The organism is Pseudoduganella dura (assembly GCF_009727155.1).
GTDB lineage: Bacteria > Pseudomonadota > Gammaproteobacteria > Burkholderiales > Burkholderiaceae_D > Rugamonas > Rugamonas dura.
Window position 1 is genome coordinate 3,675,173 of record NZ_WNWM01000002.1, and the last position, 230,686, is coordinate 3,905,858.

204 protein-coding genes, 1 tRNA gene and 1 pseudogene (1 of these 206 only partly in view) are annotated in these 230,686 nt (G+C 64.5%); 116 read left to right on the forward strand and 90 right to left on the reverse strand.

Annotation, left to right across the window (positions count from 1 at the left end; genetic code table 11):
* The first annotated feature begins 57 nt into the window (after positions 1–57).
* The 3 genes from GJV26_RS16110 (at position 58) to GJV26_RS16120 (ending at position 2,427) form a co-directional block, all read left to right on the forward strand.
* Positions 58–711: a protein-L-isoaspartate O-methyltransferase family protein gene (locus GJV26_RS16110; protein ID WP_155709713.1), complete on the forward strand. Its 654-nt coding sequence runs from the start codon at positions 58–60 to the stop codon at positions 709–711.
* A 9-nt stretch (positions 712–720) separates the two neighbouring features.
* Positions 721–1,044 carry a rhodanese-like domain-containing protein gene (locus GJV26_RS16115; RefSeq protein WP_155709714.1) on the forward strand — a complete coding sequence of 108 codons (324 nt, stop codon included), beginning with the start codon at positions 721–723 and terminating at the stop codon, positions 1,042–1,044.
* Between the two features lie 72 nt (positions 1,045–1,116).
* Entirely contained in the window at positions 1,117–2,427 is a 1,311-nt protein-coding gene (locus GJV26_RS16120) for a TolC family outer membrane protein (protein ID WP_155709715.1), read from the forward strand.
* Between the two features lie 136 nt (positions 2,428–2,563).
* On the opposite strand, the gene gloA is transcribed toward GJV26_RS16120, so the two are convergent.
* The 3 genes from gloA to GJV26_RS16135 form a co-directional block, all read right to left on the reverse strand.
* Positions 2,564–2,974, reverse strand: coding sequence for a lactoylglutathione lyase (gloA, locus tag GJV26_RS16125; protein WP_155709716.1), 411 nt, complete (start codon positions 2,972–2,974; stop codon positions 2,564–2,566).
* A 120-nt stretch (positions 2,975–3,094) separates the two neighbouring features.
* On the reverse strand, positions 3,095–4,432 hold the full coding sequence (locus GJV26_RS16130; RefSeq protein WP_155709717.1) for a PQQ-dependent sugar dehydrogenase: 1,338 nt from the start codon (positions 4,430–4,432) through the stop codon (positions 3,095–3,097).
* A gap of 92 nt (positions 4,433–4,524) precedes the next feature.
* Positions 4,525–4,803, reverse strand: coding sequence for a hypothetical protein (locus GJV26_RS16135; RefSeq protein WP_155709718.1), 279 nt, complete (start codon positions 4,801–4,803; stop codon positions 4,525–4,527).
* Positions 4,804–4,961: 158 nt separating this feature from the next.
* Here GJV26_RS16135 and GJV26_RS16140 point away from each other — a divergent pair, with 158 nt between their 5' ends.
* From GJV26_RS16140 to GJV26_RS16240, 21 genes are all read left to right on the forward strand, one after another.
* Positions 4,962–5,894, forward strand: coding sequence for a DUF3667 domain-containing protein (locus GJV26_RS16140; RefSeq protein ID WP_229419323.1), 933 nt, complete (start codon positions 4,962–4,964; stop codon positions 5,892–5,894).
* A gap of 175 nt (positions 5,895–6,069) precedes the next feature.
* Positions 6,070–6,969, forward strand: coding sequence for an NAD kinase (locus GJV26_RS16145; protein ID WP_155709719.1), 900 nt, complete (start codon positions 6,070–6,072; stop codon positions 6,967–6,969).
* A gap of 38 nt (positions 6,970–7,007) precedes the next feature.
* Positions 7,008–8,654 (forward strand): DNA repair protein RecN, encoded by a 1,647-nt coding sequence (recN, locus tag GJV26_RS16150; protein WP_155709720.1) that lies wholly within the window; start codon positions 7,008–7,010, stop codon positions 8,652–8,654.
* Between the two features lie 126 nt (positions 8,655–8,780).
* Positions 8,781–9,890, forward strand: coding sequence for a ferrochelatase (gene hemH / locus GJV26_RS16155; RefSeq protein ID WP_155709721.1), 1,110 nt, complete (start codon positions 8,781–8,783; stop codon positions 9,888–9,890).
* Positions 9,891–10,161: 271 nt separating this feature from the next.
* Positions 10,162–10,731, forward strand: coding sequence for a nucleotide exchange factor GrpE (grpE, locus tag GJV26_RS16160; RefSeq protein WP_155709722.1), 570 nt, complete (start codon positions 10,162–10,164; stop codon positions 10,729–10,731).
* A gap of 80 nt (positions 10,732–10,811) precedes the next feature.
* A complete protein-coding gene (dnaK, locus tag GJV26_RS16165) occupies positions 10,812–12,782 on the forward strand; it encodes a molecular chaperone DnaK (protein WP_155709723.1) in 1,971 nt (656 codons plus the stop codon).
* A 247-nt stretch (positions 12,783–13,029) separates the two neighbouring features.
* Positions 13,030–14,157, forward strand: coding sequence for a molecular chaperone DnaJ (gene dnaJ, locus GJV26_RS16170; RefSeq protein WP_155709724.1), 1,128 nt, complete (start codon positions 13,030–13,032; stop codon positions 14,155–14,157).
* Positions 14,158–14,326: 169 nt separating this feature from the next.
* Positions 14,327–14,998, forward strand: a complete 672-nt coding sequence (can, locus tag GJV26_RS16175; protein WP_155709725.1) for a carbonate dehydratase — start codon at positions 14,327–14,329, stop codon at positions 14,996–14,998.
* A gap of 145 nt (positions 14,999–15,143) precedes the next feature.
* Entirely contained in the window at positions 15,144–16,373 is a 1,230-nt protein-coding gene (locus tag GJV26_RS16180) for a putative DNA modification/repair radical SAM protein (protein ID WP_155709726.1), read from the forward strand.
* 344 nt (positions 16,374–16,717) lie between these two features.
* A complete protein-coding gene (locus tag GJV26_RS16185) occupies positions 16,718–18,109 on the forward strand; it encodes a UdgX family uracil-DNA binding protein (RefSeq protein ID WP_443094230.1) in 1,392 nt (463 codons plus the stop codon).
* Positions 18,110–18,248: 139 nt separating this feature from the next.
* Positions 18,249–19,196: a TauD/TfdA dioxygenase family protein gene (locus GJV26_RS16190; protein ID WP_155709727.1), complete on the forward strand. Its 948-nt coding sequence runs from the start codon at positions 18,249–18,251 to the stop codon at positions 19,194–19,196.
* Between the two features lie 26 nt (positions 19,197–19,222).
* Positions 19,223–20,218 carry an ABC transporter substrate-binding protein gene (locus GJV26_RS16195; RefSeq protein WP_155709728.1) on the forward strand — a complete coding sequence of 332 codons (996 nt, stop codon included), beginning with the start codon at positions 19,223–19,225 and terminating at the stop codon, positions 20,216–20,218.
* 1 nt (position 20,219) lies between these two features.
* Positions 20,220–21,080 (forward strand): ABC transporter ATP-binding protein, encoded by an 861-nt coding sequence (locus GJV26_RS16200; protein ID WP_155709729.1) that lies wholly within the window; start codon positions 20,220–20,222, stop codon positions 21,078–21,080.
* Positions 21,077–21,952, forward strand: coding sequence for an ABC transporter permease (locus GJV26_RS16205; RefSeq protein ID WP_189441935.1), 876 nt, complete (start codon positions 21,077–21,079; stop codon positions 21,950–21,952). Before GJV26_RS16200 ends, GJV26_RS16205 begins: the two co-directional genes overlap by 4 nt.
* A gap of 97 nt (positions 21,953–22,049) precedes the next feature.
* Positions 22,050–22,649, forward strand: a complete 600-nt coding sequence (locus tag GJV26_RS16210) for an ANTAR domain-containing response regulator (protein ID WP_155709730.1) — start codon at positions 22,050–22,052, stop codon at positions 22,647–22,649.
* A 34-nt stretch (positions 22,650–22,683) separates the two neighbouring features.
* A complete protein-coding gene (locus tag GJV26_RS16215) occupies positions 22,684–23,817 on the forward strand; it encodes a CmpA/NrtA family ABC transporter substrate-binding protein (protein ID WP_155709731.1) in 1,134 nt (377 codons plus the stop codon).
* A gap of 330 nt (positions 23,818–24,147) precedes the next feature.
* Complete coding sequence (locus tag GJV26_RS16220; RefSeq protein WP_155709732.1) at positions 24,148–25,461, forward strand: MFS transporter; 1,314 nt, start codon at positions 24,148–24,150, stop codon at positions 25,459–25,461.
* Between the two features lie 44 nt (positions 25,462–25,505).
* Positions 25,506–28,031 carry a nitrite reductase large subunit NirB gene (gene nirB, locus GJV26_RS16225; RefSeq protein ID WP_155709733.1) on the forward strand — a complete coding sequence of 842 codons (2,526 nt, stop codon included), beginning with the start codon at positions 25,506–25,508 and terminating at the stop codon, positions 28,029–28,031.
* 43 nt (positions 28,032–28,074) lie between these two features.
* Positions 28,075–28,434: a nitrite reductase small subunit NirD gene (nirD, locus tag GJV26_RS16230; protein ID WP_155709734.1), complete on the forward strand. Its 360-nt coding sequence runs from the start codon at positions 28,075–28,077 to the stop codon at positions 28,432–28,434.
* A 25-nt stretch (positions 28,435–28,459) separates the two neighbouring features.
* The gene (locus tag GJV26_RS16235; protein ID WP_155709735.1) at positions 28,460–29,665 is read left to right on the forward strand and encodes an NAD(P)/FAD-dependent oxidoreductase; all 1,206 of its coding nucleotides are present in this window, start codon (positions 28,460–28,462) and stop codon (positions 29,663–29,665) included.
* A gap of 55 nt (positions 29,666–29,720) precedes the next feature.
* The gene (locus GJV26_RS16240; RefSeq protein WP_189441855.1) at positions 29,721–32,408 is read left to right on the forward strand and encodes a nitrate reductase; all 2,688 of its coding nucleotides are present in this window, start codon (positions 29,721–29,723) and stop codon (positions 32,406–32,408) included.
* Positions 32,409–32,544: 136 nt separating this feature from the next.
* On the opposite strand, the gene GJV26_RS16245 is transcribed toward GJV26_RS16240, so the two are convergent.
* On the reverse strand, positions 32,545–33,813 hold the full coding sequence (locus GJV26_RS16245) for a maltoporin (protein WP_155709737.1): 1,269 nt from the start codon (positions 33,811–33,813) through the stop codon (positions 32,545–32,547).
* A gap of 327 nt (positions 33,814–34,140) precedes the next feature.
* Between GJV26_RS16245 and GJV26_RS16250 the strand changes: the two genes are divergently transcribed.
* The 7 genes from GJV26_RS16250 (at position 34,141) to GJV26_RS16280 (ending at position 42,097) form a co-directional block, all read left to right on the forward strand.
* Positions 34,141–35,412: an ABC transporter substrate-binding protein gene (locus GJV26_RS16250; RefSeq protein ID WP_155709738.1), complete on the forward strand. Its 1,272-nt coding sequence runs from the start codon at positions 34,141–34,143 to the stop codon at positions 35,410–35,412.
* An 18-nt stretch (positions 35,413–35,430) separates the two neighbouring features.
* Positions 35,431–36,138, forward strand: coding sequence for a response regulator (locus GJV26_RS16255; RefSeq protein ID WP_155709739.1), 708 nt, complete (start codon positions 35,431–35,433; stop codon positions 36,136–36,138).
* Positions 36,131–37,612 (forward strand): ATP-binding protein, encoded by a 1,482-nt coding sequence (locus tag GJV26_RS16260; RefSeq protein WP_155709740.1) that lies wholly within the window; start codon positions 36,131–36,133, stop codon positions 37,610–37,612. Before GJV26_RS16255 ends, GJV26_RS16260 begins: the two co-directional genes overlap by 8 nt.
* A gap of 102 nt (positions 37,613–37,714) precedes the next feature.
* On the forward strand, positions 37,715–38,116 hold the full coding sequence (locus GJV26_RS16265; RefSeq protein ID WP_155709741.1) for a type II TA system antitoxin MqsA family protein: 402 nt from the start codon (positions 37,715–37,717) through the stop codon (positions 38,114–38,116).
* 205 nt (positions 38,117–38,321) lie between these two features.
* Positions 38,322–39,086, forward strand: a complete 765-nt coding sequence (locus tag GJV26_RS16270; RefSeq protein ID WP_155709742.1) for a gamma-glutamyl-gamma-aminobutyrate hydrolase family protein — start codon at positions 38,322–38,324, stop codon at positions 39,084–39,086.
* Between the two features lie 122 nt (positions 39,087–39,208).
* Positions 39,209–40,579 carry a glutamine synthetase family protein gene (locus GJV26_RS16275; protein WP_189441857.1) on the forward strand — a complete coding sequence of 457 codons (1,371 nt, stop codon included), beginning with the start codon at positions 39,209–39,211 and terminating at the stop codon, positions 40,577–40,579.
* A gap of 108 nt (positions 40,580–40,687) precedes the next feature.
* Entirely contained in the window at positions 40,688–42,097 is a 1,410-nt protein-coding gene (locus GJV26_RS16280) for an aspartate aminotransferase family protein (protein WP_155709743.1), read from the forward strand.
* Between the two features lie 54 nt (positions 42,098–42,151).
* Here GJV26_RS16280 and GJV26_RS16285 read toward each other — a convergent pair whose 3' ends face one another.
* Both GJV26_RS16285 and GJV26_RS16290 read right to left on the reverse strand, forming a co-directional pair.
* Positions 42,152–43,615, reverse strand: coding sequence for a high affinity choline transporter 1 (locus GJV26_RS16285; protein WP_155709744.1), 1,464 nt, complete (start codon positions 43,613–43,615; stop codon positions 42,152–42,154).
* 197 nt (positions 43,616–43,812) lie between these two features.
* Positions 43,813–45,360: a catalase gene (locus GJV26_RS16290; RefSeq protein ID WP_371866485.1), complete on the reverse strand. Its 1,548-nt coding sequence runs from the start codon at positions 45,358–45,360 to the stop codon at positions 43,813–43,815.
* A 161-nt stretch (positions 45,361–45,521) separates the two neighbouring features.
* On the opposite strand from GJV26_RS16290, the gene GJV26_RS16295 reads away from it, so the two are divergent.
* Positions 45,522–47,009 (forward strand): aldehyde dehydrogenase, encoded by a 1,488-nt coding sequence (locus GJV26_RS16295; RefSeq protein WP_155709746.1) that lies wholly within the window; start codon positions 45,522–45,524, stop codon positions 47,007–47,009.
* 54 nt (positions 47,010–47,063) lie between these two features.
* On the opposite strand, the gene panB is transcribed toward GJV26_RS16295, so the two are convergent.
* The 6 genes from panB to hda all read right to left on the reverse strand — a co-directional run bounded on the left by panB (position 47,064) and on the right by hda (position 51,732).
* The gene (gene panB / locus GJV26_RS16300) at positions 47,064–47,924 is read right to left on the reverse strand and encodes a 3-methyl-2-oxobutanoate hydroxymethyltransferase (protein ID WP_229419324.1); all 861 of its coding nucleotides are present in this window, start codon (positions 47,922–47,924) and stop codon (positions 47,064–47,066) included.
* A gap of 96 nt (positions 47,925–48,020) precedes the next feature.
* Positions 48,021–48,368, reverse strand: a complete 348-nt coding sequence (locus GJV26_RS16305; protein WP_155709748.1) for a DMT family protein — start codon at positions 48,366–48,368, stop codon at positions 48,021–48,023.
* Positions 48,369–48,373: 5 nt separating this feature from the next.
* A complete protein-coding gene (folK, locus tag GJV26_RS16310; RefSeq protein ID WP_155709749.1) occupies positions 48,374–48,862 on the reverse strand; it encodes a 2-amino-4-hydroxy-6-hydroxymethyldihydropteridine diphosphokinase in 489 nt (162 codons plus the stop codon).
* The gene (gene pcnB / locus GJV26_RS16315; RefSeq protein ID WP_155709750.1) at positions 48,863–50,386 is read right to left on the reverse strand and encodes a polynucleotide adenylyltransferase PcnB; all 1,524 of its coding nucleotides are present in this window, start codon (positions 50,384–50,386) and stop codon (positions 48,863–48,865) included.
* A complete protein-coding gene (locus tag GJV26_RS16320; protein WP_155709751.1) occupies positions 50,379–51,047 on the reverse strand; it encodes a histidinol-phosphatase in 669 nt (222 codons plus the stop codon). Before GJV26_RS16320 ends, pcnB begins: the two co-directional genes overlap by 8 nt.
* 19 nt (positions 51,048–51,066) lie before the next feature.
* Positions 51,067–51,732: a DnaA regulatory inactivator Hda gene (gene hda, locus GJV26_RS16325; protein ID WP_155709752.1), complete on the reverse strand. Its 666-nt coding sequence runs from the start codon at positions 51,730–51,732 to the stop codon at positions 51,067–51,069.
* 301 nt (positions 51,733–52,033) lie between these two features.
* Here hda and purM point away from each other — a divergent pair, with 301 nt between their 5' ends.
* Positions 52,034–53,077 (forward strand): phosphoribosylformylglycinamidine cyclo-ligase, encoded by a 1,044-nt coding sequence (gene purM / locus GJV26_RS16330; RefSeq protein WP_155709753.1) that lies wholly within the window; start codon positions 52,034–52,036, stop codon positions 53,075–53,077.
* Between the two features lie 235 nt (positions 53,078–53,312).
* Here purM and GJV26_RS16335 read toward each other — a convergent pair whose 3' ends face one another.
* Complete coding sequence (locus GJV26_RS16335) at positions 53,313–53,534, reverse strand: hypothetical protein (protein ID WP_155709754.1); 222 nt, start codon at positions 53,532–53,534, stop codon at positions 53,313–53,315.
* A gap of 313 nt (positions 53,535–53,847) precedes the next feature.
* Here GJV26_RS16335 and GJV26_RS16340 point away from each other — a divergent pair, with 313 nt between their 5' ends.
* Positions 53,848–54,567 carry a sterol desaturase family protein gene (locus GJV26_RS16340; protein WP_155709755.1) on the forward strand — a complete coding sequence of 240 codons (720 nt, stop codon included), beginning with the start codon at positions 53,848–53,850 and terminating at the stop codon, positions 54,565–54,567.
* Between the two features lie 13 nt (positions 54,568–54,580).
* On the opposite strand, the gene GJV26_RS16345 is transcribed toward GJV26_RS16340, so the two are convergent.
* The 9 genes from GJV26_RS16345 to GJV26_RS16385 form a co-directional block, all read right to left on the reverse strand.
* Positions 54,581–55,795 carry a 6-phosphofructokinase gene (locus tag GJV26_RS16345; RefSeq protein ID WP_155709756.1) on the reverse strand — a complete coding sequence of 405 codons (1,215 nt, stop codon included), beginning with the start codon at positions 55,793–55,795 and terminating at the stop codon, positions 54,581–54,583.
* A gap of 67 nt (positions 55,796–55,862) precedes the next feature.
* Positions 55,863–56,420 carry a hypothetical protein gene (locus GJV26_RS16350; RefSeq protein ID WP_155709757.1) on the reverse strand — a complete coding sequence of 186 codons (558 nt, stop codon included), beginning with the start codon at positions 56,418–56,420 and terminating at the stop codon, positions 55,863–55,865.
* A gap of 105 nt (positions 56,421–56,525) precedes the next feature.
* Positions 56,526–57,035: a hypothetical protein gene (locus GJV26_RS16355; RefSeq protein ID WP_155709758.1), complete on the reverse strand. Its 510-nt coding sequence runs from the start codon at positions 57,033–57,035 to the stop codon at positions 56,526–56,528.
* Positions 57,036–57,151: 116 nt separating this feature from the next.
* On the reverse strand, positions 57,152–59,170 hold the full coding sequence (locus tag GJV26_RS16360) for an alpha/beta hydrolase family protein (RefSeq protein WP_155709759.1): 2,019 nt from the start codon (positions 59,168–59,170) through the stop codon (positions 57,152–57,154).
* 102 nt (positions 59,171–59,272) lie between these two features.
* Positions 59,273–61,105, reverse strand: a complete 1,833-nt coding sequence (locus GJV26_RS16365) for an alpha/beta hydrolase family protein (RefSeq protein ID WP_229427927.1) — start codon at positions 61,103–61,105, stop codon at positions 59,273–59,275.
* Between the two features lie 268 nt (positions 61,106–61,373).
* A complete protein-coding gene (locus GJV26_RS16370) occupies positions 61,374–63,428 on the reverse strand; it encodes a sodium:solute symporter family protein (protein ID WP_155709760.1) in 2,055 nt (684 codons plus the stop codon).
* Positions 63,425–63,673 carry a DUF4212 domain-containing protein gene (locus tag GJV26_RS16375; RefSeq protein ID WP_155709761.1) on the reverse strand — a complete coding sequence of 83 codons (249 nt, stop codon included), beginning with the start codon at positions 63,671–63,673 and terminating at the stop codon, positions 63,425–63,427. The genes GJV26_RS16370 and GJV26_RS16375 overlap by 4 nt, the downstream gene beginning before the upstream one ends.
* Positions 63,666–65,231 (reverse strand): sensor histidine kinase, encoded by a 1,566-nt coding sequence (locus GJV26_RS16380; protein ID WP_173346097.1) that lies wholly within the window; start codon positions 65,229–65,231, stop codon positions 63,666–63,668. The genes GJV26_RS16375 and GJV26_RS16380 overlap by 8 nt, the downstream gene beginning before the upstream one ends.
* Positions 65,228–65,920, reverse strand: coding sequence for a response regulator (locus GJV26_RS16385; protein ID WP_155709762.1), 693 nt, complete (start codon positions 65,918–65,920; stop codon positions 65,228–65,230). The genes GJV26_RS16380 and GJV26_RS16385 overlap by 4 nt, the downstream gene beginning before the upstream one ends.
* 197 nt (positions 65,921–66,117) lie before the next feature.
* Here GJV26_RS16385 and recA point away from each other — a divergent pair, with 197 nt between their 5' ends.
* The 7 genes from recA (at position 66,118) to GJV26_RS16420 (ending at position 71,902) form a co-directional block, all read left to right on the forward strand.
* Positions 66,118–67,188: a recombinase RecA gene (gene recA, locus GJV26_RS16390; RefSeq protein ID WP_155709763.1), complete on the forward strand. Its 1,071-nt coding sequence runs from the start codon at positions 66,118–66,120 to the stop codon at positions 67,186–67,188.
* Between the two features lie 139 nt (positions 67,189–67,327).
* A complete protein-coding gene (recX, locus tag GJV26_RS16395) occupies positions 67,328–67,798 on the forward strand; it encodes a recombination regulator RecX (protein WP_155709764.1) in 471 nt (156 codons plus the stop codon).
* A 374-nt stretch (positions 67,799–68,172) separates the two neighbouring features.
* On the forward strand, positions 68,173–68,418 hold the full coding sequence (locus tag GJV26_RS16400) for a hypothetical protein (protein WP_155709765.1): 246 nt from the start codon (positions 68,173–68,175) through the stop codon (positions 68,416–68,418).
* A 53-nt stretch (positions 68,419–68,471) separates the two neighbouring features.
* Entirely contained in the window at positions 68,472–69,641 is a 1,170-nt protein-coding gene (gene sucC, locus GJV26_RS16405) for an ADP-forming succinate--CoA ligase subunit beta (protein WP_155709766.1), read from the forward strand.
* A gap of 13 nt (positions 69,642–69,654) precedes the next feature.
* On the forward strand, positions 69,655–70,536 hold the full coding sequence (gene sucD, locus GJV26_RS16410; protein WP_145648775.1) for a succinate--CoA ligase subunit alpha: 882 nt from the start codon (positions 69,655–69,657) through the stop codon (positions 70,534–70,536).
* A 95-nt stretch (positions 70,537–70,631) separates the two neighbouring features.
* The gene (locus GJV26_RS16415; RefSeq protein ID WP_155709767.1) at positions 70,632–71,222 is read left to right on the forward strand and encodes an FHA domain-containing protein; all 591 of its coding nucleotides are present in this window, start codon (positions 70,632–70,634) and stop codon (positions 71,220–71,222) included.
* A gap of 212 nt (positions 71,223–71,434) precedes the next feature.
* Positions 71,435–71,902, forward strand: a complete 468-nt coding sequence (locus GJV26_RS16420) for a pilin (RefSeq protein ID WP_155712530.1) — start codon at positions 71,435–71,437, stop codon at positions 71,900–71,902.
* 87 nt (positions 71,903–71,989) lie between these two features.
* On the opposite strand, the gene moaC is transcribed toward GJV26_RS16420, so the two are convergent.
* Positions 71,990–72,493 carry a cyclic pyranopterin monophosphate synthase MoaC gene (moaC, locus tag GJV26_RS16425; RefSeq protein WP_155709768.1) on the reverse strand — a complete coding sequence of 168 codons (504 nt, stop codon included), beginning with the start codon at positions 72,491–72,493 and terminating at the stop codon, positions 71,990–71,992.
* 20 nt (positions 72,494–72,513) lie between these two features.
* Between moaC and GJV26_RS16430 the strand changes: the two genes are divergently transcribed.
* A complete protein-coding gene (locus tag GJV26_RS16430) occupies positions 72,514–74,322 on the forward strand; it encodes a M48 family metalloprotease (protein ID WP_155709769.1) in 1,809 nt (602 codons plus the stop codon).
* Here GJV26_RS16430 and GJV26_RS16435 read toward each other — a convergent pair.
* The 4 genes from GJV26_RS16435 to GJV26_RS16450 form a co-directional block, all read right to left on the reverse strand.
* Complete coding sequence (locus GJV26_RS16435) at positions 74,231–74,827, reverse strand: DUF2946 family protein (protein WP_155709770.1); 597 nt, start codon at positions 74,825–74,827, stop codon at positions 74,231–74,233. The two genes, GJV26_RS16430 and GJV26_RS16435, sit on opposite strands and share 92 nt — an antisense overlap.
* A 12-nt stretch (positions 74,828–74,839) precedes the next feature.
* Positions 74,840–75,811, reverse strand: a complete 972-nt coding sequence (locus GJV26_RS16440; protein ID WP_155709771.1) for a YheT family hydrolase — start codon at positions 75,809–75,811, stop codon at positions 74,840–74,842.
* Between the two features lie 98 nt (positions 75,812–75,909).
* On the reverse strand, positions 75,910–76,329 hold the full coding sequence (locus GJV26_RS16445; RefSeq protein ID WP_155709772.1) for a YybH family protein: 420 nt from the start codon (positions 76,327–76,329) through the stop codon (positions 75,910–75,912).
* Between the two features lie 24 nt (positions 76,330–76,353).
* Complete coding sequence (locus tag GJV26_RS16450; protein ID WP_155709773.1) at positions 76,354–76,545, reverse strand: zinc-finger domain-containing protein; 192 nt, start codon at positions 76,543–76,545, stop codon at positions 76,354–76,356.
* Positions 76,546–76,687: 142 nt separating this feature from the next.
* On the opposite strand from GJV26_RS16450, the gene GJV26_RS16455 reads away from it, so the two are divergent.
* The 13 genes from GJV26_RS16455 (at position 76,688) to GJV26_RS16515 (ending at position 91,636) form a co-directional block, all read left to right on the forward strand.
* Positions 76,688–77,437 carry an AzlC family ABC transporter permease gene (locus GJV26_RS16455; RefSeq protein ID WP_155709774.1) on the forward strand — a complete coding sequence of 250 codons (750 nt, stop codon included), beginning with the start codon at positions 76,688–76,690 and terminating at the stop codon, positions 77,435–77,437.
* Positions 77,430–77,774: an AzlD domain-containing protein gene (locus GJV26_RS16460; protein ID WP_155709775.1), complete on the forward strand. Its 345-nt coding sequence runs from the start codon at positions 77,430–77,432 to the stop codon at positions 77,772–77,774. The genes GJV26_RS16455 and GJV26_RS16460 overlap by 8 nt, the downstream gene beginning before the upstream one ends.
* A gap of 64 nt (positions 77,775–77,838) precedes the next feature.
* Positions 77,839–79,053 carry a phosphoglycerate kinase gene (locus GJV26_RS16465; protein WP_155709776.1) on the forward strand — a complete coding sequence of 405 codons (1,215 nt, stop codon included), beginning with the start codon at positions 77,839–77,841 and terminating at the stop codon, positions 79,051–79,053.
* A gap of 83 nt (positions 79,054–79,136) precedes the next feature.
* Positions 79,137–80,585 carry a pyruvate kinase gene (gene pyk, locus GJV26_RS16470; protein ID WP_155709777.1) on the forward strand — a complete coding sequence of 483 codons (1,449 nt, stop codon included), beginning with the start codon at positions 79,137–79,139 and terminating at the stop codon, positions 80,583–80,585.
* 87 nt (positions 80,586–80,672) lie between these two features.
* Entirely contained in the window at positions 80,673–81,737 is a 1,065-nt protein-coding gene (gene fba, locus GJV26_RS16475) for a class II fructose-bisphosphate aldolase (protein ID WP_155709778.1), read from the forward strand.
* Between the two features lie 132 nt (positions 81,738–81,869).
* The gene (locus GJV26_RS16480) at positions 81,870–82,769 is read left to right on the forward strand and encodes a phosphoribosylaminoimidazolesuccinocarboxamide synthase (protein WP_155709779.1); all 900 of its coding nucleotides are present in this window, start codon (positions 81,870–81,872) and stop codon (positions 82,767–82,769) included.
* A complete protein-coding gene (gene purE, locus GJV26_RS16485) occupies positions 82,769–83,275 on the forward strand; it encodes a 5-(carboxyamino)imidazole ribonucleotide mutase (RefSeq protein WP_155709780.1) in 507 nt (168 codons plus the stop codon). Before GJV26_RS16480 ends, purE begins: the two co-directional genes overlap by 1 nt.
* 1 nt (position 83,276) lies before the next feature.
* Positions 83,277–84,479: a 5-(carboxyamino)imidazole ribonucleotide synthase gene (locus GJV26_RS16490; protein ID WP_308807632.1), complete on the forward strand. Its 1,203-nt coding sequence runs from the start codon at positions 83,277–83,279 to the stop codon at positions 84,477–84,479.
* Positions 84,476–85,489 carry an L-threonylcarbamoyladenylate synthase gene (locus GJV26_RS16495; RefSeq protein WP_189441859.1) on the forward strand — a complete coding sequence of 338 codons (1,014 nt, stop codon included), beginning with the start codon at positions 84,476–84,478 and terminating at the stop codon, positions 85,487–85,489. The genes GJV26_RS16490 and GJV26_RS16495 overlap by 4 nt, the downstream gene beginning before the upstream one ends.
* 318 nt (positions 85,490–85,807) lie before the next feature.
* The gene (locus GJV26_RS16500; protein ID WP_155709782.1) at positions 85,808–87,253 is read left to right on the forward strand and encodes an alpha/beta hydrolase family protein; all 1,446 of its coding nucleotides are present in this window, start codon (positions 85,808–85,810) and stop codon (positions 87,251–87,253) included.
* Positions 87,254–87,399: 146 nt separating this feature from the next.
* On the forward strand, positions 87,400–88,773 hold the full coding sequence (locus GJV26_RS16505) for an SGNH/GDSL hydrolase family protein (protein WP_155709783.1): 1,374 nt from the start codon (positions 87,400–87,402) through the stop codon (positions 88,771–88,773).
* Positions 88,774–88,795: 22 nt separating this feature from the next.
* Positions 88,796–89,485 carry an OmpW/AlkL family protein gene (locus GJV26_RS16510; RefSeq protein WP_155709784.1) on the forward strand — a complete coding sequence of 230 codons (690 nt, stop codon included), beginning with the start codon at positions 88,796–88,798 and terminating at the stop codon, positions 89,483–89,485.
* Between the two features lie 153 nt (positions 89,486–89,638).
* On the forward strand, positions 89,639–91,636 hold the full coding sequence (locus tag GJV26_RS16515) for a PAS domain-containing hybrid sensor histidine kinase/response regulator (RefSeq protein ID WP_173346216.1): 1,998 nt from the start codon (positions 89,639–89,641) through the stop codon (positions 91,634–91,636).
* Between the two features lie 30 nt (positions 91,637–91,666).
* Here the strand turns inward: GJV26_RS16515 and GJV26_RS16520 are convergent, their stop codons facing one another.
* A complete protein-coding gene (locus GJV26_RS16520; protein WP_155709786.1) occupies positions 91,667–92,179 on the reverse strand; it encodes a flavin reductase family protein in 513 nt (170 codons plus the stop codon).
* 178 nt (positions 92,180–92,357) lie between these two features.
* Here GJV26_RS16520 and msrA point away from each other — a divergent pair, with 178 nt between their 5' ends.
* Positions 92,358–92,888, forward strand: coding sequence for a peptide-methionine (S)-S-oxide reductase MsrA (gene msrA / locus GJV26_RS16525; protein ID WP_155709787.1), 531 nt, complete (start codon positions 92,358–92,360; stop codon positions 92,886–92,888).
* Positions 92,889–92,979: 91 nt separating this feature from the next.
* On the opposite strand, the gene GJV26_RS16530 is transcribed toward msrA, so the two are convergent.
* Positions 92,980–94,185 carry a class I SAM-dependent methyltransferase gene (locus GJV26_RS16530; RefSeq protein WP_155712532.1) on the reverse strand — a complete coding sequence of 402 codons (1,206 nt, stop codon included), beginning with the start codon at positions 94,183–94,185 and terminating at the stop codon, positions 92,980–92,982.
* A 95-nt stretch (positions 94,186–94,280) separates the two neighbouring features.
* Complete coding sequence (gene pdxH / locus GJV26_RS16535; protein ID WP_155709788.1) at positions 94,281–95,528, reverse strand: pyridoxamine 5'-phosphate oxidase; 1,248 nt, start codon at positions 95,526–95,528, stop codon at positions 94,281–94,283.
* 70 nt (positions 95,529–95,598) lie between these two features.
* Between pdxH and tcdA the strand changes: the two genes are divergently transcribed.
* On the forward strand, positions 95,599–96,486 hold the full coding sequence (gene tcdA / locus GJV26_RS16540) for a tRNA cyclic N6-threonylcarbamoyladenosine(37) synthase TcdA (RefSeq protein ID WP_155709789.1): 888 nt from the start codon (positions 95,599–95,601) through the stop codon (positions 96,484–96,486).
* A gap of 4 nt (positions 96,487–96,490) precedes the next feature.
* On the opposite strand, the gene thpR is transcribed toward tcdA, so the two are convergent.
* Positions 96,491–97,033 (reverse strand): RNA 2',3'-cyclic phosphodiesterase, encoded by a 543-nt coding sequence (gene thpR, locus GJV26_RS16545; protein WP_155709790.1) that lies wholly within the window; start codon positions 97,031–97,033, stop codon positions 96,491–96,493.
* A gap of 36 nt (positions 97,034–97,069) precedes the next feature.
* On the opposite strand from thpR, the gene GJV26_RS16550 reads away from it, so the two are divergent.
* Both GJV26_RS16550 and cysK read left to right on the forward strand, forming a co-directional pair.
* Positions 97,070–97,594 carry an FKBP-type peptidyl-prolyl cis-trans isomerase gene (locus GJV26_RS16550; RefSeq protein WP_155712533.1) on the forward strand — a complete coding sequence of 175 codons (525 nt, stop codon included), beginning with the start codon at positions 97,070–97,072 and terminating at the stop codon, positions 97,592–97,594.
* 45 nt (positions 97,595–97,639) lie between these two features.
* Positions 97,640–98,587, forward strand: a complete 948-nt coding sequence (gene cysK, locus GJV26_RS16555) for a cysteine synthase A (protein ID WP_155709791.1) — start codon at positions 97,640–97,642, stop codon at positions 98,585–98,587.
* A 60-nt stretch (positions 98,588–98,647) separates the two neighbouring features.
* On the opposite strand, the gene GJV26_RS16560 is transcribed toward cysK, so the two are convergent.
* From GJV26_RS16560 to GJV26_RS16570, 3 genes are all read right to left on the reverse strand, one after another.
* Entirely contained in the window at positions 98,648–99,712 is a 1,065-nt protein-coding gene (locus GJV26_RS16560) for a cation diffusion facilitator family transporter (protein ID WP_155709792.1), read from the reverse strand.
* Positions 99,709–100,029 carry an ArsR/SmtB family transcription factor gene (locus tag GJV26_RS16565; protein ID WP_155709793.1) on the reverse strand — a complete coding sequence of 107 codons (321 nt, stop codon included), beginning with the start codon at positions 100,027–100,029 and terminating at the stop codon, positions 99,709–99,711. The genes GJV26_RS16560 and GJV26_RS16565 overlap by 4 nt, the downstream gene beginning before the upstream one ends.
* Positions 100,030–100,310: 281 nt before the next feature.
* Positions 100,311–100,829: a CinA family protein gene (locus GJV26_RS16570; protein ID WP_155709794.1), complete on the reverse strand. Its 519-nt coding sequence runs from the start codon at positions 100,827–100,829 to the stop codon at positions 100,311–100,313.
* 172 nt (positions 100,830–101,001) lie between these two features.
* Between GJV26_RS16570 and GJV26_RS16575 the strand changes: the two genes are divergently transcribed.
* From GJV26_RS16575 to GJV26_RS16585, 3 genes are read left to right on the forward strand one after another with little or no spacing between them, the layout of a single operon-like run.
* A complete protein-coding gene (locus GJV26_RS16575; RefSeq protein WP_173346218.1) occupies positions 101,002–101,565 on the forward strand; it encodes a TOL_0243 family YfiR-like periplasmic protein in 564 nt (187 codons plus the stop codon).
* Positions 101,562–103,652: a sensor histidine kinase, YfiR-like protein-associated gene (locus GJV26_RS16580; RefSeq protein ID WP_155709796.1), complete on the forward strand. Its 2,091-nt coding sequence runs from the start codon at positions 101,562–101,564 to the stop codon at positions 103,650–103,652. The genes GJV26_RS16575 and GJV26_RS16580 overlap by 4 nt, the downstream gene beginning before the upstream one ends.
* A complete protein-coding gene (locus GJV26_RS16585; protein WP_155709797.1) occupies positions 103,649–106,303 on the forward strand; it encodes an EAL domain-containing protein in 2,655 nt (884 codons plus the stop codon). Before GJV26_RS16580 ends, GJV26_RS16585 begins: the two co-directional genes overlap by 4 nt.
* 29 nt (positions 106,304–106,332) lie before the next feature.
* Here the strand turns inward: GJV26_RS16585 and thiL are convergent, their stop codons facing one another.
* From thiL to GJV26_RS16600, 3 genes are all read right to left on the reverse strand, one after another.
* Positions 106,333–107,328: a thiamine-phosphate kinase gene (thiL, locus tag GJV26_RS16590; protein WP_155709798.1), complete on the reverse strand. Its 996-nt coding sequence runs from the start codon at positions 107,326–107,328 to the stop codon at positions 106,333–106,335.
* Positions 107,329–107,356: 28 nt separating this feature from the next.
* Positions 107,357–107,557, reverse strand: a complete 201-nt coding sequence (locus GJV26_RS16595) for a hypothetical protein (protein WP_155709799.1) — start codon at positions 107,555–107,557, stop codon at positions 107,357–107,359.
* Between the two features lie 114 nt (positions 107,558–107,671).
* Positions 107,672–107,992, reverse strand: a complete 321-nt coding sequence (locus GJV26_RS16600) for a hypothetical protein (protein ID WP_155709800.1) — start codon at positions 107,990–107,992, stop codon at positions 107,672–107,674.
* A 274-nt stretch (positions 107,993–108,266) separates the two neighbouring features.
* On the opposite strand from GJV26_RS16600, the gene GJV26_RS16605 reads away from it, so the two are divergent.
* On the forward strand, positions 108,267–110,585 hold the full coding sequence (locus tag GJV26_RS16605) for an NADP-dependent malic enzyme (RefSeq protein ID WP_155709801.1): 2,319 nt from the start codon (positions 108,267–108,269) through the stop codon (positions 110,583–110,585).
* Positions 110,586–110,672: 87 nt separating this feature from the next.
* On the opposite strand, the gene GJV26_RS16610 is transcribed toward GJV26_RS16605, so the two are convergent.
* Positions 110,673–111,149, reverse strand: a complete 477-nt coding sequence (locus GJV26_RS16610) for a transposase (RefSeq protein WP_173346219.1) — start codon at positions 111,147–111,149, stop codon at positions 110,673–110,675.
* 35 nt (positions 111,150–111,184) lie between these two features.
* Positions 111,185–111,868, reverse strand: coding sequence for an IS4 family transposase (locus tag GJV26_RS16615; RefSeq protein WP_155709803.1), 684 nt, complete (start codon positions 111,866–111,868; stop codon positions 111,185–111,187).
* A gap of 230 nt (positions 111,869–112,098) precedes the next feature.
* Here GJV26_RS16615 and GJV26_RS16620 point away from each other — a divergent pair, with 230 nt between their 5' ends.
* The 5 genes from GJV26_RS16620 (at position 112,099) to GJV26_RS16640 (ending at position 116,966) form a co-directional block, all read left to right on the forward strand.
* A complete protein-coding gene (locus GJV26_RS16620; RefSeq protein ID WP_155709804.1) occupies positions 112,099–112,557 on the forward strand; it encodes a DUF2214 family protein in 459 nt (152 codons plus the stop codon).
* Positions 112,558–112,739: 182 nt separating this feature from the next.
* The gene (gene gmd, locus GJV26_RS16625; protein ID WP_155709805.1) at positions 112,740–113,783 is read left to right on the forward strand and encodes a GDP-mannose 4,6-dehydratase; all 1,044 of its coding nucleotides are present in this window, start codon (positions 112,740–112,742) and stop codon (positions 113,781–113,783) included.
* A gap of 1 nt (position 113,784) precedes the next feature.
* Entirely contained in the window at positions 113,785–114,720 is a 936-nt protein-coding gene (locus GJV26_RS16630) for an NAD-dependent epimerase/dehydratase family protein (RefSeq protein ID WP_155709806.1), read from the forward strand.
* Positions 114,717–115,838: a glycosyltransferase family 4 protein gene (locus GJV26_RS16635; protein WP_229427897.1), complete on the forward strand. Its 1,122-nt coding sequence runs from the start codon at positions 114,717–114,719 to the stop codon at positions 115,836–115,838. Before GJV26_RS16630 ends, GJV26_RS16635 begins: the two co-directional genes overlap by 4 nt.
* A gap of 9 nt (positions 115,839–115,847) precedes the next feature.
* Positions 115,848–116,966: a glycosyltransferase family 4 protein gene (locus tag GJV26_RS16640; protein ID WP_155709807.1), complete on the forward strand. Its 1,119-nt coding sequence runs from the start codon at positions 115,848–115,850 to the stop codon at positions 116,964–116,966.
* Between the two features lie 276 nt (positions 116,967–117,242).
* On the opposite strand, the gene GJV26_RS16645 is transcribed toward GJV26_RS16640, so the two are convergent.
* Positions 117,243–118,253, reverse strand: coding sequence for a response regulator (locus GJV26_RS16645; protein ID WP_155709808.1), 1,011 nt, complete (start codon positions 118,251–118,253; stop codon positions 117,243–117,245).
* The gene (locus GJV26_RS16650) at positions 118,250–121,675 is read right to left on the reverse strand and encodes an MHYT domain-containing protein (RefSeq protein ID WP_308807665.1); all 3,426 of its coding nucleotides are present in this window, start codon (positions 121,673–121,675) and stop codon (positions 118,250–118,252) included. Before GJV26_RS16650 ends, GJV26_RS16645 begins: the two co-directional genes overlap by 4 nt.
* Positions 121,676–122,144: 469 nt before the next feature.
* On the opposite strand from GJV26_RS16650, the gene GJV26_RS16655 reads away from it, so the two are divergent.
* The 4 genes from GJV26_RS16655 to GJV26_RS16670 all read left to right on the forward strand — a co-directional run bounded on the left by GJV26_RS16655 (position 122,145) and on the right by GJV26_RS16670 (position 126,313).
* Positions 122,145–123,545: an MFS transporter gene (locus GJV26_RS16655; protein WP_155709809.1), complete on the forward strand. Its 1,401-nt coding sequence runs from the start codon at positions 122,145–122,147 to the stop codon at positions 123,543–123,545.
* Positions 123,542–124,717, forward strand: coding sequence for an aldose epimerase family protein (locus tag GJV26_RS16660; protein WP_155709810.1), 1,176 nt, complete (start codon positions 123,542–123,544; stop codon positions 124,715–124,717). Before GJV26_RS16655 ends, GJV26_RS16660 begins: the two co-directional genes overlap by 4 nt.
* Positions 124,718–124,862: 145 nt before the next feature.
* Complete coding sequence (locus GJV26_RS16665) at positions 124,863–125,855, forward strand: LacI family DNA-binding transcriptional regulator (protein WP_155709811.1); 993 nt, start codon at positions 124,863–124,865, stop codon at positions 125,853–125,855.
* Between the two features lie 74 nt (positions 125,856–125,929).
* Positions 125,930–126,313 (forward strand): 5-carboxymethyl-2-hydroxymuconate isomerase, encoded by a 384-nt coding sequence (locus GJV26_RS16670; RefSeq protein ID WP_155709812.1) that lies wholly within the window; start codon positions 125,930–125,932, stop codon positions 126,311–126,313.
* A gap of 15 nt (positions 126,314–126,328) precedes the next feature.
* Here GJV26_RS16670 and GJV26_RS16675 read toward each other — a convergent pair whose 3' ends face one another.
* From GJV26_RS16675 to GJV26_RS16695, 5 genes are all read right to left on the reverse strand, one after another.
* Positions 126,329–126,871 (reverse strand): PEP-CTERM sorting domain-containing protein, encoded by a 543-nt coding sequence (locus GJV26_RS16675; protein WP_155709813.1) that lies wholly within the window; start codon positions 126,869–126,871, stop codon positions 126,329–126,331.
* Positions 126,872–127,625: 754 nt separating this feature from the next.
* The gene (locus GJV26_RS16680) at positions 127,626–128,510 is read right to left on the reverse strand and encodes an SMP-30/gluconolactonase/LRE family protein (RefSeq protein WP_155709814.1); all 885 of its coding nucleotides are present in this window, start codon (positions 128,508–128,510) and stop codon (positions 127,626–127,628) included.
* Positions 128,510–130,090 carry an aldehyde dehydrogenase (NADP(+)) gene (locus GJV26_RS16685; protein WP_229419325.1) on the reverse strand — a complete coding sequence of 527 codons (1,581 nt, stop codon included), beginning with the start codon at positions 130,088–130,090 and terminating at the stop codon, positions 128,510–128,512. The genes GJV26_RS16680 and GJV26_RS16685 overlap by 1 nt, the downstream gene beginning before the upstream one ends.
* An 11-nt stretch (positions 130,091–130,101) precedes the next feature.
* On the reverse strand, positions 130,102–131,013 hold the full coding sequence (gene kdgD / locus GJV26_RS16690) for a 5-dehydro-4-deoxyglucarate dehydratase (RefSeq protein ID WP_155709815.1): 912 nt from the start codon (positions 131,011–131,013) through the stop codon (positions 130,102–130,104).
* A 308-nt stretch (positions 131,014–131,321) separates the two neighbouring features.
* A complete protein-coding gene (locus tag GJV26_RS16695; RefSeq protein WP_189441651.1) occupies positions 131,322–132,056 on the reverse strand; it encodes a FadR/GntR family transcriptional regulator in 735 nt (244 codons plus the stop codon).
* Positions 132,057–132,227: 171 nt separating this feature from the next.
* Between GJV26_RS16695 and GJV26_RS16700 the strand changes: the two genes are divergently transcribed.
* The 3 genes from GJV26_RS16700 to GJV26_RS16710 all read left to right on the forward strand — a co-directional run bounded on the left by GJV26_RS16700 (position 132,228) and on the right by GJV26_RS16710 (position 133,547).
* A complete protein-coding gene (locus GJV26_RS16700; protein WP_155709816.1) occupies positions 132,228–132,467 on the forward strand; it encodes a hypothetical protein in 240 nt (79 codons plus the stop codon).
* A 124-nt stretch (positions 132,468–132,591) separates the two neighbouring features.
* Positions 132,592–132,945, forward strand: coding sequence for a hypothetical protein (locus tag GJV26_RS16705; RefSeq protein WP_155709817.1), 354 nt, complete (start codon positions 132,592–132,594; stop codon positions 132,943–132,945).
* 179 nt (positions 132,946–133,124) lie between these two features.
* Positions 133,125–133,547 (forward strand): hypothetical protein, encoded by a 423-nt coding sequence (locus tag GJV26_RS16710; RefSeq protein WP_155709818.1) that lies wholly within the window; start codon positions 133,125–133,127, stop codon positions 133,545–133,547.
* A gap of 42 nt (positions 133,548–133,589) precedes the next feature.
* Here GJV26_RS16710 and GJV26_RS16715 read toward each other — a convergent pair whose 3' ends face one another.
* A complete protein-coding gene (locus GJV26_RS16715) occupies positions 133,590–134,486 on the reverse strand; it encodes a LysR family transcriptional regulator (protein WP_155709819.1) in 897 nt (298 codons plus the stop codon).
* Between the two features lie 215 nt (positions 134,487–134,701).
* Between GJV26_RS16715 and GJV26_RS16720 the strand changes: the two genes are divergently transcribed.
* From GJV26_RS16720 to GJV26_RS16730, 3 genes are all read left to right on the forward strand, one after another.
* Entirely contained in the window at positions 134,702–135,655 is a 954-nt protein-coding gene (locus GJV26_RS16720; RefSeq protein ID WP_155709820.1) for a 2-hydroxyacid dehydrogenase, read from the forward strand.
* A gap of 139 nt (positions 135,656–135,794) precedes the next feature.
* Positions 135,795–137,186 carry an MFS transporter gene (locus tag GJV26_RS16725; RefSeq protein ID WP_155709821.1) on the forward strand — a complete coding sequence of 464 codons (1,392 nt, stop codon included), beginning with the start codon at positions 135,795–135,797 and terminating at the stop codon, positions 137,184–137,186.
* Positions 137,187–137,241: 55 nt separating this feature from the next.
* Complete coding sequence (locus tag GJV26_RS16730) at positions 137,242–138,315, forward strand: porin (protein WP_229419326.1); 1,074 nt, start codon at positions 137,242–137,244, stop codon at positions 138,313–138,315.
* A 33-nt stretch (positions 138,316–138,348) separates the two neighbouring features.
* Here the strand turns inward: GJV26_RS16730 and GJV26_RS16735 are convergent, their stop codons facing one another.
* On the reverse strand, positions 138,349–138,750 hold the full coding sequence (locus GJV26_RS16735) for a cupin domain-containing protein (RefSeq protein WP_155709823.1): 402 nt from the start codon (positions 138,748–138,750) through the stop codon (positions 138,349–138,351).
* Between the two features lie 161 nt (positions 138,751–138,911).
* Complete coding sequence (locus GJV26_RS16740) at positions 138,912–139,874, reverse strand: alpha/beta hydrolase (protein ID WP_155709824.1); 963 nt, start codon at positions 139,872–139,874, stop codon at positions 138,912–138,914.
* 209 nt (positions 139,875–140,083) lie between these two features.
* Between GJV26_RS16740 and GJV26_RS16745 the strand changes: the two are divergent.
* Positions 140,084–140,656 (forward strand): annotated as a pseudogene (locus GJV26_RS16745) (cyclase family protein); the annotation flags it as partial.
* Positions 140,657–140,777: 121 nt separating this feature from the next.
* Here GJV26_RS16745 and GJV26_RS16750 read toward each other — a convergent pair.
* The 3 genes from GJV26_RS16750 to GJV26_RS16760 form a co-directional block, all read right to left on the reverse strand.
* Positions 140,778–141,149 (reverse strand): DUF1330 domain-containing protein, encoded by a 372-nt coding sequence (locus GJV26_RS16750; RefSeq protein WP_229419328.1) that lies wholly within the window; start codon positions 141,147–141,149, stop codon positions 140,778–140,780.
* A 21-nt stretch (positions 141,150–141,170) separates the two neighbouring features.
* On the reverse strand, positions 141,171–141,920 hold the full coding sequence (locus GJV26_RS16755; protein ID WP_155709825.1) for a hypothetical protein: 750 nt from the start codon (positions 141,918–141,920) through the stop codon (positions 141,171–141,173).
* A gap of 218 nt (positions 141,921–142,138) precedes the next feature.
* The gene (locus GJV26_RS16760) at positions 142,139–144,238 is read right to left on the reverse strand and encodes an AAA family ATPase (RefSeq protein ID WP_155709826.1); all 2,100 of its coding nucleotides are present in this window, start codon (positions 144,236–144,238) and stop codon (positions 142,139–142,141) included.
* Between the two features lie 229 nt (positions 144,239–144,467).
* Here GJV26_RS16760 and GJV26_RS16765 point away from each other — a divergent pair, with 229 nt between their 5' ends.
* The 6 genes from GJV26_RS16765 (at position 144,468) to GJV26_RS16790 (ending at position 150,881) form a co-directional block, all read left to right on the forward strand.
* A complete protein-coding gene (locus tag GJV26_RS16765) occupies positions 144,468–144,953 on the forward strand; it encodes a hypothetical protein (protein WP_155709827.1) in 486 nt (161 codons plus the stop codon).
* A gap of 123 nt (positions 144,954–145,076) precedes the next feature.
* The gene (locus GJV26_RS16770; protein ID WP_155709828.1) at positions 145,077–145,358 is read left to right on the forward strand and encodes a hypothetical protein; all 282 of its coding nucleotides are present in this window, start codon (positions 145,077–145,079) and stop codon (positions 145,356–145,358) included.
* Entirely contained in the window at positions 145,358–146,386 is a 1,029-nt protein-coding gene (locus GJV26_RS16775) for a helix-turn-helix transcriptional regulator (RefSeq protein WP_155709829.1), read from the forward strand. The genes GJV26_RS16770 and GJV26_RS16775 overlap by 1 nt, the downstream gene beginning before the upstream one ends.
* Before the next feature lie 301 nt (positions 146,387–146,687).
* Entirely contained in the window at positions 146,688–148,652 is a 1,965-nt protein-coding gene (locus tag GJV26_RS16780; protein ID WP_155709830.1) for an alkyl/aryl-sulfatase, read from the forward strand.
* A gap of 400 nt (positions 148,653–149,052) precedes the next feature.
* Positions 149,053–149,505, forward strand: a complete 453-nt coding sequence (locus GJV26_RS16785) for a DUF305 domain-containing protein (protein ID WP_229419329.1) — start codon at positions 149,053–149,055, stop codon at positions 149,503–149,505.
* Positions 149,502–150,881 (forward strand): YVTN family beta-propeller repeat protein, encoded by a 1,380-nt coding sequence (locus GJV26_RS16790; RefSeq protein ID WP_155709831.1) that lies wholly within the window; start codon positions 149,502–149,504, stop codon positions 150,879–150,881. The genes GJV26_RS16785 and GJV26_RS16790 overlap by 4 nt, the downstream gene beginning before the upstream one ends.
* A 92-nt stretch (positions 150,882–150,973) precedes the next feature.
* Here GJV26_RS16790 and GJV26_RS16795 read toward each other — a convergent pair whose 3' ends face one another.
* Positions 150,974–151,507, reverse strand: coding sequence for a VOC family protein (locus GJV26_RS16795; RefSeq protein ID WP_216643136.1), 534 nt, complete (start codon positions 151,505–151,507; stop codon positions 150,974–150,976).
* Positions 151,504–152,358, reverse strand: a complete 855-nt coding sequence (locus tag GJV26_RS16800; RefSeq protein ID WP_155709833.1) for an alpha/beta fold hydrolase — start codon at positions 152,356–152,358, stop codon at positions 151,504–151,506. The genes GJV26_RS16795 and GJV26_RS16800 overlap by 4 nt, the downstream gene beginning before the upstream one ends.
* 343 nt (positions 152,359–152,701) lie before the next feature.
* Between GJV26_RS16800 and GJV26_RS16805 the strand changes: the two genes are divergently transcribed.
* On the forward strand, positions 152,702–153,889 hold the full coding sequence (locus tag GJV26_RS16805; protein ID WP_155709834.1) for a M48 family metalloprotease: 1,188 nt from the start codon (positions 152,702–152,704) through the stop codon (positions 153,887–153,889).
* Positions 153,890–154,140: 251 nt separating this feature from the next.
* Positions 154,141–157,173, forward strand: coding sequence for a sensor histidine kinase (locus tag GJV26_RS16810; RefSeq protein WP_173346220.1), 3,033 nt, complete (start codon positions 154,141–154,143; stop codon positions 157,171–157,173).
* 94 nt (positions 157,174–157,267) lie between these two features.
* On the opposite strand, the gene GJV26_RS16815 is transcribed toward GJV26_RS16810, so the two are convergent.
* Positions 157,268–157,909 (reverse strand): response regulator transcription factor, encoded by a 642-nt coding sequence (locus GJV26_RS16815; protein WP_155709836.1) that lies wholly within the window; start codon positions 157,907–157,909, stop codon positions 157,268–157,270.
* Positions 157,910–158,136: 227 nt separating this feature from the next.
* Here GJV26_RS16815 and GJV26_RS16820 point away from each other — a divergent pair, with 227 nt between their 5' ends.
* The gene (locus GJV26_RS16820; RefSeq protein ID WP_155709837.1) at positions 158,137–158,478 is read left to right on the forward strand and encodes a hypothetical protein; all 342 of its coding nucleotides are present in this window, start codon (positions 158,137–158,139) and stop codon (positions 158,476–158,478) included.
* On the opposite strand, the gene GJV26_RS16825 is transcribed toward GJV26_RS16820, so the two are convergent.
* The gene (locus GJV26_RS16825) at positions 158,475–159,413 is read right to left on the reverse strand and encodes a LysR family transcriptional regulator (RefSeq protein WP_229419330.1); all 939 of its coding nucleotides are present in this window, start codon (positions 159,411–159,413) and stop codon (positions 158,475–158,477) included. The two genes, GJV26_RS16820 and GJV26_RS16825, sit on opposite strands and share 4 nt — an antisense overlap.
* Positions 159,414–159,542: 129 nt before the next feature.
* Between GJV26_RS16825 and GJV26_RS16830 the strand changes: the two genes are divergently transcribed.
* The 6 genes from GJV26_RS16830 (at position 159,543) to GJV26_RS16855 (ending at position 168,816) form a co-directional block, all read left to right on the forward strand.
* Entirely contained in the window at positions 159,543–160,304 is a 762-nt protein-coding gene (locus tag GJV26_RS16830) for an SDR family oxidoreductase (RefSeq protein WP_155709839.1), read from the forward strand.
* A gap of 10 nt (positions 160,305–160,314) precedes the next feature.
* Positions 160,315–161,442 carry an alkene reductase gene (locus GJV26_RS16835; protein ID WP_155709840.1) on the forward strand — a complete coding sequence of 376 codons (1,128 nt, stop codon included), beginning with the start codon at positions 160,315–160,317 and terminating at the stop codon, positions 161,440–161,442.
* Between the two features lie 51 nt (positions 161,443–161,493).
* Positions 161,494–162,744, forward strand: coding sequence for an MFS transporter (locus GJV26_RS16840; protein WP_155709841.1), 1,251 nt, complete (start codon positions 161,494–161,496; stop codon positions 162,742–162,744).
* Positions 162,745–162,943: 199 nt separating this feature from the next.
* Positions 162,944–164,158 carry an efflux RND transporter periplasmic adaptor subunit gene (locus GJV26_RS16845; protein ID WP_155709842.1) on the forward strand — a complete coding sequence of 405 codons (1,215 nt, stop codon included), beginning with the start codon at positions 162,944–162,946 and terminating at the stop codon, positions 164,156–164,158.
* Between the two features lie 3 nt (positions 164,159–164,161).
* Positions 164,162–167,350: an efflux RND transporter permease subunit gene (locus GJV26_RS16850; protein WP_155709843.1), complete on the forward strand. Its 3,189-nt coding sequence runs from the start codon at positions 164,162–164,164 to the stop codon at positions 167,348–167,350.
* Positions 167,347–168,816: an efflux transporter outer membrane subunit gene (locus tag GJV26_RS16855; protein WP_155709844.1), complete on the forward strand. Its 1,470-nt coding sequence runs from the start codon at positions 167,347–167,349 to the stop codon at positions 168,814–168,816. Before GJV26_RS16850 ends, GJV26_RS16855 begins: the two co-directional genes overlap by 4 nt.
* A 327-nt stretch (positions 168,817–169,143) precedes the next feature.
* Here GJV26_RS16855 and GJV26_RS16860 read toward each other — a convergent pair whose 3' ends face one another.
* Positions 169,144–169,851 (reverse strand): response regulator transcription factor, encoded by a 708-nt coding sequence (locus tag GJV26_RS16860; RefSeq protein WP_173346221.1) that lies wholly within the window; start codon positions 169,849–169,851, stop codon positions 169,144–169,146.
* Positions 169,852–170,003: 152 nt separating this feature from the next.
* On the opposite strand from GJV26_RS16860, the gene GJV26_RS16865 reads away from it, so the two are divergent.
* The gene (locus GJV26_RS16865; RefSeq protein ID WP_155709846.1) at positions 170,004–170,930 is read left to right on the forward strand and encodes a LysR family transcriptional regulator; all 927 of its coding nucleotides are present in this window, start codon (positions 170,004–170,006) and stop codon (positions 170,928–170,930) included.
* Positions 170,931–171,085: 155 nt separating this feature from the next.
* A complete protein-coding gene (locus GJV26_RS16870) occupies positions 171,086–172,267 on the forward strand; it encodes an ABC transporter substrate-binding protein (protein ID WP_155709847.1) in 1,182 nt (393 codons plus the stop codon).
* A gap of 21 nt (positions 172,268–172,288) precedes the next feature.
* On the opposite strand, the gene GJV26_RS16875 is transcribed toward GJV26_RS16870, so the two are convergent.
* The 5 genes from GJV26_RS16875 to GJV26_RS16895 form a co-directional block, all read right to left on the reverse strand.
* Complete coding sequence (locus GJV26_RS16875) at positions 172,289–175,351, reverse strand: sensor histidine kinase (protein ID WP_155709848.1); 3,063 nt, start codon at positions 175,349–175,351, stop codon at positions 172,289–172,291.
* 19 nt (positions 175,352–175,370) lie between these two features.
* Positions 175,371–176,102, reverse strand: a complete 732-nt coding sequence (locus tag GJV26_RS16880; RefSeq protein ID WP_155709849.1) for an SDR family NAD(P)-dependent oxidoreductase — start codon at positions 176,100–176,102, stop codon at positions 175,371–175,373.
* The gene (locus GJV26_RS16885) at positions 176,099–178,240 is read right to left on the reverse strand and encodes a xanthine dehydrogenase family protein molybdopterin-binding subunit (protein ID WP_155709850.1); all 2,142 of its coding nucleotides are present in this window, start codon (positions 178,238–178,240) and stop codon (positions 176,099–176,101) included. The genes GJV26_RS16880 and GJV26_RS16885 overlap by 4 nt, the downstream gene beginning before the upstream one ends.
* Complete coding sequence (locus tag GJV26_RS16890; protein WP_276530007.1) at positions 178,237–178,704, reverse strand: (2Fe-2S)-binding protein; 468 nt, start codon at positions 178,702–178,704, stop codon at positions 178,237–178,239. Before GJV26_RS16890 ends, GJV26_RS16885 begins: the two co-directional genes overlap by 4 nt.
* 229 nt (positions 178,705–178,933) lie before the next feature.
* Positions 178,934–179,245 carry a c-type cytochrome gene (locus GJV26_RS16895; RefSeq protein ID WP_155709852.1) on the reverse strand — a complete coding sequence of 104 codons (312 nt, stop codon included), beginning with the start codon at positions 179,243–179,245 and terminating at the stop codon, positions 178,934–178,936.
* A gap of 219 nt (positions 179,246–179,464) precedes the next feature.
* On the opposite strand from GJV26_RS16895, the gene GJV26_RS16900 reads away from it, so the two are divergent.
* The 5 genes from GJV26_RS16900 to GJV26_RS30715 all read left to right on the forward strand — a co-directional run bounded on the left by GJV26_RS16900 (position 179,465) and on the right by GJV26_RS30715 (position 184,133).
* The gene (locus GJV26_RS16900) at positions 179,465–180,490 is read left to right on the forward strand and encodes an aldo/keto reductase (RefSeq protein WP_155709853.1); all 1,026 of its coding nucleotides are present in this window, start codon (positions 179,465–179,467) and stop codon (positions 180,488–180,490) included.
* Positions 180,491–180,632: 142 nt separating this feature from the next.
* On the forward strand, positions 180,633–182,402 hold the full coding sequence (gene kefC / locus GJV26_RS16905) for a glutathione-regulated potassium-efflux system protein KefC (protein ID WP_155709854.1): 1,770 nt from the start codon (positions 180,633–180,635) through the stop codon (positions 182,400–182,402).
* 202 nt (positions 182,403–182,604) lie between these two features.
* Positions 182,605–183,624, forward strand: coding sequence for an alpha/beta hydrolase (locus tag GJV26_RS16910; protein ID WP_155709855.1), 1,020 nt, complete (start codon positions 182,605–182,607; stop codon positions 183,622–183,624).
* Between the two features lie 99 nt (positions 183,625–183,723).
* Complete coding sequence (locus tag GJV26_RS16915) at positions 183,724–184,023, forward strand: limonene-1,2-epoxide hydrolase family protein (RefSeq protein ID WP_371866489.1); 300 nt, start codon at positions 183,724–183,726, stop codon at positions 184,021–184,023.
* Positions 184,023–184,133, forward strand: coding sequence for a limonene-1,2-epoxide hydrolase family protein (locus GJV26_RS30715; RefSeq protein WP_371866563.1), 111 nt, complete (start codon positions 184,023–184,025; stop codon positions 184,131–184,133). Before GJV26_RS16915 ends, GJV26_RS30715 begins: the two co-directional genes overlap by 1 nt.
* A gap of 20 nt (positions 184,134–184,153) precedes the next feature.
* Here GJV26_RS30715 and GJV26_RS16920 read toward each other — a convergent pair whose 3' ends face one another.
* The gene (locus GJV26_RS16920) at positions 184,154–185,077 is read right to left on the reverse strand and encodes a LysR family transcriptional regulator (RefSeq protein WP_189441647.1); all 924 of its coding nucleotides are present in this window, start codon (positions 185,075–185,077) and stop codon (positions 184,154–184,156) included.
* A gap of 111 nt (positions 185,078–185,188) precedes the next feature.
* Here GJV26_RS16920 and GJV26_RS16925 point away from each other — a divergent pair, with 111 nt between their 5' ends.
* The 3 genes from GJV26_RS16925 to GJV26_RS16935 all read left to right on the forward strand — a co-directional run bounded on the left by GJV26_RS16925 (position 185,189) and on the right by GJV26_RS16935 (position 187,004).
* Positions 185,189–185,938, forward strand: coding sequence for a 3-oxoacyl-ACP reductase family protein (locus GJV26_RS16925; RefSeq protein ID WP_155709856.1), 750 nt, complete (start codon positions 185,189–185,191; stop codon positions 185,936–185,938).
* 26 nt (positions 185,939–185,964) lie between these two features.
* Complete coding sequence (locus GJV26_RS16930) at positions 185,965–186,576, forward strand: NADPH-dependent F420 reductase (RefSeq protein WP_155709857.1); 612 nt, start codon at positions 185,965–185,967, stop codon at positions 186,574–186,576.
* Between the two features lie 242 nt (positions 186,577–186,818).
* On the forward strand, positions 186,819–187,004 hold the full coding sequence (locus tag GJV26_RS16935; protein ID WP_155709858.1) for a hypothetical protein: 186 nt from the start codon (positions 186,819–186,821) through the stop codon (positions 187,002–187,004).
* Between the two features lie 895 nt (positions 187,005–187,899).
* Here GJV26_RS16935 and GJV26_RS16940 read toward each other — a convergent pair.
* The 4 genes from GJV26_RS16940 to GJV26_RS16955 form a co-directional block, all read right to left on the reverse strand.
* Positions 187,900–189,219, reverse strand: a complete 1,320-nt coding sequence (locus tag GJV26_RS16940) for an ApeA N-terminal domain 1-containing protein (RefSeq protein WP_155709859.1) — start codon at positions 189,217–189,219, stop codon at positions 187,900–187,902.
* Between the two features lie 168 nt (positions 189,220–189,387).
* Positions 189,388–190,005 carry a hypothetical protein gene (locus GJV26_RS16945; protein ID WP_155709860.1) on the reverse strand — a complete coding sequence of 206 codons (618 nt, stop codon included), beginning with the start codon at positions 190,003–190,005 and terminating at the stop codon, positions 189,388–189,390.
* Positions 190,006–190,332: 327 nt separating this feature from the next.
* Positions 190,333–190,776 carry a hypothetical protein gene (locus tag GJV26_RS16950; protein ID WP_155709861.1) on the reverse strand — a complete coding sequence of 148 codons (444 nt, stop codon included), beginning with the start codon at positions 190,774–190,776 and terminating at the stop codon, positions 190,333–190,335.
* Entirely contained in the window at positions 190,773–191,432 is a 660-nt protein-coding gene (locus tag GJV26_RS16955) for a hypothetical protein (protein ID WP_155709862.1), read from the reverse strand. The genes GJV26_RS16950 and GJV26_RS16955 overlap by 4 nt, the downstream gene beginning before the upstream one ends.
* 1,832 nt (positions 191,433–193,264) lie before the next feature.
* On the opposite strand from GJV26_RS16955, the gene GJV26_RS16960 reads away from it, so the two are divergent.
* Entirely contained in the window at positions 193,265–194,056 is a 792-nt protein-coding gene (locus GJV26_RS16960; RefSeq protein WP_155709863.1) for a hypothetical protein, read from the forward strand.
* Between the two features lie 907 nt (positions 194,057–194,963).
* Here the strand turns inward: GJV26_RS16960 and GJV26_RS16965 are convergent.
* From GJV26_RS16965 to GJV26_RS17025, 13 genes are all read right to left on the reverse strand, one after another.
* On the reverse strand, positions 194,964–195,764 hold the full coding sequence (locus tag GJV26_RS16965) for a plasmid recombination protein (protein WP_173346222.1): 801 nt from the start codon (positions 195,762–195,764) through the stop codon (positions 194,964–194,966).
* A 418-nt stretch (positions 195,765–196,182) separates the two neighbouring features.
* The gene (locus GJV26_RS16970) at positions 196,183–197,127 is read right to left on the reverse strand and encodes a phage major capsid protein (RefSeq protein ID WP_155709865.1); all 945 of its coding nucleotides are present in this window, start codon (positions 197,125–197,127) and stop codon (positions 196,183–196,185) included.
* A 112-nt stretch (positions 197,128–197,239) separates the two neighbouring features.
* A complete protein-coding gene (locus GJV26_RS16975) occupies positions 197,240–197,827 on the reverse strand; it encodes a hypothetical protein (protein WP_155709866.1) in 588 nt (195 codons plus the stop codon).
* A 121-nt stretch (positions 197,828–197,948) separates the two neighbouring features.
* On the reverse strand, positions 197,949–198,386 hold the full coding sequence (locus GJV26_RS16980) for a hypothetical protein (protein ID WP_155709867.1): 438 nt from the start codon (positions 198,384–198,386) through the stop codon (positions 197,949–197,951).
* A complete protein-coding gene (locus tag GJV26_RS16985) occupies positions 198,383–199,714 on the reverse strand; it encodes an AAA family ATPase (RefSeq protein WP_229419331.1) in 1,332 nt (443 codons plus the stop codon). The genes GJV26_RS16980 and GJV26_RS16985 overlap by 4 nt, the downstream gene beginning before the upstream one ends.
* The gene (locus GJV26_RS16990) at positions 199,711–200,028 is read right to left on the reverse strand and encodes a hypothetical protein (RefSeq protein WP_155709868.1); all 318 of its coding nucleotides are present in this window, start codon (positions 200,026–200,028) and stop codon (positions 199,711–199,713) included. Before GJV26_RS16990 ends, GJV26_RS16985 begins: the two co-directional genes overlap by 4 nt.
* Complete coding sequence (locus GJV26_RS16995; RefSeq protein WP_155709869.1) at positions 200,025–200,393, reverse strand: hypothetical protein; 369 nt, start codon at positions 200,391–200,393, stop codon at positions 200,025–200,027. The genes GJV26_RS16990 and GJV26_RS16995 overlap by 4 nt, the downstream gene beginning before the upstream one ends.
* Positions 200,390–200,734, reverse strand: coding sequence for a hypothetical protein (locus GJV26_RS17000; protein ID WP_155709870.1), 345 nt, complete (start codon positions 200,732–200,734; stop codon positions 200,390–200,392). The genes GJV26_RS16995 and GJV26_RS17000 overlap by 4 nt, the downstream gene beginning before the upstream one ends.
* Positions 200,731–201,009, reverse strand: a complete 279-nt coding sequence (locus GJV26_RS17005) for a hypothetical protein (RefSeq protein ID WP_155709871.1) — start codon at positions 201,007–201,009, stop codon at positions 200,731–200,733. The genes GJV26_RS17000 and GJV26_RS17005 overlap by 4 nt, the downstream gene beginning before the upstream one ends.
* A 460-nt stretch (positions 201,010–201,469) precedes the next feature.
* Positions 201,470–201,691 (reverse strand): helix-turn-helix transcriptional regulator, encoded by a 222-nt coding sequence (locus GJV26_RS30720; protein ID WP_155709872.1) that lies wholly within the window; start codon positions 201,689–201,691, stop codon positions 201,470–201,472.
* Between the two features lie 127 nt (positions 201,692–201,818).
* A complete protein-coding gene (locus GJV26_RS17015; protein WP_155709873.1) occupies positions 201,819–202,535 on the reverse strand; it encodes a hypothetical protein in 717 nt (238 codons plus the stop codon).
* An 18-nt stretch (positions 202,536–202,553) separates the two neighbouring features.
* Positions 202,554–203,741 (reverse strand): tyrosine-type recombinase/integrase, encoded by a 1,188-nt coding sequence (locus GJV26_RS17020; protein ID WP_155709874.1) that lies wholly within the window; start codon positions 203,739–203,741, stop codon positions 202,554–202,556.
* A 164-nt stretch (positions 203,742–203,905) separates the two neighbouring features.
* Positions 203,906–203,990: transfer RNA gene (locus GJV26_RS17025), tRNA-Leu, on the reverse strand.
* A gap of 421 nt (positions 203,991–204,411) precedes the next feature.
* Here GJV26_RS17025 and GJV26_RS17030 point away from each other — a divergent pair.
* Together GJV26_RS17030 and GJV26_RS17035 are read left to right on the forward strand one after the other, a co-directional pair.
* Complete coding sequence (locus GJV26_RS17030; RefSeq protein ID WP_155709875.1) at positions 204,412–205,173, forward strand: DUF6445 family protein; 762 nt, start codon at positions 204,412–204,414, stop codon at positions 205,171–205,173.
* Between the two features lie 286 nt (positions 205,174–205,459).
* Positions 205,460–205,915, forward strand: a complete 456-nt coding sequence (locus tag GJV26_RS17035) for a hypothetical protein (RefSeq protein ID WP_155709876.1) — start codon at positions 205,460–205,462, stop codon at positions 205,913–205,915.
* 68 nt (positions 205,916–205,983) lie between these two features.
* Here the strand turns inward: GJV26_RS17035 and GJV26_RS17040 are convergent, their stop codons facing one another.
* The 9 genes from GJV26_RS17040 to hutC all read right to left on the reverse strand — a co-directional run bounded on the left by GJV26_RS17040 (position 205,984) and on the right by hutC (position 219,453).
* Positions 205,984–207,900, reverse strand: a complete 1,917-nt coding sequence (locus tag GJV26_RS17040; RefSeq protein WP_155709877.1) for an AAA family ATPase — start codon at positions 207,898–207,900, stop codon at positions 205,984–205,986.
* A gap of 340 nt (positions 207,901–208,240) precedes the next feature.
* The gene (locus GJV26_RS17045; RefSeq protein WP_229419332.1) at positions 208,241–209,074 is read right to left on the reverse strand and encodes a substrate-binding periplasmic protein; all 834 of its coding nucleotides are present in this window, start codon (positions 209,072–209,074) and stop codon (positions 208,241–208,243) included.
* A complete protein-coding gene (locus GJV26_RS17050; protein WP_155709878.1) occupies positions 209,071–210,780 on the reverse strand; it encodes an ArnT family glycosyltransferase in 1,710 nt (569 codons plus the stop codon). Before GJV26_RS17050 ends, GJV26_RS17045 begins: the two co-directional genes overlap by 4 nt.
* A 91-nt stretch (positions 210,781–210,871) precedes the next feature.
* Entirely contained in the window at positions 210,872–211,141 is a 270-nt protein-coding gene (locus GJV26_RS17055; protein WP_155709879.1) for a type B 50S ribosomal protein L31, read from the reverse strand.
* 507 nt (positions 211,142–211,648) lie between these two features.
* Entirely contained in the window at positions 211,649–212,911 is a 1,263-nt protein-coding gene (gene rho, locus GJV26_RS17060) for a transcription termination factor Rho (protein WP_130187463.1), read from the reverse strand.
* 133 nt (positions 212,912–213,044) lie between these two features.
* The gene (gene trxA / locus GJV26_RS17065; protein WP_155709880.1) at positions 213,045–213,371 is read right to left on the reverse strand and encodes a thioredoxin TrxA; all 327 of its coding nucleotides are present in this window, start codon (positions 213,369–213,371) and stop codon (positions 213,045–213,047) included.
* 175 nt (positions 213,372–213,546) lie between these two features.
* The gene (locus tag GJV26_RS17070; RefSeq protein ID WP_155709881.1) at positions 213,547–213,960 is read right to left on the reverse strand and encodes a response regulator; all 414 of its coding nucleotides are present in this window, start codon (positions 213,958–213,960) and stop codon (positions 213,547–213,549) included.
* A complete protein-coding gene (locus tag GJV26_RS17075; protein ID WP_173346223.1) occupies positions 213,957–218,639 on the reverse strand; it encodes a PAS domain S-box protein in 4,683 nt (1,560 codons plus the stop codon). Before GJV26_RS17075 ends, GJV26_RS17070 begins: the two co-directional genes overlap by 4 nt.
* A 79-nt stretch (positions 218,640–218,718) precedes the next feature.
* A complete protein-coding gene (gene hutC / locus GJV26_RS17080) occupies positions 218,719–219,453 on the reverse strand; it encodes a histidine utilization transcriptional repressor HutC (RefSeq protein ID WP_229419333.1) in 735 nt (244 codons plus the stop codon).
* 171 nt (positions 219,454–219,624) lie between these two features.
* Between hutC and ada the strand changes: the two genes are divergently transcribed.
* The 3 genes from ada to GJV26_RS17095 are packed head-to-tail and all read left to right on the forward strand — an operon-like array spanning position 219,625 to position 223,114.
* Positions 219,625–220,707 (forward strand): bifunctional DNA-binding transcriptional regulator/O6-methylguanine-DNA methyltransferase Ada, encoded by a 1,083-nt coding sequence (gene ada / locus GJV26_RS17085; protein WP_155709884.1) that lies wholly within the window; start codon positions 219,625–219,627, stop codon positions 220,705–220,707.
* Between the two features lie 7 nt (positions 220,708–220,714).
* On the forward strand, positions 220,715–221,401 hold the full coding sequence (locus GJV26_RS17090; protein ID WP_155709885.1) for a 2OG-Fe(II) oxygenase: 687 nt from the start codon (positions 220,715–220,717) through the stop codon (positions 221,399–221,401).
* 45 nt (positions 221,402–221,446) lie between these two features.
* Positions 221,447–223,114 carry an amidohydrolase gene (locus GJV26_RS17095; protein ID WP_155709886.1) on the forward strand — a complete coding sequence of 556 codons (1,668 nt, stop codon included), beginning with the start codon at positions 221,447–221,449 and terminating at the stop codon, positions 223,112–223,114.
* Here the strand turns inward: GJV26_RS17095 and GJV26_RS17100 are convergent.
* Complete coding sequence (locus tag GJV26_RS17100) at positions 223,104–223,973, reverse strand: aldo/keto reductase family oxidoreductase (protein WP_155709887.1); 870 nt, start codon at positions 223,971–223,973, stop codon at positions 223,104–223,106. The two genes, GJV26_RS17095 and GJV26_RS17100, sit on opposite strands and share 11 nt — an antisense overlap.
* 125 nt (positions 223,974–224,098) lie before the next feature.
* Between GJV26_RS17100 and GJV26_RS17105 the strand changes: the two genes are divergently transcribed.
* The 6 genes from GJV26_RS17105 to GJV26_RS17130 all read left to right on the forward strand — a co-directional run.
* Entirely contained in the window at positions 224,099–224,995 is an 897-nt protein-coding gene (locus tag GJV26_RS17105) for a LysR family transcriptional regulator (protein ID WP_155709888.1), read from the forward strand.
* A gap of 92 nt (positions 224,996–225,087) precedes the next feature.
* Positions 225,088–226,776: a urocanate hydratase gene (gene hutU / locus GJV26_RS17110; protein WP_155709889.1), complete on the forward strand. Its 1,689-nt coding sequence runs from the start codon at positions 225,088–225,090 to the stop codon at positions 226,774–226,776.
* Between the two features lie 2 nt (positions 226,777–226,778).
* Positions 226,779–228,335, forward strand: coding sequence for a histidine ammonia-lyase (hutH, locus tag GJV26_RS17115; protein WP_155709890.1), 1,557 nt, complete (start codon positions 226,779–226,781; stop codon positions 228,333–228,335).
* Between the two features lie 9 nt (positions 228,336–228,344).
* Positions 228,345–229,160 carry an N-formylglutamate deformylase gene (gene hutG, locus GJV26_RS17120; RefSeq protein WP_155709891.1) on the forward strand — a complete coding sequence of 272 codons (816 nt, stop codon included), beginning with the start codon at positions 228,345–228,347 and terminating at the stop codon, positions 229,158–229,160.
* Positions 229,157–230,536: a formimidoylglutamate deiminase gene (locus tag GJV26_RS17125; protein WP_189441645.1), complete on the forward strand. Its 1,380-nt coding sequence runs from the start codon at positions 229,157–229,159 to the stop codon at positions 230,534–230,536. Before hutG ends, GJV26_RS17125 begins: the two co-directional genes overlap by 4 nt.
* Positions 230,533–230,686 carry the 5' end (the start) of a HutD/Ves family protein gene (locus tag GJV26_RS17130; RefSeq protein WP_155709893.1) on the forward strand. It continues 452 nt past the right edge of the window, so the window shows 154 of its 606 coding nt (coding positions 1–154); its start codon is at positions 230,533–230,535; the stop codon falls past the right edge of the window. Before GJV26_RS17125 ends, GJV26_RS17130 begins: the two co-directional genes overlap by 4 nt.

A 230,686-nucleotide genomic window follows, 5' to 3' on the forward strand; every position in this document is an offset into this window, starting at 1 on the left:
CCAGACCAGTTCAACGATAAAATGACGGATTCTTATTCCTTCACTAAAGTCTAAAAGATGAATATCGAACAAGCCCGATTCAATATGATCGAACAGCAGATTCGTCCGTGGGACGTGCTGGACACCGATATCCTCGATCTGTTGATGGTTGTTAAACGCGAGGATTTTGTACCGGAAGCCTACAGGAAACTGGCTTTTGTCGACACTTCCATCCCGCTGCCGGGCGGCGCCTCGATGCTGAACCCGAAGATCGAAGCGCGCATCGTGCAGGACGTGCACGTGAAGAAGCATGAGAACGTTTTGCTGGTCGGTGCCGGCAGCGGCTATGTGGCCGCGCTGCTGGCGCACCGCGCCCGTCACGTGACCGTGGTCGAGATCGATCCGGCGCTGAAGGAACTGGCACAGAAGAACCTGGCCGCGAACGGCATCACCAATGCGACCGTGGAACTGGGCAACGGCGCGCAGGGCTGGGCCAACGGCGCCCCGTTCGACGTGATCGTGTTTGCCGGCGCGCTGCCGGTGCTGCCGGAATCGGTGCTGCAGCAGGTGAAGCCCGAAGGCCGCATCCTGGCGATCATCGGCGAATCGCCGGTCATGTCCGCGCACCTGATCACCCGCACCGCCGAAGGCAGCTACGACACGAAGAAGCTGTTCGAGACCGACGTGCAGCCGCTGCAGGCCGCCGTCACGCCATCGCACTTCACGTTCTGAAAGCTGGCCATGCAACAGATTACCGCTCCCGAGCTGGCCGCCTGGCTGGCCGATGACAAGCGCGCGCGCCCGTTCCTGCTGGACGTGCGCGAGAACTGGGAATTCGACACCTGCCATATCGAAGGTGCGACCCTGATGCCGATGCAGTCCATCCCGGCCCGCATCGACGACCTGGACGAGGATGCGGAAATCGTCTGCATCTGCCACCACGGCGCGCGCAGCCTGCAGGTGGCGGCGTTCCTGGAGCGGCACGGCTTCCAGAAAGTCACGAACCTGACGGGCGGCGTACACGCCTGGGCATTGCAGGTGGATGAATCGATGCCGAAGTACTGAGCAGGCGATCATCGCGGCGGCCGGGAAAAGAACAACACGAACCAACCCTTGACGAGTCCAACGGAGAACGCAATGCAGAGACCCCTTATCGCCATGCTGATCGCCGGCGCATTGACATGGAATGCACCAGCGGCGCAGGCGGCCGATCTGATCCAGGTTTATCAGCAGGCGCTGGCAAACGATGCCACGTATGCCAGCGCGCGCAATTCGCTGACAGTGGGGCAGGAACGGATTACCCAGGGGCGTTCCCAATTGTTGCCGGGGATTGCGCTGCAGGGCAACCACACGCGTTTCTACGGTACGACCACGCCGCCGACCGGACAGAAGGCGGATTCCGACAACCACCAGAATTCCTACAGCTTGACGCTGTCACAGCCGCTGTTCGATTACGCGGCATGGCAGTCTTACGAGCAAAGCAAGCTGTCGCAGGCACAGGCCGAAGTACAGTTCGCGCAGGCCCGGCAGGACCTGATCGTGCGCGTGGCCCAGTCCTATTTCGACGTGCTGACGGCGCAGGACAACCTGGCATCGATCCAGGCGCAAAAGTCCGCCACGACCGAGCAGCTGGCATCGGCCAAGCGCAACTTCGAAGTCGGCACGCAGACCATTACCGATACCCACGAAGCGCAAGCCGCGTACGACCTGGTGGTGGCGCAGGAATTCGCCGCCATCAACGCACTCGAAGTGGCGCGCACCGCGCTGCAGCAGATCGTCGGCACCGCGCCGGCATCGCTGGCCACGTTGCGCGCCGGGGTGACGATCGCGCCGCCGGAACCGGCCAACATCGAGCCATGGATCTCGGCCGCCGAGGCGGACAACTTCAATGTGGCGCTGCAGCGGCTGAGCGTGGAAATCGCCAAGCGCGAGATCGCCCGCAACCGCGCCGGCCACCTGCCGACGGTGGACTTCACCGCCAACTCCAACCGCGTCAGCCAGACGGGCCTGGGCATCACCCGCGGGACGACGGTCGGCGTGACATGGACGGTGCCGATCTTCAACGGTTTCGCCGTCACCAGCAAGGTGCGCGAAACCATCGCCCTGGAAGAAAAATCACGCAACGACCTGGAAGCGAACCGGCGTGCGGCCGCGCAGAGCGCCCGCCAGGCCTACCTGGGCGTCAACAGCGGGCTGGCGCAGGTCAGGGCGCTGCAGGCGGCGGAAGTGTCGAGCCAGTCCGCGCTGGAATCGAACAAGCTGGGCTACCAGGTGGGCGTGCGGATCAACATCGACGTGCTGAATGCGCAGCGCCAGCTGTACTCCACGCAGCGCGACCTGGCAAAGGCCCGCTACGACACGATCATGAACGGCCTGCGGCTGAAGGCGGCCGCCGGCACGCTGCGGGACGAGGACCTGGCGCCGGTGAATGCGTTGCTGACGAACTGACTCCGCCCGGGAGGCGAAAACCGGTGTCCGGCATCCGCGCCTGCGGCGTGGTGTCCGACACCATCCAGCTTCCAGCAATGAAAAACGCCGGCCCGTGCGATGCACGGGCCGGCGTTTTTCATGGGCTGCGCGACAATCAGCGCAGGCCGCCGCCTTCGGCATCGAACGAGCGTTCGATCAGCTCGATCTTGTAGCCGTCCGGGTCGGTCACGAAGGCGATCACGGTGGTGCCGCCTTTCACGGGGCCCGGCTCGCGGGTCACGTTGCCGCCGTTCGCCTTGACCGCCGCGCAGGCTTCCACGATGTTCTCGGAAGAGATGGCGATATGGCCGTAGGCGTTGCCCAGGTCGTAGCTGTCGGTACCGTAGTTGTACGTCAGTTCCAGCTCGGCGTGATCCGGGTTGTTGCCGTAGCCGACGAAGGCCAGCGTGTACTGGTACTCGGGATTGTCGCTGGTGCGCAGCAGTTTCATGCCGAGCACGTTGGTATAGAAATCGATGGAGCGCTGCAGGTCACCGACCCGCAGCATGGTATGCAGGATGCGCATTGCCGTAGTCTTTCGTTGTTGCCAAAGGTGCGATTGTAGGGGTTTTCGCGGATCTTCGCCGAGAGCGACCGGCCGCCTGTGCGCCGGTTGCTTTCGTATTTGCCCGGAGTCCGGTTGCTGTTATTGCCCCGCCGGCGCCACGCGCCAGATCGTGTTGCCCACGTCATCGGCCACCAGCAGCGCGCCATCCTTCGCCACGGCGACACCGACCGGGCGGCCCTTGGCGCGTTCTTCCTTGCTGAGGAACCCGGTGAGGAAATCCTGCGGCGGGCCGGAAGGCTTGCCGTCCGCGAACGGCACGAACACCACCTTGTAGCCGCTGTGCGGCTTGCGGTTCCACGAGCCGTGCTGGCCGATGAACGCGCCACCCTGGTAGCTGGCGGGGAACAGCCTGGCCGTATAGAACTCCAGGCCCAGCGATGCCGTATGCCCGCCCAGCGCGTAGTCTGGCACGATGGCCTTGGCGACCAGGTCCGGCCGCTGCTTCTCGACGCGGGTGTCGACATGCTGGCCGAACCAGCTGTACGGCCAGCCGTAGAAGCCGCCGTCCTTCACCGAGGTCAGGTAGTCCGGCACCAGGTCGTTGCCCAGTTCGTCGCGCTCGTTGACCACGGTCCACAGCGTCTTCGTCTTCGGTTCCCACGCCATGCCGTTCGGGTTGCGCAGGCCCGTGGCATACAGCCGCGATTTGCCGGTGGCGCGCTCTAGCTGCCAGATGGCGGCGCGGCCTTCCTCCTTGTCGATGCCGTTCTCGGCCACGTTCGAGTTCGAGCCCACGGTCATGTACAGGAACTTGCCGTCCGGGCTGGCGGTAATGTTCTTCGTCCAGTGGTGGTTCAGCGGGCCGGCGGGCAGGCTCATCACTTTCACACCCGATGCCGCGATGGCCGTCTTGCCTTCCTCGTACGGGAAGCGCACCACGGCATCCGAGTTCGCCACATAGAAGTCCTTGTTCACCAGCACCATGCCGAACGGCGAGCTCAGGTTCTTCAGGAACACGCTGCGCGTTTGCGCCGCGCCGTTCGCGTCCACGCCGCGCAGCAGCGTGATGCGGTTCGCCGACGGCGAAACGGCCCCCGCCTTTTTCTGCATGTGCTTCATGATCGCGCCCTTGACGCCCTTGCTGTCCTCCGGCTTCGGCGGCGCGTTCGTCTCGGCCACCAGCACGTCGCCGTTGGGCAGCACGTACAGCCAGCGGGGGTGGTCGAGATCGCGGGCGTAGGCGGTGACCGTGAAGCCGGCCGCGGCCACGGGTTTCTCGTCGCCTTTCCACACGTCGGTGGGCGCCACGTTCACGGTCGGGATCAGCGACTTCTCCGGTGCCGGCAACTTGGGATTCGGGCCCCAGCCGGCGGGAAAGCCGGTCGATGCGGCGGCCGGTGCGGAAGGCGAGGCGGGGGACTGGGCCAGGGCGGCGCCGCTGGCCAGCAGGGCGCCAAGAACAAGGATCGGTTTCATGATGGTCGTGTCGGCAGGCGTTGGAAGAACATGGAACCCGGAAAAAAATCCCGGCAAGCAGGCCGGGAAACAGTCCGGGGAAAGGAACAGGTTCAGTCGCGCTTGATCACCGGCAGCGGATCCGCTTCCGGCGCGGCATTGCCCGGCGGCGCTTTCTGGATGCCGGCTTCCTGCTGGTGCAGGTCGGTGTCGACCAGGCCCGCTTCGATATCGCGTCCGGCCTGCTCGATGCGGCTGCGCACCGGCTGGTGCTGCGTGCCCTCGGGCGACTGGTCGCGTTCGTGCGGCAGCCGCTTGCCGGCCGTGTCGTCGATGTGGACTTCGGTATTGACCTGGCGGTCTACCGTGTTCGGCTCTCTCGATTCACTCATGATGCGTCTCTCCAATTACTTAGCTGAATCTCATGTTATCGGTTACGCCCGATCGTGGTCGCCCGCTTGGGAGTGTTGCATTATTGCCATTTTCATAGTGCATTCCTGCCATGAAGTGGTTAGCATGAAAGACTGCTTCGCCAACGAAAGGCAACCGCTTGAAACCCCTCCAGAACCACATGCCCGGCCCGGATGCAGCCGGTCATCATGCGGCCGACCACGCCGTGCCGGCGAACTGCCGGAACTGCGGCACCGCCGTGGCCGACCACTATTGCCCGCACTGCGGCCAGGAAACTCGGCTGCACATGCCGAGCTTTACGGAATTCGCGCATGAATTCATCAGCCATTACGTGGCACTGGAGGGCAAATTGTGGGGCACGTTCATGCGCCTGCTGTTCCGGCCGGGCGCGCTGACGAACGAATACCTGGCCGGCCGGCGCCGCCGTTACGTGGAACCGCTGCGCCTGTACCTCACGCTATCGATCCTGTTCTTTGCGCTGATCAAGGTGTCCGGCGTCAGCGTGTTCAGCACGACGGTCGATACCGCGCCCGCCGTGATCGCCGGCGCGCCCGCCGCCCGGGGCGTCGAGAAAAGCCCGGCAGAACGCGGCGACACGCTGGAAATCGGCGCCAGCCTGCCGCAAGAGCTGAAGGGCTGGCCGGCCGTCGCACACGCCGTCGACCGCTTCGACGAACTGGGCAACGAGGAGAAAGGCAAGGCGCTATCGGCCAGCTTCTTCCGCTACGCGCCGTATGCGATGTTTTGCCTGATGCCCCTGTTCGCCCTGTACCTGAAGGGGCTTTACGTGGGGACGGGGCGGCGTTATGGCGAACACCTGCTGTTCGCGCTCCATGTGAACTCGTTCGCCTTCGTGATGTTTACCGCGTTCGCGGTGATGCCGGACGGTTTCTTCAAGTTCCTGCTGTTCTGCTGGCTGCTCGGCTACCTGCCGTGGGCAATGCGTCGCGTCTACCGGAAAAGCCGGTGGGGCACCGCCCTGCGCTGGGTGGCGCTGATGGCGCTGCATATGCTGTCGCTGGCGGCGGCGGTCCTGGTGGCCATGTTCCTCGGTATCGCGCTCGCCCGCTGACGCGTGGCACCCATCTTGCACAACTGACCACCGGGCCTTATACTGGTTAAATATACAGTAATCGTGAGCGTGCCCCGGGTTGATGCGGGAGCGCTGCATGGCGAAACGGCATTGAAATGAGGTACCCTTCGCCATGCACGCCTCGTGCATATATCTGTCCCGTCGAAAGCTCCCTATGCCCGCCACCCCTGCCATGTACAACACGATCGCGCTGGTCGTCCGGCCCAATACGGCCGGCATCGAAGATTCCGTGCGCGACGTTCTCGCTTTCCTGCGCCAGGGCGGCTACAGCGTCGTGTTCGATGCGGACACGGCCGCGCACCTGAACATGCCGGAGATTCCCGCGATGAGCGCGCAGGGCATCGGCGAAAAATGCGATTGCGCGATCGTCATGGGCGGCGACGGCACGATGCTGGGCATTGCCCGCCAGCTGGCGCCGTTCGAGATACCGCTGATCGGCATCAACCAGGGCCGGCTGGGCTTCATGACCGATATCCCGCGCGAAGGCATGCTGCCGGTGCTGGGCCGTATCCTTGCCGGCACCCACAAGCTGGAGCGCCGCACGCTGCTCGAAGGGCGCGTGCTGCGCAACGGCAAGCCGATCCACTTCGGGATGGCCGTCAACGACGTGGTGGTGGCGCGCGGCGCCGGCAGCGGCATGGTGGAACTGCGCGTCGATGTCGACGATCACTTCATGTACAACCAGCGCTCGGATGGCCTGATCGTTTCCACGCCCACCGGGTCGACGGCCTACGCCCTGTCGGCCGGCGGGCCGCTGCTGCATCCCACGCTGGGCGGCATCGTGCTGGTGCCGATTGCGCCGCATGCGCTGTCGAACCGGCCGATCGTGCTGCCCGACTCGAGCGAGATCGTCATCGAGATCAACCGCGGGCGCGACATCACGGTGAACTTCGACATGCAGACGTTCGCCAGCCTGATGCCGCAGGACCGCATCCATATCCGGCGCTCGCCGCACGCGATCACCTTCCTGCATCCGGAAGGCTGGAGCTACTACAACACGCTGCGCGAAAAACTGCACTGGAACGAGTACCCGTCCACGGACGGGAAAATCTGACGCAAGAATTCAACACTGGAAGCTCTTTACCGCGATCTATGCTGCGTACACTGTCCATCCGCGATTTCGTCATTGTCGATTCCATCGAACTGGAATTTTCCGCCGGCTTCACGGTGTTTACAGGCGAGACGGGCGCCGGCAAGTCGATCCTGATCGATGCGCTCACGCTGGCGCTCGGCGGGCGTGGCGATGCGAGCGTGGTGCGCGAAGGCGCGGCCAAGGCCAACATCACGGCCGATTTCGCGCTCTCCGCGGCGGCGCGGCACTGGCTCGATGCCAACGAGTTCGCCGCCGACGATGGCGGCGCGCTGCTGCGCCGCGTGATCGACAACGCCGGCCGTTCCAAGGCCTACATCAACGGCATCGCCGCCACGGCCGGCCAGTTGCGCGAGCTGGGCGACCTGCTGGTGGACATCCACGGCCAGCATGCGCACCAGTCGCTGCTCAAGACCGAGGCGCAGCGCGAGCTGCTCGACAGCCAGGCCGGCGCCAGCGGCAAGGATGTCGCCACGGCCTACAAGGCATGGCGCGCGCTGGCCAAGCAGCTGCAGGAATTCGAAACCAATGCCGCCAACGTGCTGCTCGAACGCGAGCGCATCGAATGGCAGGTGGGCGAGCTCGACAAGCTGGCGCCGAAGCCGGGCGAGTGGACCGAGATCGGCAACGAGCACAGCCGGCTGTCGCACGCGGCCAGCCTGCTCGAAGGCGCGCAGGAAGCGCTGGCGGTCATTTCCGAATCGGACGAGCAGCCGATCGTGTCGCAGCTGTCGTCGCTGAACCAGAAGCTGGCCAAGCTGGTGTCGGTGGATGCCGAACTGCAGCCGATACTCGACCTGATCGAATCGGCCCGCATCCAGCTGCAGGAATCGGCGTATGCGCTGAACACGTACCTGGACCGCGTTGAACTGGACCCGGAGCGCCTGCGCGAAGTCGATGCGCGGATGGAGGCGCTGCATTCGTCGGCCCGCAAGTTCCGTGTCGACCCGGACGACCTGCCGGCCGAACACGCCCGGCTGACCGCGCAGTTGAGCCAGCTGGCCGATGCCACCGACATCGAAGGCCTGCGCAAGCAGGAGGCGAAGCTGAAGGACGAGTACCTGGCGGTGGCGCGGAAGCTGTCCGCCACGCGCGCCACCGCCGCGCGTGCGCTGGGCGAGGCGGTCACCAAGGCGATGCAGGACCTGAACATGACGGGCGGGCGGTTCGAGGTGGCGCTGCACCCGGCCGAACCTTCGGCCAGGGGGCTGGAGCAGGTGGAGTTCATGGTGGCCGGCCATGCCGGCGTGGCGCCGCGGCCGCTGGCCAAGGTGGCCTCCGGCGGCGAACTGGCGCGGATCTCGCTCGCCATTTCCGTGATCACGTCGAACGCCACCACCGTGCCCACGCTCATCTTCGACGAAGTGGACAGCGGTATCGGCGGCGGCGTGGCCGAAGTGGTGGGGCGGCTGCTGAAGCGCCTGGGCCAGGAGCGGCAGGTGCTGTGCGTCACCCACTTGCCGCAGGTGGCCAGCCAGGGCAACAGCCACTTCCAGGTTGCCAAGAGCACGCTGGAAAACGGCAAGACCGCCTCGCGCATCGAAGTGCTCGATGCGAAAGCCCGCGTCGAGGAAGTCGCCCGCATGCTGGGCGGCCTCGAAATCACCGCCACTACCCGCAAGCACGCCCGCGAGCTGCTGGCTTCCTGACTTTCGTCCGGAGCAAGATCGCGGCGGCCCAGCCGTCAAGCTCTGCCGTGGCCGCACGCGAGCCGAAGCGGCCGCGCGGCGGGCCGCATATAATCGAAGGTCTCCCTCGATTGATGACAAGATTCCATGGCTTTCGCGAAAGAACCTCCTCACCGGCACGGTGCCGTCAGCGGCAGCGCCGTCGTGCTGGTCAACCTCGGCACGCCCGACGCGCCCACGCGGGGCGCGGTGCGCCGCTACCTGAAGCAGTTCCTGTCCGACCCGCGCGTGGTCGAAATTCCCCGGATCGTCTGGTGGTGTATCCTGAACGGCGTGATCCTGCCGTTCCGCTCCGGCCAGTCGGCCAAGAAATATGCCTCGATCTGGACCGAGGAAGGCTCGCCGCTGCGCATCCACACCCAGAACCAGGCGATGCTGCTGCACGAAGCGCTGCAGGCGCGCGGTCACCAGGATGTGACGGTGGCGATGGCGATGCGCTATGGCTCGCCGGCACTGCCGGACGTGCTGGCCCGCCTGAAGGCCGACGGCTGCGACCGCATCGTGGTGCTGCCCGCCTATCCGCAATACTCCGGCACCACCACCGGTTCGATCTGGGATGCCGTGTTCGGGCACTACCGCAAGATCCGCAACATCCCCGAGCTGCGGCTGGTGAAGAACTACCACGACCACGACATGTATATCGAGGCGCTGCGCCAGAACGTGATGGCGCACTGGGCGCAGCATGGCCGCGCCAAGAAGCTGGTGATGAGTTTCCATGGCGTGCCCAAGCGCACGCTGATGCTGGGCGACCCGTACCACTGCGAATGCCACAAGACGGCGCGCCTGCTGGCCACCGCGCTGAAGCTGCGCCCGGAAGACTACATCGTCACGTTCCAGTCCCGCTTCGGCAAGGCCGAGTGGCTGCAGCCCTACACCGCGCCCACGGTGCAGAAGCTGGCGCAGGAAGGCGTGCGCAGCATCGACGTCATCTGCCCTGGTTTCACCAGCGACTGCCTGGAGACGCTGGAAGAAATCGCAATGGAAGTGCGCCATGACTTCCTTTCCGCCGGCGGCAAGGAGTTTCATTACATCCCTTGCCTGAACGAAAGCCCGGCCTGGATCGCCGGGCTGGCCGAGATCGCCGAGCAGCACATGATCGGCTGGCCGGCCATGGTTTCCCCATCGCAGCGCGCCATGCGCCAGCAGGACGCCGCCATCGGCCGCGACCGCGCCATCGCCCTGGGCGCTACCGAGTAGATCTTTCCCTTGCCGCGCGGCGATCGCGCAACATTGCTGCCAACAGGTTGTTAGCACTTGCGGGAGAGGAGTGCCAGCCTGTTAAAATAGCAGGTCGGCAGACCCTGTCGGCCATGATTTGCCAGCCATTTGTCAAGCGCCGGGCGAACCTTCAGGATCGCATCACGCCCTGTCTGAGCGGAATGCCCCTTGAAAAGGTAGGGGATAGCCCCAGATTCGGCCAGTGCAGTCAGGGCAATGTCAAACAAACACGATTTGTAGGAGTCAAACGATGCAAGACCAGGAAAACCAGGCCATCCCGAATCCCGAGGAAGCACAGCCGGCAGCCCAGACGCAGCAACAGGCTCCGCAGCAGGAAACTCCGTTCGAGTCCGCAGCAACCCCGAGCCTGGAAGAGCAGCTGTCCGTCACCGAAGCCAAGCTGGCCGAGATGCACGACGCCTTCATGCGTGCCAAGGCCGATGCGGACAATATCCGCCGCCGTGCCCAGGAAGATGTCTCGAAAGCCCACAAGTTTGCCGTGGAAAGCTTTGCCGAAGCCCTGCTGCCCGTGAAGGACAGCCTGGAAATGGCGTTGAAAGTGGAAACGCCGTCGATCGAGTCGCTGAAGGAAGGCGTGGAAATGACGCTCAAGCAGCTGAACTCGGCATTCGAGCGCAACCGCCTGCTGGAAGTGGTACCTGCCGCCGGCGACAAGCTCGACCCGAACCGCCACCAGGCCGTGGCCATGGTGCCGGCCGAGCAGGAAGCCAACACGGTCGTGGCCGTGCTGCAAAAGGGTTACACGATCGCGGACCGCCTGCTGCGCCCCGCCATCGTGACGGCTGCCCAGCCGAAGTAACCGCAAGCACTTGAAAAGCAAAGCCTTTTCCCGCATATAAGAAGCATTCAGAAACTAATCAGTTACGAGGAAGAACAAACATGGGCAAAATGATCGGTATCGACCTGGGCACGACCAACTCCTGCGTCGCCATCATGGAGAATGGCCAGCCAAAGGTCATCGAGAACGCCGAAGGCGCGCGTACCACGCCTTCGATCATCGCTTACCAGGAAGATGGCGAGATCCTGGTTGGTGCGCCGGCGAAACGCCAGGCCGTCACCAACCCGAAGAACACGCTGTTCGCAGTCAAGCGCCTGATCGGGCGCAAGTTCGACGAGAAAGAAGTCCAGAAGGACATCGGCCTGATGCCTTACTCGATCAACAAGGCCGACAACGGCGATGCCTGGATCAGCGTGCGCGACAAGAAACTGGCGCCGCCGCAGATCTCCGCCGAAGTGCTGCGCAAGATGAAGAAGACCGCCGAGGACTACCTGGGCGAGGAAGTGACCGAGGCCGTGATCACGGTGCCGGCCTACTTCAACGATTCGCAGCGCCAGGCCACCAAGGACGCCGGCCGCATCGCGGGCCTGGATGTCAAGCGCATCATCAACGAGCCGACCGCGGCCGCGCTGGCTTTCGGCCTGGACAAGACCGACAAGGGTGACCGCAAGATCGCCGTGTATGACCTGGGCGGCGGCACGTTCGACGTGTCGATCATCGAGATCGCCGACGTGGATGGCGAAAAGCAGTTCGAGGTGCTGTCGACCAACGGCGACACGTTCCTGGGCGGCGAAGACTTCGACCAGCGCGTGATCGACTACATCATCGAAGAGTTCAAGAAGATCAACGGCCTGGACCTGAAGAAGGATCCGATCGCCCTGCAGCGCATCAAGGCTTCGGCCGAGCGCGCGAAGATCGAACTGTCGTCGTCGCAGCAGACCGAGATCAACGAGCCGTACATCGCCATGGCGAACGGCGCTCCGGTCCACCTGAACCTGAAGATCACCCGCGCCAAGCTGGAATCGCTGGTCGAGGAACTGATCGCCGCCACGATCGAGCCATGCCGCACCGCCATCAAGGATGCGGGCGTGAAGGTTTCCGACATCGACGACATCATCCTGGTCGGCGGCATGACCCGTATGCCGAAAGTGCAGGAAAAAGTACGCGAATTCTTCGGCAAGGATCCACGCAAGGATGTGAATCCTGACGAAGCCGTGGCTGTCGGTGCCGCGATCCAGGGCTCCGTGCTGTCGGGCGAGCGCAAGGATCTGCTGCTGCTGGACGTGACCCCGCTGTCGCTGGGTATCGAAACGCTGGGCGGCGTGATGACGAAGATGATTCACAAGAACACCACGATCCCGACCAAGTTCGCGCAAGTGTTCTCGACCGCCGACGACAACCAGCCCGCCGTGACCATCAAGGTCTACCAGGGCGAGCGTGAAATCGCGGCCGGCAACAAGGCGCTGGGCGAGTTCAACCTGGAAGGCATTCCGCCGGCATCGCGCGGCACGCCGCAGATCGAAGTGACCTTCGACATCGACGCCAACGGCATCCTGCACGTGGGTGCGAAGGACAAGGCCACCGGCAAGGAAAACAAGATCACCATCAAGGCCAACTCCGGCCTGTCGGAAGACGAAATCCAGAAGATGGTGAAGGATGCCGAACTGAATGCCGAAGAAGACAAGAAGGTGAAGGAGCTGGCCGAATCGCGCAATCAGGCTGATGCGCTGGTGCACTCCACCCGCAAGTCGCTGACCGAATACGGCGACAAGCTGGGTGCCGACGAGAAGGCGAAGATCGAAGCGGCGATCACCGACGTGGAAGGCGAGATCAAGTCCGGCGACAAGTCCTCGATCGATGCCAAGGTGGCCGCGCTGACCGAAGCCGCGCAGAAGCTGGGCGAGAAGATGTACGCCGACATGCAGGCGCAGCAGGCTGCGGCCGGCGGCGGTGCGGAAGGCGGCGCGGCGGGTGGTCCGGGTGCGGGCCAGCAGGCCGGCGGCGCGGACAACCGTGCGCAGCAGGATGATGTTGTCGATGCCGATTTCAAGGAAGTCAAAGACAACAAATAATCTGGCTTAGCCGCCAGAGTGGCCGCACGCGCAGTCGCCGACTGCGCATGCGGCCTCGCCGAGGGGAGTTGCCGTTGCACGGTGCCCGCTCGGCGTTTTTGCATAACCGGTATGGTTATGAGGTTGTTTCACAACGCCAACGCTCCCGGGGCATCGGGTATCAGCAGCGGGTGGCGGCCGCAGGTGGCAGCAACCTCGGCGTCCTGTTACAGTTTCCCTTCTATTCAGTTCAGTTAGGTGCCTGCATATGGCAAAGCGTGATTTTTACGAGATTCTCGGCCTGGCAAAAAATGCCTCCGAAGAAGAAATCAAGAAGGCTTATCGCAAGCTTGCGATGAAGTACCATCCGGACCGCAACCCGGACAACAAAGAGGCGGAAGAAAAATTCAAGGAGGTCAAGGAAGCCTACGAGATGCTGACCAATCCGGAAAAGCGCGAGGCTTATGACCGCTACGGTCACGCCGGCGTGGACCCGAACATGGGCGGCGGCGGCTTCGGTGGCGCCGGCGGCTTCGGCGATGCGTTCGGCGACATCTTCGGCGACATCTTCGGCGGCGGCGGCGGCCGGCGCGGTGGCGGCGGCCCCCAGGTCTACCGCGGCGCGGACCTGCGCTACAACCTCGAGATCACGCTGGAGCAGGCCGCGCATGGCTTCGACACCACGATCCGCGTGCCGGCCTGGGACAAGTGCGACAGCTGCCATGGCTCGGGCGCCAAGCCGGGCACGTCGCCGGTCACCTGCTCGACTTGCGGCGGCCACGGCCAGGTGCGCATGCAGCAGGGCTTCTTCAGCATCCAGCAGACCTGCCCGAAATGCCACGGCACCGGCAAGATCATCCCGGAACCGTGCCCTACGTGCGCGGGTGCCGGCCGCATCAAGCGCAACAAGACGCTGGAAGTGAAGATCCCGGCGGGGATCGACAACGGCATGCGCATCCGCTCGTCCGGCAACGGCGAACCCGGGACCAATGGCGGGCCGCCGGGCGACCTGTATGTGGAAATCCACATCAAGGCGCACGCGGTGTTCCAGCGCGAAGGCGACGACCTGCACTGCGAGATGCCGATCTCGTTCGCGAAAGCGGCGCTGGGCGGCGAAATCGAAGTGCCGACCCTGTCCGGCAAGGTGTCGTTCACCGTGCCCGAAGGCACCCAGTCCGGCAAGACGTTCCGCCTGAAAGGCAAGGGCGTCAAGGGCGTGCGCTCGGGTTATCCGGGCGACCTGTTCTGCCACGTGGCCGTCGAAACGCCGGTCAAGCTGACCGACAAGCAGAAGGAACTGCTGCGCGAGTTCGAACGCGCCACCGTCGAAGGCGGCTCGAAGCACAGCCCGCAGTCGAAGGGCTGGATGGACAAGGTCAAGGATTTTTTTGAGTAAGTTTTTGAGTAAGTTCGTTGCCGCGGGCGGCAGCCCTCGGCAAGAGACCGCTACCAAAAAAGTACGTTCGGCCGACACCATCCGGATCGGGTAAACTGGCAGCTGCATTTTCGGCCGCCGCGTTGCGAGGCATGCAACCGGCGGCCTTGTCACGTCTGAAAGGAACTTCATGAACGATACCAAGCCTTCCGACCTGCGGGAACTCCTGAACAACAACCGCCGCTGGGCCGACTCGATGGTGCAGCGCGATCCGGAATTCTTCCACCGCCTGGCCAACCAGGCGTCGCCGGAATACCTGTGGATCGGCTGTTCGGACAGCCGCGTGCCCGCCAACGAACTGCTCGGCCTGCTGCCAGGCGACGTGTTCGTACACCGTAACATCGCCAACGTGGTCGTCCACTCCGACCTGAACTGCCTCTCCGTGCTGCAGTTCGCGATCGAAGTGCTGAAAGTGAAGCACGTGATCATCGTCGGCCACTATGGCTGCAAGGGCGTGCACGCCGCGCTGACCGGCGCCCGCGTGGGCCTCGTCGACAACTGGCTGCGCCATGTGCAGGACGTGAGCCAGAAACACGAGCGCTACCTGGGCACCGTGCTCGACGAGCGCGTGCGCAGCGAAAAGCTGGTGGAGCTGAACGTGGTGGAGCAGGTGGTCAACGTCTGCTCGACCACCATCGTGCAGGACGCCTGGGACCGCGGCCAGCAACTCTCCGTGCACGGCTGGGTCTACGGCATCAACGACGGCCACCTGCACGACCTGGGCATGACGATCAACGAATTGCCCGAACTGCAAACGAAGCTGAAAGCCAACCTGGGCTCGCGTTACAGCGCTGCGCAATAACCGGCAAAACCGGTGCCGGACATCTTTTCCCCTGGAAAAGTGTCTGGCACCTTGAACCGCTGCTGACCCGGTATTTTCGGCCGCCCGTCCAGTCTCCCGAACAGCACTCCGCTATACTGTATATCTGTACAGTTGGGTGCCAAAAATGGAGCTGAACGACAAGCTGGAAATCCTCGCCGATGCGGCGAAATACGACGCGTCGTGCGCCAGCAGCGGTGCACCGAAGCGTTCGTCCGAGGGCAAGGATGGCATCGGCGCGACCAACGGCATGGGTATCTGCCACAGCTATACGCCGGATGGCCGCTGTGTCTCGCTGCTCAAGATCCTGCTGACCAACTTCTGCGTCTACGACTGCCAGTACTGCGTCAACCGCCGCACGTCGAACGTGCCGCGCGCCCGCTTCACGGTGCAGGAAGTGGTGAAACTCACGGTCGACTTTTACCTGCGCAACTACATCGACGGCCTGTTCCTCAGCTCCGGCATCATCCAGTCCGCCGACTACACGATGGAGCAGCTGGTGGCCGTTGCGCGCGAGCTGCGCGAAGTGCACCAGTTCCGCGGCTACATCCATCTGAAGACGATTCCCGATGCCGACCCGGCGCTGATCGAGGCGGCCGGCCGCTATGCCGACCGCCTGTCCGTCAACATCGAACTGCCCACGCAGGACAGCGTGCAAAAGCTCGCGCCCGAAAAGAGCGTCCACACGATCAAGCTCACGATGGGCAATATCCGCCTGAAGCTGGACGAGAAGGAAGCCGAACCGAAGTCGCCCAGGTTCGCGCCGGCGGGGCAGAGCACGCAGATGATCGTGGGCGCCGATGCCAGCGACGATGCGCGCATTCTTACCACCGCCGAAACGCTGTACGGCAGCTACAAGCTCAAGCGCGTGTACTACAGCGCGTTCAGCCCGATCCCGGAAAGCCCGAAAAGCGTGCCGCTGGCGCCGCCGCCGCTGCTGCGCGAACACCGCCTGTACCAGGCCGATTTCCTGCTGCGCAGCTATGGCTTCCAGGCGAAGGAACTGCTGCCCGCATCGGGCAACCTGTCGCTCGACATCGACCCGAAGCTGGCATGGGCACTGTCACACCGCGAGCATTTTCCGATGGACCTGAACCGCGCCGAGCCGCAGATGATCGCGCGCATTCCCGGCATCGGCATCCGCAACGCGCAGCGCATCGTCGAGCTGCGCCGCATGCGCCAGGTGCGCTGGGCCGATCTCGCGCGCCTGCGCTGCAGCATGAAGAAGGTGGCGCCGTTCATCGTCACCGCCGACTACCGTCCGGCACGGGACACCACCTCGTCCGATACATTGCGCCAGGCCATGGCCGACGTGCCGCAGCAGATGGCACTGTTCCCGGAGCTGCAGGCTGCATGAAGGACGATGCCGTTGCGCTGGCGCTGTCCGGCCAGCCGGTGGTGGTCACGTCGTTTGCCGAGTGGCGTACCGCCGCGCGCGCGCTGATCGTGCGCCATGTCGCGCCCGAATACGTACAATGGGTAATGCAGGAAGGCGGCGGAGACCTGTTGAGTGCAATGCCTCCGGTAGCGGTAAATGAGCTTGTGAATGAAGTTGTCGATGACTCGGCAAGTGTAGTTGAAGTGGCAAGTGCAGTTGAAGTGGCAAGTGCAGTTGAAGTGGCAAGTGCAGTTGAAGTGGCAAGTGCAGTTGAAGTTGCAAGTGCAGTAGAAGCAGCAAGTGCAGTTGAAGTTGCAAGTGCAGTGGAAGCAGCAAATGCAGTGGAAGTGGCAAGTGCAGCAAACGAGTCAGCAAGCGCATTGGTTAGTGAGGATACTCATAACCCCGATGAACGATCGGACCCGCCGCCCCCGAACAATCCTCCATCCGGTTTGCAGCCGCGTATTTCCCGCAAACTGATTGAAATGCTGCAAGGCGCAGCCTGCTATCGGGCCCACGACCGCTGGGCCTTCCTCTACCGCGTGCTGTGGCGCTGGCACCGCGGCGAACACGAGGTGATCTCGATGGCGGATGAAGATGGCGCCCGCCTGCACCACATGGTGCGGGCGGTGCGGCACGAAGAACACGACATGCATGCCTACCTGCGCTTTCGCGAACGCCCCGAACAGGAAGGCGCGCCACGCTTCGTCGCGTGGTTCGAGCCGGCGCACGACGTGCTGCCGCAAGTGGCACAGCACTTCGCCAGGCGCATGGGCCGAACCAGCTGGATGATCGCCACGCCCGAGGCCACCGTGCTGTGGGACGGCGCCACCCTGCACACCGGCGCGGCGCTGGCGCGCAGCGCGGCCGATTTCACCGATGCCGGCGAATCGCTGTGGCTCACCTACTACCGCAGCATCTTCAATCCAGCGCGCCTGAACGCGGGCATCATGCACGGCCATATCCGCCACCGCTTCTGGAAAAACCTGCCCGAAGGCGCAGTGGTGACGCACATGGTCAGCCAGGCCGCGGCCGGCGCGCGCAAGGTCGGGCAGCTCGATACCGTCGGCAAGCGGGGCGGCACCACGATCCCGATCTCGTCCGAACAGGCGGCGCCGGAACGCCAGCAACCCAGTTCGCTGGACGAGTGCCGGCGCTGCGACCTGTGGCAGAACGCCACGCAGGCGGTGGCGGGGCAGGGCGCGCGCCGCGCGAAGATCATGCTGGTGGGCGAACAGCCGGGCGACCAGGAGGACCTGGCCGGCAAGCCGTTCGTCGGCCCGGCCGGCGAACTGCTGGACAAGGCGATGGATGAAGCGGCACTGGACCGCCGCGCCGTGTACGTGACCAACGCCGTCAAGCACTTCAAGTGGGAGCCGCGCGGCAAGCGCCGCCTCCATAAAACCCCCGCGCAAAAGGAAGTGATGGCCTGCCGCTACTGGCTCGAAACGGAGCTGGAAACGGTGGCGCCCGACGTGCTGGTGGCGCTCGGCAGCACCGCGCTGAAGTCGATCCTGCAGACCGGCAGCGCGACGATGAAGGACTACATGGATGCGCCATTCGAGCATGAGGGGCGCTGGGTGGTGGCCACCTATCACCCCGCCTATGCGCTGCGGGTGCCGGACCGCGAGTCGCGCCAGGCGGCGTTCGCGGCGATCGTCGAGGCATTGAAAACGGCGCAGCGGCTGGCGCGGGGCGAGTCGCCAGAAGCTTGAAAACCGCATATCAATATCAAAAAGTATTCGTTTTGTTCATGATGCGAGCGGCATAGACTGGCTTCACTCGCCTGGTGCCGTGGCCGTGGAAAGCGCGGTGTCGGGCGAGCTTCCGACCCCGCCAGCTGGAGCGCATCACATGTCCGCAGTATTGAGTGCAGTATCAAGCGCAGCATCAAGTGCAGCATCAAGCACAGTATCAAGCGCTGGAAAACATGTCGCAGCCCGCCCGGAAACGGGGTTGCACATTCGCCCGTTCGAGGGTCCCCTTGGCGCCGAAGTATTCGGCCTCGACCTGGCGCAGCCACTCTCCCGCAAGGATCTGTTGCAGCTGCATGCCGCCCACCTGGAGCACCATGTGCTGGTGTTCCGGGACCAGCGCATCACGCCGCGACAGCAGGTCGATTTTTCCCGCCTGTTCGGTCCCTTGCAAATCCATGTGCTGAGAAATTTCCAGCTGGCGGGGCACCCGGAAGTCCTGGTGGTGTCAAACATCGTCGAAGACGGCAAGCCGATCGGCCTGGGCGACGCCGGCCATTTCTGGCATTCCGACCTGTCGTACAAGGAGCAGCCCAGCCTGGGCTCGATGCTGCACGCGCAGGAGCTGCCGGCCGAGGGCGGCGACACGCTGTTCGCCAACATGCATCTGGCCTACGACACGCTGCCCGAAGCGCTGAAGAACGAGATCCGCCATGCCCGCGCCGAACACAGCTACCTGAAGCAGTACTCCGAACTGCAGCGCCGCAGCCCGTGGCGGCCGAATCTCACGCAGGCGCAGATTGACGAAGTCAAACCCGTGGTGCACCCGGTGGTGCGCACGCACCCGGAAACGGGGCGGCAGGCGCTGTTCGTCAGCGAGCATTTCACCACCCGCATCGTCGGCATTCCCGAGGACGCCAGCGCCGCGCTGCTGGCCGAGCTGTTCGCGCACAGCGTGAAGCCGCGGCATGTCTACCGCCACCAATGGCAACCGCACGACATGGTGTTCTGGGATAACCGCTCGCTGATGCACCTGGCCGCCGGCTGCCCGGCCGACCAGCGCCGCAAGCTGTACCGCACCACGATCGAAGGCGACGTGCCTTACTGATCCGGACAACCCTGACCATACCGCTCATGAAATTACTGAAGATTGCCGCCGGCGCGCTCGCGCTCGCGCTGGCCACCGGCGCACAGGCCGAAGGCACCATCCGCATCGCCGAGCAGTTCGGCGTTACCTACCTGCTGCTGAACATCGCGCAGGAACAGAAGCTGATCGAGAAATACGGCAAGCAGAACGGCGTGGAGGTCGACGTCGAATGGAAGAAGCTGTCCGGCGGCGCGGCCATCAACGATGCGCTGTTGTCGGGCGCGATCGACATCGCCGGCGCAGGCGTCGGTCCGCTCGTCACGGTATGGGACCGCACCAAAGGCCGCCAGAACGTGAAGGGCGTGGCGGCGCTGGGCAGCTTCCCGTACTACCTCGTCAGCAACAATCCAAAGGTCAAGTCGATCGCCGATTTCACCGAGAAGGACCGCATCGCCCTGCCGGCGGTCACGGTCTCGGTGCAGTCGCGCATCCTGCAGATGGCGGCAGCCAAGCAATGGGGCGACAAGGAATTCGCCCGCCTCGACAAGTTCACGCAAACCTTGCCGCACCCGGATGCGGCCAGCGCCATCATCGCCGGCGGCACCGAGATCACCGGCCACTTCGGCACGCCGCCGTTCCAGGAACAGGAGCTGGCGCAGAATCCGAATGCGCGCGTGGTGCTGAATTCGTACGAGGTGCAGGGCGGGCCGTCGTCGTCGACGGTGCTCTATGCCACCGACAAGTACCGCAAGGAGAACCCGAAAACGTACCGCGCGTTCGTGCAGGCGCTGGCAGAGGCGGCGGACTATGCGTCCAGAAATCCCGAGGGCGCGGCCGACATCTACCTGAAGGTCAACAAGAGCAAGGTGGATCGCAACCTGCTGCTGAAGATCTTCAAGTCGCCGGAAGTGCAGTTCAGGATCGCCCCGCAGAACACGCTGGCGCTGGCGCAGTTCATGCACCGCGTGGGCGCCGTGAAGAACAAGCCGGCCAGCTGGCGCGATTACTTCTTCGAAGACCCGCTGGTCGAGAAGGGGAGCTGACATGGCGCCGCTGCAGGTGGTGCGCCCGCCATCGTCCGCCGATGCCTTGCTGCGCGCGCGCGGCGTCACCCTCGAATATCGCAGCGGCGGCAATGCCGTGCGCGCCACGCAGGAGGTCGACTTCGACGTGTTCGGCGGCGACCGCTTCGTGCTGCTGGGGCCTTCCGGCTGCGGCAAGTCGTCGCTGCTGAAGGCCGTCGGCGGCTTCATTACGCCGGCGGCGGGCTCGATCACGCTGGGCGGCAAGTTGATCACGAAGCCCGGTCCGGACCGCATCTGCGTGTTCCAGGAATTCGACCAGCTGCCGCCATGGAAGACGGTGCTGGAAAACGTGATGTTCCCGCTGCTGGCGTCGAACAGTGCGGGGCGTGCCGAGGCACGGGAACGGGCGCGGCACTGGATCGCCCGCGTGGGGCTGGAGCGCTTCGAGAACGCGTATCCGCACACGCTGTCCGGTGGCATGAAGCAGCGCGTGGCGATTGCGCGCGCGCTGGCGATGCAGCCCGCCGTGCTGCTGATGGACGAACCGTTCGCCGCGCTCGATGCGCTCACGCGGCGCACGATGCAGGAAGAGCTCACCAAATTATGGGAGGAATCGCCGTTCACGCTGCTGTTCGTCACGCACTCCATTGAAGAGGCGCTGGTGGTCGGCAACCGCATCCTGCTGCTGTCGCCGCACCCGGGCCGCGTGCGCGCGGAGCTCAACAGCCACCAGTTCGGGCTGCACAGCGGCGGCGGCGCCGACTTCCAGCAGGCTGCGCAGCGCATCCATCACCTGCTGTTCGGCGAAACGCCGGCGTCTCATGTGGCCGACCCGGCAGCCAACCCTGCTGCCGGCGAAAACGAAAGGATCGCCCTGTGAGCACGCTCGAACCGCCGATCCGGCAGGAATTCCAGTACGACCTGGCGCCCGCCGCGCCGGCATCGCTGCAACGGCGGCTGCCGGCCGTGCAGCGCCTGTGGCAGCAGGGCTGGGTGCGCAAGTCCGTGGTGCTGGCCGTGCTGGCGCTGCTGTGGGAACTGGCCGCGCGCTGGCAGGACAACGACCTGCTGCTGCCCACCTTCGAGCAGACCGCGCGCGCCTTCGTCGAGGGCATCGCCAGCGGCGAGCTGGTCGAGAAGGTCGAAGTCTCCCTGCTCGTGCTGGTGCAGGGCTACGTGGCCGGCATTGCCCTGGCGTTCGTATTGACCGCGCTGGCCGTGTCCACGCGCCTGGGCCGCGATTTACTGGAAACCCTCGTGGCCATGTTCAACCCGCTGCCCGCGATCGCGCTGCTGCCGCTGGCCATGCTGTGGCTGGGGCTCGGCAACGCCAGCCTGGTGTTCGTCATCGTGCACGCCGTGCTGTGGCCGCTGGCGCTGGGCACCTATGCCGGCTTCCAGTCGGTGCCGGCCACGCTGCGGATGGCGGGCCGCAACTACGGGCTGACCGGGCTGCCGTTCGTGGTCCAGATCCTGGTGCCGGCCGCCCTGCCGGCGATCGTCTCCGGCCTGAAGATCGGCTGGGCATTCGCGTGGCGCACGCTGATCGCCGCGGAACTGGTGTTCGGCGCCTCGTCCGGCAAGGGCGGCCTGGGCTGGTACATCTTCCAGAACCGCAACGAGCTGTACACGGACAAGGTGTTCGCCGGCCTCGCCGCCGTGATCCTGATCGGCCTCGCCGTGGAACACCTGCTGTTCGCCGCGCTGGAGCGCACCACGGTGCAACGCTGGGGCATGCGCACCAACGGTTGAGGCCGTGTCACTTTGGTGCCAGGCACCAAAGTGACACGGCCTCAACCATAAGAGCTACATTCACCAGATTGGCACAATTCTTGCTCGACAATAGGGCATGAGCCGCCATCTCCGCATCGTTTTAGTTCACCCTCCCCACGAAAGTGACGCGTCGCTGCGCGCCGCCGCGCTGCAGGCCGGGCTGGTCGAAGCCGGCTACGAGATCGTGGCGTCGCTGCCGGCCGATCTCAACCTGCCGGAACAGATCGCCCGCCTGCAACCGGACATGATCATCGTCGATGCCGAATCCGATGCGCGCGACGTGCTGGAACACATCGTCGTGGCCACCCGCGACGAGCGCCGCCCCATCGTCATGTTTACGGAAGACGAGAAGCAGTCGTCGATGGATGCGGCGATGGAGGCGGGCGTGTCCGCCTATATCGTGGCCGGCCTGAAGCCGGAGCGCATCAAGCCGGTGCTGAGCGTGGCCATGGCGCGCTTTCGCAAGGAGCAGAAGCTGCTGCACGAACTGGCGGACACGAAGCACAAGCTCGCCGAGCGCAAGGTGGTCGACCGTGCCAAGGGGCTGCTGATGAGCCGCCACGGCATGACGGAAGAGCAGGCCTACCAGCGGCTGCGGACGATGGCAATGAACAAGAACCTGAAGCTGGCCGAGATCGCCCAGCGGATACTGGACGTGGAGGACTTGCTGGGCTGAAGCGCGAACCTCGCGCGGCCCCGCCGGAGCAGTCATGCATATCGAAAAAACAACCGTCAACATAGGATTCAACCCGCTGACCGACTGCGCATCCGTCGTCATGGCGGCCATGCTGGGCTTCGACGAGAAACACGGCATCCGCATCGTGCTGTCGCGCGAAACGTCGTGGGCCGGCGTGCGCGACAAGCTGATGACCGGCGAGCTCGATGCCGCCCACGCCCTGTACGGCCTGGTCTACGGTGCCCAGCTGGGCATCGGCGCGCAGCCGCGCGACATGGCGGTACTGATGAACCTGAACCGCAACGGCCAGGCGATCACGCTGTCGCGCCGCCTGGCCGACAGCGGGGCGAAGGATGGCGCAACGCTGGCCGCGCTGATGGCGAGGGAGCCGCGCCAGTATGTGTTCGCCCAGACCTTCCCGACCGGCACCCATGCGATGTGGCTGTATTACTGGCTGGCCGCGCACGGCATCCATCCGATGACGGACGTGCGGGCGATCACGCTGCCACCGTCGCAGATGGTCTACAACCTGGCCGAAGGCCACATGGACGGTTTCTGCGCCGGCGAACCGTGGGGCCAGCAGGCCGTGATGGAAGGGGTGGGCGTCACCGCGGCATCCAGCCAGCAGATCTGGCCCGATCACCCGGAAAAGGTGCTGGGCGCCTCGCTCGATTTCGTGCGCGCCCACCCGAACACGTGCCGCGCGCTGATCGCCGCCGTGCTGGAAGCGGGCCGCTGGATCGATGCCAGCGATGAAAACCGCCGCGCCACCGCCGAGATCATCGCCGGCGTGCCATACGTGAACACGGAGAAGGCGGCGATCCTGCCCCGCATGCTGGGCCGCTACGGCGATGGCCTGGGTCATGCCTGGCAGGACGAACACCCGATGCGCTTCCACCAGGAAGGGCAGGCCAGCTACCCGTGGCTGTCCGACGGCATGTGGTTCATGACCCAGTTCCGCCGCTGGGGCCTGCTGAAATCCGACCCCGACTACTTCGCCGTGGCGCAGTCGGTCACCCAATCGCGGCTGTACCGCGAGGCGGCCGAAATGGCCGGCGTGGCGGTGCCGGCGGACGTGCTGCGCAGCTCGACGCTGGTCGACGGCCATGTCTGGGACGGCACCGATCCGGCCCGCTACGCGGCCGCCTTCGCGATCCACCAGCGCTGACGCTGCACTGCACCAGAAGCGGGCGGCACTGCACCGCAAACTTGCATGCCGCCCCGTTTTCCCCTCCCCATTCCCTCGCACCACCCCCCGCATCGTCCCCGCAGTACCCCCGTATGCCCCTTGGCGCCATGTTGACGCCGCCTGGCACGCCTCTTGCAAAGTAGAGGACAAGAGGTCAATGGCGATCTCCTGAACATTGCAAGGCCGTCCCAATGGCGGGGCGGCATCAGGACAACGGCGTCCGGGCAGTACTCACGAAACATGTTTTCGAGGGACTGCCCGGGCGCCATTTTTTTTTGCTCGTACCTTCCAATAACAGGGATCTTCATCATGACCAGCGACCTGACCCGCAAGGCTGACAGCATCAAGCTCTTCTCGCTCGCCACGCCGCAGATGCGCGCGTTCCACCTGGCGTGGCTGGCGTTCTTCGCCTGCTTTTTCGCCTGGTTCGCCTGTGCCCCCCTCATGCCGGTGATCAAGGGCGAATTCGGCCTGACCGCGGGCCAGATCGCCAACATCAACATCGCCGCGGTGGCGATCACGATCGTGGTGCGCATGATCATCGGCCCGATGTGCGACCGCGTCGGCCCGCGCAAGGCCCATACCGCGCTGCTGGTCTTCGGCTCGATCCCGGTGTTCGGCGTGGCCGCTTCGCAGAGCTACGAAAGCTTCCTGTTCTTCCGCATGCTGATCGGTGCGATCGGCGCCAGCTTCGTCATCACCCAGTACCACACGTCGGTGATGTTCGGGCCGCGCGTGGTGGGCACCGCCAACGCGGCCACCGCCGGCTGGGGCAATGCGGGCGGCGGCGTCACGCAGGCCACCATGCCGCTGATCCTGGCCGCGATCCTGATGCTGGGCGTGTCCGAAACGATGGGCTGGCGCCTCGCGTTGATCGTGCCGGGCGTGATGATGATCATCGTCGGCGTGCTGTACTGGAAGTTCACGCAAGATTGCCCGCAAGGTAACTACGCTGATCTGCGTCGTGCCGGCATCGAGATCGAAGGCGGCAAGAAAGGCGGCTGGGAAAGCTTCAAGCTGGCCGCTGCGAACTACCGCGTGTGGCTGCTGTTCATCACCTACGGCGCGTGCTTCGGCGTCGAGCTGTTCATCCACAACGTGGCCGCGGTCTACTACGTCGACCAGTTCGACATGTCGCTGAAACAGGCCGGCCTGGCCGCCGGCAGCTTCGGCCTGCTGGCGCTGTTCGCCCGTGCCCTGGGCGGCTTCGTGTCCGACAAGATGGCGCTGCGCAGCAGCCTCAATGGCCGCGTCACGCTGCTGTTCATCCTGATGCTGGGCGAAGGCGCCGGCCTGATCTGGTTCGCCAAGGCCGATACCGCCACGCTGGCCATCTTCGCGATGCTGTCGTTCGGCCTGTGCGTGCACATGGCTTGCGGCGCCACCTACGCGCTGGTGCCGTTCATCGACAAGCGCGCCCTGGGTGGCGTCACCGGCATCATCGGCGCGGGCGGCAACGTGGGTGCGGTGGCCGCCGGCTTCCTGATGAAAGGCGTCGGCAGCACGCAGCAGACGCTGTCGATCCTGGGCTACCTGGTGCTGATCTCCGCCGTCTGCGCGGTCGCGCTGCGGTTCTCGGCCACCACGAACGAAGAACACGCGCTGGCTCGTGCCGCCGCCTGATCACTCAATACCGAACATTTGAATACTGATTCACGGAGCAGAAAATGAAAATCGTCGTCATCGGTCATGGCATGGTCGGCCACAAATTCCTCGAAAGCCTGGCGGACAATCCCGTCGCGGACATGCAGGTCACCGTGCTGTGCGAAGAACCGCGCCCCGCCTATGACCGCGTGCACCTGTCGGAATTCTTCAGCGGCAAGAGCGCGGACGACCTGTCGCTGGTCAAGCCCGGCTTCTTCGACCGTACCGACATGGTGCTGCGCCTGAACGCGCGCGCCGAGTCGATCGACCTGAAGGCGAAAACGGTCACCGCCAGCACCGGCGACGTCCTGTCCTACGACAAGCTGGTCATGGCGACCGGTTCCTTCCCGTTCGTGCCGCCGATCGACGGCCGCGACCGCAAGGATTGCTTCGTGTACCGCACGATCGAAGACCTGGAAGGCATGGCCGAAGCGGGTGCTCGCCTGAAGACCGGCGTGGTCATCGGCGGCGGCCTGCTGGGCCTCGAATGCGCCAAGGCGCTGCGCGACCTGGGCCTGATCACCCACGTGGTCGAGTTCGCACCGCGCCTGATGGCGGTGCAGGTCGATGACGGCGGCGGCCGCATCCTGCGCAACAAGATCGCCGAGCTGGGCGTGACCGTCCACACGGGCAAGAACACCACCGCCATCGTCGACGGCGAAGAAGGCGCGCACCGCATGCTGTTCGCCGACGGCACGCACCTCGACGTGGACATGATCGTGTTCTCCGCCGGCATCCGCCCGCGCGACGGGTTGGCGAAGGAAGCCGGCCTGGTCGTGGGCCCGCGCGGCGGCATCCAGATCGACAACGGTTGCCGCACCTCCGATCCGGACGTGTTCGCGATCGGCGAATGCGCGCTGTGGAACGGCATGATCTACGGTCTGGTCGCGCCGGGCTACGACATGGCCCGCACGGTGGCGAAACAGCTGGCCGGCCAGAGCGCCGAATTCGCCGGCGCCGACATGAGCACCAAGCTTAAATTGATGGGCGTGGACGTGGCTTCCATCGGCGACCCGCACGGCAAGGTGGAAGGCTCGCGCAGCTACCAGTTCACCGACGAGCGCAAGCAGGTCTACAAGAAGATCGTCGTGTCCGATTGCGGCAAGTACCTGCTGGGCGGCGTGATGGTCGGCGATGCCGGCGAATACGGCACGCTGCTGCAGATGATGCTCAACAGGATCGAACTGCCGGAATCGCCGGAATTCCTGATCCTGCCGCAGTCCGACGGCAAGGCGAAGCCGGGCCTGGGCGTGGATGCGCTGCCCGACGCCGCGCAGATCTGCTCGTGCAACAACGTGACCAAGGGCGCGATCTGCGCCGCGGTGGGCGACGGCGCCACGTCGATCGGCGCGCTGAAGAGCTGCACCAACGCCGGCACCTCGTGCGGCGGCTGCGTGCCGCTGGTCACGCAGGTGATGAAGGCCGAGATGAAGAAGCAGGGCATGGACGTCAACAACCATGTCTGCGAACACTTCCCGCACTCGCGCCAGGAACTGTTCCACATCGTCCGCGCCGGCAACATCACCACCTTCGCCGACCTGCTGTACAAGCACGGCAAGGGCCTCGGTTGCGACGTTTGCAAGCCGCTCGCCGCGTCGATCTTCGCCACGTGCTGGAACGACTTCGTGCTGAAGAAGGAACATGCCGGCCTGCAGGACACCAACGACTACTACCTGGGCAACATCCAGAAGGACGGCACGTATTCCGTGGTGCCGCGGATGCCTGGCGGCGAAGTCACGCCGGACGGCCTGATCGCCGTCGGCCAGGTGGCGAAGAAATACGGCCTGTACACCAAGATCACCGGCGGCCAGCGTGTCGACCTGTTCGGCGCCCGCGTCGACGAATTGCCGGCGATCTGGGAAGAGCTGATCGATGCCGGTTTCGAAACCGGCCACGCCTACGGCAAATCGCTGCGCACCGTGAAGTCGTGCGTGGGTTCCACCTGGTGCCGCTATGGCGTGGACGACAGCGTGGGCCTGGCCATCGAACTGGAAAACCGCTACAAGGGCCTGCGCACGCCGCACAAGATCAAGTTCGGCGTCTCCGGCTGCACGCGCGAGTGCGCCGAAGCGCAGGGCAAGGACGTGGGCATCATCGCCACCGAAAAGGGCTGGAACCTGTACGTGTGCGGCAACGGCGGCATGAAGCCGCGCCACGCCGAGCTGTTCGCGTCGGATCTCGACAAGGGCACGCTGATCAAGTACGTCGACCGTTTCCTGATGTTCTACAGCCGCACCGCCGACCGCCTGCAGCGCACCAGCACCTGGCGCGACAACCTGGAAGGCGGCCTGGAATACCTGCAGGACGTGGTCATCAACGACAAGCTCGGCCTTTCCGCCGAACTGGAAGCGGACATGCAGCGCGTGGTCGATACCTATGCCTGCGAGTGGAAGGAAGCCGTGAACAATCCTGAAACCCGCGCCCGTTTCCGCCACTTCGTCAACAGCGAGAAAAAGGACGAGAACGTGGTGTTCATCGAGGAGCGGGGCCAGATCCGTCCGGCCACCGTGCAGGAAAAGAAACGCGTCATCCCCATCAAAGCCGCCTGATCAACTCGCTCCACCTGCCCAACCGCATAAAGGAAACCCGACCATGAAACGTGAAAACGAAGCCGCCAGCTGGACCGCGATCTGCGGCGTGGAAGACATCGTGCCCAACACGGGCGTGTGCGCCCTGCTGAACGGCGAACAGGTTGCCGTGTTCCGCCTGCACGATGGGCGCGACGGCACCGATGCGCGGGTGTTCGCGATCGGCAACTACGATCCGAATTCGGAAGCCTCGGTGCTGTCGCGCGGCCTGGTGGGCAACCTGGGCGAGCGCATCGTCGTGGCCTCGCCGATCTACAAGCACCATTTCGACCTGCAGACGGGCGAGTGCCTGGAAGCGCCGGAAAACTCGGTGCCCACCTGGCCGGCGCGGATCGAAGCGGGCAAGGTCTGGGTCGGTGCCTGATCGTCCGGTGCACAGGGAGACCCCAATGAAACCCTCGCTCGTGGTCATCGGCAACGGCATGGCCGGCATGCGCACGGTCGAGGAATTGCTCGCGCTCGCCCCCGACCTGTACGACATCACCGTGTTCGGCGCCGAACCGCACGGCAACTACAACCGCATCCTGCTGTCGCCCGTGCTGGCCGGCGAAAAGTCGGTCGACGACATCATGCTCAACACGCGCGCATGGTACGAGGAAAACGGCATCACGCTGCACGCCGGCGACCCGGTGGTGCACATCGACCGCAAGCGCCGCCTCGTGCGTGCCCGGTCCGGCCACGAAGTGCGCTACGACCGCCTGCTGCTGGCCACCGGTTCGAAGCCGTTCATCATTCCGGTGCCGGGCCACGAGCTGCCCGGCGTGCTCGCGTTCCGCGACATCGCCGACGTGGAAGGCATGCTGGAAGCGTCCCGCAATCACCGGCATGCGGTCGTCATCGGCGGCGGGCTGCTGGGCCTGGAAGCGGCCAACGGCCTGGCCAGGCAGGGCATGACGGTCACCGTGGTGCATGTGACCGACGCGCTGATGAACCAGCAGCTCGACAAGCCGGCCGCCCAGCTGCTGCAGCGCGCGCTGGAAGCGCGCGGCCTGGCGTTCATGCTCGAAGCGCAGACCGCCGAGATCGTGGGCCCGGACCGCGTGACGGCGGTGCGCTTCAAGGATGGCACGGAAATCCCGGCCGATCTCGTGGTGATGACGGCCGGCGTGCGGCCCAATGTCGAGCTGGCGATATCGGCCGGCCTGCATTGCGAACGCGCCATCGTGGTCGACGACACGCTGCAGACGTACGACCCGCGCGTGTATGCGGTCGGAGAATGCGTGCAGCACCGCCGCGCCACGTTCGGGCTGGTCGCGCCGATCTGGGAACAGGCCAAGGTATGCGCCGCCCACCTGGCCGGCAACGGCCACCGCCGCTACGTGCAGCAGGCTTCGCCCACGCGGCTGAAGGTGACCGGCATCGAGCTGTATTCGGTGGGCAATTTCATCGGCGGCGAAGGCTCCGAGGACCTGGTGCTGCGCGATGCGCGCCGCGGCGTCTACAAACGGCTGGTGCTGGACGGGCCGTGCCTGGTCGGCGCCGTGCTGTATGGCGACGTGCAGGACGGGCCGTGGTATTTCGACCTGATCCAGCGCGGCGCCGATATCAGCGCCTTGCGCCATCACCTGTTGTTCGGCCCCGCGCTGGCAGCGTAGGCCCGCAGCGAGAATCCGAAGTGAAACCCCTGCATTGCTCAGCATTGGAACCATCGTGAATCTGTCCCAGGAACACCTGTCCGTCGCCACCACCTGTCCTTACTGCGGCGTCGGCTGCGGCGTCAAGGCCACGCCGCAGGGGCCGCAGTTCGCCACCGTGGCCGGCGACACGGCGCACCCGTCCAACTTCGGCAAGCTGTGCGTGAAGGGTTCGGCGCTCGGCGAAACGCTGGGCCTGGAGGGGCGGCTGCTGCACCCGCAGGTTCGCGAGGAGGGAAAACTGCGGCAGGCATCCTGGGACGAAGCGCTGGACCGCGCCGCCGGCCAATGGCGCGCGATCGTCGACGAGCACGGCCCCGATGCCGTGGCACTGTATGTGTCCGGCCAGTTGCTGACGGAAGATTATTACGTCGCCAACAAGCTGATGAAGGGCTATGTCGGCAGCGCCAACATCGATACCAATTCGCGGCTGTGCATGTCGTCCGCCGTGGCCGGCCACAAGCGCGCGTTCGGCGAAGACCTGGTGCCGGTCAACTACGACGACCTGGAAAACGCCGACATGATCGTGCTGGCCGGCTCGAACCTGGCATGGTGCCACCCGATCCTGTTCCAGCGCATCATGCGCGCAAAGGAAGCGCGGCCCGGCCTGAAACTGATCGTCATCGATCCGCGCCGCACCGCCACCTGCGAACTGGCCGACCTGCACCTGCCGGTAAAGCCGGGCACGGATGTGTGGCTGTTCAACGGCCTGCTGGCCTACCTGTCGAAGAGCGGCGCGGCGGACCCGGCGTTCATCGCCAACCACACGCGCGGCCTGGACGAAGCGCTGGAAGCGGCCGACATCTCGCCGGAAGACGTGGCGCAGGCCTGCAAGCTGCCGCTGGACGACGTGCTGGCGTTCTACGACGCGTTTGCCGCCACCGCGAAAGTGATCACCGGTTTCTCGATGGGCGTGAACCAGTCCTCCGCCGGTACCGACAAGGTCAACGCGATCATCAACTGCCACCTCGTGACCGGCCGGATCGGCAAGCCCGGCATGGGGCCGTTCTCGATCACCGGCCAGCCGAACGCGATGGGCGGCCGCGAAGTGGGCGGGCTGGCCAACATGCTGGCCGCCCACCTCGACCTGGACAAGCCGGAGCACCGCGCCGCCGTGCAGGAGTTCTGGGGCTCGCCGCGCATCGCGGACAAGCCCGGCCTGAAGGCTGTCGACCTGTTCCAGGCCATCGAGTCGGGCAAGGTGAAAGCCGTGTGGGTGATCGCCACCAACCCGATCGTCAGCCTGCCGGATGCGGACCAGGTGCGGCGCGCGCTGTCGAAGGCGGAACTCGTGATCGCCAGCGACGTGGTGCTGGGCACCGATACCAACGCCTATGCCCACGTGCTGCTGCCCGCGCTCGCGTGGGGCGAGAAGGATGGCACGGTCACCAATTCCGAACGCCGCATCTCGCGCCAGCGCACCTTCCTGCCGGCGCCGGGCGAGGCGAGGGGCGACTGGAAAATCCTCTGCGAATTCGCCCAACGGCTCGGGTACGACGGTTTCGATTTCGCGCACCAGTCGGAGATCTTTGCCGAGCATGCGCGCCTGTCCGCCTGGCGCAACACGCCGGACGCGCTGCCGCGCGCGTTCGACATCGGCACATTGGCCGAAATCGACCGCGCCGGCTACGACGCCATGGAGCCGGTGCAGTGGCCGCTGGGCCGCCGCGTGTTCGCCGATCAGCGTTTCTCGTTCCCGGACGGGCGTGCCCGCTTCGTGCCGACCGCGCCGCGCCTGCCCGTGAACACCGCCGGCGGCGAATACCCGCTGGTGCTCAACACCGGCCGCGTGCGCGACCAGTGGCACACCATGACGCGCACCGGCCGCGCGCCGAAGCTGGCCGAGCACACGCCGGAATCGTTCGTCGACCTGCACCCGCAGGATGCGCTGCTGTGCGGGGTGCGCGACGGCGAACTGGCGCGCATCTCGTCGCAGTGGGGCAGCATGGTGGCGCGCGTGCGGCATGGCGGCGGCATCGCCCGCGGCAGCGTGTTCGTGCCGATCCACTGGAATGGCCAGAATGCCTCCGACGCCCGAGTCGGCGCGGTGGTCAACCCGGTGGTCGATCCGGTGTCGGGCGAGCCCGAGTTCAAGCACACGCCGGTGATGGTCGACCGCTTCCCCGTGCAGTGGCACGGCTTCGTGCTGTCGCGCACGGCGCTGGAGCTGGATCAGGTGGCGTACTGGACCCGGGCCCAGGGCGCCGGCTTCCAGCGCTATGAAATGGCCGGCCGCAACCGCATCGCCGACTTCGGCGCCTGGGCGCGCGAACTGCTGGGCGTGCACGACGAGGATGCCGACTGGCTCGAATACGCCGACCGCAGCGCCGGCGTCTATCGCGCCGTGCACATCGTCGACGACCGCATCGCCCAATGCATCTTCGTGTCGCCGCGCCCCGACCTGCCCGAACGCGCCTGGCTGGCCGGCCTGTTCTCGAACGAAGCGTTGGCCGATGCCGAGCGCGCCGGCGTGCTGGCCGGCCGCCCGCTGGTCCAGGGCGCCGATACCGGGCCCACCGTATGCTCGTGCTTCGGCGTGGGCCGCAACACGATCTGCAACGCGATCCGCGACCAGGACCTGAAAACCACGGCCGAGGTCACCGCCTGCGTGAAGGCAGGCGGCAACTGCGGCTCGTGCGTGCCGGAGATCCGGCAACTGCTCGTGCTGGTGCGGGAAGAGACGGCCGCGGCGGCCGCCAGCTGAACTGTCCGGTCAGCCGGCTGCGCCGATGCGCAGTGGGGTAGCGGGCGGCGGGCATCCCGCCCGCCACCGGTTCATCGCCTGCGCGCGAACCGCGCCGTTGCGGGCAGCGACATGGTTGCCGGCAGCCCGCGCCGGCTTACCACCAGGCTTCCAGGTGCACGCCGTAAGAGAATCCGCTGGTATCGGTGCCGTACACCGCTCCCGAGTTGTTGAAAGCGTTCACGGCGGCGGTCGCGGCGTCGTTCCATTTGCCGTAGGTGGCGAACAGGCGCAGCTCGGGGCGCGACCAGTAGTCGCGTGCCAGCGCGATGGTGGGCGCGATCGTCAGTTTCGTCAGGCGCTGCGTGCCCGGAGTGGTCGCCGATTTCAGCGTCGTCACGCCCAGTTCCGCCTGCAGCTTGAAATTGTCGGCCAGCGCATAGGAAGGCCGGGTGCCGAGCGTGTTCCACGTGGCCGAACCATTCGGGCCGTTCCTGTCGCGCTGGTGCAGCGCCACGAAGACGATGCCGAAGTCCCGGGTGGGCTGCAGGTACAGCTCGTCGAAAATGCGCAGGCGGGTGTAGTCCGATCCCAGCAGCGTGCTGCCCGCCGATCCGATGCGTGCGCAGCACGGGCCATCGATGCCGGTGCCCGGCCCTGCGCCGTATTGCACGCCCAGCGTGTTGGTGCCGTCCATCACCTGGCGCTGGCGGTGGAACACCGACAGCTGCCAGCCGTTGTGCGTGCTCTCGTCCTCGCCTTCGGCGGCGATCAGCGACGCGGCGATGTCCAGCGTGCCGCCGGCATTGGCCGGCAGGCCTTCATACAGGAACACGTGGCGCGTGGCGGACGGCGAGTCGATCGTGCGGCCCGTGGCGGGATCGAGGGTATTGAAGTCGTTGTCCTTGAAGATCGCGTAGCTCGCCTTGCCCGGCCCCAGCGGATAGCGGTCGATGCCCGCACCGGTGCCGTTCAGGTTGATGTACTGCAGGTCGAGCATGTGGACGTCCGGGCGCATGTAGTAGCGCTTGCCGGCCCACGCGGTGCCGCCGTTCAGGAAAGGCAGGTTGCGTGCCTCGATGTACGCTTTCGCCAGATCCACCTTGGCGTCGCCGAAATCGGAGCTGTTCTTGAACGCCGTCGCCCACACCGTGGCCACGAAAGTCGCGCCGTTGGCGGCTTTCGCCACTTCCTGCGTATAGCCCAGTTCCGTGAAACTGTCGCACTCGTTGCCGAGGCGGTAGGTCGTCGTGATGCCACCCAGGCCGTAGCAGCTTTGCGTGCCGCCATGGTTGCTGTTGCCGATGCCGGCGCGCAGATAGCCGTGGAACCCTTCCGTATCGTGGTCGCTTGCGGCGGCCGTGGCACAGGCGAACGCCAGCGCCAACGCTGCGCCAACGGGTTTGGCGGCGAACTGTCTGATCATGCGATTTCCGGTCCTTGATTTTATTTGGTTATTGATAACTTCCAACGGGACGGCACAGTAGCACCATGGAAGTCATGACTCCAGCCGCCGCATGAAAGGAGTTGCATTGCCTTAAGTGGCTGATTGTTATGTGATTTTTATATTTTTGGCCGGCGTCGGGCTCACATAAACTTACACAGCGGGGCAGGGCGCCCCGCCCGCATGCAACACTTCGCAACATTTCCCAATGTTCTTTTGCAAATCGTTTTGGAAAGTTACCAAGATGAAATGAGAACTTTCGGGTATATTCCACCCCCCCGGCAAAATTGCCGGCCGGATCACTGCGGGATGAAGCAAATTAACCACCATATTTTTCGCAAGGCACTGGCTGCCCTTTGCCTGGCCGCCTGCGCATGCGGGAGCGCCTCGGCGCGGGATCAACCGCTGCAGGTGCTGCATTGGTGGAAGTCCGCCAGCGAGCGCAACGCGGCGAACCTGATCGCGCAGCGCGTGGGCGCACACGGGGTCGGCTGGCGCGACGCCGTGGTCCCCAGCGGCTCCGGGGTCGGCGCCGGCATCGTGCTGCGCAGCCGCATGCTGGCCAACGATGCGCCGGAAGTGGCGCAGCTGAACGGCATCGTGGTTCGCGACTGGGCGCGCCTGGACCTGCTGCTGAAACTGGACACCGTGGCGGCAGCGGGCAACTGGGACAAGCTGTTGTTGCCGGCCGTCGCCGCCACCATCCGGTACGACGGCCATGTGTATGCCGCGCCGCTCGGCATTCACCGTATCAACACGCTGTTCTACAACCGCAGGCTGCTGCGGCGCCTGGGCCTCGACGCACCTGCCACGTGGGCCGAGTTCGAGCGCATCGCGCCGAAGCTGCAGCAGGCCGGCATCGTGCCGCTGGCCCAGAGCAGCGAACCGTGGCAGGTGGCCACGCTGTTCGAGACGATGGTGCTGGCCGAGGGCGTAGACCTGTACCGCGGCCTGTTCCACCGGGGCGATGTGGCGGCGTACTCGGACCCGCGCCTCGCTGCGGCGCTGCGGCGGCTGCGCGCGGCGAAGCGCTGGATGGGCAGTCCCATCCGGGAACGCAAATGGGGCGACAGCGTGCGCGAGCTTGCCGAAAACCGTTCCGCGATGATGGTCATGGGCGATTGGGCGAAAGGCGAGCTGCTGGCACGCGGCCTGGCGGTGGACGACGACTTCGGGTGCGCGGCGGCGCCGGGGACCGGGCGCTATCACCTGTACAATATCGATACGCTGAGCATGCTGGGCATCCGCCCCGAGGCTCGCGCGGCCCAGGAAAAGCTGGCGGCGCTGGTGCTGTCGCCGTCGCTGCAGGCCGACTATAACCGGATCAAGGGATCGATTTCGGTGTTGCGCCATCCCGCGCTGGCGAAAATGGATGCCTGCGCGCGCGCCTCGTGGCAATTGTTCAACAGCGGCGCCGCGGCCCGGATACCGAGCCTGATGCACCGCATGACCATCGACGAAACCGTGCGCGACGCGATGGTGGCGGAGGTGCACCGCTTTTTCCTGAACGACAGCGTGGCGGTGGACGACACGCAGCGCCGGCTGGGCACCATCGCCCGTACCTTCATCCAGACCAAATAGAATGAGTTCAGTTGCACCATGCGCAGGATCCTGATAGTCGACGACGACAAGAAAACCCGGGTCCTGCTGAAAGCCTACCTGGAAAAGAACCAGTACTCGGTCGACCTGGCGCATGATGGCGCCACGTTCCTGGCCGAATTCAACCGCCATGCGGACGCGCTGTCGATGGTGATCCTGGATGTGATGCTGCCGGATACGGACGGCTTTGCGCTGTGCCGCACGGTGCGGCAGCGTTCGAATGTCCCCATCATCATGCTCACGGCCAGTTCCGACGAGACCGACCGCGTGGTGGGCCTGGAGCTGGGTGCGGACGACTACATTTCAAAGCCCTACAGCCCCCGCGAGCTGCTGGCACGCATCAAGGCCATCCATCGCCGCACCGGGATGAACCATGCCGCCGCGCCGCGCTACTACCGCTTCGCCGGCTTCACGCTCGATACGGTGGAGCGCACCGTCACCGGCCCCGACGGGCTGGTACCGTTGACGGGAATGGACTTCCAGCTGCTGAAGTATTTCGTCGAGCACGCCGGCGACATCCTGGATCGCAGCGTGCTGTGCGAAGGCACGCGCGGGCGCGATGCCGGGCCGATGGATCGCTTCCTCGACGTGCAGATCAGCCGCCTGCGGCTGCGCCTGAACGACAGCAGCGGCAATCCGCGCCTGATCAAGACCGTGCGCGGTGCCGGCTATGTGTTTTCGGCCGATGTGACGGCGGCCCATGCGTGAGGCATCGTATCGGCTGCGCCGGTGGCTGGCCGGGCGCATGCTGCCCGATTCGCTGCAGGGCAGGCTGACGCTGGTGATGGTGAGCGGCGTGCTGTTGACGCAGCTCGCCGGCAATGTCATCTGGACGGCGCAGCGCCGTGCCGAGGCGCGCGAGGAAGTGAAGACGGCGGCGCAGCACCTGGCGCACAGTGCCTCCAGCGCGGTGCGCTTCTTCCTCAGCCTGCCGCCGAACTACCGGCCCCTGATCATCCAGCAGTTCCGCGAGATGGGCGGTACGCGCTTCCTGGTCAACATCAATCGCGCCCCGGTTCCCGTGCGGCCGCTGAAGGGGCGGGAGCTGGCCGATGCCGCGCTCGGGCAACTGCTCGCCACGCTGCAGGAAGACCTGCCCGGCACGCCCGGGCTGCGCGTGGCCTTCGCGTGGCCGGAGCGGCTGCGGGTGGACGACGGCGGCGTCACGCTGGCCGACCTGCCCGAGTCGTGGACCCGGCACATCATGCTGGCCCGGCCCGCGCCCGTGCTGCTGATCCAGGCCGAACTGGAACCCGGCCACTGGCTCTACCTTGCCACCCTGATGCCGAATCCCTATTTCCTCGAAACGGACAACCCGCTCGCTCGCGACAGGTTGCTGCTGCAGGCACTGTCGCTGGCGGCGGTGCTGCTGGTATCGATCCTCGTGGTGCGCTGGATTACCCGTCCGCTGGCGGCGCTGTCGGATGCCGCCACCGCGTTCGGCAAGGGCGAGAATCCGCCTGCGCTGCCGGAAACCGGCAGCCGCGAATTCGTCACGACGGCGCGCGCGTTCGAGGACATGCGCAAGCGTATCGGCCGCTACATGGACGACAGGGAGCGCCTGTTCGTATCGATCTCGCATGACCTGCGCACGCCCATCATGCGGCTCAAGCTGCGCGCCGAGCTGCTCGACGACGACGACCTGCGCGGCGAGTTCCACGACGATCTCGACGAGCTGGACATGATGGTCAAGGGCGCGCTGCAGACCGTGAAGGACAGCGACATCCACGAGAACGCCACCGAGATCCGGCTCGATGCGCTGCTGGGCCGCATGGTGCGCGACGCGCAACTGGCCGGGCACGAGGTATCCTTTGCCGCGTCCGGGCTGACGGTGACGGCCAGGCCGCTGGCACTCAAGCGCGCCATCGGCAACCTCCTGAACAATGCGCTGCAATACGGCGCGCGGGTGGAGCTGGCGGTGGGCGAGGACGGGGGCAACATCGAGATCGTCGTGCGCGACCATGGTCCCGGCGTGCCCGAGACCGCGCTGGCGGGCCTCGGCCAGCCGTATGTGCGGCTCGAACACGGCCGGAGCCGGAACGGCGCCGGCATGGGCCTCGGCCTCAGCATCGCTCGCGGCATCGTGCAGGCACACGGCGGGCAACTGCTGCTGGCGAACGCGGCGGGCGGCGGGTTTCGCGCCACGATCGCGCTGCCGGGAGCCGTCTTCAACCCGCAGTGACCGCTTCGGTTCACGTCGAAACCGGTGCCGCGGGTGCGCCGTCCCGTGGCCGGTCAGCGGTAGAATGCCGCGCATTGCATATGCTATCCGAGGACTGCGATCATGGAGACTTGCCCCGAATGCGGCGCATCCGACCTGGTGCATGACACGCACGGCGTGTCGTACACCTACAGGCACCGCCACACCACGATTCCTGCCGTGGCCGGCTATCACTGCCCCCAATGCGGCGGCGTCGCGCTGGACCGCGCCGCCGTCGACCGTTACGACGAGCTGGTGAACCAGTTCCGGCGCCGCGTCGACAGCGAACTGGTCGAGCCGGCGTATATCCAGGCCGTGCGCAGGAAGCTGCGCCTCGATCCGCGCGAAGCCGACGACCTGATCGGCAGCGGCAGCAATGAATTCGCCTGCTACGAAGCGGGCAGGGCGCAGCCGCACCCCTCCACCGTCAAGCTGCTGAAACTGCTGGACCGGCATCCCGAACTACTGGACGAATTGCGCGATTGACTGCCGCCACCACCGGCATCGCTCATAAAATGCGCGTCAAATCGCGTATATACAGATAAAAATGCCGTAAAAATACGATAACAGCGCTTTAACGCCGCCATCCCGCCCGGCAAGGGCATGCTACGATTTGTTCGCAAGCGTACATTGGAGGAACGGGACTTGTGTTAAATTAAAGCTATCAGTCACCACGCCAGGAGAGCCGCGCATGCGCCGTCCTATCGTCCTCGTGCCAGCATGTACCCGGCAAATCGGGCATTTCCCGAACCATGCCGCCCAGAACAAGTATGTGAATGCCGTGGTGCTCGGCGCGCGTTGCATGCCGCTGGTGTTGCCTGCGCTGGCCGAGCTGACGGACATGGAAGCGGTGCTGCACGTGGCGGACGGCATCATGCTGACCGGTTCGGCGTCAAACGTGCATTCCGACCTGTACGGCCAGCCGATCCGCAACCCGGCGCTGCCGCTGGATGCGGCGCGCGATGCCACCACGCTGCCGCTGATCCGGGCCGCCGTGAAGCGGGGTATTCCGCTGCTGGGGATTTGCCGCGGATTCCAGGAAATCAACGTGGCGCTCGGCGGCACCTTGCACCAGGCGGTGCAGGAACTGCCGGGCATGATGGACCACCGCGACCGCGAAGACGATTCGCTGGAAGTGCAATACGGTCCGGCGCATCCGATCCGCCTGACGAAGGGTGGCAAGTTTGCGGAAATGCTGGGCAACCCGGATGAAATCACCGTCAATTCCCTGCATGGCCAGGGGATCGACCAGCTGGCGCCCGGCGTGACCGTGGAAGCGGTGGCGCACGACGGACTGGTGGAAGCTTATACCGTGAGCGCCGCGCATGGTTTCGCGCTGGCGGTGCAATGGCACCCCGAATGGCGCATCACGGAAAACCCCGACTCCATGAAGATGTTCCTTGCATTCGGCAACGCCTGCCGCGAGTACCAGGCGAGCCGACGGGAGCGGGGCTGATGAATTCATACGAGGCCTGGGCCGGCGGAATCCCTTAGCTATTCTTCCAAGCGAAGTTCAAGGGACGCGGCCGGCACCGGCTGCGCTTATTGACTTACTGGAGCTGAAGAGGGAGTAAACCCGTGGCAATCCGCGAAAATTTCACTTATACCGACATGGACGAGTGGCTCAATGAAAAGCGAGTCACCGAGATCGAATGCCTGGTGCCCGACCTGACCGGCGTCGCCCGCGGCAAGATCCTGCCGCGCGGGAAGTTCACGCAAGAGCGCGGCATGCGCATTCCCGAGGCGGTGCTGGGCATGACCGTCACCGGCAATTCCCCCACCGACGACCCGGCCTACGACCGCGCGATCTCGAACATCGACCGCGACATGATCCTGAAGGCCGACCCCAGCACGATCACGATGGTGCCGTGGGCCACCGACCCGACCGCGCAGGTGATCCACGACTGCTATTTCTCCGACGGCAAGCTGGTCGACTTCGCGCCGCGCTCGGTGCTGCGCCGCGTGCTGAAACTGTACGAGGACAAGGGCTGGAAGCCGGTGGTGGCGCCGGAACTGGAGTTCTACCTGACCGCCAAGATCTCCGACCCGGACCTGCCGCTGAAGGCGCCGGTGGGCCGCAGCGGCCGCGCCGAAACGTCGCGCCAGGTGTACAGCATCGATGCCGTCAACGAATTCGATCCGCTGTTCGAGGACATCTACGATTACTGCGACCTGATGGGGCTGGACGTGGACACGCTGATCCACGAGATCGGCGCCGGCCAGATGGAGATCAACTTCCTGCATGGCGAACCGCTCGGCCTGGCCGACAAGGTGTTCTTCTTCAAGCGCACGCTGCGCGAAGCGGCGCTGAAGCACAACATGTATGCCACGTTCATGGCCAAGCCGATGGCCGGCGAACCCGGCTCGGCGATGCACATCCACCAGAGCATCGTGGATGCGAACACGGGCTGGAACATCTTCTCGAACCAGGATGGCTCGCCGTCGACGCTGTTCAAGCAATACATCGGCGGCCTGCAGCGCTACATGCCCTGCGCGCTGGCGATCGTGGCGCCGTATGTGAATTCCTACCGCCGGCTGGTGCGGCACACGGCCGCGCCGATCAATATCCAGTGGGGTGTCGATAACCGCACCGTTGGCTTCCGTGTGCCGGAATCGGGCATCCAGGACCGCCGCGTGGAAAACCGCATCATCGGCTCCGACGCCAATCCCTACCTGGCGCTGGCCGTCACGCTGGCATGCGGCTACCTGGGCATGACCGAGCAGCTCGAACCCACCGAGATCACCCACGGCAGCGCCTACGAAATGAAATACGAGCTGCCCCAGGGCCTGCCCGAAGCCCTCGGCCTGCTGCGCAAGGAAGAGAAGCTGCGCAGCGTGCTGGGCGAGCGCTTCATCGACGTGTATGCTGCCATCAAGGATCTCGAACACCAGGAATTCATGACCGTCATCAGTCCCTGGGAGCGGGAGCACCTGCTGCTGCACGTATAAACGGTTTATACTGAATCGCCAAGGCAGGGGGCGGTGGCGGGATTGAACCGCCACTTTCCGGAGGCAGTCCCGGTAGCGCCGCTGTCCCGTCTCTTACAGGAGTCAATAATGACCACCACCCCGATCGTGCCGGAACTGCCGGACACCAAGGGCCTGCAGCGGCTCGATGCCGCGCACTACATGCACCCGTTCACGGACCACGCGGCGCTGGCGCAACAGGGCGCGCGCGTGATGGTGCGCGGCGACGGCATCTACCTGTGGGATTCGGACGGGCGCAAGGTGCTCGACGCGATGTCGGGCCTGTGGTGCGTCAACGTCGGCTATGGCCGCCGCAGCATGACCGAAGCGGTGGCGCGGCAGATGGATACGCTGCCGTTCTATAACAGCTTCTTCAACACGACCACCATCCCCGCGGTGCAGCTTGCGGCAAAGCTGGCAAAGCTGGCGCCCGCCGGCTTCGACCACGTCTTCTTCACCGGCTCCGGTTCGGAGGCGAACGACACCAATGTGCGCATGGTGCGCCGCTACTGGGACCTGGCCGGCCAGCCGGAACGCACGGTGATCATCAGCCGCCACAACGCCTACCATGGCAGCACGATGGCCGGCGCGTCGCTGGGGGGCATGAGCGGCATGCACGTGCAGGGCGGCCTGCCGATTCCCGGCATCGTGCACATCGGGCAGCCCTACTATGCCGACCACGGCGCGGGCATGACGCCGGAGGAATTCGGCATCCACGCGGCTGGCTGGCTGGAGGAGCGGATCAGGGAACTGGGCCCGGACAAGGTGGCCGCCTTCATCGGCGAACCGGTGCAGGGCGCCGGCGGCGTCATCATCCCGCCCGCCACCTACTGGCCCGAGATCCGCCGCATCTGCGACAAGTATGACGTGCTGCTGATCGCCGATGAGGTGATCACCGGGTTCGGCCGCCTGGGCACGTGGTTCGCATCGGAGCTTTATGGCATCCGGCCGGACCTGATCACGTTCGCGAAAGGCGTCACGTCCGGCTACATTCCGCTGGGCGGCGTGCTGGTGGGCGACCGCGTTGCGCAGGTGCTGATCGCCGGTGGCGACTTCAATCACGGCTTCACGTATTCCGGCCATCCGGTGGCCTGCGCGGCGGCGCTGGAAAACATCCGCATCCTGGAAGACGAAAAACTGGTCGACCAGGTGGCGCATGACACCGGGCCCTACCTGAAGGAGCGCTTCGCCGCCCTGGCCGCCCATCCGCTGGTGGGCACGGCCGAAAGCCTCGGCTTCGTGGCCGGGCTGTCGCTGGTAAAGCGCAAGGCCGCCAGCGTGCATGACCAGGTGCGCTTCGATCCGGCACTCGGTGTCGGCATGATCTGCCGCGCGCACATGTTCGGCAACGGCATCATCATGCGGGCCGTGGGCGACCGGATGATCATTGCGCCGCCGCTGGTGACGACCCGCGAGCAGGTCGACGAGATGATCGGCAAGATCCGCCTGTGCCTCGACCTCACCCTGGCCGACCTGATGGCCCAGGGCCGGCTGGGCTGACCCGGCTGCCACCTTGACGGCTGGCCTCGCCCGAGGCATGCCCGGGCTGCATGGCTACGCCTTGGCGCCCGCGATGTGAGCGGGTTGTTCCTGGCGGTTCTTCAGCACCTGCGGCGCCAGCGAACCGATGATCATGCCGGCCAGCGCCGCCAGCAGGCCGGCCAGCTGGCCGGGGAATGCCTCGCCCAGGCCTGATATCTGCGGGAAGAACAGCACCCACACGAGGATGCCGGCACCGATCGACAGGATCGCGCCCTGCGTGGTGGCGCGCTTCCAGTACAGGCCCATCACCAGCGGAATGAACGCGCCCACCAGCGTCACCTGGTAGGCCGACGACACCAGTTCATAGATCGACGTGCCCTGCATCGCGATCGCATACGCCAGCACCAGCGCGGCGAAGATCACGATCGTCACGCGCATCGCCAGCAACTGCTGGCGGTCGCTCATGCCCGGCCGCAGGTTCTTCAGGATATTCTCGACGAAGCTGGTGGACGGTGCCAGCAGCGTGGCCGACGACGTGCTCTTGATCGCCGAGAGCAGCGCGCCGAAGAACAGGATCTGCATCACCAGCGGCATCTTCGTCATCACGAACGTGGGCAGCAGGCGCTGGTAATCGTTCTTGGCCAGTTCCATCGCGCTGTCGCCCATCACCACCACGGCGGCGGCCACGATGAACATCGGCACGAAGCCGAACACGATGTAGCTGGCGCCGCCGATCACGGCGCCGGTGCGGGCGGTGGGCGCATCCTTGGCGGACATCACGCGCTGGAACACGTCCTGTTGCGGAATGCTGCCGAACATCATCGTGATCGCCGCGGCAAAAAAGAACATGATGTCGGTGAACGTGGGTTCCGGCAACAGGCGCCACAGGTCGGCCCGCTGCGCCATGTCCAGCACCTTGTCGGCGCCGCCGGCCAGGTCGGCCGCGAAGAACGCGATGATCGTCATGCCCACCACCAGCACGATCATCTGCACGAAGTCGGTGATCGCCACGGCCAGGAAACCGCCCACGACGACATAGATCAGCACCGCCAGGGTGCCGATCACCATGCCGGCTGCCGGCGCCAGCGCGCCGTTCGTCAGCACCGTGAACACCAGGCCCAGCGCCGTGATCTGCGCGGCCACCCAGCCCAGGTAGCTGAGGATGATCGCCACCGAGCAGAAAATCTCGATCCCCTTGCCGTAGCGCTGGCGGTAATAATCGCCGATCGTCAGCAGGTTCAGCTTGTAAAGCTTGGTCGCGAAGAACAGGCCCACCAGGATCAGGCAGGTGCCGGCGCCGAACGGGTCTTCGATCACGGCGTTCAGGCCGCCCTGCACGAACCTCGCCGGCACGCCCATCACCGTCTCGGCGCCGAACCAGGTGGCAAACGTTGTCGTGATGACCATGACCAGTGGCAGGCTGCGGCCGGCAACGGCAAAGTCGCTCGTGTTCTTGATCCGCGTGCCCGCCCACATGCCGAGGCCCAGCGTTCCCAGGAGATAAAGGGCGACGAAAATGATCAGAGTGGTGTTCATGCGCGTGGAGCTTTCGGGGACGGAAAAGAGCGGGCGGAAAATTCCGGATTATAAAGGCAGGATCCGGCGGTTGGCTCAACTTTAGCGGGGATTCGTCTCCGTATGTTGTGCTGGTGCGTAAACAGGGACGGGCCGCCGTTTCAGGGGGAAACCCTGAAACGGCGGCCCGTCATGCCATGGCGGCACTTGTTCCGTGCTTATTCCTTCAGCGCGCCGGCCAGTTCAGCCACTTTCGCGCCATCGGCACCCACCGCCTTCACGAGGCGCTTGCCGTAATCGGCATCGGCCTTCCAGAAGTGCGACAGCATCGTGTACAGGTTCACCCCATTCTTCACCCGCTTCAGGTCGCCGGAAAGGTTGGCGACCAGGTCGTCCTTGTCCCGTGCCGACAGTGCGCGGTAGAAGTCGCCGGCCTGGCGGAAGTTCAGCGTTTTCGCGATGCGCTGCTGCTGCGTGGTGCCGGTCAGCGGCAGGTTGCTGCTGCGCGCATTCGGGTCTTCGGCCAGGTTGGCGATACGGCTCGGCTGGTAGTTCACGGTTCCCTTGCGGCCGTCGATGTTCATCGCGCCATCCTGCTGGTGATTGCGCACCGGGACCAGCGGCTTGTTGATCGGCAGCGACTGGAAGTTGGCGCCCAGGCGGTGGAACTGCGTGTCCACGTACGAGAACAGGCGGCCCTGCAGCATGCGGTCTTCCGAGGCTTCGATGCCCGGCACCAGGTTGCCCGGCGCCATGGCGACCTGCTCGGTCGCCTCGAAGAAGTTCTCGGGCACCTTGTTCAACACCATCGTGCCCACTTTGCGCTCGGGGATGTCCGGCCAGATCTTGGTGGCATCGAGCGGATCGAAGTCGAACTTGTCCAGGTCGGCTGGCTTGAGGATCTGCACCGTCAGGTCCCAGGTCGGGAACTTGCCGGCATTGATCGATTCATACAGGTCGACCGTGGCATGGCTGGTGCTCTTGCCCTGGATGACCGGGATCTCCTGCGGGCGCAGGTTGCGCTCGCCCTGGCGCGATTTCCAGGCGAACTTGGCGTACACGTATTCACCCTTCGCGTTGACCAGTTTCAGCGCATGCACGCTGCTGCCGTTCATTTCGCGGTAGCTTGCCGGGGTACCCCAGTTCGAGTACACGCGGGTCAGCATCGCCGTCGCTTCCGGGATATGCGAGAAGAAGTCGAACACGCGCTCCGGCTCCTGCACGTTGGTGACCGGATCGGGCTTGAGGGAATGGATCATGTCCGGGAACTTGATCGCGTCGCGGATGAAGAAGATCGGCAGGTTGTTGCCGACCAGATCCCAGTTGCCTTCCTGCGTATAGAACTTGGTGGCGAAGCCGCGCGGGTCGCGCGTGGTCTCGGCGCCGGAGCGGCCCGGGATCACGGTCGAAAAGCGCACGAACACCGGCGTGACGGTGCCCCTGGCGAACAGCTTTGCGCGGGTCAGGTCGGACAGGTCGTCCGTGGTGGTGAACGTGCCGTGCGCACCGGTGCCGGTGGCGTGCACCACGCGTTCGGGAATGCGCTCGCGGTCGAAGCGCTGCAGCTTTTGCACCAGGTGCACATCCTGCAGCAGGGCAGGGCCGCCGGGGCCCGCAGTCTGGCTGTTCTGGTTGTCGCCCACCGGGGCGCCGTTGTCTTTCGTCAAGGTTTGCGCGTGCACGCCAGTCGACATCGCTGTCAGTGCGGACACGATGGCCATCGCGCACAGCAGTGCGCGGCCAGGCCTGGAAGCCATGAATTCCATATACTATACCTATCAAATTGAATGGTTAATGAATGCTTATGCTATCGTCTGCGATGGCATTGTTGAAATTCATTGTAACTATCGATCCGATAGTCGATGCCTAAGGGGTGCTGCGTTCGCGAGGCCGGCGGTAGAATCGTCGCAACCAAGAGGAGACACGCATGAACGACATCGCCAGCTGGCATGCGCGCGCCGGCGCATTGACCATCGACGGCCGCGCCTTCATCGGCGGCGCGCGCACCTGGTCGCGCACGCGGCAGCAATTCGACAACCGCTCCCCCATCGATGGCCGCGAACTGGGTCCGGTCGCCCGTTGCGGCGCCGAGGATGTCGACGCGGCCGTCGCGATTGCGCGTGCCGCGTTCGACGACGGCCGCTGGGCCGGCATGGCGCCGGCAAGGCGCAAGCGCATCCTCGTCACGTTCGCCGACCTGATGGTGCAGTATCGCGACGAGCTGGCGCTGCTGGAAACGCTCGACATGGGCAAGCCGATCAAATACAGCCTGGCCGTCGACGTGGCCGGCGCGGCGAACTGCATCCGCTGGTATGGCGAAGCGATCGACAAGGTATATGGCGAAATCGCCCCCACCGGCAGCGACAGCCTGGCGCTGATCACGCGCGAACCGGTCGGCGTGGTGGCCGCGATCGTGCCGTGGAATTACCCGATGCTGATGGCGTCGTGGAAGATCGCCCCGGCGCTGGCCGCCGGCAACAGCGTGGTGCTGAAACCTTCCGAAAAATCGCCGTTGACGGCGCTGCGCCTGGCGGAACTGGCGCTCGAGGCGGGCATTCCGCCCGGCGTGTTCAACGTGCTGCCCGGTTTCGGCAACGAGGCGGGCAGCGCGCTGGCCCTGCACATGGATGTCGACTGCATCGGCTTTACCGGCTCCACCCGCGTGGGCAGGCAGATCCTGCAGATGGCCGGCCAGTCGAACCTGAAGCGCGCGTGGACCGAGCTGGGCGGCAAGTCGGCCAACATCGTCTGCGCCGATTGCCCGGACCTGGATGCGGCGGTGGCGGCGTCGATCGGCTCGATCTTCTTCAACCAGGGCGAGAGCTGCAACGCGCCGTCGCGCCTGTTCGTGGAAGAGTCGGTCCGCGAACGCTTTATCGAAAAGGCGCTGGCCCTGGTTCCCGCTTTCGCGCCCGGCGATCCGCTCGACCCGGATACGGTGATGGGCGCGATCGTCGACGACGTCCAGCTGGCCACGGTGATGAAATACATCGGCGAAGGCCAGGCCGCCGGAGCGCGGCTGCTGGCCGGCGGCGAGCGCGTGCGGCTCGATACGGGTGGCTACTACGTGGCGCCCACGATCTTCGACAACGTCGACAGCTCCATGAGCATCGCCCGCGAGGAGATCTTCGGGCCCGTGCTGTCGGTGCTGAGTTTTACCTCGCTCGACGAAGCGGTCAGGCAGGCCAATGCCACGCAATACGGATTGCACGCGGCCGTGTGGACATCCGATTTGTCGAAGGCCATCAGGACCTCGCGCGCGCTGCGCGCAGGCACCGTGCACGTGAACCAGTACGACAACGACGACATCACCGTGCCGTTCGGCGGCTACAAGCAGTCCGGCAACGGCCGCGACAAGTCGCTGCACGCGTTCGACAAGTACACGGAGCTCAAGACCACCTGGATCCAGATATAGGGAGAAGCGCCAGGCTCACGGGGACAGGCCGGTTCCGGCCTGTCCCGGATCTCGTCAGAAGCAGTGTTCGAGGGCGGGGAAGCTGCCGTCCTTCACGGCGCCGACATAGGCCGAGAATGCCGCTTCGATGGTCGGCTGGCCGTCCATGAAGTTCTTCACGAAGCGCGCCTTGCGGCCGGGGAAGACGCCCAGCAGGTCGTGCATCACCAGCACCTGGCCGGAGCAGTCGGGGCCGGCGCCGATGCCGATCGTGGGGATCGACAGTGCCTCGGTCACCGCCTTGCCGACGCTCGACGGCACCGCTTCGAGCAGTACGATCGAGGCGCCGGCCGCCTGCAGCTTCAGCGCGTCCGCCTTCAGCGCCTCGGCGCTTTCGAGCGTCTTGCCCTGCACCTTGTAGCCGCCCAGCTGGTGGACGAACTGCGGCGTGAGCCCGATGTGCGCGCATACCGGCACGCCGCGCTCGACGAGGAAACGCACCGTGTCGGCCAGCCAGCCGGCACCTTCGATCTTGACGATGTGCGCGCCGGCCTGCATCAGCTGCACGCAGCTGGCCAGGGCCTGTTCCGGCGTGCCGTAGCTGCCGAACGGCAGGTCGGCCATGATCATCGCGGACCTGGCGCCGCGCGCCACGGCGGCGGTGTGATACGCCACTTCCTGCACGGTGACGGGCAGCGTGGACGTGTGGCCGTTGCAGACCATGCCCAGCGAATCGCCGATCAGCAGCACTTCGACGCCGCTCTTTTCCATCAGCGCGGCAAAGCTGGCGTCGTAGCACGTCAGCATCGAAATCTTTTCGCCGGCGGCGCGCAGCGCGTTCAGCGCCGGAATCGTGACGGCCTTGTTCGCCACCGCTTTTGGCGGTGCCGGCGTGCCGTTCTGGGCCGTCGCCTGGGCAGGCGCGGTCCCGGACATTTCTTTACCCTGCAGATAACCAGACATGGAAGTCCTCAAATAAAATCGTTACGGCGCGTATTCTAAACCCCGCCGCACGACCGTGCTGAATCGGCGTCAGGATCTGAAAATGAAGTACACGGCGCCGACCAGGCACAAGCCCGCCCAGATGAAATCCGTCTTGAACGGCTGGTTCATGTAGAGCATCGCGAACGGCACGAACACGACGAGCGTGATCACTTCCTGCATGATCTTCAGCTGCGCCAGGCTGTACTGCGTGTAGCCGATCCGGTTGGCCGGCACCTGCAGCAGGTATTCGAACAGCGCGATGCCCCAGCTGGCGAACGCGGCGATGTACCATGCCTTGGCGGAGAAATTCTTCAGGTGGCCATACCAGGCCACCGTCATGAACACGTTCGACAGGGTCAGCAGCCCCACGGTCTGCACGATGACGGGAATCTGCATTCAGCTCACTTCGAATCGGTTTCGGCCAGGCGCTCGATGCGCTGGCCGGCCACGCCGGGCACGAAGGGCGCCGCGGCGCCAAGGCCGGGCACCGCGATGTCCGGGGCGATTTCCAGCAGCGGCACCAGCACGAACGCGCGCTCTGTCATGCGCGGATGCGGCACCGTCAGCGTGGGGGTATCGATGATGTCGTGACCGTAGAGCAGCACGTCGAGGTCGAGCGTGCGCGGCGCGTTGCGGTAGGGGCGCTCGCGGCCGTGTTCCTGCTCGATCGCGAACAGCGCGGCGAGCAGCGCATGCGGCGCCAGCGCGGTGTCGATGCGGGCCACGGCGTTGATGTAATCGTCGCCGGAAGAGTCGACCGGCGCGGTGCGGTACAGGCCCGACACCGCCGTGACGGCGATGCCGGGCACGCGCCGCAGCCGCGCCACGGCGTCGAGCGCATTGGCGCGCGCGTCGCCCAGGTTGGCGCCGATGGCGACGAACGCTTCCATCTAGTCGACCGTTGGTGTCGACGGTACGTCCGCCGGTCCGCCTTCGTCGCCGCGCTTGCGGCGCGGGCCGCGGCGGCGGCGCTTCGCCGCCGGTGCCGGCATGTCGTCGCCGGGGTTGTCGTATTCGCCTTCGGCGTCGGCATGCACTTCCTCGCCCTCGAAACCGCCGTCGTCATCGGACTGTTCGCCGGTGTCATCCTCGCCGACGCGAATGCCGCGGCGTGGCGGGCGCTTGCGCTTGGCGCCGGCGCCACCGCTGGAAATGGCCGACACCATCTCGGCACGCGCGAATTCGTCGGCTTCGTAGAACGCGGTCCACCAGTCGCCCAGCTCCCGGTCGATCTCGCCGGAGGAACAGCGCAGCAGCAGGAAATCGTAGCCGGCGCGGAAGCGCACGTGTTCCAGCAGCTTGTACGGGTTCTTGCCGTTGCGGCGCTCGAAGCGCGGCTGCATGGCCCAGATGTCGCGCATGTCGGAACCGATCTTGCGCTGCAGCGCCAGCTTCTCGGTCTGCGATTCCAGCACTTCGTCCGCCGACAGGTGCAGCGCCGGGATCGGGAATTCGCCGGCAGCCTGGTAGGCGTTCCACTTTTCCAGCACCTGGTGCCACAGCAGCGATGCGAACAGGAAGCCCGGCGATACCGTCTTGCCCGAGGCGATGCGCTTGTCCGTCGCTTCCAGTGCCAGCGTCACGAACCTGAAGCCCAGCGGCTGCTCCAGCACCACGTCCAGCAACGGCAGCAGGCCATGGTGCAGGCCGGCCTTGCGCAGCTGCAGCAGGCAGGCGAGGGCGCTGCCGCTCATCAGCAGCTTGAGCATCTCGTCGAACACCCGCGCTGCCGGCACGTTGTTGATCAGCGGCGCCATCACGGCGATCGGCGCGGCGGTGGTCGGCTCGATCTCGAACTTCAGCTTGGCGGCAAAGCGCACCACGCGCAGCATGCGCACCGGGTCTTCGCGATAGCGCGCCTCGGGCTGGCCGATGATGCGCAGCAGCTTGGCGCGCATGTCGCGCATGCCGCCGTGGTAATCGAGCACCTGCTGGGTAGCCGGGTTGTAGTACATCGCATTGATCGTGAAGTCGCGGCGCTCCGCGTCCTCGGCCTGGCTGCCGAACGTGTTATCGCGCAGCACGCGGCCGTGTTCGTCCTTCGGCGCGTGGTCGGTGGCGGTGCCGCGGAAGGTGGTCACTTCCAGCAGGTCCTGCCCGAACATCACGTGCACGATCTGGAAGCGGCGGCCGATGATGAATGCGCGGCGGAACAGTTTTTTCACCTGTTCCGGCGTGGCGTTGGTGGCGATGTCGAAATCTTTCGGCTTTATGCCCAGCAGCAGGTCGCGTACCGCGCCGCCGACGACGAAGGCTTCGAAGCCGGCTTCCTGCAGCGAGGAGGTGACGCGCACCGCGTTGGACGACACCAGTTTCGGGTCGATGCCGTGCTGTTCCGGGCCCAGGATTTCGGGTTCGTTGCTGCCTGGGGCATCCTTGACGCCCAGGATCTTGCGGATGAATTTCTTAATCATTGAATAGATGGAGTAGAGTCCAGCCCTGCTCGTTGGCGTGACGGGTCAGGACGGCATTCGGGTTGGTGGCCACGGGGTGCGAGACGATCGACAGCAGCGGCAGGTCGTTGTGCGAGTCGCTGTAGAAGTACACGTGGTCGAAGTGCTCGAGCGTTTTCCCCATCTGTTCCAGCCATGCCCTGGTGTGCAGGATCTTGCCGTGGCCCTGCGTGGGCGTGCCGTTCAGGCGGCCGGTGATGCGGCCATCGACGATTTCCGGCAGCGCGGCGATCAGGTAATCGACGCCGAAGGCCTTCGCGATCGGCGCGGTCACGAAATGATTCGTGGCAGTGACGATGGCCACCAGGTCGCCGGCATCGAGGTGCCGTTGCAGCAGAGCGCGCGCCGAGGGCAGGATGTTCGGCTCGATCACTTCGCTCATGAACTGCTGCTGCAGCCCGGCCAGCTGTGCCGGGTCGAACGTGGCCAGCGTGCCGAGCGCGAACTCGAGGTATTCCACCGGGTCGAGCGTGCCGGCCTGGTATTGGGCGAAGAATTCGTCGTTGCGGCGCGCAAAGGCGGCGGCGTCGACGGCGCCCTGGCGGCACAGGAACTGCCCCCATTCGTAATCGGAATCGATGGGCAGCAGGGTGTGGTCGAGGTCGAACAGGGCCAGGTTCATGGGGGTTTTCAATCCGCTTTCAATCTTTTTCCGCCTGCAGCCACTCGCGCAGCAGCGGCAGGGTGATCGGACGTTGGGTTTCCAGGGAATATTGGTCGAGCGAGTCCAGCATCGAGGACAGCGAGCGCATGTCGCGCCGGAAATGGGACAGCAAATAGGGTAACACGCCGGGCGACAGCGTCAAGCCGCGGCTGGCTGCGGCCTGGGACAGCGCGGCCACCTTCTCGTCGTCGGAAAGGCCGTGCAGCTGGTAGATCAGGCCCCAGCCCATGCGCGTGCGCAGGTCTTCGCGCACCGGCAGCACGGCCGGCGCCACCGCGCCGCTGCACACCATGTACGCGTTGTTGGCGCGGATTTCGTTGAACAGCGCGAACGCATCGATCTGGGCCACCGGCGACAGCTTTTCGCAATCGTCGAGCAGGTACAGGTCGATCTCGGGCGAATAGACGAATTCCGATTCGATCGAGAACGGCGAAATGTAGCGCGCGCGGTCGGTGGCGGCCAGGGCTTTCAGCAGGTGCGTCTTGCCGGCGCCCATTTCGCCCCACAGGTACGCGAAATGCTCGCGCGACGTGCGGCCGGCGAACTGGCGCATCAGCGCCGCCACCTCGGCATTGCCGCCCACCTCGAACGATTCGAGCGTGTGGACCGGCTCGGCCCCCAGGTCCAGCACCAGCTGTTTCATGCGTGCCGCCCCGGAGTGATGGTCATTTGAATAATGTTTTCGCTTGTCACACCGTGCATTATATAAAAGGAAAATACAAAGCCGGTGCGGCGAGCGCTGCCATCCATGCCATCCCGCGCGGTGCCGTTTGTTTTTGTCGTGCGGTCGGGGAGAAGGGCATGGAGGCGAAATATGGCGAATTGGCGGGAACGTTTTGCTAAAATAGCGGACTTACTGTCAAAATAGCGGACTTACTGGCGAAAATGCTGCATTCGCCTTCTCGCATCCCTTCTATTTTACCGCCTCCGCTGCGAAAAACACCATGAGCCAACCTTCCAACGTATCCCTGTCCTACCGTGACGCCGGCGTCGACATCGACGCAGGTGATGCCTTAGTCGAAGCCATCAAGCCATTCGCCAAGCGTACCCTGCGCGAAGGCGTGATGGGCGGCATCGGCGGTTTCGGCGCGCTGTTCGAGATCAGCAAGAAGTTCAAGGAGCCGGTGCTGGTCTCCGGCACGGACGGCGTGGGCACGAAACTGAAGCTGGCTTTCGAGCTGAACCGCCATGACACGGTGGGCATCGACCTGGTGGCCATGAGCGTCAACGATATCCTGGTGCAGGGCGCCGAGCCGCTGTTCTTCCTCGACTATTTCGCCTGCGGCAAGCTGGACGTGGCCATCGCGACCGACGTCATCAAGGGCATCGCGCAGGGCTGCGAGCAGGCCGGCTGCGCGCTGATCGGCGGTGAAACGGCCGAGATGCCGAGCATGTACCCGGCCGGCGAATACGACCTGGCCGGCTTCGCCGTGGGTGCCGTGGAAAAATCGAAGTTGATCGACGGCACGAAGATCGCCCCGGGCGACGTGGTGCTGGGCCTGGCTTCGTCCGGCGCGCACTCGAACGGTTACTCGCTGGTGCGCAAGATCATCGAAGTGGCCAAGCCGGACCTGGATGCCGATTTCCACGGCCGCAAGCTGGCCGACGTGCTGATGGCGCCGACCCGCATCTACGTCAAGCCGCTGCTGGCACTGATGGAATCGATGGAAGTGAAGGGCCTGGTGCACATCACCGGCGGCGGCCTGGTCGAAAACATCCCGCGCGTGCTGCAGGACCACCTGACGGCCGAACTGCAGGCTTCGTCGTGGACCATGCCGCCGCTGTTCCAGTGGCTGCAGCAGCACGGCGGCGTGGCCGACGCCGAGATGCACCGCGTGTTCAACTGCGGCATCGGCATGACCGTGATCGTGTCGGCCGAAAACGCCGATGCGGCGATCGCCCAGCTGAGCGCGGCCGGCGAAACCGTGTCGCGCATCGGCACGATCCGCGCCCGCGCGGAGGGCGAGCACCAGACGATCGTCGTTTAAGGCGATCCCGCCTGCCGCGCTCCGCCGCGGCAGGTTTTTCTATTGCGCCCCCGTGCGCTTTTTCTTTCCTCGAACTCCCTCGCGTACTCCGCTTCCTGCTGCTTCGCTTCGGCCACGTCCAGTTCGCGGCGCAGCGAATCCGGCACGGAGGGATCGACAGGCAACAGCGTCGATTGTTCGCCGGCTCCCTACGACTGGTATTGCGTGCCGAAGCGTTGCGGCCGGCCGATGGTCGTCAGGAACCGGTCCAGGCTGGCCGCGGCCAGCCATTTGCCAGGTGCTCGCCCTTGCCAAGCTCGATGACGCAGAGATCGTGCGCCAGCAGGTGGTCCTCCGGCGCATGCGCGTGCCGCAGGATCATCGCGGCGTGAAGATGGTCCATGCCGCTCTTCAGCGCGTCGGCGGCGATCAGTGCCTTTACCCGCCGTTCGCGTTCGGCATCACGTGGGGTCACCATGGTCCAGTCGATGTCCCGCGCGTCGCGGTCGGCCTGGTCCTGCCGGAAAGCTTCGCCAGTTCGGCCGAAGTATCGGCCTGCGCCGCCATGGCGCAATGCGCCGCGCCCGCCACAAGCAAGCCAGCGGTGATCTTTCCAAATCCCATGCTTTGCTCCCGTTGTCCTTTGTTCCTGTTGTCCCGACCGTCATCAAGGCCATGAAAGTAGCGAAGCACGCTACCCCTGGTGGTCGATTATGCAACATGCGAGACAGGGGTGGCCAGCCTGGCACGCGCAGCATGATGATTGGAGTTCCCACTCACCGGAACCCATCATGCTGACCACCATCCTCATCGTCTTTGCCGCCTGTTTCATCCTCGAACGCCTGCGCCCGGGCTGGCGCCTGCCATCCATCCGCACGTGGCCGCTGCGGGTCCTGGCCATCAACGCCGCGCAGCTTGCCGTGGTGCTGGCGGCCGGCGTGACCTGGGAGCGCTGGGCGTCGTCCGCTTCGCTGTTCCACCTGTCGGACCACATGGGACCGGCGGCGGGCGGCATGCTGGCCTACTTCATCGCCACGTTCGTGTTCTACTGGTGGCACCGCGCGCGCCATGAATCCGACCTGCTGTGGCGGCTGTTCCACCAGATCCATCACAGCCCGCGGCGGATCGAAGTCATCACATCGTTCTACAAGCACCCGATCGAAATGATCGTCAATTCGATCATCGGCAGCCTGCTGGTGTATGCGCTGCTGGGGCTTTCTCCCGAGGCCGGCGCGGTCTATACACTGTGCACGGCGCTGGGCGAATTCTTCTATCACACCAGCGTGCGCACGCCGCGCTGGGTCGGCTGGTTCTTCCAGCGGCCGGAAATGCACCGCATTCACCACCAGCACGGCCGCCACAGGAACAACTATGGCGACATCGTGTGGTGGGACTGGCTGTTCGGCACTTACGAAAATCCGGCGACGTTCGACGCCACCTGCGGCTTCGATCCGGACAAGGAAGAACGGCTGCCGGACATGCTGGCGTGGCGGGACGTGCACCGCCGCTAACGCAAACCGGCTTCTATGGCTTCAGGATCTTCGCCACCCGCGCGCAGCGCAGCCGGAACGCATCGGGCATGCCCGACCCCAGCAACGGCCGCAGGTACAGCCGGAACGCATCGGTCACGTCGGTGCCCGACGGCGCGATGAATTCGTCTTCCATCGTGCGCGTCTTGCCGGCCACGTCGGAAAGCGGCAGCAGCGCATAGTCGGCCGAGTAGAAGCCGGTGCGGCGGATCGCCACGGAGCCGTCGCGGTCGCCCCAGAACGCGTATTGCACCGCCTTCTCGCCCACCTCGCGCGCTTCGCGCTGGTCCACGTCGGACACGCAGCCGATGAACGAGCGCTGCAGGTAGCCGAACGTGTCGCCGCGCACGCGCTTGATTCCCAGCTTCGCCTTGATCTCGTCGCACAGCAGATCGGCCAGCGCGCCGGTACCGGACAACTGCACGTTGCCGTGCGCATCCTTTTCAACCTCCCTGGCCAGCAGCGTGGCGATCGGCTTGCCGCTGGCATCGTGGATGCCTTCGGACACCGCGACCACGCAGCGGCCATGTCGCTCGTGGATGGCCTTCACGTCCGCCAGGAACGCCTCGATGCTGAAGGTGCGCTCGGGCAGGTAGACCAGGTGCGGACCATCGTCGGGGAATTTCTTGCCCAGCGCGGCGGCGGCCGTGAGAAAGCCCGCATGCCGTCCCATCACCACGCCCACGTACACGCCGGGCAGCGCGGCGTTATCCAGGTTCGCGCCCGCGAACGCTTGTGCCACGAAGCGCGCGGCCGATGGGAACCCCGGCGTGTGGTCGCTGCCCACCAGGTCGTTGTCGATGGTCTTCGGGATGTGGATCGCGCGCAGCGGGTAGCCGGCGGCGCGGGCCTGTTCGCTGACGATGCGCACCGTGTCCGACGAATCGTTGCCGCCGATGTAGAAGAAGTGCTCGATCTCGTGCGCGCGCAGCACGTTGAAGATCTCGGCGCAGTACTTGTCGTCCGGCTTGTCGCGCGTCGAACCCAGCGCCGACGACGGCGTGGCCGCCACCAGTTCCAGGTTGTGGCTGGTTTCCCGCGTGAGGTCGACGAACTCCTCGTCGACGATGCCGCGCACGCCGTGCAGCGCGCCGTACACCCGCGTCACGTCGCGAAAGCGCCGCGCCTCGAGCGCCACGCCCACCAGCGACTGGTTGATGACGGCGGTGGGGCCGCCTCCCTGTGCCACCAGAATTTTTCCGGAACCCATAGCCAACCTCCCTGTCGGATGAGAGTTGCCAGCATAACGCCATTTGGCCGCCCGCAGGACCCTGGCGCTACCGCTTCTCGCTGAAGTACGTGATGCGGTGCCCGAGCCTGCGGGCGAACGCGTCGATGAACTCGGGCGAAGGTTCCGGCCAGTCGAAGAACTCGAATGCCAGCATCACGAAACCCGACCCGTCGTGTTCCCATTCGCGCAAGGGGCTCGTTGCGCCGCAATCGGGGCACGCGACGGTATCGGGGCCGCCTTCGAGCCAATCGCTGCCTGCGTCCAGGTAATTCCTGATATCGACATCCTTGCGGCACTTCGGACAGGCAACGGTGTCGAAACCGGCCGACCGGCTGAACAGGAATTCGCGCCCGATTGCCACGCGCATGGCGGCATGGGACGGCTCGTCGGCGCCGGTGCCGGTATCGCCCGGGGCGGTCTGGTGGACCAGCATGAAATCCCGGCCCGCCGGGTAGCACGGTCCGTCACCGAAGCAGGCGTCGCATTGCCTGTCTTCGATGATGCGCCTGTCGACCAGCCAGGCCACCATGGCGGCGGCCGCTTCCTGCGCCTGTTCCAGCGTCTCGACTTCGCGGTCGAGAATGGTATCCACGTACACGCCCATGACATTTCCCTATATCGTTTGCATGATGATAAAAAGCGGACCAGCGCAGTGCCGGTCCGGCCGCGAATGCCGTGCGGTTCTTCGATGGCCGCCAGCCATCGTGCGTCATTTGCGCCCGCCGAAGTACGACATGCGGCGGCCGAGCCGGCGCGAGAACTCGGCGAGGAACTCGCGATTAAACTCCGGCCAATTGAAAAACTCGAATGCGAGCACCGCAAAGCCGGCGGTGGGGTGTTCCCATTCCGGCAAGGGGCTCATCTCCTTGCAATGCTCGCATTGCAGTGCTTCCGCCTTGCCCTCCAGCCACTCGAAACCGGCCTCGGTGTAGGCGGTGATCGACTTTTCCCCGCCACAGCGCGGGCACGGCACCGGCGGGAAATCGCCCGAACTGTTCCACAAGAATTCCCGGCCCACCACCACGCGCATGCCGTTCGTGCAGATCGTGGAGAACGAGGCGTAGTTGCTGTTGCCATATCCTGGCTGTACATTGGTGCAGGCCAGCAGGTAATCGGGGCCGGGCGGATAGCACGGGTTGTCGCCGAAACAGCCATTGCATTGCCGGTCTTCGATGATGCGCCTGTCGGCCAGCCAGGCCACCATGGCGGCGGCCAGCATCCGCGCCTCCTCCAGCGTGACCTCTTCGCGGACGACGATTTCATCGGCCCAGTAACCCATGCCGCCTCCCTGTCTCGTTTACAGCTGTTGTTACAGCTGTTGTTACACAGCCGTTGTCAGTCGGCCTGTTTCGGCCCCGCGGCACCGCTGCCGATATTGCGGTCCAGGAACTTCTCCACCCGTGTCCAGAAATCGATGCGGTTCTTCGCCAGCCGCCAGCCGTGGCCTTCTTCCGGATACTCGATCCACTCGACGTTCTTGTTGGTGGCGCCGACGGCATCGCGGAAACGCGTGCCGTGGGCGCGCGGCACGCGCCGATCGGCGCCGCCGTAGGCCATCAGCAGGGGCTGGTGCAGGCGGCTGGCCTGCTCGACGGGCGACACGGCCATCAGCTGGTCGGCGTCCTTTTCCAGGTCGCCGATCAGCCGCGGCATGCCGTAGCGGATGTACTGCGGCGGCAGGTCGGACGTGTGGAACCAGCTGCCGCCGTACATCAGCCTGATGTCGGTGACGCCCACCCAGTTCACGCCGCAGCGGTACAGGTCCGGCTCGCGAATCAGGCCCATCAGCGTGGCATAGCCGCCGTAGCTGGCGCCGGCGATGCAGATGCGCTGCGGATCGGCGATGCCCTGCTCGATCGCCCAGCGCGTGCCATCCGTGACATCGTCCTGCATCGCCCGGCCCCACTGCTTGAAGCCGGCGGTGAGGTGTTTCGCGCCATGGCCCGTGCTGCCGCGGAAATCCGGCTCCAGCACCGCGTAGCCGCGCGAAGCGAGGAACTGCGCATCGGCCGACCATCCCCACGTAACGCCGCGCACCCACGGGCCGCCATGCACCAGCACGACCATCGGCAGCCTGTCGGTGGTTTTCGCGCCATTGGGCAGCGTCAGCAGTACCGGAATCTGCATGCCGTCGCGCGCCGGATAGGAAACGAGCTGCTGCCGGCCCATCTTCGTGGCATCGAGTTTCGGCTGCGACTGGGCGAGCACGGTCAGCTTGCCGGTCTCGCGGTTGTAGACGAAATAGACGCGCGGCTGCATGTCCGAGTACGTGGTCACCAGCACGAACGGCGACTCAGGCCGGCGTGGAATCGAGATCAGGTTGACGAGGCCGGGCAGCTTCGCATCCACCGTTTCCTGCAGCGCCTTCAGGTCGGGATCGAGCCACTCGGTGGCATACGAATCGCCCAGGTAGCGCACGCCCACCAGTTTGCCGCCGCTGCGGATCAGGCGGCCCGAAAAGTCGTAGCGCTGCACGGAAAACCGCGGTACCGGATCGATCTTCCCGGCCGCCAGGTCGAAGGTATGCACGGCGGTCTTGTCGCTGCCGTGGCGCGCGGCCACGTACAGGCGGCCTTCGCTGTCGAAGTCGAGCGGCGAAAAGCCGCCGGCTTCCGCGATCCAGGCATCGAAGGTGGTGATGGGGCGCCATTTGTCGCCCATTTTGTCGTCGCGCAGCCAGATCGTGTTCTTGCCGTCTTCCAGCGTGGTGGCCATGCGCGGCTCGCCGCGCGCATCGAGCATCCACTGCTGCACGCTGCCCGGTTGCGGCACGCCGCTGCTGCGCCCGGTGCGCGTGTCCAGCCGCAGCAGCTGGGTCGAACGCACGCCGCCGCCGGGCGCGAAGTTCACGCTCTGCACGTAGACGGCATCGGAATCCTGCGCACCCCGTTGCGGCATCATGTAGGTATGCCAGGGCAGCAGCTTCGATGCCGCCGGGGTGGTGATGAAATCGGCGCGGCGCTGCGCCAGCTGGCGGAAGTTCCTGCCGTCGCGGTCCACCGCGAACAGGCCCGGCGCGGCCGTCACGTCGCCCGCGCCCACGTCCTTGTCGGTGCTGTCGAACAGCAGGCGGTCGTCGTTGACCCACTGGAAGTCGCCGATGTCGCCATCGGAGAACTCGGCCACCACCTGCGCTTTCGACGTTGCCAGCTCCACCACGGCCAGCCGGTCGCGGCCGCTGGCGCCGGGCACCTTGGCCGCCACGTACCGGCCGTTGGGCGACAGTTGCGCGCCGCCGAACGCGGAAGGGCCGAAGAAGTCGGCGACAGGCGGCGGGGCCGCCTGGGCTGCCCAGGCGGCGCCCAGCAGGGCGGCGGCCAGCGCCAGGAAGGAAACGCGGATACGCAGTGACATGACACGTGGTGAAGTTGGCAAGGCCGCCAACTTACCATGGCGGCCCCCGTCACTTTCTCTCGGAATGTCACCAGCAGGGTTATTCACGCCGGCCGCGCCGGATTATTTTGCGGTGCCTGTGCTCGTATCCGTGCCCGTGCCCGTGCCGATGTGCCGGCCGAGGAATTTTTCGGCGCGGGTCCAGAAGTCGAAGCGGTTCTTCGGCAGCGTCCAGCCGTGGCCTTCGTCGGCATACTCGACCCATTCGACATTGCTGTTGGTGGCGCTCACCGCGTCGCGCAGGCGCACGCCATGCACGCGCGGCACGCGGCGGTCGGCGCTGCCGTGGGCCAGCAGCAGCGGCTGGCGCAGCCGCGCCGCCTGTGCCACCGGCGAGGTGGCGGCCAGCTGGGCGGCATCCTTCTCCAGGTCGCCCACCAGCTGCGGCATGCCGTAGCGGATGTACTGCGCCGGCAGGTCGGAACTGTGGAACCAGGTGCCGTACATCAGCCGGATATCGGATACGCCGGCCCAGGCGATGCCGCAGCGGTACAGGTCCGGGTCGCGGATCAGGCCCATCAGCGTGGCATAGCCGCCGTAGCTGGCGCCGGCGATGCAGATGCGCTTCGGATCGGCGATGCCCTGTTCGATCGCCCAGCGCGTGCCGTCGGCCACGTCGTCCTGCATCGCCAGGCCCCACTGTTTCATGCCGGCGGTGAAGTGCTTCGCCCCATAGCCGGTGCTGCCGCGGAATTCCGGCTGCAGTACCGCGTAGCCGCGCGAGGCGAGGAACTGGGCCTCCGCCGACCAGCCCCACTCGGTGCCGCGCACCCACGGGCCGCCGTGCACCAGCACCACCATCGGCAGCTTGTCCGTGCGGCCGGCACCGGGCGGCAAGGTCAGCAGGGCAGGGATCGGCAGGCCGTCGCGTGCCGTGTAGAGCACGTTTTCCTGGCTGCCCATCTGCCGGCGGTCGATCCGGGGATGGGACTTGCCGACCGGGCTGAACTTGCCGGTGTCGCGGTTGAACAGCAGGAAGATCGCGGGCTGCCTGTCGGAGTAGGTCGTGACCAGCACGAACGGCGTTTCCGGCCGGCGCGGTACTTCGACCAGGTTCACCATGCCGGGCAGCCTGGCGTCGATGGTTTCCTGCAGCGCTTTCAGCTCGGGATCGAGCCACACGGTGTCCAGCGCATCGCCCTTGTAGCGGATGCCGGCCAGCTTGCCGCGCACCTGGATCAGGTGGCCGATGAAATCGTGGCGCTCCAGCGCCATCACTGGTACCGCGCTCAGCTTGCCGGTTGCCGGATCGAGGGTATGCAGCGCCGTCCTGTCGCCGGTGCCGCGGTACGCAACGTAGACGCGGCCGTCGGAGGTGAAGTCCAGCGGCGTGAAGCCGTTGGCAAGATCGAGCCAGGCATCGGTGGTGTTCAGCGCGCGCCACTTGCCGCGCATCCTGTCATCGTCCAGCAGCCAGACGGTGCGCTTGCCCGCTTCGCGCGTGGTGGCCATGCGCGGCTCGCCCCGTGCGTCCAGCAACCAGTCCTGCACATGGCCCGGTTCGTCCACTTCGGTGGCGCGGCCGGTGCGGGTATCGAGGCGCAGCAGTTCGATCGCCAGCACGCTGCCGGTTGTTTCGAAATGCACGCTGCGCACGTAGACGGCATCCGAATCCTGCGCGCCCGGTTGCGGCAGCATGTAGGTATACCAGGGCAGCAGCCGTTCCGCATCGCCGTTGCGGACCCAGCTGCCGCGGCGTTCCGCCAGCTGGCGGTAGTGCCTGCCGTCGCGGTCCACCGCGAACAGCCCCGGCGCGGCATTGACTTCGCCGGGTGCCCGGTTCTTGTCGGTGCTGTCGAACAGCAGGCGCTTGTCGCTGACCCACTGGAAGTTGCCGATATCGCCGTCGGAGAACGAGGCCACGATCGTTGCCTCGAGCGTCGCCAGGTCGACCACGGCCAGCCGGTCGTGTACGCCGCCGGTACTGACCTTGGCGGCCAGGTGGCGCCCGCTGGGCGAGAGCAGGGCGCCGCCGAACTCGGCGTTGCTGAAAAAGTCTTACACGGGCAGCGGCGCGGCGTGCGCGCGGCCGGAAAGCAGCAGGGCGGCGGCCAGCAGGGCGGCCGTCAAAAAGGTGGGAATCGGCATGGATCGACAATCAGGACGGGGCGCAGAACATAGCACGTGCTCCGGTCCCGCTTTCTCGCCAAATGTCACGATGCCACTATTTATTTGGTTCGCCGGTTTCCGGCGCCCGGACGTGCCGCACCAGTGCCGCCTGGCGTGGCGCCGGCGGCGGCGTGAGCAGGCTGACGATCGCCAGCGCCGCCAGCCCGGCCGGCACGCCGAACACGGCGGCCGAGATCGGCGCGATGTCGAACCACTGGGCGGCCGCGCTGCCGCCCAGCGTGGGGTTGGTGCGCACCATGTAGAACTGGCAGACGAGGAAACCCGCCGCCATGCCGGCCAGTGCCCCCCAGTGGTTGGCGCGGCGCCAGAACACGCCCATCACCAGCCCCGGGAACAGCGTCGAGGCGGCCAGCGAGAACGCGGCGCCCACCAGCGACAGGATGTCGCCCGGCTTCGACGACGCCCAGTACGCGGCCACGAACGCCACGCCCAGCAGGATCAGCTTCGAGATCGTCACGCGCTTCTGGGTGGAGGCTTTCGGGTCGACGATCTTGTAGTACACGTCGTGCGACAGCGCGTTCGAGATCGCCAGCAGCAGGCCGTCGGCCGTGGACAGCGCCGCCGCCAGCCCGCCGGCCGCCACCAGGCCGGAGATCACGTACGGCAGGCCGGCGATTTCCGGCGTGGCCAGTACCAGCACGTCGCCGTCGATGGCGATCTCGGCCAGTTGCACGATGCCGTCGCCATTGATGTCGGTGATGCTGATCAAGGGGTTGGCGCGGTCCACGCTGGCCCAGTACGACACCCAGGTGGGCAGGTCGGCGAAGTTGCTGCCGACCAGGGCGCTGTACACGTCATACTTGACCAGCACGGCCAGCGCGGGGATCGTCAGGTAGATCAGCAGGATGAAGAACAGCGTCCAGAACACGGAGACGCGGGTTTCGTCGACCGATGGCGTGGTGTAGGAGCGCATCAGGATGTGCGGCAGCGCGGCCGTGCCCAGCATCAGGCAGAATGCCAGCGCGATGAAATTGCGGCGCTTGATGTCCGACTGTTCCCCGGTGGCGCCGGGGAAGGGCACCGCGTGGGGCGTGATCGGCCGCGCGCGTTTCAGGTTCTCGTCGCGCGCCGCGCCCCAGATGGCCACGGCGTCTTCCGCATTCTTCGGGTAGGCGGTCAGCGCGCGCTCGGCGGTGCGGATTTCCAGCAGCGTGGCATTGCGCAGGCGCACGCTGTCCAGGTAGTGCTGCAGTGCGGCGCGGCCGCTTTCCCACGACGTGGGCAGGCCGTTCAGGCGCTGCTGGTACTGCGCGGCGCGCTCGCGGAACACTTCGCGCACGGCGGTTTCCTTCTCGTCCGCCGCCAGGGCGGCTTCGCGGGCCGAGAGCTGCGGCAGCAGCTTGCCGTAGGCCACCTGCGGGATCGGATTGCCGCTGTGCTTGGCGGACAGCCACATGGCCGGGATCAGGAACGCGGCCACGATGATGATGTACTGCGCCACCTGGGTCCACGTGATCGCCCGCATGCCGCCCAGGAACGAGCACACCAGGATGCTGGCCAGGCCCAGGAAGATGCCGACGGAGAAATCCACGCCGGTGAAGCGCGAGGCGATCAGGCCCACCGCATAGATCTGCGCCACCACATACGTGAACGAGACGAGGATCGTGGCGGCCACCGCGCACAGCCGCACCGCGCGGCCGTTGGCCGGCCCGCCGTAGCGCTCGGCCAGGAAATCGGGAATCGTGTACTGGCCGAACTTGCGCAGGTAGGGCGCGATCAGCAGCGCCACCAGCACGTAGCCGCCGGTCCAGCCCATCACGAACGCCAGGCCGTCGAAGCCGTTCAGGTACAGCGTGCCCGCCAGGCTGATGAAGCTGGCGGCCGAGATCCAGTCGGCCGCGGTGGCCATGCCGTTGTACAGCGCCGGCACGCGGCGCCCGGCCACGTAGTACTCGGACACGTTCGACGTGCGCGATACCAGCCCGATCGACGCGTACAGCACGATGGTGGCGAACATGAACATGTAGCCGATCCACACGCGCGGCATGCCTTCGCTTTCCAGCACGGCCAGCGACAGCAGGAAGGCCGCGAAGCACGCCGTGAAGATGAGATAGTAGCGCGACAGGCGCTGTTTGAAAGTGCGCTTCAAGCACGCTCCCGTTGCCGGCGATCGAGGCGGCGCATGCGCCACGCATAGATGCCGACGATCGCAAGGTAGACCAGCGACGCGCCCTGCGCCGCCAGGTAGAACGACAGCGGCCAGCCAAAGATCGTCAGGCCGGCCAGTTCGCGGGCAAAGAATACGGCAAGGAAGCTGGTGGCGAGCCAGGCCGCCAGCAGGATCGCGGTAAGGCGGCGCGTGCCGCGCCAGTAGTCGTCGGTGTGATCAGCCATGGTAGGGCGGCTCCTCTGCGCCGGGCGTTGCCGGCGGCCGCGCCGGGAACGTCAGCCGGAACAGGCTGCCGGGATATTTGGGATGGGTGGCGCGCGGATTGCTGAAGATATCGACCTCGGCGCCGTGCTGCTGGGCGATCTCGCGCACGATCGCCAGCCCCAGGCCGCTGCCCTCGGCGCTGCTGCCCAGGATGCGGTAGAAGCGCTCGAACACGTGCAGGCGCTCGGCGGGCGGGATGCCGGGGCCGGTATCCTCGATTTCCAGCACGGGCGCTCCGGCCTCTTCGGGCACGGGGGCTTCATTGGCGCTGACGCGCACCGTCACGCTGCCGCCTTGCGGCGTGTAGCGCAGCGCGTTGTCGATCAGGTTCGACAGCAGTTCGCGCAGCATCACCGCGTTGCCGTCGATAAGCACCGGCGCATCGGGAACTTCGACGCCGAGGTCGATACGGTAATTGAACGACGCCGGCACCCAGTCGCGCACGGCGTTGCATGCCACCTCGGCCAGGTCGAGCGGCTCGAACGCGGTGCCGGCCTGCGGCTGGTTTTCCGCCCGTGCCAGTGCCAGCAGCTGGTTGACGAGGCGGGTGGCGGCCTCGGAGCTTTTCGCCAACTGCTCCAGCGAGCGGTGGATCTCCTGCTGGTCGGTCTGGCGCAGCGCCAGTTCCGACTGCATGCGCATGCCGGCCAGCGGCGTCTTCATCTGGTGCGCCGCATCGGCGATGAAGCGCTTCTGCATTTCGATCGATTGCGACAGCCGTGCCAGCATGTCGTTGAGCGAGCGGACCAGCGGCGTGATTTCTTCCGGCACCTGGTTCGGCGCGATGGGCGACAGGTCGTCGATCGGGCGGGCTCGAATGCGTTCCTGCAGTTCCGCCAGCGGCAGCAGCCCCCGGGAAAGGGCGAACCAGACCAGGGCCAGCACGACCGGCAGGATGATGAACTGCGGCAAGATCACGCCCTTGATGATTTCGTTGGCGAGCTTGGCGCGCTTTTCCAGCGTTTCGGCCATCTGCACCAGCGCCAGGCGCGGCGCGCGGTTGCGGTTTTCTTCCAGGTTCACGTAGGCATAGGCCACGCGGATCGGCGTGCCGTGCAGGATGGCGTTGCGAAAGTGCACGGTGCCGGGCGTTGTCGTCTCGCCGTCAGGCGCCGGGTCGGGGTGGGGCAGGTCGCGGTCGCCGTCGATATAGCGGCCCTGCGGGCCCAGGATCTGGAAATACACGCTGTCGATATCGTCGGCGCGCAGGATGTCGCGCGCGGGGCCGGGCAGGCCCGCGGTCAGGCGGGTCACGCCGTTGACCTCGCGCACCTGCTGCGCCAGCACGGTGACCGAATCCTCCAGCGCATGGTCGAACGGCTGGTTGGCGATCGATTTCGCCACGAGATAGGTGATGGCGATGCTCATCGGCCACAGTATCAGCAGCGGGGCCAGCATCCAGTCGAGGATTTCGCCGAACAGCGAATGCTGGATGTCGCCTTCGTCCTCGAGCGCCGGGCTCCACGCCGCATCGGACGGGCCGGCGTCGGCGGCCGACCTGTCGGTCGGCCCGTTCACTTCGTTTCGGCCGCGGCGGCGCCGGGATATTTCTCGAGACAGTAGCCGAGGCCGCGCACGGTGGCGATGCGCACGCCGCCCACTTCGATCTTCTTGCGGAGCCGGTGCACGTAGACCTCGATCGCGTTGTTGCTCACTTCCTCGCCCCATTCGCACAGGTGATCGACCAGCTGCTCCTTCGACACGAGGCGGCCGGCGCGGGCCAGCAGGATCTCGAGCAGGCCCAGCTCGCGGGCGGACAGGTCGAGCATCTGTTCGTTGATATAGGCGCTGCGGCCCACCTGGTCGTAGGTGAGCGGGCCATGCTTGACCACGGTGGAGCCGCCGCCCTGGCCGCGGCGGGTCAGCGCCCGTACCCGCGCCTCCAGTTCGGACAGCGCGAACGGCTTGGCCATGTAATCGTCGGCGCCCAGGTCGAGGCCAGTTACGCGTTGTTCCACGGAATCGGCCGCCGTGAGGATCAGCACCGGCAGCAGCGACGCGCGGGCGCGCAGCCGGCGCAATACTTCGAGCCCGGGCAACTTAGGCAGGCCCAGGTCCAGGATCAGCAGGTCGAACTCCTGCGTCGACAGGGCGGTATCGGCTTCCTGCCCGTTCTTCACGCAGTCGATGGCATAGCCGGACTGGCGCAGAGAGCGCGTCAGGCCGTCGGCCAGGACACTGTCATCTTCGGCTAGTAAAATACGCATGTTGGCAATCGGGCATGGGTGGCTATTTCATTGTACTCAATGTGCGACGCCCATTGGCAAAGCGCTGTAAAAGCACTGTGGCGGCATCACCTGGGGCATCGCTTGCACATCACTTAGCGCTTGCAAAAACCACTGGATGCATATACAGTACTGCCTGTACCAACAGGAATCTCTGAATCGATAAAGGCGAAGACATCATGGACGACAAGAAAGCGGCAGTACCTGCATCCGAAAAAGCCAAGGCGCTGGCCGCGGCACTGGCACAGATTGAAAAGCAGTTCGGCAAGGGCTCCGTCATGCGCATGGACGCAAGCGCCCCGCTGGAAGAAGTCCAGACCGTGTCTACCGGCTCGCTGGGCCTGGATATCGCGCTCGGCGTCGGCGGCCTGCCGCGTGGCCGCGTGGTCGAGATCTACGGTCCGGAATCGTCCGGTAAAACCACGCTCACATTGCAGACCATTGCAGAAATGCAAAAGATCGGCGGCACCTGCGCGTTCATCGACGCGGAACACGCGCTGGACGTGACCTATGCGCAAAAGCTGGGTGTCAACCTGCACGAGCTGCTGATTTCGCAGCCGGACACGGGCGAACAGGCCCTGGAAATCTGCGATGCGCTGGTGCGTTCCGGCTCCGTGGACATGATCGTGATCGACTCGGTGGCGGCGCTGACGCCACGCGCCGAGATCGAAGGCGACATGGGCGACTCGCTGCCGGGCCTGCAGGCACGCCTGATGTCCCAGGCGCTGCGCAAGCTGACCGGCACGATCAACCGTACCAACACGCTGGTCATCTTCATCAACCAGATCCGCATGAAGATCGGCGTGATGTTCGGCAGCCCGGAAACCACCACCGGCGGTAACGCGCTGAAGTTCTACGCCTCCGTGCGCCTGGACATCCGCCGTACCGGCTCGATCAAGTCGGGCGACGAAGTGATCGGTAACGAAACGAAGGTGAAGGTCGTCAAGAACAAGATCGCGCCGCCGTTCAAGGAAGCGCACTTCGACATCCTGTATGGCGAAGGCACGTCCCGCGAAGGCGAGATCATCGACCTGGGCGTGGAAGCGAAGATCGTCGAGAAGTCCGGCTCGTGGTACAGCTACGGCGGCGAGCGCATCGGCCAGGGCAAGGACAATGCCCGCACCTACCTGCGCGAGCGTCCGGCGCTGGCCCGCGAGATCGAGAACAAGGTTCGCGTCTCGCTGGGTGTGCGCGAGCTGCAGTCGGCCGAAAGCGAAGCCGTGCCGGCGAAGCTGAAGGCTGTCGAGTAAGCTTGCCGACGCCCCGAACTGATCCCCTGGTCTCGTAACGAGGCTCTCATCGCCACCGACCGCTTTGCGGCGGTGGCGATGTTTTTTTATACTGGCCGCGCTTTATCAACCATAACGCTTTTCATCACCAACCATACCGATGCGCGCACCACCTCCCAGCCTGAAAGCCCGCGCACTGCGCCTGCTGTCCACCCGCGAGCACAGCCGCCTGGAGCTGGCCCGCAAGCTGGCGCGCCACGCGGAAGAGGGCGACGATATCGATGCGCTGCTCGACTGGCTGGAAAAGAACCGCTGGCTGTCGGAAGAGCGCTTTTCCGAATCGCTGATCCACCGGCGCTCGGCCCGTTACGGCAACAGCCGCATCCTGGCCGAACTGCAAAGTCATGGCGTGAAGGGCGAGGCGCTGCAGGAATTGAAGGCCGGGCTGGCCGAGGATGAAGTGGCGCGCTGCTGCGAAGTCTGGAACCGCAAGTTCCGCGGCAAGGTCGCCGAGGATGCCGAGGAGCGCGGCAAGCAGATGCGCTTCCTGATCGGGCGCGGCTTTTCGCAAAAGGCCGTGCGCGCGGCGATGAAGGGCTACGACCCGGATGATGACTTTGGAAATATCTGATATTCACGCAGTGAAGAGCAGCCCGCGGGCTGCTTTTTTGTTGCCTTGGAATCGCTGGAAAATCGGTGACAGGCTCCGATTCTTTTGAAATGTTTCCTGAAAACGGGAGCCTGTCACCGGTTTTTTTCGTCCGGCGGGCAGCGTGGCAGCCCGCCGGCGGCCGCAGTCGTACGATCACTTTGCTATCCAGTGCCTGAACGGTGTGCTACACTTTTGTGGTTTTATGCAGCACCGCGGGTGCGGTGGTTGTCCGTAGAAGCTGCGGCAACGTACGAATTCAGTACATGGCTGCTTACTAATTTGGCCGCGCGAGCGGCATCGGTGTTATGTCTCTGTCAAATCCTATCGAGAGTGCGCTTTCCCCACTGCGCGCCATGGACATCCAGGCGTTCGCGCGCGGGGATGCACCGTGGGATTGCGACCCCCATGACGCCGACATCTCAGTCAACGACACCCTGCTGGCTTCCATGATTCCGGTTGCCGCCAGCGCCACGCACCCGCAGAAAAACCGTCTCCGCCCGATTGCCACGCCATCTTCATCGATGACGCGCCGATGGCCCGGTAACGACCCACGCTGGGCGGCGCACGCCGCCGCCACAGCCCAGGTGCCGCACGACTGAAGCAGCAGCAACATCCAACCCATTTCAAATTCAGCATCAGAAGGGAAGCCAGCATGAAGATCCATGAGTATCAAGGCAAAGAAATCCTCCGGAAGTTCGGAGTGACGGTTCCGCGCGGCATTCCGTGCCTGTCCGTGGACGAAGCAGTGAAAGCTGCCGAGACCCTGGGCGGCTCGGTATGGGTGGTCAAGGCGCAGATCCACGCCGGTGGCCGTGGCAAGGGCGGCGGCGTGAAGGTCGCCAAGTCGCTGGAACAGGTCAAGGAATATGCCGACCAGATCCTGGGCATGCAGCTGGTAACCCACCAGACCGACGCCAACGGCCAGAAAGTGCGCCGCCTGCTGATCGAAGAAGGCGCCGACATCAAGAAGGAACTGTACATCTCGCTGGTCACCGACCGCGTTTCGCAGCGCGTGGTGCTGATGGCCTCCTCCGAAGGCGGCATGGACATCGAAGAAGTGGCCGAATCGCACCCGGAAAAAATCCACAACGTGATCATCGACCCGGCCGTGGGCCTGACCGATGCGGATGCCGACGACGTCGCCCGCAAGATCGGCGTGCCGGAAGCCTCGATCGCCGACGCGCGCACCAACCTGCAAGGCTTGTACAAAGCCTACTGGGAAACCGATGCGTCGCTGGCTGAAATCAACCCGCTGATCCTGACCGGCGACGGCAAAGTGATCGCGCTGGACGCCAAGTTCAACTTCGATTCGAACGCGCTGTTCCGTCACCCGGAAATCGTCGCCTACCGCGACCTGGACGAAGAAGACCCGGCCGAAGTCGAAGCATCGAAGTTCGACCTGGCATACATCTCCCTGGATGGCAATATCGGCTGCCTGGTGAACGGCGCCGGCCTGGCCATGGCCACGATGGACACGATCAAGCTGTTCGGCGGCGAGCCGGCCAACTTCCTGGACGTGGGCGGTGGCGCAACGGCCGAGAAAGTGACCGAAGCATTCAAGATCATGCTGAAGAACCCGGGCCTGAAGGCAATCCTGGTGAACATCTTCGGCGGCATCATGCGTTGCGACGTGATCGCCGAAGGCGTGATCACTGCATCGAAGGCAGTTTCGCTGCAGGTACCGCTGGTCGTGCGCATGAAGGGCACCAACGAAGACCTGGGCAAGAAGATGCTGGCCGACTCCGGCCTGCCGATCATCGCCGCCGACACGATGGAAGACGCAGCGAAGAGCGTTGTTGCCGCTGCTGCCGGTCAAGCTTAATTAAGGAACGAATATGTCTATTCTGATCAACAAAGACACCAAAGTCATCACCCAGGGCATCACCGGCAAGACCGGCCAGTTCCACACCCGCATGTGCCGCGACTACGCGAACGGCAAAGAGGCCTTCGTGGCCGGTGTGAACCCGAAGAAAGCCGGCGAAGATTTCGAAGGCATTCCGATCTACGCAACCGTCAAGGAAGCGGCATCGGAAACCGGTGCAACCGTTTCCGTGATCTACGTGCCGCCAGCCGGCGCCGCCGCCGCGATCTGGGAAGCCGTTGAAGCCGAGCTGGAACTGGCGATTTGCATCACCGAAGGCATTCCTGTCCGCGACATGATGGAAATCAAGGATCGCATGGCCAAGGCCGGTTCGAAGACCCTGCTGCTGGGCCCGAACTGCCCAGGCCTGATCACCCCGGACGAAATCAAGATCGGCATCATGCCGGGTCACATCCACCGCAAGGGCCGTATCGGCGTGGTGTCCCGTTCGGGCACGCTGACGTACGAAGCCGTCGGTCAGCTGACCGCGCTGGGCCTGGGCCAGTCGTCGGCAGTCGGCATCGGCGGCGACCCGATCAACGGCCTGAAGCACATCGACGTGATGCGCATGTTCAACGACGATCCTGATACCGACGCGGTCATCATGATCGGCGAAATCGGCGGTCCGGACGAAGCCAACGCCGCGCGCTGGATCAAGGACAACATGAAGAAGCCGGTCGTCGGCTTCATCGCCGGTGTTACCGCTCCTCCGGGCAAGCGCATGGGCCACGCCGGCGCGCTGATCTCCGGCGGTGCCGATACCGCCGATGCCAAGCTGGAAATCATGGAAGCCTGCGGCATCACCGTGACGAAGAACCCGTCCGAGATGGCCCGCCTGCTGAAGGCAATGCTGTAATTTAAGCAATTCCGCCCGGGCTGGCTCGGGTTGTCCGATAATGACGGGGGCTTCGGCCCTCGTTTTTATTTGGCAACCCGATTGGAGGCGATGCGTTGGCGAAGATCCTGATTTCCCGCGATGGCGTACTGGAAAAAACCGTGCAGCTCACCAAGGAGCGCATGACGATCGGCCGGCGCCGCGACAACGACATCGTGCTCGAACACCAGACCGTCAGCGGCGAACACGCGGCGATCACGACGATCCTCGACGACTCGTTCCTGGAAGACCTGCAATCGACCAACGGCACGTTCGTCAACGGCCACCGCGTGGGAAAACATTTCCTACAGCATGGCGACACCATCAAGCTGGCCAGGTACCGGATCGAATTCGTGGCGGACGGCATCCGCGCCATCAGCGGCATTTCCTCCGTGCCGGTCACGCTGCCCGCGGCCCGCATCGAAGTGCTCAACGGCAGCAATGCCGGCCGCCGGGTGGAACTGAACAAGCCGCAAACCAGCCTCGGCCGCGCCGGCGTGCAGGTGGTGGTCATCAACCGTACCGACGCCGGCTATGCGGCCGTGCACACGGAAGGCGACCGTATTCCACTGTTGAACGGGAATGCGCTCGCCAAATTGCCGCAGGCACTGGCGGACGGCGATGTGCTGGATCTTTCCGGCACGCAAATGGCATTCAGGTTGAATTGACAAAAATCGTCAGCTGACAGTTTTTGCAGGGTCTTGTGACAATTTGCGGAAGCCGGGCTGACGAAAAATGTCACTATGCGTGCCGATAAAGCATTGTTCCAACGGATTCCGGCGACTTTTTGCCTGAAAGCCGGCTGGCACGCGTATTGCTCTATATCAAGCATACCAACCCCGTTCTGTTATCTACCTGAAGGAGCCTCACCATGAAATCCATGAACCAGAAAGCCCAAGCCGGTTTCACCCTGATCGAGCTGATGATCGTCGTTGCCATCATCGGTATCCTGGCTGCCGTGGCGATTCCTGCGTACCAGAATTATGTGAAACGCGCCGCCTACACCGAAGTCGTCAGCCAGATGACTTCGTACAAGCTGGCCATCGAAGAAGCATTCCAGAACGGCGTGGCACTCGACGCCATGGATGCCGCCACGGGCGGTGCCGATCCTACCGCGGGCAGCGGTCTGCCGAAGACTCCGGCCGCATCGACGACCGGCGTGTTCAACAGCCTGGCAGTGACCAACGGCGCCATCACCGCGACGCCGAACGCCGTCAAGGGCATCGCCACCACCGACACCTGCGTGCTGACCCCGACCACTGCCGGTGGCGACGCCGCTTCCGGTACCCAGCGCCTGACCTGGACCTACTCCGGTGCCTGCGTGACCGCCGGTTATGTGAAGAACTGATCGTCGTTCAATCAATCCTGAAAGCCGCCATGCGTAACGCATGGCGGCTTTTTGCTTTTACCGGATCGGAAATCAGGCCGTGGGACTTCAGCTCGTCGCCGACCAGTCCCCCGACTTGCCGCCGTGCTTCTCCCGCACCCGGATGTCAAGCATGACCATGCCACGGTCGACCGCCTTGCACATGTCGTACACGGTCAGCAGCCCCACCTGCACGGCGGTCAGCGCTTCCATTTCCACCCCGGTCTTCCCGTAAGTCTCCACCTGCGCCCGGCAGTGCACCGACGAAGCAGCCTCGTCGGTCTCGAAATCCACGGTTACGCGCGTGAGCGCCAGAGGATGGCACAGCGGCACCAGGTCGCTGGTGCGCTTGGCGCCCATGATGGCGGCGATGCGGGCGATGCCGAGCACGTCACCCTTTTTGGCGCTTCCCGCTAGAATGATGGCCAGCGTTTCCGGTTTCATCCGGATACTGCCGGTGGCGACGGCGATGCGGTGGGTTTCGGCCTTCGCGCCGACGTCGACCATGTGGGCCTGGCCGGTGGTATCGAAATGAGTAAGTTCGTGGGCAAGTTCGTGGGTGGGCTCGGACATGTGGAAAACCAGTTTACTGAATGAAAAGGTATCATAGCACCGTGAACGCCACCCGATTTTCCCGCACATTGCCACGCCGCCTGCTGCTGTCCATTGCCGCTTCACTCGCCATTTCCGCCTCGGCGGTGCCGGCGCAAGCCCAGGCGCCGACCAACGTGCCGAGCCTGCCGAGCCTGGGCGACACGTCGCGCGAGGCCCTGTCGCCCGTGATCGAGCGCAAGCTGGGCGAGGAGATCATGCGCGATATCCGCTTCAACCGCGATTACCTCGAAGATCCGCCGATCATCGAATACCTGAACAATCTCGGCAACACGCTGGTCACGGCGCGGCCGGGGGCGCGCGGCGAAGCGAACTACGATTACTTCTTCTTCTGCGTGCGCGATCCGATGCTGAACGCGTTCGCGCTGCCGGGCGGCTTCATCGGCGTGCACTCGGCGCTGCTGCTGGCCGCGCAGTCGGAATCCGAGCTGGCCTCGGTGCTGTCGCACGAGATCGGGCACGTGGCGCAGCGCCACATCGCCCGCCAGCTGGGCGAGCAGAAGACCGATGCGCTGATCCCGCTGGCGGCCATGATCCTGGCGGCGCTGGTGGCGAAGGACAGCCCGGATGCGGCGATGGGCGTGATGATGGGCGGGCAGGGCATGGCGATCCAGCGCCAGCTGAACTTCGGCCGCGACGCCGAGCGCGAGGCGGACCGGGTCGGCTTCCAGATCATGGGCGCGGCCGGCTACGAGACCAACGGCATGGTGGCGTTCTTCCAGCGCATGCAGAATGCCACGAAGATGTACGACACGTCGATGCCCTGGCTGATGAGCCACCCGCTGACGACCGAGCGGATCGCCGACATCCAGGCGCGCATCCGCGAGCAGCCCTACCGGCAGCGGATCGATGCGCTGGACTTCTTCATCGTGCGCTCGCGTGCCCGCGTGCTGCAGGACCCGTCCACCAAGGGCTATGCGCTGTCCGAGGAATTCTTCCGCAACCAGATGGCGCAGCAGAGCCGCCACGAGATCGCGGCCGGCCAGTACGGCATGGCGTTCCTGGCATTGAAGCGCAACGACCATGCCGGCGCGCAGGCCTGGCTCGACAAGGCCAGGGCGACGGTCGAGCGGCCACCGGCGGCCGGCGCGTTCAGTTCGCCGCTGCCGAAGGGCGTGGCGGAAAGCATCCTTGCGTACACGTCGCTGGAGATCAAGGTCGACCAGGAAAGCAGGCCGGACGTGATGGCACAGGCGATCGCCGAAGGCCTGGCGGCGCATGCGAAATATCCGCTATCGCGCGGCATCGCCTGGCAATATGCCGATGCGCTGATCAAGGGCGGCAAGCCGGAAGAGGCCGAGCGCTTCCTGCGCGACCAGCTCCGGCAGTACCGCAGCGAGGCGGAATTGCAGGATCTGCTGGCGCAGGCGTATTCGAAGATGGGCAAGCTGGCGCTGCAGCATATCGCGCTGGCTGAATCGTACGCGCTGCTGGGCGGCACGATGGCCGCGCTCGACCAGCTGCAGCTGGCGCGCAAGTCGCCCGATGCGTCGTTCTACGAGCAGGCCGTGATCGATGCGCGCGAGCGCGAATGGCAGGCGAAACGGCGCGAGGCGATGGGCGAGAAGGGCAAGGACAAGGACTATGGCGGCGCGTCGTTCCGCGTCAGCGCCGGCCCGGCTGCCGGCACGGACAAGGACGATCCGTTCGGCCGCAACGAGAACAAGGGCAAGCCCGATGCAGGGGACTGCGGCGACATCACGCGGCCGGCGTGGGGTCTTTCCGGAAACCGAACCGATCCGCTGCTTCGGCGCGGGCAATCCGCTGCAGCGGCAGCGAACTGCCGCTGACCCGCAATGAGGGGGCGGCCGGCGCGCCGCCTTCCAGCCAGGCCAGCAGCGCTTCGTCGCCGAGCGGCCGGCCATCCGATTCCAGCGCTGCCAGCACCTGGGCGGCATCGCGGTCGTCGAGCTGGGCGACGATGTCGCCGGCCTGCAGGATCAGCTCTCCCGCCTCGGTCATGAACGCCCCGTCGACATGGACCAACGGCGCACCGGTGTGCAGCACGAAGCCGTGGACCGGGTCGGTGCGCGCCACGAACGGCGTGGTTTCCAGCTGCACGTACACGCGCTGCGGCCCGTTCTGGAAATACCAGTTGCCGCCTTCGTCGTGCTGGTAGTTGCGGGCGATGAAGCCGACCAGCGCCGCATTGGCCAGCTTGTCGCCCGGCAGGGCCTGGCGCTGCGCGGTTTCGTCGCGCATGCGCCAGTTGCCGCGCGCGTCCAGGGCCAGCCAGCCGTAGCAGTAGGGTACGTTCGGCCACTTGGCCATTGCCTGTTTTACGATGTCATCCATGGGGGGAGCTTCTCACAGCGGCGTCGTTTGCGGCGCGCCGATGCTGGCGCCCCCTTCGAGGAAATGCAGCATCCGGCGCGGCAGCCACCTCAGCGTGCCGGGCAGGCGGCCCGTGGCGAAGCCCACGTGGCCGCCTTCCTCGGGATAGTCCAGCACCACGTGCGGCGACGCATGGCGCGGCAGGTGGATGCCCGGCAGGAACGGGTCGTTCAGCGCGTTCAGCACGAGGGTGGGCACGGTGATGTCCGCCAGCACGTGTTTCGCGCTGGCGCGGTTCCAGTAGTCGTCCGTGTCGCGGTAGCCGTGCAGGGGAGCGGTCACCACGTTGTCGAACGTGTAGAGGTCACGCGCCGTCAGCATGGCCTCCAGGTCGAACAGGCCGGGGAAATGCGCCAGCTTGGCCGCGCACTTGGGTTTCAGCGTCTGCAGGAACATGCGCTGGTAGAGGCGGTTGAAGCCGCGGCCCAGCGCTTCGCCGCCGCGCGCCAGGTCGAGCGGCGCGGAAACGGCCACGGCCGCGTCCACGAATTCGGCCGCGTGCTGCGACTCGCCCAGCCAGCGCAGCAACGCATTGCCGCCCAGCGAAACGCCGCAGGCGTAGAACTTGCCGGTCGCGCGCGGCTGCAGGCGGCGCAGCACCCAGTCGACTTCGGCGGCGTCGCCGGAGTGGTAGAAGCGCGGCGCCAGGTTGGCTTCCCCCGAGCAGCCGCGGAAGTGGGGGATCGCACCGGACCAGCCGCGCTCCAGCAATTCCTTGCCGAGCGCGCGGCAGTAGTGGCTGTCGGACGAGCCTTCGAGCCCATGGAACAGCACCACGAACGGCTGGCCCGGTGCGCCGTCGACGAAATCGACATCGATGAAATCGCCGTCCGGCGTCGTCCATCGCTCGCGGCGAAACGGCACCGCCGGTTTCGGAATGCACTTGGCGGGATAGATCGTCTGGAAGTGCCCGTTGGGGAGCCAGAAGGGAGCGGAGTAGTTCATCCGGAATAATTGGGGACGGACCCTGTTTTTGAAGAAATTTCTTCAAAAACAGGCGGTCCGGCGACCCGGTCCGTCCCTATTTTTTAGGTCTTTGTTTCTTAGTGCAGCACCTGGCTGGCCGGTTCGGCGGGAACGACGCCGGGAGCGACCGAGACGTGGTGCACGGTGATGCGCCAGCCCTTCGGCGTTTTCAGGTAGACGTTGGTGGCCACCAGGTGGGCGGGTTCGCCGGTGGCGGCGGTCACGCCTTCGATCACGGTGTGCACCGCGCTCATCAGGTTGTGCATTTCGTGCAGCTGCGACGGGTGGATGTGCAGGCCGCCGTGTTCGAGCAGCTGCTCCCACGATGCGCGGATCGCGCGGTGCCCCAGCAGCCGGGCACCGTTCGGGTGGATGCAGACGATTTCCTCGTCGTCCGCCCACAGCGCCATCAGGGCGTCGATGTCGGCGCGGTTCAGCGCGTCATAAAACGCCGCCTCGACTTCGCCGGGGCTGCCGTTGTGCTGTTTTTTCTTCATGACGCCTCCGCGGCCCCGGGGCGATCAGTGATGGCCGACAACCGTGCCCGGCTTCAGGCGATACGTGGTGCCGCAATACGGGCACTTGGCTTCGCCGTTACGGGCAAAATCCAGGAACACGCGAGGGTGCGAGGACCACAGCGGCATGGCCGGGTTCGGGCAGTATGCCGGCAGGTCCTTACCTTCGAGTTCGACTGGCGTAGTGGCTTGGGTCATCTTCTGGTGCTCCGGGTTCAAAAAGCACGATTTTAACGGATTCGGGCACCTTGCAAGAATCGCCAGTACAATGTCGCGCTCATTCCCCACACAAAAAAGCCCAGGCCGCCAGCTCGTTCGCGATGTGTGGCAACTACACCACATGCGCGACCAAGACTTTGCCACCCACGATGCAGCCGCCTGGCGCGATGGCTTTCGCACCGGGCTGCCCACGCTGTTCGGCATCGGCGCGTGGGGCCTGGTGGTCGGCGTGGCGATGATCAAGTCCGGCCTGACGATGCCGCAGGCCATGGGCATGACCTTGCTGGTATTCGCCGGTTCCGCCCAGCTTGCCGCATTGCCGCTGATCGCCGCCAATGCGCCGATCTGGGTGATTTTCGTGACCGCGCTCGTGATCAACCTGCGGTTCGTGATCTTTTCCGTGCTGCTCGCGCCCCATTTCGCCTCGCTGCCCTGGCACAAGCGACTGGGCCTGGGCTTCGTGTCGGGCGATATCTCCGTGGCCCTTTATTTGCAGCGCTATCCCGACCCGGAACCGGCGCCGGGCAAGGTGTCGTTCCTGAAGGGCCTGCTGTACCCGAACTGCGCGGCATGGCAGATCGGCTCCGTGATCGGGATTTTCCTCGGCAATGCCGTGCCCACCGAGTGGGGGCTGGGCTTTGCCGGCACGCTGGCGATCGTCTGCATCCTGGTGCCGATGGTGGCCAGCCGCCCGGCGCTGTGCGGCGTGCTGGTCGCCGCCGCCGTCTCCGTGCTGGCGGCCGGTCTTCCCTATAAACTGGGCCTGCTGGCCGCCGTGGTGGTGGGCATGGGGACGGCGATGATCGTCGAGGAAACCGGGGACAAGCTGCGCGCCAGGCGCCAGGAAAACCGGAAGGCCGACCATGTCTGATCTCGAGATCTGGATCGTCATCGTCTCGCTGGCGATCGCCACCGCGATCACGCGAAGCGGCTTCTGGCTGGTGGGCCACAAGGTCACGATCCCGAAACGGGTGCAGGAAATGCTGCGCTATGCGCCGTCGTGCGCACTGGCCGCGATCATCGCGCCGGACCTGCTGCTGGACGGCGGCACCATTCACCTGGAGCTGGCCAACGCCAAGCTGATCGCCGGCATCGCCTCGGTCGCCTGGTTCGCCTGGCGCCGCCGCATGCTCGAGACGATCGTGTTCGGCATGCTGTTGTTCACCGCTTTACGATTGTTGCCCGGGTTGTTGCATTCTTACCAATAAGTCCGGACGCTTCCATCCATGCGGTAAAATAGTGATCTTTCTACCACTTGTCCCTTTGGAAGCCATGTCCTTCATTCGTCTCCAGGATCTGATCGCGCAAAACGCGCTGCAAGGCAAGCGGGTGTTCATCCGCGCCGACCTCAACGTGCCGCAGGATGATGCCGGCAATATCACCGAAGATACCCGCATCCGCGCTTCCGTGCCGGCGATCCAGGCCGCGTTGCAGGCCGGCGCGAAGGTCATGGTCACGTCGCACCTGGGCCGTCCCGTCGAAGGCGAGTTCAAGCAGGAAGACAGCCTGGCGCCGGTCGCCGCGCGCCTGGCCGAACTGCTCGGCCAGCCGGTCGAACTGAAGCGGGACTGGGTCGACGGCGCCGGCCTCGACAGCCTGCAGGATGGCCAGGTCGTGCTGCTGGAAAACGTGCGCGTCAACAAGGGCGAAAAGAAGAACGCCGACGAACTGGCGCAGAAAATGGCGAAACTGTGCGACGTGTACGTGAACGACGCGTTCGGCACCGCCCACCGCGCCGAAGCGTCCACGCACGGCATCGCGAAGTTCGCGCCGGTCGCCGCCGCCGGCCCGCTGCTGGCGGCCGAACTCGATGCGCTGGGCAAGGCGCTGGGTGCGCCGGCCCGCCCGCTGCTGGCGATCGTCGCCGGCTCCAAGGTGTCGTCCAAGCTGTCGATCCTGAAATCGCTGGCCGACAAGGTGGACAACCTGATCGTCGGCGGCGGCATCGCCAACACGTTCATGCTGGCCGCCGGCCTGAAGATCGGCAAGTCGCTGGCCGAGCCGGACCTGGTGGAAGAAGCGAAAGCCATCATCGAGCTGATGGCCAGGCGCGGCGCGCAGGTGCCGATTCCCGTGGATGTCGTGTGCGCGAAAGAGTTCGCCCCGACCGCCGCCGCCACCGTCAAGGACGTGGCGGACGTGGCCGACGACGACATGATCCTCGACATCGGTCCGAAAACGGCCAAATTGCTGGCGGAACAGATCGCCGTGGCCGGCACCATTGTCTGGAACGGCCCGGTGGGCGTGTTCGAGTTCGACCAGTTCGGCGAAGGCACCAAGACGCTGGCGCTGGCGATCGCCGGCTCGAAGGCATTTTCGATCGCCGGCGGCGGCGATACGCTGGCGGCGATTGCAAAATATGCCATTACCGATAAAATCGGTTATATCTCTACCGGCGGCGGGGCCTTCCTGGAGTTTTTGGAAGGCAAAACCCTCCCAGCAGTCGAGATCCTGGAGTCTCGCTCAACGGAGCGTAGCGCTACCTGAACGAAAAAGCGCAGCGCACAGTCGCTGCGCTTTTCTCTTTGAACGACCTGAATTTTAACGACCCACTCTTCGAGGAAACCTCAATGTCCCGTGGCACTAAAATCGTTGCAACCATCGGCCCCGCTTCCACCGACCTGAACGTTCTGATCCGGATGATCCGGGCGGGCGTGGACGTGGTGCGGCTGAACTTCTCGCACGGCAAGGCCCAGGATCACATCGATCGCGCCAACCTCGTGCGGCAGGCAGCGGCGGAGTGCGGACGGGAAGTGGCGATCATGGCCGACATGCAGGGCCCGAAGATCCGGGTCGGCAAGTTCGACGGCGGCAAGATCGACCTGGCCAACGGCGACAAGTTCATCCTCGATGCGAAATGGGGCGAGAACGGCGAACTGGGCAACCAGGAACGCGTGGGCCTCGACTATAAGAACCTGCCGAACGACCTGCGCAGCGGCGACCACCTGCTGCTCAACGACGGCCTGATCGTGCTGGTCGTCGACAAGATCGCCGGCCACGAGATCTACACAACGGTGAAGATCGGCGGCGAACTGTCCAACAACAAGGGCATCAACCGCCAGGGCGGCGGCCTGACGGCGCCGGCGCTGACGGCGAAGGACATGGAAGACATCAAGACCGCGATGAGCTTCCAGGCCGACTATCTCGCCATCTCGTTCCCGAAAAACGCCACCGACATGTCGATGGCGCGCCAGCTGGCCAACATCGCCGGCGAGCCGTACGGCCACAAGCCGCAGATGATCGCCAAGATCGAACGCGCCGAAGCCATCCCCGCGCTGCAGGAAATCCTCAACGCCTCCGACGGCATCATGGTGGCCCGTGGCGACCTGGCCGTCGAAGTGGGCAACGCCGCCGTGCCGGCGTTGCAGAAGCGCATGATCCGCATGGCGCGCGAATCGAACAAGTTCGCCATCACCGCCACGCAGATGATGGAATCGATGATCTTCAACGCCGTGCCGACGCGCGCCGAAGTGTCCGACGTGGCCAACGCCGTGCTGGACGGCACCGATGCCGTGATGACTTCCGCCGAAACGGCTTCCGGCCGCTACCCGGTCGAGACCGTCGAGATGATGGCCGCCGTGTGCGTGGATGCCGAGCAATCCGAATACAACAAGCTGGACGCCGACTTCCTGAACGTGCGCTTCACCCGCATCGACCAGTCGATCGCCTACGGCGCGCTGTTCACCGCGCACCACCTGCGCGTGAAGGCCATCGTGGCGCTGACCGAATCGGGCTCCACGCCGCTGTGGATGAGCCGCCACAATATCGACACGCCGATCTTCGCGCTCACGCCGAGCGTGACCACGCAGCGCAAGGTCTCCATCTACCGCAACGTGCGCGCGCATTACCTGCTGCAGCAGGGCACCAGCGGCGAGGTGCTGAAACAGGCCGAGGATCTGCTGGTCGAATACGGCATCGCCAAGAAGGGCGACATGATCGTCGTCACATGGGGTGAGCCGATGGGGCAGGTCGGCGGCACGAACGCGCTGAAAATCGTTAAAGTAGGCGAGTTCTCATAAAGAATTCAGGAGGGACGCCAGGCCGCAGCCCCGGCGCGCAGTTCTCCCGTTCCTCCGCACAGGTTTTTATTTGATTGGAGTACTACCATGTCCCTCGTATCCATGCGTCAGCTGCTGGACCATGCCGCCGAAAACGGCTATGGCTTGCCGGCATTTAACGTCAACAACCTGGAGCAGGTCCAGGCCATCATGGCCGCCGCCGATGCCGTCAACAGCCCGGTGATCATGCAGGCCTCGGCCGGCGCCCGCAAGTATGCCGGCGAGGCGTTCCTGCGCCACCTGATCGATGCCGCCGTCGAAGCCTATCCGCATATCCCGGTGGTGATGCACCAGGATCACGGCCAGTCGCCGGCCGTGTGCATGGCCGCGATCCGTTCCGGCTTCACGTCCGTGATGATGGACGGTTCGCTGGAAGCGGACGGCAAATCGGTCGCATCCTACGAATACAACGTGGAAGTGTCGCGTGAAGTCGTCAAGTTCGCGCACTCGATCGGCGTTACGGTCGAAGCCGAACTGGGCGTGCTGGGCTCGCTCGAAACGATGAAGGGCGACAAGGAAGACGGCCACGGCGCGGATGGCACGATGACCCGCGAACAGCTGCTGACGGACGTGGCCCAGGCCGCCGACTTCGTCGAGCGCACCCAGTGCGACGCGCTGGCGATCGCCATCGGCACCTCGCACGGCGCCTACAAGTTCACCCGCAAGCCGACCGGCGACATCCTGGCGATCGACCGCATCAAGGAAATCCACGCGCGCATTCCCAACACCCACCTGGTGATGCACGGTTCGTCGTCGGTGCCGCAGGAACTGCTGGCGATCATCCGCGAATTCGGCGGCGACATGAAGGAAACCTACGGCGTGCCCGTCGAGGAAATCCAGGAAGGCATCCGCCACGGTGTTCGCAAGATCAACATCGATACCGACATCCGCCTGGCGATGACGGCGGCGATCCGCAAATACCTGTTCCAGAACCCTTCCAAGTTCGATCCGCGCGACTACCTGAAGCCGGCGCGCCTGGCGGCGGAAGAGGTCGTGAAGGCCCGTTTCCTGTCGTTCGGCTGCGAAGGCCGGGCGTCGCAAATCAAGCCGATCCCGCTGGAAAAAATGGCGGAACGCTACAAGGCCGGTGAACTGGCGCAGATTGTGCAGTAAAATCCTGTCTTTCCGGGTCACTCGATCCGGAAACTCTCGATCGGCGGGCGGGAGATTTCTCCTCCCCGCCGGTTTCGCTTTATAGCTCATGGTTCGCTGATTGCTCTGCAATTGTTCAAGATCGCCCCCTCTATGAAAAGCCTCTACCAGTCCTCCATTTCCTCCCTGCCATTGCTCGGTCACGGCAAGGTCCGCGATAACTATGCCGTCGGCGACGACAAGATCCTGATCGTCACCACCGACCGCCTGTCCGCGTTCGACGTGGTGATGAACGAACCGATCCCCGGCAAGGGCATGGTACTGAACCAGATGAGCGATTTCTGGTTCGAGAAACTCGGCCATGTCGTGCCGAACCACCTGACCGGCGTGGCGCCGGAATCGGTTGTGTCGCCGGAGGAAGTGGACCAGGTGAAGGGGCGCGCCGTCGTGGCCAAGCGCCTGAAGCCGATCATGGTCGAGGCCGTGGTGCGCGGCTACATCATCGGTTCGGGCTGGAAGGATTACCAGGCCACCGGCAGCGTGTGCGGCATCGAACTGCCGGCCGGCCTGCGCCAGGCCGACAAGCTGGCCGAGCCCGTGTTCACCCCGGCCGCCAAGGCCGACCTGGGCGAGCATGACGAAAACATCAGCTTTGCCGAGATGGAAACCCGCATCGGCGCCGAACTGGCCGCGAAGATGCGCGATATCTCGATCGAACTGTACAAGACCGCCGCCGACTACGCGGCAACGCGCGGCATCATCATCGCCGACACCAAGTTCGAATTCGGCCTGGACGACAACGGCGTGCTGCACCTGATGGATGAAGTGCTGACGGCCGATTCGTCGCGCTTCTGGCCGGCCGATTCATATGCGCCGGGCATGTCGCCACCGTCGTTCGACAAGCAGTTCGTGCGCGACTACCTGGAAACCCTGACCGAATGGAAGAAGTCGCCACCGGCGCCACCGCTGCCGGCGGACGTCATCGACAAGACCCAGGCGAAATACTTCGAAGCGATCGAACGCCTGACGGGCGAGAAGCTGAAGGTGGATTGATGGCCGACAACCACAACAAGCCGCTGGTTGGCGTGATCATGGGCTCGTCCTCGGACTGGGACGTGATGCAGCATGCGGTGTCGATGCTGGAGCAGTTCGGCGTGCCGTTCGAAGCACAGGTGATTTCCGCGCACCGCATGCCGGACGAGATGTTCACTTACGCCGAAAGTGCCCGCTCGCGCGGCCTGCGGGCGATCATCGCCGGTGCCGGCGGTGCCGCCCACCTGCCGGGCATGGTGGCCGCGAAGACCATCGTGCCGGTACTGGGCGTGCCCGTGCCGTCGAAATACCTGCGCGGCGAGGATTCGCTGCTGTCGATCGTGCAGATGCCGAAAGGCGTGCCGGTGGCCACCTTCGCGATCGGCGAAGCCGGTGCCGCCAACGCGGCGCTGACCGCGATCGCCATTCTCGCCGCCGGCGACGATGCCCTGGCGACCCGGCTGGAAGCGTTCCGCGCCCAGCAGACGGCTGCCGCCAAAGCCATGGTCCTGCCAGTCAATGAGTAATATGAAGTCCGATTTTTCCCCATCCTTGCCTACCGCGACCCCGCGGTCCTGGCTGGGCGTGATGGGTGGCGGCCAACTGGGCCGCATGTTCGCGCAAGCCGCCCAGAGCATGGGCTACCAGGTGGCGGTACTGGAACCGGCGCAGGAATGCCCCGCCGGCCAGGTCGCCCAGCGGCTGGTCAACGCGGCCTATGAAGATGCCGCCGGCCTCGATGCGCTGGCCGCGCAATGCGTGGCCGTGACCACCGAATTCGAGAACGTGCCGGCGGACAGCCTGTCGCGCCTCGCGCAATCCGTGTTCGTGGCGCCGGGCGCCCATGGTGTGTCCGTCGCCCAGGATCGCGTGGCCGAGAAGGCGTTCTTCGTTTCCTGCGCGGGCAAATCCGGCGTGCTGCCGGCGCCGCACAAGGTGATCGCCTCGTTCGAAGACATCGATGCGATCGCCGATGACCTGCTGCCGGGCATCCTGAAGACCGTGCGCATGGGTTACGACGGCAAGGGCCAGGTGCGTGTACGAACGCGCGAGGAAGTGCGCGAGGCATTCGAGGGCATGGGGCAGGTGACCTGCCTGCTCGAAAAGATGCTGCCGCTGGCGTATGAAGTTTCCGTGCTGACGGCGCGCGGCGCCGATGGCGAATCGGTGGTCTACCCGATCGCCGAGAACGTGCACCGCGACGGCATCCTGTTCACCACCACCGTGCCGGGGCCGAACGTTTCCGCCGATAGCGCTCGCAAGGCGCAGGACGCGGCGCGGGCGATCGTCGCCGAACTCGGTTACGTCGGCGTGCTGTGCATCGAATTCTTCGTGCTTGCCGACGGCACGCTGGTCGTCAACGAAATGGCGCCGCGGCCGCACAACAGCGGCCATTACACGATGGACGCCTGCGTCACCAGCCAGTTTGCCCAGCAGGTGCGGGCCATGGCGAAGCTGCCGCTGGGCGATGTGCGCCAGCATTCGCCGGCCGTGATGCTGAACATCCTGGGCGACGTGTGGTTCGACGGCGAGGGTGACGATGCGACGCGCGTGCGCGAACCGGCGTGGGACCGGGTCGTGGCGCTGCCCGGCGCATGCCTGCACCTGTATGGCAAGGACGATCCGCGCCCGGGCCGCAAGATGGGCCACATCACGTTCGTGGCGCCATCGCTCGAGGAAGCGCAACGGCAGCTGGCGGCCGCCTGCGGCATCCTGGGAATCGCGCCGTGACGGAACAGGCGATCCTCGACGCCGCCGCGCGCCTGGAAGCAGGCGCTCTGGTGGCGTTTCCCACCGAGACCGTGTATGGCCTCGGCGCGGATGCGGAAAACCCGGCCGCGGTCGCCGCCATCTACGCGGCGAAGGGCAGGCCGCAGGACCACCCGGTGATCGTGCACGTGGCGCCCGGTGCCGATCTCGGCTACTGGGCGGCGGAAGTGCCCGACGAGGCGCGCCGGCTGGCGCAGGCCTTCTGGCCGGGACCGCTGACGATGATCGTCCGGCGCAACGCGCATATTCCCGATGCCGTGTCCGGCGGGCAGGATACGGTGGGCATCCGCTGCCCGTCGCATCCGGTGGCGATGGCGCTGCTGGCCGCGTTCAAGGGGGGCAGGGGCGGCGTGGCCGCGCCGTCCGCGAACAAGTTCGGCAATGTCAGCCCGACCACCGCGCAGCACGTGCAGGATGAATTCACGGAGGAATTCGGTGCCGGCAAGATCACCGTGCTGGACGGCGGTGCGAGCCAGGTCGGCATCGAATCGACGATCGTCGATCTGTCGCGGCTGGCAACGCATGGCCCCGTGCTGCTGCGCCCCGGCCACATCAGCGCGGCGGACATCGCCGCCGTCATCGGCGCCATGCCCGCCGCGCCGGATGCCGCCGCGCCCCGCGCATCGGGCACGCTGGAATCGCATTACGCGCCGAAGGCCCCGGTGGCGATGGCCGATACCGCTCGCCTGCCGGGCCTGCTGCGAACGCTGGCCGGCCGCGGCCGCCGCGCCGCCGTCATCCGCTATTCGCCGCTGCTGGTGCAGGCCACCGCGCAGGAATTGCTGCCGAACGACCCCGCCGGCTATGCCTTCGGGCTGTACGCCGCGCTGCGCATGATGGACCGCGCCGACGTCGAACTGATCCTCGTCGAAACCCCGCCGCAGGACGACACCTGGCTCGGCATCAACGACCGGCTGCGGCGTGCCGCCTTCGGCTCGGCCGGCATCATCGACCGTTTCCTGACCGGCTGATCCGCCAACAGCCGGGCTCGTGTCCACCATGGGGTCAACCCCATTTTCGGACACGAGCTCATCTTATTGCCTTTGCCAGGGTTGAGCCCGTGTCCGTTTTCGGGGTTGACCCCAAGGTGGACACAGGCTCAGCCATATCACCGCCATCATTCTCCTTGCCGCATCGTTTGATGCAGGCCAGACCACGGTCCGCCACGCTTCCTACCATGATTGAATCGTCGTGATTCCGTGGAGGCCGCCATGTCCTGCTTGTCTCATCTGTCTCGCTCATTCCACTCGTTCCGCCTGTCCCGTTGCATTCCCGTGTTGGCGATTACCTTGCTGGCGTCGTGTGGCGGCAGCAGCGATGGCGGCGACGATGCGCCGCCGCCCGCCCCGCCGCCGCCGGGCCGCGGCACGATAACGGCGCAGGCCGCCGTGGCGCCGGCAACGCTGCCGGACGGCAGCCGCGTACAGACGGTGACCGCCGCCCAGCTGCGCGCGCTGATGAGCGACGAAATGGAAGCGGTCGCGGGCGAGCCTCGCTGCAATGTGACGACGTGGACGGTACGGTACCGCACCGCCGCGCCGCGCGATGCGCTGACGGAGAGCACCGCGGCCATCATGGTACCGGCCGGCACCGACACGAACTGCACGGGCGCCCGCCCCGTGCTCGTGTATGCGCACGGCACCACGCTGGACAAGCGCGCCACGATGGCCAACCTGGCGGACACCGAAGTGCGGCTGCTGGCCGCCATGTTCGCGGCACAGGGCTATATCGTCGTCGCGCCGAACTACCAGGGCTACGAAGGTTCCACGCTCGATTACCACCCGTATCTCGACGAACAGCTGCAGGGCGCCGACATGGTGGATGCGCTGCGCGCCGCGCGCACGTCGTTCGGCGCGATGGGAGCGAGCCCGTCGACCCGGTTGTTCGTCACCGGCTATTCGCAGGGCGGGCACGTGGCGCTGGCCGCGCAGAAGGCGATGCAGGCGCTGCCGGGCGAATTCGCGCTCACGGCCGTGGCGGGCCTGTCCGGTCCGTATGCGGTGATCCGCTTTGCCGACAGTGTGGTCAGCGGCTACCCCACGCAGGGCATCACGGGTTTCCTGCCGATGGTGACGACGGCCGGCCAGCGGGCCGGCGCCGGCATCTATGCCGCGCCGGGCGACATGTACGAGGCGCGCTATGCGCCCACGATCGAGAACCTGCTGCCCAGCGCCGTGCCGGCGGAACAACTGGTCGCCCAGGGCAAGCTGTCGGCCACCCTGTTCGCGCGCGATTCGATGCCGCAGCCGCAAGGCCCCACGCCATTCTTCGGAGATCACCCACTGGTGCGCACCAGCTATCGCAATGCCTACCTGGCCGACATGGCCGCGCGCCCGTGCGCCGGCGAACCGCAGGCGTGCGCGCCGGAGAATGACTTGCGCAAATGGGCCATCCGCAACGACCTGCGCCGCTACCGTCCCGTGGCGCCGCTGCTGCTGTGCGGCGGCGATGCCGACCCGATGGTGCCGTTCTTTAACACCACGGCGGCCAGCGAGTACTACGCCGCGCAGGGCAGCGCCCCCGTGCTCCTCGATCTCGACAGCGATGTCACCGCGAACGACGGCTGGCGATCCCAGCGTCTCGGATTCGCCGCGGCGAAGCGGGCGGTGGAGCTCGATGCGTTGATGAACGACGAAGATCCGGATGCGGCCGTTGCCGAGCGCTACCATGGCACGCTGGTCGCGCCGTTCTGCCTGTCCGCCGCACGCGAGTTCTTCAACGCCAGGCGGCCTTGACGGCTGCCCCCACGCGGCCGCGTGGGGGCAGTGTTGTTTTTGCCGCATTGCCCTTGTGCTACAACGGGCACGGCTGGCATATTAGCTGGATTGTAAATAGTACATACGTGCTATTAAAAAAATAACATCTCAATCCAGGAGACACCATGCGACACATGAATTTCGCGCTGGCCATGATGGCCGGGGCCATCCTTGCCGCCTGCGGCGGCGACAGCGGCAACCCGCAGCCCGGCGCCCAGGTCAACAAGGTCAAGTTCGCCTCGCAGGTCAGCTTCGGCGACAGCCTGTCTGACCTCGGCACCTACAACGTCGGCACCGTCAAGGCGCTCGGCGGCGGCAAGTTCACGATCAATGGCGACAACACGGCCGTCAACCCGGCGCTCACCGGCAAGAACTGGACCGAGCTGATGGCCGCCCAGTTCGGGCTGCCGGCACCGTGCCCGGCCCAGACCGGCCTCGACGGCAATGCCGCGCAAGGCTTCTCGGTACCCGTTACCGACCATCCGGGATGCCTCAGTTACGCGCAGGGTGGGGCGCGCGTCACCAACCCGGTCGGCGCCGGCCACAAGCTCACCGGCAGCCCGGTCGGCGCGCTGACGGTACCGGTGGTCACGCAGGTGAAGAATCACCTGGCCAGGGCCGGCGGCAAGTTCAAGGGCGACGAGGTGGTGTTCGTGATGGCGGGCGGTAACGACGTGCTCGTCAACCTCGCCCAGCTCTCCGCCGGCGGCACGGCGGCCGGCACCACGGCCGGCCAGCAAGCCTTCGGCACCAGCCTGGCCACGCAACTGGCGGCCGGCACCGCCAGCCCCGCCACGGCCGTGCGGCTGATCGGGCTGGCCATCGCCACCGAAAGCGCGCGCACCGGCAGCACGCAGGCGAGCATCGTGCAGGCGGCCGTCGTTGCCGCGGTCCAGGCCGGCAATGTCAATGCAGCGGCCAGTGTCGCCACGGTGGTCGAGGCGGCCACGAAGGCTGCTTCCGCTGCCGGCGCGAAAGCGGGCGAGGACTACGTGACCGCGCAGGCTCCCGCGCTGGTGGCCGCGCTGGCCACCGCCGGCGCCGAACTGGCCGCCCTGGTCAAGTCGCAGATCATCGGCAACGGCGCCAACTATGTCGTCGTCAACAACCTGCCGGATGTGGCGAGCACGCCGGCCGGCCTGTCGCGCGATGCCAATGTGCGGGCGCTGATCGACAGGATGGTGGGGGCGTTCAACGCCCAGCTCGCGTCCGCCCTGGCGTCCGAAAGCAAGGCGGTGATCGTCGACGTGTATGCCGTCAGCCACGACCAGGCAACCAATCCCGGCCCGTACGGGCTGACCAACGTCTCGGAGCCGGCATGCGACCTGTCGGAGAAGAAGAATCCGCTCACCAGCGCGCTGGGCTGCACCGCCGCCAACCTGAAGTCGGGCGATGTCAGCCATTACTCGTATGCCGACGAGGTGCACCCGACACCGTTCAACAACCTGCTGCTGGCACGCTACGTGTCGCGTTCGCTGGTGACCAAGGGCTGGCTGTAAGCCATTACACGGAGAGAACAACATGAAAAATACCGATATCGCCGTGAAACTGCCTGCATGGGCCGCCATCCTGGCCGCCGCGCTGGGCGCCGCCCCGGGCGCGGCGGCGCAGGCGCAGGGCGACTGGACCGTCAAGATCGGCGTCAACAAGATCACGCCGAAAGTAGAGAGCGGCAATGTGTCCGCGCCGGCGCTGCCGAACACCAAGGCGGACGTGGGCACGGACACGAAGCCCATCCTGAACCTGGGCTACTTCGTCACCGACAATATCGTGGCCGAGCTGGACCTGGGCGCGCCGTACCGCCACAAGCTGTTCGGCGCGGACGCGATCGCCGGCACGGGCCAGCTCGGCACGGTGGACGTGCTGCCGCCCACGCTGTTCGCGCAGTACCGTTTCTTCCGGCCCGATGCCGTGTTCCGCCCGTACGTGGGCATGGGCGTCACCTATGCGTATTTCCGCCGCGAGCGCGGCTCGGCGCAGCTGACATCGGTCCTGAACACTGGCGGCCCGGCGTCGACATTCTCGCTGGAAGCGAAATGGGCTGCCAGCGCTCAGCTCGGCGCCAGCTTCCGCCTGAACGAGCGCTGGTCGGTCGACGGCGGCGTCATCAAGACGCGGCTGCGCACCACGGCCACGTATTCGACGGGCCAGACCCAGGCGATGAAGCTGGACCCGGTGGCGATCAACCTGGGCCTCACGTTCAGGTTCTGACGCCGATCCATGGCAGGAAAGCCGGCCCAGCGCCGGCTTTTTTTGCTTTGGGGCTGTTCGCGCGAACAGCGCCTTTGCTTTTCGGACGGCGGCGCCGTGCGGCGGCTCCCTTCGCTATACTCGGCCGGACCAAGTAGACAGGAGAATCCGCGCATGCCCCGTAATCCCGCAGCATTCCTGACCGAGGGCGGCACCATGGGCGCACTGATGCGCGGCCACGACTGGTCCGTGTCGCCGCTCGGTCCGCCGGATCGCTGGCCGCCGGCGCTGCGCACCGCGGTGGGGCTGATGCTCAATTCGGCGTTTCCGATGTTTGCCGCCTGGGGGCCGCAGCTGGCGTTCCTGTACAACGATGCCTATGCGGAAATCCTCGGCGGCAAGCACCCGCAGGCGCTGGGCCGGCCTTTCAGCGAGGTGTGGGCCGAGATCTGGCAGGCCATCTCGCCGATCGTCGACGAAGCCATGCGGGGCCACGCCACGTACCACGAGAACCTGCCGCTGACGATGCAACGCAACGGCTATGACGAAGAAACGTGGTTTACGTTCTCGTACTCGCCGATGCGCGACGAGGATGGCCGCCCGGCCGGCGTGTTCTGCGCCTGCACGGAGACCACCGAGCAGGTGCTGTCGGCACGCCACCGCGCCGAGGAAATCGAACGGATGCGCCAGCTGTTCCAGCAGGCGCCCGGCATTCTCGCGGTGGTGCGCGGGCCCGAGCACGTGTTCGAGATCGCCAACGATGCCTACCGGCGCCTGATCGGCCGGGAAGACGTGGTCGGCCGGGCCGTTGCCGAGGTGCTGCCCGAAGTGCGCGACCAGGTCTTTACAGCCTTGCTGGACGAGGTGTACGAAACGGGCGAGCCGCACGTGGGCAACGAAATGCCGATCCTGCTGCGGCGCCGTCCGGACAGCGAACTGGAAGAGCGCTTCGTCAATTTCATTTACCAGCCCATTCGCGACCATCGCGGCGCCGTTTCCGGCATCTTCGTCGAAGGCAGCGACGTGACCGCCGCGGTGCTGGCGATGCGCGCGCTGCAGGAAGCCAATTCGCGCAAGGACGAATTCCTGGCCATGCTGGCGCACGAGCTGCGCAACCCGCTGGCGCCGATCGCGGCCGCGGCCGAACTGCTGCGGCTGGGCGCACCGGATGCGGAGCGCATCCAGAAGACCAGCGCCGTCATCACGCGGCAGGTCGAGCACATGACCAAGCTGGTGGACGACCTGCTCGATGTGTCGCGCGTGACCAGGGGGCTGGTCACGTTGCGGCGCGAGACGCTGGATTTTTCCGCCATCGTCGGCGAGGCTGTCGAGCAGGCGGCGGCGCCGATGCAGGCGAAGGGGCATCGCGTGACCGTGGAGCTGCCGGCGGCGCAGCCATGGGTGAACGGCGATCGTACCCGGCTGATCCAGGTGCTGTCGAACCTGCTGAACAACGCGGCGCGCTACACGCCGGAGGGCGGCGACGTGGCCGTGCGCGTGACGGCGAACGGGCGCGAAGTGCGCGCCGTCGTCGAGGACAACGGCATCGGCATCCCGCCCGGCCTGCTGCCGCACGTGTTCGACCTGTTCACGCAGGCCGAGCGCTCGCCGGACCGCTCGCAGGGCGGCCTTGGCCTGGGATTGGCGCTGGCCAGGACGCTGATCGAACTGCAGGGCGGCCACGTTGGCGCATACAGTACCGGCGCCGGGCAGGGCAGCCGCTTCACGGTCTGCCTGCCGCAGGTGGAGCGGCCGGAAGGGGCCGCGCTGAGCCAGGGCCAGCAGGACGAAACGCGCGGCGCCAGGCGGCGCCACCTGATGGTGGTGGACGACAATGCCGACGCGGCGCAGATGCTCGCCCTGCTGCTGGAAACGGCCGGGCACTCCGTGGCGGTCTGCGACGACGCCCGGCAGGCGCTGGCCGCCGTGGTGGCGAGTCCGCCGGCGCTGCTGTTCGTCGATATCGGCTTGCCGGGCATGGATGGCTACGAGCTGGTGCGCCGCCTGCGCCAGTTGCCGGAAACGGCAATGGCCCGCATCGTGGCCATCACCGGCTACGGCACGCCGCAGGACCGCGCGCGGGCGCTGGAAGCGGGCTTCGACGAGCACCTGGTCAAGCCGGTGCACCCCAAGGCGCTGTACGCGATCCTGGCGCGGCTGGCGGGGCAGTAAGGAGGCAGGGAAACGGCAGTGCGCCGGCCGTCAGGCCGGCATGTGCAGCCCGCCCAGCCGGCCGCCATGGAACACCAGCGGCTCGCGCGGATGCACTTCGCAATGTTCCACTTCCCCCACGAAGATCACGTGATCGCCTTCCGGGTAGCGGCTGCGGTTGTGGCACTCGAACCAGGCCGTGCAGCCTTTCAGTACCGGGTGGCCGGTGCGCGACAGTTCGAATTCGACCTGGCCGAAAGGATCCTCGATGCGCGTCGAAAACAGCTTGGCCAGGTGCGCCTGGTCGGCTGCCAGGATGTTGATCACGTAATGCGAATTGCCCGAGAAGACCGGCATGCTGGAGGCCTTCGATTTCAGGCTCCACAGCACCAGCGGCGGGTCGAGCGACACCGAATTGAACGAGCTGGCCGTGAGGCCGCGAAAGGTGCCGTCCGCCAGCCGGGTGGTGATGACGGTGACGCCGGTAGCGAACTGCGACAGCGCCTGCCGGAAGTGCACGCTGTCGAAAGCGGTCGTGTCGGCGCGAGGGGAACTGGTATTCATGGGGGCATTATGCCAAAGTTTGCGCAAGCCGAGCGCGGCGCCGGGAAAACAGTTGCTCGGTTGCATTTAATTGCCAGGATCTGGAGTCTGGCCCCGGTTTTGGGTAACTTTCTGGCTGGACGGCGGCCGGCCGGCATTTGCGTTACAGTAGGCTTCAATGAATGACAGTGGGGATCGTATGGCGCAGACCGAGATCGCCGTGCTGGGCGGCGGGTGTTTCTGGTGCACGGAGGCCGTGTACCTCGAAGTGAAAGGTGTCGGCCGGGTGGAGCCGGGGTACACGGGCGGCCAGCAGCCGGACCCGACTTATGAACAGGTATGCGGGGGCACGACCGGCCACGCGGAGGTGGTGCGCCTGGAATTCGATCCCGCGGTGATCAGCTACCGCGACATCCTCGAGATCTTCTTCACGATCCACGATCCCACCACGCTCAACAGCCAGGGGCCGGACGTGGGGTCCCATTACCGCTCCGTGATCCATTACCAGTCGCCGGAACAGGAGGCCACCGCGCGCCAGGTGATGGCCGAGATGGCGCACGTATGGGATGCGCCGATCGTGACCGAACTGTTGCCGGCGCAGCCGTACTACAGGGCCGAGGACTACCACCGGAATTATTTCGCGCAGCATCCGCTGCAGAGCTATTGCGCGTTCGTGGTGCAGCCGAAAGTGGCCAAGTTCCGCCAGATGCACGCCGCACGGCTGAAGTAACGCCTGCGCAGCGCTCGGGCATGCGGTGCCGCGCCCATGGCGGCAGGCGCCGCACGAAACGCCTGCGTTTCACGCCTGCCTCCAGTGGACACTACGTGCCATACATATAGGCTCTCGACCATGGCAGCACGCGCGGATGGCGCCCGGCCTTGCCGCAGACGATCTGGTACAGGCTGATCCAGTCCTGGTCGAATGCATACGAGCAGCCGGCCAGGTAGACGTGCCAGATCCGGAACCGCTTGTCGCCGCCCAGTTCCCTGACCCGCTCGGCCCTGGCTTCGAAATTGTCGGTCCAGATCGCCAGCGTGCGGGCATAGTGGCGCCGCAGGTTTTCCACATCGTATGCCTCGAGGTTCCCCTGCTGCATGGCCTTCAGCACTTCGCCGATGTGCGCCAGTTCGCCGTGCGGGAACACGTATTTCTGGATGAATTCGCCGCCGCCGTACGGCGTTTCGCCGTTGTCCGGGTCGGTGGAAGTGATGCCGTGGTTCATTGCCACGCCATCTTCCGCCAGCAGCCGGTTGATGATGCCGAAATACTCCGGCAGGTGCCGGATGCCCACATGCTCGAACATGCCCACGCTGGTGACGCGGTCGAACGTGCCGCGCACGTCGCGGTAATCCTGCAGCCGGATCTCGACGCGATCCCCGAGGCCGGCGGCCTTCACGCGTTCGCGCGCCAGCGCATGCTGGTTCCCGGACAGCGTGATGCCCACGCAGCGCGCGCCGAAGCGTTCGGCGGCGCGGATCGCCAGCGCGCCCCAGCCGCAGCCGATGTCGAGCAGGGTGTGGCCCGGCTGCACGCGTAGCTTGGTGAGAATGTGGTCGATCTTCTTCTGCTGCGCCGTGGCCAGGTCTTCGTCGCCGTGCTCGAAATAGGCGCAGGAATACACCATGGCCGGATCGAGGAATTGCTGGTAGAACTCGTTGGACACGTCGTAGTGATAGCGGATCGCCTTCGCATCCTTGTGGCGGTCGTGCGTGAAGGTGCGCACGATGCGCGCCAGCTTGCCGTCGGGCTTCAGCGAGCCGCGGGCCAGCGCATTGACGACGTTGATCATGTCGCTGGCGGCGCCCTTGACTTCGATGGCGCCTTCCACGTAGGCGGTGCCGAGGTTCGACAGCGACGGTGTGAGCAGGTAGCGCGCGGCCGATGCCTGCGGCAGGCGGATCGTCACGCGCGGCGTGTCGCCCGAAAAATCGATTTTCTGCCCGTTCCACAGTTCCAGCCGCAGCGGCAGCTCCATCTGGCTGGTGATGCCTTCGACCCAGGCGGCCAGCCGGTGCTGGACTTGCAGTTGACCCAAACCATTTCGAGAACGTTGTACGAACACGATAGCCTCCGGTCGCTACGCAATGTTTCGATTGCGCTGCCGGGGCGGATGCCCGTCTCCTACGGCTGGATTCTTTCCTTCGTCCAGCTCCCGTCCGCCTGCAGCGTAAACACGATCCGGTCATGGAAGCGCGATGCGCGCCCCTGCCAGAACTCGACACGCTCGGGCACCAGGCGGTAACCGCCCCAGTGCGCCGGCCGCAACGGCTTGCCGCCGCTGGCGGCCGCCGAATATTTTTCCTCGGCGGCCGCGTAGTTCGCCTCCATTTCGGCCCGGCTGCCGATCGGCGCGCTCTGGTCCGAAGCGATCGCCCCCAGCTGGCTCTTCAACGGGCGGCTATAGAAATACGTGTCGCTTTCCGCGGCCGATGTCTGTTCCACGCGGCCCTCGATCCGCACCTGGCGCTCGAGTTCGGGCCAGAAGAACAACAGCGCGGCATGCGGGTTCTGCGCGAGCTGGCGGCCTTTCCGGCTCTCGTAATTGGTGTACCAGGTGAAGCCGCGCGCATCGAACTGCTTGACCAGCACGATGCGCGACGACGGCCTGCCTTCGCCGTCCACCGTGGCCACGCTCATCGCGTTCGGTTCGTTCACCTGGGCCTTCATTGCTTCTTCAAACCACTGGCGGAATTGCGCCACCGGGTCGGCCAGCGTATCTTCCTCGGACAGGCTGGCGCGCCCGTAATCCATCCTCAGGTCGGCCAGGGCGACGCCGCCAACCGCCGTGCCGGCCCCGGTCGCACCCGCTGGATCGGCCGGAGCGATGCCGCGCCGGCGCGCCATCGAATCGCCCAGCACGGCCATCTGCGCAGGGTTGAACAGGCGCTTGGCCATCGGCGCGATATGGCCTTCCTCGGTTTCCATGTGCGCCGTGTACATCTGCACGAAACGGTTCACGGTATCGGCCGACAGTTCGACGGCCGTGCCGTTGCCGCCAGCGGAGCCGTTGGCAATTTTGTCAAGTTGTGAATCGATTATATGCCACGCATCGTCCATTTGCTTGTGCTGCGAAAGGATCTCCGGCCGCAGGCGCCGCACCGTCTCCAGGTCGGCGCCGGTGGCCGTGGCATCGAGCATCGGCAGCAGGTCGACTTCCTCGTCGGCATGGTGCAGGTGGGCCGCCGTGTTGAAATATTTCTGCACCGCCTGCGCCGCCTGTTGCGCCGCCGCGTCGGCCCCATGTTGCGGCAGGTGTTCCAGCAGCTTTTGCAACGTGGCCAGCTGCTTGCGGATCTTGTCGTGGCAATGTTTCAGCATGGCGATCGGCTGGTCGAAGCCGGGGGCGGGAGCGAGGAGGGAATCGGTCATGGCGGGATCCTTAATTCTGAACGACGGATTGTAGAATAATCCTTCGGCCCGCGTCCGTTAAAATGGCCGGATGAACGACATCACCGAATCCCAACCCGCCCACGACGAGCACGACGTCGACTTCGACCGCCGCTTCGGCGGCATCGCCCGGCTGTACGGGGAACCGGCCCTGGCGCGCTATCGCACCGCGCACGTCTGCGTGATCGGCGTCGGCGGCGTCGGCTCCTGGATCGTCGAGGCGCTGGCCCGCAGCGCCATCGGCCGCCTCACGCTGATCGACCTCGACAACGTTGCCGAATCGAACATCAACCGCCAGATCCAGGCTCTTTCCGACACCGTGGGCATGGCCAAGGTGACCGCGCTGCGCCAGCGTATCGCGCAGATCAACCCGTACTGCCGGGTCACCGAGATCGAGGATTTCGTCACGCCGGACAATCTCGACGAAATGATCGGCGGCCACGATTACGATTACGTGGTCGATGCGATGGACAGCGCGCGCGCCAAGACGGCGCTGGTGCACTACTGCCGCATGCGCGGCATCCGCCTGATCATGATCGGCAGCGCCGGCGGCAAGACGGATCCGACGAAGATCGAGGTGCGCGACCTGGCGAAAACGGAGCAGGAGCCGTTGCTGAAGAAAGTGCGCCGGCGGCTGCGCAGCGAATTTCATTATCCGCCGAACGAAAAGAACAAGCTGAATGTGGATGCGGTGTTTTCCATGGAGCCGCTGAAGTTTCCGGAAACCGGCGGCGTGTGCGAAGTCGATGCGGACGACGCGCCGCCGGCCAGGGCGGGGCTTACCGGCATCAATTGCGCCGGCTTCGGCTCGGCGGTGGTGGTGACGGCCACGTTCGGCATGGTGGCCGCGGGGCATGTGCTGCGCAAGCTGGCCGATGAGGTTGCCACGGGCGATGCCGTCGGCGCCGTCAATGCCGTCAATGCCGTCAGCGCCGGCTAGCGGATCATTGGCGTTCCACCGGCACATACCTGCCCGAAGGCAGCGATTCCACCAGCACCACCCGGTCCACGGTCCACGCCACCGGCGTTGCCGGCGCTTCCGGCGGTGCCAGCCTGGCTTCCCGCGCCAGTGTCACATGCGGCTTGAACACGCCGTGCGTGGCGGCGGAAAACCCCGAGGCTTCCAGCCTGCGCATCAACTCTTCATGCAGCGCCACCAGTTCGGGCGGCACCCGCGTCATGCCGGCCCAGGCGATGCGTGGCCGCGCGAAATGGCCGTAGCAGTCGATCACGAGCCGCAGCGTCGGCACGTCGAGCCGGTCGCGGATATCGAGCAGGGCCGGCACCGCGCCGGCCGCCACCTGGCCGAGGAAGGCCAGCGTCAGGTGCAGCTTGTCGGGCGGCGTCAGCCGTCCTGCCACCGGGGCCTGCAGCGCGGCCAGCGCGGCGCGCGCCGCTTCGTCCGGCCACAGCGCGAAGAAAAGTTTGCGGGTCGGTCCTGTAATTGGCCCGGCAAATGGCCCGCCTTCAGGTTCATTTGATATCATGTTGCCGCCTCAAAACCAGTACAGAAAGAATACATGATGACCCGTCTGTCCGCTCCAGTGCTGTCCCTCCTGCTGTGCGCCGCCTCGTTCGCCCACGCCCAGACCCCGCCCGCCGGGCCGGAAAACCCGGCGCAGCCCGCCACCCAGGAAGCGCCCGCCGCCCAGGAGGCGCCGGCCGGTCCCGTGGTGCCGGGCTCGGCCACGATCGGCCCCGCCGCCGAACAGCTGATCGTCAACGACACCAAGGCTGGTACCGGCCGCGAAGCGGCCACCGGCGGCACCGTGTCGGTCCACTACACCGGCTGGCTGTACCGCCCGATGGCCAAGGGCCACAAGGGCCGCAAGTTCGACTCGTCGCGTGACCGCGGCGAACCGCTCGAGTTCCGGCTCGGCGCCGGCCAGGTCATCAAGGGCTGGGAGCAGGGCGTGGCCGGCATGAAGATCGGCGGCAAGCGCACGCTGATCATCCCGTCGAACCTGGCGTATGGTGCGCGCGCCATGCCCAACATTCCGGCCAACTCGGCACTGATCTTCGACGTCGAACTGCTCGACGTGAAGTAAGCCGCGGCGTTACACTGGTCTCCTCACCTTCGTGTGGAGACCTCGATGAACGTTGCGAACGATGTGACCGCGCTGATCGGCAATACCCCGCTGGTCCGCATAAATCGATTGACACAAGGCGGCCCGGCAGGGAGCGCGCCCGCGCAACTGCTGGCCAAGCTGGAATTCTACAATCCGGCCCACAGCGTGAAAGACCGTATCGGCCTGTCGATGATCGCGGCGGCCGAGCAGGCCGGCCTGATCCGGCCGGACACCATCATCCTCGAACCCACCAGCGGCAACACCGGCATCGCGCTGGCGATGGTCTGCGCCGCCCGCGGCTACAGGTGCACGCTGGTAATGCCCGAGACGATGAGCCGCGAACGCCGCATGCTGCTGCGCGCGTATGGCGCCGAGCTGGTGCTGACACCGGGCGGCGAAGGCATGGTGGGCGCGATCCGCCGCGCCGAGGAAATGGCCCAGTCGGACCGCCGCTACCTGATGCCCCAGCAGTTCAACAACCCGGCCAATCCCGACATCCACCGCCGCACCACCGCCGAGGAAATCTGGCGCGACACGGACGGCAAGATCGATATCCTCGTGGCCGGCGTGGGCACCGGCGGCACGATCACCGGCGTGGGCGAAGTGATCAGGGAGCGCAAGCCGTCGTTCCAGTGCATCGCCGTGGAGCCGGAGGCATCGCCGATCCTGTCGAAAGGCACCAAGGGACCGCACCCGCTGCAGGGCATCGGCGCCGGTTTCGTGCCGGCCGTGCTGAACACGCATGTCTACGGCGAAGTGATCGCCGTGAAGAACGACGACGCGTTCGACTATGCGCGCCGGGCCGCGCGCGAGGAGGGGTTGCTGGTAGGCATATCGGCCGGTGCCGCGCTGTGGGCCGCCGTGCAGGTGGCGTGGCGGCGGGAAAACGAAGGCAAGGTGATCGTGACGATCATTCCATCGTTCGGCGAGCGCTACCTGAGCACGCAGCTGTTCGCGGGGCTGGCGGACTGACGGGCCGCCAGCCCCTGGCGGCTGGCACCGGCATCCCGGTGCGGGCCGCCGTCGGCACCGTCAGTGCTGATGGGCATGGCCATGCTTGTGATCATGCTTGTGGCCGTGGGCATGTTCGTGCTCATGCTCATGTTCGTGGTCGTGGTCGTGGGCATGTTCGTGTTCGTGTTCGTGTTCGTGATCGCCATGCCCGTGCGCCTGTCCGTTCTGCCCCAGGCAGCAGGCATGTTCGGTGGTGCCCATCTCCGTCTGCAGCGTGCTGTGATGAATCGAGAATTGCTCGCGCAGGCCGCGCGCGATGTCGTCCATCGCCACATCGCCCGGATAGCCGGCGGGCATGACCAGGTGCGCCGTGAGCGCCGTTTCCGTGGTGCTCATTGACCAGATGTGCAGGTCGTGCACGCCGGTGACGCCCGGCCGGGCGCGCAGGAACTGTTCCACCTTGCGCGAATCCACGCTGCCCGGCACGGCCGCCATCATCATCCGCAGCGACTCCTTCAGCAGCGACCAGGTGCCGGCCACGATCATCACCACGATGCCGATGCTGACGAGCGGGTCGAGCCACAGCCAGCCGGTGAACATCACCGCCAGGCCGGAAATGAGCACGCCGAGCGAAATCGCCGCGTCGGCCGCCAGGTGCAGGTAGGCACCGCGGATGTTCAGGTCGTCCTTGCTGCCCTTCATGAACAGCCAGGCCGAGATGCCGTTGACAAGGATGCCGATGCCGGCCACCACCGATACCGTGGGGCCATGCACGACCACCGGGTTGATCAGTTGCAACACCGCTTCCCATGCGATCGCGCCGCAGGCCGCCATCAGCAGCATGCCGTTGAACAGCGCGGCCAGCATCGAGCTGCTGCGCAGGCCGTAGGTATAGCGCCGCGACGGTTCGCGTTTGGCCAGGATCGCGGCGCCCCACGCCAGCATCAGGCCCAGCACGTCGGAAAGGTTGTGCCCCGCGTCGGCCATCAGCGCGGTGGAGTTGGCCATGAAGCCGTAGCCGAATTCGACCACGACGAAGATCGCGTTCAGCGTGATCGCAATGGCGAACGCGCGGCCGTGGTCGGCCGGATCGCCGTGGTGGTGGTGACCGTGCCCGTGGTCATGGTGATGGTGGCCGCTCATACGTCGTTTCCGGTGGAAGGTTCGGCGATATGCTCGAGCATGTCGCGCAGGACGCCGCTGATGTGCGCATCGGCGGTGGAATAAAACACCTGCTTGCCCTGCCGCTCGGCCTTGACGATGCGGGCCGCGCGCAGCAGGCGCAGGTGGTGGCTGACCAGCGAGCTGGAAAGCTCGAGCGTGGCGGCGATCTCGCTGACGGCGATCGGCGCCGGCACGCAGGCCAGCACGATGCGCAGGCGGGTCGGATCGCCCAGCAGGTGGAACAGGTCAGCCAGCTGGGCAACCGATTCTTCGTGAACGGAAGGGGAGGTGTTCATCTCATCGATAACATTTGAATAGATGTTCACATATTAGTCGCATGAGCACGCCGATGCAACCCGCGAAAGGGGGCGGTCAGCCACGCAGCGGCGTGCAGGAGAGACAGGGAAGTGTTCGCCGGGCGTCTTTGCGAACGCGCGGGCCCGGGAATGTGGATAATGGACAACAGCGATGCGCCACCGGCACCGCGCACCCCGGTCATGCCGGGCGACGGGAAAGCCGGCACCGGACGTGCCGGGAAGGCATGGCGGCACCGGCAGGGCGCCGCGCCGCAATGACCTTAGTTCACGAAGCGCAGCAAGCCCTGCAGTGCATGGATGACCGTCTGCTCGCGCACCGCGCGGCGGTCGCCGGAGAACACCAGGCGTTCGGTATGCACCGTGTCGCCATTTGCCCAGCCGAAACAGACGGTGCCGACCGGCTTGCCCGGCACCGCGCCGGTCGGGCCGGCGATGCCGGTGGTGGAAACGGCCAGGTGGGCATTGCTGTTGGCCAGCGCGCCCTGCGCCATCGCGGCCGCCACTTCCTCGCTCACGCTGCCGAACTGCGCGACCAGCGCGGCCGGCACTTCCAGCAGTTCCGTCTTCGATGCGTTCGAATAGCACACAAAGCCGCAATCGAACCAGCCGGTCGAGCCGGCGATCTCGGTAACCGCCTGCGACACGCCGCCGCCGGTGCACGATTCAGCCGTGACCAGAAGCAATCCTTTGTCTTGCAAGGCACGGCCCACCTGGGCGGCCAGTTCGTTGATATCCGTACTCACTTGTAGCTCCTGTCGGCAAAGAATGTCCGGTTCCATTCTAGCGCGCAGCATCGGCTGCCGGCCACGCGCGCGGCAAAAAATTGTCGGGCTCGGCGAACACGCGCGCTGCGGCGCCGAAGACGTCAGCGGGGTCGCGGCGCCAAAATAGCGGCACTGTACGAAACTGAACGATAGAATAGAGGCAATCAACCAACGCGGGCCCGGCAACGTGGAACCTGGAAAGCTCACCCGGAGGCAATGGCTGGTCGCCGCACTTGCCGCGGGGATTTCCCCGGCAAGGGCGGACGGCGAGCTGGAACGCCAGGTCAAGGCGGCGTTCCTGTACCGGTTCGGCGGTTTCGTCGAATGGCCGGAAAGCGCGTTCGTGCGTGCCGACAGCCCGCTCGTGATCGGCCTGCACGAGGCGGACGAGCTGGCCGGGCCGCTGGCGCGCACGGTGACCGGGCGCACCGTGAACGGCCGCGTGCTGCAGGTCATGAAATTAAAGAAGGCGGATGCGGTGGGCGGCGAGCGCGCGCCGCACATCGCATTCGTCGGCGCGCAGGATACGACGGCGGCGCAGGGCCTGCTCGATGGCTGCCGCGAACGGCCGATCCTCACCGTGTCCGACAGCGGCCACGTGCATGGCTTGGGCAGCGTGATCAATTTCCTGGTGGCGGAAGAACGGGTGCGTTTCGAGGTGTCGCTGAAGGCGGCCGAAACGGCGCGGCTGCGCATCAGTGCGCGGTTGCTGTCGGCGGCCTGGCGGGTACGGCCGGGGGCGTCGGCATGATCAGGCTGCGCTCGCTCCGCAACAAGCTGCTCGCGGTGATCGCGCTGGTGATGCTGCCGACGGTGCTGGTATCGATCGGCACGATCGTCGTCTACGACCTGCACATCTACGAACAGACCATTACCGACGACATGACCACGCAGGCCGAGCTGATCGGCCACATGAGCGCGCCGGCACTGACGTTCGACGATGACCGGCTGGCCCATGAAAACCTGGCGCTGCTGCGGCTGCGCCCGAAAGTGGACGCTGGCGCCATCTACAACGCGCAGGGCCGGCTGGTGGCCCAGTATTCGGCGGCGGGCGAGCAGGGCGGCGCGCCGGCCGCCCCGGGGCCCGAAGGCTTCCGTATCGAGGATGGCAAGCTGTACCTGTTCAAGCGCATCCTGGACAACGGCGAGGTGCTGGGCACCGTCTACCTGCGCGCCGACTACGAAGTGCTGGCGCGCTTTCTCGATTACATACTGATCGGCTTCGTGGCCGGCCTGCTGGCGCTGGCGTGCGCATGGCTCGTCAGCCGCAAGCTGAACGACGTGATCACGCGGCCGATCCTGTCGATCGCGCACGTGGCGCGCGAGGTGGTCGCCACCGGTGACGTGTCGCGCCGTGCCGAACGCCTGGGCGAGGACGAAGTGGCCGAACTGGCCGGATCGTTCAACAAGATGCTGGCCGATATCGAAGGCCGCAAGCGCGAGCTGGAAACCTCGAACCGCGAAATCGCCCGCGAATCGGAACGCCGGCGCGAGGCGCAGCAGGAAGTGATGCGGCTGAACCAGGAGCTGGAGCAGCGCGTGCACGAGCGCACGCTGCAACTGGAGATGGTGAACCGCGACCTGGGCATGGCGATGGAGGAAGCCAAGAGCGCCAACCAGGCCAAGTCGGCCTTCCTGTCGTCGATGAGCCACGAGTTGCGCACGCCGCTCAACGCGATCCTGGGTTTTGCGCAGATCCTCACTTCCGACAAGCTGCCCTCGACGCTGGCGCAAAAAAAGGAGTTTGCCCAGCACATCCTGAAATCGGGTCGCCACCTGCTCACGCTGATCAACGAGATCCTCGACCTGGCCAAGATCGAATCGGGCGCCGTGGCACTGTCGATGGAGCCGGTGGCGCTGCCGGAAATGCTGCAGGAATGCGAGGCCATGATGGTGCCGCTGGCCACCGGGCGCGGCATCCGCCTGCTGTTCCCGGAGCGCTGCACGATGAACGTGACTGCCGACCGCACGCGCCTGAAGCAGGTGCTGCTGAACCTGTTGTCCAACGCGATCAAGTACAACCGCGAAGGTGGCGCCGTGGTGATCGACTGCGCGCCGTCCGGCCCCGGACTGCTGCGCGTTTCCGTGCAGGATACCGGCGTGGGCCTGCGGCCCGAGCAGGTGCGCATGCTGTTCCAGCCATTCAACCGCCTGGGCCAGGAGGCCGGCGTGGAAGAGGGATCGGGCATCGGCCTGGTCGTCACCAAGCGCCTCGTGGAACTGATGGGAGGCACGATCGGCGTCACCAGCAGCCCCGGCGTGGGCAGCATGTTCTGGGTCGAGCTGAAGACCACCGAACCGGTGCCGGTGCCGCCGGTGCACGTGACGACGCCGCTTGTACCGGGCGTGCCGGCACCGGCGCGCGACAGCGTCACGCTGCTGTACGTGGAAGACAACCCGGCCAACCTGAAGCTGGTGCAGGAAATCATCCGCTTCCGGCCGGAGCTGCGGCTGCTGTCCGCGCCGGATGGCCAGCTGGGCCTGGAACTGGCCCGCGCCCACCTGCCGGACGTGATCCTGCTCGACATTAACCTGCCGGGCATGACCGGGTTCGACGTGCTGCGCCAGCTGCGTACCGATCCCCGCACCGCCGCCATTCCCGCCATCGCGCTGACGGCCAACGCGATGCCGCGCGACGTGGAACGGGGAATTGCGGCAGGATTCTTCCGCTACCTGATCAAGCCGATCAACATCGACGAATTCACGGAAGCGATCAACAGCGCGCTCCGTAACCTCGGCAATACCGGTGACGCGGGCAAAACGGGTAACATCGGTGCCATCGGCAACAACGACGAGCGGCCCGCCCCGCTGCTCGCGGAAAAGAAGGAGGAGTCATGATCAGCCGGGCCGATATCCAGGGCGCGAGCATCCTGATCGTCGACGACCAGCCCGTCAACGTGCAATTGCTGGAATACCTGCTGCAATCCACCGGTTACACGCACGTCAGTTCCACCACCGATCCGCGCGTGGTGGCGGCGTGGCACGAGCAATACAACTACGACATCATCATCCTCGACCTGCAGATGCCCGGCATGGATGGCTTCGCCGTGATGCAGGCGCTGCGTCCGCTCGAGCCGGAAGGCTACCTGCCGGTGCTCGTGGTCACCGCCGAGCCGGACAAGAAGCAGGCCGCGCTCGATGCCGGCGCACGCGATTTCGTCAGCAAGCCGTTCGACCCGGTCGAGGTGCTCACGCGGATCCGCAACCTGATCGAGGTGCGGCTGATGCAGCGCGAGGCCAGGTTCCACAACATCGTGCTCGAGCGCACGGTGCGCGAACGCACCGCCGACCTGCAGCGCTTCCGCACCGCGATGGATGCGACGGCCGACGCGATCTTCCTGATCGACATCCAATCGATGCGCTTCGCCGACGTCAACGACGGCGCCGCGCGGATGCTGGGCTACACGCGGGCGCAGCTGATGGCGCAGGAACCGGCGCGCATCGGCCTGGGCACCCAGGAAACGCTGCTGCAGCATGCCGGCTCGGCGCTCGGCGCCGGAGGCGACGCGCGTGCGCCGGTGCTGATCGAAACCGAACTGCTGCGGCACGACCACGCCACGGTACCGGTGGAAATCTACTGGCAGCTGCAGCATGATGTCCATGGACCGGGGCCGGCGCAGGGGCCGGCGCACTTGGCACAGTTGCCGGCGCAGTCGGCAGATTCGCAGCGCACGCTGATCTGCGTGGCGCGCGACATTTCCGAGCGCCGCGTGGCCGAGGAGCGCCTGCGCCACGCGGCCCACTACGACAGCCTCACGGGCCTGCCCAACCGCACGCTGTTCTACCGCACCCTGGCCGACGCGATCGACCTGGCGCGCGACAAGGAGTGGCGCATCGTCGTGCTGTTCATCGGTCTCGACCGCTTCAAGAACATCAACGATTCGCTGGGCGCCGCGATGGGCGACGAACTGCTGCGCGAATTCGCCAGCCGGCTGGTACAGTCGGCCCGCATCCGCGACACGGTGGGCCGGCTGGGCGGCGACGAGTTCGGCCTGATCCTGACGATGACGCGCGACCAGCAGGATGCGGTACTGGTGGCCAACGAAGTGCGCGAGGCGTTGCGCTCGCCGTTCCAGCTGGGCGACCAGCAGGCCATGATGACGGCATCGATCGGCATCGCCGTCTACCCGGATGATGCGGCAGACCCGGAAACCCTGGTCAAGTACGCCAACACGGCGATGAGCCAGGCCAAGGAGGCGGGCAGCGATGCCTACCGCTTCTTCACGGCGGGGATGAACGTGCAGGTGCTGGCGCGGCTCGACCTGGAAATGGCCCTGCGCCGCGCGCTGGACCAGCAGGAGCTGGAGCTGCACTACCAGCCGAAGGTCAACCTGCTGACCGGCCGGGTATCGGGCGCGGAGGCGCTGCTGCGCTGGAACCGGCCCGGTCACGGCACCGTGTACCCGGCCGAATTCGTCGGCGTCCTCGAAGATACGGGCCTGATCGTCCGCACCGGCAACTGGATCATCGATGCCGCGTGCCGGCAGATCGCCGAATGGATGGCGTCGCCGGTGGGGCCGGTGCACGTGGCCGTCAATGTCGCCTCGCGCCAGTTCATCGAGGGCGACCTGGAAACGGAAGTGAAGGAAGCATTGGCCCGGCACCAGGTGCCGCCCGACCTGCTGGAACTGGAACTGACGGAAACGGCGTTGATGTCGAACGCCGAGCGCACGATCGACGTGCTGACCAAGCTGCGCCTGCTGGGCGTGAAGGTGGCGATCGACGATTTCGGCACCGGTTACTCGTCGCTGGCCTACCTGCAGCGCTTCCCGATCGACAAGCTGAAGATCGACATCGCGTTCGTGCGCAATATCGTCACCAACCCGAACGACGCGGCGATCGCGCTGGCCATCATCAGCATGGCGCACAGCCTGAAGCTGCGCGTGGTGGCCGAGGGCGTGGAAACGCGGCCCCAGCTCGAATTCCTGCGCCGCAACCGCTGCGATGAAGTGCAGGGCTTCTTCTTCAGCCGCGGCCTGAACGAGGCTGGGTTCGCCCAGCTCGTCACCGGCGGGAAGTCGCTGCCGCCGGACCCGAACCTGGCCACCGAGCCGCCGCAAACGCTGCTGATCGTGGACGACGATGTCAACGTGCTGTCGTCGCTGCACCGGCTGTTCCGGCGCGACGGCTACCGCATCCTCACGGCGTCGTCGCCGGCCGAAGGCTTCGATCTGCTGGCGCTGCACCCGGTGCAGGTGATCGTGTGCGACCAACGCATGCCGATCATGAGCGGCACCGAATTCCTCAGCAAGGTGAAGGACATGTACCCAGACACGATCCGCATCATCCTTTCCGGCTACACGGGGCTCGAAGCGATGCTGGACTCGATCAACCGCGGCGCGATCTACCGCTTCTACACCAAGCCATGGGACGACGTGCAACTGCGCGACAACATCCGCCTGGCGTTCCACCATTACTGGCTGATGCACGGCACCGGCAAGCATGCCGGGCAGCCGGGCGAGGACCACACGGCGCTGCCGGGCCGCTAGATCCCTTGCAGGTCCAGTGTCGCGCCGCGTTACTGCCCGCCGCCGAAATGGTCGAAGCCGGCCAGGCGCAGTTCGAGCGGCTGGCCCTGGCCATCCGTCAGCCGCAGGCCCGGCGCCGCTTCGATGCGGCCCACGCGCGTGACCGGCGTGCCGCAGGCCGCGCCGGCGGCCTCGATCGCGCCGCGCCGCGCCGGCGCGGCGGTAAAACAGAGCTCGTAGTCGTCGCCGCCGGCGGCCGTGTACGCGCGGCGCAGCGCGGCATGCCCCGACGCGCACGTGGCCAGGACCGGGCCGGCCGGCAGCGCGTCCACGTCCAGCGTGGCGCCGACACCGGACCGTTCCAGGATGTGACCGAGGTCGCCCGCCAGGCCGTCGGAAATGTCGATCGCGGCATGCGCCAGGGCGCCTTCGGCCAGCAGCCGGCCCAGCGCCACGCGCGGCGTGGGCAGGTGCAGGCGCGCTCCCGCCAGCTGTTGCGCATCTTCCTGCAGCGCCACTTCGCCGCGGATGCCGGCCAGCGCCAGGCGGGCATCGCCCAGCGTGCCGGAAATCCAGATGTCGTCGCCCGGCCGGGCCGCGTCGCGGCGCAGCGCCTGGCCCGGCGCCACTTCGCCGAACACGGTAATGCAGATATTGAGCGGCCCCCTGGTGGTGTCGCCGCCGATCAGTTCGCAGTCATGCTCGTCGGCCAGCGCGAACAGTCCCGCGGAAAAACCGGCCAGCCAGTCGCGGTCGGCCGCGGGCAGGGCCAGCGCCAGCGTAAACCCGGCCGGGCGCGCGCCCATTGCCGCCAGGTCGGAAAGGTTCACGGCCAGGCTTTTGTGGCCCAGGCGGCGCGGGTCTTCGCCGGCGAAGAAATGGCGCCCTTCCACCAGCATGTCCGAGGAAATCGCGAACGACTGGCCGGGCGTGATGCCCAGCAGCGCGCAATCGTCGCCAATGCCCAGCTGCGCCCGGGGAGAAAGAGGCGCGGGGCGCGCGGGGCGCACGAAATACTGTTTGATCAGGTCGAATTCGGAGAGCATGCCGTCATTGTAGCGGCGTGACGGGACTTCAGCGGCGACGCATGGCCCGCGCCATGATGCGCCGCGGCCGGCCGCGCGCATAGATCCAGGCGCCACCCGTCGTGACGGCGGTCGCGCACAATGCCAGTTCCCACTCGGCCGCATGGGGGGTGAAGAACAGGGCCAGCGCGGATACCGGGAATGCCACGCCCGTCACGCGCGAACACGAACGCCAGAAGATGGCACGCATGCCAGGCCCCTTTTGGATGTTGAGATCCGCGTAGTCTAGAAGCCTGGAGAAATGCTGTAAAGAATTTATTAAATTTTTGTTAAATCGAGGGGCGGCAGTGGTCCACCCACTACACTAGTCCCAATCGAAGCTATCGCTATCGCTGACGCCGTAGCCATCCGGGCGCTTGGTCGATGACCACGGCATGTCGGATGCCCAGTCCGAAACGCTGTCATATATTCCCTTGGCCTGCTCGCTGCGGGATCGGGCCAGGCGACGCGACCGGCGTCGCCGTTCGAATAACGACCAGATCATCATGGCCAAGAGGCCGAATGCGACACCATAAAGAGGTCTCGCAAGGACGGCAATCGCCATGGCGGTGAGAAACAGTAGAAGCTGGACAGCGGCACGTATCGACATCGCGGGCTCCGGACAATTTGCGTCAGTGTAGCGCATCGAAATCGCCGCGGCAGCGTTCAGGATGTTTTTTTAATAACTTGCATATTGCATGCCTTCAGGTAAGTTCTGTATATACCGCCAGTACATTTTCACGACTGGCAGGCCCCATATCGGCCGTAACGGGCAGGATTGATAGCAAAAACGAATAGAAAAACATTTTCAGATAGGAATACGAGTATTGACCCGGCTGTTGGTAAAAATACCTACTTTGGCAAGGATAGGGGTCTGCTAGAATCAAAGGATTTCAGACAGCACAGGAAGGCAGCAGGCAATGGATTCGTCATCTGACAAGAAAGAGGAACTGCGTCAACAACTGCGCCTGGCGGCGCTCGAATACCACGAGTACCCACGGCCGGGCAAGATCAGCGTGACCCCGACCAAGCAGCTGACCAATCAGCGCGACCTGGCCCTGGCGTATTCGCCGGGCGTGGCCGCCCCCTGCGAAGAGATCGTCATCGATCCGGCCGCCGCCTATAAATACACGGCGCGCGGCAACCTGGTGGCCGTGATCTCGAACGGCACCGCCGTGCTCGGCCTGGGCAATATCGGCGCGCTGGCTTCCAAGCCCGTGATGGAAGGCAAGGGCGTGCTGTTCAAGAAATTCGCCGGCATCGACGTGTTCGACATCGAGATCAACGAACAGGATCCGGACAAGCTGATCGACATCATCGCCGCGCTGGAGCCCACCTTCGGCGGCGTCAACCTGGAAGACATCAAGGCGCCCGAGTGCTTCTACATCGAGCGCGAGCTGCGCAAGCGGATGAAGATCCCCGTGTTCCACGATGACCAGCACGGCACCGCGATCATCGTCGGCGCGGCGATCCTGAACGGCATCACGCTGGTCGGCAAGAACATCAAGGAATGCAAACTGGTCGTTTCCGGCGCCGGCGCCGCCGCGCTGGCCTGCCTGGACCTGATCGTCGACCTCGGCTTCCCGATCGAGAACATCTTCGTGACCGACCTGGCCGGCGTGGTCTACCAGGGCCGTACCGAGCTGATGGACCCGGACAAGGAGCGCTTCGCCCGCGACACGCCGGCGCGCACGCTGGGCGAGGTGATCGCCGGTGCAGACATCTTCCTGGGCCTGTCGGCCGGCGGCGTGCTCAAGCCGCACATGGTGCAGCAGATGGCGGCGCGCCCGATCATCCTGGCGCTGGCCAACCCGAACCCGGAGATCCTGCCGGAAGACGTGAAAGCCGTGCGCGACGATGCCGTCATCTGCACCGGCCGTTCGGACTATCCGAACCAGGTCAACAACGTGCTGTGCTTCCCGTACATCTTCCGCGGCGCCCTCGATTGCGGCGCCAGCACGATCACGCGGGAAATGGAAATCGCCGTGGTCCACGCGATCGCCGAACTGGCGCACGCCGAGCAGTCCGATGTCGTGGCCACCACGTACGGCTTCACCAACCTGTCGTTCGGTCCCGAATACCTGATTCCGATGCCGTTCGACCCGCGCCTGCTGATCAAGATCGCGCCGGCCGTGGCCAAGGCCGCCGAGGATGGCGGCGTCGCCACGCGCCCGATCAAGGACCTGGAAGCGTATGCCGACAGCCTGCAGCAGTTCGTCTACCGCAGCGGCACGTTCATGAAGCCGCTGTTCGCGCAGGCCAAGATCACGCACCCGGACCTGAAGCGCATCGTCTACGCCGAAGGCGAAGAAGAGCGCGTGCTGCGCGCCGTGCAGGTGATCGTCGACGAGCGCCTGGCGCGCCCGATCCTGGTCGGCCGCCCGGCCGTGCTGGAATCGCGCATCCAGAAGTTCGGCCTGCGCCTGAAGCAGGGCGTGGACTTCGACGTGATCAATCCCGATTACGACGACCGCTACCGCGACTACTGGACGTCGTACTACGACCTCGCCAAGCGCAAGGGCGTCACCGAGGAATACGCCAAGCTGGAAATGCGCCGCCGCCACAGCCTGATCGGCGCGATGATGATCAAGAAGGGCGATGCCGACGGCATGATCTGCGGCACCTTCGGCACCACCCAGCTGCACCTGCACTACATCGACCAGGTGCTGGGCAAGCGCGCGGGCGCGAACGTGTACGCGGCGATGAACGTGCTGGTGCTGCCGGAGCGGCAACTGGTGATGGTCGATACCCACGTCAACGAAAACCCGAACGCCGAGCAGCTGGCCGAGATCACGATCATGGCCGCCGAAGAGATGCGCCGCTTCGGCCTGCAGCCGTCGGTCGCGCTGCTGTCGCACTCGAACTTCGGCTCGTCCAACAACGAGTCGGCGCAGAAGATGCGCGCCGCGCTGGCGCTGGTCAGGGAGCGCGCGCCGGACCTGGAAGTGGATGGCGAAATGCACGGCGACACCGCGCTCGATTCCAAGATGCGCAAGAAGCTGATGCCCGATTCCTACCTGGAACGCGATGCCAACCTGCTGGTGATGCCGAACATCGAGTCCGCCAACATCGCCTACAACCTGGTGAAGACGGCGGCCGGCAACGGCATCGCGATCGGCCCGATCCTGCTGGGCTGCGCCGCGCCGGTGCACATCCTGACCCCGTCGGCCACCGTGCGCCGCATCGTCAACATGACGGCGCTGTGCGTGGTGGACGTGGTCGCCCAGCGCAACAACTGATCTTTCCGGATCAGTGCCGAAAAGCCGCCGCAAGGCGGCTTTTTTTTCGCCCTCGATGTTGCCAAAAAATGGGGACTGTCCCTGAGCCTACCCCTCGAATTCCCAAGTGCGGACCATCGAAACGAGTTCGATAAATGCATATTTGATGGCCGATGGGGAGAGTCTGGGTCGACGATAGTCGTCGACCCAGTGCATTGCCAACGAGAAGATTGAAAGGCAGCTGCCTGCCTTGGGATGGCTGCCGTAGTGGACTTCATAGCCAGCCGCTCGTGCCGCTAAGCCGATCAGCCATAAGGCATAAGTGAGCAATGCACCGATTAGTAAAAGTGCCGCCAGACGAAGCAGGCTTGTAGTCTGGCTATGTCGCAGTGCCATTCCCCATTTGGCATTCTTCAGGTCGCGGAAAGTCTGCTCGATTTGCATGCGCCCAGAGTAAATTTTGATGATGTCGTCTGCACGAAGCTGTGCCAGTGCTGGCGAAACGGCGAGTAGCCAAGGCTCACATTGGGCAGCGCTGTTTTTCTTGCTGTGGCGCGCGCGCGCAGGTTGACCGGATTTCGTCAAGCAATGCCGTCCTTTCGATTTGGACTTGTACAGCACTAATCGGCAGTCGACAGGGTTGGAGCGGACATGAAAAAATAGCCCAAATCGCGCGCTTTTGCGGTAGCTCTTGAGTACAAGCTTTTGCAGCCGAACCAGTCGTTGCCGTTCTGTTGGCACACCAAATCACGGTTGCGTATCCGTCCGACCCAGCCAAAGCCGAGCTGATTGAGCGTTTTAAACCACGTAGCACGAAATCCTGCATCGGTGATGATGATGGCGCGACAGTGCGCTGGCAGGATGGTTTTCAGGGTCTTCATGAAGCACTTATGGACCAAAGATGCCGCGAGCCTCTCCTGAGGGTGGACCTCCTCGTAGAGCGTAAAGGCGCGTCCTTCGATGATGGCTGCTGCACGCAGCAATTGAGCACTGCCATCTGCGCGAATTTCTGACCAATCTACTGCTACCTGCACGTATTGCCTGGATTGAAGAAGGCGTTGGCTCATTGCTCGGTATATCTGCACCCGCTCTTTGGCCAGATGGGGATTGCTCAGCAAACGGTCACAGCACTTGATGCGATGCCGAAGACTTGTTTGTGACCTGAGCTGCTTACCGATGCGTACAACGCCCAGCCCGGCACGAGCTGCAGCTTGCACAATTTGAGCTAGGCAAGCTCGGCGTTTAGCGTGAATTGATGGGCACTCCTGCCCCAACAATCGTTGTATGATTTGGCGTGCATGCATGGTCCGTGCCTTTCATTTGCAGTTTGGTCGCTACGAATGAAAGGGCTAACACGGCCATGCATGTGCCGTTTTTGGGATTGAAGTTAACAGCTTCCCATATGGTTTACAACAAAAATTTGAGGGGTAGGCTCAGGGACTGTCCCCCTTTTTTTGGCAACACATTTTTACAACAGCTGGAGGCCGGTGGGGTTTTGACAGCCGTATATCCCAGGCGCTACATTGTCGGCACCATGACCGACCTCATTCTCGCCATCGTCCATCACCTGACCGTGTTCGGGATTGCCGCCGTGCTGGCGGCGGAGCTGGCGTTGCTGCGGCCGGCGGCGATGTCGCCCCACACGGTGCGGCTGCTGGGGCGGTTCGATGCGGTGTACGGCATGCTGGCGCTGGCCATTCTCGCCATCGGCTTCGGCCGCGTGTTCCATGGCGCGAAGGGCGCGGATTTCTACCTGCACAATCCTGTCTTCTGGATCAAGGTGGGCGCGTTCGCCGTCGTCGGCCTGCTGTCGATCAAGCCTACCTTGCGGATGATGGCCTGGCAAAAATCGCTGAAGGCGGATGCCGCATTCACCCCGCCAGCCGACGAACTGAAGGCGCTGCGCCGCCGCAAGCTGGCCGAAGTCCACGTGTTCGGGCTGATCCCGGTGGCCGCTGCCGTCATGGCGCGCGGTATCGGCCCTGGCTGGTAACGGTCGCGCCGTTGCTGCGGCAGGTCGTCCCCGATATGGGCCGCAGCATGCCGCTGCCGGCAAAAAGTTTCGCTGTAACAAGATGTAATTAGTGTAATCCAGCCGCCCGCGCAGCCAGGTGGCTGTCATGCCTCTGTTACAATATCGGGCTTCACGCTCAACCTTCTTGAACACCCGACACTATGCAAAATACGAAACGCGCCCTGGTTACGGGCATTTCCGGCCAGGATGGCGCTTACCTGGCGCAGCTGTTGCTTGAGAAGGGCTATGAAGTCACCGGCACGTTCCGCCGCACCAGTTCCGTCAATTTCTGGCGCATCGAAGAACTGGGCATCCAGGCTCACCCGAACCTGCACCTGGTGGAGCACGACCTGACCGACCTGTCGTCGTCGATCCGCCTGCTGCAGAATGGCCGCTTCCACGAGGTCTACAACCTGGCCGCGCAGAGCTTCGTCGGCGTGTCGTTCGAACAGCCGGTGACCACGGCCGAAATCACTGGCATCGGCGCCGTCAACCTGCTCGAAGCGATCCGCATCGTCGATCCGAAGATCCGTTTCTACCAGGCGTCCACGTCGGAAATGTTCGGCAAGGTGCAGGCGATTCCGCAAAAGGAAGACACGCCGTTCTACCCGCGCAGCCCGTATGGCGTGGCCAAGCTGTATGCCCACTGGATGACGGTGAACTACCGCGAATCCTATGGCATCTTCGGCTCGTCGGGCATCCTGTTCAACCACGAATCCCCGCTGCGCGGCCGCGAATTCGTGACGCGCAAGATCACCGATTCGGTCGCCAAGATCAAGCTGGGCAAGCTCGAGGTGCTGGAACTGGGCAACCTGGACGCCAAGCGCGACTGGGGCTTCGCCAAGGAATACGTGGAAGGCATGTGGCGCATCCTGCAGGCCGACCAGCCCGATACCTATGTGCTGGCAACGAACCGCACCGAGACCGTGCGCGATTTCGTGACGATGGCTTTCAAGGCGGTCGATATCGCGATCGAATGGCAGGGCAGCGGCGAAAGCGAAACGGGCCATGACGCGCAAAACGGCAAGGTGCTGGTGCGCATCAGCCCGAAATTCTACCGTCCGGCCGAAGTGGAGCTGCTGATCGGCGATGCGTCGAAGGCACGCAAGGAACTGGGCTGGGAACCGAAGACCACGCTCGAAGAGCTGTGCCAGATGATGGTCGACGCCGACCTGCGCCGCAATACCGCCGGCTTCTCGTTCTGACATGGCGGCGGCGCTGCAATTGCTGTCGACGGTGCGCGAAGGCGCCGGCAAGCGTGCGCTGGTGACCGGCATCGCCGGCTTCACCGGGCACTACGTGGCGCAGGAACTGCGCGCCGCGGGCTACGAGGTGTTCGGCGTGGCCAGCCCGGGCCGCGAACCCGGGTCCGATACGGTGGCGGTCAACCTGACCGACCGCGCCGCGCTGGCCGATGCCGTGCACGCCCTGCAACCGGATGTCGTGGTGCACCTGGCCGCGATCGCATTCGTCGCTCATAGCGACGTCGAACAGATCTACCGCGTCAACGTGACCGGTACCCGCAACCTGCTCGAAGCGCTGGCCGCATCGCCGAAGAAGCCGTCGGCCGTGCTGCTGGCCTCGTCCGCGAACATCTACGGCAATGCCGATGCCGGCGTGATCGGCGAGGATGTGCCGGCCGCTCCCGCCAACGATTACGCCGTCAGCAAGCTGGCGATGGAATACATGGCGCGCCTGTGGATGGACAAGCTGCCGCTCATCATCGTGCGGCCGTTCAACTACACCGGCGTGGGCCAGGCCGAGAACTTCCTGCTGCCGAAGATCGTGTCGCACTTCCGCCGCCGCGAGGCGCGCATCGAGTTGGGCAACCTGCACGTCTGGCGCGATTTTTCCGACGTGCGCGTGGTGGCCGCCAGCTACCGCCACCTGCTCGCCGCCGGCCAGGCCGCCATCGGCAAGACCTTCAACGTCAGTTCCGGCAAGGCGTATTCGCTGGGCGAAGCGCTCGACATGATGGGAAACATCGCCGGCTACAGGATCGACGTGCACGTGAACCCGGCCTTCGTGCGCGCCAACGAAGTGGTGCGCCTGACGGGCGACAACACCCGCCTGCAAAGCATCGTCGGCCCCATCGATCCGCCTCCGCTGGAGCATACCTTGCGCTGGATGTACGAGGCGTGACATTGAAAGTCGGCCTGTCGGCCACCACGACCGAACCCGGCCTTACCGGCGGCCAGCTCGACGGCATCGGTGTCTACAGCGGCGCGCTGCTGCGCGAGCTGCCGCACGCCGGCATCGATGTCGACGCCTGGTCGTTCGGCCCGCCGGCGCGGCTTTCGGTCGGCCGCCCGATGCCGCGCCCGTTTCCGCTGGCGACACTGCGCGACCTGGTGCTGCCCGGCGCGCGCCAGCACATCGACGCCGACCTGTATCACGCCACCGACTACCGCATCGTGAAGATGGACCGGCCCGTCGTCGCCACGCTGCACGACGCGCTGCCGATCGCCCATCCGGAATGGTGCAATCCGAGGCTGCGCGGGTTGAAGAACTGGCTGCAGGCCCGGGCCGCGCGCAAGGCGGACCACGTGATCGCCGTCAGCCGCTACGCGATCGCCGAGCTGGTGCAGTGCTTCGGCGTGGACGAGCGCCGCATCAGCGTGGTGCCGAACGGCGTCGACGAGGCATGGCTCGATGCGCCGGCGGCCGATAGCGTCGCGGCCACGCTGGCGCGGCACGGCCTGCGTCCGGGCTACTTCCTCACTGTCGGCACGCTGCAGCCGCGCAAGAACACCGGCGCGCTGCTGCAGGCGTATCTCGGCCTGCCGCCCAGCGTGCGCGCGCAGCGCCAGCTGGTGATCATCGGCGCGGCCGGCGCCCGCAGCGAGGCCACCGTCGCACAGATCAGGGCCGCGCGGCAGAACGGCGAAAACGTGGTGTGGCTCAACCGCGTGACGGGCGCCGAAGAACTGCGGCATGTCTACGCCGGCGCCGGCGTATTCGTCTTTCCCTCGCTGTACGAAGGCTTCGGCATCCCGGTGGTGGAAGCGTTCGCGTCCGGCATTCCGGTGGTGGCGTCGAATGCCACCTCGGTCCCGGAAGTGACGGGCGGCGCGGCGATCGATGTCGATCCGCTGTCGGTCGCGGCGATCGGCGCGGCGATGCTCGAACTGGCGCGAGACGAGGCCTTGCGCCAGCGCTGCATCGCCGCCGGCAAGGTGCGCGCGGTGCAGCTGACATGGCGCGAAACGGCCCGCAAGACGGCAGCCGTCTATCGATCCGTGCTGAGCGGCGGGCACTGAGAACCGACGATGCGCGTACTTCACTTTTACAAAACGTATTACCCCGATTCGTGGGGCGGGGTCGAGCAGGCGATCCGCCAGATCTGCATGGGCACGTCGCGCCTGGGCATCATTAACGAGGTGCTGACGCTGACCGCCACGGATGGGCCGGCGCGCATGGAGATCGACGGCGTGGTGGTGCACCGCGTGCGGCAGGATATCGAGATCGCGTCGAATGCGATGTCGCTGGCATCGATCGGCGCGCTGGCGCGGCTGGCTGGCACGGCGGACGTGGTGCATTACCACTTCCCGTGGCCGTTCGGCGACCTGGCGCACTTCCTGGCGCGGGTGAAAAAGCCTTCCGTCGTTACCTATCACTCGGACATCGTGCGCCAGAAGGCGCTGCTGAAGCTGTACTCGCCGCTGATGCACCGCTTCCTCGCGGACGTGGACGGCATCGTCGCCACCTCGCCGAACTACTTTGCATCGTCCGACGTGCTGCGCCGCTACGGCAAGAAGGTGCGCGCGATTCCGTTCGGGCTGGACCGGAGCACGTATCCGCAACCCACGCCCGAGCGGCTGGCGCACTGGCGCGCCGAGGTGGGCGAGCGCTTCTTCCTGTTCGTCGGCGTGCTGCGCTACTACAAGGGGCTGCACATCCTGCTCGACGCGATGGCCCGCTGCGAGTACCCGGTGGTGATCGTGGGCGCCGGGCCGATCGAGAACGAACTGAAGGAACACGCGCAGCGCCTCGGCCTGGCGCACGTGCGTTTCGTCGGCGCCGTCGACGAGCACGACAAGGCGGCACTGCTGACGCTGTGCTACGCGATGGCGTTCCCGTCGCACCTGCGCTCGGAGGCGTTCGGCATTTCGCTGCTCGAAGGGGCGATGTACGGCAAGCCGATGATTTCCAGCGAGATCGGCACCGGTACCAGCTATATCAACATCGATGGCGACACGGGCCTGGTGGTGCCGCCCAGCGATCCGGCGGCGTTCGGTAACGCCATGCGCACATTGTGGGAAGATCCGGCGCTGGCCGCGGCGATGGGGCAGCGCGCCGGCGAACGGTACCGGGCGTTGTTTACCAACGAAAAAATGGCCGCCGATTACGCCGAGCTGTATTGTGAAGTTGCAAAAAGTTCTAGATAGCGGCGCGTGGCTTGACTTGGATCAAAGCAGCAAGCTGATCCACCGCTAATATGGATACCGGACTCCCTGCCGTCGTCACGGTCTGCAAATTCCCGAACGTGCAGCGCAACAACGGGGCGGCGGTGAGAGTCCACCAGATTTTTCGTCAAAGGTGGCGGATGCTTTAAACCGTTATCCGACATCAGTGAGGCGCCTGGTGTCGGACACCGGGTTTCAGGTGTCGGACACCGGTTTTCCGCCGCGTCTCTGCTCCCTGCGCCAGCCCGCCGCCCCAGTTCAGGCAGCCTGTGCCAGCGGTGTTTCCGCCCACTTTTCCTTGATCGCGCAGATGGCCGGCAGCAGGCCCACGAACAGGTCCACCAGGTGCGGATCGAAGTGCGCGCCACGCTGCTTCTGCAACAATTCCACCGCATCCTCCACCGTCCAGGCCTTCTTGTACGGGCGCTCCGACGTCAGCGCGTCGAACACGTCGGCGATCGCGCAGATACGGCCCTCGACCGGAATCGCCGCGCCCGCCAGGCCGGCCGGGTAGCCGCTGCCATCCCATTTCTCGTGATGCGACAGCGCGATATTGCGGGCCAGCTTCAGCATGCCATGCGGGTGCTCGCCGATGATGTCGGCACCGATCGTGGCGTGCGATTTCATGATTTCCCATTCGTCCGGATCGAGCGGGCCGGGCTTTTGCAGGATGCGGTCCGGTATGCCGATCTTGCCCACGTCGTGCATCGGCGCGGCGTGCAGCAGGTCGTCCGCCTCGGCCTCGCTCATACCGGCCGCCAGGCCCAGCAGCCGCGCGTAGTGGCTCATCCGGATCACGTGCATGCCGGTCTCGTTGTCCTTGTACTCGGAGGCCAGGCCGAGCCGCTGCACGATCTCCAGGCGGCTATCCTTCAGTTCGTCCATCCGCACCAGCGACAGGTGGGTGCGCACGCGCGCCCGCACGACCGGCGCGCTGACCGGCTTGGTGATGTAGTCGACGCCACCGGCGTCGAAACCGCGCACCTCGTCGTCGCTGTCGGACAGCGCCGTCACGAAGATCACCGGAATGCCCGCCGTGGCCGGATCGGCCTTCAGCGCGCGGCACGCTTCATGGCCGGTCATGCCCGGCATCATCACGTCGAGCAGGATCAGGTTGGGCTGTTCCTGGCGCGCCAGTTCCAGCGCGCGCGCGCCATCCTTGGCGAACAGCAGCCGGTATTGGTCCTGCAGGATCTGGCGCAGCAGTTGCAGGTTGCTGGCCTCGTCGTCCACCGCGAGGATCAGCGGCAGGTGGGAGTTCGGTTTCATGAAGTGGTTTCCGTGTCGGTATGGAGGACCGTATCCAGGAGCGTCTCGAGCCTGGTCTCGGCCAATGTGAAGTCGAAGTCGTCGATCGCCATCTGCAGCGGCGCCAGCGCGGCGGGAGGCACATGGCCGTGCAGCGCCGCCGCGAGGCGCACCAGCGCCGTGTCGTCCAGCGCGCCGCGGGTCAGCGAGTGATGCAGCGCCGCACCGGCTTCGCGCACGGCCACCGGGTCGAATTGCACCACCGGCGTGCTGGATGGCATCGGTACACGCTCGGGGCAGGGTTGCGCGCGCACCGCTTCCAGCGCCTGCTGCAGTTCGCCGGCGTAGCGCGCCAGCAGCGCCGGCAGCGCCGCGCGGCCGCCCGCATCGGCCTTGTCGTCCGTGGCACTGCCGGCGTGCTTCTCGATGCCGGCCAGCGTGACTGCCAGCTGTTCGAAGCCCAGGTTGGCGGCCACGCCGCGCACCCGGTGCGCCTGCGTCTGCAAGCCTGCATCGTCGCCGCTGTCGTACAGCGCCGCCAGATGGTCCGTGCTCAGGGCATGCTCCGCATCGAAGCGGCACAGCGCCAGCTGGTGTTCGTCGGCACTGCCGCCCCAGCGCTGGACGCCGGCCGCGCGGTTCAGCACTTGCGCGGTGCCGGCCTTCTGCGTGGCTGCCACCGCACCCACCGGCTGCAGCCCCAGCACGCGGGCGATCTCGTGCGACAGCGCGAACCAGTCCACCGGCTTGGAGGCGAAACCGTCCATGCCGGCGGCGGTGCTGGCCTTGCGGTGCGCTTCCAGCACGCTGGCCGTCATGGCCACCACGGGAATGCGCTGGCGGCCGTTGCGGGCGGCCTCTTCGCGGATCAGCCGCGTGGCGGCCAGCCCGTCCACGTTCGGCATCTGCACGTCCATCAGGATCACGTCGAAGTCGCCGCCGGCGGCCAGTTCCGCCGCGCGGGCGCCGTCATGCGCCATGGTCAGCACGTGGCCGCGCTTGCCCATCAGCAGCGCCAGCAGTTCCAGGTTCTGCGCCACGTCGTCGGCGGCCAGCACGCGCAGCGGCGGCAGTTCGTAGGCCACGCGCTGGCGCTGGCGCGGCAGCAGCGCCTGCTGCGGCTCCAGCGCAGGGGTCAACGGCAGCACCACGTGGAAGGTGGTGCCCTGGCCCGGCGTGCTGTCGGCCCAGATGCGGCCGTCCATCAGCTCTACCAGCTGCTTGCTGATCGTGGTCCCCAGGCCAGTGCCGCCGAAGCGGCGCGTCATCGATGCGTCGGCCTGCGTGAACGGTTCGAAGATCGCGGCCAGGCGGTGGGGTGCGATGCCGATGCCGGTATCGCGCACGGCGATCGCCAGGTCCTTGCCATCCTGCGCGACGGACAGCGTGACGCTGCCGGTGGCGGTGAACTTGATGGCGTTATCCAGCAGGTTGGTCAGCACCTGGCGCATGCGCAGTTCGTCGCCGTGCAGCCAGGGCGACAGGTCCGGCGCGAAGGCGATGTTCAGCGCCAGTCCCTTGGCGCGCGCCGTCGTGTTATAGGTCGACGACAGCTCGTCGATCAGCGTCAGCAGGTTGAAGTCGGCCAGCTCCAGCTCCACTGCGCCTTTTTCCAGCTTGGCGGTATCGAGGATCTCGTTGAGCAGGCGCAGCAGCGAGCGGCCGGCGTTGCGCACCGTGTCCAGGTGGCCGCGCTGGTCCGGCTGCAGGTCCGTATCGAGCAGCACGTCGGTGAAGCCGAGGATCGAGTTCATCGGCGTGCGGATCTCGTGGCTCATGTTGGCCACGAAACTGGCGCGCGCCGCCGCCGCCTGTTCGGCCTTTTCCTTGGCCAGGCGCAGGTCTTCTTCCATCTGGCGCCGCTCGGTAGTGTCGAGCACCACGCCGTCGAGCCAGAGCGGCGTGCCGTCGTCGTTGCGCACCAGCGCGCCATGGGCCCATACCCAGCGCCACGTGCCGTCGGCATGGCGCATCCGGTGTTCGACCGTGAACGGCACGCCGTTCGACGCGCACAGGTCGAACATGGCCTGCACGCGCGGCATGTCGGCCTCGGAGATCAGTTCGCGGAACGTGCGGCAGCGTTCCGGGCCGACGAAATCGGCGACCGGGTAGCCGCTGACCCACTCCACGCCTTCGCTGATGAATTCGAGCGGGTAGCCGTCTTCCACCCGGCAGCGGAACGAGATGCCGGGGATGTTGCCGATCAGGGAGCGGAACTGCAGTTCGCTGTCGCGCAGCGCCTGCATGATGGCGCGCCGCTCGCTGATGTCGGTAATGAACAGCACGTAAAGGTTGCGGTCGATCAGCTTCGCATGCCCCAGCGCCTTGCGGATCGGCACCTCGGAACCGTCCTTGCGGCGGCCCATCACTTCCTCGCCGGCGCGCGCCAGGCGCATGTCGCCGGTGCGGATGCAGCGCAGCAGGCCGCGCTCTTCCGAGGCTTCCGGATCGGCCATCAGCAGCTTGGCCGGCTGGCCCACGATCTCGTCGCGTTTCCAGCCGAAGATGCGCTCGGCCGAAACGTTGAATTCGCGGATGATGCCCTGCTGGTCGATCGTGACCACGCCGTCCACCGTGGTGGTCAGCAGCGCCTGCATCGAGCTCTGGCTCTGCAGCAGGTTGCGGTACATCTCGCGGTAGCGCAGCAGGCCGTGCACCGCCAGCACCGCCAGCGTGAACAGCACCGTGATCGCGCCGACGGAAAGCGCCATTTCGTCCGTATCGTCCGGCAGGGCCGTCGTCGGCAGCGTGCCGACGAAGCGTGCCGCCGCCATGCCGGTGTAGTGCATGCCGGTGATCGCGCAGCCCATGACGACCGCGCTGATGCCCAGGCGCTGGCGCGACGAAAGGCTGCGCGCGCGTTCGCGCAGGCCGAAGCGCACGCCCAGCGCGACCGTTGACAGCACCACGGCCACCACGATCGACAGCGCGAACATCAATGGATCGTAATGCAGCGTCAGCGCCGTCTGCATGGCCGCCATGCCGCTGTAGTGCATCGCGCCGATGCCGGAGCCCACCATCAGGCCGCCCAGCAGCAGCGTGCCGCGCGTGACGCGCTCGCGCCGCGTGATCGACAGCGCCAGCGCCGACGCGGCCAGCCCCGGCAGCAGCGACAGCCCGGTCACCAGTGGTTCATACCGGGTGCCGGTGCACACGTCGAACGCCAGCATGCCGATGAAGTGCATGGCCCAGATGCCGGCGCCGAGCGCCAGGCTGCCGGCCAGCAGGGCGGCCGTGCGCAGGCTCCTGGGCTGCGATGCGCGCTGGTGTCCCGCGATGTACAGGCCCATCCATGAAGCAAAGATCGCGATCAGGACCGACAGGGCGACCAGCCGGAAATCGTAGACCCCGTATTGCAGCAGCGAAGGATCGTCCGGTGGCGAGAACAGGGAAGTGAACGCAGTGAAATTCATGGCGGCGGAAAAGCGGGGGAATTGCTTCACAGTACCACATTTTCCGTATGGAAATTAAGGGCTTACATGGAATCCACGGCCTTCCAGGGAGGCGTTTTCCGCGGTCCCGTTGTTGGCTCGCGACACGATTGTCTTCGTTGTATCGGCGTGGATATCTTATTGTTACCTGTTCGATCGGCGGGCTGTCGATCCGGAGGGTACGGCGCACCGGCGCGCCTGCATGTGGCGGCTTCCGGTACCGGTGGCGGCAGGGCAGGGTAGCCGGGGTGCCGAATGCCGCGCACGGCACGGAAAACGGGCCGCGGCGCGCGCCGGCAAGGCGGCCGGGCCAGCACTGCCAAACTCGTCAGATCGGTGAGCGGAAGGCTGGGTTTTTTTCTTGCTTAACGACCTGTTAGGTTGTACGATGACATACAACTATGGCCCTCGCGCCTGGTGCTGCTGCTGATCTCGCTGGAGACCGAGAGAGATCAAACGATAACCAACACAAGTGATCCCTATGAAGCTGAACGAGCCCGTAAGCCAGCAAGGCACCGGCCAGCGCGCCGTCGCACCCGCCGGAAAATACCGGTGGACCATCTGCGCGCTGCTGTTCTTTGCCACCACCGTCAACTATCTCGACCGCCAGGTGCTCTCGCTGCTGGCGCCGCAGCTCTCGAAGGAATTCAACTGGTCCAATTCGGACTACGCCAACATCACCGCCGCGTTCCAGTTCGTCTACGCGCTGTCGATGGTATTCGCCGGTCCGATCGTCGACCGCCTCGGCACCAAGAAAGCCTACCTGTGGGCGATCGCCATCTGGTCCGGCGGTGCGATCCTGCATGCCTACGCGGTACCGATGGGTAACGCGGTCGGCAGCGCGATGGGCGCGCTGGGCATGGTGGCCGCGCCGGCTTCCATCATCGGCTTCATCCTGTCGCGCGCCGTGCTGGCCGTGGGCGAAGCCGGCAACTTCCCGGCCGCGATCAAGGCCACCGCCGAATTCTTCCCGAAGAAGGAGCGCGCGTTCGCCACCGGCATCTTCAACTCCGGCGCCAACGTGGGTGCGATCCTGGCGCCGCTGACGGTGCCGCTGATCGCCATCCACTGGGGCTGGCAGGCCGCGTTCATCGCGATCGGCGCCATCGGCTTCATCTGGATGGCCTTCTGGCTGGTGATGTTCGACTCGCCGGAAAAGAAACTGTCGGCCGCGGAACTGGCCTACGTGCGCAGCGATTCCAGCGCCGCATCAACCGCAGCGTCCGGCACGGGCGCCAAGGTGCCATGGACCAAGCTTCTGACCTACCGCCAGACCTGGGCGTTCGCCGGCGGCAAGTTCCTGACGGACGGCATCTGGTGGTTCTTCCTGTTCTGGCTGCCGAAATACCTGTCTTCCGAATACCAGATGGGCCCGGCGGACATCGTGCTGCCGCTGGCCGTGCTGTACAGCATGACGATGTTCGGCAGTATCGGCGGCGGCTACTTCCCCGCCTACTTCATGAACCGCGGCATGTCGCCATACGACGGCCGGATGAAGGCCATGCTGGTGATCGCGCTGTTCCCGCTGGTGGTGCTGGCTGCACAGCCGCTGGGCTCGATCAGCTTCTGGGTGCCCGTCATCCTGATCGGCATCGGCGCCTCGGCGCACCAGGCCTGGTCGGCCAACCTGTTCACCACCGTGTCCGACATGTTCCCGCAGCGTTCCGTCGCCTCGGTGGTGGGCATCGGCGGCATGGCCGGTGGCCTCGGCGGGGTGTTCATGTCGAAGCTGGGCGGCTGGCTGTTCGACTACTACGGCGCACTGGGCAGCCTGTCCACGGGCTACATGATCATGTTCACGATCTGCGCCGTATCCTACCTGATCGCCTGGTTCCTGATGAAGGCCCTGGTGCCGCGCCACAAGGAAATCACGGACCTGTGATCCGTCCATCCATCACAACGGCCGCGCTGGCGCTGGTTCTCGCCGGCGCCGCTGCCGACGGGGGCTGCACCGGCATGGCTGTGCAGCCTTTCGGCGTGCTGGCGACAGGGCAGGCCATCGAGAAGGTCACGCTGACGAACGACCGCGGCATGACGCTTTCCTATATCGACTACGGCGCCACGATCACCGGCGCCACGGTTGCCGACCGGAACGGCCGGCGCACCAACGTGATCCTCGACCAGCCCGATCTCGCCACCTACGAGCGCTCGAAAACCAAGCATGCTGCGGTGATCGGCCGCTACGCCGGCCGCATCGGCAACGCGCGCTACACGCTCGACGGCAAGACCGTGGAACTGATTCCCAATGCCCGCGGCATGACCATCCACGGCGGACCGGACGGGTATGAAAAACGGGTGTGGAAACGCCGCGATTTCGCCGACAAGGCATCGCTCGGTTCCGTCTACACGCTGGTCAGTCCGGATGGCGACCAGCGCTTTCCCGGCACGCTGACGATCGAGGTCACGTACCGCCTGCAGCGCGCGCGCGACGAATTCGCGATCGAGTACGCGGTCCGCACGGATGCGCCCACGGTCGTCAACCTCACCAACCACGGTTACTTCAACCTGGCCGGCGCCGGCAGCGGCGGGCTGGCTTCGCATCGCTTCTGCATCGCCGCCGAACGCTATGCCGTGACGGACGACCAGCGCCTGCCGAGCGGGGAACTGGCGCCGGTGGCCGGCACGCCGCTCGACCTGCGGCGCCCCACCGATATCGCGCCGCTGCTGGCAAAGCCGGAAGGCACGCTGGCGCCGCCGCAAGGCTTCGATCACAGCTATGTGTTCGGCCAGCCGGCCGGGCAGACTGCCCGCGTGGCCGTGATCGACGACACGGCCAGCGGCCGCCGCATGGAAGTGTTCACCAGCGAGCCGTCGGCGCAGTTCTATACCGGCAACGGCTTCAACGGCACCGAGCGGGGCAGCAGCGGCCGGCCGTATCAAAAGCACGACGGTTTCGCGTTCGAGACGCAGCACCTGCCGGACAGCCCGAACCAGCCGTCGTTCCCGACCACGGCCCTGTATCCGGGGCAGGTCCTGAAATCGGTGACGACGTTCCGCTTCTCCACCGTGGCGAAGAATGCCGCGCCCGGGGCGTGCATGGCCGGCGTCAGGTAAGGGAGCGGAATTGCCGCACCGGGATCGCCGCACCGCGGCGATTTTTTTTGTAAAGTTGGGTTAAACGTTTTACGTCACTTCTCCCGGCAATTGCGTTCCGACTGGCTGCCGGGTAAGATCGCCGGCACGCCTGGCCGATCCCATCATGAAAAAACCCGTTCCCACCATTCGCGATGTGGCCGCCGCCGCCGGCGTCTCGACCGCCACCATTTCCAAGTTCATCAACGGTACGCAGCGCTTTTCGCCGGCCGTCGAAGCCCGCATCACGGAAGTGATCGGCCAGATGGGCTACCGTTCGAACCCGCTGGCGCAGTCGATGATCACGGGGAAGACGAAGACCGTCGGCCTGTCGGTGCTGGACATCGCGAATCCTCATTTCACCAGCATCGTCAAGGGCGCCAACCGGGTGGCGCAGGCACACGGCTACACGGTGCTGCTGGTCGATACGGAGGAAAACCCGGATCGCGAGCGGGCGCTGCTGGAGGCGCTGTCGCGCCGCGTCGATGGCCTGATCATCTTCTCGCGGATGCCCGATGCGGAACTGGAATGGCTGGCCGGGCTCGACAAGCCCCTGGTCTTCTTCGGCCGCCTGCCGCACCTGACGCTGCCGACCGTGGCGAGCGACGACCACCGCGGCGCCTACATGATGACGCGCCACCTCGTCACGCTGGGTCATAAACGCTTTGCCTACATGGGCTTTTCCCGGTCGCGGCGCGACGAGGAGCGGATGGGCGGCGTCAAGGAATGCCTGGCCGCGCACGGGTTGCCGCTGGCCGTGTACGACGCCGCGGCCCCATCCGCGCAGGAAGGGGAGCGGCTCTGCCCGTCGATGATGCTGGGCGCCGGGCATCCGGATGCGCTGGTCTGCTACAACGACCTGATGGCGCTGGGCTTCATGAAGGCCGCGCAGACGCTAGGCTTTCGCATTCCCGCCGATATCTCGGTGGCCGGCGTCGACAACATCCTGTATGGCAATTACACCTCGCCGCCGCTGACCACGGTCGACCTGCACAGCGAGCGGATGGGCGTGGCGGCGATGGAAAAGCTGCTCGATTCGATCGACGGCAAGCCCACCGAGCCGTTCACGCTGATCGAGCCGCAACTGATCCTGCGCGGCTCCACCGCCAGCCGGAACTGAGTTCTGCGCGGCAGGCGGGCATGGCAAGACTTTGGTAAGCTGTACTACCACTCCGTCCAAAGAAAATTTTCCGCATGCCCCACTTGAGAATCGAATATACCGGCAACCTCGACGGCCACGTCGACATGCAAGCCCTGTGCAATGTCCTGTGCCGCACGCTCACGCAATTCCAGGACGACACCGGCAACTCGGTCTTCCCGTTGACCGGCACCCGCGTGCTGGCCTATCCGGCACCGTATGCCGCGGTGGCCGACAGCGCCGACGACCGCGCCTTCCTCTACCTGCTGCTTCGCATCGCGCCCGGCCGCCCGCAACCGTTGCTGGACGCCGTCGGCAAGGCGCTGCTGGCCCAGGTCGACTGCGCGCTGGCACCCGTCACCGCGCTGCGCTCGATCCGCGCCACCCTGCAGTTCGACGAGGGCCGGCCCGTGTATGAAGGAAAGTGGGCGTCGGCCTGACGGCCCGGCATCGCCTCAGGCGCGGCGGCGGCGGGCAAATGCCAGCATGCCCACCAGCCCGGCGGCCAGCATGCCGTACTGTGCCGGTTCGGGCACTGGTGCCGGCGCATCGGCAGGCAACACCCAGGTCTTGGTGTCATCGGTCCAGCGCCATGTGGAACCGCCCGACCCATAGCTTGAATAATATTGGCCGGCAACGACCTCCTCGCCCCACGGGAACATATCGTCATGCACCCGGAATATGCCAGCGAAAGCCGGGTCGCTGCCTGGCGTATAGGAGAAACTGGTCAGGTAATTCGACACGATAGGGCTGCCGCTGCCGCCACCTTGGACATAGGAAATATACCCCATCGAGAAGCGCACCAGTTCGTCTTGCGAGAATGTGCCATCCTGGTTGAGGTCATCCACACTGAAATAGGCCGTGAACCTTTTCCATGGTACGAATGTCTGTGTTGTCGAGCTTTGAAAGCCCTGGTAAATGACCTTCAGTTCCTGTACTTCGGCTTGCGCCAGCGAGCATGTGGCAAGAACGCCGATGGCGACCAGTTTTTTGAGCATGGATATTCCCCGATAAGTTGTTGAGGTAGACTGCGCGACGAGATTAGCATGCGATTATTTTAATTTCAATATTCGCATGTATCGTATTTCCCTTTGCGAATGATGCGGCAGTCCGGCTTTCATATTGATATAATGTATCGGTGGGATTGCCAGCGAGATATTGATTTTTCAATCTTATTCAATATTGCTTTGCACGATAGGGCTATCAAATCGCCAGCTGAAAGATTTGGATGCGACGGGGCAGCTTGATAATAATTTTTAAAGCCTGTTCAATATCGTTTTTACGATAAACGATTGATTCGCTAGTTAATTGCGAGCGATATCACGGGCAGCAGCATTCACGGCAAGCAGCGCGCGCAGAGTCTTGGCCACATTGATATCGCATGATGACCTGTCGCAATACCGAGACCGGCAAAACGGTAAGATCACTGTTTTAAGGCGAATCGCTAACGCGTAGCAACTTTACTGTAGAAAAAGATGAATCGCATCGTGGAGACCGGGTTTTCCCGGCGGTGCCCTGGCGGCGTATGCGGAGCGATACAAGTGGAGCGGCTACAAGATTTTTGCCATCATATTCCTGCGGTTCTTCTTGCCGATGGCGCTTCCCAGGGCCGCACTGAAGCTCATCATGGTGACAACTGCAAGCGCCGGGCAATCCCGGCATTTCGATGCCCGGGCAGCCACAAAAACAGAAAGGCCCGTGTCCAATCCATGGACGCGGGCCTTTCCTTTGCAACAGGTAAAACGAATTACATCAGAACGCGCAAGAAGCGTCCGCCAGCCCCTGCACACCCGGGTTCAGCAAGATGACACTGCCACCCCATTCGGCATCTTCCGGCTTGCCGGAAACGATCGAGGTAACGATCATCGTGCGCAGATCCGGCCCGCCGAACGTGCACATCGACGGTTTCGCGAACGGCACGTCGATGCGGCGGTCCAGCTTGCCCTGCGGCGTGAAGCGGAGCAGGGCGCCGGCGTCGTTGGCGCAGATCCAGTAACAGCCATCGGCGTCGACCACGGCGCCGTCGGGACGGCCCACGTGATCGGCCAGGTTCGCGAACACCCGGCGGTTCGACGGAGTACCCGTGGCGGTGTCGTAGTCGAAGGCCCACACCAGGCGGCTCTTCGGATGCGAATCGGACAGGTACATCGTCTTGCCATCGGGCGACCACGACAGGCCGTTCTGCGTCAGCAGGCCGGACACCACCGGTTGCGACAGGCCGTTGCCATCGTAGCGGTACAGCTGCCCGATGTCCTTCGCGGCAGCCATGTCCATGAACATGGTGCCGCTCCAGAAGCGGCCCTGGCGGTCGGTGCGGCCATCGTTGAAGCGCATGCCGGGTCCGAGATCGGCCGGCTTGCCCAGCAGCGTGGTGGCCACCGTGCCATTGTCGAACAGGTCGACATCGTACATCCCCGTTTCCATGCCGGCGACCAGCCCGCCGCGGGCACGGGGTGCCACGCAGCCGGCCATCTCCGGCAGGTCCCACGAACGCGCCTTGCCGGCGGCAGCGAGCCGCCAGACGCGTTTCGCGGGAATGTCGACCCAGTACCACGCCCGGGCGGCGGCATCCCACGCCGGGCTTTCGCCCGTCGCGCAATGCACGCCGTCGATACGCTCGATCGACGGGTTCGCCATTACTTCAGCACCAGCTCGCCGTCGACGACGCGCGGGATGCCCAGCGAGTTGGCGCTGTCCAGCGCGGCCGGCAGCAGCTCGGCCGGCACGTCCTGGTACGAAACCGGCCGCAGGAAGCGGTCGATCGCGGAGGCGCCCACCGAGGTGGAGCGGCTGTCGGACGTGGACGGGAACGGGCCGCCGTGCACCATCGCGTGCGACACTTCCACGCCGGTGCCGAAGCCGTTGAACAGGATGCGGCCGGCCTTGCGTTCCAGCGTCGGCAGCAGTTTTTTCGCCACGGCGATGTCGTTGCCCGTAGCGTGCACGGCGGCGGTCAGCTGACCTTCGACGTGTTCTGCTACCGCTACCAGCTGGGCTTCGTCTTTCACCCGGATCAGCAGCGACGTCGGGCCAAAGATCTCGCCTTCCAGTTCCGGCTTGGCCAGGAAATGTTCACCCGAGGTTTCGTACAGTGCAGCAACCGCGCCGCACGGCACTTCGCTCGTCTTGCCCTGGGCGATCAGCGACACGCCTTCGATGCCCGCCAGTTGTGCCACGCCCTTGTTGTACGCGGAGTGGATGCCCGGGGTCAGCATCGTGGCGGCGCCTTTGGCTGCCAGCGCAACCTTGGTGCCTTCCAGGAACTTGTCCAGTGCCGGCGAATCGATCGCGATCAACAGGCCCGGGTTGGTGCAGAACTGGCCTGCGCCCAGCGTCAGCGAATCGGCGAATTGCTGTGGCAGCTTTTCGTTCGACGCCAGCGCGCCTTCCAGGAAGAATACCGGGTTGATCGAGCTCATCTCTGCATACACAGGGATCGGCTCTTCGCGCGCTGCCGCGGTTTTCATCAGTGCCACGCCGCCGGCGCGCGAACCGGTGAAGCCCACCGCCTTGATGGCCGGATTGCTCACCAGGTTCTGGCCGATCGTCTGGCCCGAACCGATCAGCATCGAGAACACGCCTTCAGGCATGTCGCACTCGATGGCGGCCTGCTGCACGGCCTTCGCCACCAGCTCGGACGTGCCCAGGTGGGCCGAGTGCGCCTTGACGATCACCGGGCAGCCTGCGGCCAGCGCGGACGCGGTGTCGCCACCGGCCACGGAGAACGCCAGCGGGAAGTTGCTGGCGCCAAACACGGCAACCGGGCCCAGGCCGATCTTGCGCAGGCGGATGTCCGAACGCGGTGCCGGTGCGCGGTCCGGCAGCGCCGAGTCCAGCGTGGCGCTCAGGTAGCGGCCGTCACGCACGACTTTTGCGAACAGGCGCAGCTGATTGCAGGTGCGGCCACGCTCGCCTTCCAGGCGGGCCTGCGGCAGACCCGTTTCCTGCATCGCACGTTCGATCAGGGTCGCGCCCAGGTCGGTAATGCGGTCGGCGATCGTTTCCAGGAACTTGGCGCGCTGTTCCGGCGTCGTTTCGCGGTAGCGATCGAACGCCTCGTCCGCCAGCTTGCAGGCCAGGTCCAGCTCGGCCTGGGAAGCCAGGCCGAAAGCCGGTTCGATCTGCTCGTTGCGAGACGGATCGATGGCCTTGACGGAGCCTTCCTTGCCGCTCACGGTCGAGCGGCCAATGATCATTTCACCTTTAATCTGCTGCATGTATTCTCCTTTTACTGCGGGCCCTGGGCACGCATCAGTTTTTCCAGCATCGCGACTTCTTCTTCATTCAGGTCGGTCAGCGGTGCACGCACCGGACCGGCATCGTAGCCTGCAATCTTCGCACCAGCCTTCACGATCGAGACGGCGTAGCCGGCCTTGCGGTTGCGGATGGCCAGGTACGGCAGGAAGAATTCGTCGATCAGACGGTTCTGGGTCTCGCGGTCGTCGTTGGCGACAGCGTGGTAGAAGTCCATCGCCAGCTTCGGCATGAAGTTGAAGACAGCGGACGAGTATACAGGGACTCCGAGAGCTTTGTACGCGGCCGCATAAATCTCCGCGGTCGGCAGGCCGCCCAGGTAGCTGAAGCGGTCGCCCAGACGGCGCCAGATCGACATCATCAGTTCGATGTCGCCGATGCCGTCCTTGAAGCCGATCAGGTTCGGGTTGCGGTCAGCCAGCTTTTCCAGCGAATCGGCGGTCAGGCGGCAGGCGCCGCGGTTGTACACGACCACGCCGAAATCGACGGATTTGCAGACTTCTTCCACGTGGCGCACCAAGCCGTCCTGGCTGGCTTCGGTCAGGTAGTGCGGCAGCAGCAGGATGCCTTGCGCGCCGACTTTTTCCGCTTCCTGTGCGTAGGCGATCGCCTGACGGGTCGGGCCACCGGCACCGGCCAGGATCGGCACCACGCCGCGGCAGGTGTCGACGGCGGTCTTGATGACGTCGGTGTATTCGTTCGGGGTCAGCGAGAAGAACTCACCCGTGCCGCCGGCGGCGAACAGGGCGGTTGCGCCGTATGGAGCCAGCCATTCCAGGCGCTTCGCGTACGTATCCGCGCGGAAGTTGCCTTCCTGGTCGAAGTCGGTGACCGGGAACGACAGCAGGCCATGGTTCAGGACTTTCTGGATTTCTAACGGTTGCATATCTGTCTCGCTTCTTGATAAGTGGAACAACAGGTGAAGGGGCTTGTGATGGCGAACCATCGTTGTATGACATCGTACAACTATATCAAAGCCGGAGCAAGCATTTTGGTAGCCGAGCGTTGCGTGGGTAAAACTGTCACCGGGAACATGGCCCCAAGTTTGGGAAATATTTCCTGAAACCGGGGTCTGACCCCGGTTTCAGGCAACTAAAACCGGGGCCGGAAGAGGGCCTGAAGGCTCTCTCCATTGCGCAGGTACGAAGCTGCGCGCCGCGAAATACCTGCTCCACCCCCCGGTTGGGGCAATGTTCAGCCGCCGGCGCTTTCTTCCTGCGCCTTGCGCAGCCGTTCGCGGCTGTTGGAGAGGTGGGTGCGCATCGCGGCGCGGGCGCCTTCCGGGTCCCGGCGCTCGATGGCATGGAAGATGTCTTCGTGTTCGCGGTTCACGCGCTGCAGGTAGGCCGACGGCTCGTCGTGCGCCAGCTGCGCCGAATTGACGCGGGCGCGCGGGATGATGGTGGTGCCCAGGTGCGTGAGGATGTCGACGAAGTAGCGGTTGCCCGTGGCCTGGGCGATCAGCATGTGGAACTGCACGTCCGCCTCGACCGAGCCGCCCTGCAGGATGCGCTGCAACGCTTCGCCCATCTCGCGCGACTGCTCTTCGGTGCGGCGCGCGGCGGCCAGCCAGGCGGCTTCCGTTTCCAGGCTGATGCGCAGTTCCAGGATCGCCAGCACATCTTCGATCGTGCGGATCGTATCCGGCGAAATCAGCAGCCCCGGCGCCGGCGGTTCCAGCACGAAGGTGCCGATGCCATGCCGCGTTTCCACCAGCCCGGCCGCCTGCAGGTGCGAGATCGCCTCGCGCACCACGGTGCGGCTTACGCCGTGCAGTTCCATGATCACCGATTCCGTGGGCAGTTTTTCGCCCGGCTTCAGCACGCCTTCCCGGATGCTCGCGCCAATGCTTTCCACCACGCCCTGGGCAAGGTTGCGGTGGCGCTTTTTCGGCGCGGCGGTTGTGGCGATCGTGTCGGTCATGCGCATGGTAATCCTCGAGAAGTGCCGATTATACCAGCACGCGGCGGTGCGCCTCCCGGTTGTATGATGACTTTGCAACGCTGTGCAATTGTCGTGAAATTGTCTTTGTGGCATCGCAACCCGGCATCGGACCGCGATGCGGTGCTACGCTGGCGGCTCGACTACAAGGAGGACTCCATGAGACATGCCATCCTGGCCGTTGCCTGCCTGCTGACCGCCTGTGCCGCTTCCGAACCCGGCGGGAAGGCCAATACCTTCAACGAAGACAATGCCTACACGCCCACCGGCAGCAATATCCCGCGCAAGAAGGTCGAACGGGATGGCAAGACGCTCGTCATGTCGCGCGACGATGCCGCGAAGATGGTCGAGGATGCCCGGTCGATGGGCAACTCGCTCGGCAGCGGCATCGGCAAATAGGCGAACTCGCAAACGGCAGCCTACCGTCCCGGCGGTATTGTCAAAAAAACGGTTCCGTTGTCCGCGGCTGATATACTGTACAAAAACACAGTATATTTTCTGGTGGGCAAGTATGAGAATCAAGATGGTCAAATTGCGCATGAGTGGCATATCGCTGCCGAGCCGCGTGCTCGGCGACCGTGCCGCGCCCCGCTTCGGCGACCTGCGCATCCTCGATACGGATGACCAGGGCCTGCACCGCCCCGTCAAGCTGGCCCGGTTGATGGAACACGATTCCCAGGTGATCCGCGAAACGCTGATCGAACCCCGCATCCTGTGGTGCGGCGATAACCGCTTCACGCTCACCGGCTTCGAACGCATCCGTAACCGCCATGGCGAAACGATCGAATACGCGCAATCGTGGCTGTGCGAGATCGACACCTCTCTCCCCGACTCCCGGCCCGATACCTTGCGCGCCGTGCCTTACAAGGACCGCTGATGCAGGGCCGGCGGTTCCGCGGCCGAGTGCCTGCCGGTGCAAGTGATCAGCCCGCTTTTGATTCTGGTTCCGTTGATGTCGTTTGCCGTTGAGGCATTCCAGTGCCTGGCTGAAGCCGCCTGCCGGCCGCGCCCCCGGCGGCTACCATGGATCGTGAACCGTTGAGCGAAAGGCACACCATGACCCCGGAACAGGCATCCAGTATTCTCGAACAGCTGGCACTCGGTACCGATCCGCGCACCGGCGAAACCCTGCGCGAAGGCGACGCCTGCACCGCGCCCGAAGTGATCCGCGCGCTGTTCATCGCGCGCAGTGCGCTGCGCGACGTGCTGGTGGTGAAACCGGAGCGCGCGCCGCGCCGGGCGCCGGTGATGCGCAATGGCGTGGTGGTGCCGAACGCGGGCAAGAAGTGGTCCGCGGACGACGCCGACACGCTGCTGCACCAGTTCGAGGCCGGCACGCCGATCGGGCAGATCGCCGCCCAGCTGGGCCGCACCGATGGCGGCATCGTGTCGCGGCTGGTGCAGGCGGGCGTGCTGCCGGACCGGGAGGCCGGCTATGCGCTGATCAGGCCGGCTTCCACGAAGCCCCGGGATGCGTAGAACGCCTTGCCGTGCCGTTGCCCGGCCGGCGAGCAGCCGGGCTCAATGCCCCGGGGTGGCGAAGTAATCCTGCGCCATCAGCCTGAGCGCCGTGACGGCCGGGATGGCCTGGTCCGCGCGCCAGGCCATGATCATCTCGGCCGAGATCGCATCGCCCGGGATCGGCCGGAACACCACGCTATCGAAATTGAACCGCCTGGCCGATGCCGGCACGATCGCCGCGCCCAGGCCGGCCCTGACCATGGAAATGATGGTGGGCGTCTGGTCGATGTACTGCACGAAATCGGGCATCACTTTCGCGGACCAGAACAGGCTCATGGTCCGGTCATGGAAGTATTTGCCGTCGTCGGGCGAATGCATGATGAACGGCTGGCGGTCCAGGCTGGCCAGGTCGATGCTTTCGCAGCCGGCCAGCGCATGCGCCGCCGGGAGCACCACGATCAACGGCTCGACCTCGACCAGGAAGGATTCGAGCTTCTGCCGCGAGCCGAGCGGGCGCATGATGCCCAGGTCGATCGCATCCGCCGCGAAGGCTTCGATCTGCGCCGCCGACACCAGCTCATGAACCACCACATCGATATCCGGTAACGCCCGTTTCGCGGCCGCCAGCAGTTTCGGTACGATCTCATGCCCGGCGGCGCCCGTGAACCCTACCCGCACCCTGCCGGTTTCCCCCTTGCTGGCCCGCCGCACCGTATTGGCGGCCTGTTCGGCCAGGTTCAGCAGCCGCATCGCATCGACCAGGAATACCTGCCCGGCGGTCGTCGGCTTCACCGAGTGCTTCGTGCGTTCGAGCAGTTGCACCCCCAGTTCATGTTCGAGCAGCTGGATCTGCCGCGTCAGCGGCGGCTGGGTCATGTTGAGGCGTTCCGCGGCGCGCCGGAAGTTGAGTTCCGTGGCCACCGTGACGAAACAGCGCAATTGCTTCAGATCGAACATTCATCCTCCTGCTGCTGGTAAAGCCTGTGTCTCTTGATCCAATTAAGGTATCACATAATTGGCAATGCGCATTGGACCGGCATCACCGACACTTTTATCATCGTCATCGAATTGAGCGGTGAACAACGACTTCCCGCTTCTTCAGGCGCCATGCGAGCAGCGCATCGCGTTGACCATTTCCACTGCCATGACTGGCCGAACCGAGGAACACATTCATGAAACCTGGCATTTTGCAGCTGAGCCCCATCCTGATTCCCGCGATCAGCGAGCGCTTGAACGAGCTCTACACCGTGCACCGCCTGTTCGAGCACGAAGACAAGGGTGCCTACGTCCGGGAAATCGGCGCCACGATCCGCGGCGTCGTGTCCGGCGGGCATACCGGGATCAGCAATGCGTTGATGGACCAGTTGCCGGCCCTGCAGGTGGTGGCGATCAACGGCGTGGGCACCGATGCCGTCGACCTGGCCTATGCCCGCGAGCGCCGCATCGCCGTGACGGCCACGTTCGGCGCGCTGACCGAGGATGTGGCCGACCTTGCCATCGGCCTGCTGATCGCGACCTGCCGCGGCATCTGTTCCGGCGACCGCGTGGTGCGCGAAGGCCTGTGGGCGCAGAATCCCCATCCCGGCGCCATTCCGCTGTCGCGCCGGTTCAGCGGCATGCGCGTCGGCATCGTCGGCATGGGCCGGGTGGGCCGCGCGGTCGCCACGCGGGCCGCCGCGTTCGGGTGCCCGGTCAGCTACACGGACCTGCACGCGATGGACGACCTGCCCTGGCGCTTTGTCGCCGATGTGCGGGAACTCGCCCGGGGGAGCGACGCGCTGGTGCTGGCCGCCGCGGCCGACAAGGCGGAAGGCATCATCGATGCCGCCGTGCTCGACGCGCTCGGCAAGGATGGCTACCTGGTCAATATCGCCCGCGGCAAACTGGTCAACGAACCGGACCTGGTCGCCGCCCTGCAGGAAGGCCGCATCGCGGGTGCGGGGCTCGACGTGTTCGTCGACGAACCCAACGTGCCGGCCCCGCTGCGGGCGCTGGACCGGGTCGTGCTGCAGGCGCACCGCGCCAGCGCCACGGTTGAAACCCGCACCGCGATGGGCGAAATGGTGCTGGCCAGCCTGGCCCAGGCGCTTGCCGGGCAACGGCCGGAGAACAGCCTCACCACTTGAGCACCCGGCGCGCTGCGCCGATGACGTTTCATGCCCGGGAACGCATGCAGGCGCATGCGCGATTCCGGGCGCCAGTATCCTAACCAGGAAGCGCGGCAGGAGACAAACCGCGCTGCAAGACCATAACAAGGAAACAGCAATGGAACAGGTCAAAGCAATCCGTGACGAGGTGGACAGGAAAATCGCGCCGGCCGCGGCGCCGGCCAGGGTGGGCCGTTACCGGTGGGTGGTGCTCGGGCTGATCTTCGTGATCTGGGCGATCGCCTGTGCCGACCGCGCCAATCTCGGCATCGCCCTGCCGTACATGAAAAAGGAATACGGCATCAGCAATACCGAAGCCGGCATGATCATCAGCCTTTTCTCGTTCGCCTACGGCGTGGTGCAGATCCCGGCCGGCCTGCTCTACAAGCGGCTGAGCAACAAGGTGACGGGGGCGCTGTTCCCCGTTTTCATGATCCTCACATCCGTCTTCACGGGGCTGATGGGCACGACGTCGTCGGTATTCCTGCTGAAGTTTTTCCGGATAGGCCTGGGCATTTCGGAGGGCCCGCTGGGCATCGGCTGCACCAACATCATCAACCGCTGGTTTCCGGCCAGGGAGAAGGGCACGGCCACCGGACTGTGGCTGACGGCATCAAAGCTCGGGCCCCTGATCGTGCCGTCGGTGTGCGTGGTCGTGATCGAAGTGTGGGGCTGGCGCGAAATCTTCTATGTGTTCGCCATTCCGGGAATACTGCTGTCGATCCTGTGGATCTTCACGGTGACCAATACCCCCGAGGAAAGCAGGTTCTGCTCGAAAGCCGAATGCGACTACATCCGCAGCGAGGCGGGGCTGGCGGTCGGCGAGCCTGCATCGTCGGCGGTGCGCAGGCAATACAACCTGGCCTGGCTGGACACGCTGATCAGGACCAGGAAGGTTCCGCAGCTGAACACGCTTCGCCATGTCTTTACATCGTGGAACATCCTGGGGGCGGCCATCGGCTACGGCTGCATGATCGGCATCACCAATATCTTCATGTCGTGGATCCCCACCTACCTGGTCGAAGTGAAAGGCTTCACGTCGATCAAGATGGGCTTCCTGGCTTCGGCGCCTTTCCTGGGCGCGGTGATGGGCAACCTGCTGGGCGGGCTCGTTTCCGACCGGCTGCTGGGAAAACGGCGCAAGCCGCTGATGATGCTCAGCGCCTTCGGCACCATTTTCATGATGCTGGCGCTGGTCAACGCGCCCGACAATGCCGCATACCTGGGCTTTACCCTGTTCATGGCGGGCCTCACCGTCAGCGCGGGCTTCGGCGGCTATGCCGTGTACCCGATGGGCCTGGCCAGCAAGGCGAGCTACCCGGTTTCCTTCGGCATCATCAATTCCGTCGGGCAGGTCGGCGGTGCATGCGCGCCGCTGTTTGCCGGCATGCTGCTCGACACGTACAGCTGGAGCGCCGTCTTCACCTACATGGGGTGCAGCGCGCTGGTTTGTCTCCTGATCCTGTTCACCATCGTCGAACCGGTGATCGAGCCGGAAAAGTCCGCGTAGGCGGACACGAGCTCTCATCACGCCAAAAAACACCAACGAAACGATGGAGACAAGATTGAACAAGACAGCAGCCATGCTCCTCATGTGCGGCGCCGCCGCCGCGCAAGCCCAGACATCGGTCACGCTCTACGGCATTGTCGACGCGGCCGTCGTCGGTGAAAGCGGCGGCAGCGCCGGCCATGTCGCCAAGGTGACCAGCGGGGCGGCGTCCGCCTCGCGCATCGGCTTTCGCGGCACCGAAGACCTGGGCAACGGCCTGGCGGCCATTTTCACCCTCGAAACCGGTACCAGGATCGATACCGGCGAGGTGGACGCCGCCGGCGCGATCTTCAACCGCCAGGCCTTTGTCGGCCTGAAGGGACGCTTCGGCACGGTCGCCATCGGGCGCCAGTTCACGCCGTATCACACCACGCTGGTCAACGTGGTGGACCCGTTCGGCACCAGCTATGCCGGCAGGGCAGGGAACCTGTTCCCGGATTCGGGCACCAATGTCCGCACCAGCAATACGATCACGTACGCGATGCCCCGTTCGCGCGGCATCGATGCCGAACTGGCGTACAGCGCCGGCGAGCAGGCGGATTCCTCCGCGGGGCGCCAGTTCGGCGGCGCGATCGGCTACACGGCGGGCCCGCTGGCGGTGCGGCTCGCCTATAACAGCAAGAATTCCGATGTGGCCGCCAGTGCCGGCACGGCGGCGATCGACCGTTCGCAAGGCCGCAACCTGCTGCTCGGCGCCAGCTACCAGCTTGGCCGCATCCGGCTGCATGCCGGCTACGGCGTGGACAAGGGCGACAACAGCGCACCCCTGGCCAATGCCGGCAATCCCTACGGCGGCGTGAAACCCACCGCGTCCACCGACGGCCGCGAGCTGCTCCTCGGCTTCAGCGCACCGGCCGGCCCGGGCAACCTGATGTTCTCGGCCATGCACAAGGACGACCGCACCGGCTTCGACCAGGATGCCGGCGCCTGGGGCGTCGCCTACCTGGTCCCGCTGTCGAAACGTACCGGCGTGTATGGCGCCTACGGGCACGTACGGAACCGCAACGGCGCGGGCTACACGGTGGGGAACAACACGGAATCGGGCAGCGGCAGCACCGGCTACAACCTCGGCCTGCGCCACACGTTCTGAACGGTCGGCGCCGCCGGTCAGCGGCGGGCGGAACTACTTCGCCAGCGTTACCAGCGGCTCGTTTTTCTGCACGAGATAGGTGGCCAGTTCCTTCGATTCTCCATGGTGCACATTGCGGGCCGAATGCACGGCGCCCGCCGGAATGAACAGCGTTTGCCCGGCCTTCAGCGTGACCGGCGGCTGGCCGTCGATCCGGTATTCCAGCGTGCCTTCCAGCACGAAGGCCACTTCCTCGCCGGGATGCGAATGCCGGGGTGCTTCGATACCCGGGGCGAAATCCACCCGCACCTGCACCAGCTCCTTGCCGGGCACGCTGATGCTTTCCTTCAGCAGGTCTGCCCGGCCAAGGCCCGCCATCTGCGCATGGGCGCTTGTCGACAGCGATGCGGCCAGGGCGAGCACCGTGGTGGCGATCAGGGTGTGGAGATTTTTCATGGCGGGTCCTTTTTGCGTGAGTGGGGAAGAGCTCACAGTAGGCCATGGCCATGTGTATGGGGCATGTCGCCGCGTATCCGGAATGGCGGCAAGTTTGTCCGGCATGGGGCCGGATACATGGCGGTACAAATCAAAGCGTCAGGAGCCGGCCGCATGCCGGCTCAGGGCATCAGGCGCGCTGCCTTCAGCCACTGCACGAAATGCTCGTTCCAGTGATCGGCGCTGGTGCCGGTGCCGCGCATGCCGAAGCCGTGCTCGCCCGCCGCGTAGACGTGCAGTTCGGCCGACTTGCCCGCCGCGCGCCAGTCCTCGAAGATCGGCACGCTGGCATGCCCCAGCAAGCCGTCGTCCGCCGCCAGCGCGATGAAGATCGGCGGGGCATCCTTCGGCACCGGCCGCTCCGGCGCCGCGCCGTAGATCACGCCGACGAAATCGGGGCGCGTCGCGGCGTCGTAGGCGGTGGCCACGTTCATCGCGGTCATGCCGCCCGCGGAAAAGCCCAGGATGCCGATCCGCCGTGGATCGATCCCGTATTCGCCGGCATGGCCGCGCACCCAGCCGATGGCGGCGAGACCATCCTGCTGGGCCAGCGGCTGCGCCTTGCTGTCGATCAGGTCCCCGCGTGCCATGCGCGGCTTCGCGCTGCCCATGCGCTCGCCCACCGTGCGCATGAAACCGCCCACGTCCTTCGGTGTCGGGTCGAGCCGGTACTTCAGCACGAAGCAGGTGACGCCGCGCTCCGCCAGGTATTTCGCCAGCATCATGCCTTCCGTGTCGAACGACAGGCTGAGGAAGGCGCCGCCGGGGGCGATCACGAGTGCCGTGCCGTTGGCCTTGCCGGCCGCCGGCCTGACGGGATAAAGCGCCGGCCGGGTAACGTTGCGCACCGTACGGTGACCGAACATGGTTTCCCAGGTTTCGCTGTCCGCCGAGCCTTCCGGCAGCAGCGGTATCGAGGATTCGGTGGCGGCGGCGGCGGGCTTCGGCGGATTGGCCGCGAAGAACGCCGCCATGTCCATCCTTGCCGCGGGTTCGGCCGGCTTTTGCGCCTGGGCGAACGCGGCGTGGGCCAGCAGGAGGGCGGCGGCGAAGGCGCCGGAACGCAGGGTCTGGATTGTCTGCATGGAGTCTCTGTATTGTGGTGGTTGTCGGCCGCCGATGGTGCGTTTCACCTGCCGGCGGCATTGCCGTGTTATCGGCCCAGTGTAGGTGCGCGATTCACCACCGTGAAGCCTTTAAATGCGATACCTGCTATCGCCCGGGACCGGCTGCGCGGCAACGGGCAGGCTTTTGAAAGTCGTACCGCGCAGGGCCGTTGTTGACTGCGAATCAAGGCATCGACCACATGTACTACAACGGCAACCGCGCGAAAGACTTCATGACGGTGGAGGGCGTGAAGACGCTGGGCGTGGAGAAGGTGCCGCCACTGGTAGCGCGTGGCGTGGTGCTCGACATGACCGCGCAGTTCGGCGTCGACATCGTGCCGGGCGGTACCGCGATCACCGTGGCCGACATCGAAGCGACGCTGGCGCGGCAGGGCATCGCGATCGAAGCGGGCGACGTGGTGCTGTTCAACACCGGATGGCTCGAACTGATCGGGAAGGACAACAGGCAGTTCCTGGAAGTCGAGCCGGGCATCGACATCGGTGCGGCGCGCTGGCTGGCCGAGCGCGATATCGTCGCCTTCGGCGGCGACACCTGGGCTTCCGAGGTCTACCCGAATCCGACCGGCGAGGAATTTCCCGTCAACCAGTTCATGCTGGCGCAGCGCGGCATCTACAACTTCGAGCTGATCGATACCAGGGCGCTGGTGCGCGACGGGGTCTTCGAATTCCTGTTCGTGCTGGGCCAGCCCCTGTACGTGGGCTCGACCCAGGTGAACATTAATCCGGTGGCGATCTGCTGAAGCGGGACCGGCAATCCTTCGGCCAAAGCCCGGCAGTTCATTTTTGTAGTGCGTTGAGCAGCGATGCCAATCTCGACAAGGTAAATGCCCTCGGCCCTTGGAGAAAGGGGCAGGTTCACGGTCACGCCCGGTGCGCAATGGCCGTGGCGCGGCATGCCGTCTGGACGCCTTCGACGATGAAGACGCGATACTCGGCACCCTTCAGCCGATGCTGGAGCGCTTCCTGGTAGAGGGGACTGTCATAGGCCGCCCTGGCATCGGCGGCCGTCGGGAATTGCAGGATAACGGCACCGTCGACCTGGGGCCCTTCCAGCGTCTCGACCGGGCCATAATTATCCGGTGACGCTGGATAAATTGCTGGACGAGATGCCGGCTGTAAGCTGACGGAATGGGTCATGCCTTTTAGACATGATCTTTTGAGCCCGTTAAGAAGATCGCCATCAAGCAGGCAAACCAGTCGGTGGCGCTTGCAACCAACTTGTTTCTCCTTCAATCAATTTCTGAGCTGATGACTTCAATCACAGATTGTAGGCTGGTGGTCTGCTTTTTTCATTCTCTCGCCCAGTTCTTCGAAAAGCTTGCGAGGTATATTATGTGCTGCTGGATGAGGAACAAGCCATACATGGGATTCGGAAATACGGCAGCATTTAACAAAGTTATCTAATGTTTTCCAGTTGGCATTCTTCACGAGGTCGCTCCATTGCCGCTCATAAGTCAGGCCATATAAGACAATGTGACGTGGTTTTTTATCGGAAATCAGATTTCGAATAGCATCGATACGTGCTTGCATGATATGTTTTCGATATTTCGCTCGGCTGGCAAAAAACGGAAACTCTTCATTTGCTAAGTGCTTGAAGCCGAACTCACGAACGTTTGGTGAAGGAAGAGGAAGGAGCTCAAGCAAGCAATTGTTACCATCGAGAGTGCCAAGATGCTTGGACTGATAGTCGACAATATTTTCGCTTGTAATAATTCCCCCCGTCGCGGCCAGAATGGTTTCGATAAGACGTTTCCATGTGAACTGGACTTTGATCGGTCGTCCATCGATAGGCTCCCAGTGATTTCTGATGCCAATGCTGAAATGAAAGTCACGCAAATCTTCCGTCTGCTTGCGCTTCCTGGCTTCCCAATATTCAAACCGGGGCTTGACATCCTTATCCCAGTCGGGACCGCAACCTTCTTCCATGCCAATAAACCAGTATTGGCCATTGAGATTGCCGTAGCCATAGAAGTTCTTCATGAAGTCGTTGATGAGTTCTTGCATGTTTTTCCGTTATTAACGATAAATAGTGTTGGCGCAGCTTTTTCGAGCTCTCATCACATTCTGCCCCACTGCTACTTATAATTCATAGTTGATTCAATGACGTCGTAGCCTGGATCAGACAGTTCTGCAAGTTTCGATATCTGCGCACTAACGAGTTGATCATCGACTATTGAACATCCACGCCGGCATGCATGGGATGCCGGCGTGACGCGGAGCGATCAGGACACAAAGCCGATCGAGCGTCCGCCAGTTCTCTTGAGCGCGCATTCGCCTTCCAGTGCCCGCACAAACGCTGCAGCCGATGCGATGGGGCTGAACCAGTTCCGCCTGGCGACGGCCGCGAAATCGCCCGGAGTCAGGTTCACCAGCCTGTGCATGGCCGCCAGGTCCTCGGCCGAAGGTGCCGGAAACTCCAGGTTGCTGCAGTAGCGGCCCAGCAGTTGTGCCGCTTGGCCAGCCGCCAGGTAGTCAAAACGGATCTTCATGTCGAACCGCCGCAATGCCGCCGGATCGAGGCCATCCATCAGGTTGGTAGACGCGATGAATAGGCCGGAGAAGGTTTCCATCTGGGTCAGCATTTCATTGACCATCGTCGTTTCCCACGATTGGCGGGCCTGGGCACGATCCTGCAGGAAGCTGTCGACTTCATCGATCAGCAGCAAGGCATTCTCGCGCTCGGCGCGCTGGAACGCCGCAGCGATGTTCTTTTCGCTCCCGCCCACCCATTTCGACATCAGGTCCGAGGCGCGGCAGGCCAGCAGTGGCATGCCGAGGTGTTCGGCTAGCCAGCGTCCATACGCGGTCTTGCCGGTTCCCGGCGGGCCATACAGGCAGAGGCGGCCCGCACCCGTGGCCTTCAGCCCTTGCGCGAGCGTGGTCATGTCGACGTCGGCATTGAGCAGCGATGCATCGTATATCGCCGGGAGGCGGCCAGCGGCGGCCTGGCGCAGCGGCATGTGGCCTTGTGCTTCGAGCGACTGGTCGATCAGCCATTCCACGGCACGGGCCGTTCCGGTAGCACCGAGCCGGTCGCAAATCCTGTGCACCACGCTGGCGGCACGGCTGACAACGGCGGGTGCCAGCTCGTCGGAGCGCGCAATGCGCTGGATCGCCGGTTCATCGAGCAGACCGGTGCAGGCCGCGCGCACGATGCGTTCGCGCTGCGCCCGTGGCGGTACCGGCATGTCGATCACTATGTCGAAGCGGCGGATGAAGGCCGGATCGATGCCGTCGATGGAGTTGGCCAGCCATAGCGTTGGCACCTTGTTTTGTTCGAGCATCCGGTTCAGCCATGCCTTGCGGCGCTGCGCCGTGCTTTTGCGGCCGAACATGCCCTCGCCATCGTTGAATACATCTTCAACTTCATCGAACAGAATCAGCGCCTGGCGCTGGCCCAGCAGGCTTTGCGCCGCGCGGTAGGCGCGCAGGCGCCGCTCGCCGGTGACGGGGTCGCCATCAGTGTCTTCGCTGGCCACCTCCAGCAGTTCGCTGGACAGTGCCGCGGCGAGTGCGCGGGCCAGTTCGCTCTTGCCGGTGCCCGGGGCGCCGTGCAGGAAAATATTGACACCGCGCTGGCCATTGGCCACCGCCTGCTCGAGATAAGGGCGGAGGATCGCCAGGGCCTTGCCGATGTGGGCAAAATCAGTTAGCGCCAGCCGGGCAAGGGGACTCAGGCAGATCGTGTCCCGCAGCAGCATCAGGGGATCGGCATCGCACGCCAGGATGGCATCGGCAAAGGTGCCGGAGACCAGGTCCAGCTTGCTGGCCAGGTAGCCGGAGCCGCCCCGGTCCACCGAAAGCAGGCCGGAGCGCGCAAGGACGCCGTGGGGGCCAAGTGCCGAACTGACCGCCCTCGGGTCGAGGTGAAGCAGGGTCGCCAGCGTGTCGTACAGTTTCAGCGAATTCATCTGGCCCAGCGTGTCGGCACAGTCGTCGAGCTGGCGGTGCTGGTTGATCATCGTGGCAAACGCCAGGATCCTGCAATCCGTGGGGGAGAGTCCGACCAGGCCGGCCAGGCGTGCAATGTTGGCTTGGAGCGTGGCGGGCAATGCCAGCTGGTCTGCGCAAGCCTCCGCGGTGCGGTGCATGTCCCGCAGGTCGCGGCGCACGGCGACGGCATCGAAATCTCGGTCGTCATCGTCGATCCAGCCTCCCAGCCCAATGGCAGTGGCGACCTTGTCGCTGGAAAAACCGTTGGTGGTAATGAAGGTCTTGTAGCCGCCCAGCGGCACCAGGATGCGCAGCTGCCACAGGTGCACCAGGTCGCTGATGGTGGCGGGTGTCGAAGTGCTGGAGGGCTTGCGCCGGCGTAGGGTCATCGATTTCTCCTGTTGATGACGAGTATTCTCCGGTGCTACGCGACAAATTGCGTCGCATAAATGGCTACCGTCATTTGCATGCGGTTGACCCTGTCGGGTACCCTCTGCCGACCCCCACCTGGAAGGAGACGACATGCCTCTCTACCGTGCTGTCCGGCGTTCCACCTTGAATGCAGGGCAAGAGAACTTGCGAAACCCGGGCCGGCGATTGCCCAGTAATGTTTCCTACATGGTCGACAACCTGTGGGAGTTCACGCGACCCGCTGACAAGCCATCGCGCCGGCATGCGGTGTACGCCAGCCCGACGCCCCAGCTGGCACTCAAGAATGCCGCCGCCGGGGCACTCGCGCAGGATCAGTACGTTGCCTGCGAACTGCGGTTTCGCCATGCGCCTGCCATGATCCAGCTCACCGTCAGCGATGCACGCGATCATCCCGACATCAGGAAGATCCAGTCGCTGGTGAACCAGCAGTTGAAGGACTGGGCCGCAGGCAGCCTACAGGACAAGCTGGGGCTGGCACCGCTGTTCCTGCCGGGCGTTACCCAAGAAGAACTGGCGTCGGCGATGGCCGGGAACGCGCATCTCGACGAACTGGTACGGCAGGCGGCGGCAGCGGTGACGATCTGGAGTGCCGACCCGGTCACCGTCTCGCCGGACGGCGTGCTGTTCTTCGAGATCACGGAGGACAACGCGTATACGCTGCACCCGGTCTAGCAGGCACGCGGCAATGGCCATGACGGTTGCAGGGCATCCTGGCGCGATGCGACAGCATTTGTCACCACCCGGTGGCACCATGGGGTTTTTCCGGCACAGGGCACAGGCATGGCACACATTGTATTGCTGGGCGATTCGATCTTCGATAACGCTCAATACGCACTGGCGTTGTTCAACGGCGTGATCCTGTACGAGGCCGTAATGCAAGGCATTCCGGTGTTCGACCTGCGGCTGGTATGTACGGAACCGGCCAACTACGCGGCGTCGTCGCCGATCGAGCCGTCGTTCGAAGATGGCCGGAAGATCGCGGCAGCGATTGCCCAATTGGTACCGGCACTCAATGCCTGCATGGCGCGGACGGTTATCTTTTCCGCGGCGGCAAGCCAGCTCGAACGCACGACCTGATGGCCACCAATCAGCATTCGCTGCTGCGCCAATGGAATATGCTGCGCCTGATTCCACGGTCGCCGCAGAAGATCTCGGCGGCGGAGTTGCGTGAACGGCTGAGTGCTGCCGATTTCCCCGTTACCAAAAGAACGGTCGAACGCGACTTGAACGAACTGGCGGCGGTATTTCCGCTGGTGGTCGATGACCGCGAACGGCCGTTCGGGTGGAGCTGGGAACGCAATGCGGCAAGTTTCGACCTTCCAGGGCTGACGCTCCCGGAAGCATTGACCCTGGCGCTCGTGGAACAGCATCTCGGCAACCAGTTGCCACCGGATGCGATCGATGCATTGCAGCCGCACTTCCGGTCCGCGAGACTGGCCCTTTCCGCCGCCGGCGGAGCTGCGCCATCCAAGGACTGGCTCGGCAAGGTGCGCAGCGTGCCGCCCCACCAGCCAATGATGGCGCCGCGAGTCGACGCTGGATGCCAGCGCACTGTGTACCAGGCGCTCATGGAAGGACGCCAGTTGCGGCTGCACTACCGCAAGCGCGATGCAACTTCCGAAACAGTCTATGAAGCGGTGCATCCGCTGGCCGTGGTGCAGCGCGGTGGCGTCATCTACCTCGTCTGCATGTTTGCCGATTATGAGGATGTGCGCACCCTCGCGCTGCACCGTATCGTGCAGGCCGAAGCGCGGTATGACGCGGCGCGTTCCAAACCGGATTTCGACATTGATGCTTACATAGGATCGGGCGTCTTCGGTGTGCTGACCGGCGGCATGGTCGAGTTGCGCGCCGTGTTCACGCGTGCAGCGGGCGAACACCTTCATGAAACGCCGCTCACCCCGGACCAGATGGTCAGCGTCGATCCCGAGGGGCGGCTGCATTTGTCGGCAACGGTGCCGGTTACACGCGCCCTGGTGTGGTGGCTCCTGGGTTTCGGCGATGGCGTCGTGGTGCAGGAGCCTGCCGCGCTGCGGGATGAAATCGCCGGCATCGCGATGCGCATGGCACAAGCGTATACACCGGCCAGCATGACTCGCGGCTAGCAGGGAGGCGTTTGTCCGCGTCGAGGTTCCTTCTGCCAACCAGTCGCCACCGGAACGCGGCCGGTATTTCTAACACTGGCTGCACATTGGCTTTCGACGTTCGCCATGGCATAAAAATCATAAGCATAGAAGCTGCTGCAGAATTTGCATATTGGCACAATGTCGTTGATGCGGTGCAGCGCGCCTTCGTATGATGCGGACCTTTATCCATCGAAAGGAGCTTATGACCAAACAGGTCCGGGTCCCCGAGGGCCGCCTCCCTGCACGTCGCGCAGGCCCGTGCGCTGCAGCGCGGTCGTCCATGCTGCCGGCTGCCGCCACGCTGGCTACTGCCCTGCTGTTTGCCGTCCCGGCCGGTGCGGCCGTCTCCCAGCCGGCTTCCGAATCCACGGCGAAGCTGCATGCCGCCCTGCGCGAGCGCCTGCCGCTGGCCGACAGGCAGGCATTCGAGGACGCCCGGCGCGGTTTCGTCGGCACGACGGATGCGCCGGCAATCACGGATGCCAGGGGCCGCGTGGTCTGGAGCTTTGCGCAATTCGGCTTCCTCCAGCAGGAACAGGCGCCGGACAGCGTGCACCCCGTGCTGTGGCGCCATGCGCGCCTCAATACCATCCACGGACTCTTCAAGGTCACGGACCGCGTTTTCCAGGTGCGCGGCTTCGATCTGTCGAACGTCACCATCGTCGAGGGAGACAGCGGCCTGATCGTCGTCGACCCGCTGACCACCACGGAAACGGCAAAGGCCGCGCTTGACCTCTATTTCCGGCATCGGCCGCACAAGCCCGTGATCGCGGTGGTGTACACGCACAGCCATGCCGATCATTTCGGCGGCGTACGTGCCATCGTCGATGAGGCCGACGTGAAGGCCGGCAAGGTGGCGGTCATTGCACCCGCCGGTTTCCTCGCGGAGGCGGTCAGCGAAAACATCCTCGCCGGGAATGCCATGTACCGGCGCTCCCAGTACCAGTTCGGCAGCAACCTGCCGCGCAATGCGCAAGGTTTCGTCGATGCTGGCCTCGGCAAGGGATTGACGGGAGGCTCGATCACCTTGATCGGTCCGACGGACGTCGTCTCGAAGCCGCTGGAGACCCGGCGCATCGACGGCATCGATATCGTGTTCCAGAATACGCCGGGTACCGAGGCACCGGCCGAGATGAATCTTTACTTCCCGCAGTTCCGCGTATTCGACGTCGCCGAGAATGCCACGCATACGCTGCACAACCTGCTGCCGCTGCGCGGTGCGCAGGTGCGTGACGCGAACGGCTGGGCGAAATACCTGAACGATGCGCTGGAGCAGTTCGGCGGCCGCAGCGATGTGCTGATCAGCCAGCACATGTGGCCGGTCTGGGGCCGGGAGAAGCTGGCCGGCTTCCTGGCTCGGCAGCGCGACACGTACAAGTTCATCCACGACCAGACCCTGCGCCTGACCAACAAGGGCTATACCGCCGACGAGATCGCGGAGCAGGTGCGCATGCCCGCCAGCCTGGAACAGGATCTGTCCACGCACGGGTTGTATGGCGCGGTGCGGCACAACGTCAAGGCGGTGTACCAGCGCTACCTCGGCTGGTACGACGCCAACCCGGCCAACCTCGATCCGTTGACGAAAGCCGACTCCGCCGTGCGTACCGTCGCCTACATGGGCGGCGCCGACGCGGTATTGCAACGGGCAGGAGCCGACTTCGAAAAAGGGGAGTACCGCTGGGTGGCCCAGGTGCTTAACCTGGTGGTGCAGGCGGACCCCGGGAACCGTGCCGCGCGCGAACTGGCGGCCCGCGCGTTCGAGCAGCTCGGCTACCAGGCCGAGGCCTCGACATGGCGCAACGCCTACCTGTCGGGGGCGCAGGAATTGCGCGACGGCACCCCGGTGGGCCGCGCGTTTACCCAGAACGCCGATTTCCTGAAGGCGCTGAGCGTGGAAAACATCTTCGACTACCTCGGCGTGCGGGTCGATCCGGAAGCGGCGGAGGGCAAGCATCTGCGCATCAACTGGGCGTTCACGGACAGCGATGAGCGCTATGTTCTCAATCTCGAGAATTCGGCGCTGACCTATGTGAAGGACAAGCAGGATCCGGATGCCGGGGCGACGTTGACCCTGTCGAAGGATGTGCTGGCTGCCGTGATCTCGCGTACCGTGAGCTTGCGCGATGCCATCGCGCGTGGCGATATCAGGTTGAGCGGGAATGGAGGCCAGCTGGAAGAGATGCTGGGGGTTCTGGAGACTTATCCGGCGACGTTTCCGATTGTCTTGCCGCGCGAGGTCAAGTAGATGCAATAGGGGGCGGCGCGCTGCCTGTTGCTGGAGGGCGCCGCTTTGCGAGACAGCTTGAGGTAACAAAAAAACCGCCCTGCCATGAAAACATGCGCGTCTCGAGCTTGTATGACCTGCAGCGGCCACCAGTACGAAAATTTGCCGCCCGCGCCATCTCCATCTAGTACCTTTCTCCTCTCCATTCCAGGCAGCATGGTTTTCAAACGAACCGGGCCATAATCGTTCCCGATCGCCAGACGTGGTCCAGCTGTTGCGTCAATCGGCCGGGAGCCTGGCACGGCAGACCTTGACCGGCTATCGCGGTTCGCGAACGGCCCACGTGAGGCTGGCGGTCGTCCACGGTGTTCTATCCACGGGACGCCTCATGGACTGCTCACCAACCATCAGGAGATCTGGAATGACGAACACCAGAACGGCCGGTCAATCACCGGCCGCAAGCACCATGCGGGGCAGGGCGATGGCCCTGATTGCCATCTGTCTCGCCGGCGGCGCAAGCGCGCACGACATGCATCAACATGGCCATGAGGCCAAGGCCATCAATCAGGCATTACCCGCAACGTTCGTGGCCAGCAACGACCGGCCGTTTGCCCAGTTGATGAACGAGGCGATGGCGATCATGGATCGGGACATGCAGGCTGCACCCATCAACGGCCGGCCGGAACACGACTTCGTGACCATGATGCTGCCTCACCATCAGGGAGCGGTCGATATGGCGAAGGCGGTATTAATCAACACCAACGATCCGGAATTGCGCAACCTCGCGCTTGGCATCATCGCCGAGCAGCAAAACGAAATCAACGTGATGCGGGGCTGGCTTGCGCGTCACACCGACCACAAGGAAAAGCAATGAAGCTCCGACATGCACTTGTCCTGGCTGGCCTTCTCGGTACGAGCCAGCTGGCTCTCGCCCTTCCCGCGGCGACGGACCGGGTCTATACCGCCGACCAGAACAGCAATACCGTATCGGTGTTCGATCCGTCGAGCAACCAGCTGCTCGGCCAGATCGTCCTCGGCAATCCACGTCCCGACGTACTGTCGCCCCTGTATCGCGGCGAAATCAACGTGCATGGCATGGGCTTTTCCCCCGACCACAAGACACTGGTCGTCATTTCGAACGGCTCGAATTCGGTGACGTTCATCGATACCGCGACCAACAAGGTCAAGGGGAAAACCTATGTCGGACGGTCCCCTCATGAGGGATTCTTCACTGCGGACGGAAAGGAAGTATGGGTCGTGGTGCGCGGCGAGGACTACATCTCCGTCATCGATCCTGCCACCTTCAGGGAAACGCGCCGCATCCAGACATCGGTTGGCCCCGGCATGGTGCAGTTCATGCCTGATGGGAAGCTCGCCTTTGCCGTATCGAGTTTCACGCCCCAGGTGGATGTGATCGACGTCAAGGCCCACAAGGTCGTCAAATCCATCCCGGTCGTCAGTCCATTTTCTCCTTTCCTGCAGTTCACACCAGACTTCAAGGAAGTGTGGATGACGCACAAGGATGTCGGCAAGGTCACCCGCATCGATACGCGCTCGCAGGAGGTGATCGGGGTCATCGACACCGGCTTCATCACCAACCACCTGGCGTTCGCCAAAGTGAACGGCAAGACACTGGCCTACGTGACGGTCGGTGGAGAAAATGTCGTCAAGGTCTATTCGACGAATGCGGCAGCAACGTTGCTCGCGACCATTCCCACTGGCGCTTTGCCGCACGGGATCTGGACATCCGACGACGGCACCCGGCTGTACGTGGGGCTGGAGAATGGCGATGGCGTCGATGTGATCGACTCGGCGTCGAACAGGGTGGTTGGCCACATGGGCGGTGGACAGGCCCCGCAGGCCCTGGTCTTCTTGTCGAACGTCGCGCCGGCAGGGAGCACTGAAAACCTCGTGAAACGCGTCAACCAGGATTCGATACCACTGACATTAAAGGCGCCCAAGGGCCAGGCGCGCGGACTGATCGTGGCGCGCCAGCTCGGCGTCGTGGATGCACTGGAGGTTTCCATATTCAAGCTGAAACCCGACACCCGGTACAGCGTATATCTTGGCACGGATCAGGCTGGTACTTTGCGGACCGATGCGAAGGGCATGGCGAACGGTACGATGATTGGCCCATTGCGGACGTTCGCCCAGGTCGAGGCGGCAAAGGCTGCTCCCGCAGCCAGACGCATTCTTGTCATGGAGGGAAACAACGGGCCGGATGAAACCACTGCCGATCTCGTGAACTGATACACGGCACGGAATAGCCTGCTGCCTCCGACCTGAGAGTGTCGGGGGCAACAGGCCGGAACAATGCGGTGCTGCGCACGATGTTCGGCAGTTTATGCCCCGAGCGAATTGGGCCACGCCGCGGCATGGCCATTCGCCTGGATCGGCGCCTGCAGGAACTCCAGCGTCACGCCGTCCTGCCCCCGGACATACACGATCCGCAGGCCATCGCGCGCACCTCCACTTACGGTCTGCGGTGCGCCAAGCCGCAGCCAGCCGGCCGCTTCCACCTTCGCGAGCAGGCTGTCGAGATTGTCCACCATATAGGCCAGGTGGACCGAACCGACGTCACACGAGCGCGGTTTCATCATCTGCCGTTCGGACGGAGCATGATATTCGAGAAGCTCGACCAGGGAGCCATCCGGCCCCTCGACCATTGCAAGGGTAACGTCGGCGCCGTCGACGCCGACGACCTGCTCGAGGAATTCCGAGTTCTCATAATGCGTTTTCACGACATGCCGGAAGCCGAGCACGTCGACCCAGAAGCGTAGTGCTTCCGCGAGCGACGTTACCGTAATTCCGACATGATCCGCGCGGCGGAACGCCGCGATCGCCGGCCTTGCCAGAGGAACGTGAACTGGGATCACCGCGGTGCTCCATGCTTTGCCCAGAACGTGGCCAACTGTTCGCGGATGAAATCGGTCTTCTCTTCGAACACCCAATGGCCGCATTCCTCGATGACGCCGCCTTCGGCAGATTCGGCAATGGCCCGTGCGCTCTGGTAGCAATGGTCGCCGAACGACGCGCGGCCGGCCCACGCCAGCATCGGTACCTTCAGCTTTTGCTTTGCCAGCTCCGCGGTTTGTGCCGCCATTTGCGGAATGTAGCCGTAATGATTCAGGCTCGCGCGCAGGTTGCCGGGCTGGCGCATCTGCATGGCATACGCCTGCACGTCGGCCTCGGAAATCGCGGTGGGGTTATAGGCGAAGTCGCGGAAGAAGTGCCGCAGGTACTGTTCTTCCTTCCCTTCGATGAGGAAGCGGGTGACATCCATATTCATGTGCATGCTCAGGTGCCAGTAGGCGACCCGCGGATCGACATAGCCCGGATAATTCAGGCCGAAAAACGGTGTCTCGATTGTGGCGAGCGACAGCGCACGGCCCTGGGCCAGATAGGCCAGCGCCACGGACGGTGGGCCGCCGAGATCATGGCTGAGAATGTGGAAGCAGTCGACGCCTTCGATGGCCAGCAAATCAAGCATGTCCTGGGCAATCGTCAGGGGCTCATACCCGTCATACGGTTTATCGCTATCGGCGAATCCGCGCAGGTCCGGGGCGATGAATGTAAATCGATCGAGCATGCCATCCATCACCGGCAGGAATTCACGGTGGTTCTGTGGCCACCCATGCATGCACAGAACCACGGGGCCTTGTCCAGCGCTTACATAATGCAATGAAATGCCATTAACGGCCGCGCGCTTATGGTGTAGTTCGATCATGGATTTCCTCGATGAATTGGGATGAATGCAAATGGCGAAGCCACCGGATATCTTTCTTCTTTTCCAAATTACAACTCTTTTTGGGCGCAAACAATGCGCTTCCGCCTCCTTTGAGTTGTGCCGCTCTGGAACAAATAATGTATCCCGTCTGGACCGGCGTCAGGAGTGATAGCGATGGATCTGCCTCGACCGGGAGATCGCCTTGATCGCGTAATTCATTCCTTTTTGGAATAACTGAAAGGAACTCCGCACCGATTGTCGATAGTCGACGTCATGTTTATTCTTCCAACAGTGCCACATCCCGGTTCATGTCTGCTTCGGCAGTAATCTCGGTTATTTCATAATGCAGAGTCAATTCGTTCCCGCAAAATCGACGCAGGCATACCTGGCCCAGATTCCGCCTGAGATTCAACACCGTGCGGTGGACTACACGCATGGGAACCACTGGCTCATCCTGTTCAGCGCGCTGGTCGGTATTCTGATCAATGTGCTCGTCATTCGTTCACGGCTGCTCGAACGGGTGCGTGCACATTGGGAGCGGAAGAGGACGCGTCCCTGGTCGGCCGCGCTTGTGGTCGGGGCAACGTACTATGTCGTCGCCTGGTCACTTGACCTGCCATGGGCGGCTTATACGAAGTGGTGGCGGGAAGTGCGGTACGGAGTAAGTACGCAAACCGCAGGCGCATGGCTGGCGGAAAGCGCCACCAGCGCGTGCTTCTCGGCGATCCTGCTGGCAGTCGTACTGATGCTGCTTTACGCATTGATACGCCGCGCTCCACGGACATGGTGGCTTTGGTCCAGTGCCCTGACGTCGGCCATGATCGTTCTTGCGATCGCCATCGCACCGGTAACCATCGAGCCGATGTTCAATGAGTACCGGCCACTGGCGGCCGGAAAAAATCACGACCTCATCACGACACTGGCAAGCAAAGCCGGGATCGCGCCGGACCGCATCGTGTCGTACGACGGCAGCAAGCAGTCCGCGAATTACACTGCCCGTGTCACAGGGCTCTTCGGTACCTCGCGCATCGCCGTCTCGGACGCATTGCTGACGAAGGCAAGCGAAGCGGAATTGCGCGCCGTCGTAGGCCATGAAATCGGCCACTACGTCCTGCACCATTCGCTGTTGCTTGCGCTGGCGTATTCAGCACTGTTGACCCTGGCCTTCCTGGTCACCCACGTACTCTACGCTCCGCTTGCACGACTGCTTCGGGGCGACCGGCTGCAGGGGCTTTCAGATCCCGCTGGCTTGCCGGTGTTATCGATCATCGTCACGGCGACATTTCTGTTGCTGACCCCGGTGACGAACGGCCTGGTGCGTTTTGTCGAGAACCAGGCGGATGTGTATTCGCTTGATCACGCACGCGAGCCAGACGGGATGGCAATCGCCCTCCTTCGCACGGCCGACTATCGGGCGCCAAATCCGGGGGCCGTGGAGGAATGGCTTTTTTATGATCACCCATCGATCGCACACAGGATCGAGCGGGCGGTAGCCTGGAAGCGCCAGTCGCACATGCCTTCAGCGAAATAGATCAGGAGCAGGCAGCAGATCACAATAAGGGCGCGACATCGGAAACTGATGGACATGCCGTGCGTTACTCCCGGGATTCCATGCGTTAATTTGCAGTTATCGAATTTGCAGTGATCCATTTCGTACGCGAACGCCAGTTCGGCCACGAACCGCTGCCACCTTTGCTTCCATTAATGCACCCTCACTGTTATCGTACGGACGAAGCAATCATGCACACTTGATACCAGACCATCGACTTGATTCCCCACTGGATGAAACAGGCAATACCTCGCAATCGACAGCAACTTGTTATCGGCCAGTGGACCACACGCCTTGCATACCATCTGACTATCGCGCTGGCTGGACTGCTTTTCACCCAGGGCGCATTCGCGAATGGACCGAAGCTGGACCATTTCAACCACAGTGTCTGGACCGCCAAGGAAGGCTTCCCAGGGCCAATCGTGGCAATGGCACAAACCACGGATGGCTGGCTCTGGCTGGCCACGTCGAATGGACTGTACCGTTTCGACGGCATGCGTTTTCATCCACTGACCACAACCAATGGTGCGCATCTGTTGAGCAACCGGATGCATATGCTGAATGCCGAAACCAACGGCGACCTGTATATCGGCTATGAGGATCACGGCCTGAGCGTGCTGCATGCCGATGGGCGACTTGAACACCTGGCGCCAGCCACCAAGGACAGCCCGATCACTGGCAGTAACACCATGGTGCGTGACATCGACGGCGCTGTCTGGGTCGCCACCGCAAAGGGGCTGATGCGCCTGGAGCAGGGCAGCTGGACCCAGGTCGGTGCCAAGCATGGCTACCCGAATGAGTTCACCCCTTTGCTAAGCATGGATAGCGGTGGTCAGCTATGGGCTGCCACGCTCACCCAGCTGTTTCGGTACGAGCGCGGATCGCGTCGTTTCGTCCCTGTCGACCTGCCGCCGCCAGCCCCCGGCGAGCGAACGGACAGGTTTCTTGCCCTGATGATGTCGCCGGACGGCCGGCTGTGGAATGCCGAGGAGCGGGCGTTCATCGCCGTGCCTGGGCCAGTGCCAGTAAAGCGCCGGCCGCCACACGCCAATGCGCGCGACGCAAGCTATTACGGCTTGTTCGACCGTGATGGAAATTTGTGGGCATTGCGCTGTCCGACCGGCGTCTGCCTGGCTGCCGGCGCCGCCGGCAACAGCGAACGCATCGATATCGCTGCGGCCACGACGAGCCACCTCGACCAGGCATGGCAACTCGGCTCGCTTTCGCCGAACCTTATGCTGGAGGACCGCGAAGGAAACATCTGGATCAGCTCGGCGACCAGTCTGGAGCGCTTTCGCAAGAACCCCCTGACGCCTGTGGATCTGCCGCCAACCAATGGCAACTACCATCTTGCCCCCGACGCCGACGGCAGTGTCTGGGTCGTGGCTCCGCGCAGCAAGCAAGGCTGGCACTTTGAGCCAGCGGGCCGTCACCTCACCGAGTTGTCCGGAAAATACCGTAGCGCGGCGCGCAGTGCCGACGGCACGGTCGTGCTGCTCACGGAAGATGGCATCCGGCGCCGCCGTGACGGTGCCGAAGACCGGATCGATCCCCCGTCGATGCCGCCCGGTGCCTGGCTGCGAACCGATGGCGAACGGCTCTGGCTGGGTGGCAGGGGTACGCCCGTGCAGATCTGGGATGGAAGAAACTGGGAGACCCTGACGAACCCGAAGCCTGACGAATTTACATTCAGTGCGGCGGGAAAGCCGGGCCAGATGTGGCGCGGCCTCGTCGATGGTCGCCTGCTGCTGTTCGAACATGGACAGCGTACCAGGGAAATCGATCAGGTTGCGCTGGGTGGCATAGGCCAGGCTAGCTGCCTGGCAGCGCTGCCGGAGCTGGTGGTCTGCGGAGAAGACGGGGTCGTCGCCTGGGATGGCCGGCGCTTCCGCCGATTGCACGCCTTGCACGATGAGGTCCTGCACAATGTCACCGGCATCATGGTCACGGCCGATGGCACCCGCTGGCTGAATGGCCGATCGGGCCTCGTTCGCGTGGAGGCAGCCGATTGGCGCCGCTCGATCGAGAGCGGTGCGCCGCTGCGTATTACCTTGATCGATGCACTTGATGGTTATCCGGGTACGGCGGCCTATCAACCGTCGCTGACGATGGTGGGCAACCGATTGTGGATCTCCACTAGCGCCGGCGTCGTCGAGATCGACCCTTCCTGGCGCGAAATCAACCGGATCGCGCCCCAGGTGGCACTGCTGGGGCTAAGCGGAGATGGCGTCGCCTATCCGCTGGTTACGCCACGTATCCGCGCCGGCACGACCCGTCTGCGTTTCGACTTCACTGCGCCATCGCTACGCAAGCCGGAGCGCGTAGTGTTCAGCTACCGGCTCGACGGGGTCGATGATGTCTGGCAAACCGGCACCGAGCGCAGCGCCACGTATACCGGCCTGGCCCCGGGCCTCTACCGCTTTCGCGTACGCGCCATGAACGAGGATGGTGTATGGAGTGAACGTGAACGCCTGCTCGCGTTCGAAGTGGTGCCGACCTTGGTGCAGACCGTCTATTTCAAGATGGCGTGTGGCATATTTGCGCTGATATTGCTATGGCTGTGTTATCGCATTCGGCTGTATTACCTGACCCGCCGCCTCAACCGACACTACCAGGTCCAACTGGAGGAGCGGGCGCGCATCGCCCGCGAACTGCACGACAGCTTGCTGCAGAGCTGCCAGGGCGCTGTACTGTACATGACTGCCGCCGTGCGCGACCTTCGCGGCGATTCGCCACTGCGGGAGCGGCTCCAGGGAGGCGTGCGCCAATTGAATGACGCCATCGTCGAGGGCCGCAACAAGGTGGCGGGCTTGCGCACGGCAGGTTCCGGCGAACCGAGGTTGTCCGACTACCTGCGCGAAGCAGGGGAGCAAGAAGCGGGTCCCGGCCAACACTTTGCGTTGCGGGTGTCGGGACGTGTCCGCCCGCTGCAGCCAGTGGTGGAACAGGAGCTTTGCGCGATCGGGCGCGAAGCCCTGCGTAATGCCTTTCGGCACGCGGGAGCCAGCCTGCATGAGGTGCTGGTCGACTACGGCGCGCGCAGCCTTGTGCTGAGCATACGCGACAACGGCCATGGCATCGACGCAGGCGTTCGAGACAAGCCGGGGCATTGGGGACTGCACGGTATCGAAGAGCGTGCCCGGCTGATTCATGCGGAAGCGACGCTGCATACGTCACCCGGCAATGGTACGTTGTGGCGGATCGAGGTCAAGGCGGGACTGGCCTATGACGAGGGCAAACCGCGCCGCTGGCGGTTGGGATTTTGAGAGGGCCCGCCCGATACACATAGGCCGGCATAGCCGGCTCTTGTCGCCTGGCTGAACAGTATGGAATTTCGACGCGTCGGGCAGAGCGTGAAGGCTACCGGCTTCGTTGGCGCAGGTCGATGATCCCTCGCTCCACGGCAAGCATCACGGCGTGCGTCCTGTCATTGGCATCCATCTTCGCCAGGATGCTTTTCATGTGTACCTTGACGGTTGCTTCCGAAATGCCCAGCTGAATGCCGATCAACCTGTTCGTCCGGCCGAAGGCGGCCAGTTCCAGCACCTGGATTTCTCGTGGCGACAGGGCATCGGCGTGCATGTGATCGGCCATCGCCACGGCGACCGACGGCGCAATGGACCGCCCCCCTGCATGGACAGTCCTGATGGCATGGGCAAGGTCATCGCCAACCTTGCTCTTGAGCATATAACCAGCCGCCCCCGCCTTGATGGCACGCATTGCATGGACATCGCCTTCGAACGTTGTGAGCACGATGACGCGGGTGGAGGGGCAATCCCTTCGAATCAATGCGGTTGCCTCGATACCGTTCATCTCCGGCATCTGGATGTCCATGATGACGACATCCGGCTTGAGCTCGTGGCACCTGGCGAGTGCCTCCCGCCCGGTGCTGGCTTCGCCAACCAGGACGATGCCCTCTTCGCCATCAAGGATGGAAGTCAGGCCCTGTCTGAACAGGGGATGGTCATCGACGACGAGAATGGAGATCGGTTTGCTGGGCATCTAGCGCTGAAGGGATAGTTACATTTGTAACATTATACGGTGCAATGAATTAGCTTTTCAAAAGCATGCCTCCATCTAGGTATTTTCAACCTGCTGCTGGGAGTGATTCGGGATTATTGACTGGAAGATACGATACAAGCTCCAGAGGTCGCTGACCCTCAATTGCACGGAACGATGCACGCCGTTCCAATCCAGTTAACGATTGGGCTAGAAAGATATTTGGCGAAATGATGAATTTTCTTTTTGAAGAGCGTGCCTGCTCGGCGCTTTACCTGCAGCAGATACTCCAGGACTATCATCCCACCCGCTCCCAGATGCTGGCCGACATGTTCGCAATGGGCTGCCTGCTTCATTACCAGGGCGAGCGGTCGGCAGCGTCGATGCTGATCGGGCAGGTCTTCGACGCTGTGCGCAACATCGAAGAACGGGAATACCTGTCGACGCTGATGGACAGCATTTCAGGAAACGAACTTCGTCTGGCCTGCGAAATTGCGCCGAGCATGGAGCTCAGGGAGTTGTGCGACCGGGCGCGGCAGGGCCCTTCCAGGGAAGCGGCATGCGCCCGTTAACGCTGCACGGCGGCTTCGCTTTGGGCCTGCGAGACGATCAGGTCCCACGGCGCAGGCGAAGGGAAGATCTCCAACAGGAATTCTATGAATGCCTTGACATTCGGACTGCCGCGGCGGCTCTCTGGCCACATCGCGGTGACGACAAAGCGCTCCACCGCCAGTTCGGGAAGGATCGGGACGAGAAGCCGGCGTTCGACGTAATGCGCCGCGGCGTAGGTCGGCGCGATGCCGATGCCGCCGCCGGCCACCAGTGCGGCAAGTACGCCGTCTGTCGCGTCGATGATGATGCCCGATTCCGGCGTCATCTCCACGATCCGTTCGCCCACCTGGAAAGGCCAGCGCAAGGCCTGGCCGGAACTCTGGTAACGGAAGTTCACGCACTCGTGGCCCAGCAGGTCCTCGATGTTGCGAGGCGTGCCGCGGCGCGCAAGATAGCCGGGGGCCGCGAAGGCGCACAGGCGATGCGGCGTGAGCGGACGCGATACCAGCCGCGAATCGCCCAGCGCGCCCACCCGCAAGGCCACATCGATGCCTTCCTCGATCAGGTCGGTGTAGCGGTCGCCCATGCGCAGGTCGATGGTCACCTTCGGATAGCGTTCCCGGAACCGCGGCAATGCCGGCGCGAGGATATGCGTACCTATCGGCAGCGGCGCGGTCACGCGCATCAGGCCGGCGGGCTCGGCCCGGGCGGTCGCGGCAGCCTGCTCGATCTGCTCGACCTCCTGCAGCAGCCGCGTGGTGCGCTCCTGCAGGTCGCGTCCTTCGGGCGTCAGTGCCAGCGAGCGCGTGGTGCGCGTGAATAGGCGCACCTTCAGGTGGTCCTCGAGGCGCTGCACGCTTTTGCTCACGGCCGAGGGCGATACGCCCAGCGAACGTGCCGCCGCCGTATAGCTTCCCAGCGATGCCGTGCGGGCAAACGCGATCAACCCGGTCAAGCTTTCCAAACCAATTTGTGCCGTCATGGAATTATTAAATCAATTTCCACGTGGATTGTCAACGTTAATGCAAGAGCGGAAGATGGATTCATCGGCACCGCTGTGGTGCCACTACCAAAGGAAAACATCATGACTACGCAAATCGCCGCTCAATCCCCGTTCTCGAACCTGCCGGCCGGGGCGCTGGCCGACAAGGTCGTTGTCGTCTTCGGTGGCACGTCGGGCATTGGCCTGTCTGCCGCCATCCAGGCCAAGGCCGCCGGCGCCAACGTCATCGTCATCGGCAACGACCGCGCCCGCGCCCAGCAGGCCGCCGAAACGCACGGTTTCGAATGGCGTACCGCCGACGTCACGCAAGGCGAGGCGGTATACGACGCGCTGAAGGAGATCCCGAAGGTCGACCACCTCGTGCTGCTGGCCGGTACCTTCGTGGCGGCCAAGGTACTCGATGGCGATGTGACCTACATGCGCCGTGCGTTCGAGGAACGCGTCTGGGCATCGGTGCACGCGATCCGCGCGCTCGGTGAGCGCCTGTCCAAGGATGGTTCGATCACCTTCATCTCGGGAGTGCTGGCCGACCGGCCCAATGCCCAGGGAACCGCTGTACTGGCCGCCGCGTCGGCAGCGATGGAAGCGTTCGCCCGCGGCCTGGCCCTGGAGCTGGCGCCGATCCGCGTCAATACGCTGTCGCCCGGCCATGTCGAAACGCCGCTGCTGCACAAGGTGCTGGGCGACGCACGCGATACCGTGCTCCCGGCGATGCGTGCCGCCACGCCGCTCAAGCGCCTGGGCACCCCCGAAGAAGCCGGTGCCGCCACGGTATTCCTGATGACGAACGGCTGGATGAACGGCACCACGCTGCATATCGACGGCGGCGTGAGCCTGGTCTGAGGAAAACACAATGTCCACCGTTCTTGAACAACCCCGCAGCGACAGCCGCAACGGCCAGGCGCCTTCGCTGTTCGAACCGATCCAGATGGGTTCGCTGCTCTTGCCGAACCGGATCTTCATGGCGCCGATGACCCGGGCACGCGGCACGCGCGAACACGTGCCGACGGAAATGATGGCTCGCTACTATGCCGCGCGGGCTGGCGCCGGCATCATCTTCAGCGAGGCCATCGGCATTTCGCAACAGGGCCTGGGCTGGCCGTATGCCACCGGCATCTGGTCCGGCGAGCAGGTGGAAGGTTGGCGCCACGTGACCAGGGCGGTCCACGCTGCGGGCGGCAGGATCATTGCCCAGCTCTGGCACATGGGCCGGGTGGTACACCCGAGTTTCCTTGGGGGGGCCCAGCCCGTGTCGGCTTCGGCCACTGCCGCGCCGGGCCTTGCCCACACATACCAGGGCCGGCTCGACTACGAAGTTGCGCGGCCACTGCAAGTCGCCGAGATCCCTCAATTGCTGGAGGATTTTCGCAACGCCACGCGTAACGCGCTGGCCGCCGGTTTCGATGGTGTGCAGATCCATGCCGCCAATGGCTACCTGATCGATCAGTTTTTGCGCGATAACACCAACTACCGCGACGATGCATACGGCGGTCCGATCGAAAACCGCATCCGCCTGCTGCGCGAAGTAACCATCGCCGTCGCCGAAGTGGCGGGGGCCGACAGGACCGGGGTGCGCCTGTCGCCGAATACGCACGACCAGGGCGTCATGGACAGCGCACCAAGATTGCTGTTTCCCGCCGCGGCGGCGGCGCTGTCGGAAATCGGCATTGCCCACCTCGAGCTGCGCGAGCCGCCGAAAGACGGCGATTTCGGCAAGGCCGAGGGCGATCCGATCGCGCCGCTGATCCGGCAAGCTTTCAAGGGCACCCTGATCCTCAACTCGGATTATCCGCTGCATCGGGCGGAAGCAGTTTTGCATTCCGGCGCAGGAGACGCCATCACGTTCGGCCGTCCATTCATTGCCAACCCGGATTTGCCGCGCCGCTTTGCGGAAGGCATCCCGCTGGCGAAGGACGACCGGGATACCTGGTTCACACAAGGCAGGGAAGGCTACGTCACCTATCCCCCCGCCACACGCTGAGGCCAGGCGGCCGATCCGGCCGCCTGGTTCCGCCTCTCAACAAGGAACATCATGCATGCCACTGCCCAACATGCGACGACGCCTGACGCGCCAGCCTCCTGGCTTGCGGTCGGGGCGCTTGCCGCTTCGTCGTTCGCGCTCGTCACCACCGAATTCCTCCCCGTCGGCATGCTGCCGAAGATCGCCGCCGATCTGGCGATCTCGCAGGGCCAGGCCGGCATGAGCGTCACCATCCCCGGCTTTGTCGCCGCACTGGCCGCGCCGCTCGGTATCGCATTCGCCGGCAATGTCGATCGCCGCAAGCTGCTCGCGCTGCTGCTTGCCTTGCTCGCCGCGTCGAACATCCTGGTCGCGGCGGCACAGGACGCCGTTACGTTCATGGCGGGGCGCGTGCTGCTGGGGATCGCCGTCGGTGGGTTCTGGACATTTGCCGGCGCATTGGGCAACCGCCTGCGGCCAGGGGCACAAGGCGTACGCGCCAACGCGCTGGTCCTGGCCGGTGTTTCGCTGGGCACCGTTGCCGGCGTGCCGGCTGGTGCCCTTGTCGGCGAGTTGCTGGACTGGCGACTCGCATTTGCCACCGCGGCCGTACTCGGCATCGTATCGCTGGTGACCTTGCTGCGCCTGCTGCCCGCGTTGCCACCCCAAGCGGGAAGCGGTCTGGCGGACATGAAGTCCCTGGTGACCGGTGCCGGTTCGCGGATTGCCCTGGTTGCCGCGCTGCTGATCTTCATCGGCCAGTTCGCGGCCTATACCTACATCGCCCCCTTCCTTCACGAGCTGGTTGGGATCGACGGGCGGTCGCTCAGCCTCGTGCTGCTTGTCTACGGGATGGCGGGTTTCCTCGGCAATCTGGCGGGCGGTGCGCTCGCAGCGCGGGATCCGCGCCGTACCACCCTGTTCATGGCCAGCATGGTCGGCGCCGCGATGCTGCTGCTACCCGCCGTGAGGGTCTGGCCTCCGGTGGTGGTCGTTCTGATCGCCGTATGGGGTTTCGGTTTCGGCATGCTGCCGATCAGCATGCAAAGCTATCTCTTTGCCAGCGCTCCGGGCCGCACCCAGGCAATGCAGGCGGTCTTCGTTTCCGTGGGCCAGACCGCCATTGGCGGCGGAGCCCTGCTGGGCGGCTTGCTGGTCGACCATCTCAGCATCCCCGCGGCGTTCTACACCGGTGGCGCCGCGGCACTGGCGACGTGGCTGATCATCGCCTGGCAGGGCAAGAGGCAGTCGGCCGTGTCGCGCAAGCCTGTGCCACCCTGCTATCCGCTGGAAAAAGGGTTGAACGGCGAAGGCATCGAGTAATTCCCGGCAAGCGAGGCACCCCATCCGGGTAGGGAAGGCAGCACCACTATCGTGTGATTCTGGCTTGGGGGGCGGCACCTACACTCCGCAAAGTCCCAGCGCCGTGCCAGTCGCCATCGGTTCGTTCGGGCTGCCGCCGACCACGTCGATCGGTCGGTAAGAAGTTCTACGTTACGTAATGCCACCAAGAGGTCAAATCATGAATAGCCAACAACAGGGTAAATGGAACCTGAGAATGCTGCTGACTGCGCTGGGAGCGGTCGGTGCCGCTACCACCGTCATGTCGGGATGCACGGATGCGAACAGTAAAACGGAGCCGGCCGCCTCCTCCGCCGGGCCGCCCGTGTCCGCAGCCGTGGTGGTCGAAAGGCCGGTAGCGGAAACCCAGGAGTTCTCGGGCCGCCTGGAAGCGATCGAGGTGGTGCAGATCCGGCCGCGCGTCAGCGGCTATATCACGAAGGTCAACTTCATTCCCGGCGCCGAGGTTAAAAAAGGCGACCTGCTGTTCGTGATCGATCCCCGGCCCTACCAGGCGGAGGCGGACCGTGCCCAGGCGGCGGCGAATTCCGCTCGCGCACGTGCCGACCTCGCCCGGATCGAATTGCAGCGCGCCGAGCGGTTGCTGGCCGACAGGGCGATCGCCCAGCGCGAGTTCGACGAGCGGGCGGCCGGCCAGAAGGAGCTCGAAGCGAACGCGCGCGCAGCACAGGCGCAACTGGATGCGGCCCGGCTCAACCTGTCGTACACGCGCGTAACCGCGCCGATCGACGGGCGTGTCTCGAAAGCCGAGATAACCCTGGGTAACCTGGTCGACGCGACCGCGGTGCTGACCTCGGTGGTGTCGCTGGACCGGATGTACGCCAGCTTCGATGGCGACGAGCAAACCTACCTGCGCGTGGGATCGCGTGCGCAACGCGGCCAGCCGACGGCAGTCAATGTCGGCCTGAACAACGAAGAAGGTTTTCCGCACGAGGGAGCACTCGAATTCGTCGACAACCAGCTCGACACCCGTACCGGCAGCGTGCGCATGCGGGCAACCTTGAAAAACGCGGATCGCACGCTGGCACCCGGCCTGTTTGCCCGGATCCAGGTCGGCAGCGGCATTCCCCGGAATACGGTGCTCATCCGCGACAAGGCGGTGGGCACGGACCAGAGCCGCAAGTTCGTGGTTGTGGTCGGCCCGGACAACAAGGCCGTGTTCCGCCCTGTAACGCTGGGCCCCCTGGTCGACGGCATGCGCGTGGTGCGCAGCGGCCTGAAGCCGGGCGAGAAGATCGTCGTCGATGGCCTGCAGCGCGTCAGTCCCGGCTCCCAGGTGTCCGCGCAGGTCGTGCCGATGGACGAAAGCGCCGCCAGCGTCGCCGGTGCCACCCAGGACGTGCCATTGGCGTCGGCCAGTGGCAAACAGGAGTAAGGCATGAATATCTCCCGCTTCTTCGTCGACAAGCCGATCTTTGCGGCAGTCCTGTCGATCATGGTGTTCGTGGCCGGCCTGATCGCGATCTTCAAGCTGCCCATCTCCGAATACCCGGACGTCGTGCCGCCCTCGGTGGTCGTGCGTGCCCAGTATCCGGGCGCCAACCCGAAGATCATCGCCGAGACCGTGGCGGCTCCCCTCGAGGAGCAGATCAACGGCGTCGAGAACATGCTGTACATGTCGTCGCAAAACACCAGCGACGGGGCGCTGCAGCTGACCGTGACGTTTGCCATCGGCACCAATGTCGACCAGGCCGAAACGGCGGTGCAGAACCGCGTCCAGCGCGCGTTGCCGCGGTTGCCCGAAGAGGTGCGCCAGATCGGCGTGACGACCGTGAAGAGTTCGCCGAACCTGACGATGGTGGTCCACCTGAAGTCCCCGGATGGGCGCTACGACGACCTGTATTTGCGCAACTATGCAGTGTTGAACATCAAGGATCAGCTGGCGCGGCTGCATGGCATGGGCGAGGTGCAGTTGTTCGGTTCGGGCGACTACGCGATGCGCGTCTGGCTCGATCCGCAGAAGGTCGCCACCCGTGGCCTGACGGCTGGCGACGTGGTCGATGCGATCCGCGAGCAGAACGTGCAGGTGGCGGCCGGCGTGATTGGCCAGGGACCATCGAAGGATGCCGATTTCCAGCTGACCGTCAACACCCAGGGGCGGCTGTCGACGGTCGAGGAGTTCGGCAATATCGTCGTCAAGACCAATCAGGACGGTGCGACGACACTGCTCAAGGATGTCGCGCGGCTGGAGATGGGTTCGAACTCGTACGCGCTGCGCTCGCTGCTGAACAACAAATCGGCGGTCGCGATTCCCATCTTCGAAGCGCCGAACGCGAACGCGCTGCAGCTCTCGTCCGATGTCCGCGCGACGATGAAGACGCTGTCGAAGAATTTTCCCCAGGGTGTCGAGTACGATATCGTGTACGACCCCACGCAATTCGTGCGCGAGTCGATCAATTCGGTCGTGCATACCCTTGGTGAAGCGGTGATCCTGGTGGCCATCGTCGTCATCGTGTTCCTGCAGACCTGGCGTGCGTCGATCATTCCGCTGCTGGCGGTTCCGGTGTCGATTGTCGGTACCTTCGCCGTGATGCTGATGTTCGGCTTTTCGATCAATACGCTGTCGCTGTTCGGACTGGTCCTGGCGATCGGTATCGTGGTGGATGACGCCATCGTGGTGGTGGAAAACGTGGAACGGTACATCGAGCAGGGCCTCACGCCCCACGATGCGACGATCCAGGCCATGAAGGAAGTGTCGGGCCCGATCATCGCCATCGCGCTGGTGTTGTGCGCGGTGTTCGTGCCGATTGCGTTCGTGTCCGGCCTGACGGGCCAGTTCTACCGCCAGTTCGCGCTGACCATCGCGATCTCCACCGTGATTTCGGCCTTCTCCTCGCTTACCCTGGCCCCGGCCTTGTCGGCTGCGTTGCTCAAGGGGCATGCTGAACCGAAGGATGCGCTGACGCGGGGCATGGACAAGGTGCTGGGCGGCTTCTTCCGCGTGTTCAACAAGTTCTTCAACCGTTCCGCGCAAAAGTACGAGGGAGGTGTTCGCGGGGTCCTGCGTCACAAGGGTATCTCGCTCGTGGTATATGCGCTGCTCGGCGTGGCCGGCCTGTTCATGTTCAAGGCCGTGCCGCCGGGCTTCGTGCCGGGCCAGGACAAACAATACCTGATCGGATTCGCGCAATTGCCCGATGCCGCTTCGCTGGACCGGACGGACCGGATCATTCGCCAGATGTCCGATATCGCCAAGGACATTCCCGGTGTGGAGGATTCGATCGCCTTTCCGGGGTTGTCCATCAACGGCTTCACCAATGCGCCAAACGCGGGCATCGTGTTCCTTGGCCTGAAGCCCTTCGAAGAACGCAAGGGCAAGGCGCTCTCCGCCCAGGCGATCGCTGCGGAAATCAACAAGAGAATGGGGGCCGTGCAGGGCGCGTTCGTGATGGTACTGCCACCCCCACCGGTGAATGGCCTTGGTACCACCGGCGGCTTCAAGCTGATGATCGAAGACCGGGGCAACCTCGGCTATGACGAGCTGTTCAAGGCCGTTCAAGCGGTACAGCAGAAAGCGTGGCAGGAACCGCGCCTGCAAGGCGTGTTCTCCGGTTACCAGATCAACGTGCCGCAGCTGTTCGCGGATGTCGACAGGGTCAAGGCGAAACAGCTTGGCGTGCCGCTGCAAACGATCTACCAGACCCTGCAGATCAATCTGGGCTCGTTGTACGTGAACGACTTCAATCAGTTCGGCCGCACCTACCAGGTGCGCGTGCAGGCCGATGCGCCGTTCCGGTCCCATGCGGAGCAAATGACACAGCTGAAGGTGCGCAACGACAAGGGCGAGATGATTCCCCTGTCGTCGCTGATGCGCGTGAAGGACACGTATGGACCGGATCGCGTGCAGCGCTACAACAACTACGTTGCCGCGGACTTGAACGGCGGCGCCGCGCCTGGCGTGTCGTCGGGACAGGCGCAGGAAATCATGGAAGCGATCCTGCGCGACACACTGCCGCAGGGAATCACCTACGAATGGACCGACCTCACGTACCAGGACATCCTGGCCGGCAACACGATGATCTATGTGTTCCCGCTGTGCGTGCTGCTGGTGTTCCTGGTGCTGGCCGCGCAGTACGAAAGCTGGACCTTGCCGCTGGCCGTGATCCTGATCGTGCCGATGTCCATCCTGTGCGCGCTGATCGGCGTGAAGCTGACCGGGGGCGACAACAATGTCTTCACCCAGATCGCCCTGTTCGTGCTGGTCGGACTGGCGTCGAAGAACGCGATCCTGATCGTGGAGTTCGCACGCGAACTGGAAGAGCACGGGCGCAGCGTTGTCGACGCCGCGCTGGAGGCTTGCCGTCTGCGTCTGCGCCCCATCCTGATGACATCGATCGCGTTCATCATGGGCGTGCTGCCGCTGGTGTTCTCCAGTGGCGCAGGTTCCGAGATGCGCCACGCGATGGGTGTCGCCGTGTTTGCCGGCATGCTGGGCGTCACGCTCTTCGGCCTGTTCCTGACGCCGGTGTTCTATGTCTTGTTGCGCACCCTGGCCAAACGCCTGGAGAGGAAAAAAGCTCCGGCCCCGGAAGTGTCGCTGGTCAAAATGGAAGGAACCCACGGATGAATCACGCTAAATTCAAGGGGCGCGCCCCGCTCTCCCTGTCGCTCCTGGCCGCGCTGGTACTGAGCGCATGCGCCGCGCCTGACTTCAAACAGCCGGCGATGGACGTGCCTGCCGCGTTCCGGGAAGCGCAATCCACCGACGACGTGAAGCTTGCGGCCGACGGCACGCGCTGGAAGGCGGCGCAGCCGGCCGAACAGCAGCCACGCGGCGACTGGTGGCTGGCGTTCAACGACCCGCTGCTGACCGAGCTGATCAACGAAGCGACCCGCAATAATGCCAATCTCGCCGTGGCGGCCGCCCGCGTGAAGCAGGCGAGGGCGATCGCCGGCATCGCGGAGGCGGACCGGATTCCGCAGGTGGGCGTCGGCGTCGGCGCCAATCGTTCGCGGCTATCGCCACAGGAAGCCAGCCTGCCCCAAGGTTCCGCGGTTGCGCCGGTCAGCAGCTACCAGGCGCGCCTGACAGCCAGTTATGAAGTCGACCTGTTCGGCCGCGTCGCATCGAACGTGGCGGCAGCCCGCAACGACGCGGCAACCGTCGAAGCGAATTACCGTTCGGTGCTGCTGTCGTTGCAGGCCGATGTGGCGCAGTCATATTTCCGCGTGCGCGCCACGGATGCGGAGCTGGCGACCGTGGCGCAAACGGTGCGGCTGCGCGAGGCGAGCGTGCAGGTCACCCAGCGCCGCTTCGACCTGGGCGATATCGGCGAATTCGACCTGTCGCGCGCGAAGACGGAACTGGCGACTGCACGGGCGGAAGCCATCGGCCTGCAACGCCAGCGCACGACAGCCGAGCATGCATTGGCTGTCCTGCTGGGCAAACCCGCCGCCGCGTTCACGGCGCCAGTGGCGCCGCTGGCGGAAGAGAGTCCGCTGCCTGTCGTGCCGGCGGGACTGCCGTCGTCGCTGCTCGAGCGCCGGCCGGACATCGCCGCTGCCCAGCGCGCAATGGAAGCATCCAATGCCCGCATCGGTGTCGCGCGTTCGGCGATGTTCCCGGCGCTGACGATCAGTGCCGACGGCGGCGGTGTCGGCCCGGCGGCTGCCGACGTTTTTCGCTGGAGCAGCCGTTCCTGGATGCTGGGTACGCTGCTGTCGATGCCGTTGATCGACGGGGGGCGCAACCGGGCCAACATCGGGCGCAGCGAGGCGGCGCTCGAAGAATCCGTGGGCAGCTATCGGCAGACCGTGCTGACCGCGTTTGCCGAAGTCGAGGATAACCTGGCCGGCTTGCGAATCCTGTCCGGCCAGACTGCACGGATCGACGAGGCGGTGGTCGCGGCGCGCCGCTCCGCCGACCTCGCGCAAAAGCTGTATGCGGCCGGACGTTCCAGCTACCTCGAGCTGCTCGATGCGCAGCGTAACCTCGCCGCCATCGAACGCAGTGCCGTACAACTGCGGGGCAACCGCGCGATCACCACTGTGGCGCTGATTCGTGCGCTGGGCGGGGGCTGGGACCGGGCTTGATCGATGTGCCGGCAATCGCCGGTGCGTGGAGAAACATGCCGCCGTCCTTTTCGAGGCGGTATGTCCTTCATCGATTTCTGGGAGACTTGCTGTGCCTGCGACTCGAGGGCGAAGGTCAGGCCATGCTGCCGCTGGGAGGCCGGCGGTAATGCGGCCCGCAACTGCGGTTGTGCCATGCTGGCACAACTGTTTCACCTTACTGATGAGTTATCGAAAGTTCGGGGCGCCAGTAGACTGCGGCATGGCTGGACCATCGCGGAGCTGGCTGGAGTGCCGATTGTCCGGTGGCGGGCAGTTGTTCCTGCCGCAGTGACCGGCGAGCAGGCTTCAGGCGGGGGACGGGATGTCATTGAAATACCCGGCCATCCGCAAGTTTTCACCTGCCGCTTTTTCTCGGGATGTCATCCACCTGGTTGATCCGTCATGCGAACCGTTCACCATTTCCGGATCAAATTCGAGTAATCCCAGCACGTTGGCGATGACGATTGCCTGGGTACGCGTACTGGCGCCCAACTTGATCATCAGATTGCCAAGATGGATCTTCACCGTAACTTCCGCAATGCCCAGGGTGCGGGCAATCGATTTATTGCACAAGCCCTTGCCGAGAGAATGCAGCACTTGGTGTTCCCGGCTTGTTAGTTTTTCGCGCCGCATTGCCGCGCGTGCTCGTCCGGAAATGCATCGGCTCAGGAACAACGCTTCGGATTGCAATTGCAGGATCGCTTCCGCAAGCTCGCCGGCGTCGCAATCCTGCGTCAGGATGCCGTGAATGCCGCCATCGACGGCATTCCTGATGTCCCATTCCCGTGTTCGATTGGTCACGACGATGATTTTCAGGGCTTGGTCGCATGCCGCGCGGCGTTTTCCGGCGATTTGCATGCCATGGTCGTAGTCGGTGATGAGCGTCCCGCGCGCGGAACAGCTCAATTGCGACTGGTCCAGGCTCACCAGTGGCAGATCGCAATTCGCCGCCAGCATGGCACTGATGCCGGCCTTGACGGTTGCTTCCTTGTGCGTGATGTAAATCATGGTCATCGTGATCTCTTCTTGTTCGAATGACGGCATTACCCGGATACGGTGGCAGTTTGCGCGCAAATGAATGTCGCTGAAGGGCCGATGCAATGATCTTAACAATGTGCTTTTCAATTTGAAATCAACGATATCGAATAACGGCGATTCAAAACTGTATGAACACGGATTGGAATGACTTCAGGGTGTTTCTCGCGATCGCCCGCAGCGGGACCCTGAGCGAAGCCGCACGGCTCCTGGGCTCGTCGCAACCCACCGTGGGGCGCCGCCTGCAGGCACTCGAGCAAACCCTGGGCCACGCGCTGTTCCAGCGAACGACCGATGGCTACGTGCTCAGTAACGAGGGCGAGGCCATCCTTTGCGATATCGAGCGGATGGAAGAGCAGGCGACCGCGGTGGAGCGCAAGCTGGCGGGCGGCTTCAGCCTGGACGGCCTGGTGCGGGTATCGACCACCGAATGGTTCGGTGTACATGTCCTGGCGCCGATCTTCGCCAACGTCCGCATCCATCATCCCAATCTGTCGATCGAATTGATCACGGAAACCCGCTCGGTGAGCCTGACCCGGCGGGAAGCGGATATCAGTTTTCGGTTCAAGGAATTCGACGAACCGGACGTCATCCAGACCAGGGCGATCGCGATCGAATTTTCTGCCTACGCAAGTCGCGCATACCTCCGGCGGAACGGCCATCCCGGCGCGGGGCAGGGGCCTGGTGGCACGACGAGCGAAGGTCACGGACATACCCTGGTCACGATGGACACGGGCTTCGGGAATCTGGCGGATGTGCCCTGGCTGCTTTCCCGGCTGCCGGAAGCGGTCGTCGGTCTGCGTGCCAACAGCCGCGATGTCCAGGCCAGGCTGTGTGCCGCGGGTGCCGGGATTGCCGTGCTGCCGCACCAGGTCGGGGCGACCGATCCCGGGCTCGTCATGCTGGACCTTGGCGAGCTTCCGCCCGGCCGGATCGTGTGGGCCGGCGTTCACAAGGATATGCGGCGTTCCCCGCGCATACGAGCGCTGTTGAGTGCGACGCTGGACGCGCTCGCCGCGCAACAGCTTGCCACTGTGCCGATCGCTTCCATGCCCTGACCGGCAATCCGGGCCGGACTAATACGTCCGCATGATTACGGGCGCCCGTCGAACGCGCGATACTGACGGCATTCCGCAGACGCATCGGCGCCAGGCGCCAGGCAAGATGCGTTTCTCCAGCTGTTTCACCATCCTCGGCAGGTTATGGAAAGCACATGAGAACCCCGTCCTCGACCCTCAAGATCGGCCATTGCCTGCCCTTGACCGGCAGTGCCGCCAGGGTTGGACGTTCCGCACAACTGGCATGCCGGACCTGGTGCGATGACGTGAATGCCCGAGGCGGACTACTCGGGGGCCGCGTGGAAATCGTTTGTCATGACACACAATCGGATGTCGGCAACATCGCCGGATTGTATCGGCGGTTGATGGACGAGGACGGAGCCGGCCTGTTATTGGCGCAGGGTGCGGCCGCTGTCGTCGCGGCCCTGCCGCTCGTCGCGCACAGGGAGTGCTTCCTGCTGAGTTTGCGCGAACACGGACATCCCGCAAGTTTCGCCTACGATGGTCATTTCAGCCTTGTCCATGCTGCATACGACCGGAACGCGGCCTTGACGGAAGGGTTCTTCGAGCTCGCCTCCGCGCAGGAACCCCGGCCCAGAACGGTCGGTTTCCTTTCGGCGGATGCGGGATTTGCGCGCGACCCGATCCGGGCGGCCAAGGCGACGGCGGCGAAGTTCGGCCTCGATATCGTCCACGAGGCGACCTATCCCATGATGTCGACGGATTTCCGCGCTCACGTGGCGGCCGTCGCCCGGGCCGGCTGCGATGTGCTCGTGATGTGTTCGTACCTGGACGATGGGATGGGACTGGTGGAGGCTGTCCGCGCATGCGGTGTGCCGGTCAAGATGGCGGGCGGCGTCATGGTCGGCTTTGCGCATGCCACGGTGCGGCAAGCGCTTGGGCCGGCGCTGGCGGGGTTCGTCAACTGTACGCACATCGCGCCGGCGAAAACGGCGTTGCCGGCGCCGCTAGAGCGGGCGCTGGGTACATCGGCGAGCCACGTTTCGCCGGACGAAAGTGGAGCGCATTGCGGCGACAGCGCGTTCCTCGCGTATCTGCAGCTCCAGGTGATCGAGCAGGCAGTCCGCCATGCGGGCGACATCGACAAGAAGGGCCTTGCGACGTATGTGCGGAGCGCGGTGTTCGACACGCTGGCCGGTGGCGTCAGATTCGACCACCGTGGAGAATGGCGGCAGGCGAGGGCCTGTCTGGTCCAGTACCAGCCTCCGGCCGACGGCTCGAGGACACAAGTCGAGATCATTATCGCGCCGGCGGAGCTGGCCACTGGAAATCTCATGTATCCCTTTTCGGAAAGGCATCGCTGGCAGGACCAGTGAACATGGCCCGTGCGGGCATGTTCACCGGCCCGCGCGCCATCCCAGGCGTTGGGAAAGCATGCGCAGCCGTATCCACGGCCCGGAAGCATCCGGTTCCCGATACACGCGATGGGCCGGCAAGCGGACGATGACTTGCGTGCCTTTGGGCTCCCGCTGCCGCAATTCGATGGCGCCTCCGAGGGCCTTGGCACGCTCATGCATTCCAGCCACACCCCAATGCCCCTTCCTGCCGGCGTTGCGCAGGACGTCGTCGGGGATGCCGACGCCGTCATCCCTGATCGCCATGACGAAATGATGGCGACCGTGGGTGATTTCGATGTCGACGTGTTCGGCGGCCGCATGACGGTAAGCGTTGAACAGCGCTTCGCGGCCGATACCGTAAATGGCCTGGCTGGCGGTCGCGTTGACGGGCTTTTCGACCCCGGTAACGCTGAGTTTGAACCGGGGTCCGAGGTCTTCCGCCAACGATCGGCCGAACTCGCCAAGGCTCTTGGCGAGATCGCACTCCTGGTCCGACGTAGTGCGCAGGTCCAGCAGCTCCTGCCTGCCCTGGTCTATTACTGCGCCCGCCTGGTCGAGTATCGGCGCGATGAGACGGCGTGTGTCGCAGTCCGGAGGAAGCCGCTTTGCCACCCCCTGGAAGCGCAGGATCACTCCCTGCATGCTCTGCAGCAGGGTATCGTGCAGCGCCTGTGCGATGCGTTCCCGTTCGGCCAGCCGTTCCCGCATCCGTTCGCGGTAACGCACGGCGAGCCGGCGGGTTCGCCAATAGAAGATGCCGACAACCGCGCCGAGGAGCGCCACGCCGCAGAGGCCCCGGAACCACATTGTCTGGGTTGCCCGTGGTTCGATCTGGAATGACAGGGAGGCGCCTTCCCGGTTCCATACGCCGTCATTGTTCGCGGCAATGACCCGGAAGCGGTAGGCGCCAGGGCCCAGGTTCGTGTAGTATGCCGAGCGCCGGCCATCGCTCTCGCGCCACGCGATATCGACGCCATCGAGCCGGTACTGGAAGCGCATCCGCTCCGGCTCCTGGTAAGACAGCGCTGAAAAATCCATCGACAGCATCCGGGTGCCGGCCGGCAGCCGCATGCCCTCGGCAACGGCATGATTGTCGGCGCCGGATTTCATGCCGGTGATCACGACCGGGGGCACAAGCGGATTGTGGATCAGCTTCGCGGGATTCAGGCCGTATACGCCACCCGTGGTCGAGAACCACAGGGTGCCATCCTCGCTACGTACGGCCGATGGCACGGGGAGAATAGGGCTCGTCGAGCCGACGACGCCATCGCGATGATCGAGCCGGTTGAACCGCACCCGGTAGGCGGGGTCGCGCAGCGCTTTCAGGAGCTCCGCCGGCGCAATGCTGGAGATGCCATCGCTACCGTTGATCCATAGCGAACCGTCCCGGGCGAACACCATGCCGGTAATGCCGGTAATGCCGGTAAAGGGTTCGCCCGCCCATCCTTCCACGGGGTTGAAGCGCCTGCCGTCGAAGTATGCCAGTCCATTTTCCCCGCCCACCCATGCGCCATCGCGCATTGGCAGCATGTGCATGACAGTCCCGACACCGAGTCCCTCCGCCCGGCCGTACTCCCTGAGCTGGCCGCCTTCCAGGACTGCAAGCCGGTTGTTCACGGAACCGAACCAAACCCGGCCCTGGCTGTCGGTGGCAAGCGCGGAAGCGGGAAATTTCTTCAGCCCGGGAACGCCACCGCCTGCCTTCAGTTGGCCGGCGCGCAAGGTGTACAGGCCGGCACGTCCCATGCTGACCCACAGCGTCCCGGCTTTGTCCTGCGCCAGTGCGTAAACAGCGGTTGCCCTGATTTCAGGGAATGCTTGAATGCGTTGCAGTCCCTGGTTCCCGGCCATCCATAATTGACTGCCAGCCCCTCCGACCCAGACCGTCCCGTCGGGCGCACGGTGCAAAGCGGTGATGGTGTCGGCGTACGCCGGCCTCGCGGTAAACGGCCGGGCGGGACTGCCTGGGCCGGCCACGAACGAATAGTCGACCCAGGCGCTGCTTCCCGGTCCGGCCGCGATCGGCCGGGCACTGAAGTGCTTGTAGGCGGGAAGCGCCACTGCCCGCAAGCGCGGCAGCCTGAAACGGTCGAGGCCATTCTCGGTTGCCAGCCAGATATTGTGTTCACGGTCTTCGAACAGGACCGACGGCGACCTGCCGCTCATGCCCTGGTCGGTGCGAAAACGCTGGGCCGGCGTCCCCGTCGACGTATTGCCGAGCCTTACAATGCCTTCCGGGTTGGTGACCCATGCATAGCCTTCGTGATCGAACGCCAGTTCCTGGAACGCCTGGTCGGTACGCCACGCGAGCGCGGGACCCTGTTCAGGTGCCGAGAGCATGTGGATACCTGGATTTTCAATATCGGTGGTCCAGATACTGCCGTCGGGATGCTCCGCCAGCCCGCCGGCACCCTTCAATTTCATCCGTAGATCGAACGCGGCGGCGCCATTTTGCAGAGCATGAACTTCGGTGGCTGTGCGAATCCACAAAACGCCGCGGCGGTCGAGGAGGATCGACAGGATCGGCACCGCCGGCGCCTTGAGGGAAGGCGCCGGCCGATGCCAGTGGAAATCAGGGCCGAGGTAATGCAATCCCCGACCAGTCGCCAGCCAGATGCGTCCCGAAGCGTCTTGTGTCGCGTCGAATACGGTGCCGGCCGGCGTGTCGGGACTGTCCAGCCGGAAGTGCCGCATGAGGCCATGGCGCATCAGGCTGACACCACCGTACTTGTACCCGATCCACAGCGTACCGTCCTGCAGCAGTCCGATTCCGGATATTCCGGCCGACAGGGGCGCTTCGGGTCCCGTGGCGCGCAGGAAGCGAACACCGTCGAACTTGTACAGGCCCGACGAGCTGCCGAGCCACAGCCAGCCGTCCGGCGTCTGCGCGATCCGGGTGATGCCGGTGGGCGCGCCTTCACGGGCCGTCCAGCTGGTGTGCAACAGGTCGATCTGCGACACCATCGGCGCGTCGGCGCGAGGCGGCGATGGCATCGGTGCGCCGTGCGTTGGCGTCCCGATTACCACCGAGGCCATGAACAGCCAGGCCTTGGAACGGTTCATGGTCTGCTGCAGCGGGTTTTCACAGCTGCGCCAGTCCGCCGTCCACGAACAGTTCGATGCCGGTCACAAAGCTGCTGTCGTCCGTGGCCAGGTAGCGAATGGCATTCGCCACATCGGCGGGCGTGGCCATGCGGCCCAGCGGGATCATGCTCTTCAGGGAATCGCGCAGCGCGGCGTTTGCGAACTGGTCGAAGCCGGGCGTCTGCACCGGTCCGGGGCTCACCACGTTCACGCGGATGCGCCGGTCCTTCAGCTCCGCCGCCCAGGAGCGGGCGAACGACCGCACGCTCGCCTTGGTGGCGTTGTAGACCGAAAAGCCGGCAAACCCCTTGGAACCGCCGATCGAACCGAGCAACACGATCGAGGCGCCATCGCGCAGCAGGGGCAACGCTTTCTGCACCGTGAACAGGACACCACGCACGTTGAGGTCGAACGCCTTGTCGAACGAGGCTTCGGTGACCTCGGCCAGGGATTCCATTTCATAGATGCCCGCGTTGGCAACGATCACGTCGAGCTGACCTGCGTCCTTGCGAATCGCGGCGATCATCCGATCGAGGTCGGCCAGGTTGGCCGCATCGGCCTGGATGGCCGTCGCATGCGCGCCGATCTCCTCGATGGCGGCGCCGAGTTCAGCCTGGCGGCGGCCGGTAATGAATACGTGCGCGCCTTCGGTAACCAGTGCCTTGGCGGTCGCCAGTCCGATGCCGGCGCTGCCGCCGGTCACCAGGGCAAACTTGCCTTTCAATTTCATGTTGTACCTTTCGATGTTGCGAGTTGGTCGGCGATCGGCAAGGTGCGGATGCGCTTGCCGGTCAACCGGAAGATGGCATTGCATACGGCGGGCGCGATGCCGGGCGCCCCGCCTTCGCCCATGCCTTCGAAGGGCGCACCGCTCTCGATGATTTCGGTGGTGAAAGCGGGGCTTTCCGACAGGCGGACGACCCGATAGTCGTGGAAATTGCTTTGCTGGACCCGCCCTTCGCTGATCGAGATCTTGCCGAACAGCGCGGCCGACAGCCCCCAGATCGCCGCGCCTTCCATCTGCGCGCGCGCCGTGTCCGGATTGATCACCTTGCCGGGATCGGCGACGGTGCAGATCCGGTGGACGACGACCTGCCCATCGACGACCGACACTTCGGCGCTCTGGCCGACGAGGCAGTCGAGATGCTTGTGGCTGATGGCCAGGCCGATGGCGCGCTTGCCCGGCAACGGCTTGCCCCAGCCACTGATGGCGGCAAGACGGTCCAGCACCGCCAGTGCCCGCGGATCGCTCGTCAGCAGCCGGCGCCGGAACTGGTACGGGTCGGTTCCCGTCCTGGCGGCCAGCTCGTCGACGAAGCTTTCGATCGCGAAGACGGTCTGCGACGCACCGACGGAGCGCCACATTCCCGTCGGAACCGGGGTTTCGCTGCGCACCCAGCGGCCGTCCTGGTGCGGGAAACCGTACAGCGAAAAGATGTTGTCGGTGACGACCGAGTCGAATTCGCCCATGAAATCCGGGAACGTGCGGGGCAGGATGGTCGGCGTGGCCTGCTTGTGGCGCAATGCGACGACCTCCTTGCCGTTCAACCCGGCGGACATTTCCGACACTCCGGCAGGGCGGTAGTAATCGTGCTGCGTATCTTCCTCGCGGGTCCAGACCAGCTTCACGGGCCGGCCGGGAAACCGCTTCGCCACCAGGACTGCCTGGGCGACAAAATCGGCCTCCTGGCGCCGGCCGAAGCCGCCGCCACCCGGCACGGGGTGGATCGTGACGGCCTGTGGAGGAAGTCCGAGCAGCGATGCCGCGACCTCGCGTGCCTTGTCCGGCCGCTGCGAACCCACCCATACATCGCAGGTCGCGTCGCGCACCCTGGCCACGCAGGACATCGGTTCCATCGTCGCATGGGCCAGGAATGGCACTTCGTAGCGCGCGGAGACTTTTTCCTTGGCGGCTGCAATGGCCTGGGCGGGTGCGCCGACGGCTTTCACCAGGACGCCGTCGCTGCCATCCAGGTCGCGCCAGAACTGCGCACTGATCGATTTGTCGTCCACCTGGACATGCTTGCCCGCATCCCATTCCGCAGCCAGCGTGTCGCGGGCACGTCGCGCGGTCCACCAGCGATCGGCCACGATGGCGACGCCGTCGGGCAGGTCGCAGACGCCCCTGATGCCCTTGTGCTTCAAGACCTCGGCACGCGCGTCGCGCACCAGTGTGCCGCCGAAGACGGGGGACGCCACCACGGTCGCGTACAGCATGTCGGGCAGGCGCACATCGATCGCGAATTGCGCCGTGCCATTCACCTTGGCCGGGATATCGAGGCGCCGGACCGGCGTCCTGACCAGGTTCGTGCCCTTGCGCGACGCCTTGCTGATCGTCCCGGGGACAGGTTCGACCGCGGCGCGGGAAGCGAGCTCGCCATACGCCAGCGACCTGCCGCTTTTCGCATGGACTACCTTGCCCGTGTCGGTGCCGCATTCGTCCACCGGCACTTTCCACTGCCGCGCGGCGGCAGCGATCAACATGGCGCGCGCCGTGGCGCCGGCATCACGGTACAAGTCATGGAAGCCGGATACCCCGGTGCTGGCGCCGGTCAGCTGGGTTTTCAGGATCGGGCTGTTGAACTGCGGGGCCACGGGCGCGAGCTCGAATCGCACCAGTTGCCAATCGGCGTCCAGGGCATCGGCAACCACCATCGGCAGCGCCGTGGACGTGCCCTGACCGATTTCGGCAACCGGGGAAATGACGGTGACGATGCCGTCCGGCGCGATCCGGAGGTAGTTCAGCGTGAGCGTCGTCTTGTTATCGGCCGCCGTGCTGCCATCGCTGAATGCCAGCACATAAGCACCGGCACTGAGCATGGCCGCCGCCTTGATGAACGAGCGCCTGCCGAACTGGCCGGCGCTCATGCCGGCACCTTCTTGAGGTCGAGCGTACGGGCTTCCTGCAAGGCCGCCTTGACCCGCGGGTAGGTGCCACAGCGGCAGATGTTGGTCATCGCCGCGTCGATCTGCTCGTCGGTCGGCTTCGGCGTCTCGGCCAGCAGGGAAGCCGCCGCCATCAGCATGCCGGACTGGCAATAGCCGCATTGGGGCACCTGGTGCTTGATCCACAGCATCTGGAGCGTGTGAGGCTTATCCTTTGGCGCCAGGCCTTCGATGGTAGTGATCTTCCTGCCGACGGCCGCTTCCACAGGGAGAACGCAGCAGCGGGTCGCCACGCCATCCAGGTGCACGGTGCAGGCGCCGCACAGCGCGAGGCCGCAACCGTACTTCGTGCCGGTGAGGCCCAGTTCATCGCGCAGCACCCAGAGCAATGGGGTGTCGCCCTCCGTGTCGACCGCCATCGGGCGGCCATTGACTTCTAGCGTAATCAAAATGTTCTCCTTCGCTGGTAACAGCTGTTCGCGCGGCCTGCCGTGCCGGTTCCCGGCAGGGCGCCTGACCCGTACTCCTTATCGGTGCGAACGTTACAAGTCATCAACATCGCCAGCAAGACAGTCGGGGGTTGAATCAGTAGTGCCGTTTCGGCACAAATGCGTCGGGCAAACTGCGGGCGAAAAAAAAGCCGGGCCGGGGCCCGGCCAGGTTCGGCACGAGAAATTATTTTTGATCGAGGATCCATTTCACGAGCGTGTGCGCATCGGCTTCGCTCACCTGCGGGCTGGGCGGCATCGGGATCGCGCCCCACACGCCCGCACCGCCCTTGATGACCTTCGTGACCAGTTTCGCTTCGGCATCCTTCTGGCCGGCATACTTCGCGGCCACGTCCCTGTACGAAGGCCCGACCAGCTTGTTCGCGACCGCATGGCACGCCATGCAGTTCCTGGCCTTCGCCAGGTCGGCATTCGCCAGGGCATGAGTGGATACGGCAGTAGAGCCCAGCAATACGCCGGCAATGATGAAGTGTTTCATGGTGTTCTCCAGATATGGTTCCGGCCGGATTCTAGCCGCCGCACGGAGGTCCGATTCATGCATGGGCGGCACAACTGAAACGACAGCGAGCGGTATTGGCGCGTCGACGGCTCGCTGGTAACTTCGGACCAAGGCAGCCATGGCCGGCGTTCATCCGGATGCCAGCATGGCCATGCGCGGCATGCTGCCGCAGCCCGGCCTTCGCTGGAGAAGCACACCATGCAGTACAAGAAACTCGGTAACACCGGCATCATCGTGTCGCGCCTCTGCCTGGGAGGCATGACGTTCGGAGGAGCGGCAACTCCCCCCTACGACAAGGTCGGCGGACTGTCGCTCCAGGAGACCGATGCGATCATTGGAGAAGCCATCGACCTGGGCATCAATTTCATCGACACGGCGGACGTCTACGCCGCCGGCGAATCGGAAAGCCTGCTGGGACAGGTCCTGTCGGGGCGCCGGGAAGATATCGTGCTGGCGACGAAATTCCATGCCGCGACGGGCAGGGGCCCCAACGATGCGGGCCAGTCACGTGTGCACCTGATGCGTGCCCTGGAGAACAGCCTGCGCCGTCTGCGCACGGACCACGTCGATCTATACCAGGTGCATAACTTCGATGCCCTGACGCCGGTCGAGGAAACGCTGCGCGCACTGGACGACGCGGTATCTGCGGGGAAGATCCGTTACATCGGCTGTTCGAACCTGGCGGCATGGCAGGTGGCCCGCGCACTCGGGGTGTCGGCCCTGCGCGGCTGGTCCGCCTATGCTTCCGTGCAGGCTTGCTATTCGCTCGCCGTCCGCGACATCGAGCGCGAGATACTGCCGCTGGCGATCGACCAGCAACTGGGCCTGATGGCCTGGAGCCCGCTGGCCGGCGGGCTGCTGTCCGGGAAATTCGGGCGGGAAGGTGGCACCGATGCCAACGCGAGGAGAATGCACATCGATTTCCCGCCGGTCGATACCGAACATGGATATCGCGTGATCGATGCGATCAGGCCGGTCGCGGCGCGGCACGACGCGAGTCCCGCGCGGATCGCCCTGGCCTGGGTGCTGGCGCAAGCCGGGGTGACGTGCGCGATCGTGGGTGCGCGGCGCGCCGAGCAGTTGCGTGACAACGCCGGGGCGCTGGATATCGTGCTGACCGCTCATGATATGGCGGAACTCGATGCCGCAACCAGGCTGGCGCCGTCCTATCCTGGCTGGGTGCAGGCGACGACCAATGCCCATCGGGAGAAATTCCTGCGCTGACAGCAATCGCGCTCCTCCGATCCGGCTCCTTTACCCGGCGCGCAATCGTTGTCGATCGGCTGTGGCGGGCTGGTCATCATTCCTGAATGCCCCTGCCTGCCGATCATCCACGGTCCGCGGCGACCCGACCGCGAACTTGTCCATGCACGATCTTCTGCTCACGCCCCTGGTGTTCCTTACCGCAGCCGTCCTGCTGGTCCCGCTGGCGCAGCGGCTGGGCCTTGGTTCCGTGCTGGGTTACCTGATTGCCGGAGCCATGATCGGTCCCTGGGGCCTGGCATTGATTACCCGTATCGACCGGATCAGCCACGTTGCCGAGATCGGCGTGGTGCTGATGCTGTTCCTCATCGGGCTCGAGTTGCAGCCTGCAAAATTGATCGCGATGCGTGCGCTGGTACTGGGTGGCGGTGCGCTGCAAATGACGGCCTGCAGCGTGGCGCTGGGCGCAGTCGGATGGCTGCTGGGGATACCCTGGACCGGTGCGTGCGTCGCCGGCATCGCCCTGGCCCTGTCCTCGACGGCCATCGCCGTGCAGAACATGAATGAGCGCTGCATGGAGCACACCCCGGGCGGCAAGGCGGCGTTTGCCATTCTGCTGTTCCAGGACATGGCGGCCATCCCGGTTCTTGTCGCGGTACCGTTGCTGGGCGGCGCCGGTGCGGCCAGTTTCAAGTGGCCGTGGGCCCTGGGCGCGGTAGCCGGGGTATTGGTCGTCGGGCGGTATCTCATGCGGCCGGCGCTGCACCTCATCGCACGCACGGGGCTGCGTGAAATCTTCACGGCATTCGCGCTGCTGCTGGTCCTTGGTATCGCGCAGCTGATGGCGCTTGCCAATCTGTCGATGGGGCTTGGCGCATTCCTGGCCGGCGTGCTGCTGGCGAGTTCGGAGTATCGCAAGGCGCTGGAGACGGACCTCGAGCCGTTCAAGGGCTTGCTGCTCGGATTGTTCTTCACGTCCGTCGGCATGTCCGTCAATTTTGGCTTGCTCGCCGACGGCCCCGTGCGCATTGCGTCGCTCACCGTTGCATATGTCGCGCTGAAGATGGCGCTGCTGTGGCTGACCGCCCGTGCGCTCCCCGTGCCGCCGGTGCAGAGGTGGCCGTTCGCAGGGGTGTTGGCGCAAGGAAGCGAGTTTGCGTTCGTCGTGCTGGCCGTGGCGGCCACGGCGGGTTTGTTATCGGCAGCATGGCAAGAAACCCTGGTGCTGGTGGTGGCCGTGTCCATGGCGTTGACGCCACTCGGGGTGGCAGGCGGGGAGTGGTTGAGCCGACGACAACACGCACAGGCACTACCGCCACCCGATGCGATCGACCCGGATGGTGCCAGGGTCATCATTGCGGGCTTCGGCCGGGTAGGGCAGATCGCCGGTCGCATGCTGGCCGCGTCCGGCATCGGCATGACCGTGCTGGACAACGACCCGGACCTGATCGACATGCTGCGCAACTACGGCATGCGGGTATTCTATGGCGATGCCACCCGCCTGGATTTGCTGCGCAGTGCGGAAGCCGACAAGGCAGTTCTCCTGATCAATGCAATCGACAACACCGAGAGCAGCCTGCGCCTGACCGATCTGGTACGCGAACATTTTCCGCATTTGAAGATGATCGCCAGGGCACGCAACGTGGCGCACCTGTTCGAACTGCGCGAGCGGGGCGTGGACATCATCGAGCGCGAGACATTCGAATCGGCACTGCTGATCGGACAGCGGGCCCTGGAGCAATTGGGGCTGGATGCCGCCGGGGCCGTGCGCGCAAAGGAGGTCTTCCGTTCGCATAACCTCGACACGCTCGAGGCGATGTTCCCGCTCCATCATGACGAAGGTTCGCTGGTATCGGCGGAGCGCGAGGCCCGGCAGGAACTGGCGCAATCACTCGAACATGACCGGCGCAGCATCGAACGCACGCAGACGTGAATCGGTGTCCGCTTGCATTGCGTGTACAGCCATATTGATGCCTCCAGGGAAAAACTATAAGGAGCTCCTGCTGTATTGTCGTACTTGATGGGGCAGGTTACCTTTTGCTGGCTGGCTTCGCTCGTAGGTCCGGAAGCGCTCCGACGTGTCATCGGATTAACGAGCGGAGCAAGCCCATCGCAAAACTACCTGATCGAGACCCATGAAAAACAGCACACACATCCTTTCCGCCTTGTCGCTCGCCGCTGCCCAGATGGCGCATGCGGCCGAACCTGTCCCGATTCCCGAGCACCGCGTCGAAGCGTTTCTGAAGGCGCTGAACGGCGGTGGCGGCAAGCCGATCGAGCAGCTGCCGCCCAATGAAGCGCGCCAGGTGCTCGTCGGCGCCCAGGCTTCGGTGCCGACCGATCTGTCGTCGGTGGAAGTAACCAACAGGACGATCACCCAGGATGGCCAGAAGGTCGAGCTGACGATCATGCGCCCGCGCGGCGCGAAGGCCGACGTGCCGGTGTTCATGTTCTTCCATGGCGGCGGTTGGGTGCTGGGCGACTTCCCGACCCACTCGCGTCTCGTGCGCGACCTGGTGAACCACTCCGGCGCGGCCGCGGTATTCGTGAACTACACGCCTTCGCCGGAGGCCCAGTACGGGACCGCGATCAACCAGGCGTATGCCGCCACGAAATGGGTCGCGGCACACGGCCAGGAAATCAAGGTCGACGGGACGCGCCTGGCGGTCGCCGGCAATAGCGTGGGCGGCAATATGGCGGCCGTGGTGAGCCTGATGGCCAAGCAGAAGGGGCAGCCGAAGATCCGCTTCCAGGCACTGCTGTGGCCGGTGACCGATGCGAATTTCGACACCGGCTCGTACAAGCAGTTCGAGAACGGCTACTTCCTGACCAAGGGCATGATGAAATGGTTCTGGGACAGCTACACGAAAGATGCGGCGAAGCGGGCGGAGATCACCGCCTCGCCGCTGCGTGCGACGAAAGCCCAATTGCAGGGCCTGCCCCCGGCACTGATCCAGACCGCCGAACTGGACGTGCTGCGCGACGAAGGCGAGGCATATGGCCGCAAGCTCGATGCCGCCGGCGTCGATGTCACGGTCACGCGCTACAACGGGCTGATCCATGACTATGGCCTGCTCAATGCCCTGGCGACGGTACCCGCGGTTGAATCGGCCATGCGTCAGGCGGGCGGCGAACTGGCCAGGCACCTGAAGTAATCACCGTATGGCAACGCTATGCCGCCGCGCTCATGCGGCGCCATGGGCAGCGTTGCCGCGCTCCGGCAAACAGTTGCTTACCGAACGAGAGGATCATCCATGCAGCATCAAGACACCACGCCCGTGCAGATTGCCGAGCTATTCTTTTCGCACTGGAACCATAACCGTATCGACGAGGCCCTGCTGATGCTGGCCGACGATGTCCTGTACGACAACGTGCCCTTTCCCGATATCGTCGGGCGCGACGCGGTGGGCGCCTTCCATCGCGGCTTTGGCGTCGGCACCGAGTTCCTGCTGGACTGGAAGGTGACGCATATCGCCGCGGCTGGCAATGTCGTCCTGAACGAGCGTATCGACATCTTCCGTCATCGCGACGGGGGGCCATCACACTGCCCGTGATGGGAACAATCACCGTGAAGGACGGGCGGATCACGGTGTGGCGCGACTACTTTGACCCGGCGGACTTCGACAGGCAGCTGGCAAGGATCCGCGGCGCGGCCACGGCCTAGCCGGCGTGCGGGCCGGCCCATCAGCTGGCCAGGAAGCGTTGCGCCAGGTTCTGCAGGCGGAACTGTTCCGTGACGAAATCGACAAACGCGCGCGTTTTTGCCGGCATCAGTTTCTGGCTCGTGAAGTACAGCGAGATCGCGCCCGCCTCCTCGTGCCAGCCGGGGAGCACCCGCACCAGCTCACCGGTTTCGAGATGGTGCATCACGTGGGGCATGGCCATCAGGCCGATCCCCATGTGCATCAGCACGCCGCGCACGAGCGCATCGGGATCGTTGACGGTCATGACGGCGCGCTGTTCGCCGGCCTGCGTTTCGCCGGCATCGTTCCGGAACATGCGCCGGACGACGCGGCCGCTGAACACGGAGCGCATCACCACGCCTTCATGCTCGATCAGATCGGCCGGCCTTGCCGGCGCCGTGCGGCCGCGCATGAACTGCGGCGTGGCGACTGCCACGATGTGCAGCCGCGACAGCTCGCGTGCGACGACGCCCGGCGGCAGGTCGAAGCCGCCGCCCACGGCCGCGTCGAAACCGTCGCGTATCAGGTCGACCTGCCGGTTGTCGAAATGCCAGTCGGGCACCACCGCAGGATAGCGCTGGACGAAGGCCGGCATCATCGGCAGCAGGAAGTCGGTGCCGAAGCGGTGCGCGGCGTTCAGTTTCAGCACCCCGGCCGGCTGGCCCGCCTTGGCTGTCACTTCGGCGATCGCACCCTGGATGCTGTCCAGGCCGCCCGATACGGCCTGCAGGAAGCGTTCTCCCGCTTCCGTCAGCGTCAGGCCGCGGGTGCTGCGCTGGAACAGGCGCACACCGAGGTTGCGTTCCAGTTGGGCCACGTTGCGGCTCACCGCCGCAGGCGTCAATGCCAGCCGGCGCGCCGCGGCCGAAAAGCTCGCCGACTCGGCGCTGCGGACGAAGGACTCCAGGTTCGACAGGGTTTCCACGGTTCGCTTTCAACGTTTGCTTGAAACTGATTATAGATGGCTCAGAGTACCGCTTGAAAGAGCAAGAATCCATACTTCTCTCATCAACCAACCACTTCGAAAGGAAATATCATGGACACGTCCCGCAAACTGCAAGGCAAGATCGCCATCGTCACCGGCGGCAGCCGCTCGATCGGCGCAGCGATCGCCCGGCGCCTGGCCGCCGACGGCGCCACCGTCGCCATCACCTACAACGCGTCGCCCGACCGCGCCAACGAAGTCGTCGCGGCCATCGAAGCGGCGGGCGGCAAGGCGATCGCCCTGCAGGCCGATGCCGGCAACCCGCAGGCCGTACGCGCCGCGGTGAACGGGGTCGCCGAACGCTTCGGTCACATCGACATTCTCGTCAACAACGCCGGCATCAGCGTGCTGGGCGCACCGGCGGACATCGCCTTCGAGGACTTCGAACGTATCCTGGCCGTGAACGTCACCGGCGTGTTCGTCGCCACGCAGGCAGCGCTGCGGCACATGGGCCAGGGCGGTCGCATCATCCACATCGGCAGCTCGATGGTGCAGTACGCGGCATTCCCGACCGCCTCCGCCTACACGCTGACGAAGGGCGCCGTGACCGGCTTCACGCGCGGCCTCGTGCGCGACCTGGGGCCGAAGGGCATCACCGTCAACACGGTGCACCCCGGCCCCACCGACAGCGACATGAACCCGGCCGACGGCGCAGTTGCCGATTTCGTCAAGCCCGGCATCGCGGTCGGCCGCTACGGCGAAGGGCGCGACATCGCCGCCGCGGTCAGCTACCTGGCCTCCGACGAAGCTTCATTCGTCAGCGGCGCCGAGCTGCTGGTCGACGGCGGCTTCACGGCCTGATCCCTTTTTAGATCGAGGAGAACAGCATGAAGATCGGAATCATCGGTGCCGGCGCGATCGGCACGGCCATTGCCCGCGCGCTCGCCAACGCCGGCATCGACGCCATCATCGCCAACCGTCGCGGCCCCGACTCGCTGGCGGCGCTGGAAGGCGAACTCGGTCCGCATATCCGTGCCGCGACGGTGCGCGAGGCCGCCAGTGCCGACATCGTCTTCCTGGCCGTGAACTGGTCGAAAATCCCGGATGCCGTGCGCGAACTGGGGCCGTGGGGCGGTCGCATCGTCATCGATGCCAACAATCCCATCGAGGCCCCGACATTCCGCCCGTTCGACCTGGGCGGGCGTGCATCCAGCGAAGTAGTGGCCGACCTGCTTCCTGGCGCCCGCCTGGTCAAGGCGTTCAACCACCTGCCGCCGGCATTGTTGGCCAGCGACCCGCGGGCGGAAGGCGGGCGGCGTGTGCTGTTCGTGGCCGGTGACAACGGGGAGGCGAAGGCCGAGGTACTGGAGCTGATCGAACGGATGGGCTTCTTCGGCATCGATCTGGGTACACTGGGGGGCGGTGGGCGCCTGTCGCAATTTCCCGGTGGGCCGCTGCCATCGTTGAATCTCGTGAAGTTCGACAAGGTTGCCGTGTAACTCTGGCCGCGTTGTGTCGCCCAGCTGCCTGGACTGGGGATCAAGAAGAGGCGCCACCAGCGAAGCACCAGGATTTTCCGGCTATCGCGGCAGACTTCGCGTGACGTATTGGCGCTCGCATGAGAGCGGGCCAAAGAATTCAGCACCAGTGGCCTGATTTTGTTTTTGGTATCTCAAGCGTTTCCGCACGACGCTGAGTGGCATTCCGGCTTTTTCTGTAATGGTGTGTTGGAGGAACGTGGATGGAACGTCTGCTGGTGGATTTTGTTGGCCCGATCAAGCTTGCTGTCGAAGTGCTGCATTACCGCAGCCCGGTGTTGACAGTCGACGATGCACGGCGGCTCAGCATTTTATATAGCGACGAGCGTCGCTGGCATCACAGGATGCTGAACCGGCTGCTTCACAAGCTGGTCGATTTCACCGATTGATTTCGGGTAGGGATGTGCAGCGCTGATTGCGATTCCCATCGCCGGACAACAAAAAACCCGCTACGCCTGGAGGCATGCGGGTTTCTGGATGCTGCTGGACTTCTTCGTATTCGTTCGTGGTGCGGGAACCGGAATCATAAATGCGTTTGAAGGCCGCATATTTGCTGGATCTACGGTTATGGATCAGAAAACATACCAACAGACATACCAACAAAATCTAGGGCTGCCCTCGGCTGGATCGTGTCAGATGCTGATCTGATATCGCACTCTAGTCCTGCGGCCGAGTGTCTTGCGGCGAGGTGGGGGTCTTCTCAAATTGAGGAGACTGGCTGAGTTAGCCTGGTGAGCACGTGCGATAGCAAGCTTGCATCGTAGATTACAGGCCGGGGCAAGAGAGTATGCAACTTCGATCTCCTGGCTCTCTGGCTTCCGAAAACTCGTTCGATTACCTCCCGTGGCATCCCTTCCAGCTCGAGCAAATGCCGACCGGCGGAGTACCCGTGCGCACTCTGAATTGTGATTGCTGCCTCAACAAGTGCGGCTCCTATGAAGTCTGAGCGGCGGCAGGTCAAAAGATCGTAATCTTGCATGTGCCCTCCTGCATTCACTATAGCTGGCTCTTGATGGCTTTGTGAGCTATTTTGCATTGCAATAAAATCCGACAAATTAATAGCCTTGAGTTGTGTTCTACAGCGATGCGATCACGCCTGAAGGGAGCAGAAAATCCCCAAAGGGCGCAAAGGGAGCACAGTTTTTTGTGTGTACCCTTCGGCGCTCTTTTTGCACCCTTCGACATGTACTGCTCTAGCTCTACAACAATTTCTTCCATTGTGCGGTGCAGCAGGATGGAAGCTGTAGCAGGCAATACGCCTAAGAGGCGTCAGCCGCGTTGCTTTTAAGTCAGCCGGTCGAGGGCGAAATGATCTTGGTATTTCTCAATCAATGCAAAAGGGATGCCAATTTCGGAAAGAATAAAGCCAATGACTATCAGTCTCATGCATTCAGAAACTTGTAACAGTTTAAGCGTAGTCAATTTGTTTATATAATTGAGAGGACGCCCAACATGAGCGATGTCGCCTCGTAAGTTGCCTATTGCCACGCCAAGTTTAGCTAAATCCGTACATGCAAGTGTTTCGCATAAAATTTCATGTAAATGTAATGAGCCAAATTTCTTTATTGGATATTCATATTTTTCTTTCGCAGGAACTTTATGTCTGACACTTATTGTCTCCATTTGCGAAGTCAGCAGTACTATGCTTCCGTAGATTTCTGAAATTGTGTAAACACGGGTTTCGTTTTGAAGGCTTGAGATTACAGTCGTATAGTCATTTTCTTTTGAGAACCAGCTTTGTATTACTTCGCGAAGGTTCACTTTGTTAGCGGTGATGGGCATGTGCCAGTGCGAAGTCGAACTTTTGCAAATTTCAACTGTTCTCGGATCTAGGATCGATGAGGTGTAGAGAGTCGCACTTCTTCGGCCTTCTTTGAACAACACTTCTGTCTGAGTTGGGTAAACCGGGGAATAGGTAAAGAGCGAAAAAATATTGGCTAGTCTGCGTATGTTGCTATGAGCTTCGGATAACGAAGTGCCGCTGTCAAATTTGATACTTACCCGGTATGCAAAACTATCTCGCCGGTAAAGCTCGTGACCATACTTTTCTTGGATGGTAGAAAATAATGCTTCTAGCTCCTGTAGTGCCTTTTCATTTGTACTATATAGAAGAGCTGTTACTTCATTTGCGAGCGGGGATAGCGATGCAGTCTGATGCATAGTAATCGAACCAAATGGTAGCGGCACTGAGATAGAGGCATCTGCTGAAAGAGGAATCTGGTGTACGGAGTGCTCAGGATAGAAGAACTCTTGCATATTACTCAAATCGAGATTAACGCTCTGAATGCTTTCGTCGAGGGTAATGTGTCTCCCCAGAATGAGAAATCTAAAGGCAACTCTACATCTGAACGACGGCGTTCCCATCTGTACACGCTTGATTGATCCGCTAAGTGAGAAGTCGCCGACAAGGCTACAGGATGAGCCATCTGATAGATGCCCGTGAAGGACTTCTCCATCACATAGCTGCTCTCGGCCAAGCAATGACGCATCGAGTTCGATGCCATTCGTAGGGGAGTAGTGCAACTCGCCAGCGAAACGGTTGTCGAACCCTCCCGGCACGAAGAACACGCCTGTCCAGCGTTGAGCATCCAGTAAGGTTTCCATCGTTTTCCCTGAGCAATTAATGCCTGAATAGTAACAGACACGAATTTTCTTAGTGGCGCAAGAGTGGCGCGCACCTCCCCGCAAACCCGCATGAACCCTCACTTCCACGATTATCATCAATCATCCGAGAAAGTCGAATTAGAGTAGGAGCGGTCTCTCATGCGTTAGCTACGATTCTATTTCGATTTTTTTTCGAGCGCGTCGTAAAGCTGCACTTTGACGCCTGTGCTCTTGCTTATGTCTAATAGACTGAGCATTTCTTATTTGCGCATGTGCTTTGTTCTTGGCATTAAATAGCTCTATGTAACAATTTCTGGACTCATCTAAAAAGTCAATTAATTGTTGCAAGTTCATTTTGATTTCCTCATTGCGCGCTGATGAAATCAATCCGCCTGCTGACAAAATTACACTGTCGGAGTCGGTCGTAAAAATCAGCCTCACCGAGTTATGGACAATAAGGTTCCGTTTGCTTGCTAATTTTCGGACTCTTTTAATTGAGTTGTTGAAGGCTAATTTTGAATCATCACTTAAGTCATCATGCGAGTCTAAAATTGTAGAAAGTAATTCTAGCCTCTTTTCCAGTAGGAGAGTTTTGCTAAATTCATGAAACGATGGTGAAAACCATTCAATAGTATCTAATGTAAGGTCTTCTATCTCGGTAAATGTTAATACGATATGACCGATATAGAACGCCCATTTATTTCTATCGGCCTCATGTTGCTTTTGCACTTTTTCTACATACGCGGCTGTAAACCGCTGCGGTCGCTTTTTAGTTGTTTCTGCCATAAAATTTACCGTAAGACTAATTGGATAGCTGATTTTCCTGAAAGTTTTTATGAGCGGCCGGCTTTATGCGCAGGCTATAACGCCAGTTATATTAAATAAAACAGAGCTTGACAATTTTGGTTCATCGCTCGTTTTCTGAATAGGGAGTTGCACACGCTGTATGTCTAAAGTAGATGTTATAAAGCGGTCCAGCGCTGCTGGACCGTTATGCGATTTGGGACCAACTGACAAAGGTACTGCTCCGCACTAAGGCATCTACTAGTTAGCTCAATTTTCTGATTAGAGATAGCCACGGCAGGGGCGAAATCACGCTCAACGATGGCGTACCTAGATATCCCCTATTGCCTCATTTTTATCTTCGTCCTTGTCTATCGAGTTCAATTCAGCTCTGGTCTGAGCATTTAGCGCTACTGTTTTAGATACTCGCTCGATCAAGTTGCGATAGTGTTGTCTTCTTTCTGATGCACTGAAATTGCCAGACTCAATTAGCGTAATGGCAGTTTCTAATGCTTCGTCTCCTAGTGGGGCCTTTCTTGCTAGCGCTCGAATAGTCTGGATATGCAAAAGTACAATTCCAATACTTCCCCAGCCGAGAATGGAAGATTCAAGAATCTGTTGAGGAACAGCGACGAATGCAGACAGTAAAATTACTAGGAATTTTGTTGCAAATCCAAGGGTCACGCCAAGCGAGGTTCGAGCAGGGTACTTAACAAAGATTATGTCTAAGGCCCTGCTTATTAGCAAACTTCCTTTATCTGCTGGTGCGCTCATAAACGGACGCCTTGCCAAAGGTTTGATGCTTGCTCAGAATTATAAGATTCTGGCACTAACGCTCGTTTGAAACCGCCGTTGGGGTCATTAAAGTCGATAGAATCTGAGTTTGCAATTAGAAAGTTAATCATCTCTCGCGCCTCGCTTTTATTCCCGCCGAAATATCCTCTGCGAATTCTATATGTCAAAACTAGGATTTTTGCTAATAAGAGGATGATGAGCCCAAAGGTGATCAGTAGAACGATCTTAAGATCGGCTACAGTGTACCCCTTGACTTGCGGAAAGTTCGATGCAGCTATCAGAACTATGGAGGGCAACAGGCTCACACCGGTAAGAAACAGCAGCGCACTCATGCACTTGTTTGTTACGCGGCGTAGATAGATTATAGATAGAGCAGCAGTTCGACGTCCGCTGATATTATCGATGGTAGACTGGAAAATTAGTTTGGCAGTCCGAGCGTTAATGAGGACGAAAATAATTGCGCCACATACCCCTAATGCGGCAATTCCGATTGTTGAGCTAAGATTCCAAAAGGTGCTGATGGTGCTTGTTATAGATAATCCAAAAACAATAATTAATTTTATTAGATCAATTTGCCGTCTCCTCTTGATGGAGAACAGCCGTAGTTTCAATAGCCATATTTTGAATATTGTCATCGTGTTTTCTCTTATCCGCTTTACCTTTTACGTGATGCCGATACCACTTCTTGGACACGAGCCGCCTATCTTGTCAGCACGACGGCTGTCGAAATGTCATAGGGCAGGTGGCTACGCTGGCTGTGTGACTGTGACTACACCTGATCATGACATGCCGAGGGCAGCCTTGCCATAGGCCGACGGTCGGAAGCGCAATCGCGATGACCTTTCTACACGAGCACGGCCACACTTTATGGCGACTATTACAGACACTGGCCACGAGCGACCGTGAAGCTTCTGGGCTACCTCTCTCAGCAAGTAAAATTCGCAGCCGCGTAACCACAAATCAACTGGCGCGAAAGTGGCGCAGAGCAGCCTGCAAACCCGCATGGATCCTCACTTCACTGATTATCAACAGTCATCGGCAAGTGTCGAGGCGATCCGCCCAGCCAGGGAGCGCACCCGATCGAGGTGCAAAAGCCTCCCGTGGCCCTTGTCCACCCATCAAATTACCCCTTCAAAGCACGGCCTCTACAGCCCAGCAATGCCCACTCTCGACCATCCCTCAATTTGAGGAGTGCTTACGAATCAAAGAGTTAAACCATTTATGACGTGCTGAGCTAGTCGCATGATGCCTCCTGCAGGCCTGCTGCCAGCGCGCAGCTGCGGTGGCCTCGACCTAGCGAAAGGGAGGGGGGTAGTCATTTCTCTGGAGTAACTTGGGCTGGACACCGCACTGTTCCTCACGCGCAGAAAATATCCCCCTTTGAGCTTTTGTTAATCAAATTAACCTCTATCTAACCTATTGATTTATATAAGGAAGTGGCCATTTGATTGTTAAAGCGGCTGTTAAAATTCAGCAAATGGGCTGTTAAAGTGGGCTGTTAATCAGCAAATGGTTTAACAGCGCTGTTAAACCTGCCGAACGACTGCAGCGGCGCCTGGTCGGCACCGTCGCCAGCACCCGGCTCGTCAACGGCCTGCACTTGGTAGCCAGACACTGGAATCGAGCCGCAGCACGCGCTAAGCCGACGTCGACGCGATGCCGCAGCAGCTGGCAACGACCTGCTGACTTTTCAGCCGGTTGTAGGCGCGGCATAGACTGGTCCACCGTCAGCCTGCGTCCTGTTGCCGGCGCCCGACAAGGCCCGCAGCCCCGACGGCGAGCAACGGCACACCCGGCACGCCGGCATCGCTGCCAGCTCCGGCTAGGTCGCGATGTGCCTGCACTTAGTCACCGCCCCCTCCCCCGGCGCAGCGCCGGCAGGCATCCTCCGATCGCCAGCGGCTGCGCGGTTGCCAGCACCGGCGCGGCGACACCGCCGCGAGCAACAGCACACCCGGCATGCCGGTATCGGCCCCGTGGCTAGCTCCGCCCGGTCCACCGCCAGCCTGCATCTCGTCGCCAGCATCGGGCAATGGCCGCGGCCTCGGCGGTGCGCATCAGCACACCCGGCATGGCCAGCATCGCTGCCAGCTCCGGCCAAGCCGCGATGCGCCTGCACCTGGTCACCGGTACCCGGCGCGGCGCGGCGCACCGCCGCGAGTAGCAGCACACCCGGCATGCCGGCATCGGCCCCGTGGCCAGCTCCGCCCGGTCTACCGCCAGCTTGCGTCCTGTCGCCAGCACCCGGCAATGCCTGCAGCCTTGGAGGCTCGCGCCGGCACATCCGGCACTCCGGCATCAGCCCCAGAGGCAGCTCCGGCCAGCAGCTATGTGTCTGCGCTTGGTCGCTAGAGCGTTTTGGGGGGGCAGCTCGTATATCCGGCCGCAACTCTGCACTTCTCCGTGGCGCGACCCGTGAAAAGTGGCCGTAAAAACCTGTCTCGGGTAAAGTTCACTCTGATCAGAATTGCTGCTGAGCGAAATCATCCTTTTCTTGGATATATACAGTGTTTATGTAGTGAATTTTTCTAATATTTCATATATGAATAAGAAATCTAAACCTAGACCTCTCTGGAACATTAAACGTGAGAATATTTTTCTGCCACTTGCAGAGGCTATATTTGTCGATCATCTAGGCGGCAAAGATAATTTCGAGACTTTTTACGCAGGATTAACAGATGTTGAAAAGGATCTTTTCTTGGGCATTGCATCTAAATATTCCTCACTTGTTAAGCATGGAGATTGGCATGTTAATTGGGAAGATTGTAATCCAGTAATAGACTACTTCACTAATTCTTTTAAAATAGTTTCGCTATTTGCGCTGATTGAATCGCTGTCTTCTGAGAAGCATGAAGATTTCTACGAATGGATTAAAAAAGAAGAAGGTGATGTATTCCCGATAAATGATAAATCAAAACTGAAATCGCTTTATGAAAGTTATAAGCTTTCATATGGGTCAATTCGTCGGTGCGTAAGTTTTTTTGAGCGACTTTCGCCGGCCCGGCAAGCCCGATTAAGGTCTGGGTTCAAGCTAAATGGGGAGCCGGCTTCTGATATAAAGGTTGTGGCCCAATATCTATATAATCTTCGGAGTAAATTCGTTCATGAATGTGAACTAGTCTTGGAAATTGCGAGCATTCCAGTAATGTCCCGGCACAAAAGCGCGGTGACTTTTACTGATATTTCGATTCCCATCCTTCTCCAAGCATTTGAAGAGGGAGTGCTCGCATATTTTAGTAGCACTCCACCATCGAAATAGAAGCCAATAACATCTACAGCATGACTCCAGTCGCCCCACCAGCACCGCGGCGCGCGTAAGCCGATCCCATCAGCGCACCTGGTCGCCGGCACTGGTCATGGCCGCGCAGGTACTCGGCACGCCATCGAGCGGCCACCCTGGCGGCATTCGCAAGTCCGGCGCGGCGACGGCAAGTACCCCACGGTCGACAGCGGCCTACGCCTGCGTGGCGCGTCAACGCGGCAGCAAGCAGCAGCACGCTGGCCCGCCGGCATTGGCACCGCTGCCAGCTCCGGTCCGCGATGGGACTGTGCCCGGCCGCCAGCTCCTGGAACTACATCGAGCGGCTGCGCCCAGGCCCTCCACCCAAGGCCGCGCATGGGGACGATGATCTGACGAACGGTGCACGCTCTAAGCACGCAGCGTGCCCCAAGCGTGCACGACAGGCGAACGAAGTACGTCACATCAACAGTCCGACGAGGCGCTAGCACTTGGTGCGGCGAGCAGCTGTGCATCGGCATGCCGGCATGGTCACTACGGCCAGCTCTGGCCGGTCCGCTATGGGCCTGCGCCTGTTCGGCAGCACCCGGCACGGCATTGAGCGGTCGCGCCTTGGGCAGCATCAGCCAGTCTGGCGCGGCGCCAGCTGGCATACTGCGTTCGATGGCGGCCTGTGCGGTCGTCAGCACCTGGCGCGGCGACACGGCAGCGAGCAGTAACACGTCGGGCATGCCGGCATCGGCACCATGGCCATGGCCCGCCGGGCTACCGTCGACCTGCCCCTCGTCGCCGGAATCTGGTTCGGCACGACGGCCGGCAGCAAGCCGCGGAGGCCTGGGCCACACCCAAAGCTGTACGTGAGGCCCAACCGTCTGGCGAATGGTGCACGAGTGGTAGCACGCAGCGTGCTCCAGACGTGCACGTATCACTAGCGCGGTCGAAACTTCGTTGTTAGTCTGCCTCCTGTCTCCATCAGCTCTATGGCGTTGGGGATCTCCATCGTCACACGGGCACGTTGCTGATCGGTCAATGATGCGTAGAGCAGACCTAAATTGTTCCGCGTCTTTTCGATGTCAGCCCAGGAATCGGCATGCTTGGATTTAGCTACTTTCTGCTCGATCTCTAGTTGGCGGCGGCGGCGGTCAAGATCGTAACGATCCCTACTCGCCTGGACCTGTTCAGCAGCGAGCGCCGCTTTTTGTTGCTCCAGTTCCCAAGCCCTGCGAGACATGCGAGAGCGGCCAGGCCCAAGGCGAGCCAGTGCAAAAGGCCCGCAGATTGCTTCATGTACCCAGTCCTGCCATGCGGACATTGCGGCGTTGAAGGCGCTGCGGATTTTGTTTCCCGACGCTTTCCGAGCTTCGCGGCTTGCCTCGTAACCGTCATGGACCTTGCCGAACGACTCACCAGGCCGCGGCACCAGATAGAAATGCACGTGAGGATGTCGCTCATCGAGATGCTCGAGCACACAGCGCAGCCGGTCGGCGTAGCGCACCTGCAGCTCGCGAATGGCGTGGTCGCGGAACCTGGGCCATTCATTGATCCGATCGCGCGGGAAGGAGATCACGCCCGCAGCCAAGCTGGGGGAGTCGGCGCGTGCTTTTCTCACCGCGTTCGCACCGCTTTTCAACCGCACGCTCACTTTCTGGCCCTCGATGAAGGTCTCGATCGCCTCGGTAATCATGTCGATCGAGCCATAGCAGATCGTCGGCGGCGCGGGGCGGGACACGTGGTTGCAATGACCCGGCTTCCGCGTGGCCTCGGCCAGGATCTCGGCATTACTCCATCCGCGCCCCTTTGGGTGCCGTGGTTGCTCGTGCCGGTCGCCCGGCTTTTTGGTGCGCCAACACTGCTAAACCAGTCGATGTGGGCGAATTGAAATCCTGTGGTCATTCATGCCTCCATGCAACAATCGTAGCACTTCGAAGGCAAGGGATTTGCTAAGTCTAGTGACCGACTAGACATAGCAAGCTATGTTATCGGCCCTTCGGGGAGTCCGGCAGCGGCCGGAAAATATGTCGAGGCAGAATAGCCGGTAAACGCTGTCGATGAAGTTGCCTGTCGCGCCTCCGCAAGCATTGAGGTCGGGGCCACAGGCTCTCGGGGTTTTCCCACTCGCCGAGTAACGGTGCGCGAACTCGCTTCGCTTAAGCTGCTGGGTTCTGGTACGCCTTGATTGCACCGCCCACGTCGACATAGGCGCCACCAGTGCGGGCAAAGCCGAGCATGCCGATCTGCCCGTTCAGTACTAGTGCGCTATCCGTCATGCGCCTGATGTCGAGGCCAAGCACATCACGGATCACATAGGCACTAAAGTCACCGAACAGAATGGACTTGGCATTAGCGGCCATGATGGGCATGTCGTTGTTGATCGTGACCGGGTATCCCTTCAGGCGCTCCACCAGGTCGGCGCCACGCTCCACCAAGTGAAGTGGATAGCCGGCCGAGTCCTTCAGCTTCTTGATGCTGCGCAGGGTCTGCTCGTGCATCATCCAGCCGCAGGACGGGCTGAGGCGGTAGGCCTCGTCCACGCTAAAGACCAAGTCCTCGAGGTCGTCATCGGTGACGGTCATGAACTGGCCCGCGGCGCCGATTCGGCCAAGGCTGGCGGCGCCTACGATGCCGATCGGCTCCTTGCCGTAGTTCGGGTCTGTCGACACCGCCGTGCCGATACCGATCGTGAGTTTCCTGTTAGTGATGCGGCCGATGCGCGCGGCAATCCGGTTCTCGACAAACCCGGGAAAGTCGGCACCAGCGTCTTGCCACAGTTCGAATGGGATGCGGATCAGCTTGGAGCCGTACTTGAACACGTGGATGGGCGTCCGGCCAAAGGTGGGGTCTTGCGATGCGCTAGGGGCGTTCTGTTCCAGTTGCTCGCCGATCTCGGTGCGGCCGTCGCTATTCGGCCACCCCAGCTCGCCGCTCGTCTGGGTGGTAATGACAGTGCAGACACGGCGCATTGCCGAGTAGGTCTTTAGCGCATCCGCGATGCTTTCGGCGACGGGCGTTGGAACTGCCATGCCGGCCTGCGTCGGCGTTGCTTCGAAAATTGCGTTCCAAAATTTGACGCGTTCCTGATTCTCGATCTTCATTGCTACATCCCTTCAAAGTAAGCCGGGAACGTCCCGGTGTGTGGTTATCTGCTGCGGGCTTTCATACGCGCTATGTCCTATTGGGTGCCGCGCGGCTTGGATTTCGTACGTGTTACCCCACGTACTCTCGCGCGTCGCGCGTCCAGTAGTAGGCGCGCGTGCCTTGATTGTTGCTAGGGTCAAGTTCCGCCGGCTGGTCGAACAGCATCACGGGCAAGGCGCCGCAGTAACCCAGCCCTTCCAGTTCATTCCGGAAGTCGTACTCCGCCTTATTCGCGTTGTGCAGCTCCTCCACTGCCGCAAGCAGGCGTTTGACCACTGCCTTATGCTCGGTGATGAAGTGCTGGGCAGCTTCTGCGCTGAGCGTTCGCTCCACTTGGTCGACGATCGTGCTCTGTGCCTTTCCTGCGGCCTCGAGCGCGGCGATGAGCCTGCTCTTGGTCTGGATCTGGTCGGACAGCGACTCCAGTGACCCTGCCCCCGAAATCATTGCCTCCGCTTTTTGGATGGCATGCTCAACTCCGGTTTCCTGTTTCTCGTCCGGATTGATGCTCTTCGTGTACTCGATCCGGAGCGCGTTCAGCTTCTCCTGTTCCGACTGCAGTTGCGTACGGAATTGACTGAGTTTGGCCAGGGCCTCGCGGTGGCTCGGATGGTCACGCAGATGTGGATAGGCAGAAGCTTTGTTTGCGGTTTTCATGGCTTTCCTTTTCAGTTATTGGACTGCACCGCCGTTGTGCCGGCGTTGCTTGATGCTGGTTCGGGAGTAGCTCCCGTTTGCTGACACCAGCGGGCCCGCTTGTAAGCCGCGGGGTGCGGCTTCAAGTCAAATGCGGAGACAGTGAGAAGCCGCGACACCGATGAAGCAAATCGACCAAGTCAGCTGGCAGGGCAGGGCCAGCGATAGTGGCCTTCGAGCGGTTCCCGCATCGCCAAGCCTTTACGCTGCCGTACAGGTTTGCGCATTCCAAGCAGATGCGGCGCTCATGCTGTTGCGCGTCACGGATCGCCAGGCGCCGCGCGATTGGCTCGGCCGCGTGCTGTGGCAAGCCATGCTGTTGGAACACCATGACGCGCGCGGCGAACAGTTGTGCACGATCGCTGGCCAGGTATGCGAGCAGTTCGTTCTTGTGGTCTTTCAGGACCGGCCGCCAGGTATCGACGGTTTGCGGCGCGCCTGTTACCACCAGCTGGCCGCCGTCGGCCGATATCGCCAGGCCATCAGCGCGGCATTGTTCGATGACGGTTTCGACGCTCATATGGCCTCGCGGACGATGGTTTGCGCGGCTGGACCTGCTGATTTTTCAGCTCCTCCAACTGCCGAAGGGAACATAAAAGTGTGTGAAGGGAGCGAAGGGAGCACGGTTTTTTGTGTGTGCTGTTCCGCACTCTTCGTGCTCTCTTCGGGTATCGTTTGGTGGGACGACACCGGCAGGCGCCACACCCACGGGCCGCCCATGCTCAATTTTGAGGACTCGATGCCCAGCTCTTTTTTCAGGCGTTTTGCCGTGTCCCATGAGTGGCCGGCATCGCGCACTTCGACCTGCAGCAGCTTTACCGCCATCGAACCTCCGGCATCCTTGATCGTGTCGATCAGCATGTGTTTGAGCTCGTCTCGCGTGCTGCTGTCGCCATCCTCGTCTACTTCGACTTCCCCGAGAATTTCGCGCGCCGTGCCCTCGATAATTCCATCCCATACTGCATGCGTCGCTACGATGCCGCCATCGAGCGTCACCAGGTCGAGGTTGTACGCCACGCCGCCATCATCAGGAGCGATGTTCGATTTCGCACGGGCGAGTACGCGGCGGCTGCCGTCATCCTCTTTTGCCGTCACCAGCACCATGCGCGCCAGTGCACCAAAGGCCTGCGAGCCGATTACGCGGTCTTGCGGATCGCGGCCGGCGCCGCCTTTGGCAAAGTGCGTAATGCCAATAACGGCGCAGTCGTGCGCTTCGGCGAAATCGACCACCGCCTGCAAGCTACGGCGCACGTCATTGGCGCGATGCATGTCACCGGCAACGGCTGACACGATCGGATCGATCAGCAGCAAGCTGACACCGCCCATGACGCTCACCGCGCGGTGAAGCTCCGCTATATCCTGTGCCGGATCGAACGGCACGCTCTGGCCATCCTGCGCGATGCCTTCAATGAAGTGGCAGCGACTGAGGTCCGCGCCGGAGGCCATCAGGCGTGGCACGAGGGTGTCGTCGGCGACGTCCTCGCTTGACCAGATCAACACATTGCCGCGCTGCTTGTGCACAGTGCCGTCTGGCCAGCGGCCGCCGCCGGTAATCACCGCGGCGAGGGCAAGTGCGAGCGTGGTCTTGCCCGTGCCGGCGGCGCCGGCCAGAATGGTCAGCTTGCCAGCCGGGAGCCAGCCAGGCCACAGCCAGTTGATGGCCTGCGGCCGGATATCGGCGCCGCAACGAATCTGCACCGTTCGCTCGCCGCTTTGCTTCGATCGATCAAACGGCATCGCTACCTGCTTCGCTTTCTCCAGCAGCTCCCGCGCCTGGCGCGCGCCGTCGTCCTCTTTGCCGAGCTTGAAGCCCGAAACGTTCTCAGTCATCGTATTTTTTGCATTCATGGTTTCGCCAGCTTGAGGTACGCTGTCCGTTTATGGTCGCTATCGACCAGCAGCAGCCGGCGCGGCCGGGCGCGGTAGAGGCGATCCGACAGCGTGCGCAGCTGGCCGTAGCGGATCAGGTCGCCAGGGAAGAGCAGCACCACGTCGAGGCCGGCAACCGCCGCGCATTCGCTTTCGGACGGCAGGCGCGCTGGGTCGATCTCGATCGCGTTGGCCTTGAGCGGCCGGAACCCGATGCCGAGCCAGATCGTGCCGTCAGCTGGCGCAAGCCCGTGTTCAGCGCGGATCCGCGCGAGTTCGGCAAGCGTGCTCATGGCGTGCCTCCAAACTCCGGCGGTTCGATCGCATTGCCGAGGTTTTCGGAGAGCTCGCGGACAAACTGGGCTTCTACCGCCAGGTGCGCGATCAGCTCGCCAAGGCCCATGAGGATTCGCGGCTCGATGCCGCTTTGGGCATCGGTGCCGGCGGCCAAGAGCACGCTGCCCAGCGCCTCGATACCGCGCAGCAGTGTCGTGCTGGCATTGTCGGCGTGGTTGCGTGCGGCCTGAACGATCAAGCGTTGATCCAGTGCCAAGTGCTCCGCGGCGAGAAGGTTCTCGGGCAACTTCCGGAGGAGGTGGCCCAGCTCATACGCGGCACGGTCGGCGCGGGCGAAGTGAGGGTTGTGCTTGGAGCTCATGCTGCCTCCTTGCAGGCGACGGTTTCGGCCATGTGGCGCATCTTGCGCTCTGCGTCCGCCGCGAGCATTCGCGCGGAGACGATCGCCAGGCGCAGCAGGTTTTCCGTATCGATGCGATCGAGAACCGGCGGCGTTTCCGTGCCCGGGTCGGCCATGGTATTGGCATGGCGTTCCATGTTGCTGGAGTTGACCAGCTGGAGGCACGTCTCGATTCCGCGGCTGACATCCATCGTCAGCGCTATGAATGCGGCGCAGTCGTGGCCTCCTGCCCCCGGGCTTGTCCATGAAAAAGGCTGGTGCAGCGCCGGCACGTCGCGGCGGTCGATCTGCGCGGCGCTCATGCTGCGCCTCCAACGGTCGAGGTGGTTGCGCGCCAGATGCCGTGGCCTTCGGCCAGGCCGGCATGGTATGCGTCGTCCTGGGCAGTGCCAGGCTCGTAGAGGTGGGGGATTCGTTTGCCTTCGATGCGATAGGCGAGGGCTGCGCGCACGCCGGCCTTGTATTCCGGACTACGGGGATCGCGGGGCTTGCTGAATGCTGCGTGGTAAAGGTGGTCGACGGACAGCGGGCGGCTGTTGTCGGAGGTGTTTTGTTGGGGTGTGACGGTGCCTGGCATAGCGCCTCCTGTGCAGTTGGAAAACCGCGCTCCCCGTCGCCAAACGGGTGGAGCGGCAAATGGTGGGGTTGGCGAACCGGCGCACAGGAGTACCGGCATACCCGAAGGTATCCCCACCACCGCCGCTCCATAGGAGATGCAATGGCTCGGACAAAAAAATACCGCCAAGTGGCGGTGCGTCCGCCTGCACAATTCGAGTCGCCAAACCCGGTCGCGTTTTTGTCCGCGACATAGTCAGAATAGGGCTGTAGGTATACCGCTGTCAAGAATTGATTGAGCGGTGCTGGTGCCTTGTACGCATTTTGGTGCGCTGCATAAGGACAGTGGAGGCTTGGGAACCAGTACCGAAAGACGCAAAGGGGGCGCGAAGAATGCAGAAGAGCACATGCAAAAAAACGCGCCCCCTTTGCACCCTTCGGAGCTTTTTTGCTCCCTTCGGGTGTAGTTTGCGTGTCAAAACTCACTGTACACCGCCGTCGCAGGCTGCACCTTTTGCGCGCTGCACAATGAATGCCTCGACCTCATCCGCGTCCCAAACGGTGACGGACCGGCCCAGCTTGAACGGTTTGGGGAACTTACCCTCGCGAACCCAGCGCCAAACAGTGGCCGGGCTAACAGGCAGTTTGCCAGGCTTGCCTTTGGTAGTGGCAAGCTCAGCTAAGCGGATTACTCGTTGTGGCATTTGGTGAACTCCAGTGGTACGCCGTAGCGCAATGGAGCTCACTATCTTAGATTTTCCTCTTCAACAGAAGCCTATCTGCCGGGGAAGAGGAAGGGGTGGCGGCTGGCTGTAACAGATGCGCCAAACGCTACAGTGTGCCGGCAGACTGCTTTTTCCAAAGACTCATCCAGCTGCGCACAGTTCTAAATTTCACTGGCACGAGCTTGCCGGCAATTGCTAAGGCTGCATCGTCCATGCTGTTGTACTGCATCATATTTTTATCACACCACTCAAAGACATTTTTCTTTAACGCACGGTTTTCTACGTGTGCAGCGTCTGCCCCTTTGCGACCTAAAGCCGACATCGCGGACTGGACGGTTTCAACCTGAGGAGCGGAGCGGTTCGCCAAAAAATGAGCATAGCCCAATGCTTGACTGGCCTTAACTAAGCACTCTGCCTCATGCATGAGAACTTGCTCCCGAGACCAACCGAAGTTATTGAGGCCACGCTTTGGCATGGGCCCGCGCTCGTGAAGATTCTCGGTCACGAGGTATACGCCATAGGCTGCCATATGCTCGACGGAGCTTATAGAGCGCGGTACACCTGCTGGAATTTCTAGACCAAAGTCGCCGTAGTACTTCCCATCGTCGGCCATTAACCACTCGATGTCCAAAACCCATCCTTCCAAGAGCATGCCCAACAATGAAGCTACCGGCAGGTAATCTTCATCTTCGCCAATCGGGCTGAGTACCGCATCAAGTTCATTCCCCAAGTTGTAGCAAACGTACTCTGCAAACGTGTTTTCTTCGATGAAGAACTCGCGTAAGTCGCCTTCGATGAGTTGTGCATACAGGTCAGTGTTCATACGGATTTGAATAATTTGTTATAAACGAATGGAATCCAGATAGTCAGCCCAGCGCTGCATCATCGTGCGGCGGGCCGGCAGATGAGACGTCCGGTTATAGGCGCGGCCGTTCGCATCACGGACGGCGTGTGCCAGCTGGTGCTCGATAAGGTCTGGCCGCTCCCCGAGCACCTCATCAAGAATCGTCCGTGCCATTGCCCGGAATCCGTGGGCCGTCATCACTTCTTTGCTGTAGCCCATACCGCGCAAGGCGGCGTTGACAGTGTTCTCGCTCATGCAGCGTTCACCGGTCCGGATGCTTGGGAAAACAAACCGGCCGTGTCCCGTCAGCGCGTGCAGGCCGCGCAAAATCTCTACCGCCTGGACGGCCAGTGGCACGATGTGATCCTGGCCCATCTTCATTTTGGAACCTGGGATGCGCCACTCTGCCGCCGCCAAGTCGACTTCCGCCCACTCGGCGGCGCGCAACTCACCGGGACGTGCGAACAGCAGCGGGGAGAGCTTGAGGGCTGCTGCAGCGTATGGATGGCCGGTATAGGCGTGGATTGACCGCAGCAGGGCGCCGGCCTGCGCCGGCTCTGTGATCGCGGCGAAGTGGGCCTTCGGCACCGCGGACAGAGCGCCGCGCAGATCCGCCGTCACGTCGCGTTCGACCAGGCCGCCAGCGACGGCAAAGCGGAACACTTGGCCGCAGAGCTGCTTGATCTTGTGCGCGGACTCCAGGGCGCCGCGTGCCTCGATCTTCTGCAGCGCAGCCAGCACGTCACGCGGGCCGATCTCGGATATCGGTAACCTGCCGATCGACGGAAACACGTTCTTCTCCAGCCAGTTGGAGTTCTTCTCCTGGGTGCTGGCAGCCCGGTTCGCGGCGGTCTTGGCCAACCAGGTGCGTGCAACAGTCTCAAACGTGCTTTCCGCCGCCGTAGCGCGCGCCGCGCGCTCGTCGCGTTTCGCCTGCATCGGGTCGATGCCACTGGCCAGCAGGGCCCGCGCGTCATCGCGCAAGCGCCTGGCGGCGGCCAAGGGGACAGCAGGGTAGACGCCGAGAGCGAGCAGGCGCTGCTTGCCATGCAGGCGGTAGCTCATGCGCCAGTACTTGCCGGCGGCGTTGACGAAGAGGTACAGCGCCTGGCCGTCCGTGTGCTTGTCGCCGGCCGGGTTGCCGCTGTGCTTGACCTGCTTAACAAATGTGTCGGTGAGGGGCATGTTGGTAGCTCGATGTTGGTAGTCTGTCAGGTACCAACAAAAGTACCAACAAACTACTGAGCTGTGATGCTACTTTGTGAGACAGCATGAGGCAACAAAAAACCCGCAATGCCTTGAAAACATGCGGGTTTTGAGCTTTTATGATGCTGTGTGATACAGGTGGGTGGTGCCGGGAACCGGAATCGAACCGGTACGCCTTGCGGCGCGGGATTTTGAGTCCCGTGCGTCTACCTATTCCGCCATCCCGGCAACGCGCCGTGCATTATCACTGATTTGTACAGTCGCGGCAACCCTGGTCAGCCGTAACGGAACCGTGCCTGTCCGGCAACGGTGGCCGAAACCGGTTGGCGTATCATTTCGCCAGTGCCGACGGCAGCCGACGCCGCCCGCCGGGCTCACATGAAGAACAACAGATCGCGACATCATCCTCGGCAAGCCGCTGGCGAAAGACCCTGCTACCCGACGACAGAGGCACGGGCAGGGAAGACCGCCCACGTTGCCCGAACCGGAAAGCGAATCCGATAGCACATCCATGCCGCCCGGAAGACAAGCCAGTATTGCGTAGCCGCTCTTCCCATGGCGACGGACGCTCCACATGGGTATCATCTCCCTGCCGGCGGTTTTCACGGTACGTTTTCCCAGTCGCACCAACCAGCACAAAGCCAAGAACATGTCCGCATCGCTACTGCCCGAACCGCCCGGCACAGCCGCCGATCCACTGCCCCTGCTGAACCCGTATCCGAACGTCAGCGTCGTGCCGATCTTCGACGGTCACCAGTGCGTCGTCGTCGACGACTTCATGCTCGAACCGGAAGCACTGGTCGATTTCGCGGTACGCAACCACGCGTTTTTCGTGAAAGCACCGGGCAATTATTACCCCGGTCCGGAATTCCCGCTCGGCGGCGCCATGGCGGCACGCATTCACGACAGCTTCCTCCTGCATGCCCGCGCGCCGCTCAAGGTGCGGCGGGTCGTCAGCATGCTGAGCCGCCTGTCGCTGGTGACCCATCGCCCCGAGCAGGTGCTGCCGGGCCAGCGCCTGCCGCACCGTGACACCGCCGGACTGCCCGCGGGCCAGGAAATGGCGGCCATGGTGCTGTATCTTTTCAAGGATGAGCGCCATGGCGGCACCAGCTTTTTCAAGCCGAAGGTGCCGCTCCCGGAGATCACGGCGCTGCTGCATGAACTGCGGCGCCAGGAGCGGGCCGGCGAAGCGGCGACGGCGGATGTGCCATCGACTTTCGCGATCGGTTCGACCCGCCATTTCGAGAAGGTACTGACGATACCGCCGCGCTACAACCGGGCGATTTTCTACAACGGCGAACTGTTTCATTCGGGTGATCTGCACTCTCCCGAACTGATGACGAACGATCCGCGCACAGGACGCCTGACGGCCAATGCCTTCTTCCACGTGCGGATGGCCACGGGCTGAAGCCGAGGCGTCCGCAGGAGCACGGAACGACCTGCCTGATCCGCGATCCCGACCCACAAGCCCCCTGAACTGGTAGCCCGCCGCCGTCCCGGACATTCATGCGGGCCACCTCGACGTTGTGCCCCTGCGATTGCCGTTCCATCCGGGGCCCGCTGCATTTCATCCCCACTTTTCTACGCTTCATCGCTTCCCGCTGCCTTCCCGAAGTTGTCTTTGTTACCTTGTACCCGTCGCCGCACATTACAGAAAATCGGCAACGCCCTGGAAACCACTTCGGAGAATCAAAATGAAAAAATCGTTTATCGGCGCAGCAGTCGTCCTCAGCTTCCTGATCCCTGCCGCAGCCCAGGCCCAGTCCCCAGCACAGGCGCAGGACCAGGCCAGCATTTCCGTTACCGCACCACGCCAGTCCTACACGCTGGGTGCCAATGAATTCACCGAATTCGCCAACATGTACGCATTGAGCAACGGCCAGGTGGCCCAGTTCGTCCAGCGCGGCAACCACTACTACGTGCAACTGAAAGACACGGTGCGTTCGATGCAGCGCGCCGAGAACAGCACCAAGAAAATGGTGGCAACGCGGCTGCGTCCGGTCGGTCCCGGCGCCTTCGTCACCGACAGCGGTGCCGAGCTGAGCTTCCGCGACAATGGCGAGGAAGTGCGCATCAGCGGCTTCGAGCGGCTGCCGGATGCCCGCGTGGCCGCCGCGCAAACCAACGTGCTGATGGTCGCCCGCCGCTGATCCAGCAATGCGCTCCGCACGACAAAAGGCCCGCATCAGCGGGCCTTGTCGTATCTGAACCGGGGAGCTTACGCTGCCAGGCGCAGCGGTGCCGGATCGAGGCGTTCGTGCAGCAGCGTGAACACGTCGTCCTTGGTCAGCACGTAGCGTTCCATCAGCACGTCCTTCAGCGATTCCATCACGTCGCGGTAGTCGCCGATCGATTTCAGCGTTTCGCTGTACAGCTCGTCCGCCTTGGCTTCCACCTGCACCAGCGTGTGCTCGCCGCTCGTGTCGTTCTTGAACTGGCTGTAGTCCAGCTTGGAACGGGAATACATCGACAGGCTGTTGACCATTGTGTGCAGCATCGAGGTCGCCTTCTGGATGTCGTTCTGGCTGCCCACCGAGATGCCGCGGGCGCCGTAGAACAGCTCTTCCGCCGCAACGCCGCCGTAGAGCTGCATCACGTCGCGTTCCAGTTCTTCCAGCGTGCGCAGCGACATGTCGTCGCCGGCGGAGAGCACGTAGCCCAGCGCGTTCAGCTTCGACACCGATTCCGTGCTGATCTTCAGCAGGTGCGATTTTTCCTTCACTTCGTCCAGCGTCAGGCCGGCCCGCAGGTAAGGGTCGATCTGCATGAAGAAGTGGCCCAGTTCGTGCAGGGCGATGCGCTCGCGCTGGCGGGTCTTCTCGGCCGTGGTGGCGCGGTCGGTCAGGCCGATCGTGGCGCGCTCGAAGGCGCGGAACATCAGCTCGGTGTTGATCACCAGCTTGTCCTGGATCGACAGCAGCGAGGCGCGGTCGACCACGGTTTCCAGCAGCGCCGGCGACAGGTTCTGGGTGATTTCGGCCACCTGGTCCAGGTTCATGTCGTTCCAGTCCACCAGGCCGTCTTCCTTGCGCTTCAGGAACGAGCTCAGCAGTTCCTTGCGCTCGGCCTTGTTCGGCAGGCGGAAGTTGATCTTCACCGAGAAGCGGCGCAGCATCGCTTCGTCCATCTGCGAATTGTTGTCGTCGAAGTTCGACGCCACCACCCAGATCACGCCCTTGCCTTCTTCGCTCTTCACGCCGTCCAGCAGGCCCAGCAGGGTGTTGGCGGTGTCGTCTTCCCACTTCTTCTCGCCGCGGCCGCGGGGCATGAACAGCGCCTGCGCTTCGTCGAGGAAGATGATGCAGTTGCCGCGTGCGGCGGCCTTGCGGTACAGCGCGTTCAGCGCCTTCGAACCGCCGCCGATGTAGCCCGATTCCAGTGCCGAGCCGGAGGCCGAGATCAGCGGGTAGCCCAGGCGCTTGGCCAGGTAGCCGGCCAGCTTGGTTTTACCCGTGCCGGCGGGGCCCGTCAGCATCACGTTGAACGGCTTGTCGATGTTGTGCTGCTTGTAGACCGCGCGGTTGCGGATCATGTCTTCCAGGTGCAGCACTTCCTGCTTGATGTCTTCCATGCCGATCAGGTCGTCCATCGAACCCTTCAGCTTGTCCGGGGTGATGACGGAAGCGGCGGCGCCGCCCATGCCGGGAATGCCGAACTTCAGCACGAACAGCAGCAGCACCACGAGGAAGATGTCGAACGCATGGCGCTGCACGAAGGCGGTCACGCCGGCCATCGTGCCGCCGTCGTCCTGCAGCACGGCCTTGTGCTCGGACAGGTATTCTTCCTTGGCGATCGCGTACGGCAGGTTATTGCGCAGCAGGACTTCGCGCTCCAGGCTCAGGTGGGAGGTGCTGGGCACCTTCACCACGTGCAGCTGGGCCGAATCCTTGAACTTGTAGATATAGCGGGGCGAGTCCGACAGCGGGCGGGCGATCAGCAGGTAATCGAGCCGCGCACGCTGGCCCACGAGGGCCGTGATTTCCGAAATGTTCTGGGAGCGGACCACCGGGCTGGTGTCCTGCGTTACTTCGGTGCGGATGACAGCGAAAACCACTGCTGCAACGGCCAGCACGACGAGGGCGAGGCGCACCCAGGTGTTCTTGAGCGCAAGCTGAAGTTTATAGAAATTGAACATGGGCAGACTCGATAAAACAGACACGGATGATTATTGTTGCTGGAACCGAAAGCGCGTTTGTGCGGCGTTTTCAGTTTCAACTGGCGATCCGGCACGCGAGGTGGGGCACTGCCGGGTGTGTCGTCGGGCGGGGCACGGGCTCTGCCTTGATGGCAGCTTGTATATGATGACCTGTAGGCGGTCTTTAATGCCGAGCGGCAACGTAGCGTATATGTGGACTATACCGGCCTCCACAAGCTTTGTCTTTAGTTTCCTGTAGAAAAAATCTTGATCCACAACAGGTTTTGCAACTGTTAATTACGGTCTGTCTAGCCCAATTGGCAAGCTCCTTTTCCGGCGCTTATTTCCTGCTGTCTTTCCTGCTGTCTTCAATGCCATCGTAGCGGCGATCGATGCGGCCCAGCGACCCGTCGCGGCGCATCGTGTCGAGCACGGCGTTCATCCGCTCGACCAGCCGGTCCGGCACGCTGCGATGGCAGGCCAGGTACAGGCCCACGCGGTTAAAGCTGAGCACCGGCACCAGCTGGCCGTTACGACTCAGCTGCTCCGTCATGTTCAGTTCCGGCCGAACGGCCACGGCCCACAGGTCGATCCGGTTCAGCAGCAGCTTTTCCGGGTTCACCGCGTCGTTCTGCACCGCGTCCACGTTGAAGCCGCGGCTGCGCAGGAACTCGTCGCGCGCATCGCCGCTGTAGGTGCCGATGCGCAGCGGGCGGGCATCCTCGAGCGTGCGCAGCCGCAGCGGGCGGTCGGCGCGCGCCATCAGCACCCAGTCCGACTCGACGATCGGGCCCACCCACTTGAATTGCGGTTCGCGTTTGGCGGTGCGGGTGGTGGAATACACGCAGGTATTGGCATCGCGCTGCGCCATCATGTACGCGCGTTTCCACGGCAGCAGGTCGATCGTGTACGGCACGCCGGCCCGCGCGAGCATCTCGCGCACCTTGTCGGTCTGGCGGCCGGCGGGCTTGCCGTTCACGAGCATGCTGGTCGGAGGCGTGTGCTCGCCCGTGATGACAAGGCGTGGCCAGGCGGCAGGACCGCCGGAGGCGGGAGTGGCGGAGGATGCCATGGCCCCTTCGGACGCCGGCGCGGCGGCGGCAGCGATCTGCAAGGCGCCGAACGCGAAGGCCAGCAGCGCGGCACCAGGCCTGCCGGCGCTGGCGGTTTTCATGGCGCTGTGCGCCGGTAGAGCCGGAACCGTTCGCTGCGGTCGCTCACGCGGCGGCCTTCCCACAGCAGGGTCCAGTGGCCGGGCGGGTCGCGCCGCACGCCGCGCGTGTAGTCCTGCCACAGCAGTACATTGCACTGCGGCCGGTCGACCGTATTGAACGGCAGCTTGCCGAAATACGCGAACGACGCGCGTTGCGCCGGGCCGGCGTTGCTCGTTACACAATCGGTCTCGGGCGGCAATACCGCCGCGGCCTGGCGCGCCACGGTGGCGTAGCTCTTGTTGTAGTTGGTCAGCGGCAGGAACAGCGTCATCCACAGGATCCAGATCAGGATCACGCCCCCCGAGGACAGCACCACGGCGCGCCACAGCACCGACGGCCGGCGCGAAACGCGCCAGTGCACCAGCAGGAACCAGCCCAGCGTGGCGGCGCCGGCCACGATGATGGCCAGCCAGTTCGCTTCCGGCACATAGCCGGGCACCAGGCGCAGCACGTTGTGCGCCGGCTTCGGCGGCCAGCCCGTCAGCTGGGCATACCAGAACAGCCACAGGACCGCCGCGCACAGCGTCAGCACCATCACGGAGAACCAGTCGATCGCGTTGATCGCGCCGCGCTGCACCGTCAGCAGGCCGAACGCGGCCATGATCGCCAGCGGCGGCATCAGCATCAGCAGCTGGGCGTGCTCGGGGGCCGGATGCATCAGCAGCATCACCATCGCGACGATGACGAACGTGGTGGGCACCACGATGTGCAGCAGGTTGTTCTGGCGGCGCCACGCATAGGCGGCCCACAGCGCGAACGGCCATGCCGGCCAGAAGAACCATACGCCGTCGCGGATGAACGTCTGCAGCGGGCGCAGGCTCGGCAGTGCGAGCTGGGCCAGGTTCCAGGTGTTCCAGGCTGTCATCGATGCCTTGCCGTAGGGCTGCGCGGCGAAGGCCGGTACCAGCCAGGGCAGCGTGACGGCGGCCGCCACGCCGAACGAGGCCAGCAGGTGCGGCAGCGCCTGGCCGGCCGGGATCGCCAGGAAACGCGTACAGGTAAACAGCGCCACCAGCACGAAGGCCGGCGGCACCCAGCCGCGGGTCAGCGTCATCAGGCCCAGCGCCAGGCCGATCAGCGCGGCGTTGCGCCAGCATGGCTTTTCCATGTAGCGTACCGAGCGGTACAAGGTGAGTGCCAGCAGCGCCGTCAGCAGCGGCTCGGAAGTGGTTTCGTGGCTGTGCTGCAGGAAGCCCAGGCAGCCGAGGTAGATCAGCAGCGCGGCATCGGCCAGCGTGCGGCCGAAGTCGTCCGGCTCGGGCTGGCCGCCGAAGGCCAGGCGCAGCGGCTGCGCCTCGGGCCGCCGGCCCAGGTTGAAGGTGGCGTACCACAGCGACAGCGCGCCCAGCAGGAACACGCCGATGGTGGCGATGCGGGCGGCCAGCACATCGCCGAACAGGCCGCCGAACAGCTTGATGCACAGCGCGCCCAGCCAGAACATCAGCGGGCCTTCCTCGGGCGTCGGCATGCCGGCGATGTTCGGCCACAGCCAGTCGTGCCAGGTGCCGTGCGCCATCGTCCACATGATGCCGAAGCTGGCGGCATCGTCGTTCTTCCACGGTTCGCGTCCGATGACGCCCGGCAGGATGTACAGCATGGCCAGGGCAAACAGCGCCCAGCGGGGCAGGGCAAGGACGGCGGAGGCGGGAAGGCGGACTGGCTTCATTCAATCGGTCGTGCTGACGGTGGAAACAGGAGTATCGGTGATAACAATAAAAAAAGGCAGCCGCGGCTGCCTTTTTTCGTGCGCGAGGCGATTAGCCTTGCGATACGGCGGTCTTGGAACCGACTTTGCCGAACTTCTGGCGGAACTTTTCCACGCGACCGGCGGTGTCGACGATCTTGTGCTGGCCCGTGAAGAACGGGTGCGATTCCGACGAGACTTCGATCTTGACCAGCGGGTATTCTTTACCGTCGAGGGTGATCTTGTCGCGGGTGTTGATCGTGGAACGGGTCACGAACTTGAAGTCGCACGACAGGTCGTGGAACACAACTTCGCGGTAATCTGGATGGATATCGTTTCTCATGATGTTTCTCTATAAAGTTTGGTAGCCAAACAGCACTTCGTCGGTCCAACAGCTTCCTGACCCGATTGCCGCCCACTTGCCGGGGTTAAAAACAGCCGGGGATTATACTCCAAAACGCCGGCCAAAATAATAGGGATGGACCCTGTTTTCCAAGAAATTTCCTGGAAAACAGGGTCCGTCCCTACTTTTTGGATTTTCAGCCCAACTGCAGGAACCGGGGGCAGACCCCCCGTCACCGTGGCAGCGAACTCGGCCTCCAGCGGTGTTGGGGATCTGACCCCAGGCCTGGTCGCGGGTTACCGCTTGCATTGGCGACGGGGCGAAAAAAACCGGTGTCAGACACCATTTATCCTTGCGGATAAATGGTGTCTGACACCGGCTGCTCAGCTGTTCCCGGCGAAGGTTAGCCGCCGCGGTGCAGCAGGGGTTTCGTGGAGCACTGCTCCGCGCCTGCGGAACGGCCTGGCCCTGCAGGGCCAGGTTCCTTGCGCGCCACTTGTCCTTGCTTTAGCCGCCGCGCCGCATCATGTCGAAGAACTCGGTATTGGTCTTCGTGGCGCGCATCTTGTCGAGGATGAACTCCATCGCTTCGATCTCGTCCATCGAGTACAGCAGCTTGCGCAGGATCCAGATCTTCTGCAGCTCGTTCGGCTTGATCAGCAGTTCTTCGCGGCGCGTACCCGATTTGTTCAGGTTGATTGCCGGATAGACGCGTTTTTCGGCCAGGCGGCGCTCCAGGTGCACTTCCATGTTGCCGGTGCCCTTGAATTCCTCGTAGATCACGTCGTCCATGCGCGAACCGGTTTCGATCAGCGCGGTGGCGATGATCGTCAGCGAGCCGCCTTCCTCGATATTGCGGGCGGCGCCGAAGAAGCGTTTCGGGCGCTGCAGCGCGTTGGCGTCCACGCCGCCGGTCAGCACCTTGCCCGAAGCCGGGATCACGGTGTTGTAGGCGCGGGCCAGGCGGGTGATCGAGTCCAGCAGGATGACCACATCCTTCTTCATCTCGACCAGGCGCTTGGCCTTTTCCATGACCATCTCGGCAACCTGCACGTGGCGGGTGGCCGGCTCGTCGAACGTGGAGGCAACGACTTCGCCGCGCACCGAGCGCTGCATTTCCGTCACTTCTTCCGGGCGCTCGTCGATCAGCAGCACGATCAGCGTCACGTCCGGGTGGTTGGCCGTGATGGCGTGCGCGATGTGTTGCAGCATCACGGATTTGCCGGACTTCGGCGACGCCACCAGCAGGCCGCGCTGGCCCTTGCCGATCGGCGCGATCAGGTCGACGATACGGCCGGTGATGTTCTCGGCGCCGTTCATCTCGCGTTCCAGGCGCAGCGGCTCGTTCGGGTGCAGCGGCGTCAGGTTCTCAAACAGGATGCGGTGTTTCGAGGCTTCCGGCGATTCGCCGTTGACCTTGTCCACCTTGACCAGTGCAAAGTAACGCTCGCCGTCTTTCGGCGTGCGCACTTCGCCTTCGATCGAGTCGCCCGTATGCAGGTTGAAGCGCCGGATTTGCGACGGCGAGATATAGATGTCGTCCGTGGACGCCATGTAGCTGGCGTCCGGCGAGCGCAGGAAGCCGAAGCCGTCCGGCAGTACTTCCAGGGCGCCATCGCCGAAGATCTGCTCGCCGGACTTGGCGCGCTTCTTCAGGATAGCGAACATGAGCTCCTGCTTGCGCAGGCGGGCCGCATTGTCGATATCCAGACTGATGGCCATTTCCAGCAACGCCGAAACGTGCAAGGCCTTTAATTCAGATAGATGCATAGGTGTTTGAGTGTCCCGTGACGGGAAAGTAAGGTAGGGGAGGGAACTGCGTGGGCTCTATGTTTCTCGGGGGGCGGATGCCTCGGTCCCGGCCAGGCAGGTGGTGCTGCGGGCGCAGCACCACCTATATTACTCAAATATTGCTGTCGATGAAAGAGGTGAGTTGGCCTTTTGCCATGGCGCCCACTTTTTGAGCAGCCGGCACGCCGTTCTTGAACAGGATCAGCGTCGGGATGCCGCGAATGCCGAACTTGCCCGGCACGGTCTGGTTCGAGTCCACGTCCAGCTTGGCGATCGTCAGCTTGCCGTCATATTCCTTGGCGACTTCTTCCAGGATCGGGGCAATGCTCTTGCACGGACCGCACCACTCGGCCCAGAAGTCCACCAGCACAGGACGGTCGGATTTCAGCACGTCGGCTTCGAACGACGCGTCGGTGATGTGTTTGATGTTTTCGCTCATGTTGTTTTCCCCTTTCGGGATCAGATTAAGTTCGCCTGGCGTCCGTTGCCTGCCAGTCCTCTACGAGGAGATGGAGACCGTGCGCACGAATTCAATGTCAAGCCACTATATCAACTACGACTCAAATAATGAGACTTGCATCGGGGAATCAGGCGGGGATGGATCAAATAATAACCTATTTTCCGTCGCCGTGTACCGGCGTCGCCCTGCCGCGGGCGAGTGCCAGCAGGTCGCCCAGCGCGGCACTCGTGAGCGGCTTGTTGCGCGCCCCCAGGATGGTCAATCCCTGCGCCGTCGCCAGCGTTTCGGCGGCGCGCAGGATGCCGCTGTCCATGCCGGACAGCAGGATCACGTCGCCATCGAAGCCGCCTTCGGCCACGGCGCGCAGGAATTCGATGCCATCCATCTCCGGCATCGACAGATCGCACACCAGCACGTCCGGCCGGAACCCGGGCAGTGCGCGCAGCGCACTGCGGGCGTCGCTGTCGGCGTGTACGTGGGAATAGCCCAGGCCGGCGATCATGTCCTGCAGCAGGTCCAGCATGAAGGCGTCGTCGTCCAGCAGCAGGATGCGCAATGCGTGGTTCATTTCAGTTCGCCAAGAGTCGTGTGGTTCAAGATGTGTTCCCGGATCTGCGCCAGCAGGGGGCGGAACTGCCCGACCAGCGCCCACGCACCCTGTTCCCCCGCCGGACCGGAAGACGGCAGCCGCTCCATCCGCTCGCACAGTTCGCCCATGCCGAGCGCACCCACCGTGCGGGCGGCCGCCTTGAGCCGGTGGCCCAGTTCGCGGACCCGCTCGATATCGCCGGCCGCCAGCGCCTCGTCGAGCTCCGCCAGCCCGTTCTCGGCCGATTGCAGGAACTTCAGCGCGAAGCTGCGGATCTTGTCCGGCTGGTAGCCCAGCACCTGGGCCAGCACGGACAGGTCGATGACGGCCGGATCGCCCACCAGTGTCGCATGGGGCCGGTACGGCACGGCGCCTTCATTGCCGGCGCCGCGCTCCCCTCCACCCTTGCCGCCGTCCTTGCCGCCATCGCGGCGATGTTCCTTCACGCGGCGCTCGGGCAGCCAGGCCGCGATCTTGCGGGCCAGCAGCGCCGGCTGGATCGGCTTGGCGATGAAGTCATCCATGCCGGCTTCCATGCAGCGTTCGCGTTCCTCGCTGGTGGCGGTGGCCGTCATCGCCAGCACGCGCAGGCCGGCCAGGCGCGCATCGGCGCGGATGCGGCGCGTGGTTTCCAGCCCATCCATCACCGGCATCTGCACGTCCATCAGCACGCAGTCGAAGCTGGCTTCTTCCAGCAGCGCCAGCGCCTCGGCGCCGTTGCCGGCCAGCCGCACCGCGGCGCCCGCCTCCTCCAGCATTTCCATGCCGATCTGCTGGTTGAAGGCGTTGTCCTCCACCAGCAGGAGATGGGCACCCTGCAGCGCGTCCTTCGGCGTCGCCGGCTCGGCGGCCGATGACGGCAGCGCGCCGGCGGCCGCTCCGGTTCCGCCGATGCCGAGGCGCGCCGTGAACCAGAACGTGCTGCCGGCACCGGGCGCGCTCGACACACCCACGTCGCCGCCCATCAGCTGGGCCAGCTGCTTGCAGATCGCCAGCCCCAGGCCGGTGCCGCCGTAGGCGCGCGTGGTCGACGCGTCGGCCTGCTCGAACGACTGGAACAGCCTGCCCATCTCCTGTTCCGTCATGCCGATGCCTTCGTCGCTGACATCGAAGCGCAGCAGGCAGTCGGTGTCGCCGCCCGCTATGCAGCGCACCCGCAGGCCGATCGTGCCGTGCTCGCTGAACTTGATCGCGTTGTTGACGTAGTTGATCAGCACCTGGCCCAGCCGCAGCGGGTCGCCGCGCAGCACCGGCGGCACTTCCGGATCGATGTCGATGTCGAGCCGCAGCTCCCGGGCCGCGACCTTCGGCGCCACCACGGTGGTCAGCGTTTCGATGACCTGCGACAGCGGGAACTCGACCTGTTCGATGTCCAGCTTGCCGGCCTCGATCTTCGAGATGTCCAGGATGTCGTCGATGATGCCCAGCAGGTGCTCGCCGGCGAAGCGGATCTTTTCCAGGTAATCGCGCTGGCGCGGATCGAGATCGGTCTTCAGCGCCAGGTGCGCCATGCCGATCACGCCGTTCATCGGCGTGCGGATCTCGTGGCTCATGTTGGCCAGGAACTGGCCCTTGGCCTGGCTGGCCTCTTCGGCGACCTGCTTGGCCTGGTCGAGCTGCTCGGTGCGTTGCGCCACGCGTTCCTCGAGATGCTCGTTGAGCTCGCGCAGCGCCTGCTCCACCCGCTTGCTTTCGGTGATGTCGATCGACATGCAGATCAGGTACACGGGTTCGCCATGCTCGTCGAACACGGGTTTCTTGAATGTGCGCAGCGCGAGGTGCTGGCGCAGCGCCGGGTTGAACAGCGTTTCCTCGTAGTCGACCTGCTCGCCGCGGGCGAAGGCTTCGCGGTCGCGCCGGGCGAACTCCACCACCTCCTTCGGCGCATGCAGGTGCGCGTAGCTGCCGTTGTGCAGGTCGGCCATCGTGTAGCCGAACTGCCGCTCGCAGGCGGGATTCATCAGCAGCAGGCGGCCGTCCGGACCTTTCAGGAACAGGCCGATCGGCATCATCTTGATGATTTCCTGCAGCCGCTGCTCGCCGCGCCGCAGCGCATCGGCGCTGTTCTTGCGCTCGGTGATGTCGGTCAGGCTCGCCACCACCATCGTGGCGGCCCCCAGTTCGTCGCGCATCGGTTCGGCGTTCACCGACAGCCAGCAGATGCCGCCCGAATCTCCCGTTACCCCCATCACCACGCCGCGCACCGAGCGGCCGCTGGCGAGGGCGCGCTGCACCGGGTGTTCGTCGGCATCGAACGGCCTGCCGTCCTCGTGCACGCCGGGCCACAGCCGCGCGCCGCTGGCGGCGGCCGGCCCCAGCATGCGGGCCGTGGCCGCATTGCATTCGAGAATCACGCCCTCGCTGTTCAGCACCACCAGGCCGTTGGTCACGGCGTTGAACACCGAGGCCATGCGCTGGCTTGAATTGCGCAGCGCCACCTCGGCCAGGCGCCGGTCGGTGATGTCGGTGATCATCGCCAGCGTGCCGGCATACACGCCGTTGTCGTCGTGGATCTGCGTGGTCGACACCAGCCCCCACATCGACGAGCCATCCTTGCGGTAGAAGCGCGCATCGCCCTGTTCGGCTTCGCCGGGGCGGCGGCGCTGGTTCTGCCGCACCAGCTGGGCCGTGCTTTCCTCGTCCATGAAATCGCTCATCGGGCGGCCCAGCATGTCGTCCGGATCGAAGCCCAGCATGCGCGCCAGCGTGGGGTTGACGAACGACGTGCGGTCGCCGGCATCGGTCATCCAGATCCCTTCGGTGGCCGTCTGCACGATCTGCCGGTAGCGCTCCGAACTGGCGTGCAGCGCCTGCTCGGTGCGCTGGCGCTGGGTCATGTCGCGCACCGAGACCACCGACCAGCCCTGGCTCGCGCGTTCGATCCCCGCCAGTTCGATCGGCGCCAGGTGCACCATGGCGGGGAAGTGGCCGCCGTCGGCACGCCGCGCGGTCAGCACGCGGCCCGGCAGGTTGGGGCGCGAGAACAGTTCGCGCGGCAGGCCAGGCGCGCTGCGCATCACTTCCGGCACCAGCAGTTCCATCGAGATGCCGGCCATGTCGCCCGGCTGGTAGCCGAAGCAGGCGGCGGCCGCGCGGTTGACCTGCTTCACGCGGCCGCCGCGGTCGGCCACCAGGATTCCGCCGGGCATTGCTTCGAGCACCGCCGACAGCCGGTCCCGCTCGGCCAGCGCGCGGTCGTTCACGGGGCCCAGCGTGCCGCCCGCCAGCGTGGGGTGGGCGCCGGCGCGCGCGGTCACGCGGCCGCGCACCGCGATCCAGCGGTAGCTGCCGTCGCGGCAGCGCATCCGGCATTCGTGCACGAGCAGCGTATCGTCGACCGGTTCGAGGCCGATGCGCGACATCTCCTGCATCAGTTGCAGGCGGTCGTCCGGGTGCACGTGCTGCAGCCAGGCGTTGCGGTCGTGCGGCGCCAGGCCGCCGGCGCCGTAGCCGAGCAGTTCCCCGAAGCGCGGCGACAGCTTCACTTCATCGCTCTGCGGATGCCATTCCCAGATGCCTTCGCAGGCCGCATCCAGCGCTTGCTCGGCCGGCGATGGCGCGTCGGCGGCGGGCGCCGCCTGCACCGGCAGGGGCTGCGGCCGCGCGGCACGCGCGCGCCAGATCGCGGCGGCGCCCAGCAGGGCCGCCAGCATGCCCGTCGCGAGCAGCGGCCAGCGTGGCCGCGGCTCGGGCTCGCGGTACAGGAAGTCGTCCAGCGCCACGCTGCGCGGCAGCATGCCCAGCGTGATGTAGGTGTTGGCGATCGCCTGCCAGCGCGCGGGATTGCTGTAGCCGGGTTCGACCAGCGGCTGTTCCATCAGCTTCGCGGTCTGGCGCGCTTCGTGCATCAAGTGTTCGCGCGAATGGCCCTGCGGATAGCGGGCGCGGATCAGGTCGACGATTTCCTCGGGGTGCGCCATCGCATAGCGCCAGCCGCGCAGCGTGGCGGCCCGCATGGCCCGCGCCCGCTCCGGGTGCTCCTGCAGTTCGCGTTCGGTAGTGAACAGGATATCGCCATAGAAGTCGATGCCGGCCGCGCGCGGCGACAGCATGTCGTAGCGGATGCCGGCAAGGTCCAGCAGATACGGCACTTCGGTAAGGTAGCCCGACATCACGTCGACCTTGCCCTCGATCAGGTCGTCGAGCCGCTGGCTGTGCGGCAGCAGCTTCAGCTCGGCCAGCTTCACGCCCTGGCGCAGCAGGTAGGCTTGCAGCTCGTCGTTGCCCGGTGCCAGCATCACGCGTGCGCCGGTCCACCCGACCGGCTTGCCGTCCGGCGTGCGCCGCGCGATCAGCGCGGCGGCCGAGTGCTGGAAGATGGGGGCCAGCACCACCACCGGCTTGCCCGCCGCGCGGTGCAGCAGCAGGCTGCTGTTGCCGGTGCCGTACTGGGCCCTGCCGGCCAGCACGGCCTGCACCGGATCGGTGCCCGGCTGCGCTTCCACCAGCGCCACCTCCAGCCCTTCGTCGCGGTAGTAGCCCTTGTCCTGCGCGGCGTAGTAGCCGGCGAACTGGAACTGGTGATGCCACTTCAGCTGAACGGACACCCGCTCCAGCCCGAACGCCGGGCCGCATGCGCACAGCAGCAACGCGGTCTGCAGCAGCAGGCGGCGGGCTGGGCGGGCAGGGCGGGCTGGGCGGGCAGAACCGGGTGGCAAAGGCTTCCTCTTTAGTAGGCGGCGCGGGCGGCCGTGAACCGGTCGATGGTCGACCATCGATAAATATACACTGCCGCGCTCAGGCGTGCGCGCCGGTCGCGACGCTGCCGGCGAACTGGTAGCGGTGCCCCGGATGCCACATCGTGACGAGCGATGCCACCTTGCCGCCCGAGCGCGTGCGCCGGCGCAGCACCAGGCAGGGCTGGCGGGCATCCATCGACAGCATGTCGGCGATATCGCGCGGCGCCGCCAGCGCTTCCAGGCTGTAGGTGGCCGCTTGCAGCGGCGCCGCCGCCAGCAGGTATTCGCTGGGTGTCAGGCGCGTGAAGTCCTGCACCAGGTAGTCGGGCGCCACCTGCGGGTTGACCCAGCGGTCTTCCACCTGGATCGGCACGCCGTTCTCGTAGTGGACGATGATCGAGTGGAACAACGGGTGCCCGGCGGCCAGTTCGAACTGCTTGGCCAGCAATTCGGGGGCGGGACCCTGGTCGAGCCGCTGCAGCGTGCTGCGGTGCGTGTGGCCACGGGCCCGGATCTCGTCCGCGATGCTCCTGATCTCCAGCAGCGTGGCCTGGTATTTCTGCGGCGCGACATAGGTGCCCGAGCCCTGGCGGCGCGTCAGCACCGATTCGGCCGTGAGTTCGCGCACGGCGCGGTTGACGGTCATCCGCGAGACGCCGAACTGCTTGACGAGCGCCTGCTCGGAGGGAATCACGTCGCCTTCCTTCCAGTGCCCGGCGGCGATCTGCGCCACCAGGAAATCCTTGATCTGCTGGAAAATGGGAGTGCCCGGTGCCTCATGCTGTGCTTCCAAGTTCCTGCCTCCTCCGCTGCGCCATGGTCGCGGCATTCTAGCAGGCGGGGTTGGGCTCCGCCATGGGGCGTGGCGGGGCCTGTCCCGATGAATTCAAAAGCAAGGGGCGGGGTGCCGGCCGATTGGCCGCCGCCTATCATCGCGGCATACAATGGATACCTGGAGCCGCCCATGACCACTTCGACCATCGCCCCCACCTTCAGCGTCACCTTCGAGACCGACGACGCGCGCTGGACCGCCGTGCAGGAGCGCGACCGGGCCGCCGACGGCCGCTTCTATTATTCCGTGCGCACCACGGGCGTCTACTGCCGGCCTTCGTGCGGCGCGCGGCCGGCGCTGCGCGCGAACGTGGCGTTCCACGCCACCACCGCCGAAGCCGAGCTGGCCGGTTTTCGCCCGTGCCTGCGCTGCAAGCCCGACGGGCCGCCACTGGCCGAGCGGCGCGCCGCGCTGGTGGCCGCGGTGTGCCAACTGATCGACACGGCGGACGAGGAGCCGGACCTGGCCACGCTGGCCGAAGCGAGCGGCATCAGCCGCTTCCACCTGCACCGCATCTTCAAGGCGCAGACCGGCATCACGCCGAAAGCGTATGCCGCCGCGCGGCGCAACGAGCGCGTTCGCGCCGGCCTGGCGCTGCAGCCGTCGGTGACGGAGGCGATCTACGCGGCCGGCTACAACTCCAGCGGCCGCTTCTACGCCACGTCGCGCGAGTCGCTGGGCATGACGCCCACCGCGTTCCGCCGCGGCGGCAGCGGCGCCACGATCCGCTTCGCCATCGCCCAGTGTTCGCTGGGCGCGATCCTCGTGGCCAGCACCGATGTCGGCATCTGCGCGATCCTGATGGGCGACGACCCCGATGCGCTGGCGCGCGACCTGCAGGACCGCTTTCCGAAAGCGGAACTGGTGGGCGCCGAGCGCGACTACGAAGCCGTGGTGGCACGGGTGATCGGCCTCGTGGAAGCGCCCGAAACGGGGCTCGACCTGCCGCTCGACGTGCGCGGCACGGCATTCCAGCAGCGCGTATGGCAGGCGTTGCGCACGGTTCCCGCCGGCCGCACGGTCAGCTATACCGAACTGGCCGCACTGGTGGGCATACAGGGTGGAGCACGGGCCGTGGCGGGCGCCTGCGCCGCCAACGCGATCGCCGTCGCGATTCCCTGCCACCGGGTGGTGCGCAACGACGGCGCGCTTTCCGGCTACCGCTGGGGCGTCGAGCGCAAGCAGGCCCTGCTGGAGCGCGAAGGTGCCAAGTGAGGCCGGCATGAACGTCGACTGGCCGCGCGTCGAAGACGAGCTGAACGCCTTCGGCTGCGCCCGCCTGCCGGGCCTGCTGGCCGCCGGCGACTGCGCGCTGCTGGCGGCCGCATACGACGACGCGGACCTGTTTCGCAGCCGCATCGTGATGGCGCGGCACGGCTTCGGCCGCGGCGAGTACCAGTACTTCCGTTATCCGCTGCCCGACCTGGTGCAGGTGTTGCGCACGGCCATGTACGGCCCGCTGGCCACGATCGCGAACCGCTGGCACGCGGCGCTCGGCATCGACGAGCGGTATCCGCCGCGGCATGCCGATTACCTGGCGCGCTGCCATGCGGCCGCGCAGGTCCGGCCCACGCCGCTGCTGCTGCGCTACGGCGAGGGCGACTACAATTGCCTGCACCAGGATCTGTACGGCGAGCACGTGTTTCCGCTGCAAGCGGCATTCCTGCTGTCGCGGCCGGGCACCGACTTCACCGGCGGCGAATTCGTGCTGACGGAGCAGCGGCCGCGCATGCAGTCGCGCGCCGAGGTGGTGCCCCTGGCCCAGGGCGACTGCGTGATCTTCCCGGTGCACCACCGGCCGGTGAACGGCACGCGCGGCGTGTACCGCGTCAACATGCGGCACGGGGTGTCGCGCCTGCGCGAAGGACAGCGGCACACGCTGGGGATCATCTTTCACGATGCGGCGTAGCCGGTTTTCGCTACACTCGGGGCTTTCGAATCCGGAAGGAACCCCATGCGCCTCGCCCTGCTGACCGCCAGTCTCGCCCTTGCCCTCCAGGCCCACGCCGCTCCCGGCACCGTGATCGACAACGCCAACGGCTACACCCTGAATGCCAGGGACGAGCTGGTGCGATTCAAGTCGCTTGCCTTCGATGCGGGCGGCCGTATCGTCGCCGTCGGCAGTGCGCGGGAAGTGGCGGCAAAGGCCGCCGGCTTCACGCACGTGGACGTGGCCGGCAAGACGGTGCTGCCCGGCCTGATCGACGCCCATGGCCACGTGTTCGGCCTGGGCGAAATCGCCACCGGCGCGGAACTGTACAGCGCCACCAGCCTGGCTGGCGCGGTGAAGGCGATTGCCGCCTTCGCGCGCGCCAGTCCGCAGCGCGCCTGGGTGATCGGCAACGGCTGGAACCAGGAAACGTGGAAGCTGGGCCGCTTTCCCACGGCGCGGGAACTCGATGAGGCGGTGGCCGATCGCCCCGCGCTGATGCACCGCGTGGATGGCCATGCCGTGTGGGTCAACAGCCGCGCGCTGGCCCTGGCCGGTATCACGAAAGAGACGAAGGACCCGGCCGGCGGCAAGATCGAGCGCGATGCGGCCGGCAATGCCACCGGCATCCTGGTCGATGCGGCGATGGAACTCGTGGGCAAGGTCGTGCCGCGGCCCACCGAGGCGGAATCGCGCGCGGCGCTCGACGGCGCGCTGGCGATGCTGAAAGGCGTGGGCCTGACGAGCGTGCACGACGCCGGCATCGGCGTGGGCGCGGACAAGCTGTACCGCGCCTATGCCGACCAGGGCAAGCTGACCACCCGCGTGTACGCGATGATCGGCGATACCGGCGAAGACTTCGACCGGCTGGCGGCCGGCGGCCCGTTGCAGGGCTACGCGAACGACCTGTACGCGCTGTCGGCCGTGAAACTGTTCGCCGACGGCGCGCTGGGCAGCCGCGGCGCCGCGCTGATCAAGCCCTACAGCGATGCGCCGCACACCCATGGCCTGCTGTTTTACGACGATGCCGCGATGCGCGCCAGGATGGCGAAGGCGATGAAGGCCGGCTACCAGGTCAACGTGCATGCGATCGGCGATGCCGGCAACCGGCAGATCCTGGATGCCTACGCGGCGCTGCGGAAGCAATATCCGGCGCAATCCCCGGCCGGGGCGTCGCGCCACCGCATCGAGCACGCCCAGGTGGTGGCGCCGGCCGACATTCCACGGTTTGCCGAACTGGACATCATTCCCTCGATGCAGCCCACGCATGCCACCTCCGACCAGAACATGGCCGAGCAGCGCGTGGGCAGCGGGCGCATCAAGGGTGCGTATGCCTGGCGCACGTTCCTGGAGCAAGGTTCGCGCATTGCCTGCGGATCCGATTTTCCGATCGAATCGCCGAATCCGTTCCAGGGCATGCATGCCGCCGTCACGCGGCAGGACATGCAGGACCAGCCGCCGAAAGGCTGGTATCCGGAGCAGGCGATGACGGTGAAGGAAGCGCTGCGCTGCTTCACGCTCGATGCGGCGTACGCGGCGCGGCAGGAAAACGTGATCGGCTCGCTGGAGCCGGGCAAGTGGGCCGATTTCATCGTGACCGACCGCGACCTGTTCAAGGTGGCGCCAGCCGACATCGGCCGCATCGGCGTGCTGGAAACGTGGGTCGGCGGCCGGCGGGTGTTCAGGAAGTAGCGGCGATCGCGTCGAGCTCCGCGACGGCGTCGCCGGGCAGGACCAGCGACGCGGCCGCCAGGTTTTCCCGCAAATGGACGAGCGACGACGTGCCCGGGATCACGAGGATGTTCGGCGAGCGTTGCAGCAGCCACGCGATCGCCACCGCCATCGGCGTCGTTTCCAGGCGGGCGGCCACGCCCGACAGGATTGCCGATTGCAGCGGCGAGAAACCGCCGAGGGGGAAGAACGGCACGTAGGCGATGCCGTCCGTCGCCAGCATGTCGACCAGGCCATCGTCGTCCCGGTGGACGAGGTTGTAATGGTTCTGCACGCAGGCGATCGGCACCATGCGGCGCGCGTCGCGCACCTGGCCGGCCGTCACGTTGCTCAGGCCGATGTGGCGCACCAGGCCCTGCTCGCGCAATCCGGCCAGCACCGCCAGCGGTTCCTCCAGCGATCCCTCCGCCGGGCCATGCACGCTGAACATGGCGCGCAGGTTGACCACGTCCAGCGACTCCAGGCCCAGGTTGCGCAGGTTGTCATGCACCGCCGCCGTCAGCTCTTCCCGTGAAAACGCCGGCAGCCAGCCACCCTGCGCATCGCGCCGTGCGCCGATCTTCGTCGCGATGCACAGGCCGGCGGGGTAGGGATGCAGCGCTTCGCGGATCAACCCGTTGGTGACATGCGGGCCGTAAAAGTCGGACGTGTCGATGTGGTCGACACCGCCGGCCAGCGCGGCGCGCAGTACGGCGCGGGCCGCCGCCGGGTCCTTCGGGGGACCGAAGACGCCCGGCCCGGCCAGCTGCATGGCGCCGTAGCCGAGCCGGTTGACCGTGCGGTCGCCGAGTTGCCAAGTCGTTCGGGGTGTGTTCGACATGCCGTTCTCCTTCGTGAATGATGAACGAAAGGATAAGAGCGCTTCTGCTGCGCGACAATCCGGTAAAGTCTGCATGGGTTGTGCGAAATTATGGACAATAACTGCGAACAATGGAATAAAACCAGATGAAAGTCGACCTCGGCGATTTGAATGCGTTCGTCACGGTGGCGCGTGCCGGCGGGTTCCGGGATGGCGCGCGGCTGGCCGGCGTCAGCGCGTCCGGCCTGAGCGAAGCGGTGCGCCGCCTCGAGGCGCGGCTCGGCGTGCGCCTGCTCAACCGCAGCACCCGCAGCGTGGTGCCCACCGAGGCGGGCCGCAGCCTGCTCGAGCGCCTGGCGCCGGCGCTGGGCGAGGTGGAAACCGCGCTGGACGTGGTCAATGCGTTCCGTGACCGGCCCACCGGCACGCTGCGCCTGAATGTGCCGCTCGCCGCAGCGCGGCTGGTGCTGCCGTCGCTCGTGCCGCGCTTTGTCGCGGCGTATCCGGATATCGTGGTCGACGTCGCCGTCGAGGACAGCTTCGTCGACATGCTGGCCGCCGGCTTCGACGCCGGCATCCGCTATGAGGAACGGCTCGAACAGGACATGATCGCGGTGCCCATCGGGCCGCGCGTACAGCGCTTCGCGGCCGCCGCGTCGCCGGCCTATCTCGACCGCCATGGCCGCCCGGAACATCCCGGTGAACTGCTGCGGCATGCGTGCCTGGCCGGGTATTTCGCCAGCGGCGCCACCGTGCAGTGGGAGTTTTCGCGCGATGGCGAAACGGTGCGCGTGGACCCGCGGGGACCGCTGCGCGTGCGGCTGGGGGCCGGCGCCGATCTCGCCGTCGCGTCGGCGCTGGCCGGCGCAGGTATCGTCTACCTGTTCGAGGACTGGCTGAAACCGTACTTCGAACGCGGCGAACTCGAACCGGTGCTGGCGCCCTGGTGGCCGAGCTTTTCCGGCCCGTTCCTGTACTACCCCGGCCGGCGCCTCGTGCCGGCGCCGCTGCGGGCCTTCATCGATTTTATCCGCGCCCCGTGAGAGCAGGTGTGGAAATGATATGAAAAAAGAATTTGACTGAACTTGTATAGACAACCTATCCTGTGAGGACTTGCCATCCTCGAGGAGACGTCATGAACGACCCCCGCTTCGATCCCGCCCGCACCATCCGCGCACCCCGCGGCCCGGACAGGGTCTGCAAGACCTGGGGCGCGGAGGCGGCGTACCGGATGATCCAGAACAACCTCGACAGCGAAGTGGCCGAGAACCCGCAGGCGCTGGTCGTGTATGGCGGCATCGGCCGCGCGGCTCGCAACTGGGCGTGCTTCGATGCGATCCTGGCGGCGCTGAAGGAATTGGGCGAGGAAGAAACGCTGCTGGTGCAGTCCGGCAAGCCGGTCGGCGTATTCCGCACCCACGCGGAGGCGCCGCGCGTGCTGATCGCGAACTCGAACCTGGTGCCGAAGTGGGCCGACTGGGAACACTTCAACGAACTCGATCGCCAGGGCCTGTTCATGTATGGCCAGATGACGGCCGGCAGCTGGATCTACATCGGCACGCAGGGCATCGTGCAGGGCACCTATGAAACGTTCGCCGAGGCGGGGCGCCAGCATTTCGGCGGCACCATGGCCGGCCGCTGGATCCTCACGGCCGGCCTGGGCGGCATGGGCGGCGCGCAGCCGCTGGCGGCCACGATGGCCGGCGCGGTGTCGCTCACGGTCGAGTGCCAGCAGAGCAGCATCGATTTCCGCCTGCGCACCCGCTACCTGGACAGGCAGGCGGCCTCGATCGACGAAGCGCTGGACATGATCCGCGCGCACAAGGCCAACGGCGACGCGATCTCGATCGGCCTGCTCGGCAACGCCGCGGACGTGCTGCCCGAACTGGTGCGGCGCGCCCGCGATGGCGGCCTGATGCCCGATCTCGTCACGGACCAGACGTCGGCGCACGACCTGATCAACGGCTATCTGCCGCGGGGCTGGAGCGTGGCGCAGTGGCAGGCGGCGCGCGCCGAGCCGGCGCGGCACGCCGAACTGAAAGCGGCCGCCGCCGCATCGTGCGCCGCGCACGTGCGGGCGATGCTGGACTTCCAGGCGCTGGGCGCGCAGGTGGTCGACTACGGCAACAACATCCGGCAGGTCGCGTTCGACGACGGCGTGGCGAACGCGTTCGACTTCCCCGGCTTCGTGCCCGCCTACATCCGGCCGCAGTTCTGCGAAGGGCGCGGGCCGTTCCGGTGGGTGGCGCTGTCCGGCGACCCCGAGGATATCTACAGGACGGATGCGAAGATCAAGGAACTGTTCCCGCACCACGCCAACGTGCACCGCTGGCTCGACATGGCGCGCGAGCGCATCGCCTTCCAGGGCCTGCCCGCGCGCATCTGCTGGCTGGGCCTGGGCGAGCGCCACGTCGCCGGCCTGGCGTTCAACGAGATGGTGAAGAACGGCGAGCTGAAGGCGCCGGTCGTGATCGGCCGCGACCACCTGGACACGGGTTCCGTGGCCAGCCCGAACCGCGAGACGGAAAGCATGAAGGACGGCAGCGACGCCGTTTCCGACTGGCCGCTGCTCAATGCGCTGCTGAACACGGCCGGCGGCGCCACCTGGGTATCGCTGCACCATGGCGGCGGCGTGGGGATGGGCTACTCGCAGCATGCCGGCATGGTCATCGTGGCGGACGGCACCGTGGCCGCCGCGGCGCGGCTGGCCCGCGTGCTCGTCAACGACAGCGGCTCCGGCGTGATGCGCCATGCCGACGCCGGCTACGACACCGCCATTGCCTGCGCGCAGCGCAACAACCTCAACCTGCCAATGCTGAAATGACCATGCAAGCCACTCTTACCATCAAGCCCGGCCAGCTGGCGCTGGCCGAACTGCGCGCCGCCTGGACGTCGGCCGGCACGATCGCACTGGCGCGCGAAGCCTATGCGCAGATCGATGCCGCCGCCCGGGCCGTGCAGGCCATCGTGCAGAAGGGCGACGCCGCCTACGGCATCAATACCGGCTTCGGCCTGCTGGCGAAAACCCGCATCCCGGACGACCAGCTGGAACAATTGCAGCGCAACCTGATCCTGTCGCACTCGGTGGGTACCGGCGAGCTGATGGCGGACCATACGGTGCGCCTGCTGATGCTCACGAAGATCGGCAGCCTGGCGCGGGGCTTTTCCGGCATCCGCGCGGTCGTCATCGATACGCTGGTCGCGCTGTACAACGCCGGCATCATGCCGGCCATCCCGGTCAAGGGATCGGTCGGCGCCTCGGGCGACCTGGCGCCGCTGGCGCACATGACGCTGGCGCTGCTGGGCGTGGGCCAGGTGCGCGTGAGAGGCGAACTGCTGGACGCGGCGGACGCCCTGCGGGCGGCCGGCATCGCGCCGGTAGTGCTGGCGCCGAAGGAAGGGCTGGCGCTGATCAACGGCACCCAGGCTTCCACCGCGCTGGCGCTGCATGGCCTGTTCATGGCCGAGCGGCTGCTCGAGGCGGGCATGGTGACCGGTTCGCTGTCGCTCGATGCCGCCAAGGGCAGCGATGCGCCGTTCGACGCCCGCGTGCACGAAGTGCGCGGCCAGCCGGGCCAGATCGCCGCGGCCGCCATCTACCGCCAGCTGGTGACGGACAGCGCGATCCGCGCCTCGCACCTGGTGGGCGACGAACGGGTGCAGGATCCCTACTGCCTGCGCTGCCAGCCGCAGGTGATGGGCGCGTGCATGGACCTGATCGGCAATGCCACCCGCACGCTGCTGATCGAGGCCAATGCCGTAACCGACAACCCGCTGATCTTCCGCGACGGCGAGGGAGCCGACGGCGGCGTACGTATCGTCTCCGGAGGCAACTTCCACGCCGAGCCGGTGGCCTTCGCCGCCGATACGCTGGCGCTGGCGATCGCGGAAATCGGCGCCATCGCCGAGCGCCGCATCGCGCTGCTGATCGACGCCACGCTGTCCGGCCTGCCGCCGTTCCTGGTGCGCGAGCCCGGCGTCAATTCCGGCTTCATGATCGCGCACGTCACGGCGGCCGCGCTGGCATCGGAAAACAAGTCGATCGCCCATCCGGCCAGCGTGGACAGCCTGCCCACGTCCGCCAACCAGGAAGACCATGTGAGCATGGCCACCTTCGCGGCGCGCCGGCTCGACGAAATGGCGCACAATACCGCGGCCATCCTCGGCATCGAGCTGCTGGCAGCCGCGCAGGGCATCGATTTCCACCGGCCGTTGACGACGTCGCCTCACCTGGAGCACGTGCACGCCCAATTGCGCAGGCAGGTGCCGTTCTTCGACGTCGACCGGTACTTCGCACCCGATATCGAGGCGGCCAGGCGGATGGTGCTCGGCGGCGACCTGTCCGCCGATTGCCGCAGCCTGTTCGCGCCGCTGCATCCGTAGGGAGGCCGCATGGAGACTTCGAGCACCGATTTCCACTTCGAGGCGGGCACGATGCCGCTGCTGGTCTCGATGCCCCACGTGGGCACCGGCATTCCGGACGACGTGGCCGCCGCGATGACGCCCGCCGCGCTGCAAAAGGCGGACACGGACTGGCACCTGCGCGAGCTGTACGGCTTCGCGCGCGAACTGGGCGCCTCGACGCTGGCGGCGCACTGGTCGCGCTACGTGATCGACCTGAACCGCCCGGCCGACAACACCAGCCTGTACCCGGGGCAGGATACGACCGGCCTGTGCCCGCTCGATACGTTCGCCTGCGAACCGCTGTACCAGCCGGGCCGGACGCCGGACGACGCGGAAGTGCGGCGCCGCCTGGCCCTGTACTGGCAGCCGTACCACGACCAGCTGCAGGCGGAGCTGCACCGGCTGCTGGCCGCGCACGGCAAGGTGGTGCTGTGGGAAGCGCATTCGATAGCCTCCATCGTGCCGCGCTTCTTCGAAGGCAGGCTGCCGGACCTGAACTTCGGCAGCGCCGACGGCACCAGCTGCGATCCGGCGCTCACGGACCTCGTGGCCGCGGTGGCGCGGGCCGATGGCCGCTACACGATCGCCGTCAACGGCCGCTTCAAGGGCGGCCACATCACGCGCACCTACGGCCAGCCGGGCGCCGGCCTCCACGCGCTGCAGCTGGAAATGTGCCAGGGCACCTACATGGATGAAAGCGCGCCGTTCGGCTACCGCCCCGACCTGGCGGCGCGGGTGCAGCCGGTGCTCCGGCAAATGCTGCAGGCGGCCGCCGGTTGGGCCCGAGAGGGGAGCGGGGCGTGAGCGCCCTGTTCGCACGGCACGCGCTGCTGCCCGACGGCTGGCGGCGCGACGTGCTGCTGGAATGGGATGGCGATGGCCGTTTCACCGGGGTGGCGGCCGGGACCGCGCCGCCCCTGGGTATCGAACAGGTTGAGTATGTTCTGCCCGGCATGGTCAACCTGCATTCGCACAGTTTCCAGCGCGCACTGTCGGGTCTGACGGAAATCGCCGGTGCGGATGAACGGAACCCGGACAGCTTCTGGACCTGGCGCGACCTGATGTACCGCTTCGCCCTGGGCATCGCGCCCGGGCAGATGGAAGCCATCGCCGCCCAGCTGTTCGTGGAATGCCTGCGCCATGGCTACACCTCGGTCTGCGAGTTCCATTATGTCCACCGTGCGCCCGATGGCGCGTTATACCCGGATGTGGCCGAGACGGCCCGGCGCGTGATCGCCGGCGCGCACCAGGCCGGCATCGGCGTCACGATGTTGCCGGTGCTCTACAGTTATGCGGGTTTCGGCGACGCGCCGCTGCGCAGCGAACAGCGCCGCTTCCGCACCGGCCCGGCGGAAATCCTGGCGATCGCCGCCGCGCTGGAACCGTTGCGCGGTACGATGGTCGAAGTTGGCGTGGCGCCGCATTCGTTGCGGGCGGCATCGGTGGCGCAGATCCGCGAAGTGCTGGCGGCGCTGCCGCCAGGGCGGCCGGTGCACATCCACATCGCCGAGCAGGAGGCCGAGGTGCGGCAGTGCATCGACCATGGCGGGCGCCGCCCGGTGCAGTTCCTGTACGATAATCTGCCGGTCGACGAGCGCTGGTGCCTCGTGCACGCCACGCATGTGGAGGCCGATGAAGTGGCTTGCATGGCCGCCAGCGGCGCCGTCGCCGGGCTGTGCCCCACGACGGAAGCGAACCTGGGCGACGGCCTGTTCCCGCTGGCCCCGTTCCTGGCGCAGGGCGGCCGGTTCGGCATCGGCAGCGACAGCCACGTGTCGACCAGCCCGGTCGAGGAACTGCGCTGGCTCGAATACGGCCAGCGGCTGGCGGCGCGGCGGCGCAATGTCGCGCTGTCTCCCGCGATGCCGCGCGAACGCCGCGTGGGCGATCATTTGTGGCGTGCCGCCCTGGCAGGGGGCGCGCAGGCTTCGGGGCGGCAGGTGGGCGCGCTGGCGCCGGCATACGCCGCCGACCTGCTGGTACTGGATGAGGCGCATCCGAACGTGTCCGCGCCGCCCGAGCTGCTGAACGGGTTCATTTTCAGCGGCAACGACAACCTGGTGAAGGATGTCCTGGCCGGCGGACGGTGGGTGGTCCGTGGCCGGGAACACGTGGCGCAGGCGGCCATCGCCGCGCGCTTCAAGGAAACGTTGGCCAACCTGCGCGAGCTGCGATCATGACAACGCTGATACAGTATGCAAGCCTGCATCCCACCCCCTGGAAGAACGGCGGCGGGTGCACCACCGAAATCCTCGCGTCGCCGCCCGGCGCCACGCTGGACGACTTCGACTTTCGCATCAGCCTGGCGACGATCGCCCAGAGCGGCCCCT

Coding starts and splice junctions, on each gene's coding strand:
- GJV26_RS16110 (WP_155709713.1), top strand. CDS start 58: ATGAATATCGAACAAGCCCGATTCAATATGATCGAACAGCAGATTCGT.
- GJV26_RS16115 (WP_155709714.1), top strand. CDS start 721: ATGCAACAGATTACCGCTCCCGAGCTGGCCGCCTGGCTGGCCGATGAC.
- GJV26_RS16120 (WP_155709715.1), top strand. CDS start 1,117: ATGCAGAGACCCCTTATCGCCATGCTGATCGCCGGCGCATTGACATGG.
- gloA (WP_155709716.1), bottom strand. CDS start 2,974: ATGCGCATCCTGCATACCATGCTGCGGGTCGGTGACCTGCAGCGCTCC.
- GJV26_RS16130 (WP_155709717.1), bottom strand. CDS start 4,432: ATGAAACCGATCCTTGTTCTTGGCGCCCTGCTGGCCAGCGGCGCCGCC.
- GJV26_RS16135 (WP_155709718.1), bottom strand. CDS start 4,803: ATGAGTGAATCGAGAGAGCCGAACACGGTAGACCGCCAGGTCAATACC.
- GJV26_RS16145 (WP_155709719.1), top strand. CDS start 6,070: ATGCCCGCCACCCCTGCCATGTACAACACGATCGCGCTGGTCGTCCGG.
- recN (WP_155709720.1), top strand. CDS start 7,008: ATGCTGCGTACACTGTCCATCCGCGATTTCGTCATTGTCGATTCCATC.
- hemH (WP_155709721.1), top strand. CDS start 8,781: ATGGCTTTCGCGAAAGAACCTCCTCACCGGCACGGTGCCGTCAGCGGC.
- grpE (WP_155709722.1), top strand. CDS start 10,162: ATGCAAGACCAGGAAAACCAGGCCATCCCGAATCCCGAGGAAGCACAG.
- dnaK (WP_155709723.1), top strand. CDS start 10,812: ATGGGCAAAATGATCGGTATCGACCTGGGCACGACCAACTCCTGCGTC.
- dnaJ (WP_155709724.1), top strand. CDS start 13,030: ATGGCAAAGCGTGATTTTTACGAGATTCTCGGCCTGGCAAAAAATGCC.
- can (WP_155709725.1), top strand. CDS start 14,327: ATGAACGATACCAAGCCTTCCGACCTGCGGGAACTCCTGAACAACAAC.
- GJV26_RS16180 (WP_155709726.1), top strand. CDS start 15,144: ATGGAGCTGAACGACAAGCTGGAAATCCTCGCCGATGCGGCGAAATAC.
- GJV26_RS16190 (WP_155709727.1), top strand. CDS start 18,249: ATGTCCGCAGTATTGAGTGCAGTATCAAGCGCAGCATCAAGTGCAGCA.
- GJV26_RS16195 (WP_155709728.1), top strand. CDS start 19,223: ATGAAATTACTGAAGATTGCCGCCGGCGCGCTCGCGCTCGCGCTGGCC.
- GJV26_RS16200 (WP_155709729.1), top strand. CDS start 20,220: ATGGCGCCGCTGCAGGTGGTGCGCCCGCCATCGTCCGCCGATGCCTTG.
- GJV26_RS16210 (WP_155709730.1), top strand. CDS start 22,050: ATGAGCCGCCATCTCCGCATCGTTTTAGTTCACCCTCCCCACGAAAGT.
- GJV26_RS16215 (WP_155709731.1), top strand. CDS start 22,684: ATGCATATCGAAAAAACAACCGTCAACATAGGATTCAACCCGCTGACC.
- GJV26_RS16220 (WP_155709732.1), top strand. CDS start 24,148: ATGACCAGCGACCTGACCCGCAAGGCTGACAGCATCAAGCTCTTCTCG.
- nirB (WP_155709733.1), top strand. CDS start 25,506: ATGAAAATCGTCGTCATCGGTCATGGCATGGTCGGCCACAAATTCCTC.
- nirD (WP_155709734.1), top strand. CDS start 28,075: ATGAAACGTGAAAACGAAGCCGCCAGCTGGACCGCGATCTGCGGCGTG.
- GJV26_RS16235 (WP_155709735.1), top strand. CDS start 28,460: ATGAAACCCTCGCTCGTGGTCATCGGCAACGGCATGGCCGGCATGCGC.
- GJV26_RS16245 (WP_155709737.1), bottom strand. CDS start 33,813: ATGATCAGACAGTTCGCCGCCAAACCCGTTGGCGCAGCGTTGGCGCTG.
- GJV26_RS16250 (WP_155709738.1), top strand. CDS start 34,141: ATGAAGCAAATTAACCACCATATTTTTCGCAAGGCACTGGCTGCCCTT.
- GJV26_RS16255 (WP_155709739.1), top strand. CDS start 35,431: ATGCGCAGGATCCTGATAGTCGACGACGACAAGAAAACCCGGGTCCTG.
- GJV26_RS16260 (WP_155709740.1), top strand. CDS start 36,131: ATGCGTGAGGCATCGTATCGGCTGCGCCGGTGGCTGGCCGGGCGCATG.
- GJV26_RS16265 (WP_155709741.1), top strand. CDS start 37,715: ATGGAGACTTGCCCCGAATGCGGCGCATCCGACCTGGTGCATGACACG.
- GJV26_RS16270 (WP_155709742.1), top strand. CDS start 38,322: ATGCGCCGTCCTATCGTCCTCGTGCCAGCATGTACCCGGCAAATCGGG.
- GJV26_RS16280 (WP_155709743.1), top strand. CDS start 40,688: ATGACCACCACCCCGATCGTGCCGGAACTGCCGGACACCAAGGGCCTG.
- GJV26_RS16285 (WP_155709744.1), bottom strand. CDS start 43,615: ATGAACACCACTCTGATCATTTTCGTCGCCCTTTATCTCCTGGGAACG.
- GJV26_RS16290 (WP_371866485.1), bottom strand. CDS start 45,360: ATGGAATTCATGGCTTCCAGGCCTGGCCGCGCACTGCTGTGCGCGATG.
- GJV26_RS16295 (WP_155709746.1), top strand. CDS start 45,522: ATGAACGACATCGCCAGCTGGCATGCGCGCGCCGGCGCATTGACCATC.
- panB (WP_229419324.1), bottom strand. CDS start 47,924: ATGTCCGGGACCGCGCCTGCCCAGGCGACGGCCCAGAACGGCACGCCG.
- GJV26_RS16305 (WP_155709748.1), bottom strand. CDS start 48,368: ATGCAGATTCCCGTCATCGTGCAGACCGTGGGGCTGCTGACCCTGTCG.
- folK (WP_155709749.1), bottom strand. CDS start 48,862: ATGGAAGCGTTCGTCGCCATCGGCGCCAACCTGGGCGACGCGCGCGCC.
- pcnB (WP_155709750.1), bottom strand. CDS start 50,386: ATGATTAAGAAATTCATCCGCAAGATCCTGGGCGTCAAGGATGCCCCA.
- GJV26_RS16320 (WP_155709751.1), bottom strand. CDS start 51,047: ATGAACCTGGCCCTGTTCGACCTCGACCACACCCTGCTGCCCATCGAT.
- hda (WP_155709752.1), bottom strand. CDS start 51,732: ATGAAACAGCTGGTGCTGGACCTGGGGGCCGAGCCGGTCCACACGCTC.
- purM (WP_155709753.1), top strand. CDS start 52,034: ATGAGCCAACCTTCCAACGTATCCCTGTCCTACCGTGACGCCGGCGTC.
- GJV26_RS16335 (WP_155709754.1), bottom strand. CDS start 53,534: ATGGTGACCCCACGTGATGCCGAACGCGAACGGCGGGTAAAGGCACTG.
- GJV26_RS16340 (WP_155709755.1), top strand. CDS start 53,848: ATGCTGACCACCATCCTCATCGTCTTTGCCGCCTGTTTCATCCTCGAA.
- GJV26_RS16345 (WP_155709756.1), bottom strand. CDS start 55,795: ATGGGTTCCGGAAAAATTCTGGTGGCACAGGGAGGCGGCCCCACCGCC.
- GJV26_RS16350 (WP_155709757.1), bottom strand. CDS start 56,420: ATGGGCGTGTACGTGGATACCATTCTCGACCGCGAAGTCGAGACGCTG.
- GJV26_RS16355 (WP_155709758.1), bottom strand. CDS start 57,035: ATGCTGGCCGCCGCCATGGTGGCCTGGCTGGCCGACAGGCGCATCATC.
- GJV26_RS16360 (WP_155709759.1), bottom strand. CDS start 59,170: ATGTCACTGCGTATCCGCGTTTCCTTCCTGGCGCTGGCCGCCGCCCTG.
- GJV26_RS16375 (WP_155709761.1), bottom strand. CDS start 63,673: ATGGCTGATCACACCGACGACTACTGGCGCGGCACGCGCCGCCTTACC.
- GJV26_RS16385 (WP_155709762.1), bottom strand. CDS start 65,920: ATGCGTATTTTACTAGCCGAAGATGACAGTGTCCTGGCCGACGGCCTG.
- recA (WP_155709763.1), top strand. CDS start 66,118: ATGGACGACAAGAAAGCGGCAGTACCTGCATCCGAAAAAGCCAAGGCG.
- recX (WP_155709764.1), top strand. CDS start 67,328: ATGCGCGCACCACCTCCCAGCCTGAAAGCCCGCGCACTGCGCCTGCTG.
- GJV26_RS16400 (WP_155709765.1), top strand. CDS start 68,173: ATGGACATCCAGGCGTTCGCGCGCGGGGATGCACCGTGGGATTGCGAC.
- sucC (WP_155709766.1), top strand. CDS start 68,472: ATGAAGATCCATGAGTATCAAGGCAAAGAAATCCTCCGGAAGTTCGGA.
- sucD (WP_145648775.1), top strand. CDS start 69,655: ATGTCTATTCTGATCAACAAAGACACCAAAGTCATCACCCAGGGCATC.
- GJV26_RS16420 (WP_155712530.1), top strand. CDS start 71,435: ATGAACCAGAAAGCCCAAGCCGGTTTCACCCTGATCGAGCTGATGATC.
- moaC (WP_155709768.1), bottom strand. CDS start 72,493: ATGTCCGAGCCCACCCACGAACTTGCCCACGAACTTACTCATTTCGAT.
- GJV26_RS16430 (WP_155709769.1), top strand. CDS start 72,514: ATGAAAAGGTATCATAGCACCGTGAACGCCACCCGATTTTCCCGCACA.
- GJV26_RS16435 (WP_155709770.1), bottom strand. CDS start 74,827: ATGGATGACATCGTAAAACAGGCAATGGCCAAGTGGCCGAACGTACCC.
- GJV26_RS16440 (WP_155709771.1), bottom strand. CDS start 75,811: ATGAACTACTCCGCTCCCTTCTGGCTCCCCAACGGGCACTTCCAGACG.
- GJV26_RS16445 (WP_155709772.1), bottom strand. CDS start 76,329: ATGAAGAAAAAACAGCACAACGGCAGCCCCGGCGAAGTCGAGGCGGCG.
- GJV26_RS16450 (WP_155709773.1), bottom strand. CDS start 76,545: ATGACCCAAGCCACTACGCCAGTCGAACTCGAAGGTAAGGACCTGCCG.
- GJV26_RS16455 (WP_155709774.1), top strand. CDS start 76,688: ATGCGCGACCAAGACTTTGCCACCCACGATGCAGCCGCCTGGCGCGAT.
- GJV26_RS16460 (WP_155709775.1), top strand. CDS start 77,430: ATGTCTGATCTCGAGATCTGGATCGTCATCGTCTCGCTGGCGATCGCC.
- GJV26_RS16465 (WP_155709776.1), top strand. CDS start 77,839: ATGTCCTTCATTCGTCTCCAGGATCTGATCGCGCAAAACGCGCTGCAA.
- pyk (WP_155709777.1), top strand. CDS start 79,137: ATGTCCCGTGGCACTAAAATCGTTGCAACCATCGGCCCCGCTTCCACC.
- fba (WP_155709778.1), top strand. CDS start 80,673: ATGTCCCTCGTATCCATGCGTCAGCTGCTGGACCATGCCGCCGAAAAC.
- GJV26_RS16480 (WP_155709779.1), top strand. CDS start 81,870: ATGAAAAGCCTCTACCAGTCCTCCATTTCCTCCCTGCCATTGCTCGGT.
- purE (WP_155709780.1), top strand. CDS start 82,769: ATGGCCGACAACCACAACAAGCCGCTGGTTGGCGTGATCATGGGCTCG.
- GJV26_RS16490 (WP_308807632.1), top strand. CDS start 83,277: ATGAAGTCCGATTTTTCCCCATCCTTGCCTACCGCGACCCCGCGGTCC.
- GJV26_RS16505 (WP_155709783.1), top strand. CDS start 87,400: ATGCGACACATGAATTTCGCGCTGGCCATGATGGCCGGGGCCATCCTT.
- GJV26_RS16510 (WP_155709784.1), top strand. CDS start 88,796: ATGAAAAATACCGATATCGCCGTGAAACTGCCTGCATGGGCCGCCATC.
- GJV26_RS16515 (WP_173346216.1), top strand. CDS start 89,639: ATGCCCCGTAATCCCGCAGCATTCCTGACCGAGGGCGGCACCATGGGC.
- GJV26_RS16520 (WP_155709786.1), bottom strand. CDS start 92,179: ATGAATACCAGTTCCCCTCGCGCCGACACGACCGCTTTCGACAGCGTG.
- msrA (WP_155709787.1), top strand. CDS start 92,358: ATGGCGCAGACCGAGATCGCCGTGCTGGGCGGCGGGTGTTTCTGGTGC.
- pdxH (WP_155709788.1), bottom strand. CDS start 95,528: ATGACCGATTCCCTCCTCGCTCCCGCCCCCGGCTTCGACCAGCCGATC.
- tcdA (WP_155709789.1), top strand. CDS start 95,599: ATGAACGACATCACCGAATCCCAACCCGCCCACGACGAGCACGACGTC.
- thpR (WP_155709790.1), bottom strand. CDS start 97,033: ATGATATCAAATGAACCTGAAGGCGGGCCATTTGCCGGGCCAATTACA.
- GJV26_RS16550 (WP_155712533.1), top strand. CDS start 97,070: ATGACCCGTCTGTCCGCTCCAGTGCTGTCCCTCCTGCTGTGCGCCGCC.
- cysK (WP_155709791.1), top strand. CDS start 97,640: ATGAACGTTGCGAACGATGTGACCGCGCTGATCGGCAATACCCCGCTG.
- GJV26_RS16560 (WP_155709792.1), bottom strand. CDS start 99,712: ATGAGCGGCCACCATCACCATGACCACGGGCACGGTCACCACCACCAC.
- GJV26_RS16565 (WP_155709793.1), bottom strand. CDS start 100,029: ATGAACACCTCCCCTTCCGTTCACGAAGAATCGGTTGCCCAGCTGGCT.
- GJV26_RS16570 (WP_155709794.1), bottom strand. CDS start 100,829: ATGGAACCGGACATTCTTTGCCGACAGGAGCTACAAGTGAGTACGGAT.
- GJV26_RS16580 (WP_155709796.1), top strand. CDS start 101,562: ATGATCAGGCTGCGCTCGCTCCGCAACAAGCTGCTCGCGGTGATCGCG.
- GJV26_RS16585 (WP_155709797.1), top strand. CDS start 103,649: ATGATCAGCCGGGCCGATATCCAGGGCGCGAGCATCCTGATCGTCGAC.
- thiL (WP_155709798.1), bottom strand. CDS start 107,328: ATGCTCTCCGAATTCGACCTGATCAAACAGTATTTCGTGCGCCCCGCG.
- GJV26_RS16595 (WP_155709799.1), bottom strand. CDS start 107,557: ATGCGTGCCATCTTCTGGCGTTCGTGTTCGCGCGTGACGGGCGTGGCA.
- GJV26_RS16600 (WP_155709800.1), bottom strand. CDS start 107,992: ATGCGCTACACTGACGCAAATTGTCCGGAGCCCGCGATGTCGATACGT.
- GJV26_RS16605 (WP_155709801.1), top strand. CDS start 108,267: ATGGATTCGTCATCTGACAAGAAAGAGGAACTGCGTCAACAACTGCGC.
- GJV26_RS16615 (WP_155709803.1), bottom strand. CDS start 111,868: ATGCATGCACGCCAAATCATACAACGATTGTTGGGGCAGGAGTGCCCA.
- GJV26_RS16620 (WP_155709804.1), top strand. CDS start 112,099: ATGACCGACCTCATTCTCGCCATCGTCCATCACCTGACCGTGTTCGGG.
- gmd (WP_155709805.1), top strand. CDS start 112,740: ATGCAAAATACGAAACGCGCCCTGGTTACGGGCATTTCCGGCCAGGAT.
- GJV26_RS16630 (WP_155709806.1), top strand. CDS start 113,785: ATGGCGGCGGCGCTGCAATTGCTGTCGACGGTGCGCGAAGGCGCCGGC.
- GJV26_RS16640 (WP_155709807.1), top strand. CDS start 115,848: ATGCGCGTACTTCACTTTTACAAAACGTATTACCCCGATTCGTGGGGC.
- GJV26_RS16645 (WP_155709808.1), bottom strand. CDS start 118,253: ATGAAACCGAACTCCCACCTGCCGCTGATCCTCGCGGTGGACGACGAG.
- GJV26_RS16655 (WP_155709809.1), top strand. CDS start 122,145: ATGAAGCTGAACGAGCCCGTAAGCCAGCAAGGCACCGGCCAGCGCGCC.
- GJV26_RS16665 (WP_155709811.1), top strand. CDS start 124,863: ATGAAAAAACCCGTTCCCACCATTCGCGATGTGGCCGCCGCCGCCGGC.
- GJV26_RS16670 (WP_155709812.1), top strand. CDS start 125,930: ATGCCCCACTTGAGAATCGAATATACCGGCAACCTCGACGGCCACGTC.
- GJV26_RS16675 (WP_155709813.1), bottom strand. CDS start 126,871: ATGCTCAAAAAACTGGTCGCCATCGGCGTTCTTGCCACATGCTCGCTG.
- GJV26_RS16680 (WP_155709814.1), bottom strand. CDS start 128,510: ATGGCGAACCCGTCGATCGAGCGTATCGACGGCGTGCATTGCGCGACG.
- GJV26_RS16685 (WP_229419325.1), bottom strand. CDS start 130,090: ATGCAGCAGATTAAAGGTGAAATGATCATTGGCCGCTCGACCGTGAGC.
- kdgD (WP_155709815.1), bottom strand. CDS start 131,013: ATGCAACCGTTAGAAATCCAGAAAGTCCTGAACCATGGCCTGCTGTCG.
- GJV26_RS16695 (WP_189441651.1), bottom strand. CDS start 132,056: ATGCGCATGACCGACACGATCGCCACAACCGCCGCGCCGAAAAAGCGC.
- GJV26_RS16700 (WP_155709816.1), top strand. CDS start 132,228: ATGAGACATGCCATCCTGGCCGTTGCCTGCCTGCTGACCGCCTGTGCC.
- GJV26_RS16705 (WP_155709817.1), top strand. CDS start 132,592: ATGGTCAAATTGCGCATGAGTGGCATATCGCTGCCGAGCCGCGTGCTC.
- GJV26_RS16710 (WP_155709818.1), top strand. CDS start 133,125: ATGACCCCGGAACAGGCATCCAGTATTCTCGAACAGCTGGCACTCGGT.
- GJV26_RS16715 (WP_155709819.1), bottom strand. CDS start 134,486: ATGTTCGATCTGAAGCAATTGCGCTGTTTCGTCACGGTGGCCACGGAA.
- GJV26_RS16720 (WP_155709820.1), top strand. CDS start 134,702: ATGAAACCTGGCATTTTGCAGCTGAGCCCCATCCTGATTCCCGCGATC.
- GJV26_RS16725 (WP_155709821.1), top strand. CDS start 135,795: ATGGAACAGGTCAAAGCAATCCGTGACGAGGTGGACAGGAAAATCGCG.
- GJV26_RS16735 (WP_155709823.1), bottom strand. CDS start 138,750: ATGAAAAATCTCCACACCCTGATCGCCACCACGGTGCTCGCCCTGGCC.
- GJV26_RS16740 (WP_155709824.1), bottom strand. CDS start 139,874: ATGCAGACAATCCAGACCCTGCGTTCCGGCGCCTTCGCCGCCGCCCTC.
- GJV26_RS16755 (WP_155709825.1), bottom strand. CDS start 141,920: ATGCAAGAACTCATCAACGACTTCATGAAGAACTTCTATGGCTACGGC.
- GJV26_RS16760 (WP_155709826.1), bottom strand. CDS start 144,238: ATGACCCTACGCCGGCGCAAGCCCTCCAGCACTTCGACACCCGCCACC.
- GJV26_RS16765 (WP_155709827.1), top strand. CDS start 144,468: ATGGTCGACAACCTGTGGGAGTTCACGCGACCCGCTGACAAGCCATCG.
- GJV26_RS16775 (WP_155709829.1), top strand. CDS start 145,358: ATGGCCACCAATCAGCATTCGCTGCTGCGCCAATGGAATATGCTGCGC.
- GJV26_RS16780 (WP_155709830.1), top strand. CDS start 146,688: ATGCTGCCGGCTGCCGCCACGCTGGCTACTGCCCTGCTGTTTGCCGTC.
- GJV26_RS16785 (WP_229419329.1), top strand. CDS start 149,053: ATGACGAACACCAGAACGGCCGGTCAATCACCGGCCGCAAGCACCATG.
- GJV26_RS16790 (WP_155709831.1), top strand. CDS start 149,502: ATGAAGCTCCGACATGCACTTGTCCTGGCTGGCCTTCTCGGTACGAGC.
- GJV26_RS16800 (WP_155709833.1), bottom strand. CDS start 152,358: ATGATCGAACTACACCATAAGCGCGCGGCCGTTAATGGCATTTCATTG.
- GJV26_RS16805 (WP_155709834.1), top strand. CDS start 152,702: ATGCAGAGTCAATTCGTTCCCGCAAAATCGACGCAGGCATACCTGGCC.
- GJV26_RS16810 (WP_173346220.1), top strand. CDS start 154,141: ATGAAACAGGCAATACCTCGCAATCGACAGCAACTTGTTATCGGCCAG.
- GJV26_RS16815 (WP_155709836.1), bottom strand. CDS start 157,909: ATGCCCAGCAAACCGATCTCCATTCTCGTCGTCGATGACCATCCCCTG.
- GJV26_RS16820 (WP_155709837.1), top strand. CDS start 158,137: ATGATGAATTTTCTTTTTGAAGAGCGTGCCTGCTCGGCGCTTTACCTG.
- GJV26_RS16830 (WP_155709839.1), top strand. CDS start 159,543: ATGACTACGCAAATCGCCGCTCAATCCCCGTTCTCGAACCTGCCGGCC.
- GJV26_RS16835 (WP_155709840.1), top strand. CDS start 160,315: ATGTCCACCGTTCTTGAACAACCCCGCAGCGACAGCCGCAACGGCCAG.
- GJV26_RS16840 (WP_155709841.1), top strand. CDS start 161,494: ATGCATGCCACTGCCCAACATGCGACGACGCCTGACGCGCCAGCCTCC.
- GJV26_RS16845 (WP_155709842.1), top strand. CDS start 162,944: ATGAATAGCCAACAACAGGGTAAATGGAACCTGAGAATGCTGCTGACT.
- GJV26_RS16850 (WP_155709843.1), top strand. CDS start 164,162: ATGAATATCTCCCGCTTCTTCGTCGACAAGCCGATCTTTGCGGCAGTC.
- GJV26_RS16855 (WP_155709844.1), top strand. CDS start 167,347: ATGAATCACGCTAAATTCAAGGGGCGCGCCCCGCTCTCCCTGTCGCTC.
- GJV26_RS16860 (WP_173346221.1), bottom strand. CDS start 169,851: ATGACCATGATTTACATCACGCACAAGGAAGCAACCGTCAAGGCCGGC.
- GJV26_RS16865 (WP_155709846.1), top strand. CDS start 170,004: ATGAACACGGATTGGAATGACTTCAGGGTGTTTCTCGCGATCGCCCGC.
- GJV26_RS16870 (WP_155709847.1), top strand. CDS start 171,086: ATGAGAACCCCGTCCTCGACCCTCAAGATCGGCCATTGCCTGCCCTTG.
- GJV26_RS16875 (WP_155709848.1), bottom strand. CDS start 175,351: ATGAACCGTTCCAAGGCCTGGCTGTTCATGGCCTCGGTGGTAATCGGG.
- GJV26_RS16880 (WP_155709849.1), bottom strand. CDS start 176,102: ATGAAATTGAAAGGCAAGTTTGCCCTGGTGACCGGCGGCAGCGCCGGC.
- GJV26_RS16885 (WP_155709850.1), bottom strand. CDS start 178,240: ATGAGCGCCGGCCAGTTCGGCAGGCGCTCGTTCATCAAGGCGGCGGCC.
- GJV26_RS16895 (WP_155709852.1), bottom strand. CDS start 179,245: ATGAAACACTTCATCATTGCCGGCGTATTGCTGGGCTCTACTGCCGTA.
- GJV26_RS16900 (WP_155709853.1), top strand. CDS start 179,465: ATGCAGTACAAGAAACTCGGTAACACCGGCATCATCGTGTCGCGCCTC.
- kefC (WP_155709854.1), top strand. CDS start 180,633: ATGCACGATCTTCTGCTCACGCCCCTGGTGTTCCTTACCGCAGCCGTC.
- GJV26_RS16910 (WP_155709855.1), top strand. CDS start 182,605: ATGAAAAACAGCACACACATCCTTTCCGCCTTGTCGCTCGCCGCTGCC.
- GJV26_RS16915 (WP_371866489.1), top strand. CDS start 183,724: ATGCAGCATCAAGACACCACGCCCGTGCAGATTGCCGAGCTATTCTTT.
- GJV26_RS30715 (WP_371866563.1), top strand. CDS start 184,023: ATGGGAACAATCACCGTGAAGGACGGGCGGATCACGGTGTGGCGCGAC.
- GJV26_RS16925 (WP_155709856.1), top strand. CDS start 185,189: ATGGACACGTCCCGCAAACTGCAAGGCAAGATCGCCATCGTCACCGGC.
- GJV26_RS16930 (WP_155709857.1), top strand. CDS start 185,965: ATGAAGATCGGAATCATCGGTGCCGGCGCGATCGGCACGGCCATTGCC.
- GJV26_RS16935 (WP_155709858.1), top strand. CDS start 186,819: ATGGAACGTCTGCTGGTGGATTTTGTTGGCCCGATCAAGCTTGCTGTC.
- GJV26_RS16940 (WP_155709859.1), bottom strand. CDS start 189,219: ATGGAAACCTTACTGGATGCTCAACGCTGGACAGGCGTGTTCTTCGTG.
- GJV26_RS16945 (WP_155709860.1), bottom strand. CDS start 190,005: ATGGCAGAAACAACTAAAAAGCGACCGCAGCGGTTTACAGCCGCGTAT.
- GJV26_RS16950 (WP_155709861.1), bottom strand. CDS start 190,776: ATGAGCGCACCAGCAGATAAAGGAAGTTTGCTAATAAGCAGGGCCTTA.
- GJV26_RS16955 (WP_155709862.1), bottom strand. CDS start 191,432: ATGACAATATTCAAAATATGGCTATTGAAACTACGGCTGTTCTCCATC.
- GJV26_RS16970 (WP_155709865.1), bottom strand. CDS start 197,127: ATGAAGATCGAGAATCAGGAACGCGTCAAATTTTGGAACGCAATTTTC.
- GJV26_RS16975 (WP_155709866.1), bottom strand. CDS start 197,827: ATGAAAACCGCAAACAAAGCTTCTGCCTATCCACATCTGCGTGACCAT.
- GJV26_RS16980 (WP_155709867.1), bottom strand. CDS start 198,386: ATGAGCGTCGAAACCGTCATCGAACAATGCCGCGCTGATGGCCTGGCG.
- GJV26_RS16985 (WP_229419331.1), bottom strand. CDS start 199,714: ATGAATGCAAAAAATACGATGACTGAGAACGTTTCGGGCTTCAAGCTC.
- GJV26_RS16990 (WP_155709868.1), bottom strand. CDS start 200,028: ATGAGCACGCTTGCCGAACTCGCGCGGATCCGCGCTGAACACGGGCTT.
- GJV26_RS16995 (WP_155709869.1), bottom strand. CDS start 200,393: ATGAGCTCCAAGCACAACCCTCACTTCGCCCGCGCCGACCGTGCCGCG.
- GJV26_RS17000 (WP_155709870.1), bottom strand. CDS start 200,734: ATGAGCGCCGCGCAGATCGACCGCCGCGACGTGCCGGCGCTGCACCAG.
- GJV26_RS17005 (WP_155709871.1), bottom strand. CDS start 201,009: ATGCCAGGCACCGTCACACCCCAACAAAACACCTCCGACAACAGCCGC.
- GJV26_RS30720 (WP_155709872.1), bottom strand. CDS start 201,691: ATGCCACAACGAGTAATCCGCTTAGCTGAGCTTGCCACTACCAAAGGC.
- GJV26_RS17015 (WP_155709873.1), bottom strand. CDS start 202,535: ATGAACACTGACCTGTATGCACAACTCATCGAAGGCGACTTACGCGAG.
- GJV26_RS17020 (WP_155709874.1), bottom strand. CDS start 203,741: ATGCCCCTCACCGACACATTTGTTAAGCAGGTCAAGCACAGCGGCAAC.
- GJV26_RS17030 (WP_155709875.1), top strand. CDS start 204,412: ATGTCCGCATCGCTACTGCCCGAACCGCCCGGCACAGCCGCCGATCCA.
- GJV26_RS17035 (WP_155709876.1), top strand. CDS start 205,460: ATGAAAAAATCGTTTATCGGCGCAGCAGTCGTCCTCAGCTTCCTGATC.
- GJV26_RS17040 (WP_155709877.1), bottom strand. CDS start 207,900: ATGTTCAATTTCTATAAACTTCAGCTTGCGCTCAAGAACACCTGGGTG.
- GJV26_RS17045 (WP_229419332.1), bottom strand. CDS start 209,074: ATGAAAACCGCCAGCGCCGGCAGGCCTGGTGCCGCGCTGCTGGCCTTC.
- GJV26_RS17050 (WP_155709878.1), bottom strand. CDS start 210,780: ATGAAGCCAGTCCGCCTTCCCGCCTCCGCCGTCCTTGCCCTGCCCCGC.
- GJV26_RS17055 (WP_155709879.1), bottom strand. CDS start 211,141: ATGAGAAACGATATCCATCCAGATTACCGCGAAGTTGTGTTCCACGAC.
- rho (WP_130187463.1), bottom strand. CDS start 212,911: ATGCATCTATCTGAATTAAAGGCCTTGCACGTTTCGGCGTTGCTGGAA.
- trxA (WP_155709880.1), bottom strand. CDS start 213,371: ATGAGCGAAAACATCAAACACATCACCGACGCGTCGTTCGAAGCCGAC.
- GJV26_RS17070 (WP_155709881.1), bottom strand. CDS start 213,960: ATGAACCACGCATTGCGCATCCTGCTGCTGGACGACGACGCCTTCATG.
- ada (WP_155709884.1), top strand. CDS start 219,625: ATGACCACTTCGACCATCGCCCCCACCTTCAGCGTCACCTTCGAGACC.
- GJV26_RS17090 (WP_155709885.1), top strand. CDS start 220,715: ATGAACGTCGACTGGCCGCGCGTCGAAGACGAGCTGAACGCCTTCGGC.
- GJV26_RS17095 (WP_155709886.1), top strand. CDS start 221,447: ATGCGCCTCGCCCTGCTGACCGCCAGTCTCGCCCTTGCCCTCCAGGCC.
- GJV26_RS17100 (WP_155709887.1), bottom strand. CDS start 223,973: ATGTCGAACACACCCCGAACGACTTGGCAACTCGGCGACCGCACGGTC.
- GJV26_RS17105 (WP_155709888.1), top strand. CDS start 224,099: ATGAAAGTCGACCTCGGCGATTTGAATGCGTTCGTCACGGTGGCGCGT.
- hutU (WP_155709889.1), top strand. CDS start 225,088: ATGAACGACCCCCGCTTCGATCCCGCCCGCACCATCCGCGCACCCCGC.
- hutH (WP_155709890.1), top strand. CDS start 226,779: ATGCAAGCCACTCTTACCATCAAGCCCGGCCAGCTGGCGCTGGCCGAA.
- hutG (WP_155709891.1), top strand. CDS start 228,345: ATGGAGACTTCGAGCACCGATTTCCACTTCGAGGCGGGCACGATGCCG.